217 protein-coding genes and 7 tRNA genes (2 of these 224 running past the window's edge) are annotated in these 227,841 nt (G+C 59.2%); 137 read left to right on the top strand and 87 right to left on the bottom strand.

Annotated features, from left to right (window positions below; genetic code table 11):
• The 3 genes in view from mshL to IEV40_RS01330 are tightly spaced (at most 6 nt apart) and all read left to right on the top strand, a layout consistent with a single transcriptional unit that may run on beyond the window.
• Positions 1 to 1,704, top strand: partial view of a pilus (MSHA type) biogenesis protein MshL gene (gene mshL / locus IEV40_RS01340; protein WP_188419174.1) — the 3' portion only. 3 nt of this gene lie to the left of the window's left edge; the window shows 1,704 of its 1,707 coding nt (coding positions 4–1,707); its start codon lies off the left edge, out of view; the stop codon is at positions 1,702 to 1,704.
• Positions 1,705 to 1,710: 6 nt separating this feature from the next.
• On the top strand, positions 1,711 to 2,607 hold the full coding sequence (locus tag IEV40_RS01335; RefSeq protein ID WP_188419173.1) for an ExeA family protein: 897 nt from the start codon (positions 1,711 to 1,713) through the stop codon (positions 2,605 to 2,607).
• Positions 2,604 to 3,833 (top strand): tetratricopeptide repeat protein, encoded by a 1,230-nt coding sequence (locus tag IEV40_RS01330; RefSeq protein ID WP_188419172.1) that lies wholly within the window; start codon positions 2,604 to 2,606, stop codon positions 3,831 to 3,833. Before IEV40_RS01335 ends, IEV40_RS01330 begins: the two co-directional genes overlap by 4 nt.
• 24 nt (positions 3,834 to 3,857) lie before the next feature.
• Here IEV40_RS01330 and IEV40_RS01325 read toward each other — a convergent pair whose 3' ends face one another.
• Positions 3,858 to 4,334, bottom strand: a complete 477-nt coding sequence (locus tag IEV40_RS01325; protein WP_188419171.1) for a putative toxin-antitoxin system toxin component, PIN family — start codon at positions 4,332 to 4,334, stop codon at positions 3,858 to 3,860.
• A gap of 31 nt (positions 4,335 to 4,365) precedes the next feature.
• On the opposite strand from IEV40_RS01325, the gene yaaA reads away from it, so the two are divergent.
• A complete protein-coding gene (gene yaaA, locus IEV40_RS01320) occupies positions 4,366 to 5,142 on the top strand; it encodes a peroxide stress protein YaaA (protein WP_188419170.1) in 777 nt (258 codons plus the stop codon).
• A gap of 99 nt (positions 5,143 to 5,241) precedes the next feature.
• Here the strand turns inward: yaaA and IEV40_RS01315 are convergent, their stop codons facing one another.
• Positions 5,242 to 6,036: an outer membrane protein assembly factor BamD gene (locus tag IEV40_RS01315; RefSeq protein WP_371870021.1), complete on the bottom strand. Its 795-nt coding sequence runs from the start codon at positions 6,034 to 6,036 to the stop codon at positions 5,242 to 5,244.
• Between the two features lie 69 nt (positions 6,037 to 6,105).
• Between IEV40_RS01315 and IEV40_RS01310 the strand changes: the two genes are divergently transcribed.
• Entirely contained in the window at positions 6,106 to 7,110 is a 1,005-nt protein-coding gene (locus IEV40_RS01310; protein WP_229723965.1) for an RluA family pseudouridine synthase, read from the top strand.
• 13 nt (positions 7,111 to 7,123) lie between these two features.
• Positions 7,124 to 7,876 carry a peptidoglycan editing factor PgeF gene (pgeF, locus tag IEV40_RS01305; RefSeq protein ID WP_188419167.1) on the top strand — a complete coding sequence of 251 codons (753 nt, stop codon included), beginning with the start codon at positions 7,124 to 7,126 and terminating at the stop codon, positions 7,874 to 7,876.
• On the opposite strand, the gene IEV40_RS14730 is transcribed toward pgeF, so the two are convergent.
• Entirely contained in the window at positions 7,873 to 8,346 is a 474-nt protein-coding gene (locus tag IEV40_RS14730; protein WP_188420031.1) for a hypothetical protein, read from the bottom strand. The genes pgeF and IEV40_RS14730 overlap by 4 nt on opposite strands.
• 13 nt (positions 8,347 to 8,359) lie before the next feature.
• Between IEV40_RS14730 and phaR the strand changes: the two genes are divergently transcribed.
• The 4 genes from phaR (at position 8,360) to IEV40_RS01280 (ending at position 12,170) form a co-directional block, all read left to right on the top strand.
• Positions 8,360 to 8,920, top strand: a complete 561-nt coding sequence (phaR, locus tag IEV40_RS01295; RefSeq protein WP_188419166.1) for a polyhydroxyalkanoate synthesis repressor PhaR — start codon at positions 8,360 to 8,362, stop codon at positions 8,918 to 8,920.
• Between the two features lie 208 nt (positions 8,921 to 9,128).
• On the top strand, positions 9,129 to 10,493 hold the full coding sequence (rimO, locus tag IEV40_RS01290; protein WP_188419165.1) for a 30S ribosomal protein S12 methylthiotransferase RimO: 1,365 nt from the start codon (positions 9,129 to 9,131) through the stop codon (positions 10,491 to 10,493).
• Between the two features lie 5 nt (positions 10,494 to 10,498).
• The gene (locus IEV40_RS01285) at positions 10,499 to 10,975 is read left to right on the top strand and encodes a hypothetical protein (protein WP_188419164.1); all 477 of its coding nucleotides are present in this window, start codon (positions 10,499 to 10,501) and stop codon (positions 10,973 to 10,975) included.
• A gap of 13 nt (positions 10,976 to 10,988) precedes the next feature.
• The gene (locus IEV40_RS01280; protein ID WP_188419163.1) at positions 10,989 to 12,170 is read left to right on the top strand and encodes a cystathionine beta-lyase; all 1,182 of its coding nucleotides are present in this window, start codon (positions 10,989 to 10,991) and stop codon (positions 12,168 to 12,170) included.
• A 73-nt stretch (positions 12,171 to 12,243) separates the two neighbouring features.
• Here IEV40_RS01280 and IEV40_RS01275 read toward each other — a convergent pair whose 3' ends face one another.
• The 5 genes from IEV40_RS01275 to mfd all read right to left on the bottom strand — a co-directional run bounded on the left by IEV40_RS01275 (position 12,244) and on the right by mfd (position 20,365).
• Positions 12,244 to 12,600, bottom strand: coding sequence for a DUF4870 family protein (locus IEV40_RS01275; RefSeq protein ID WP_188419162.1), 357 nt, complete (start codon positions 12,598 to 12,600; stop codon positions 12,244 to 12,246).
• A 174-nt stretch (positions 12,601 to 12,774) separates the two neighbouring features.
• On the bottom strand, positions 12,775 to 14,448 hold the full coding sequence (locus IEV40_RS01270) for an L-lactate permease (protein WP_188419161.1): 1,674 nt from the start codon (positions 14,446 to 14,448) through the stop codon (positions 12,775 to 12,777).
• A gap of 415 nt (positions 14,449 to 14,863) precedes the next feature.
• Positions 14,864 to 15,871 carry an autotransporter domain-containing protein gene (locus IEV40_RS01265; protein WP_229723901.1) on the bottom strand — a complete coding sequence of 336 codons (1,008 nt, stop codon included), beginning with the start codon at positions 15,869 to 15,871 and terminating at the stop codon, positions 14,864 to 14,866.
• Between the two features lie 146 nt (positions 15,872 to 16,017).
• Entirely contained in the window at positions 16,018 to 16,866 is an 849-nt protein-coding gene (gene serB, locus IEV40_RS01260; protein ID WP_188419160.1) for a phosphoserine phosphatase SerB, read from the bottom strand.
• A 52-nt stretch (positions 16,867 to 16,918) separates the two neighbouring features.
• Positions 16,919 to 20,365, bottom strand: a complete 3,447-nt coding sequence (gene mfd, locus IEV40_RS01255) for a transcription-repair coupling factor (protein WP_188419159.1) — start codon at positions 20,363 to 20,365, stop codon at positions 16,919 to 16,921.
• Between the two features lie 236 nt (positions 20,366 to 20,601).
• Between mfd and ispD the strand changes: the two genes are divergently transcribed.
• The 3 genes from ispD to IEV40_RS01240 all read left to right on the top strand — a co-directional run bounded on the left by ispD (position 20,602) and on the right by IEV40_RS01240 (position 22,382).
• A complete protein-coding gene (gene ispD, locus IEV40_RS01250) occupies positions 20,602 to 21,300 on the top strand; it encodes a 2-C-methyl-D-erythritol 4-phosphate cytidylyltransferase (RefSeq protein ID WP_188419158.1) in 699 nt (232 codons plus the stop codon).
• The gene (gene ispF, locus IEV40_RS01245; RefSeq protein WP_188419157.1) at positions 21,297 to 21,803 is read left to right on the top strand and encodes a 2-C-methyl-D-erythritol 2,4-cyclodiphosphate synthase; all 507 of its coding nucleotides are present in this window, start codon (positions 21,297 to 21,299) and stop codon (positions 21,801 to 21,803) included. The genes ispD and ispF overlap by 4 nt, the downstream gene beginning before the upstream one ends.
• Positions 21,804 to 22,076: 273 nt before the next feature.
• Entirely contained in the window at positions 22,077 to 22,382 is a 306-nt protein-coding gene (locus tag IEV40_RS01240; RefSeq protein WP_188419156.1) for a hypothetical protein, read from the top strand.
• A gap of 99 nt (positions 22,383 to 22,481) precedes the next feature.
• Here the strand turns inward: IEV40_RS01240 and IEV40_RS01235 are convergent, their stop codons facing one another.
• Both IEV40_RS01235 and ompR read right to left on the bottom strand, forming a co-directional pair.
• Positions 22,482 to 23,837 (bottom strand): sensor histidine kinase family protein, encoded by a 1,356-nt coding sequence (locus tag IEV40_RS01235; RefSeq protein ID WP_188419155.1) that lies wholly within the window; start codon positions 23,835 to 23,837, stop codon positions 22,482 to 22,484.
• A 49-nt stretch (positions 23,838 to 23,886) separates the two neighbouring features.
• Complete coding sequence (ompR, locus tag IEV40_RS01230; RefSeq protein ID WP_229723900.1) at positions 23,887 to 24,654, bottom strand: osmolarity response regulator transcription factor OmpR; 768 nt, start codon at positions 24,652 to 24,654, stop codon at positions 23,887 to 23,889.
• 185 nt (positions 24,655 to 24,839) lie between these two features.
• Here ompR and IEV40_RS01225 point away from each other — a divergent pair, with 185 nt between their 5' ends.
• Positions 24,840 to 25,115, top strand: a complete 276-nt coding sequence (locus tag IEV40_RS01225) for a hypothetical protein (RefSeq protein ID WP_229723899.1) — start codon at positions 24,840 to 24,842, stop codon at positions 25,113 to 25,115.
• Positions 25,116 to 25,219: 104 nt separating this feature from the next.
• Here the strand turns inward: IEV40_RS01225 and IEV40_RS01220 are convergent, their stop codons facing one another.
• The 3 genes from IEV40_RS01220 to flgA all read right to left on the bottom strand — a co-directional run bounded on the left by IEV40_RS01220 (position 25,220) and on the right by flgA (position 26,842).
• Entirely contained in the window at positions 25,220 to 25,696 is a 477-nt protein-coding gene (locus tag IEV40_RS01220) for a flagella synthesis protein FlgN (RefSeq protein ID WP_188419153.1), read from the bottom strand.
• Position 25,697: 1 nt separating this feature from the next.
• The gene (gene flgM / locus IEV40_RS01215; RefSeq protein WP_188419152.1) at positions 25,698 to 26,000 is read right to left on the bottom strand and encodes a flagellar biosynthesis anti-sigma factor FlgM; all 303 of its coding nucleotides are present in this window, start codon (positions 25,998 to 26,000) and stop codon (positions 25,698 to 25,700) included.
• Between the two features lie 137 nt (positions 26,001 to 26,137).
• Positions 26,138 to 26,842, bottom strand: coding sequence for a flagellar basal body P-ring formation chaperone FlgA (gene flgA, locus IEV40_RS01210; protein ID WP_188419151.1), 705 nt, complete (start codon positions 26,840 to 26,842; stop codon positions 26,138 to 26,140).
• A gap of 182 nt (positions 26,843 to 27,024) precedes the next feature.
• Between flgA and flgB the strand changes: the two genes are divergently transcribed.
• The 11 genes from flgB to flgL all read left to right on the top strand — a co-directional run bounded on the left by flgB (position 27,025) and on the right by flgL (position 37,628).
• Entirely contained in the window at positions 27,025 to 27,441 is a 417-nt protein-coding gene (gene flgB / locus IEV40_RS01205) for a flagellar basal body rod protein FlgB (RefSeq protein WP_188419150.1), read from the top strand.
• Positions 27,442 to 27,443: 2 nt separating this feature from the next.
• The gene (gene flgC, locus IEV40_RS01200) at positions 27,444 to 27,848 is read left to right on the top strand and encodes a flagellar basal body rod protein FlgC (protein ID WP_188419149.1); all 405 of its coding nucleotides are present in this window, start codon (positions 27,444 to 27,446) and stop codon (positions 27,846 to 27,848) included.
• A gap of 18 nt (positions 27,849 to 27,866) precedes the next feature.
• On the top strand, positions 27,867 to 28,538 hold the full coding sequence (locus IEV40_RS01195; protein WP_188419148.1) for a flagellar hook assembly protein FlgD: 672 nt from the start codon (positions 27,867 to 27,869) through the stop codon (positions 28,536 to 28,538).
• A 30-nt stretch (positions 28,539 to 28,568) separates the two neighbouring features.
• Positions 28,569 to 29,807 carry a flagellar hook protein FlgE gene (gene flgE / locus IEV40_RS01190; protein WP_188419147.1) on the top strand — a complete coding sequence of 413 codons (1,239 nt, stop codon included), beginning with the start codon at positions 28,569 to 28,571 and terminating at the stop codon, positions 29,805 to 29,807.
• 59 nt (positions 29,808 to 29,866) lie between these two features.
• Positions 29,867 to 30,607: a flagellar basal-body rod protein FlgF gene (gene flgF / locus IEV40_RS01185; protein ID WP_188419146.1), complete on the top strand. Its 741-nt coding sequence runs from the start codon at positions 29,867 to 29,869 to the stop codon at positions 30,605 to 30,607.
• A 69-nt stretch (positions 30,608 to 30,676) separates the two neighbouring features.
• Positions 30,677 to 31,459, top strand: a complete 783-nt coding sequence (gene flgG, locus IEV40_RS01180; protein ID WP_188419145.1) for a flagellar basal-body rod protein FlgG — start codon at positions 30,677 to 30,679, stop codon at positions 31,457 to 31,459.
• A gap of 39 nt (positions 31,460 to 31,498) precedes the next feature.
• On the top strand, positions 31,499 to 32,167 hold the full coding sequence (locus tag IEV40_RS01175) for a flagellar basal body L-ring protein FlgH (RefSeq protein ID WP_188419144.1): 669 nt from the start codon (positions 31,499 to 31,501) through the stop codon (positions 32,165 to 32,167).
• Between the two features lie 40 nt (positions 32,168 to 32,207).
• Positions 32,208 to 33,341: a flagellar basal body P-ring protein FlgI gene (locus IEV40_RS01170; RefSeq protein WP_371870020.1), complete on the top strand. Its 1,134-nt coding sequence runs from the start codon at positions 32,208 to 32,210 to the stop codon at positions 33,339 to 33,341.
• Positions 33,342 to 33,354: 13 nt separating this feature from the next.
• A complete protein-coding gene (flgJ, locus tag IEV40_RS01165; protein ID WP_188419143.1) occupies positions 33,355 to 34,290 on the top strand; it encodes a flagellar assembly peptidoglycan hydrolase FlgJ in 936 nt (311 codons plus the stop codon).
• A gap of 146 nt (positions 34,291 to 34,436) precedes the next feature.
• The gene (flgK, locus tag IEV40_RS01160) at positions 34,437 to 36,380 is read left to right on the top strand and encodes a flagellar hook-associated protein FlgK (protein ID WP_188419142.1); all 1,944 of its coding nucleotides are present in this window, start codon (positions 34,437 to 34,439) and stop codon (positions 36,378 to 36,380) included.
• 24 nt (positions 36,381 to 36,404) lie between these two features.
• Positions 36,405 to 37,628 (top strand): flagellar hook-associated protein FlgL, encoded by a 1,224-nt coding sequence (gene flgL, locus IEV40_RS01155; protein WP_188419141.1) that lies wholly within the window; start codon positions 36,405 to 36,407, stop codon positions 37,626 to 37,628.
• A 70-nt stretch (positions 37,629 to 37,698) separates the two neighbouring features.
• On the opposite strand, the gene fliR is transcribed toward flgL, so the two are convergent.
• The 14 genes from fliR to IEV40_RS01085 all read right to left on the bottom strand — a co-directional run bounded on the left by fliR (position 37,699) and on the right by IEV40_RS01085 (position 49,230).
• A complete protein-coding gene (fliR, locus tag IEV40_RS01150; protein WP_188419140.1) occupies positions 37,699 to 38,490 on the bottom strand; it encodes a flagellar biosynthetic protein FliR in 792 nt (263 codons plus the stop codon).
• Between the two features lie 31 nt (positions 38,491 to 38,521).
• Positions 38,522 to 38,791 (bottom strand): flagellar biosynthesis protein FliQ, encoded by a 270-nt coding sequence (fliQ, locus tag IEV40_RS01145; protein ID WP_188419139.1) that lies wholly within the window; start codon positions 38,789 to 38,791, stop codon positions 38,522 to 38,524.
• Between the two features lie 10 nt (positions 38,792 to 38,801).
• Positions 38,802 to 39,566: a flagellar type III secretion system pore protein FliP gene (fliP, locus tag IEV40_RS01140; RefSeq protein WP_371870019.1), complete on the bottom strand. Its 765-nt coding sequence runs from the start codon at positions 39,564 to 39,566 to the stop codon at positions 38,802 to 38,804.
• The gene (gene fliO, locus IEV40_RS01135; RefSeq protein ID WP_188419138.1) at positions 39,556 to 40,005 is read right to left on the bottom strand and encodes a flagellar biosynthetic protein FliO; all 450 of its coding nucleotides are present in this window, start codon (positions 40,003 to 40,005) and stop codon (positions 39,556 to 39,558) included. Before fliO ends, fliP begins: the two co-directional genes overlap by 11 nt.
• A complete protein-coding gene (gene fliN / locus IEV40_RS01130; protein ID WP_188419137.1) occupies positions 40,005 to 40,430 on the bottom strand; it encodes a flagellar motor switch protein FliN in 426 nt (141 codons plus the stop codon). The genes fliO and fliN overlap by 1 nt, the downstream gene beginning before the upstream one ends.
• Entirely contained in the window at positions 40,423 to 41,421 is a 999-nt protein-coding gene (fliM, locus tag IEV40_RS01125; RefSeq protein ID WP_188419136.1) for a flagellar motor switch protein FliM, read from the bottom strand. Before fliM ends, fliN begins: the two co-directional genes overlap by 8 nt.
• Positions 41,422 to 41,437: 16 nt before the next feature.
• Positions 41,438 to 41,959 (bottom strand): flagellar basal body-associated protein FliL, encoded by a 522-nt coding sequence (gene fliL, locus IEV40_RS01120; protein ID WP_188419135.1) that lies wholly within the window; start codon positions 41,957 to 41,959, stop codon positions 41,438 to 41,440.
• A 333-nt stretch (positions 41,960 to 42,292) separates the two neighbouring features.
• Positions 42,293 to 43,522, bottom strand: a complete 1,230-nt coding sequence (locus tag IEV40_RS01115) for a flagellar hook-length control protein FliK (RefSeq protein ID WP_188419134.1) — start codon at positions 43,520 to 43,522, stop codon at positions 42,293 to 42,295.
• Positions 43,523 to 43,557: 35 nt separating this feature from the next.
• Positions 43,558 to 43,998, bottom strand: a complete 441-nt coding sequence (gene fliJ / locus IEV40_RS01110) for a flagellar export protein FliJ (protein ID WP_188419133.1) — start codon at positions 43,996 to 43,998, stop codon at positions 43,558 to 43,560.
• Positions 43,999 to 44,033: 35 nt separating this feature from the next.
• A complete protein-coding gene (fliI, locus tag IEV40_RS01105; protein WP_229723963.1) occupies positions 44,034 to 45,356 on the bottom strand; it encodes a flagellar protein export ATPase FliI in 1,323 nt (440 codons plus the stop codon).
• A gap of 116 nt (positions 45,357 to 45,472) precedes the next feature.
• A complete protein-coding gene (fliH, locus tag IEV40_RS01100; protein WP_371870018.1) occupies positions 45,473 to 46,186 on the bottom strand; it encodes a flagellar assembly protein FliH in 714 nt (237 codons plus the stop codon).
• Positions 46,173 to 47,168, bottom strand: coding sequence for a flagellar motor switch protein FliG (fliG, locus tag IEV40_RS01095; RefSeq protein ID WP_188419131.1), 996 nt, complete (start codon positions 47,166 to 47,168; stop codon positions 46,173 to 46,175). The genes fliH and fliG overlap by 14 nt, the downstream gene beginning before the upstream one ends.
• Entirely contained in the window at positions 47,161 to 48,933 is a 1,773-nt protein-coding gene (gene fliF, locus IEV40_RS01090; RefSeq protein ID WP_188419130.1) for a flagellar basal-body MS-ring/collar protein FliF, read from the bottom strand. The genes fliG and fliF overlap by 8 nt, the downstream gene beginning before the upstream one ends.
• Positions 48,934 to 48,957: 24 nt before the next feature.
• Positions 48,958 to 49,230, bottom strand: coding sequence for a hypothetical protein (locus tag IEV40_RS01085; protein ID WP_188419129.1), 273 nt, complete (start codon positions 49,228 to 49,230; stop codon positions 48,958 to 48,960).
• Here IEV40_RS01085 and fliE point away from each other — a divergent pair.
• A complete protein-coding gene (gene fliE / locus IEV40_RS01080; RefSeq protein ID WP_188419128.1) occupies positions 49,220 to 49,573 on the top strand; it encodes a flagellar hook-basal body complex protein FliE in 354 nt (117 codons plus the stop codon). The genes IEV40_RS01085 and fliE overlap by 11 nt on opposite strands.
• 84 nt (positions 49,574 to 49,657) lie before the next feature.
• Here the strand turns inward: fliE and IEV40_RS01075 are convergent, their stop codons facing one another.
• From IEV40_RS01075 to IEV40_RS01025, 11 genes are all read right to left on the bottom strand, one after another.
• Positions 49,658 to 50,416: a flagellar brake protein gene (locus tag IEV40_RS01075; protein WP_188419127.1), complete on the bottom strand. Its 759-nt coding sequence runs from the start codon at positions 50,414 to 50,416 to the stop codon at positions 49,658 to 49,660.
• A gap of 48 nt (positions 50,417 to 50,464) precedes the next feature.
• Positions 50,465 to 50,749, bottom strand: a complete 285-nt coding sequence (locus tag IEV40_RS01070) for an EscU/YscU/HrcU family type III secretion system export apparatus switch protein (protein WP_188419948.1) — start codon at positions 50,747 to 50,749, stop codon at positions 50,465 to 50,467.
• Entirely contained in the window at positions 50,749 to 52,017 is a 1,269-nt protein-coding gene (gene fliK, locus IEV40_RS01065) for a flagellar hook-length control protein FliK (RefSeq protein WP_188419126.1), read from the bottom strand. The genes IEV40_RS01070 and fliK overlap by 1 nt, the downstream gene beginning before the upstream one ends.
• 4 nt (positions 52,018 to 52,021) lie before the next feature.
• The gene (locus tag IEV40_RS01060) at positions 52,022 to 52,357 is read right to left on the bottom strand and encodes a flagellar protein FliT (protein ID WP_308632358.1); all 336 of its coding nucleotides are present in this window, start codon (positions 52,355 to 52,357) and stop codon (positions 52,022 to 52,024) included.
• Between the two features lie 3 nt (positions 52,358 to 52,360).
• On the bottom strand, positions 52,361 to 52,834 hold the full coding sequence (gene fliS, locus IEV40_RS01055) for a flagellar export chaperone FliS (RefSeq protein WP_188419125.1): 474 nt from the start codon (positions 52,832 to 52,834) through the stop codon (positions 52,361 to 52,363).
• Positions 52,835 to 52,871: 37 nt separating this feature from the next.
• On the bottom strand, positions 52,872 to 54,902 hold the full coding sequence (fliD, locus tag IEV40_RS01050; RefSeq protein ID WP_229723898.1) for a flagellar filament capping protein FliD: 2,031 nt from the start codon (positions 54,900 to 54,902) through the stop codon (positions 52,872 to 52,874).
• Between the two features lie 88 nt (positions 54,903 to 54,990).
• Positions 54,991 to 55,362, bottom strand: coding sequence for a flagellar protein FlaG (locus IEV40_RS01045; protein ID WP_188419124.1), 372 nt, complete (start codon positions 55,360 to 55,362; stop codon positions 54,991 to 54,993).
• Positions 55,363 to 55,440: 78 nt separating this feature from the next.
• Complete coding sequence (locus IEV40_RS01040; protein ID WP_188419123.1) at positions 55,441 to 56,889, bottom strand: flagellin N-terminal helical domain-containing protein; 1,449 nt, start codon at positions 56,887 to 56,889, stop codon at positions 55,441 to 55,443.
• 475 nt (positions 56,890 to 57,364) lie between these two features.
• A complete protein-coding gene (locus IEV40_RS01035; RefSeq protein ID WP_188419122.1) occupies positions 57,365 to 58,933 on the bottom strand; it encodes a sensor domain-containing diguanylate cyclase in 1,569 nt (522 codons plus the stop codon).
• A gap of 171 nt (positions 58,934 to 59,104) precedes the next feature.
• Positions 59,105 to 59,752 carry a response regulator gene (locus tag IEV40_RS01030; RefSeq protein WP_188419121.1) on the bottom strand — a complete coding sequence of 216 codons (648 nt, stop codon included), beginning with the start codon at positions 59,750 to 59,752 and terminating at the stop codon, positions 59,105 to 59,107.
• 115 nt (positions 59,753 to 59,867) lie between these two features.
• Positions 59,868 to 61,337, bottom strand: a complete 1,470-nt coding sequence (locus IEV40_RS01025; RefSeq protein ID WP_188419120.1) for a PAS domain-containing sensor histidine kinase — start codon at positions 61,335 to 61,337, stop codon at positions 59,868 to 59,870.
• 204 nt (positions 61,338 to 61,541) lie between these two features.
• On the opposite strand from IEV40_RS01025, the gene IEV40_RS01020 reads away from it, so the two are divergent.
• The 3 genes from IEV40_RS01020 (at position 61,542) to oxlT (ending at position 63,873) form a co-directional block, all read left to right on the top strand.
• A tRNA-Arg gene (locus IEV40_RS01020) sits at positions 61,542 to 61,618 on the top strand.
• A gap of 355 nt (positions 61,619 to 61,973) precedes the next feature.
• Positions 61,974 to 62,306 (top strand): hypothetical protein, encoded by a 333-nt coding sequence (locus tag IEV40_RS01015; RefSeq protein WP_188419119.1) that lies wholly within the window; start codon positions 61,974 to 61,976, stop codon positions 62,304 to 62,306.
• A 214-nt stretch (positions 62,307 to 62,520) separates the two neighbouring features.
• Positions 62,521 to 63,873, top strand: a complete 1,353-nt coding sequence (gene oxlT / locus IEV40_RS01010; RefSeq protein WP_188419945.1) for an oxalate/formate MFS antiporter — start codon at positions 62,521 to 62,523, stop codon at positions 63,871 to 63,873.
• A gap of 135 nt (positions 63,874 to 64,008) precedes the next feature.
• Here the strand turns inward: oxlT and bamE are convergent, their stop codons facing one another.
• Entirely contained in the window at positions 64,009 to 64,515 is a 507-nt protein-coding gene (gene bamE, locus IEV40_RS01005; RefSeq protein WP_188419118.1) for an outer membrane protein assembly factor BamE domain-containing protein, read from the bottom strand.
• A gap of 163 nt (positions 64,516 to 64,678) precedes the next feature.
• Here bamE and rpsO point away from each other — a divergent pair, with 163 nt between their 5' ends.
• From rpsO to IEV40_RS00900, 21 genes are all read left to right on the top strand, one after another.
• Positions 64,679 to 64,948 carry a 30S ribosomal protein S15 gene (rpsO, locus tag IEV40_RS01000; protein WP_188419117.1) on the top strand — a complete coding sequence of 90 codons (270 nt, stop codon included), beginning with the start codon at positions 64,679 to 64,681 and terminating at the stop codon, positions 64,946 to 64,948.
• A gap of 212 nt (positions 64,949 to 65,160) precedes the next feature.
• Positions 65,161 to 67,290: a polyribonucleotide nucleotidyltransferase gene (pnp, locus tag IEV40_RS00995; protein ID WP_188419116.1), complete on the top strand. Its 2,130-nt coding sequence runs from the start codon at positions 65,161 to 65,163 to the stop codon at positions 67,288 to 67,290.
• 139 nt (positions 67,291 to 67,429) lie between these two features.
• On the top strand, positions 67,430 to 68,173 hold the full coding sequence (gene tpiA / locus IEV40_RS00990; RefSeq protein ID WP_188419115.1) for a triose-phosphate isomerase: 744 nt from the start codon (positions 67,430 to 67,432) through the stop codon (positions 68,171 to 68,173).
• A 60-nt stretch (positions 68,174 to 68,233) separates the two neighbouring features.
• Positions 68,234 to 68,608 carry a preprotein translocase subunit SecG gene (gene secG / locus IEV40_RS00985; protein ID WP_188419114.1) on the top strand — a complete coding sequence of 125 codons (375 nt, stop codon included), beginning with the start codon at positions 68,234 to 68,236 and terminating at the stop codon, positions 68,606 to 68,608.
• An 83-nt stretch (positions 68,609 to 68,691) separates the two neighbouring features.
• A tRNA-Leu gene (locus tag IEV40_RS00980) sits at positions 68,692 to 68,776 on the top strand.
• Positions 68,777 to 68,877: 101 nt separating this feature from the next.
• Positions 68,878 to 69,237: an NADH-quinone oxidoreductase subunit A gene (locus IEV40_RS00975; RefSeq protein WP_188419113.1), complete on the top strand. Its 360-nt coding sequence runs from the start codon at positions 68,878 to 68,880 to the stop codon at positions 69,235 to 69,237.
• 6 nt (positions 69,238 to 69,243) lie between these two features.
• Positions 69,244 to 69,720, top strand: a complete 477-nt coding sequence (locus IEV40_RS00970; protein ID WP_188419112.1) for a NuoB/complex I 20 kDa subunit family protein — start codon at positions 69,244 to 69,246, stop codon at positions 69,718 to 69,720.
• 18 nt (positions 69,721 to 69,738) lie between these two features.
• Positions 69,739 to 70,335 carry an NADH-quinone oxidoreductase subunit C gene (locus IEV40_RS00965; RefSeq protein WP_188419111.1) on the top strand — a complete coding sequence of 199 codons (597 nt, stop codon included), beginning with the start codon at positions 69,739 to 69,741 and terminating at the stop codon, positions 70,333 to 70,335.
• A gap of 2 nt (positions 70,336 to 70,337) precedes the next feature.
• Positions 70,338 to 71,591 (top strand): NADH-quinone oxidoreductase subunit D, encoded by a 1,254-nt coding sequence (locus tag IEV40_RS00960; RefSeq protein WP_188419110.1) that lies wholly within the window; start codon positions 70,338 to 70,340, stop codon positions 71,589 to 71,591.
• A 27-nt stretch (positions 71,592 to 71,618) separates the two neighbouring features.
• The gene (nuoE, locus tag IEV40_RS00955) at positions 71,619 to 72,098 is read left to right on the top strand and encodes an NADH-quinone oxidoreductase subunit NuoE (protein ID WP_188419109.1); all 480 of its coding nucleotides are present in this window, start codon (positions 71,619 to 71,621) and stop codon (positions 72,096 to 72,098) included.
• Positions 72,095 to 73,390 (top strand): NADH-quinone oxidoreductase subunit NuoF, encoded by a 1,296-nt coding sequence (gene nuoF, locus IEV40_RS00950; RefSeq protein WP_188419108.1) that lies wholly within the window; start codon positions 72,095 to 72,097, stop codon positions 73,388 to 73,390. The genes nuoE and nuoF overlap by 4 nt, the downstream gene beginning before the upstream one ends.
• 56 nt (positions 73,391 to 73,446) lie before the next feature.
• Positions 73,447 to 75,786: an NADH-quinone oxidoreductase subunit NuoG gene (gene nuoG, locus IEV40_RS00945; RefSeq protein ID WP_188419107.1), complete on the top strand. Its 2,340-nt coding sequence runs from the start codon at positions 73,447 to 73,449 to the stop codon at positions 75,784 to 75,786.
• The gene (gene nuoH, locus IEV40_RS00940) at positions 75,787 to 76,860 is read left to right on the top strand and encodes an NADH-quinone oxidoreductase subunit NuoH (protein WP_188419106.1); all 1,074 of its coding nucleotides are present in this window, start codon (positions 75,787 to 75,789) and stop codon (positions 76,858 to 76,860) included.
• A 27-nt stretch (positions 76,861 to 76,887) separates the two neighbouring features.
• Positions 76,888 to 77,376, top strand: coding sequence for an NADH-quinone oxidoreductase subunit NuoI (nuoI, locus tag IEV40_RS00935; RefSeq protein ID WP_188419105.1), 489 nt, complete (start codon positions 76,888 to 76,890; stop codon positions 77,374 to 77,376).
• Between the two features lie 42 nt (positions 77,377 to 77,418).
• On the top strand, positions 77,419 to 78,054 hold the full coding sequence (locus IEV40_RS00930; protein ID WP_188419104.1) for an NADH-quinone oxidoreductase subunit J: 636 nt from the start codon (positions 77,419 to 77,421) through the stop codon (positions 78,052 to 78,054).
• 13 nt (positions 78,055 to 78,067) lie between these two features.
• Positions 78,068 to 78,376: an NADH-quinone oxidoreductase subunit NuoK gene (gene nuoK, locus IEV40_RS00925; protein ID WP_188419103.1), complete on the top strand. Its 309-nt coding sequence runs from the start codon at positions 78,068 to 78,070 to the stop codon at positions 78,374 to 78,376.
• Between the two features lie 29 nt (positions 78,377 to 78,405).
• Positions 78,406 to 80,460, top strand: coding sequence for an NADH-quinone oxidoreductase subunit L (gene nuoL, locus IEV40_RS00920; RefSeq protein WP_188419102.1), 2,055 nt, complete (start codon positions 78,406 to 78,408; stop codon positions 80,458 to 80,460).
• A gap of 26 nt (positions 80,461 to 80,486) precedes the next feature.
• Positions 80,487 to 81,977, top strand: a complete 1,491-nt coding sequence (locus IEV40_RS00915; protein WP_188419101.1) for an NADH-quinone oxidoreductase subunit M — start codon at positions 80,487 to 80,489, stop codon at positions 81,975 to 81,977.
• A gap of 40 nt (positions 81,978 to 82,017) precedes the next feature.
• The gene (nuoN, locus tag IEV40_RS00910; RefSeq protein ID WP_188419100.1) at positions 82,018 to 83,502 is read left to right on the top strand and encodes an NADH-quinone oxidoreductase subunit NuoN; all 1,485 of its coding nucleotides are present in this window, start codon (positions 82,018 to 82,020) and stop codon (positions 83,500 to 83,502) included.
• Between the two features lie 11 nt (positions 83,503 to 83,513).
• Positions 83,514 to 83,819 (top strand): DUF2818 family protein, encoded by a 306-nt coding sequence (locus tag IEV40_RS00905; RefSeq protein ID WP_188419099.1) that lies wholly within the window; start codon positions 83,514 to 83,516, stop codon positions 83,817 to 83,819.
• A 28-nt stretch (positions 83,820 to 83,847) separates the two neighbouring features.
• The gene (locus IEV40_RS00900; RefSeq protein ID WP_188419098.1) at positions 83,848 to 84,402 is read left to right on the top strand and encodes an NUDIX domain-containing protein; all 555 of its coding nucleotides are present in this window, start codon (positions 83,848 to 83,850) and stop codon (positions 84,400 to 84,402) included.
• A 63-nt stretch (positions 84,403 to 84,465) separates the two neighbouring features.
• Here IEV40_RS00900 and IEV40_RS00895 read toward each other — a convergent pair whose 3' ends face one another.
• The gene (locus IEV40_RS00895) at positions 84,466 to 86,148 is read right to left on the bottom strand and encodes an electron transfer flavoprotein-ubiquinone oxidoreductase (RefSeq protein ID WP_188419097.1); all 1,683 of its coding nucleotides are present in this window, start codon (positions 86,146 to 86,148) and stop codon (positions 84,466 to 84,468) included.
• Between the two features lie 167 nt (positions 86,149 to 86,315).
• Here IEV40_RS00895 and IEV40_RS00890 point away from each other — a divergent pair, with 167 nt between their 5' ends.
• The 13 genes from IEV40_RS00890 to IEV40_RS00830 all read left to right on the top strand — a co-directional run bounded on the left by IEV40_RS00890 (position 86,316) and on the right by IEV40_RS00830 (position 98,823).
• A complete protein-coding gene (locus IEV40_RS00890) occupies positions 86,316 to 87,092 on the top strand; it encodes an SDR family oxidoreductase (RefSeq protein WP_188419096.1) in 777 nt (258 codons plus the stop codon).
• Positions 87,093 to 87,120: 28 nt separating this feature from the next.
• Positions 87,121 to 87,987: an alpha/beta fold hydrolase gene (locus tag IEV40_RS00885; protein WP_188419095.1), complete on the top strand. Its 867-nt coding sequence runs from the start codon at positions 87,121 to 87,123 to the stop codon at positions 87,985 to 87,987.
• Between the two features lie 30 nt (positions 87,988 to 88,017).
• A complete protein-coding gene (locus IEV40_RS00880) occupies positions 88,018 to 88,380 on the top strand; it encodes a RidA family protein (protein ID WP_188419094.1) in 363 nt (120 codons plus the stop codon).
• Complete coding sequence (locus IEV40_RS00875) at positions 88,381 to 90,663, top strand: RelA/SpoT family protein (RefSeq protein WP_188419093.1); 2,283 nt, start codon at positions 88,381 to 88,383, stop codon at positions 90,661 to 90,663.
• 112 nt (positions 90,664 to 90,775) lie between these two features.
• Positions 90,776 to 90,852: transfer RNA gene (locus tag IEV40_RS00870), tRNA-Val, on the top strand.
• Positions 90,853 to 91,066: 214 nt separating this feature from the next.
• Positions 91,067 to 92,974, top strand: a complete 1,908-nt coding sequence (thrS, locus tag IEV40_RS00865) for a threonine--tRNA ligase (RefSeq protein WP_188419092.1) — start codon at positions 91,067 to 91,069, stop codon at positions 92,972 to 92,974.
• A 59-nt stretch (positions 92,975 to 93,033) separates the two neighbouring features.
• Positions 93,034 to 93,555, top strand: a complete 522-nt coding sequence (gene infC, locus IEV40_RS00860; RefSeq protein WP_188419944.1) for a translation initiation factor IF-3 — start codon at positions 93,034 to 93,036, stop codon at positions 93,553 to 93,555.
• 153 nt (positions 93,556 to 93,708) lie between these two features.
• A complete protein-coding gene (rpmI, locus tag IEV40_RS00855; RefSeq protein WP_188419091.1) occupies positions 93,709 to 93,906 on the top strand; it encodes a 50S ribosomal protein L35 in 198 nt (65 codons plus the stop codon).
• 19 nt (positions 93,907 to 93,925) lie between these two features.
• Positions 93,926 to 94,285, top strand: coding sequence for a 50S ribosomal protein L20 (rplT, locus tag IEV40_RS00850; protein WP_188419090.1), 360 nt, complete (start codon positions 93,926 to 93,928; stop codon positions 94,283 to 94,285).
• Positions 94,286 to 94,420: 135 nt separating this feature from the next.
• Positions 94,421 to 95,437: a phenylalanine--tRNA ligase subunit alpha gene (gene pheS / locus IEV40_RS00845; RefSeq protein ID WP_188419089.1), complete on the top strand. Its 1,017-nt coding sequence runs from the start codon at positions 94,421 to 94,423 to the stop codon at positions 95,435 to 95,437.
• 71 nt (positions 95,438 to 95,508) lie between these two features.
• Complete coding sequence (pheT, locus tag IEV40_RS00840; protein WP_188419088.1) at positions 95,509 to 97,938, top strand: phenylalanine--tRNA ligase subunit beta; 2,430 nt, start codon at positions 95,509 to 95,511, stop codon at positions 97,936 to 97,938.
• Between the two features lie 80 nt (positions 97,939 to 98,018).
• Positions 98,019 to 98,372 (top strand): integration host factor subunit alpha, encoded by a 354-nt coding sequence (locus IEV40_RS00835; RefSeq protein ID WP_503826738.1) that lies wholly within the window; start codon positions 98,019 to 98,021, stop codon positions 98,370 to 98,372.
• A gap of 64 nt (positions 98,373 to 98,436) precedes the next feature.
• Positions 98,437 to 98,823, top strand: a complete 387-nt coding sequence (locus tag IEV40_RS00830) for a MerR family transcriptional regulator (RefSeq protein ID WP_188419086.1) — start codon at positions 98,437 to 98,439, stop codon at positions 98,821 to 98,823.
• Between the two features lie 101 nt (positions 98,824 to 98,924).
• On the opposite strand, the gene IEV40_RS00825 is transcribed toward IEV40_RS00830, so the two are convergent.
• From IEV40_RS00825 to IEV40_RS00815, 3 genes are all read right to left on the bottom strand, one after another.
• Positions 98,925 to 99,001, bottom strand: a tRNA-Pro gene (locus tag IEV40_RS00825).
• Between the two features lie 214 nt (positions 99,002 to 99,215).
• On the bottom strand, positions 99,216 to 100,088 hold the full coding sequence (gene nadE / locus IEV40_RS00820) for an NAD(+) synthase (RefSeq protein WP_188419085.1): 873 nt from the start codon (positions 100,086 to 100,088) through the stop codon (positions 99,216 to 99,218).
• Between the two features lie 22 nt (positions 100,089 to 100,110).
• Positions 100,111 to 100,617 (bottom strand): CinA family protein, encoded by a 507-nt coding sequence (locus IEV40_RS00815; RefSeq protein WP_188419084.1) that lies wholly within the window; start codon positions 100,615 to 100,617, stop codon positions 100,111 to 100,113.
• A 169-nt stretch (positions 100,618 to 100,786) separates the two neighbouring features.
• Between IEV40_RS00815 and IEV40_RS00810 the strand changes: the two genes are divergently transcribed.
• The 5 genes from IEV40_RS00810 to IEV40_RS00790 all read left to right on the top strand — a co-directional run bounded on the left by IEV40_RS00810 (position 100,787) and on the right by IEV40_RS00790 (position 104,175).
• Positions 100,787 to 101,521, top strand: a complete 735-nt coding sequence (locus tag IEV40_RS00810; RefSeq protein WP_308632357.1) for a substrate-binding domain-containing protein — start codon at positions 100,787 to 100,789, stop codon at positions 101,519 to 101,521.
• A 114-nt stretch (positions 101,522 to 101,635) separates the two neighbouring features.
• Entirely contained in the window at positions 101,636 to 101,800 is a 165-nt protein-coding gene (locus IEV40_RS00805; RefSeq protein ID WP_188419082.1) for a hypothetical protein, read from the top strand.
• A 30-nt stretch (positions 101,801 to 101,830) separates the two neighbouring features.
• A complete protein-coding gene (locus IEV40_RS00800) occupies positions 101,831 to 102,295 on the top strand; it encodes a nitrate reductase associated protein (RefSeq protein ID WP_188419081.1) in 465 nt (154 codons plus the stop codon).
• A gap of 276 nt (positions 102,296 to 102,571) precedes the next feature.
• A complete protein-coding gene (locus IEV40_RS00795; RefSeq protein ID WP_188419080.1) occupies positions 102,572 to 103,714 on the top strand; it encodes a M14 family metallopeptidase in 1,143 nt (380 codons plus the stop codon).
• Positions 103,711 to 104,175, top strand: coding sequence for a CYTH domain-containing protein (locus IEV40_RS00790; protein ID WP_188419079.1), 465 nt, complete (start codon positions 103,711 to 103,713; stop codon positions 104,173 to 104,175). Before IEV40_RS00795 ends, IEV40_RS00790 begins: the two co-directional genes overlap by 4 nt.
• A 63-nt stretch (positions 104,176 to 104,238) precedes the next feature.
• On the opposite strand, the gene IEV40_RS00785 is transcribed toward IEV40_RS00790, so the two are convergent.
• The 5 genes from IEV40_RS00785 to IEV40_RS00765 all read right to left on the bottom strand — a co-directional run bounded on the left by IEV40_RS00785 (position 104,239) and on the right by IEV40_RS00765 (position 111,059).
• Positions 104,239 to 105,501, bottom strand: coding sequence for a DUF2863 family protein (locus IEV40_RS00785; RefSeq protein ID WP_188419078.1), 1,263 nt, complete (start codon positions 105,499 to 105,501; stop codon positions 104,239 to 104,241).
• Between the two features lie 135 nt (positions 105,502 to 105,636).
• Entirely contained in the window at positions 105,637 to 108,360 is a 2,724-nt protein-coding gene (gene acnA / locus IEV40_RS00780) for an aconitate hydratase AcnA (RefSeq protein ID WP_188419077.1), read from the bottom strand.
• A gap of 88 nt (positions 108,361 to 108,448) precedes the next feature.
• A complete protein-coding gene (locus tag IEV40_RS00775; protein ID WP_188419076.1) occupies positions 108,449 to 108,943 on the bottom strand; it encodes a hypothetical protein in 495 nt (164 codons plus the stop codon).
• Positions 108,944 to 109,014: 71 nt separating this feature from the next.
• Positions 109,015 to 109,995: an HpcH/HpaI aldolase/citrate lyase family protein gene (locus tag IEV40_RS00770; RefSeq protein WP_188419075.1), complete on the bottom strand. Its 981-nt coding sequence runs from the start codon at positions 109,993 to 109,995 to the stop codon at positions 109,015 to 109,017.
• Between the two features lie 74 nt (positions 109,996 to 110,069).
• A complete protein-coding gene (locus IEV40_RS00765) occupies positions 110,070 to 111,059 on the bottom strand; it encodes a malate dehydrogenase (protein WP_188419074.1) in 990 nt (329 codons plus the stop codon).
• A 381-nt stretch (positions 111,060 to 111,440) separates the two neighbouring features.
• On the opposite strand from IEV40_RS00765, the gene IEV40_RS00760 reads away from it, so the two are divergent.
• From IEV40_RS00760 to IEV40_RS00695, 14 genes are all read left to right on the top strand, one after another.
• Positions 111,441 to 112,250: a GntR family transcriptional regulator gene (locus tag IEV40_RS00760; protein WP_229723896.1), complete on the top strand. Its 810-nt coding sequence runs from the start codon at positions 111,441 to 111,443 to the stop codon at positions 112,248 to 112,250.
• Positions 112,251 to 112,361: 111 nt separating this feature from the next.
• Positions 112,362 to 112,772: a succinate dehydrogenase, cytochrome b556 subunit gene (sdhC, locus tag IEV40_RS00755; protein ID WP_188419073.1), complete on the top strand. Its 411-nt coding sequence runs from the start codon at positions 112,362 to 112,364 to the stop codon at positions 112,770 to 112,772.
• Positions 112,772 to 113,137: a succinate dehydrogenase, hydrophobic membrane anchor protein gene (gene sdhD, locus IEV40_RS00750; RefSeq protein WP_188419072.1), complete on the top strand. Its 366-nt coding sequence runs from the start codon at positions 112,772 to 112,774 to the stop codon at positions 113,135 to 113,137. The genes sdhC and sdhD overlap by 1 nt, the downstream gene beginning before the upstream one ends.
• Before the next feature lies 1 nt (position 113,138).
• Complete coding sequence (gene sdhA, locus IEV40_RS00745) at positions 113,139 to 114,917, top strand: succinate dehydrogenase flavoprotein subunit (protein ID WP_188419071.1); 1,779 nt, start codon at positions 113,139 to 113,141, stop codon at positions 114,915 to 114,917.
• A 10-nt stretch (positions 114,918 to 114,927) separates the two neighbouring features.
• Positions 114,928 to 115,638 carry a succinate dehydrogenase iron-sulfur subunit gene (locus IEV40_RS00740; RefSeq protein WP_188419070.1) on the top strand — a complete coding sequence of 237 codons (711 nt, stop codon included), beginning with the start codon at positions 114,928 to 114,930 and terminating at the stop codon, positions 115,636 to 115,638.
• Between the two features lie 89 nt (positions 115,639 to 115,727).
• Positions 115,728 to 116,000 (top strand): succinate dehydrogenase assembly factor 2, encoded by a 273-nt coding sequence (locus IEV40_RS00735; RefSeq protein WP_188419069.1) that lies wholly within the window; start codon positions 115,728 to 115,730, stop codon positions 115,998 to 116,000.
• 58 nt (positions 116,001 to 116,058) lie between these two features.
• Positions 116,059 to 117,369 (top strand): citrate synthase, encoded by a 1,311-nt coding sequence (gene gltA, locus IEV40_RS00730; RefSeq protein WP_188419068.1) that lies wholly within the window; start codon positions 116,059 to 116,061, stop codon positions 117,367 to 117,369.
• Between the two features lie 254 nt (positions 117,370 to 117,623).
• Positions 117,624 to 120,494: a 2-oxoglutarate dehydrogenase E1 component gene (locus tag IEV40_RS00725; protein ID WP_188419942.1), complete on the top strand. Its 2,871-nt coding sequence runs from the start codon at positions 117,624 to 117,626 to the stop codon at positions 120,492 to 120,494.
• A gap of 61 nt (positions 120,495 to 120,555) precedes the next feature.
• Entirely contained in the window at positions 120,556 to 121,845 is a 1,290-nt protein-coding gene (odhB, locus tag IEV40_RS00720) for a 2-oxoglutarate dehydrogenase complex dihydrolipoyllysine-residue succinyltransferase (protein WP_188419067.1), read from the top strand.
• A 107-nt stretch (positions 121,846 to 121,952) separates the two neighbouring features.
• Complete coding sequence (lpdA, locus tag IEV40_RS00715) at positions 121,953 to 123,380, top strand: dihydrolipoyl dehydrogenase (RefSeq protein WP_188419066.1); 1,428 nt, start codon at positions 121,953 to 121,955, stop codon at positions 123,378 to 123,380.
• Positions 123,381 to 123,400: 20 nt separating this feature from the next.
• On the top strand, positions 123,401 to 123,820 hold the full coding sequence (locus tag IEV40_RS00710; protein ID WP_229723895.1) for a hypothetical protein: 420 nt from the start codon (positions 123,401 to 123,403) through the stop codon (positions 123,818 to 123,820).
• Positions 123,821 to 123,887: 67 nt separating this feature from the next.
• Entirely contained in the window at positions 123,888 to 124,979 is a 1,092-nt protein-coding gene (gene zapE, locus IEV40_RS00705; protein ID WP_188419064.1) for a cell division protein ZapE, read from the top strand.
• A 22-nt stretch (positions 124,980 to 125,001) separates the two neighbouring features.
• Positions 125,002 to 125,757: a hypothetical protein gene (locus IEV40_RS00700; RefSeq protein WP_188419063.1), complete on the top strand. Its 756-nt coding sequence runs from the start codon at positions 125,002 to 125,004 to the stop codon at positions 125,755 to 125,757.
• A 227-nt stretch (positions 125,758 to 125,984) separates the two neighbouring features.
• Positions 125,985 to 126,188 (top strand): cold-shock protein, encoded by a 204-nt coding sequence (locus IEV40_RS00695; protein ID WP_188419062.1) that lies wholly within the window; start codon positions 125,985 to 125,987, stop codon positions 126,186 to 126,188.
• Between the two features lie 77 nt (positions 126,189 to 126,265).
• Here the strand turns inward: IEV40_RS00695 and IEV40_RS00690 are convergent, their stop codons facing one another.
• Positions 126,266 to 126,688, bottom strand: a complete 423-nt coding sequence (locus tag IEV40_RS00690) for a thioredoxin family protein (protein WP_188419061.1) — start codon at positions 126,686 to 126,688, stop codon at positions 126,266 to 126,268.
• 96 nt (positions 126,689 to 126,784) lie between these two features.
• Between IEV40_RS00690 and tsaB the strand changes: the two genes are divergently transcribed.
• From tsaB to IEV40_RS00670, 4 genes are read left to right on the top strand one after another with little or no spacing between them, the layout of a single operon-like run.
• Positions 126,785 to 127,498, top strand: a complete 714-nt coding sequence (tsaB, locus tag IEV40_RS00685) for a tRNA (adenosine(37)-N6)-threonylcarbamoyltransferase complex dimerization subunit type 1 TsaB (RefSeq protein ID WP_188419060.1) — start codon at positions 126,785 to 126,787, stop codon at positions 127,496 to 127,498.
• Positions 127,495 to 127,992: a ribosomal protein S18-alanine N-acetyltransferase gene (rimI, locus tag IEV40_RS00680; protein WP_229723894.1), complete on the top strand. Its 498-nt coding sequence runs from the start codon at positions 127,495 to 127,497 to the stop codon at positions 127,990 to 127,992. Before tsaB ends, rimI begins: the two co-directional genes overlap by 4 nt.
• Positions 127,989 to 128,795: a uracil-DNA glycosylase gene (locus IEV40_RS00675; RefSeq protein WP_188419059.1), complete on the top strand. Its 807-nt coding sequence runs from the start codon at positions 127,989 to 127,991 to the stop codon at positions 128,793 to 128,795. The genes rimI and IEV40_RS00675 overlap by 4 nt, the downstream gene beginning before the upstream one ends.
• Entirely contained in the window at positions 128,779 to 129,762 is a 984-nt protein-coding gene (locus IEV40_RS00670) for a DUF1853 family protein (protein ID WP_188419058.1), read from the top strand. Before IEV40_RS00675 ends, IEV40_RS00670 begins: the two co-directional genes overlap by 17 nt.
• Before the next feature lie 4 nt (positions 129,763 to 129,766).
• Here the strand turns inward: IEV40_RS00670 and lplT are convergent, their stop codons facing one another.
• Complete coding sequence (lplT, locus tag IEV40_RS00665) at positions 129,767 to 131,029, bottom strand: lysophospholipid transporter LplT (protein WP_188419057.1); 1,263 nt, start codon at positions 131,027 to 131,029, stop codon at positions 129,767 to 129,769.
• 151 nt (positions 131,030 to 131,180) lie between these two features.
• Here lplT and alr point away from each other — a divergent pair, with 151 nt between their 5' ends.
• Together alr and radA are read left to right on the top strand one after the other, a co-directional pair.
• Complete coding sequence (alr, locus tag IEV40_RS00660) at positions 131,181 to 132,272, top strand: alanine racemase (protein WP_188419056.1); 1,092 nt, start codon at positions 131,181 to 131,183, stop codon at positions 132,270 to 132,272.
• An 81-nt stretch (positions 132,273 to 132,353) separates the two neighbouring features.
• Positions 132,354 to 133,727, top strand: a complete 1,374-nt coding sequence (gene radA / locus IEV40_RS00655; RefSeq protein ID WP_188419055.1) for a DNA repair protein RadA — start codon at positions 132,354 to 132,356, stop codon at positions 133,725 to 133,727.
• Positions 133,728 to 133,750: 23 nt separating this feature from the next.
• Here radA and hpnE read toward each other — a convergent pair whose 3' ends face one another.
• From hpnE to hpnC, 3 genes are all read right to left on the bottom strand, one after another.
• On the bottom strand, positions 133,751 to 135,076 hold the full coding sequence (gene hpnE, locus IEV40_RS00650) for a hydroxysqualene dehydroxylase HpnE (RefSeq protein ID WP_188419054.1): 1,326 nt from the start codon (positions 135,074 to 135,076) through the stop codon (positions 133,751 to 133,753).
• Between the two features lie 24 nt (positions 135,077 to 135,100).
• Entirely contained in the window at positions 135,101 to 135,934 is an 834-nt protein-coding gene (gene hpnD / locus IEV40_RS00645; RefSeq protein WP_188419053.1) for a presqualene diphosphate synthase HpnD, read from the bottom strand.
• A 74-nt stretch (positions 135,935 to 136,008) separates the two neighbouring features.
• Complete coding sequence (gene hpnC / locus IEV40_RS00640) at positions 136,009 to 136,842, bottom strand: squalene synthase HpnC (protein ID WP_188419052.1); 834 nt, start codon at positions 136,840 to 136,842, stop codon at positions 136,009 to 136,011.
• Positions 136,843 to 137,067: 225 nt separating this feature from the next.
• On the opposite strand from hpnC, the gene IEV40_RS00635 reads away from it, so the two are divergent.
• The 9 genes from IEV40_RS00635 to IEV40_RS00595 all read left to right on the top strand — a co-directional run bounded on the left by IEV40_RS00635 (position 137,068) and on the right by IEV40_RS00595 (position 146,115).
• Positions 137,068 to 137,154 (top strand) — tRNA-Leu (locus IEV40_RS00635).
• Positions 137,155 to 137,186: 32 nt separating this feature from the next.
• Positions 137,187 to 138,536, top strand: a complete 1,350-nt coding sequence (tig, locus tag IEV40_RS00630; RefSeq protein ID WP_188419051.1) for a trigger factor — start codon at positions 137,187 to 137,189, stop codon at positions 138,534 to 138,536.
• Between the two features lie 52 nt (positions 138,537 to 138,588).
• A complete protein-coding gene (gene clpP / locus IEV40_RS00625) occupies positions 138,589 to 139,218 on the top strand; it encodes an ATP-dependent Clp endopeptidase proteolytic subunit ClpP (protein ID WP_308632356.1) in 630 nt (209 codons plus the stop codon).
• A 147-nt stretch (positions 139,219 to 139,365) separates the two neighbouring features.
• The gene (gene clpX / locus IEV40_RS00620) at positions 139,366 to 140,637 is read left to right on the top strand and encodes an ATP-dependent Clp protease ATP-binding subunit ClpX (protein WP_188419050.1); all 1,272 of its coding nucleotides are present in this window, start codon (positions 139,366 to 139,368) and stop codon (positions 140,635 to 140,637) included.
• A gap of 241 nt (positions 140,638 to 140,878) precedes the next feature.
• The gene (gene lon, locus IEV40_RS00615) at positions 140,879 to 143,296 is read left to right on the top strand and encodes an endopeptidase La (protein WP_188419049.1); all 2,418 of its coding nucleotides are present in this window, start codon (positions 140,879 to 140,881) and stop codon (positions 143,294 to 143,296) included.
• 260 nt (positions 143,297 to 143,556) lie between these two features.
• Positions 143,557 to 143,829: an HU family DNA-binding protein gene (locus tag IEV40_RS00610; protein ID WP_188419048.1), complete on the top strand. Its 273-nt coding sequence runs from the start codon at positions 143,557 to 143,559 to the stop codon at positions 143,827 to 143,829.
• A 95-nt stretch (positions 143,830 to 143,924) separates the two neighbouring features.
• Positions 143,925 to 144,000 (top strand) — tRNA-Val (locus tag IEV40_RS00605).
• A gap of 35 nt (positions 144,001 to 144,035) precedes the next feature.
• A tRNA-Asp gene (locus IEV40_RS00600) sits at positions 144,036 to 144,112 on the top strand.
• 77 nt (positions 144,113 to 144,189) lie between these two features.
• Positions 144,190 to 146,115: a SurA N-terminal domain-containing protein gene (locus IEV40_RS00595; RefSeq protein WP_188419047.1), complete on the top strand. Its 1,926-nt coding sequence runs from the start codon at positions 144,190 to 144,192 to the stop codon at positions 146,113 to 146,115.
• A gap of 66 nt (positions 146,116 to 146,181) precedes the next feature.
• Here the strand turns inward: IEV40_RS00595 and IEV40_RS00590 are convergent, their stop codons facing one another.
• Positions 146,182 to 146,793, bottom strand: a complete 612-nt coding sequence (locus IEV40_RS00590) for an arylesterase (protein WP_229723893.1) — start codon at positions 146,791 to 146,793, stop codon at positions 146,182 to 146,184.
• 46 nt (positions 146,794 to 146,839) lie between these two features.
• Between IEV40_RS00590 and IEV40_RS00585 the strand changes: the two genes are divergently transcribed.
• The gene (locus tag IEV40_RS00585; protein WP_188419045.1) at positions 146,840 to 147,523 is read left to right on the top strand and encodes an ABC transporter ATP-binding protein; all 684 of its coding nucleotides are present in this window, start codon (positions 146,840 to 146,842) and stop codon (positions 147,521 to 147,523) included.
• A 15-nt stretch (positions 147,524 to 147,538) separates the two neighbouring features.
• On the opposite strand, the gene IEV40_RS00580 is transcribed toward IEV40_RS00585, so the two are convergent.
• From IEV40_RS00580 to IEV40_RS00570, 3 genes are all read right to left on the bottom strand, one after another.
• Positions 147,539 to 149,074 (bottom strand): NAD(P)H-hydrate dehydratase, encoded by a 1,536-nt coding sequence (locus IEV40_RS00580; protein ID WP_188419044.1) that lies wholly within the window; start codon positions 149,072 to 149,074, stop codon positions 147,539 to 147,541.
• 156 nt (positions 149,075 to 149,230) lie between these two features.
• A complete protein-coding gene (locus IEV40_RS00575) occupies positions 149,231 to 150,481 on the bottom strand; it encodes a D-amino acid dehydrogenase (RefSeq protein ID WP_188419043.1) in 1,251 nt (416 codons plus the stop codon).
• A 165-nt stretch (positions 150,482 to 150,646) separates the two neighbouring features.
• Entirely contained in the window at positions 150,647 to 150,796 is a 150-nt protein-coding gene (locus tag IEV40_RS00570; protein WP_188419042.1) for a lmo0937 family membrane protein, read from the bottom strand.
• A gap of 239 nt (positions 150,797 to 151,035) precedes the next feature.
• On the opposite strand from IEV40_RS00570, the gene IEV40_RS00565 reads away from it, so the two are divergent.
• The 3 genes from IEV40_RS00565 (at position 151,036) to purL (ending at position 156,989) form a co-directional block, all read left to right on the top strand.
• Entirely contained in the window at positions 151,036 to 152,223 is a 1,188-nt protein-coding gene (locus IEV40_RS00565; protein WP_188419041.1) for an AI-2E family transporter, read from the top strand.
• A gap of 138 nt (positions 152,224 to 152,361) precedes the next feature.
• Positions 152,362 to 152,766, top strand: a complete 405-nt coding sequence (locus IEV40_RS00560; RefSeq protein ID WP_188419040.1) for a DoxX family protein — start codon at positions 152,362 to 152,364, stop codon at positions 152,764 to 152,766.
• 221 nt (positions 152,767 to 152,987) lie between these two features.
• Complete coding sequence (gene purL / locus IEV40_RS00555; RefSeq protein WP_188419039.1) at positions 152,988 to 156,989, top strand: phosphoribosylformylglycinamidine synthase; 4,002 nt, start codon at positions 152,988 to 152,990, stop codon at positions 156,987 to 156,989.
• A 202-nt stretch (positions 156,990 to 157,191) separates the two neighbouring features.
• Here purL and IEV40_RS00550 read toward each other — a convergent pair whose 3' ends face one another.
• The 6 genes from IEV40_RS00550 to cls all read right to left on the bottom strand — a co-directional run bounded on the left by IEV40_RS00550 (position 157,192) and on the right by cls (position 162,406).
• On the bottom strand, positions 157,192 to 157,968 hold the full coding sequence (locus IEV40_RS00550; protein ID WP_188419038.1) for a peptidylprolyl isomerase: 777 nt from the start codon (positions 157,966 to 157,968) through the stop codon (positions 157,192 to 157,194).
• A 68-nt stretch (positions 157,969 to 158,036) separates the two neighbouring features.
• Complete coding sequence (locus IEV40_RS00545) at positions 158,037 to 158,306, bottom strand: BolA family protein (RefSeq protein WP_188419037.1); 270 nt, start codon at positions 158,304 to 158,306, stop codon at positions 158,037 to 158,039.
• A 1-nt stretch (position 158,307) separates the two neighbouring features.
• Positions 158,308 to 158,928, bottom strand: coding sequence for a septation protein A (locus IEV40_RS00540; RefSeq protein ID WP_188419036.1), 621 nt, complete (start codon positions 158,926 to 158,928; stop codon positions 158,308 to 158,310).
• A gap of 13 nt (positions 158,929 to 158,941) precedes the next feature.
• On the bottom strand, positions 158,942 to 159,349 hold the full coding sequence (gene msrB, locus IEV40_RS00535) for a peptide-methionine (R)-S-oxide reductase MsrB (protein ID WP_188419035.1): 408 nt from the start codon (positions 159,347 to 159,349) through the stop codon (positions 158,942 to 158,944).
• Complete coding sequence (locus IEV40_RS00530; RefSeq protein ID WP_188419034.1) at positions 159,346 to 160,848, bottom strand: protein adenylyltransferase SelO; 1,503 nt, start codon at positions 160,846 to 160,848, stop codon at positions 159,346 to 159,348. Before IEV40_RS00530 ends, msrB begins: the two co-directional genes overlap by 4 nt.
• Before the next feature lie 136 nt (positions 160,849 to 160,984).
• A complete protein-coding gene (gene cls / locus IEV40_RS00525; protein ID WP_188419033.1) occupies positions 160,985 to 162,406 on the bottom strand; it encodes a cardiolipin synthase in 1,422 nt (473 codons plus the stop codon).
• A 209-nt stretch (positions 162,407 to 162,615) separates the two neighbouring features.
• On the opposite strand from cls, the gene IEV40_RS00520 reads away from it, so the two are divergent.
• On the top strand, positions 162,616 to 162,807 hold the full coding sequence (locus IEV40_RS00520; RefSeq protein ID WP_188419032.1) for a YjfB family protein: 192 nt from the start codon (positions 162,616 to 162,618) through the stop codon (positions 162,805 to 162,807).
• A gap of 44 nt (positions 162,808 to 162,851) precedes the next feature.
• A complete protein-coding gene (locus tag IEV40_RS00515) occupies positions 162,852 to 163,457 on the top strand; it encodes a DUF924 family protein (RefSeq protein ID WP_229723892.1) in 606 nt (201 codons plus the stop codon).
• 37 nt (positions 163,458 to 163,494) lie between these two features.
• Here the strand turns inward: IEV40_RS00515 and IEV40_RS00510 are convergent, their stop codons facing one another.
• Positions 163,495 to 164,409 (bottom strand): LysR family transcriptional regulator, encoded by a 915-nt coding sequence (locus tag IEV40_RS00510; protein ID WP_188419031.1) that lies wholly within the window; start codon positions 164,407 to 164,409, stop codon positions 163,495 to 163,497.
• A 149-nt stretch (positions 164,410 to 164,558) separates the two neighbouring features.
• Between IEV40_RS00510 and IEV40_RS00505 the strand changes: the two genes are divergently transcribed.
• Positions 164,559 to 165,194: a glutathione binding-like protein gene (locus IEV40_RS00505; RefSeq protein ID WP_188419029.1), complete on the top strand. Its 636-nt coding sequence runs from the start codon at positions 164,559 to 164,561 to the stop codon at positions 165,192 to 165,194.
• Positions 165,195 to 165,295: 101 nt separating this feature from the next.
• Here the strand turns inward: IEV40_RS00505 and IEV40_RS00500 are convergent, their stop codons facing one another.
• Entirely contained in the window at positions 165,296 to 165,928 is a 633-nt protein-coding gene (locus tag IEV40_RS00500) for a TetR/AcrR family transcriptional regulator (RefSeq protein ID WP_188419027.1), read from the bottom strand.
• Between the two features lie 267 nt (positions 165,929 to 166,195).
• Here IEV40_RS00500 and IEV40_RS00495 point away from each other — a divergent pair, with 267 nt between their 5' ends.
• The 5 genes from IEV40_RS00495 to IEV40_RS00475 all read left to right on the top strand — a co-directional run bounded on the left by IEV40_RS00495 (position 166,196) and on the right by IEV40_RS00475 (position 173,246).
• On the top strand, positions 166,196 to 166,378 hold the full coding sequence (locus IEV40_RS00495; RefSeq protein ID WP_188419025.1) for a hypothetical protein: 183 nt from the start codon (positions 166,196 to 166,198) through the stop codon (positions 166,376 to 166,378).
• Positions 166,379 to 166,380: 2 nt separating this feature from the next.
• Positions 166,381 to 167,184, top strand: a complete 804-nt coding sequence (locus IEV40_RS00490) for an alpha/beta hydrolase fold domain-containing protein (RefSeq protein WP_188419023.1) — start codon at positions 166,381 to 166,383, stop codon at positions 167,182 to 167,184.
• Between the two features lie 126 nt (positions 167,185 to 167,310).
• Positions 167,311 to 168,537: an efflux RND transporter periplasmic adaptor subunit gene (locus tag IEV40_RS00485; RefSeq protein WP_188419021.1), complete on the top strand. Its 1,227-nt coding sequence runs from the start codon at positions 167,311 to 167,313 to the stop codon at positions 168,535 to 168,537.
• Between the two features lie 45 nt (positions 168,538 to 168,582).
• On the top strand, positions 168,583 to 171,795 hold the full coding sequence (locus IEV40_RS00480; protein ID WP_188419019.1) for an efflux RND transporter permease subunit: 3,213 nt from the start codon (positions 168,583 to 168,585) through the stop codon (positions 171,793 to 171,795).
• 2 nt (positions 171,796 to 171,797) lie between these two features.
• Complete coding sequence (locus IEV40_RS00475) at positions 171,798 to 173,246, top strand: efflux transporter outer membrane subunit (RefSeq protein ID WP_188419017.1); 1,449 nt, start codon at positions 171,798 to 171,800, stop codon at positions 173,244 to 173,246.
• 75 nt (positions 173,247 to 173,321) lie between these two features.
• Here IEV40_RS00475 and IEV40_RS00470 read toward each other — a convergent pair whose 3' ends face one another.
• The 5 genes from IEV40_RS00470 to ku form a co-directional block, all read right to left on the bottom strand.
• Entirely contained in the window at positions 173,322 to 173,615 is a 294-nt protein-coding gene (locus IEV40_RS00470; protein ID WP_188419015.1) for a PsiF family protein, read from the bottom strand.
• A 167-nt stretch (positions 173,616 to 173,782) separates the two neighbouring features.
• Entirely contained in the window at positions 173,783 to 174,520 is a 738-nt protein-coding gene (locus IEV40_RS00465; RefSeq protein WP_229723891.1) for a polysaccharide deacetylase family protein, read from the bottom strand.
• The gene (locus tag IEV40_RS00460) at positions 174,517 to 175,593 is read right to left on the bottom strand and encodes a glycosyltransferase family 4 protein (RefSeq protein ID WP_188419013.1); all 1,077 of its coding nucleotides are present in this window, start codon (positions 175,591 to 175,593) and stop codon (positions 174,517 to 174,519) included. Before IEV40_RS00460 ends, IEV40_RS00465 begins: the two co-directional genes overlap by 4 nt.
• Positions 175,594 to 175,692: 99 nt before the next feature.
• Positions 175,693 to 178,374: a DNA ligase D gene (gene ligD / locus IEV40_RS00455; protein ID WP_188419011.1), complete on the bottom strand. Its 2,682-nt coding sequence runs from the start codon at positions 178,372 to 178,374 to the stop codon at positions 175,693 to 175,695.
• A 2-nt stretch (positions 178,375 to 178,376) separates the two neighbouring features.
• A complete protein-coding gene (gene ku, locus IEV40_RS00450; RefSeq protein ID WP_229723890.1) occupies positions 178,377 to 179,375 on the bottom strand; it encodes a non-homologous end joining protein Ku in 999 nt (332 codons plus the stop codon).
• A 232-nt stretch (positions 179,376 to 179,607) separates the two neighbouring features.
• Between ku and IEV40_RS00445 the strand changes: the two genes are divergently transcribed.
• Both IEV40_RS00445 and IEV40_RS00440 read left to right on the top strand, forming a co-directional pair.
• Positions 179,608 to 180,489 carry a DNA ligase gene (locus IEV40_RS00445; RefSeq protein ID WP_229723961.1) on the top strand — a complete coding sequence of 294 codons (882 nt, stop codon included), beginning with the start codon at positions 179,608 to 179,610 and terminating at the stop codon, positions 180,487 to 180,489.
• Between the two features lie 61 nt (positions 180,490 to 180,550).
• Positions 180,551 to 181,243: a DUF4197 domain-containing protein gene (locus IEV40_RS00440; protein ID WP_188419007.1), complete on the top strand. Its 693-nt coding sequence runs from the start codon at positions 180,551 to 180,553 to the stop codon at positions 181,241 to 181,243.
• Between the two features lie 150 nt (positions 181,244 to 181,393).
• Here IEV40_RS00440 and IEV40_RS00435 read toward each other — a convergent pair whose 3' ends face one another.
• The gene (locus IEV40_RS00435) at positions 181,394 to 182,410 is read right to left on the bottom strand and encodes a zinc-binding alcohol dehydrogenase family protein (protein ID WP_188419005.1); all 1,017 of its coding nucleotides are present in this window, start codon (positions 182,408 to 182,410) and stop codon (positions 181,394 to 181,396) included.
• Between the two features lie 165 nt (positions 182,411 to 182,575).
• Between IEV40_RS00435 and IEV40_RS00430 the strand changes: the two genes are divergently transcribed.
• On the top strand, positions 182,576 to 183,475 hold the full coding sequence (locus IEV40_RS00430) for a LysR family transcriptional regulator (RefSeq protein ID WP_188419936.1): 900 nt from the start codon (positions 182,576 to 182,578) through the stop codon (positions 183,473 to 183,475).
• Positions 183,476 to 183,608: 133 nt separating this feature from the next.
• On the opposite strand, the gene IEV40_RS00425 is transcribed toward IEV40_RS00430, so the two are convergent.
• Positions 183,609 to 185,246 (bottom strand): methyl-accepting chemotaxis protein, encoded by a 1,638-nt coding sequence (locus IEV40_RS00425; protein ID WP_229723889.1) that lies wholly within the window; start codon positions 185,244 to 185,246, stop codon positions 183,609 to 183,611.
• Between IEV40_RS00425 and IEV40_RS00420 the strand changes: the two genes are divergently transcribed.
• Entirely contained in the window at positions 185,245 to 185,502 is a 258-nt protein-coding gene (locus tag IEV40_RS00420; RefSeq protein ID WP_188419003.1) for a hypothetical protein, read from the top strand. The two genes, IEV40_RS00425 and IEV40_RS00420, sit on opposite strands and share 2 nt — an antisense overlap.
• Positions 185,503 to 185,554: 52 nt before the next feature.
• Here the strand turns inward: IEV40_RS00420 and IEV40_RS00415 are convergent, their stop codons facing one another.
• The gene (locus tag IEV40_RS00415; RefSeq protein ID WP_188419001.1) at positions 185,555 to 186,457 is read right to left on the bottom strand and encodes an NAD-dependent epimerase/dehydratase family protein; all 903 of its coding nucleotides are present in this window, start codon (positions 186,455 to 186,457) and stop codon (positions 185,555 to 185,557) included.
• Positions 186,458 to 186,591: 134 nt separating this feature from the next.
• On the opposite strand from IEV40_RS00415, the gene IEV40_RS00410 reads away from it, so the two are divergent.
• On the top strand, positions 186,592 to 187,476 hold the full coding sequence (locus IEV40_RS00410) for a LysR family transcriptional regulator (protein WP_188418999.1): 885 nt from the start codon (positions 186,592 to 186,594) through the stop codon (positions 187,474 to 187,476).
• Positions 187,477 to 187,801: 325 nt separating this feature from the next.
• Here the strand turns inward: IEV40_RS00410 and IEV40_RS00405 are convergent, their stop codons facing one another.
• Positions 187,802 to 188,359 carry a M15 family metallopeptidase gene (locus IEV40_RS00405; RefSeq protein ID WP_188418998.1) on the bottom strand — a complete coding sequence of 186 codons (558 nt, stop codon included), beginning with the start codon at positions 188,357 to 188,359 and terminating at the stop codon, positions 187,802 to 187,804.
• Between the two features lie 133 nt (positions 188,360 to 188,492).
• Here IEV40_RS00405 and IEV40_RS00400 point away from each other — a divergent pair, with 133 nt between their 5' ends.
• From IEV40_RS00400 to IEV40_RS00385, 4 genes are all read left to right on the top strand, one after another.
• The gene (locus IEV40_RS00400) at positions 188,493 to 189,077 is read left to right on the top strand and encodes a restriction endonuclease (RefSeq protein WP_188418996.1); all 585 of its coding nucleotides are present in this window, start codon (positions 188,493 to 188,495) and stop codon (positions 189,075 to 189,077) included.
• Between the two features lie 244 nt (positions 189,078 to 189,321).
• A complete protein-coding gene (locus tag IEV40_RS00395; protein WP_188418994.1) occupies positions 189,322 to 189,756 on the top strand; it encodes a MarR family winged helix-turn-helix transcriptional regulator in 435 nt (144 codons plus the stop codon).
• Positions 189,757 to 189,819: 63 nt separating this feature from the next.
• Positions 189,820 to 191,559: a chloride channel protein gene (locus IEV40_RS00390; protein WP_188418992.1), complete on the top strand. Its 1,740-nt coding sequence runs from the start codon at positions 189,820 to 189,822 to the stop codon at positions 191,557 to 191,559.
• 88 nt (positions 191,560 to 191,647) lie between these two features.
• Complete coding sequence (locus tag IEV40_RS00385) at positions 191,648 to 192,115, top strand: GNAT family N-acetyltransferase (RefSeq protein WP_188418990.1); 468 nt, start codon at positions 191,648 to 191,650, stop codon at positions 192,113 to 192,115.
• A gap of 198 nt (positions 192,116 to 192,313) precedes the next feature.
• On the opposite strand, the gene IEV40_RS00380 is transcribed toward IEV40_RS00385, so the two are convergent.
• Together IEV40_RS00380 and IEV40_RS00375 are read right to left on the bottom strand one after the other, a co-directional pair.
• Positions 192,314 to 192,787 carry a PAS domain-containing protein gene (locus tag IEV40_RS00380; protein ID WP_188418988.1) on the bottom strand — a complete coding sequence of 158 codons (474 nt, stop codon included), beginning with the start codon at positions 192,785 to 192,787 and terminating at the stop codon, positions 192,314 to 192,316.
• 18 nt (positions 192,788 to 192,805) lie between these two features.
• The gene (locus tag IEV40_RS00375) at positions 192,806 to 193,987 is read right to left on the bottom strand and encodes an HPP family protein (RefSeq protein ID WP_188418986.1); all 1,182 of its coding nucleotides are present in this window, start codon (positions 193,985 to 193,987) and stop codon (positions 192,806 to 192,808) included.
• 226 nt (positions 193,988 to 194,213) lie between these two features.
• Between IEV40_RS00375 and IEV40_RS00370 the strand changes: the two genes are divergently transcribed.
• From IEV40_RS00370 to IEV40_RS00355, 4 genes are all read left to right on the top strand, one after another.
• Positions 194,214 to 195,359 carry an alpha-hydroxy acid oxidase gene (locus IEV40_RS00370; RefSeq protein WP_188418984.1) on the top strand — a complete coding sequence of 382 codons (1,146 nt, stop codon included), beginning with the start codon at positions 194,214 to 194,216 and terminating at the stop codon, positions 195,357 to 195,359.
• A 258-nt stretch (positions 195,360 to 195,617) separates the two neighbouring features.
• Complete coding sequence (locus IEV40_RS00365; RefSeq protein WP_194444414.1) at positions 195,618 to 195,938, top strand: ArsR/SmtB family transcription factor; 321 nt, start codon at positions 195,618 to 195,620, stop codon at positions 195,936 to 195,938.
• A 100-nt stretch (positions 195,939 to 196,038) separates the two neighbouring features.
• Entirely contained in the window at positions 196,039 to 197,220 is a 1,182-nt protein-coding gene (locus tag IEV40_RS00360) for an MFS transporter (protein ID WP_188418982.1), read from the top strand.
• Positions 197,221 to 197,292: 72 nt separating this feature from the next.
• The gene (locus IEV40_RS00355; protein WP_188418980.1) at positions 197,293 to 198,351 is read left to right on the top strand and encodes an alkene reductase; all 1,059 of its coding nucleotides are present in this window, start codon (positions 197,293 to 197,295) and stop codon (positions 198,349 to 198,351) included.
• Between the two features lie 73 nt (positions 198,352 to 198,424).
• Here the strand turns inward: IEV40_RS00355 and IEV40_RS00350 are convergent, their stop codons facing one another.
• Positions 198,425 to 200,506, bottom strand: a complete 2,082-nt coding sequence (locus IEV40_RS00350) for a putative bifunctional diguanylate cyclase/phosphodiesterase (protein WP_188418978.1) — start codon at positions 200,504 to 200,506, stop codon at positions 198,425 to 198,427.
• A gap of 209 nt (positions 200,507 to 200,715) precedes the next feature.
• On the bottom strand, positions 200,716 to 201,051 hold the full coding sequence (locus tag IEV40_RS00345; protein WP_188418976.1) for a GNAT family N-acetyltransferase: 336 nt from the start codon (positions 201,049 to 201,051) through the stop codon (positions 200,716 to 200,718).
• Between the two features lie 65 nt (positions 201,052 to 201,116).
• Between IEV40_RS00345 and IEV40_RS00340 the strand changes: the two genes are divergently transcribed.
• A complete protein-coding gene (locus tag IEV40_RS00340) occupies positions 201,117 to 201,557 on the top strand; it encodes a YybH family protein (protein ID WP_188418974.1) in 441 nt (146 codons plus the stop codon).
• A gap of 24 nt (positions 201,558 to 201,581) precedes the next feature.
• Here IEV40_RS00340 and IEV40_RS00335 read toward each other — a convergent pair whose 3' ends face one another.
• The 4 genes from IEV40_RS00335 to IEV40_RS00320 all read right to left on the bottom strand — a co-directional run bounded on the left by IEV40_RS00335 (position 201,582) and on the right by IEV40_RS00320 (position 205,255).
• On the bottom strand, positions 201,582 to 201,995 hold the full coding sequence (locus IEV40_RS00335; protein WP_188418972.1) for a lysozyme inhibitor LprI family protein: 414 nt from the start codon (positions 201,993 to 201,995) through the stop codon (positions 201,582 to 201,584).
• 114 nt (positions 201,996 to 202,109) lie between these two features.
• Complete coding sequence (locus IEV40_RS00330; protein ID WP_188418970.1) at positions 202,110 to 202,871, bottom strand: ABC transporter permease; 762 nt, start codon at positions 202,869 to 202,871, stop codon at positions 202,110 to 202,112.
• Positions 202,872 to 202,873: 2 nt separating this feature from the next.
• Positions 202,874 to 203,797, bottom strand: coding sequence for an ABC transporter ATP-binding protein (locus IEV40_RS00325; protein WP_188418967.1), 924 nt, complete (start codon positions 203,795 to 203,797; stop codon positions 202,874 to 202,876).
• A gap of 186 nt (positions 203,798 to 203,983) precedes the next feature.
• Positions 203,984 to 205,255, bottom strand: a complete 1,272-nt coding sequence (locus tag IEV40_RS00320; protein ID WP_188418965.1) for a dicarboxylate/amino acid:cation symporter — start codon at positions 205,253 to 205,255, stop codon at positions 203,984 to 203,986.
• A 619-nt stretch (positions 205,256 to 205,874) separates the two neighbouring features.
• On the opposite strand from IEV40_RS00320, the gene IEV40_RS00315 reads away from it, so the two are divergent.
• Positions 205,875 to 208,241, top strand: a complete 2,367-nt coding sequence (locus IEV40_RS00315) for a penicillin-binding protein 1A (protein ID WP_229723960.1) — start codon at positions 205,875 to 205,877, stop codon at positions 208,239 to 208,241.
• Between the two features lie 141 nt (positions 208,242 to 208,382).
• Here the strand turns inward: IEV40_RS00315 and IEV40_RS00310 are convergent, their stop codons facing one another.
• A complete protein-coding gene (locus tag IEV40_RS00310) occupies positions 208,383 to 209,942 on the bottom strand; it encodes a sensor domain-containing diguanylate cyclase (RefSeq protein ID WP_188418961.1) in 1,560 nt (519 codons plus the stop codon).
• Between the two features lie 254 nt (positions 209,943 to 210,196).
• Here IEV40_RS00310 and IEV40_RS00305 point away from each other — a divergent pair, with 254 nt between their 5' ends.
• Positions 210,197 to 210,529 carry a hypothetical protein gene (locus tag IEV40_RS00305; RefSeq protein ID WP_188418959.1) on the top strand — a complete coding sequence of 111 codons (333 nt, stop codon included), beginning with the start codon at positions 210,197 to 210,199 and terminating at the stop codon, positions 210,527 to 210,529.
• Between the two features lie 35 nt (positions 210,530 to 210,564).
• On the opposite strand, the gene def is transcribed toward IEV40_RS00305, so the two are convergent.
• A complete protein-coding gene (def, locus tag IEV40_RS00300) occupies positions 210,565 to 211,083 on the bottom strand; it encodes a peptide deformylase (RefSeq protein ID WP_188418957.1) in 519 nt (172 codons plus the stop codon).
• A gap of 152 nt (positions 211,084 to 211,235) precedes the next feature.
• Positions 211,236 to 211,691, bottom strand: coding sequence for a Cd(II)/Pb(II)-responsive transcriptional regulator (gene cadR, locus IEV40_RS00295; RefSeq protein WP_308632355.1), 456 nt, complete (start codon positions 211,689 to 211,691; stop codon positions 211,236 to 211,238).
• 105 nt (positions 211,692 to 211,796) lie between these two features.
• Between cadR and IEV40_RS00290 the strand changes: the two genes are divergently transcribed.
• From IEV40_RS00290 to IEV40_RS00250, 9 genes are all read left to right on the top strand, one after another.
• A complete protein-coding gene (locus tag IEV40_RS00290; protein ID WP_371870028.1) occupies positions 211,797 to 214,037 on the top strand; it encodes a heavy metal translocating P-type ATPase in 2,241 nt (746 codons plus the stop codon).
• Positions 214,038 to 214,067: 30 nt separating this feature from the next.
• Positions 214,068 to 214,412, top strand: a complete 345-nt coding sequence (locus IEV40_RS00285; protein WP_188418953.1) for a DUF2946 family protein — start codon at positions 214,068 to 214,070, stop codon at positions 214,410 to 214,412.
• 89 nt (positions 214,413 to 214,501) lie between these two features.
• Positions 214,502 to 215,767 (top strand): TolC family protein, encoded by a 1,266-nt coding sequence (locus IEV40_RS00280; RefSeq protein WP_188418951.1) that lies wholly within the window; start codon positions 214,502 to 214,504, stop codon positions 215,765 to 215,767.
• A 12-nt stretch (positions 215,768 to 215,779) separates the two neighbouring features.
• On the top strand, positions 215,780 to 216,979 hold the full coding sequence (locus IEV40_RS00275) for an efflux RND transporter periplasmic adaptor subunit (RefSeq protein ID WP_229723888.1): 1,200 nt from the start codon (positions 215,780 to 215,782) through the stop codon (positions 216,977 to 216,979).
• 11 nt (positions 216,980 to 216,990) lie between these two features.
• On the top strand, positions 216,991 to 220,128 hold the full coding sequence (locus IEV40_RS00270) for an efflux RND transporter permease subunit (RefSeq protein WP_188418950.1): 3,138 nt from the start codon (positions 216,991 to 216,993) through the stop codon (positions 220,126 to 220,128).
• 330 nt (positions 220,129 to 220,458) lie between these two features.
• Entirely contained in the window at positions 220,459 to 221,640 is a 1,182-nt protein-coding gene (gene zigA, locus IEV40_RS00265; RefSeq protein WP_188418947.1) for a zinc metallochaperone GTPase ZigA, read from the top strand.
• Positions 221,641 to 221,850: 210 nt separating this feature from the next.
• Entirely contained in the window at positions 221,851 to 222,135 is a 285-nt protein-coding gene (locus IEV40_RS00260; protein WP_188418945.1) for a DUF3649 domain-containing protein, read from the top strand.
• Positions 222,132 to 223,742: a PepSY-associated TM helix domain-containing protein gene (locus IEV40_RS00255; RefSeq protein WP_188418941.1), complete on the top strand. Its 1,611-nt coding sequence runs from the start codon at positions 222,132 to 222,134 to the stop codon at positions 223,740 to 223,742. The genes IEV40_RS00260 and IEV40_RS00255 overlap by 4 nt, the downstream gene beginning before the upstream one ends.
• The gene (locus tag IEV40_RS00250; RefSeq protein WP_188418939.1) at positions 223,739 to 224,095 is read left to right on the top strand and encodes a DUF3325 domain-containing protein; all 357 of its coding nucleotides are present in this window, start codon (positions 223,739 to 223,741) and stop codon (positions 224,093 to 224,095) included. The genes IEV40_RS00255 and IEV40_RS00250 overlap by 4 nt, the downstream gene beginning before the upstream one ends.
• 8 nt (positions 224,096 to 224,103) lie before the next feature.
• Here the strand turns inward: IEV40_RS00250 and IEV40_RS00245 are convergent, their stop codons facing one another.
• Entirely contained in the window at positions 224,104 to 224,481 is a 378-nt protein-coding gene (locus IEV40_RS00245; RefSeq protein ID WP_188418936.1) for a VOC family protein, read from the bottom strand.
• 312 nt (positions 224,482 to 224,793) lie between these two features.
• Positions 224,794 to 225,552: a helix-turn-helix transcriptional regulator gene (locus IEV40_RS00240; protein WP_188418934.1), complete on the bottom strand. Its 759-nt coding sequence runs from the start codon at positions 225,550 to 225,552 to the stop codon at positions 224,794 to 224,796.
• A 352-nt stretch (positions 225,553 to 225,904) separates the two neighbouring features.
• On the opposite strand from IEV40_RS00240, the gene IEV40_RS00235 reads away from it, so the two are divergent.
• The 3 genes in view from IEV40_RS00235 to IEV40_RS00225 are tightly spaced (at most 22 nt apart) and all read left to right on the top strand, a layout consistent with a single transcriptional unit that may run on beyond the window.
• Entirely contained in the window at positions 225,905 to 226,477 is a 573-nt protein-coding gene (locus tag IEV40_RS00235; RefSeq protein ID WP_188418932.1) for a Pvc16 family protein, read from the top strand.
• Between the two features lie 13 nt (positions 226,478 to 226,490).
• Positions 226,491 to 227,327, top strand: a complete 837-nt coding sequence (locus IEV40_RS00230; protein ID WP_188418931.1) for a hypothetical protein — start codon at positions 226,491 to 226,493, stop codon at positions 227,325 to 227,327.
• 22 nt (positions 227,328 to 227,349) lie between these two features.
• A protein-coding gene (locus tag IEV40_RS00225) for a phage tail sheath family protein (RefSeq protein WP_188418929.1) crosses the window boundary here: on the top strand, positions 227,350 to 227,841 show its 5' portion. 1,077 nt of this gene lie beyond the right edge of the window; only the first 492 of its 1,569 coding nucleotides appear in the window; its start codon is at positions 227,350 to 227,352; its stop codon lies off the right edge, out of view.

The raw sequence follows: 227,841 nt of genomic DNA, 5'->3' as shown, positions 1-227,841 counted from the left end.
CAAAAAATATCCCTAGCCATTCTGGTCCTCTGTATCGCCGGTTGCGCGGCGCCGACTTCCAAGAAGGAAACCTACGACCTGATCAACGCGGAGATGGAAAAAGCTGCGCAGACGGTAGTGCAGCCGGCCAAGCCGGATGCGGTATCGGCCGCGCTGCTGCCGCCGCTCAACATCGAGATGCCCAAGCCCAAGGCACCGCTGGAAGAGCGTTTCAGCCTGGCGTTCAACAATGTGCCGGCTGCGCAGTTCTTCAATGCAATCGTGACCGGCACGCGCTACAACATGCTGGTGCATCCGGACGTGACGGGAACCATTTCGGCCAACCTGAAGGACGTGACGCTGTTCGAAGCGCTGGACGCGATCAAGGAACTCTACGGCTACGATTATTCGCTCGAGGGAAACCGTATCGTCATCAAGCCGCTGACGATGCAGACCAGCATTTTCCGCGTCAACTATCTGACGGGTAACCGCAAGGGCGTTTCCGAAACCAGTGTCATCTCCGGCTCGCTGAATGCAAGCCAGACCAACGGTAATGTCGGCGGCACGAACAACAACTACGGCGGCAACAATGGCAACAATGGCAATCGCTCCGGCCAGAGCTTCTCACCGATCGAAAGCAGCCGGGTCAGCACGACGACGCAGAGCGATTTCTGGTCTGATCTGAAAACTGCGCTGGATGCGATCATCGGTGGCGGTCGCGACGGCCGCAGCGTGGTTATCAGCCCGCAGTCCGGCGTGATCGTCGTGCGTGCGATGCCGGAAGAATTGCGCAACGTCTCGGCCTATCTGAAGGCGACGCAGCTGTCGGTCGACCGGCAGGTGATTCTGGAAGCGAAGATTCTGGAAGTCACGTTGAGCAATGGCTATCAGACTGGTATCAACTGGTCGGCGCTGCATGGCAATACGCGTATCTCGGGCGGCTTTGCCTCTGCCGGACAGGGCGCATCGATCACCAACCAGATCGGCAGCATTCCTTCCACCGGCCTGACCGACAACGCAGTGACAGGCAATGGCTTCTTCGGCCTTGCGCTGCAGGCGCGCAATTTTGCCGGCCTGATCTCGTTCCTCGAGTCGCAGGGCGATGTGCATGTGCTGTCCAGCCCGCGCATCGCGACGCTGAACAACCAGAAGGCCGTGCTGAAAGTCGGCACCGACGATTTCTTCGTCACCAACGTCAGCAACAACATCAACACATCGGTTTCCGGTGCGGCGACGACTTCGACGCCGAACGTGACGCTGCAGCCGTTTTTCTCCGGCGTGGTGCTGGACGTAACGCCGCAGATCGACGAAGAGGGCAACATCATTCTGCATATTCATCCGTCGGTGACGGATGTGCAGACGGTGGAGCGGGTCATCGATCTCGGCACGCAAGGCAATGTGCAGAACGTCCTGAAGCTGCCGCTGGCAAGCAGCAGCACGTCCGAAACGGATAGCGTGGTGCGCGCGCAGGACGGCAACATCATCGCGCTCGGCGGCCTGATGCGTCAGCGCACCGTCAGCGGCCGCGATCAGATACCAGTGGCCGGCGATGTGCCGCTGTTGGGCAACTTCGTCAAGAACACCAATCAGGTGACGGAGAAACGTGAACTCGTCATCCTGCTGAAGCCGACGGTGATCCAGAATGAAGGCAGCTGGGCACAGGACGTTCTCGATTCGCAGAAACGGTTGCAGTCGATGGCACCGCGAAGCAAGCCCTGGGAATGATCTCGCATGTATGAGCAGCACTTCGGCTTGAAGGAGCTTCCGTTCGGCATTACGCCGGATACCGGTTTCTTCTTTGCCTGCCCGACATACCAGCAGGCGCTGAATACGCTGCTGATCGCCGCGCATAGCGGCGAGGGCTTCATCAAGATCACCGGTGAGGTGGGCACCGGCAAGACGCTGCTGTGTCGCAAGTTCCTGTCATCGCTGGATGACGGATTCGTCACTGCCTACATTCCGAATCCTTATCTGGAACCGCGCAGCCTGATGCTGGCGCTGGCCGATGAACTGGGGCTCGCATTGGCGAAGGACGTCGACCAGCATCAGTTGCTGAAGGCAATCAATCATCATCTGCTGAAACTGGCGCGCGATGGCAAGCGTGTCCTGTTGTGTCTGGACGAAGCGCAGGCAATGCCGTTGGAAAGTCTGGAAGCCCTGCGTTTGCTGACCAATCTGGAAACGGAAAAACGCAAGCTGCTGCAGATCGTACTGTTCGGACAGCCGGAACTGGATGCGAAGTTGAAGCAGCAGGCCATACGCCAGCTGGCGCAGCGCATTACCTTCCACTATCGCCTGCAGGCGCTGTCGCGCGACGATCTGGATTTTTATGTGACGCACCGACTGCAGGTCGCCGGTTATGCCGGCGGCCGCCTGTTCTCCACCGATGCCGTGCGCGCGTTGCATGCGGCCAGCGGCGGCATTCCACGGTTGGCCAACATTCTTGCCCACAAGACCATGATGCTTGCCTATGGAGAAGGGCAGCATGTATTGAGGGCGCGCCATATCCGCGCAGCCGCGGCCGATACCGAAGCATCGCATCGCGTGGCGCAGCCATGGTTGTCCTGGCTTGCAGGCGTTTCCTTACTGATGATCGTATCCGGCGCTGCCTGGACCTATTTGCGATGAGCGTTATCAACAAGATGCTGCAGGAGCTGGAACAGCGCCAGGCAGAAGAATCAGATGCACGCGTTCTGCCGGGGCAATTGAAAGCGGCGCCGCAGGTACGCAGCCGGCATGTTGGCTGGCTGGCCGCTGCCGTCCTGGCAGTTTTGCTGGCGGGCATGCTTGCGTGGTTGTGGTTCAGGCCTGCTGCAGTGCCAGCTCCCGCGCCTGCTCTCGCATCGGCAGTCGTATCGGCGAAGCCAGCCGATGCATCACAGATACCGCCGCAATTGGCGCTGAAGATTGCGCCGACGATGCCAATGTCGGAACAACAGGCATCGGAAACTCAGGAAGCGGCCGTGGCAGCGGAAGCACCAGCGCTTCCGACTGACGATGTGCAGCAAGCAAAAGTAGAAAAAACGGAAAACAAGCCGATCGACAGGACTGAGCCGGTTGCGGTGTCCGCCGTTTCAGTAATGCCTCAAGAAACAGTCGATACAGCCGCTGCCAAAGTCGTCGACAAGCCGGCACGACTTCAGCCCGTGCGCCCTGAAGCGGTGAAGCCCGCTGCGTCGTTGCCGGTGGCAGTGGCGAAACCTGTGGCGCCGCAGCCGGTTTCCACACAGCCGGCGGTGTCGGCTGCGTCAATCGCGCTGGACAAGCAGATTCGGCCATTGACATCACAGCAGCGTGCAGAGAACGACTATCGCCGTGCGGCAGCCATGGCGGAACAGGGGCGCACGGCGGAAGCGACGGCATTGCTGGAGCACGTGCTGCAGGAAGTGCCGACACATGTCGGTGCGCGTCAGACGTTGATCGCGCTGTTGCTGAGGACAGGACAGCAGGACGAGGCGATGCGGCGCGCGAAGGAAGGACTGGACATCGATATGCGGCAGCCGGGAATGGCAATGATTCTGGCGCGTTTGCAAGTGGAGAAAGGCGCGCAACAGACTGCCATTATCACGCTGCAGAACAGTTTGCCTTATGCAGCAGATCAGCCCGACTATCGGGCTTTCCTCGCTGCGCTGCTGCAGCGCGCAGGGCGGCAGAAGGAAGCGGTCGAGCAATATCTGCTGGCCGTTCGTGCCGTGCCGCAGAATGGCATCTGGTGGATGGGGCTGGGAATTTCGTTGCAGGCGGATGGCAGGACGGAAGAAGCGCGCGAAGCATTTTCCCGCGCGCGCGAAACCAGCTCGCTATCGCCCGAGTTGCGGGCTTTCGTGGAACAGAAGCTGAAGCAGTTGCACTGATGTCGTGATGAATGGCCAATAGTATTAGCCGGTTGTCGTCTGCAGTGTTGCGGCAGATGGCATAGCTGCTTCCTGCGTCCACGCTTCCGGCGTCATGATGGCGAACAGGCCGTCGCGCCTTGTCTTGCGTGCCAGCTTCAGCAGCGCCTTGTCTTTCGTGATCAGCACGTCTGCGCGGATGTCGCGTGCTAGCTCCAGGAATTTCTGGTCATCCTTGTCCTTGCAGAGAGGCAGCCTGACGGTTTCTTCCGTTTGCTGCGGCATCGGATGACAGCGGATCAGTGCATCGAATTCCGCCATCGTTGTAGTACGCTTGTCATCGTCCAGCTTCAGATGCGGATAACGCAGCACCAGATGCCACTCTGTACGACAGTCCTCGCGCGTCACGGCTTCCAGCCGGCCGCTTTGCAATGCATCGAGCAGCATCGTCCAGCGCGGATCGCGAAAGACGAACAGGTCCAGGCAGACATTGGTGTCGAGTACGACGCGCTTCGGTATCATTGGCGGTTTTGGTTTTTCGTTCGAAAGTAACATGCTCATCGTCTTATCACCTGCCAAGTCCCTGGATTACGAAACGCCCGCCATCACGGAAACCAGCACCAAACCGGATTTCATCAAGCGTTCGGCGGAACTGGTCGACATTCTCAAACAGATGCCGCCGGCCCGCATCGCCAGCTTGATGCGCATTTCCGATCCGCTTGCAGCACTGAATGCGGAACGTTTCGCCGCGTGGTCCACCAGGTTCACTGCGAAAAATGCAAAGCAGGCAATACTGGCTTTCAACGGCGATGTGTACGAAGGACTGAATGCCAGGGCGTTCAACGATCGACAACTGCATTACGCACAGTCGCACCTTCGCATTTTATCCGGACTGTACGGCCTGTTGCGGCCGCTCGATTTGATGCAGCCTTATCGCCTTGAGATGGGAACCAAGCTGGCCAATGCTGCGGGCAAGGATCTGTATGCATTCTGGGGCGATACGGTGACCGAGACGTTGAACGCGCAGATCGCTGCGGTGAAGGCATCGGCGCTGATCAATCTGGCATCCGAGGAATATTTCAAATCGGTGCGTCCGAAATTGCTGACGGTGCCGGTCATCACGCCGGTTTTCCTCGACTGGAAAGGCGGTGCGTACAAGATCATTTCTTTCCACGCCAAACGCGCGCGCGGGCTGATGGCGCGTTATGCGACAGTGAAGGGAATTACCCAGCCGCAGGCGCTGCAATCCTTCGATGCCGAAGGCTATGCTTTCGATGCGGCGGCGTCCGATGGACAGAAGTGGGTCTTCAAGAGACGGCTGGCTGTATGAAACGCTGATGATGAGGCGGGATGCCGGTGAGACGTCGCAATGAACGTCGCAATGAAAAAGCCCCGCACTGCGGGGCTTTTTGCTGGTCAGTCGACCGAATCACCAGATCTGCCACCACGGTTTCTCGATCGTCTTGCCGCCTTTGAAGTAGATGCTGTCCGGGAAGTTCAGGCGCAGCACGCGCTCGGTATCGTCGCGCAGTTGTGGCAGGTTCAACGCATCGTAGGATTTCATCATGATGAACAGCGCTTCTTCTGTGGCCGGCGTATTGGGATAGTCTCGTACCGCAGCCTGTGCACGATTGACGGCCGCCAGATAGGCGCCGCGCCGATAATAGTAGTCGGCGACGTGCACGTTGTACTGCGCCATGCCATTGACCAGATAGGCGAGGCGGGCTTCGGCGTCCGGTGCGTATTTGCTGTTGGGAAAGCGATCGACCAGCAGCTTGAACGAATCGAATGCCTCGCGTGCCGCTTTCGGGTCGCGCTCGGTCATGTCCTGGCGCGACAGGAAGTCGAAAATGCTGGTGCGGTCGTTGAAGTTGATCAGGCCGCGCAGGTAATACATGTAATCGACGTTCGGATGATCCGGATGCAGCTTGATGAAGCGCTCGACGGCAGCCAGTGCCTGCGGCTGGTCGCCCTGGCGATAGTAGGCGTAGGCGATTTCCATCTGCGCCTGTTGCGCATAGGTACCGAACGGGTAGCGGGACTCCAGTTTTTCGAGGAGATCGATGGCTCTTTCATAGTTGAGCGCGTTCAGTTCGTCGCGGGCCTCCGAGTATAATCTCGAGGGCGACCAGTTCTTGGTTTCGTCGACCTGATCGAAACTGCTGCAGGCGGTAAGCAGCAGGGCTAGTACGAGAGGGATGATTTTTCGCATTTGGTTTTGCACGGATTTCGCGGCAGGCCGCTGGACAATGGATGATTATAGCCGATGGGATCGCCGGTGAACCCGATTGAAATGGATGTAAATGGCAGTGAGCTGCCCGATGGCGACTGGGACGGCAGCGACGATGCCGATGCTTCCGCCGCCGATATTTCTCCGATAGAACTGACGCTGACGTCGGACGATTGCGGCATCCGCTTGGACAAGGTGCTTTCCGCGCGCGTTCCGCAGTATTCGCGCAGCCGCTTGCAGCAGTGGATAGAAGACGGCCATGTGCGTATCGACGGCGAAGTCGCCAAGCCGAAGATGACGCTGTATGGTGACGAGACGGTCATCATTGCGCCGCAACCGGCACCCGAAGAACTGGCCTACACGGCCGAAGCGATGGACTTGCAGATCGCTTATGAGGATGCCGCGATGCTTGTCATTGACAAGCCGGCCGGGCTGGTTGTGCATCCTGCGGCCGGCAACTGGTCCGGCACATTGCTCAATGGTTTGCTGCATCATCTGCCCGCACTGGCCGGTGTGCCGCGTGCCGGCATCGTTCATCGTCTCGACAAGGACACGAGCGGCCTGATGGTGGTGGCGAAGACGCTGGTCGCGCAAACCGATCTGGTGCGCCAGTTGCAGGCGCGCACGGTCAAGCGCGAATATCTGGCGCTGGTGTGGGGCACGCCCAATCTGTCCGGCAGGATAGAGGCGGCGATCGCACGTCACCCGCGCGATCGCATCCGAATGGCGGTGTCGAACAGCTTGCTTGCCAAGCCTGCGGCAACGCGTTTCGAACGGCTTGCGACCGGCGCGCTCGATGGCCGTCCGGTCAGTCTGGTTCGGTGCCAGCTGGAAACCGGGCGTACGCACCAGATTCGCGTGCACATGCAGTCGATCGGTTTTTCGCTGGTCGGCGATGCGCTGTACGGCAAGCAGCATCTGGCATCGGTATTCCCGCGCCAGGCCTTGCATGCGCAACGTCTTGGCCTGAATCACCCGGCTTCCGGCGCGGCATGCGAATGGACATCCGCATTGCCGCAGGATTTTGCCGCTCTGCTGGAGCGCGCCGGCATTTCCAACATTACGTGACGCATCCGCCGCCATGACCCCCATCGTGCCCGACTGGTCGATTTCTTCCGACATCGTCGGCGTGCTGATGACCGTGCGCAGCGGCGGCGTCAGCAGCGGCCCTTACGGCGACGTTTCCGGCAAGTGCGGCTTGAATCTCGGATTGCATGTCGGCGACAGCCCGCACAACGTGATGGCCAATCGTTCGCTGCTGCTCGATCATGTACCGTCGGAGCCGGCATGGCTGACGCAAGTGCACGGCACCGATGTGGTCGATGCGGCGCGTGTCGCCAATGCATCGCAGGCCGATGCCAGCATCGCCACGCAGCGCGGCACAGTGTGCGCGATCATGACGGCGGATTGTCTGCCGGTACTGCTGGCCGATGCCTACGGTCGTGTTGTTGGTGCCGCGCATGCAGGCTGGCGCGGTTTGGCCGGCGGTGTGCTGGAACATACGGTGGAACGCATGCGCAAGGCGGGCGGCGAGGAATTGCATGCCTGGCTGGGACCGGCGATCGGCCCCGAACAGTTCGAAGTCGGCGAAGACGTACTGCAGGCTTTCACGGCGAAGGATGCGACGGCGATCGATGCGTTCCGTCCGATCGCCGGGCGCAGCGGAAAATATCTGGCCGACATCTATCGATTGGCCCGACAGATCCTGGCGGCGCAGGGTGTGATGCATGTGGCCGGCGGCGATTTTTGCACGGTGACCGATGCCGAGCGTTTTTACTCCTATCGCCGCGACGGTTTCACCGGCCGAATGGCGGCACTGATTTGGCTGCGCTAGCGTTCTGTTTCCGTTTGCTGCGGCGATTGCTGCATTTCTTCCTGCTCGGTCGCATCTTTCCTGCTGTTTTCCTGCAACGCTTGCAAATGTCGTTTGCGTCGACGTCGTGCGCCGCCTGTCAGATAGACAAGTATAGATACCGGCAATAATCCGTACAGCAGAAAAGTCATGACGGCGGCAACTGCCGATGTCTCGGTAATTGCCATCATGAAAGCGACATAAATCCAGGCGATGGCGACAATATGCATGCGAAATGCCGGAATGGAGACGATTGAAGGATGCCTCACGATACGCGATGGCAGCCGTGATGGAAAGGGCAACAATGTCATCCTTCGCATATAAAAGGAATGTGGGCGATACGACAAGCATTGCGTAAACCCTTGTTTTTCCGCACTATAATGGCCTCCCTTAGTGAACCTCGTTCGCTTTCCCCGTTCATTCAAGTCTGCGCCGCGATTACGGTGCAGCAAGCTGGAAATCCTGATGACGAGTGCAAAGAAAATTCCCGAACGTTTGATCAAGAAGTACCCGAACCGCCGCCTGTACGATACGCAAACGAGTTCCTACATCACGCTGTCCGATGTCAAGCAGCTGGTGCGCGACAACGAAGCCTTCACGGTGAACGATGCCAAGACCGGTGAAGACCTGACGCGCAGCATCCTGCTGCAGATCATCCTGGAAGAAGAAGCAAGCAGTACGCCGATGTTCTCGGTTCCGGCGCTGGCGGAAATCATCCGCTATTACGGCCACGAGATGCAAGGCATGATGAGCGCTTATCTGGAAAAGAACATCCAGGCATTCATCGACATCCAGAACCGGCTCAACGAAAGCTCGAAGGAGCTGGGCGACGACAAGCCACTCAATCCAGAAATCTGGTCCCAGTTCATGAATGTGCAGGGACCGATGATGCAGGGCATGATGAGCAACTACATCGAGCAGAGCAAGAATCTGTTCGTGCAGATGCAGGAACAGATGCAGACGCAATCGCAGAACATGTTCGGCGGTTTTGCCCTCAGCGCAACGGCTGAACAAAACGGCAAGTAAGCATCGAATTGGCGGTGGAGCGGCGTTGAATCGACGTCAACTCGCCAGCAGGCGAACGACCAGCAAACGATAAGCAGTCGCGGCCTCCGGCGCGGCGTCGTTCTGCAGGCCGGTACAGGTTTGCGGCCGGCCGAACGGGTACAATAGCGGATTCGTATTTATCCCCGGGTTTTTGCCCGTTCCTGTTCCCGTTTCTGCCTGTTTCTCCATGACCAACGTAACCCAGACCGCACCCAAAATCGGCTTCGTTTCGCTCGGATGTCCGAAGGCGCTGGTCGATTCCGAACAGATCCTGACGCAGTTGCGCGCCGAAGGCTACGACACCGCCAAATCCTACGACGGCGCCGATCTGGTTATCGTCAACACCTGCGGCTTCATTGATGCCGCCGTGCAGGAATCGCTGGATGCGATCGGCGAAGCGCTGAACGAGAACGGCAAGGTCATCGTGACCGGCTGCCTGGGCGCGAAGAAGGATGCCGACGGCGACGACATCATCACCAAGGTGCATCCGAAGGTTCTGGCCGTCACCGGCCCGCATGCACTGGGCGAAGTGATGGATGCCGTGCACACGCATATGCCCAAGCCGCACGCACCATTCATCGATCTGCTGCCGCCGCAGGGTGTCAAGCTCACTCCCAAGCACTTTGCCTACCTGAAGATTTCCGAAGGCTGCAACCATCGCTGCAGCTTCTGCATCATCCCGTCGATGCGCGGCGATCTTGTTTCGCGCCCGGTGGCTGACGTGATGCTGGAAGCGGAGAACCTGTTCAAGTCCGGCGTCAAGGAGTTGCTGGTAATTTCGCAGGACACCAGCGCCTACGGCGTCGATGTGAAATTCCGTACCGGCTTCTGGAACGGCCGTCCGCTCAGGACGCACATGACGCAACTGGCCGAAGCACTGGGCGAACTGGCCGCGCAATACGGCGCGTGGATTCGCCTGCACTACGTCTATCCGTATCCGCACGTCGATCAGGTGATGCCGCTGATGGCCGAAGGAAAAATCCTGCCGTATCTGGATGTGCCGCTGCAGCATGCGCATCCGGATGTACTGAAACGGATGAAGCGCCCGGCCAGCGGCGAGAAGAACATCGAACGCATCCAGGCCTGGCGCGCGATGTGCCCCGATATTACGATCCGCTCGACTTTCATCGCCGGCTTCCCCGGCGAGACCGAAGCCGAATTCGAATACCTGCTGGATTTCCTGAAAGAGGCGGAAATCGATCGTCTCGGCTGCTTTGCCTATTCGCCGGTCGAAGGAGCGACGGCCAACGATCTGCCGAATGCCGTGCCGGAAGAAGTGCGTGAAGAGCGTCGCGGTCGCGTGATGCTGTTGCAGGAAGAAATTTCGAAGAAGCGCTTGCAGGCCAAGGTCGGCAAGACGATGCGCGTGCTGATCGACGAAGTCGAGCGCACCGGCGGTGCAGTCGGTCGTACAGCAGCCGATGCACCGGAAATCGATGGCGTCGTCTATGTGAAAGCGCCGTATGAGCCGCATCGCCGCCTGCAGGTCGGCGAATTCGTCGATGTGCGAATCACAGCGGCCGATGCGCACGATCTGTGGGCGGAAGCATGACGGCCGTGCGTCGCATCGCCGCTATTGTTCCGCTGTTGTTGGCAGCGGCGGGTGCACACGCTGCCGATGTATCGACACCAGTGTCGACACCTGCTTCGGTATCTGCACCGTTGCAGTCGGCTGAACCGCCGCCGCAGTTGTTCGGCAAGCCGATGGTGTTTCGCGGCACGCTGGGCGACAAGCAGGTACAGTTGAGCATCCGCCCGAAAAATCCGGCCGATGAAGGACTGGAAGGCGAGTATTTCATTTTCGGCAGTTCGCAGAAGGTGCTGCTGGCCGGCGATGGCGAGGGCGATGCGCTGCTTCTCGAAGAATCCGAAAACGGCAAGGATATTTCCGGCCAGTGGGACGGCAAGCTGGAAGGCGATACGCTGAGCGGCAACTGGACTTCCGCCGACTTCAGCATCACACGGCCGTTCGTGCTGAAAGTCCTGTCGACCAGCGCGCCGGCTCCTGCGAAAAAGGCAACCGGCACAAGATAAACCGGAACGAACCATGGAGGTATCTGTGTCCGACGATCGTCCATCTTTCCAGACTACGCTGCTGCATCACGATTACCAGGCGCCGGACGGTTTTGGCGCGTTTCCCCAGGCCATTCATCACGCGTCGACGGTGCTGTTCGACAGCGTTGCCGCGATGCGTGCGCGCAACTGGCAAAACAAGAGCGGCTACACCTACGGCCTGCACGGCACGCCCACCACATTCACGCTGGAAGCGCGGCTGGCCGCTATCGAAAATGGCAGGCATTGCCGCCTCGCTCCCAGCGGACTGGCGGCGATCGCAATGGTCAATTTCGCGCTGCTGAAGACGGGCGACGATGTACTGTTGCCCGACAACGTCTACGGCCCCAGCCGCGAACTCGGCAACTGGCTGACACAGGATTACGGCATCACGGCCCGCTATTACGATCCGCTGATCGGCGATGGCATCGGCGCGTTGATTCGTCCGAATACACGACTGGTCTGGACGGAGGCGCCAGGTTCGGTGTCGATGGAAGTGCCGGATCTGCGTGCGATCTGCGCTGCGGCGCATGCGAAGAATGTGCCGGTTGCGCTGGACAATACCTGGTCAGCCGGCATTGCCTTGCCGGCCTTCGATCTGGGCGCCGATATTGTCATGCAGGCGCTGACCAAGTATCAGTCCGGCGGTTCGGACGTGCTGATGGGCGCTGTCATCACGAACAACGACGAGTTGAACCACAAGCTGGAATCCGCGCACATGCGGCTGGGATTCGGTGTCGGTGCCGACGACTGTTATCTTGTATTGCGCAACCTGCCGACGCTGAAGCTGCGCTTCGAGGCGCACGATGCCGCTGCGCGCGAGGTCGCCGCATGGCTGAAGCAGCGGCCTGAAATCGATACTGTGCTGCATCCGGCATTGCCGGGATGCCCGGGGCATGCATTGTGGAAGCGTGATTTCAGCGGCGCCGGCGGTTTGTTCTCGGTATTGTTCGATGCGCGTTATACGGAAGAGCAGACCGATCGCTTCGTCGATGCACTGAAACTGTTCGGTATCGGTTTCAGCTGGGGCGGCGCGCACAGCCTGTGCGTGCCGTACCGGATGAAATCCATGCGCGAGAGCTGGCCGCATCGCGGGCAACTGGTGCGCTTCAATATCGGCCTCGAAGACACGCGCGATCTGATCGCGGATATCGAACAGGCGTTGGGCCAGTTGTAGGACAGCTGCAAAACAGCGTGTGTCTAAAGAAAAAGCATCCATTACGGATGCTTTTTTTGTGTCGTCGAATCGCTTACGGCATTGGTTTGTTGTCGTTCAGATCGACGATGCCCTTGATCAGCCGGTACAGTTTCCACAGCCATGCCAGCGCCCAGACCAGGAAGGCGGCAGGAATGCCGACCACGGTCAGGAACAAGATGCAGCCCAGCGTCATCCACACCAGATACCACCAGAACGAGCGAATCTGCCAGCCGTGATGGCTGTAGACGAAGGTATCCGCCGCATCGTCGCGCTTGACGTAGTTGATGATCAGCGGAATGAAGGAAAACATGCCGAGCGAAAAGAGCAGGCTGGCGCCATGCGCGATGTACAGCCACCATGCGAGGCTCTTGGCCGATTGCAGGCGCGAATCGAGGACGAGTTGGTTCATGTCGCGTCTCCTTGTCTGATGTCGTCGGGAAGATGCCGTCATTCTAACCAACAGTTCGGCAACAGTTCGATATCGGTATCCTTGCATCAAGCATGAGTTGTACATGAGGCGCACATGAAAAAAGCCCGGAGCGAAGTCCGGGCTTTTCGTGATCGGGGCGTTCCCCGAGCGTTCTTAGTGAACGACCATCTGCGTGAATGGCGAGACGTATGCCTGCAAGGTAACCAGCAGACCGACCAGCACCGCCAGCGCGATCGAGTGGAAGAACACGTAGCGCAGGATGTCGCCCTCGTGGCCGTACCATTTGGTTGCCGTGGACGCCACGACGATCGACTGTGCATCGATCATCTTGCCCATCACGCCGCCGGAGCTGTTGGCTGCGGCCATCAGCACGGGATTCAGGCCGAGCTGTTCCGCTGTGGTTTTCTGCAGGCTGCCGAACAGCACGTTGGATGCGGTATCGGAACCGGTCAGCGCCACGCCCAGCCAGCCGAGCAATGTGCCGAACATCGGATACAGCACACCGGTCTGTGCAAACGCCAAGCCCAGTGTCGCATCCAGGCCGGAGTAGCGGGTCAGGTAGCCGACGCCGAACATCGCGCAGATCGTCAACAGCGAGAAACGCACCAGTTTGATCGTCTCCCAGTATTCGACGAACAGCCGCTTGACCGAATAACCCATGGCCAGGCCGGCGACGATGGACGAAACCAGAATGCCGGTGCCCGCCATCGACAGCACGTTGAAGTTGAAGACAGCGCCCTCGATGATCGGCTCATGTACCACCGGCGGCATTTTCATGACCATGTGGTCGAGGCCGGGGATCGCTACTTTCAAGGCCCAGATCGAGTCGACGAATTTCTTGAAGAACGGCGTGCCCCACAGGAAGACGAATACCGACAGGATGATCCATGGCATCCATGCGCGTGCCTTGCTGATTGCTGCGGCACCGCCGCCGTTGACGTTGATTTCCTCCGGTTTCACGTCGGCTGCCGAGTTGTCCGGATGTTTGCCGAGAGCGGTCGAGGTCCAGACCTTCTTCGGTTGCCAGACTTTCAGGAACAGCGTCAGGCAGCCCATCGACACCAGCGAGGCGATGACGTCCACCAGCCAGGGGCCGTGGAAGTTGGAGACGAGGAATTGCGGAATCGCGAACGATACGCCCGCCACCAGAATGGCCGGCCAGATTTCGCGCATGCCGCGGAAACCGGCAAAAGCCCAGATCAGCCAGAACGGCACGATCACCGAGAAGAACGGCAACTGGCGGCCGATCATTGCCGACAGGTGATGCAGGTCGAGACCTGTCACGGCGGACAAGGCGATGACCGGTGCGCCCAGTGCGCCGTAGGCAACCGGCGCGGTATTGGCGATCAGTGCAAGGCCCGATGCTGCCAGCGGCGAGAAGCCGAGGCCGATCAGGATCGCACCCGTCACCGCGACCGGCGTACCGAAGCCGGCGGCACCTTCGAAGAAGGCGCCGAAGCAGAAGGCCACCAGCAGCAGCTGCAGGCGGCGGTCTTCGGTGATGCTGCCGACGCTATCCTGGAGCACCTTGAAATAGCCGTTCTGCGTTGTCAGCCTGTGCAGGAAAATAATATTGAGCACGATCCAGCCGATCGGGAACAGGCCGGAAATGATGCCCAGCCCCGCCGCCTTGCCGGCCATTGCGACCGGCATGCCAAACACGAAGGCGGCCACGCAAATGCCCACCAGCAACGCCAGACCGGCTGCCAGATGCGCTTTCATGTGGAAGAAGGCGAGGGAAATCAGAAGAACGGCCACCGGAATCCCGGCGACCAGTGTGGACAGTGCGAAACTGTTCAACGGGTCATAGACTTGTTGCCATACCATTTTGTCTGCTCCTTTTTATAGTAGGCGTACAGATTGTTTTTATATCTGCTTGTATGTGTGCCTCGGCATGCAATGCCGCCCCCGATTATTGAGGCAGAAGCAATGCGAAAAGATGAATAAAATTGCGCGACCGATGAAATGTTCTGCTGCGCACGTTAAAAGCAACGCGCGAACCAATTTTGTAAGCACCATGTAAGCAAAATGGACTGCGGCATTGCATCGGGGCGGATGGCAGAAAAACGGGGAAGCCGGTGGTGCAGATTTGCACTCGGTGAAAAAGCGTATCAGGGCAGTGGCGAGATGCCTCGAATCCTATGGAGTGCGGTGTACATCGTATCTGCGTGCACGAGCAGTTTGGAGCGGAATGAAATCGACAGGTGATGCACGAAGCCGGATATCGGCAAGCCGGGAATATTTAGAAGCTGAGCGCCAGACCCAGCGAGACGCCCGATACATCGTCCCCGAACATGTAGCGCATCACTAGACGAGTTCTGGTGACATAAACGTCGTAGGCGCTGGAATCAAGCTCGAAACCGGCACCGATGGTGGAAAGATAATCGAATCCTAGAATGCCGGCCTGGCTGCCGAGGTAGTGCGAGTGGGAAAATTCCAGAACATAGCGCAGCGGACGATCCAGCATCGTAATGCCGGTCGGCGCACGATAGCGTGTCCACAGGCTTGCGGTACGGGCGTCGGCCGAACCCTGGATGGAATCCGCGCCGCCGAAGCTTCTCAGCTCGATGTCGGTGTAACGCAGCTCGACATCGACTTCGTAATCTTTCCGGTAATGCTCGTAATCCAGCATCAACGAGCCACCGAGTCCGTAGGCATTCAAATGACCGTTCTCAAGGAAGTCGAAGCTGCGCCCGGTCCGGTAGCCGAGAATCAGGTTGCCCAGCGCCAGATCACTTTCGACCCGGCCCAGCGCAAAATTGAAAATGGGGCGCAGCACAAGATCTTCCGCGACGGGAAAATCCCATCCGACACCTGCCGTGCCGGTGATGCTGTTCCATTTGAAGGGTAGCGTGCGCTGGTCGGTGCCGGCACTGGCGACAAATTGCGGATCGTAGCGGCTGAGTGCAAAGCCTCCCTCGAGATACAAGGGCAGGCTTTTGCTGATGGTTGCGCCACCGGCGAACTGCACCATGTTGATGGTGGTGTCGTGGGAAGAGCTGTCCTGAATGGAGAGTGAACTGCTGGCCAGATCGGGAACCACCGAATATGCCATCAGCGACAGCACGCCATTTGCGCGCTTTTGAATGGTATTGGCCGAAACATTCAATTCCAGCGGTTGCTGCGCCGCTGCACAAGCGGTGTAAAGGCTGGTAGACAAGCCTAAAAAGAACAGGGATATGCCGTAAAGAATGTGCCGGTTAGCCGATGGATCTCGCAGGGTTTGCGCTGGATTGAGAAATTCGGTCATGACGGGTGCCGGTATCTCCAGAGAGCGATCTCCATGTGGAAGCAAATGATTTCTTACCCCACGTCCCGAACCGTTTGCGAGATCTGATACGCGTCAATTTAGCATGAAAGAAATGGCATTTTCTTCAGAAAATGTCTGATGCCAGATCAACGCTTGTCGAGCAATTGCAGCAATCCATCCAGACCGACGAAATTCAGGGTGACATCGGCCTGTTGCCGTACCACCGGTTTGGCGCGGAAGGCGACCGACAGGCCGGCGATGCCCATCATTTTCAGGTCGTTGGCGCCATCGCCCATGACGATGGCTTGCGCCGGCTGGATACCCATTTCGGCGCAGACGCGTTCGACTGTGCGTTTCTTTTCGTCGGCATCGACGATGTCGCCGGTCAGTTTGCCGGTCAGCTTGCCGTCGACGATCTCCAGCCGGTTGGAATGCGTGTAGTCCAGTCCGAGCCGCTGCTGCATGCGGTCGGTGAAGAAGGTGAAGCCGCCGGAGACCAGCAGCGTCTTCATGCCAGCGGCTTTGACCGCGGCAAGCATGCGCTCTGCGCCCGGCGACAGTTGCAGGCGCTCGTCATAGACGCGCTGCAGCGCGTTTGCATCCAAACCTTCCAGCAGCGCAACGCGACGCATCAGACTTTCGCGGAATTCGATCTCGCCGCGCATCGCTGCCTCGGTGATCGCGGCGACTTGCGGTTTCAGCCCTTGCATGTCGGCGATTTCGTCGATGCATTCGATCGTGATCAGCGTCGAATCCATGTCCATGACGAGCAACTTGAAATCGCCCAGCGAACGGCCGCGTTCGATGAAGGCATAGTCGAGTTGCGCCGCCCAGGCGGCAACGTCGATCTGCGCTTTCACTTCGTCATTGTAGGAAATGCCTTCGCAACGATAGGCATGTTCGCCGACCGCAACGACCACGCGCGAGCGTGCCAGTCCGGCGATTTGCTCGATGGTGCTGCGTTGCGTTGTCAGTCCTTGCAGGATGAGATCCATGGGTGTTCCGATTGATGCGAATGAATGTTGGTTCGTATGATGCGAATGCCCGTCATGCCGTCAATGCGCGTATCGTGCCGCGCACCTGCGCGACGCGTGCCGCCAGATCGGGCATGGCGGCGGCGATGCGCAGCTTGTCCTGGCCGTTCAGCTTGATGTGGCGGTTCTTCTGCACCAGCTCGATGATGCGCATGCCGTCGATCGGCGGATTCGGTTCGAACTGCAGCGTCGCCGATTCGGCATGTGCGTCAATCTTGATGATGCCGACCGGCTTGGCTGCCACGCGCAACCGGTGCGTTTCCACCAGTGCCTGTGCCGGCTCCGGCATCTTGCCGAAACGGTCGATCAACTCTTCCTGCAGGTCGCTGATGGCATCGTTTGTCGCACAGTTTGCCAGACGTTTGTAGATCGACAGCCGTTCGTGCACGTCGCCGCAATAGTTTTCCGGCAGCAGCGCCGGCACGTGCAGGTTGATCTCGGTGGTGGTGGACAGCGGGGCGGCCAGATCCGGCTCCTTGCCGTTCTTCAGCGCGCGCACGGCTTCGTTCAGCATGTCCGAATACAGCTGGAAGCCGATCTCGGTCATCTCGCCGGACTGGCTTTCGCCCAGCACTTCGCCGGCGCCGCGGATTTCCAGATCGTGCATTGCGAGATAGAAGCCGCTGCCGAGTTCTTCCATCTGCTGGATGGCATCCAGCCGGCGTTGTGCCTGCCGCGTCAATCCTTGCACATCGTGCACCAGCAGATAGGCGTAGGCCTGGTGGTGCGAGCGGCCGACGCGGCCGCGCAACTGGTGCAACTGTGCCAGACCGAACTTGTCGGCGCGGTGCATGATGATGGTGTTGGCGGTTGGCACGTCGATGCCGGTTTCGATGATGGTCGTGCACAGCAACACATTGAAACGCTGCGCGACGAAATCGCGCATCACCTTTTCCAGGTCGCGTTCGTGCATCTGGCCGTGTGCGACGGCGATGCGTGCCTCGGGCAGCAGTTCTTCCAGCATCGCCTTGCGGTTCTCGATCGTTTCGACTTCGTTGTGCAGGAAGTACACCTGGCCGCCGCGCTTCAGTTCGCGCAGGCAGGCTTCGCGGATCACGGAGTCGTTCTCGCTGCGCACGAAGGTCTTGATCGCCAGCCGCTTCTGCGGCGCGGTGGCGATAATCGAAAAATCGCGCAGGCCTTCCAGCGCCATGCCCAGCGTGCGCGGAATCGGCGTCGCGGTCAGCGTCAGCACATCGACTTCGGCGCGCAATGCTTTCAGTGCTTCCTTCTGGCGCACGCCGAAGCGATGTTCCTCGTCGATGATGACGAGGCCGAGGCGCGAAAACTTCACTTCCGGCGACAGCAGCTTGTGCGTGCCGATCACGATATCCAGCGTACCGTCGGCCATGCCCTTGACCGCGTTGGCGATTTCCTTGCCGGTGCGGAAGCGCGACAGTTCGGCGATGCGCACCGGCCAGTCGGCGAAGCGGTCGGCGAAGGTCTGTGCATGCTGCTCGGCCAGCAGCGTGGTCGGCGCGAGGATCGCGACCTGCTTGCCGCCCATCACGGCGATGAAGGCGGCACGCAATGCAACTTCGGTCTTGCCGAAACCGACATCGCCGCAGACGAGTCTATCCATCGGCTTGCCGCTCGTCATGTCGCGCATGACGTTGTTGATGGCTTCCTGCTGGTCCGGCGTTTCGTCGAAGCCGAAGCTGTCGGCGAAACGTTCGTAATCGTGTGCCGAATACTGGAAGGCATGGCCTTCGCGCAGTGCGCGGCGCGCGTACAGGTTCAGCAGTTCGGCGGCGGTGTCGCGAATCTTCTCGGCGGCGCGTCGCTTGGCTTTTTCCCACTGGCCGGAACCGAGCGTGTGCAGCGGTGCATCGTCTGGCGCTGCGCCGGAATAGCGCGAGATCACATGCAACTGCGAGACAGGCACGTAGAGCTTGGTTTCCTTCGCGTATTCGAGATGCAGGAATTCGGTCTCGCCTTCACCGAGATCCATGCTGATCAGGCCCATGTAGCGGCCGATACCGTGGTTGGCGTGGACGACCGGATCGCCGATCTTCAGTTCGGACAGGTCGCGCACCATCGCGTCGACCTGCGTCGCGCCTTCCTGTTTTTTGCTGCCGGCGCGGCGGCCGGAACCGGCGTACAGCTCGGTTTCGGTGACAAAGGCGAGGTTCGCCGCATCGTCGTCCAGTTGGAATCCGGCGTGCAGCGGCGCGATGCCGAGCATGATCTTGTCGGTGCCTGCGGCGAAATCGGAAAAGCCTTCAGCCAGCGGCAGCGACAGGTCGTATTCGTTGAAGTATTGCAGCAGCGTTTCGCGGCGACCGGCGGTTTCGGCACAGATCAATACGCGCTTGCCGGTTTGCAACAAATAACTGCGCAGATTGACGAGCGGATCGTCGGCACGGCGATTGACGGCAATGTCCGGTAGCGGTGCGGATAGCTCGGATGCTTCGGCGGCTTTCTGGAGAATCCAGCGGCCGAACGGTTTGGCCTGCGTGTAGAACTGTTCGACCGACAGGAAGATATGTTCCGGCGCCAGCACGGGGCGTTCGCGATCCGATTTCAGGAAGCGATAGCGCGATTGCGTGTCGTTCCAGAAGCGCTGGATCGCGTCGTCGATATCGCCGATCAGCGCGAACGTCGCATCTTCCGGCAGATAGTCGAACAGCATGCTGGTCTGTTCGAAGAACAGCGGCAGATAGTATTCGATGCCGGCGGACGCGATGCCGTTGCCGATGTCCTTGTAGATGACGGCGCGCGATGGATCGCCTTCGAACACTTCGCGCCAGCGGCCACGGAAGGCGGTGCGCGCCTCTTCATCCATCGGGAACTCGCGTGCCGGCAGCAGACGCACTTCTCTTACCGGATACAGCGAACGCTGCGTGTCTGCGTCGAAGGTGCGGATGGTCTCGATCGTGTCGCCGAACAGGTCGATGCGGTAAGGCAGCGGCGAACCCATAGGGAACAGGTCGATCAGGCCACCGCGCACCGAATATTCGCCGGGCGACATCACCTGCTTGACCGGTGTGTAGCCGGCCAGTTGCAGCTGCGTCTTCAAGCGTGCTTCGTCCAGCGTTTCGCCCTGCTTGAAGAAGAAGGTATACGACGCCAGGAAGGAGGGCGGTGCCATGCGCAACAGTGCAGTGGTTGCCGGCACGATCAATACGTCGCACTGGCCGGTTTGCACTTCATACAGCGTGGCGAGTCTTTCCGATACGAGATCCTGATGCGGCGAGAAGGCATCGTAGGGCAAGGTTTCCCAGTCGGGCAGCAGGTGGCAGCGCAACTTGTCGCTCTCGCCGGCGGCGAACCAGGGGATTTCGGTCAGCAGGCGTTGTGCATCGGCCGGACTGGCGGCGACGATGGCCAGCATGCGTTTCTGCGATTTCAGCTCGATGGCTGCCTGGGCCAGCGCATAGGCATCCGCGGAACCGTGCAGCGCAGGCAGAACGAAACGGGTGCCGGGTTTGGGAAGGGATTTTTTAAGGGCTAGGGACATCAAGCAGCGAGATCGGGAACCGTCAGCGATCATGGAAGACACATGCATCCGTGAACGCATGCGCTTGATTTGACAGTGAAAAAGGTTGGTGCGATTATAAACCAAGCCCTCGTTCCGGTCGGTCGGGCACTTCCTGCCAACGAAGTTCCATCGCCGTTTTTCCGCACAAGCGCCTCCCGGTTCTGCTGCTTTTCGCCGGCCGTTCCCTTTCCATTATTCCGTTTGCACTTTCGTCGATGACCGTATCCCGTTATTTTGCTTTGATACCGGCGGCTGGTGTCGGCGCGCGCCTGGGCGCGGCGATGCCGAAACAGTATGTGCGCATTGCCGACAGGGCGATGCTGTCGCACGTATTGTCCGTTTTCGCCTGCGATGAGCAGATCGCGCATGTTTTCGTGGTAGTCGGCCGGGACGACGAATACATTGATACGGTACTGAAAGAAATCGGCGATGCAGGCACGCGCCTGACGGTGCTGCGCGTGGGCGCAGAAACGCGTCACCATTCAGTGCTGAACGGGCTGGCGGCGATACGTGAACACGTTGACGACGAAGACTGGATACTGGTGCACGATGCGGCGAGACCCGGCATTGATGCCGGCTTGATCGGGAAATTGATCGATGCCGTGCATGACGATGCAACGGGAGGATTGCTGGCTTTGCCGGTCGTCGATACCTTGAAGCGCGAAGGCGCGGATGGTCGTGCCGTTGAAACTGTATCGCGCGAACGTTTGTGGGCAGCGCAGACGCCGCAGATGTTCCGTTATGCTTTGCTGCGACGCGCACTGGTACAGGCTGGCAGCGTGACGGACGAGGCGAGCGCGGTAGAAGCGCTCGGATTGAAGCCGTTGCTGGTCGAAGGCAGCGCGCGCAATTTCAAGGTGACGCTGCCGCATGATGTGGCATTGGCGGAGCTTTATTTGAAGGGATTGGCATGAGCAACGTACCGAGCAATTTCCAGCCGTTTCGTATCGGACAGGGATACGACTGCCATGCGCTGGTCGAAGGCCGCCAGTTGATCATCGGCGGCGTGACGATTCCGCATGCGACCGGCCTGCTGGGCCATTCCGACGCGGATGTGCTGCTGCACGCGATTACCGATGCGCTGTTCGGTGCGGCCGGCCTTGGCGACATTGGGCGGCACTTTCCGGACACGGCAGCCGAATATGCCGGCGCCGATTCGCGCGTATTGCTGCGCGAGGCGGCCAAGCGCGTGATGGCGGCCGGCTACGGCATCGGTAATATCGATGCGACGATCATCGCGCAGCGGCCGAAGATGGCACCGCATATTCCGCAGATGATCGCGAACATTGCGGCCGATCTCGGCGTGACGACCGGACAGGTCAACATCAAGGCCAAGACCAACGAGAAGCTGGGTTATCTCGGGCGAGAAGAAGGCATGGCGGCGGAAGCCGTGGCACTGATTTATCGCCGGGATTGATGCCGGGATCGCGTGTCGGCGGCACGGCAGAAGTGCAATCTTTTCATTGCGAATCGTTCGCATCTGCTGCGCACCAGTGCCAGGCTGGCAATTGCATAGCAAAATGCCAAATTGAAATGGCAATGTTTTATGCGTGGCGGCTATTGATTTTCCAAAAAGCATCGCCAGCTATTGCAGCATGCGTCGTATTGACGCATAGTACGTAAAGGCATGCGATACGCGCCGATTACCCAAGAATCGTTGCGCGTTCCTACAGAAGGAGCAATCTTACTCATGGCATCTTTTTTCTTCAGTCAGCAGATCAATGGTTGGCAACAAATGTTTCGTCGTGGACAATCCGGCAGCTTTTTGTCGCGCCTGTTCGCCTGGTTGATGCTGGGTCTGCTGCTGGTCGTGGGTCTGCTTGTCGTGGTGGCGGTTCTGCTGCTCAGCTGGTTGCTGATTCCGGTGCTGCTGTTCAAAAAGCGCAATGCGCTGAAGGCTGCACGCGAGGCGGCAGAGCGCGCCTACTACCGTCGCCCGGCACAGGGCGATGTCATCGAAGGCGTGGTGACGGAAGTCAAGGACGAACGCGCCTGATTTAAGTACCATGCAAAAAAAAACGCACATCATCGATGTGCGTTTTTTTTTGTGCCTGCAATGCGATGAAATAGAGAGGAGTGGCGCGCGGCGCTGTCGTCAATGCCGTTTCTTTGCGTTGGCGAAGCTGATCCTGATCAGCAAGCCGCCGCCCTTGCGATTGGACAGCTGGAGCTTGCCGCCATGACGGCGCACGATACGGTCGACGATTGCCAGCCCAAGACCGGCACCATTGGCCTGGCCGCGCGCCTGGTCCATGCGTGTGAATGGCCGCAGTAGACGATCGATTTCTTCCTCAGGTACGCCGTCTCCATGATCGGCTATCTCGAGCAGAACCCGATCGCCGTCGAGCCGGCAGCTGAGATCGATGTCTACGCGTTCGTCGCCTTTTTTCCTTCCGTAACGGCGTGCATTCTCGACGAGATTATTGACGATGCGGGTAATGTCCACCGGATTGGCCATGATCGATGCATGGTCGTCGATTTCCACATGAACATGCACATTCTGCAGGCGGGATATTTCCTGTGCCGTCTGCTGCATCAGCGATGATAGGTCGACCTGCACGAATTGCGTACTGTCGGTCGGCCTTGCATAGTCGAGAAACTGACCGATGATCGCATCCATTTGTTCCAGATCGGATTGCATGCCCTGATGTGCGGCTTCGGGCAGTTTGGCCATTTCCAGTTCCAGCTGCATGCGCGCCAGCGGCGTGCGCAGATCGTGCGAAATGCCGGCGAGCACGACGGCACGATCGGATTCGACGCGCTCCAGGTCGTCGACCATGTGATTGAAGCTGAGATTGGCTTCGCGTACCTCAGTCGGCCCGCGCTCGGGCAAGGGAGCGGGCCGTTGGCCGTTGGCGACGGCGCGTGCGGCTGCGGTAAGGCGTGCCAGCGGCTGATTGATCAGGCCCGAAATCATCAATGCCCCCAGCAGCGACAGCAGCAGCGTGACGGCACCCCAGCCAAGCCATTGCACACCTGAACTGCCTTCGACACGTTCGCGGTCGAGCATCAGCCAGTATTCGTCGTCGGCAATCATGAAGCTGACCCAGAAGCCGGCGACATCGTTGACGGTGCGTGCAAAACGCGTGTCTTCGCCGAGTGCGGCGCGCACATTGCCCTCGATGGTTTCCATCATGCGGCTTGCAGCCGGCGGTTTGACGCGGTCGGTAGATTCCAGCGGATAGACGCGCAGGCCCTCGTTGCTCGAAAGATCGAACAGCAGTTCGCGGCGCAGATCGGGCGCCGAGTGCGTCAGTGCTGCGCGAGTGATCGTGACAATGGAAACGACTTGCGCCGCGATCTGGTTGGCGCGCGGCGTCTGTTCGACGATGCGGTAGCTGGCGACCCAGGCCGCCATGCTGGCGGCGATGAAGAAGGCGAGCAGGAAGAAGGTGCGCCAGAACAGGCCGCTTTTCATCCAGCTCAGTCTGTTGGGCGAGGAAGAGGGCATGCGTTCCCTTTGGCGGCGCTACGGTATTTCTTGCATGAAGGTATGCCGATCAGCGCGGCTTGCCTTCCGGGATGAAAACATAGCCGAGGCCCCAGACGGTCTGGATATACAGCGGCGTCGAGGGGTCCGGTTCAATCAGCTTGCGCAGGCGCGAGATCTGCACGTCCAGGCTGCGATCGAAGACTTCGTATTCGCGGCCGCGCGCCAGTTCCATCAGCTTTTCACGCGATAGCGGCTGGCGTGCATGACGGGCAAATACTTTCAGTACCGAGAATTCGCCGGTCGTCAGCGAGATGGTCTCACCGTTCTTTTTCAGCGTGCGTGTGCCGAGGTCGAGTACGAAGTCGCCGAAGGTGAAGGTCTGCGGCGTTTCCGATGGCGCGCCCGGCAATTCATCGGGACCGATGCGGCGCAGCACGGCACCGATGCGTGCGACCAGTTCGCGCGGATTGAAAGGTTTGGCCAGATAGTCGTCGGCACCCATTTCGAGACCGACGATGCGGTCGACGTCTTCGCCCTTGGCGGTCAGCATGATGATGGGCGTCTTGTCGCCGGCACCGCGCAAGCGGCGGCAGATCGACAGCCCGTCCTCGCCGGGCAGCATCAGGTCGAGCACCAGCAGGTCATAGCGTTCACGCAGCCAGAGCTTGTTCATCGTCTGTGCGTTCTCTGCCGTCACGACATTGAATCCCTGTTCCGACAGGTAGCGGCGCAGCAGATCGCGCAGGCGCAGATCGTCATCGACGACGAGAATTTTCGTCTGATGCGTATTGGTGGTGTGCGGTGCTTCCTTCATGGTGGCATTTGTCGTATTCATGTTGCTATGGTAACGTCAGAAATCCTCAGGCGATACGATGGGGAAGGAAGACATTACAAAGTGTTACATCCTTTACGGAAATGCACTTAGGGACGGAGACAAAGCGGCCTACACTTCTTATACGGAACATGTCTTCGCAAAGGCCGCGAAACGACGAGATGAATATTACATTGAAAAGACGAGGAATGATTTTGCTGCTGGTGGCGGGCTTGACTGCGGGTGCTTCGGCACTGGCGCAGTCGCGTTATCAGCATCCCTCGTATGGCGGATTTTTCGCGCAGGACAATCGGCAGCGGCAGAACGACAATCGACGCGAGATGGATAACCGCCGTTTCAACAACGATCGCGATGCCTATCGGCAGCCGCGCCGCGGCGAGCGGCTTTCGCCGGATGAAAGACGCATGCTGCGTCAGCAGATCGACGAGGCAGGGCGCGATATCTATGCGCCGCGCAGGCGATAGTAGAAACGGTCAATATAGGCGTGACGGATAACGCGAATGAATGAAAAACGGCGAGCAGAGATGCTCGCCGTTTCTTTTTTCGGAAGTGTCGTGGACGTCGAGCGTCAGGCGACGATGTGGCGCACTGTCGACTTGCCCGATGTCTGTCCATCGGGACCGTAGAACTGGTTGCCTTGCGGGCTGCCGTGCTGAAGGATGTTCAGCATGCTCTTGTTGCGTACCATCTGCTTGTTGATCAGCGTGCCGTTGACGCGGTTGAGTTCCTTGGCGACGCGGGCCATTTCGATCAGTTCCTGCCAGGATTGATTGGCCGTTTGGGAAGCGTTGGAAGTCTGCAGCCAGGCTTGCATGCCTGTTTCGGAAGCTTCGCAGCCGAGGGCGGCGAGGGCGGTGTGGCGCTGTGCGGCCAGTTCCGCCATGCGGGCGGTGGCCTGGGCTTTCGGTTCGGTCAGATCGGCGATGCCGTCGATATCGGCGGCAATCAGGTGTTCCTGTTCCAGCTTCAGCAGTTGTGTCAGGGTGCGGATTGTTTCGTGTTCCTGGTGCAGACTGTCTTCGGGGCTGGCGCCGAACGATTTCATTTCAACCTTTCCGGGTTGAGATCAGGTCCTTTACCGTATCCATCAATCCATCGGCTACGCGTTCCGCGTCGACCTGGAATTGACCGTTGGCAATGGCTGCCTTGATCTCGTCCACTTTCTTCGAATCGAAGACGCCGGAAGCCGATGCCTGGCTGGTGAGAGCCTTGGCTTCGGCCGACAGCGTCACATTGTCGGACGATGCTTTCCCTGCAGCATCGGCCTTGTCCGGGCCTTTGCCTGCACGGGTTTGCGTCGCATTCACGCCTACACCGGCGATTTTCTTGCTTGCGTCATCAATTTTCACGACTTGCTCCATATGTTTGCGGCAAAACGCCTATCTCTGATCAGTCTAACGGCGTTATCCCACTAAACTTTAGACCTAAATGGAGGGATCGTAAAATTTAACTACTTATCTTTTAAGTAAGATTTCTGCGTGGAAATTTAAAATGTCATTTCCACGATGCCGCCCAGTTTCGCGATTCCGCTGATTACTTCACCACTGGCTGTGCGGACCTGCGTCAACTGTCCTTCATTGGCGTTATTCAAGGCGCGCGCTTCGCTGCTCACACTGAAGCCTGCGCCATTCAACACGATTCTGACGGCTTGTCCCTGTCGGATCGCCTGCTGCGTACGCAGCGCATCCTGCCTTAACGGCGCACCGACGGCGACCGATGATGCGACCGTTCGGCCGATTGCCTGAGAGGTGTCGGTGACGATGCCCGGCGGCATGGCGGTCAGATCGCCTTTTACCTTGGCGAGATCGCCTTCCGTGATGGTTTGTCCTTGTGCCAGCGGAACGGTGGCGACGACGTATTCGCTGCGCACGCCGACGCGGGCCGCGATATAGACGGTCCAGTTGGAGGGGGCCGTGCAGCGTACGCCAACCGTGGTCTTGCCCCATGCCCGGTTTCCGCGCGGCAGGAACGCCTGCGGTTGCGGGCAGGCCGGCAACCTCATGCGCGGATCGACGGAGCCGACCTCGACCGCGATTTCTCCCGGCAGGCCGATTGCCTGTTTCTGCAGAAATTGTTCGACCGTCTGCTTCAGCGCGCCGATATCCTGGCGCGGCGGTTCGGCCGTCTGCGCGAACGCGAGTTGCGCGGCGAGTCCGGCGGTGGCGATCGACAGGGCGAGGAAAGCGTTCATGAGATTCCGTGGTTTCATTCGACGATCATGGTACCGATCCGGTCGTCAGGTAAAGCCGGGAATAGCATGGATTTTGGTCTTCTTATCGTTTGATGGGAGCGATGGCGGCCTCCGTATAGTCCACGCTATACAAATCCATACTGGGTTCGGAAACGGCCCGGGACATCTAGGCCGGAGGTGCAATGAGCAAACTTGACGATCTGTTGCGATTCCAGGAAACGGCGCTGAGCATGCGCGCGCAGCGCCAGCAATTGCTGGCATCGAACATCGCGAATGCGGATACGCCGAACTACAAGGCGCGCGATGTCGATTTTAACAAGGCATTGCAAGGTGCAATCGCCCGCAGTACCGGCGGCACCGCCGCGCCGGGCGAGCTGGTGAAGACGGCAGCCAATCATATGGCGCCGAAAGCCCTGCCGACAATGGGCGGCGCGCGCATTCAGTACGACACGCCGCAGCAAGGCAACATCGACGGCAACACCGTCGACATGGACGTGCAGCAGAATAAATTCATGGACAACGCGATGCGCTATGAAGCGAGCCTGACACTGGCTTCTTCCAAGATCAAGGGCATGCTCACCGCAATCCAGGGGCAATAATCATGTCGCTATTCAATATCTTCAATGTATCCGGTTCGGCAATGAGCGCGCAGAGCCAGCGCCTGAACGTCGTTTCCAGCAACCTCGCCAATGCGGAAAGCACCACCAGCGCCGACGGCAAGACCTATCGCGCCAAGCAGGTCGAGTTCAAGGCGATTCCGATGAACAACGCCACGGCCACCGCCGTGCGCGTCGATCGCGTGGTCGAGGATACGTCGCCGCTGAAGATGGTGTTCGATCCGAAGAATCCGGCGGCCGACGAGAACGGCAACGTCGCCATGCCGAACGTGAACGTGGTGGAGGAAATGGTCAACATGATTTCCGCCTCGCGTTCCTATCAGAACAACGTCGAGACCATGAACACGGCCAAGACGATGCTGCTCAAAACACTGACGCTTGGTCAGTAATCGATAAGGGGAAGAACAATGAGTGCAGTGACCAACGATACGACGGCACCGTCCTGGGTCGATGCAATGAGCCCGAAGACGTCGGGAAGCAAGTCGGATGTGGAAGACATCCAGGATCGCTTCATGACGCTGCTGCTCACGCAGATGCAGAACCAGGATCCGCTGAACCCGATGGACAATTCGCAGATGACGAGCCAGCTGGCGCAGCTGTCGACGGTGACCGGTATCGACAAGGTCAACACGACGCTGCAATCGCTGATCGGTACGTTCCAGTCCGGCCAGTCGATGCAGGCGGCATCGCTGATCGGCCATGGCGTGCTGGCATCGGGCGACAAGATGGCGCTGTCCGAAGGGCAGGCGCTGCTGGGAGCGAATTTCCCGCAGGATGTCGACAGTGCCACGCTGACCATCAAGGATGAATCCGGCAATGTCGTGCAGACGCTGGATCTCGGCGCGCAAAAAGCCGGATCGATCCCGCTGCTGTGGGACGGCAAGATGGCCGACGGCAGCGATGCGCCCGATGGCAACTATACGTTCGAAGTACAGGCCAGCCTGAACGGCAACAACGTCAGTGTGGAAGAACTGCAGTTCGGCATGGTGACGACGGTCAGCATGGGTTCGGACGGCATGAAGATCAACGTGCCGGGACTCGGCGCGCTCGATTATTCCGATATCCATCAGATTCTTTAATTCAACGGCAGCTAACCCGGGAGAAACAACATGAGTTTTCAACAAGGTTTGAGCGGACTGGACGCCGCATCCAAGAGCCTGGAAGCAATTGGCAACAACGTCGCCAATGCTGCCACCGTCGGTTTCAAGCAGTCGCAGGTGCAGTTCTCGGATATCTACGCCAGCACGTTGCTGGGTTCGGGCGCATCGCAGATCGGCATCGGCACGCAGGTCTCGCGCGTCGCGCAGCTGTTCAGCCAGGGTAACGTCACCGCCTCCGACAATCCGCTCGACATGGCGATCAACGGCAACGGCTTCTTCCGTCTGAACAACAACGGGGCGATCAGCTACACGCGCAACGGTCAGTTCCTGCCGACCAAGGAAGGCTACATCATCAGCGCATCGGGCGCGCGCCTGACCGGCTTTCTGGCCGATGCCAACGGCGTGATCCAGACCGGTACGCCGACCGATATCGTCATCAACAAGGGCGACATGGCGCCGCGCGCGACCGATACCTACGATCTGCAGGTGAAACTGGATTCGCGCGAAGACGCGCTGGATCCGGCCGACTTCGATCCGACCGATCCGAATACCTATACGCATGCAACCACCGCACCGGTGTATGACAGCCTCGGCAATACGCATCAGCTGAAAACCTTCTACGTGAAGACCGGCCCGAACCAGTGGAGCGTCTATGCCACCAACGACGACGCGGCGGTCGATACCGGTTCCACACCGCAAGGCCTGATCGGCACGATGACATTCAGCGGCAACGGCGGCGCGCTGACCGGCACCACGCCCGATCCGATGACGATTCCGCTGGACGTGACGACCGGTGCGACCACGCCGTTCAACGTCACGCTGAATCCGACCGGCACGCAGCAGCTGGCAGGCGAATTCGCCTTGTCCAAGCAGCTGCCGAACGGTTATGCCTCCGGCATGCTGGTCGATTTCAGCGTCGGCGACGGCGGCATGATCGTCGGCCGTTACACGAACGGCCAGGTTCAGGCACTGGGCCAGGTCATCCTGTCCAACTTCGCCAATCCGAACGGACTGCAGAATCTCGGCGACAACCAGTGGGCGGAAACTGCCGACTCCGGTGTGCCGATGACCAGCACGCCGGGCAGCAGCGGCCTGGGTTCGGTGCAGTCGTCGCGCATCGAGGAATCGAACGTGGACCTGACCGAAGAACTGGTCAACATGATCACCGCGCAGCGCAACTATCAAGCCAACGCGCAGACGATCAAGACGCAGGACCAGATCATGCAGACGCTGGTCAATCTGCGCTGATAGAGAAGTACGGAAAGTCGTCTGCGCTTTAACCAGCGCAGGCGCATCGGGAGAACGACATGGATCGTCTGATCTATACCGCGATGACCGGGGCCAAGCAGATCATGGAGCAGCAGGCCACCACGTCGCACAATCTTGCCAACGTATCGACCAGCGGCTTTCGCGCGCAGTTCGATACCTTCCGCGCGGTGCCCGTCGTCGGCCCCGGCTTGCCGACGCGTGCCTTCGTCGTCGATTCGACGGTCGGCAGCGATTTTCGCTCCGGCACGATCCAGCAGACCGGCCGCACGCTCGACGTCGCGGTCGAAGGTCCGGGCTGGCTGGCAGTGGAAAAAGCCGACGGCAGCGAAGCCTATACGCGTGCCGGCAGCCTGAAGATCAACGAAAACGGCGTGCTGCAGACCGCCAGCGGCCTCAACGTGCTGAGCGATAGCGGCCCGATCACGATTCCGCCGGACGTGAAGATCACGATCGCACCCGACGGTACGATCTCGCAGGTGGATGCCGGCCCCAATCCGGGCGCGACCATCGATCTGGCACGCCTGAAATTGGTCAATCCCGAAGAAGCCAATCTGGTGCGCGGCAACGACAGCCTGTTCACCACCAAGGATGGTGAGCCGCAGGAAGCCGATGCCAACGTGCGCGTCATCAGCGGTGCGCTGGAAGGCAGCAACGTCAATGTCGTCGATGCCATGGTCAGCATGATCGCGCTGGCGCGCCAGTTCGAGATGAACATGAGCATGCTGAAGAATGCCGAGAGCAACGCGGCAAAAGCCACTGAATTGCTGTCATTGGGTTGACGGCTGCGGTAGCAGAATGAAGATGAATGAAGGAATCGTCGGCGCCAAGCCGGCATACCGGAGAAGAACATGATTCGCTCACTATGGATTTCCAAGACCGGCCTGGATGCGCAGCAGACGCAGATGGACGTCATTTCCAACAATCTGGCGAACGTCAGCACGACCGGCTTCAAGAGCTCGCGCGCAGTATTCCAGGACCTGCTGTATCAGACGATCCGCCAGCCAGGCGGCGCATCGTCGCAGCAGACGCAATTGCCGACCGGCCTGCAGCTGGGTACCGGTACCCAACTGGTGGCAACCGAGCGCATCCACACACAGGGCAACATGCAGAAGACCGACGATGCGCGCAACGTCGCAATCGACGGCGACGGTTTCTTCCAGGTGCTGATGCCGGACGGCACGACTGCCTACACGCGCGACGGCACATTCAAGACCAATGACCAGGGCCAGCTGACGAATGCCAGCGGTTTCCCGATCGATCCGGCGATCACCATTCCACCGGATGCGACCAGCATGACGATCTCGCCCGACGGCATCGTCAGCGTGACGACGGCGGGTAATCCACTGAGCGTGCAGGTCGGTTCGATCCAGTTGTCGACCTTCATCAATCCGGGTGGTCTGGAAAGCCGCGGCGACAATCTGTACATGGAAACCACCGCGTCCGGCGCACCGGTCACCAACACGCCGGGCAGCAACGGCTCCGGCACGCTGAAGCAGAACTACCTCGAAACGTCGAACGTGAACGTCGTCGAAGAACTGGTCAACATGATCCAGACGCAGCGCGCCTACGAAATGAACAGCAAGGCGATCACCACCTCCGATCAGATGCTGCAGCGTCTGACGCAGATGTAATCACCACCGTAACAAGCGCACTACACAAGGAAACATCCGATGAAAACCACCCTGACGGCAATGATCGTGGCAGCAGGCCTGCTGGCAGGCTGCGCAAGCCAGCCGCCGAGTACCATCGTGCAGACGCCGCTGACGGCGCGGCCGACCAACTATGCGGCTATGCCGTCGGGCAATGGCGCGATCTTCCAGAACTCCTCCTATCGTCCGATTTTCGAAGACAAGCGCGCGCGCCTGATCGGCGACACGATCACCATCGTCATCAACGAGAAAAGTTCGGCAGGCAAGGCCGCAGGCAGCTCGGCCAGCAAGACCGGCGGAGTTGCCATGGCGGCGCCCAGCCTGTTCGGCATCTTCCCTGGCTTTACCAACAATCTGAGCGCCAGCGCTTCGACGTCATCGCAGTATGCCGACAAGGGCGCCGTCACTTCCAGCAACAACTTCATCAGCACGCTGAGCGTGACGGTGATCGACGTGCTGCCGAACGGCAATCTGGTCGTCGCCGGCGAGAAGCAGGTGGCGCTGGACAAGAGTGCGGAATTCATCCGCTTCTCCGGTGTTGTCGATCCGGCTACGGTCGCCGCCGGCAACATCGTGTCGTCGCAGCAGGTGGCCGATGCGAAGATCGAATACCGCAGCAGCAGCCATATCGACGGCGCGGAAGTCATGTCGATGCTGGCTCGCTTCTTCCTCAGCGTGGTGCCGCTGTAATGGCTGAGCGAAATGGCAAGGAAATGAGCAAGGAAACATCATGAACAACAAGCATTCGACCCGTCCGTCTTTCAGGAAAATGCTGCAGGCCATCGCCTGTGCAGTCTGCGTACTGCTACCGTTCGCGTCGCACGCGGAACGCCTGAAGGACCTCGCCAGCGTGCAGGGCGTGCGGGAAAACCAGTTGATCGGCTACGGCCTCGTGGTCGGCCTGGACGGCAGCGGCGACCAGACGACGCAGACGCCGTTCACCGTGCAGAGCGTCGCCAGCATGCTGCAGCAAATGGGCATCAACCTGCCACAGACCAACAACTTGCAGTTGAAGAACGTTGCTGCAGTGATGGTTACGGCTTCGCTGCCCGCATTCGCACAGCCGGGGCAGACGCTCGACGTTACCGTATCGTCGATGGGTAATGCGAAGAGCCTGCGCGGCGGCACGCTACTGATGACGCCGCTGAAGGGTGCAGACGGCCAGATCTACGGCATGGCGCAAGGCAACGTCGTGGTCGGCGGCGCGGGCGCATCGGCCAACGGCAGCAAGGCGCAGATCAATCATCTGAGCGTGGGCCGGATTTCGGCCGGCGCCACCGTCGAGCGTTCGGTGCCCAGCGCGCTGGCGCAGGGCGACATGATCACGCTGGAGCTAAGGGATACCGATTTCTCCACCGCCAGCCGTGTCGTCGATGCGGTCAACAAGCGCTTTGGCCCGCAGACGGCGGCGGCGAAGAACGGCCGCGTGATCCAGGTACGCGCGCCGCTCGACAGCGATGCGCGCGTCAGCTTCCTCGGTTCGCTGCAAAGCATTGATGTCACGCCGGCCCCGGTCGGCGCCAAGGTGATCATGAATGCGCGCACGGGCTCGGTTGTGATGAACCAGAACGTGACGCTGGATACCTGCGCGGTATCGCACGGCAACCTGTCGGTGACGATCAATACGCAACCGGTCATCAGCCAGCCGGCACCGTTCTCCGGTGGCCAGACCGTGGTGGCGCAGCAATCGCAGATCGAGATCAACAAGGATCCGGGCAAGGTCATCCTGCTGAAGAATTCCGCTTCGCTGGCCGACGTGGTCAAGGCATTGAATTCGATCGGCGCCACACCGCAGGATCTGCTGGCGATCCTGCAGGCGATGAAGGCAGCGGGTTCGCTGCGCGCCGAATTGGAAATCATCTAAAGACGATAGCCGCATGAGCACATCGCCCATCGACAGCGCGAACAATCTGGCGATCGATGCCAACAGCATCGAATCGCTGAAGATCGCTGCGCGGAAAAATTCGCCGGAAGCGCTGAAGGCGACCGCCAAGCAGTTCGAAGCGCTGTTCGTGAACATGATGATGAAGAGCATGCGCGAAGCCACGCCGCAGGATGGCATGTTCGATACGCAGCAGACCAAGATGTATCAGTCGATGCTGGATCAGCAGTTGAGCCAGAACATGGCAAGCCGCGGCATCGGCCTGGCCGATGTGCTGATCCGTCAGTTGTCGAACCTGCCGGGCAATGCGGTGCAGGACGATGCCGCGGCGGCAAATGGCGACGGTCAGCCGCAGGATTTGCGCACCAGCATGAATAACGAACTGCTGCGCTCGCTGTCGCCACGCGCGGTGCGCACTGCACAAACAGAGGCGACAAACGATGTCGGCGACGCAGGCGATGCATCCAGGCCGGCGCACGTGCAGGCTTTCCAGAATGCATTGATGCCGCATGCACAAGCCGCCAGCCGGACTACCGGCATTCCGGCGAAATTCATGCTGGGGCAGGCCGCGCTGGAAAGCGGCTGGGGCAAGCACGTGATGAAGATGGCCGACGGCAGCAGCAGCCACAATCTGTTCGGCATCAAGGCGAGCGCCAACTGGAAGGGCAAGACCGTGGATGCGGTCACCACCGAATATGTGAACGGCGTACCGCAGAAGCGCGTCGAGAAATTCCGCGCCTACGATTCGTATGCCGATTCGTTCCGTGATTACGCGAACCTGCTGCGCAGCAATCCGCGCTACGAGAAAGTCCTGGCCAATGCGACCGACGTGCACGGTTTCGCGCAGGGCCTGCAGCGCGCCGGCTACGCGACCGATCCGAACTATGCGGCAAAACTGACCAACATCATCAACAACAAGCTCTCCGTCTGACACATCGATTGCGCCGGCATCACATAGCAGTTAATGCAATTGCCGAAGTTGCAGCCATTGCAATTTCGGCATGAATTGCGGTTCAAGCCGGCTCAAGTTTTCCATCGATGTGCCGTACACGCCAACATAGGGTTAACGAATAGATCATGGCCAATATCTTCAGCATCGCCCAGAGTGGACTTGCCGCAGCCCAGGCAGGTATTGCCACGACCGGTCACAACATCGCCAATCAGGCGACGCCCGGCTACAACCGGCAGCAGGTGATCCAGGCATCGATGGACGGCCAGAATCTCGGTGGCATCGGCTTCATCGGCAATGGCGTGCAGGTACAGACGATCCAGCGTATCTACAACGAATTCCTCGGCGCGCAAGCCGTCAGCGGCACCGCGACGGCCAGCCAGTTGTCGACCTATTATGCGCAGATCAACAAGGTCAACAACATGATCGCCGATCCGACCGCGGGTCTGGCGCCCGTGCTCGACAGCTTCTTTGCCGGTGTGCAGGATCTGGTCGCCAATCCGGGGCAGGTGGCATCGCGCCAATCGATGCTGTCGGGCGCGCAGACGATGGCGGCGCGTTTCCAGAGCCTGGATGCGCAATTCCGCAGCATGCAGGATGGCGTCAACAGCGAAATCGAAGGCGCGGTCACCAGCATCAATTCCTATGCGCAGCAGATCGCCAAATTGAACGAAGCGATCCTGAAGGCAGGCAGCACCGGCCAGCCGCCGAACGATCTGCTGGATCAGCGCGACTACATCGTTGGCGAACTGGCCAAGCAGGTCAAGGTAACGGTTTCCAAGCAGGACAACGGCTATACGGTTTCCATCGGCAATGGCCAGACGCTGGTGATCGGCAATCAGGCGATGCAACTGGCGGCAGTGCAGTCGCCGACCGATGCGAACCGTCTGGAAGTTTCCTACACCTCGGCCAGCGGCACCAGCAGCATCATTTCGGAAAGCGCGCTGGCCGGCGGCAATCTGGGTGGACTGTTCACCTATCGCAGCGAGACGCTGGACCAGATCCAGAATTCGCTGGGCCGCATCGCAATCGGCCTGGCATCGACCTTCAATGCGCAGCATCGTCTTGGCCAGGACCAGAACGGTGAGCTCGGTGGCGATTTCTTCAACGTCGGGCAGCCGCTGGTCAGCGGCAGCACGGCAAACAATGGCGATGCCGAAATCAGCGCCACCATCACCAACGTCGATGCGCTGACGACCAACGACTATCGCCTGACCTTCAACGGCACCGATTATCGCGTCACGCGCCTGCCGGACAACACGGTGGTCTACGCGGATCCGGCTTTCCCCGGAGAGATCGACGGCGTGACTTTCTCGCTGGCGACCGGCACCGACATGGACGCCGGCGACGAATTCCTGATTCGTCCGACGGCGAGCGGCGCGCAGGATTTCAAGGTGCTGATCAGCGACGTCAAGGATATCGCCGCAGCCGTGCCTGTCCGTACCACGGCGCCGACCACCAATACCGGTACCGGTTCGATCAGCGCCGGCGTCATCAATGCGGATTTCGATGCGGCGACCGCCGCAGCATTGCCGACGACTCTGACCTACGATTCCGCCGCAGGCACTTTCAGCGGCTTCCCGGCAGGCATGGACGTGACCGTAACGGTCAACGGCACGCCGACCGTCTATCCGGCCGGCACGCCGGTACCGTTCACGGAAGGTGCGACGATTTCCTTCGGCGGTGTCGAAGTCCAGATCGACGGTGCGCCCGCCAACGGCGACACTTTCACGATCAGTAACAACACCAACGGCGACGGCGACAACCGCAACATGCTGGCATTGGGCGAACTGCAGACCAAGAATGCGCTGCAGGGCGGCACCGCCAGCTACAACAGCGCGTATGCACAGCTCGTCAGCTTCGTCGGCAACAAGACCGGCGAAATGAAAGCCAGCAGCGATGCCGAAGCGACGCTGCTGAAACAGATACTGGATGCGCAGCAGTCGCAGTCGGGCGTCAACCTCGACGAGGAAGCGACCAATCTGCTGCGCTACCAACAGGCTTACCAGGCATCGGGCAAGGTGATGCAGGCGGCGAGCGACATGTTCGACGTCCTGATCTCGCTGCGTTGACACTGAATATTGAGGATTGACACCATGCGTATCAGCACCAACATGATGTTCGAGATGGGTTCCAGCCGGATATCGGAGCTGCGTGCCGAGATGATGAAGACGCAGCAGCAGATCTCGACCAACCGTCGCGTGCTGACGCCGGCGGATGATCCGATCGCCGCCGCTTCGGCAGTGGGCGTCAATCAGGCGATCTCGATGAACGACCAGTTCGCGACCAATCGCACCAATGCGAAGAATGCGCTGTCGCAGGAAGAAAGCGTGATGCAGAGCGTCGGGGACATGCTGACTTCGCTGAAGAGCGTGGTGGTCGGTGCCGGCAATGGCTCGCTGAGCGACGATCAGCGCCAGACCTATCTGGCCGAACTGAAAACCAGCCTGGATGAAATGCTGGGCTTCGCCAATACGCGCGACGGCAACGGCAATTACATTTTCGCCGGCTATCAGACCAACACCCAGCCGTTCACGAAAACGCCAACCGGCGCCACCTACAACGGCGACCAGGGCCAGCGCCTGCTGCAGATTGGCGCGTCACGCCAGATCGCTTCCAGCGATTCCGGCAGCGCCGTGTTCGAAGGCGGCATGACGGGCAACGGCCGCTTCGTGACGGCCGCCGGTGCTGGCAATACCGGCAGCGGCATCGTCAGCACCGGCTCTGTCACCGATCTGTCGCAATTGACGAAGCACAATTACTCGATCGACTTCACCGTCGATCCGGCAACCAATGTCACCACCTACACGGTGACGGACAACACCGTGGTGCCGCCGAACGCCGTGTTGACGGATCAACCCTACACCAGCGGCGAGCCGATTGAATTCGACGGCGTGCGTTTCGATATCCAGGGTGAGCCGGCCGACGGAGACAGCTTCAGCGTGCAGCCGAGCACGACGGAAAGCGTCTTCACCACGATCACCAACCTGATCAACGCTTTGCAGCAGCCGGCCACTGATGCCGATGGCCAGGCACGCCTGACGAATGCGCTGAACACCGCGAACAACAATCTGGACAACACATTGGAAAACGTTTCCGCAGTCCGTTCCACGATCGGTTCGCGCTTGAAGGAAGTCGATACTCTGGACAGCGAAGGTTCCAGCCTGGACATCCAGTACCAGCAGAATCTGTCTGATCTGATCGAGATCGATCCGGTCGAAGCGTATTCGCGTTTCACGCAGCAGCAATACACGCTGACTGCGGCGCAGCAGACCTTCGTGCAGACTGCGGGTCTGTCGTTGTTCGACCTGTTGCGCTGATTTTCACAAATGCGGTTGAGCCAGGGCCGGCTGATTGCCGGCCTTTTTTTCGCCCGGATTTTTTGACCCGTCAGGAGAGCGGCGTGAATGCCACCGTGATCTGGCCCATCGCATTGATGCCTTCCTGGATCAGCGCAATGATGGGATTCGTCAGGTAGGGCAGCACGGCGCCGATCATGATGAAGCCGACGCCGATCGTGATGGGAAAACCGATACCGAAGATGTTCAGTTGCGGTGCTGCGCGTGTCAGGATGCCGAGCGCGGCATTGGTGATCAGCAGCGCGGTGATGATCGGCAGCGACAGCTGCACACCGGCGCTGAAGATGCGGCCGCCAAGACTGACGACCTGATGGAAACCGCCGTTCGACAGGATGTGGCCGGATATCGGCAGCATCTCGAAACTTTGTGCCAGCGTGCTCAGTACCAGTAGATGCAGGTTGCTGGAAATGTAGATCATCAGCATCATCAGTGCGAGAAACTGGCTGATGGAAGAAGAGCGGGCGCGCGTCTGCGGATCGAAGAAGACGGCGAAGCCGAATCCCATCGTCATGCCGGTAATTTCACCGGCCATTTCGATGCCGGCAAACACGATGCGTATCGCGAAGCCCATCGCCAGGCCGATCACCAGTTGCTGTGCCAGGATCAGCAGGCCGGCCCATGACATCGGGTCCAGCGCCGGCACGGTCGGTACGCCGGGCGCGATCACCATCGCCAAGAGGATGGCGAGACTGATCTTGACGCGGGCCGGCACGCTGGCGTTGCCGAACAGCGGTGCGACCGAGAGCACGCCGAGAATGCGTGTCAGCGGCCAGATGAAGGAGGCGATCCAGGTCTGGAGTTCGGCGCTGGTGACGGTGATCATGGTTCGCGGACAGGCGCGACGGCAAGCCGCGTCAGCTGACCAGCAGCGGGATGTTGGTGAATGTCTCGCGCATGTAATCGACCATCGTCGATAGCATCCATGGACCGGCGACGATCAGTGCGATGAAGATGCCGATCAGTTTGGGAATAAAGGTCAGCGTCTGTTCGTTGATCTGCGTGGCGGCCTGAAAGATGCTGACGATCAGGCCGATGGCCAGCGCGATCAGCAGCATCGGTGCAGCAACCATCAGCGTGACTTCGATTGCATGGCGGCCCAGGGTCATGACGCTTTCGGGAGTCATCTTTACATCCTCAGTAGAAACTTTGCGCAAGCGAACCGATCAGCAGCTGCCAGCCATCGACCAGGACGAACAGCATCAGCTTGAACGGCAGCGCCACGATGGCGGGCGAAACCATCATCATGCCCATCGACATCAGTACGCTGGCGACCACCATGTCGATGATCAGGAAGGGAATCATGATCGCGAAGCTGATCTGGAATGCGGTCTTCAGTTCGCTGGTCACGAATGCCGGCACCAGGATGCGCAGCGGCACGTCTTCCGGCCCCTGCAGCGCAGGTGCGTTCGACATCTTCACGTACAGTGCCAGATCCGATTCGCGCGTCTGTTTCAGCATGAAGGTTTTCAGCGGCACCACGGCCTTGTCCAGCGCTTCCTGCATCTGGATCTTGTTTTCCGAAAACGGCTGGTAAGCCTCGGTATAGATCTTGTCCAGCACCGGGCTCATCACGAACAGCGTCAGGAACAGCGCAAGGCCGATGATGACCTGGTTCGGCGGCGCGCTCTGTGTGCCGAGCGCCTGCCGCAGCAGCGACAGCACAACGATGATGCGGGTGAAGCTGGTCATCATCAGCAGCACGGCCGGCAGGAAGGACAGACCAGTCAGCAGCAGCAGCGTCTGCAGGCTGAGCGAATAGGTCTGGCCGCCGCCCGGTGCCGGCGTGCTGGTCAGCGCCGGCAGGCCGGCTGCATGCTGCTGCGCAAAGGCCGCCATCGGCAACAGAAGCAGCGCGAGCAGCGGCAGGCAGCGGCGTGCGAAAGAAGCGTTATTGGCCATTGCGTTTGTCGAGAGTCTGGGCGAGCCAGTTGGAGAAATTTTTCGCGGGTGGCGCATCGGGCGTCATCGTTGCAGGCTGTTGGCGTTCCTGCTTTTGCATCGTCGCCAGCGCATTGACGCGGCCCGGTGCGACGCCGACCACGATCCATTGATCGGCGACTTCGACGACGACCACGCGTTCGCGGTTGCCGACGCTGACGCCGCTGATGACGCGGATGTCGGCATTGCCCATCCCCTTGAGACCGTTGAAGCGGCGCAGCACCCACGCCAGCGCAGCCATCAGGCCGAGCACGACGATCAGACCCAGCAACACCTGCAGCAGGCCGCCGGCGGAGGACGGTGCGGACGCGGCGGGCAGCGGCTTGGCGGCAGCGTGCGCGATGCCCGCAAGCGCATACAGCGCAGCCGGCATCGCCGGGAAGAATGAGCGAAGGCGCATTATCGGTTCAGCTTGCGGATGCGTTCGGACGGCGTGATGATGTCCGTCAGACGGATGCCGAACTTGTCGTTGACGACGACGACCTCGCCTTGCGCGATCAGGCAGCCGTTGACCAGCACGTCCATCGGTTCGCCGGCCAGGCCGTCGAGTTCGACGACGGAGCCTTGCGCCAGCTGCAGCAGGTTCTTGATCGCGATCTTGGTACGGCCCAGTTCTACCGTCAGCTGCACGGGGATATCGAGGATGAAGTCGATATCGTTGTGCGTGCCGGTAGACAGGTCGCCGCCGGCGAAATCCTTGAAGACGGTGGCGGTTGCCGGCTTGGCCGATAGCGCAGCGCTTTCTTCTTCGCTCTGCTGCTGTTCGGCCATCGCTGCGCCCCAATCGTCCTCGGCGGCGGTCTGCTGTTCGTTTTCGTCAGCCATGTTCATCTCCTTGCATTGTGTCGCTGCTGCTGTAGATCAGTTTTTCCACACGCAGTGCATACTGTCCGTTCAGTTTTCCGTAAGAGCATTCCATGACGGGAACGCCGTCGACTTCTGCTGTGATGCGGTCCGGCACGGCGATCGGAATGATGTCGCCGGCCTTCATGTTCAGGATGTCGCCGAGCGTCACGCTGGCCGATCCCATGTTGGCGAGGATTTCCACTTCCGCGGTCTGGATCTGCTGCGTCATCAGGCGAATCCAGCGCTTGTCCATTTCCAGCGTCTCGCCCTGCATGCTGCTGGTGAGCAGATCGCGGATCGGTTCGATCGTCGAGTAGGGCACGCAGAAGTGCATCTCGCCGCTGACCGGGCCCAGCTCGACGGTGAATGTGGTCGAGACCACGACTTCGTTCGGCGTTGCGATATTGGCGAACTGCGTGTTCATCTCGGAGCGGATGAATTCGAATTCGACCGGATAGACCGGTTCCCACGACTTGGCGTAGGTCTCGAAGATGATGCCAAGGATGCGCTGGATGATGCGCTGTTCGGTTTGCGTGAAATCGCGGCCTTCGACGCGCGTATGGAAACGGCCGTCGCCGCCGAACAGGTTGTCCACCAGCAGGAACACCAGGTTCGGATCGAGCACGAACAGGCCGGTGCCGCGCAGCGGCTTCATGTGGATCAGGTTCAGATTGGTCGGAACGACCAGGTTGCGGATGAATTCGCTGTACTTCGATACGCGCACCGGGCCGATCGAGACTTCCGCGCTGCGATGCAGGAAGTTGAACAGGCCGATGCGGAACAGGCGCGAGAAACGCTCGTTGATGATCTCGAGCGTTGGCATGCGGCCGCGGACGATGCGTTCCTGCGTCGCCAGGTTGTACGGGCGTACGCCGCTGGCGTCTTCCGGCTTGCCCGCATCATCCTGGTCGCCGGTGACGCCTTTCAGCAGCGCATCGACTTCTTCTTGAGAGAGAAAATTCTCGGCCATGGTTTTACTGTCGAATCTACTGGACGACGAACGACGTGAACAGCACGCTGGAAACGTTCACGCTCGGGCCGTTCGGTACGAAAGGCTGCTTGAGCGCATCGATGATTTCCTGTGCCAGTTTTTGCTTGCCTTCGACCGTCAGGATTTCGGACGGCTTCTTGCCCGACAGCAGCAGCAACAGGCGGCTGCGCACGTGCGGCAGGTAAGTCTTGATCACTTCCACCTGTTCCTGTGCAGGCAACTGCAAGGTCAGCGTGGTTTGCAGGAAACGCTCGCCGTCTTCAGGCTGCAGGTTGACGGTGAAGGCTTCCATCGGCAGGAACACGGGTGGCGCAGCGACTGCGACCGGTGCCGGTTGCGCTGCATTGTGCGCGGCAGCCGGCGTTGCCTTGAACACCAGGAAATACCAGGCGGCGGCACCGCCCGCACCGAGCACGATCAGCAGGATGAGCACGATAAGCAGCAGGCGCGACTTGGGCTTGCCTTCTGCTGCCGGAGTATCTGCGGATTTTTTCGGGGCGCTTTTGCCTGTTGCCATCTGTCTTCCTCAAGTGCGGCATGACTTCCATTGCATGCCATTATCAAAAAAAAGCGACACGCAGGATGCTTTGAAAAGAGAGGGGAACACGGCGTATATCGGCGCATTCACTTCATCGCGGCATCCCGGTGCCGGTTCTGTGGCGGGCTTCCGTCGATGAGGAAGCCCGCATTCAGGATGCTATTAAACCATCATTGCCGCGCGACGCACACCCGGAACGGCGCAAAAAGAGCGATGACTTTCAGAGAGGCGGCCGGCGGGAAGGACGGGTAAGACAGGGAAGAGGGCAGAAGCCGGAGTGCCGCCTATGCGGCGCTCCGGCGGAGAAAGCGATCAGGCGAAGGTATCGACCAGGCCGTTGCCTGCAGCCGTCACCGGCACGTGGCTGACGTTGACGGCTGCCGTTTCGACAGCATTGCTGCCCTGACCGGACGGACGTCCGTTCTGGCGCTGATCGCCGGAGGCGTTGTTTTGCTGGTTCGGCAGGCCGGCGCTGACGTTCGACTGACCGAGCTGGATGCCCGATTCGCTGAGCATCTCGCGCAGGCGCGGCATCGCGGCTTCCAGCGCATGGCGGACTTCCGGCTGGTGCGCGGTGAAGTTGGCCGTGGCCTGGTTGTTGTTGACGTGGAGGACGACCTGCATCGGACCGAGGTCCGGCGGATTCAGCGTCAGCGTCGCGCTCTGCTGCGCGCCCTGGATCATCCAGACCACTTTCTGGCCGAGCGACTGGCCCCAGTCGTCGGTACCGACCTGCGGCAGCAGGCGGTTCGATTGCGGATCCTGCAGTTCGTTGACGTGCTGCTGCAGGGCAGCCGTGGTGGCGACGGCGACTGCCGCGATGTTTTGCGGCGTCGGGACAGTTGCCTGTTCCGCACTCTTGGCGACGGCGGCCTGCACGGCGGCAGCCATGTCTGCATTGCCGCTCTTGGCAGCGGTAGTCGCCGTCTTGCCGGTGTCGGTTTCCTTGCCCTGCATCGCCTTGTCGAGCGAAGCGACGAAATCGGCCTGCTTGTTGGCGGCGGGGCCGGTCTTGTCTTCGATGGGGGCAGTGCCGAATGCGACCGGCGCAGCCTTGCCGTCGATGCCCTTGCCGCCGTCGATTGCGGCGGCGATGCGGTCCTTGATTTCATCGCTGGCGGAAACCGGCGTGGCATTGCCGTTCGCGCCGGCCTGCGTCAGCGCGGTGACGAAGGCGAGAATGTCGGACGGTTCGGTGGCGGCATCGGCCTGCTTGTCGTCCTTGTCGGCGGTCTTGCCGTCGGCGGCTTGTGCCGTCTTGTCGTCCGCAGCCTTGGTGCCGTCGGCCGGCGTACCGTTGCCGTCGGCGGCCGAAGCGGAATCGTTCTTGGTCTTGCCGGCGTCGGTGCCGTCCTTGCGGGTTCCCTGAGCGTTGTTGTCGGTTGCCTTGTTCGTTTGCGCCGTGTCGCGATTCTGGAGTCCCATTTCGCGGGTCAGCATCTGGTTGAAGGTGCCGTCCGCTGCGGCGGCATCGCCAGCCTTGCCGGTTTGCGGCGTCGGCATCACGGCGTTGAGTGCGTTGCTGATCGATGGTGTGCTCATGGTGATCGCCCGTTCTGATCGTTATTCTCTGATCGTTATCGTTTGTACAGCAATTGCCTTGCCGCGTGCTCGTCCATCTGCTTCTGGTCGCGCTTGTTGTCCTTCTGCTGCTGCGCCTTTTCCGCGCGCTCGGCCAGCGTGCCGTACGACATGCGCTTGCGTTCGCAGGCCTGCCAGGCCGATTTCTCCCGCTCGACGCGTGCATGCGCATCACGCACGATTTGCTGCTGCGCGGCGATCGCCTGATCCAGCTTGTCGAGAAACTGCTGGTAGTTGCGATAGCCCATCGCCGTCAGCCCGGCCGTCAGGCTTTGCTGGAAGCGCGCTGCATAGTCGTCGCGATACTGCGTCAGCAAGGCCAGTTTCTGCTCGCAATCCTCGGCGGCCTTCATGCACTGGCCGAGTCGCTTGGCGGCTTCGTCGGTATCCCGTGTTGCCAGTTCGATCAGAGTGCCGAGTGCGGAAGATGTGGCCATTTTTACCGATTATATTTTTCCGGATGCGGGGGCAATCACGAGAAAAGCGAGGCAAGTTGCCCCAAGCTCTCGTTTATGCCGGCGCGTTCGGTGATGTCCTGTTGCAGGAATGACTCTATTTTTTCGTTCAGCGCGATCGCTTCGTCCAGTACCGGGTCGGAGCCGGCGCTGTAGGCGCCGACGCTGATCAGGTCGCGGTTGCGCGCATAGCGCGAGGCCAGCTGTTTCAGCTTGCGCGCCTGTTTCTGGTGTTCGGGGCTGGTGATGTTGTGCATCGCGCGGCTGATCGACTGTTCGATGTCGATCGCCGGATAGTGGCCGGCTTCAGCCAGCGAGCGGTTCAGCACGATGTGGCCGTCCAGGATCGCGCGCGCGGAATCGGCGATCGGGTCCTGCTGGTCGTCGCCTTCGGTCAGCACCGTGTAGAAGGCGGTGATCGAGCCGCCACCTTCGCGGCCGTTGCCGGCGCGTTCCACCAGCGCCGGCAGCTTGGCGAAGACGGAAGGCGGATAGCCCTTGGTTGCCGGCGGCTCGCCGATCGCCAGCGCAATCTCGCGCTGCGCCATCGCATAGCGCGTCAGCGAATCCATGATCAGCAGTACATCCTTGCCTTCGTCGCGGAAATGTTCGGCGATTGTCGTCGCATAGGCTGCACCCTGCAGACGCATCAGCGGCGGCGTATCGGCTGGTGCGGCGACGACGACGGAGCGTGCCAGGCCTTCGTCGCCGAGAATCTGTTCGATGAATTCCTTGACCTCGCGGCCGCGTTCGCCGATCAGGCCGACCACGATCACGTCGGCCGTCGTGTAGCGTGCCATCATGCCGAGCAAGACGCTCTTGCCGACGCCGGAGCCGGCGAACAGGCCCATGCGCTGCCCGCGGCCGACGGTCAGCATGCTGTTGATCGCGCGCACGCCGACGTCCAGCGGATCGGTGATCGGTGCGCGTCCCAGCGGATTGGCGGCGCGCACGTTGAGCGGGGCGGAATGCACGGCCTGCAACGGGCCGAGGGAGTCGAGCGGGCGGCCGGCGCCGTCGACCACACGGCCCAGCAGTTCGATGCCGACCGGCAGGTGGCGCGTGCGGTCGCTCGGACGGCGGCGCGGATGCGTGACGGCACCGGGGCGCGGCAGCGATTGCGCGACCTCGACCGGATAGACGCGCGTGCCGGGAACGATGCCTTCGACATCGCTTTGCGGCATCAGGAACAGTTTGTCTTCATCGAAGCCGACGACTTCGGCTTCGATGCGCGTGCCGCTGGGCAGCGGAATCGTGCAGGCGCTGCCGACAGCCAGGCGCAGGCCGACTGCTTCCATCACGAGGCCGGCGACGCGCGTGATGCGGCCGGAAATCTGCATCGGCTCGGCGATGTCGAGCAGCGTGCGGCAGTCGCGCAGATAGGATTGCCAGCGTCCGCTATGGGACACAGGAGCGGCCGGTGGCGCAGGTGAGGGCAATGCTGGCGTGTCGGTGTTCACGATTCCAGCCAGTCGGATTCCTTGCCGAGCGCAGCGGCAATGCGCTGCCAGCGGACGGGTGCGGTGGCGTCGACCTGATTGCTGGCGGTTTCGACGCGGCAGCCGCCGCGTTCCATTTGCGTATCTTCAACGACGCGCCAGCCGGCGGTGCTGATTTCGTCGCCTAAATGTTCAGCGATCAGAACCGCATCTTCCGGATGCAGATGCAACAGCGCAGGCTGCTGCAGCGTCGGCAGATAGTGGATGGCTTCGCGCACGACCGGGACTACCAGCTCGGGGCGAATCTTCAGCGCGGTCTTCAGCATCGCCTTGGCGAGATCGAGCGACAGATCCAGCATGTCGGCGGCAATCAGTTCGTTGGCGCGCGCGACTTCGGTACCGAAGGTTTCGGCGATCTGTCGCAGCAATTGTCTTTCCTGTTCGGCCTGCAGGCGGCCTTCGGCGATACCCGCGGTGCGACCGTCTTCGATGCCGGCCTTGCGTCCTTCGGAAAGGCCGGCGGCATAGCCTTTGGCGCGTGCTTCTTCGCAGTCTTCATCGAGCTTGCGGGCGATTTCTGCCAGGCGTTCCTTCTCGGCGGCGGCACTGGCACGTGCGTGTTCCACTGCAGCATCGTTCGTCGCGAGCATTTCCTGCTCGCCGAACGATTCCATCTCCCATCGCTGGTAGGCGGACTGCTTTTCCTTCGGGATGACGTTAGACATAAGCATCTTCTGCTTTTCCGCCCAGTGTCAGTTGGCCTTCGTCCGCCAGACGGCGGATGATCTGCAGGATTTCCTTCTGGTTCGATTCGACTTCGGACAGGCGCACCGGTCCTTTCGATTCGAGATCTTCGCGCATCATTTCGCCTGCCCGCGACGACATGTTCTTGAAGAACTTCTCGCGCAGTTCCGGCGTGGCGCCTTTCAGCGCGATGATCAGCGTTTCGGACTGCACTTCGCGCAGCAGCAGCTGGATGCCACGATCCTCAATGTCGAGGATGTTCTCGAACACGAACATTTCGTCCATGATCTTCTGCGCCATGTCGGCATCGTAGTTCTTCAGATTGGACATGACCGAGGTTTCGTTCTCGCCGCTGAAATAGTTGAGGATTTCTGCCGCGGTGCGGATGCCGCCCATCGGTTTCTTCTTCAAATTTTCATTGCCGGTGAGGAGCTTGGTCAGCACTTCGTTCAGCTCGCGCAATGCGGCCGGTTGCACGCCGTCCAGCGTGGCGATGCGCAGCACGCAATCGTTGCGCAGCCGTTCGGTGAAATGATCCAGTACTTCGCTGGCCTGATCGCGTTCGAGGTGAACGAGGATGGTGGCGATGATCTGCGGATGTTCGTTGCGCACGAGATCGGCGACCGATTGCGCGTCCATCCACTTCAGGCTTTCGATGCCGCTGGAATCGCGTGCGCCGAGAATGCGGTTAATCAGCGAGGCGGCCTTGTCGTCGCCCAGCGCCTTGGTCAGCACGTCGCGGATGTAGTCGTCGGAGTCGAGGCCGAGCGATGTGTTTTTTTCGGTCTCCGCACGGAATTCGCCGAGTACAGAGACCAGCTCTTCGCTCTGGATCGCCTTCATCGTCGACATCGCCGCGCCGAGTTTCTGCACTTCGCGCGGGCCGAGATACTTCATGACTTCGGCCGCTTCGTCGGCACCGAGCGCGAGCATCAGTACCGCTCCTTTGTGTACGCCGTTATCAATCATTTCCCACCCACGCCTTCACGATGTTTGCGACGACCTTAGGATCCTGGCGTGCCAGTTGCTTGGCGGCTTCCAGATTCTGCTGATAGGTGTGCTGTTGCACGCCCATCGGGCCGAGATCCTGCTCGATTTCCTGCACCTTCTCCGCGCCTTCGCCGGCCGTTTCATCGGTCAGCGACAGCGGTTCCGGATTCAGCTTGTTGAGCATCGGCCTCAGGACCTTACGGTACAGAATCAGCAGCACGATGCCAAGCAGAACGTATTTGGCGGCCTGGATTGCCATATCGATCATTTCCGGCCGTTTCCAAAGCGGCGGCAGCGGTTCTTCATGCGCGGTGGCGAACGGGCTGTTGACGACGTTCAGCGTATCGCCGCGATCCTTGTTGTAGCCCATCGCTTCACGCACCAGATCGGTGATCTGCGCCTTTTCGGCATCCGACAGCGGTTGCAGGCTGGACTTGCCGTCCTTGCCGGTGACGCGCTTGTAATTGACGACCACGGCAACCGACAGGCGTTTCAGGCCACCCATCGGCTGTTGCACGTAGCGCACGGTCTTGTCGACTTCATAATTGGTCGTGACGTCGCGTTGCGTCGGCGTGGCTGGTGTCTGTGCGTTGGCAGCGGCTGCTGCGGCACCTGGCGTGCCTGGTGCTGCCTGGCCGCCTTGCGCTTGTGCCGCCTGGGCAGCGGCCTGCTGGGCCGGCGTCATCGGTGTGCCGTCCGGATTCAACTGCGGTGCGGTCAGCGGCGCGGTGGCGGACGGCGCCGGCTGGTTGGTCAGCGAGCCCGGAACGCCGGAAGCGGAGGAGCCGCCATTGCTCGATTCGCTGGTCTGCTGGCTGCGGACGGTTGCGCTGTTGGGCATCTGGTTCGGCTTGTAGATCTCGGCAGCCTGTTCGCTGGTCGAGAAATCGACATCGGCCGTCGCTTCGGCACGGACGTTGTTCTGGCCGACGATCGGCGTGATGATCGATTCGATGCGTCTGACGATATTGTTCTGCAGCTCCTGCACGTATTTCAGCTGCGACGGATCCATCGTGTTGGTGCCAGCGGGTTTGTTGTTTTCGGACAGCAGGTTGCCGGCCTGATCGACGATGGTGACATTCTTCGGCGACAGCTCGGGCACGCTACTGGCGACCAGATGGACGATGGCGCTGACCTGCTGTTGATCGAGAATGCGGCCAGGATGCAGGTTCAGCAGCACGGATGCAGTCGGTTTCTGCTGGTCGCGCACAAACACGGAAGCTTTCGGAATCGCCAGATGCACACGCGCCGCCTGCACGGCGGAGATCGACTGGATCGAGCGTGCCAGTTCGCCTTCCAGCGCGCGCTGGAAGTTCACCTGTTCGAGGAATTGCGAGATGCCGAGCTTCTGGTTTTCCATCAGCTCGAAGCCGACGTTGCCGCCTTTCGGCAGGCCTTCGGCGGCCAGCTTCAGGCGCACCTCATGCACGCGGTCGGCCGGCACCAGGATGGCGGTGCCGCCTTCGGCAAACTTGTAGGGGATGTTGGCTGCCTGCAGCGACGCGACGATGGCGCCGCCGTCGCGGTCGGAGAAATTGGAGAAGAGCACGCGATAGTCCGGCTTCTGGCTCCACAGCACGATGCCGATCATGATCGAGATGACGGCGGCGACGCCGGCCATCAGCAGGAAGCGCTTGCCGTTCGGCGAACGCGCCATGTCCATGAACACGTTGGCGGGCGAAGCCGGGCGTGCGCCGGCAACGTCCGGCGTCAGGTTGCCTTCGTCTGCGACGACTACTGCCATGATGCGACTCCTGTCAGGCTGCGGTCAGATGCGTATGAATTCTTCATGGGTAAGCTCGCTGTTCAAACTTTTTTCCGTAGCATGGATTGTCGATGCTTCGAGGAAATTCAATTGGAAGAACAGAGCGGGGTTTTCATGGCTTATCAGACCGTTTCGCACGGCGACGCATGATAACTTGGCAGGGTAGTCGGTTGCTGCTGAGCAGCCGGGAAAACGCAATACAAACAAGGCAGTACAAGCAAGTGTGGCGGAAATGATAGCCGCTCCCGCAACGATGGAGAATACGATGAAGGTCAACGGGATCGATTCAAGCGCGATCCAGGCAATGGTAGCGCAACTGAAGGCGACTGCAGCGCGTGCGCACCAGCCGGCGCAGCCGCTGGAAGGTACGAAGGCGATCGAGCAGCCTGCCGCCAAGGTCGATTTTTCGCAGGCATTGAAGTCGTCGCTGGACAGCGTCGCGGCGGCGCAGAACAGCGCTACCCAGTTGGGGGATCGCTTCACGATGGGCGACGACAAGGTCAATCTGTCGGATGTGATGATCTCGATGCAAAAGGCGAGCATCTCGTTCCAGGCCACCGTCCAGGTGCGCAACAAGCTGGTGTCGGCCTATCAGGACATCATGAACATGCAGGTCTGATTCTGCAGATCCGATTTTTGCGGGTATCACCGCAGCGGCTGACGGCGCAATGCCGTTTGCCGCCACCGTCGAACTATCAACCCGTCAGCCCAGGCCGGTCGCTTTCGCGTTCTGGTCTCTTTCCAGTTTTGTAATGTATTTCTGCACGGCGGCCAGCGTGCCGTTGGACGGATCCAGGAACGCGCATCCGATGCGGTTGACGTTCTTGCCGTTGGTGAGAGCCAGTTCCATGTGATTGCGGACCTGCAGTGTGACCGTAACCGGGTTGCCGGGCAGGTCGATGCGGCAATTGTTGTAGATGCGTCCGCTGGTCGTATCCAGCATCTTTTTTTCATCGACCATCGAAATGCCGCCGCCGCTGATGTTGTAGAGCGTCGTGACGATCGAAACCTGTTGTCCGTCTTCGGTAATGAATGGAACAGTGCACAGGATAGGCGCGGTAACAGGTGTCGGCACGCGATAGAACTCGCGACGCTGCAACCGGACTGCGTTGTCAGGCAGGGGAACGATGAAGGCTGGCAGGTTTTCGTACTGGCAGCTTTCCGCTTGTGTCGTCGAGAACAGGATGCGAATGTTGTCGAGCACGGTTTCGAACGACAGCTTGTTGCTGTCGAGCACGCGCTGATTCATCGTCGCGGTCGGTGCGACGTCGAGGATCATCGTATCGTTTGTGTCGTCGACATCGAGAATCGATGTGACAATCGTATCGTGGCCCTGGTTGAGGATCATCCTGACCAGTTGATTGCGGTCTCTAAGGGCGCGCATCAGGGAGAGGACTTCCCGGCGGGAGGTCACCCGATATTGGCTCAGATTGTCTTCTTCGTAATTGCTCACAAGCGTCATCTTATTTCTTCAACCAAGGCATCGGGCGCGATTCCTTGCCGCCCGTCATCATACATTGCCGCCGCGTTGTTGGGCAGCCTCGACGCGATACAGCCACGCCAAAAGTTCGGCCACTGCGCGGTACAGCGCAGGGGGGATTTGATCGTCCAGTTCGACCTGCATCAACAGTGAAACCAGTTCCTTCGATTCATGAATGGCAACACCATGTTCCTTCGCCCGTTCGATGATCTGTTCTGCCACCATGCCGCGCCCCTTGGCGACCACGCGCGGAGCAGCGTCGCCGTTGTTGTAGGCGATCGCGACGGCATTGGGCGGCGGTGTGGGTTTTTCCATCATTCGGTGCGCGGCTGCTGTTCAGGCTCATGTGTCGGTTCGTGTTCCTGCTGAGACTTCGATGCGCGTTCGGACGCATGTGCCGGTACCTGTTCTTCGGACTCATGCCGGACTAGCAGCGAATCCAGCGTGGTGCCGGCGGCACCCAGCGCATCGGCCAGCAAACTGCCGTAGTTGCGCAATGTGCCGGCCGTGTCTGCATCGGCCGTGCGCACGTTGACCTGAACGTGTTCGCCGGACAGGCGGACCGTCGCCGAGATATCGCCCAGCGTCGGCAGCGAAAAACGCACCGTGCTTTGCCAGGCTGCTTCGGGCTGCGGTTCTTCTTCGCTCTTGCGTTGCGGCGTCTCGTCCGAAATTTTCCATTCGATCGGCTGTCCGGGAAACAGCTGACCCTGCCACATGATGCGCCGCTGTTCGATCGCATCGAGCTGCAGGCTGACGAGACGGATGCCTTCGTTGCTGTTGGCATCCTGCGTCTTGTTCATGACATCGCGGCCATCGATGGCTGCGGTCAGTGCATGTTCTTTCAGGGTTGCGATCGTGCGTGTTTCCGCATCGGTCGCCTGCGGGCGCACACCGACCCATTCGCGTAAATTGGCTGCGAGACGGACCAGATCGCTGCGCAGTCCTTGTTGCGCCTGGTTTGCCTGCGCATCCTTGCCGTCCTGCGGTAACGGTGTGGCGGGCAACGGCGTGTCGGTGCGCTTGGCCGCCGGTTCGCTCTGCAGTTGGGTGAAGGCGCGTGTGCCGTTGGCCCATTGCGCGACATGGGATTCGTAGAACAGGCCGCTGAAGATCATTGCATGCTGCAAGGCCTGGGCAATCTGCGGCGCCGTCGCGTTAGCATCAGCCAGCAGCGGCGTCTTGCCGATCAGCGACGTCGGCGGCGCGCCATCCTGCCGTGCCAGTTGCAGCAGATTGCCGATCAGCCGGCCGGCATTGCTGAGTGATGCGGTGGCGCCGGCTTCGTTGCGGCCGAGCAGAAAAGTGGGGCGGGGCTGAGTCGCCAGTAACGTCAATTCCAGCGTGTCGCCGGCTTGCGTACCGGGCGGCAGCTTGACGTTGACCGTCGTGTCGTCGACCTTGATCAGGTAGGAGCCGTTGGCAAGGCGCGACAGCACCTGGGCCTGAAACTCCTTGCCGAGCGCCATCTGATTCAGACGGTCGAACGCTTCCTGTCTGCCATCCCCGGCGGCAGTGGCCGGCGCGAGCGCCTCGATCAGGATGAGGGGGCGGGCTCCGGTGATGTCGGCCCGTTGCAGCATTCAGTTATCTCGGTGCGGCGCCGTAGGCGTGGTTGAGTTTGCGTTCGGTACCGACACTGCTCATCAGCTTCGAGAGCTGATCCATCCATGGTTCGGTGATGCTGCGAATCTCGCGGTCGTCCGACAGGATTTTCTGGATGATCTGCACCTTGCGTTCGCGTACCGCACCGGTCAGCGGCACCGGCGCTTCATTGGCTTTCAGTGTGGCGACATGGCGCGTGCAGCGTGCTTCCAGCGCGATCAGTTCCTCCCAATCGCCGTTGCGCGCAGCCATCAACATTTGATCGGTGATCGTGGCGACGGTTTCGTACAGCGAAATGACTTCCTGGCTATCCATCATGGATCACGCTTTCACTAAGGTAGAGATATTCGGGGCGAGCGGGTCGTATGCGTTGCGGGCCGGCATTTCCGGTTCCGCAAACGTCGGCTGATCGTCGATGGCGCACCAGGCATCTTTCAGATCGGCCAGTAGCGTCAATACTTCCTCCAGCAAGGCCGGCTCGTTCTTCATGTTGGCCGTGACCAGTTGCGTGCCCATGTATTCGTACAGCGCGTCGAGATTTTCCGCGATTTCGCCGCCGGCCTTTTTATCGAGGCTGGCGCGCAGTCCGCCGTTGATGATGGCGATTGCCTTGGAAATCGATTTACCCTTGGCAGGGATATCGGATGCCTGCATTTGTTGAATCGCCGTGCGCGTGGCGACGATCGCGCCTTCGAACAGCATGACGATCAGGCGGTGCGGGCTGGCGGCAACCACGCCGGTCTCGATGCCGACCTGGGCATAGGCCTTGGCGCCACTATTAAGGGATCCGAACATTGTTCTGTACCTTTTATCGTTTTGATTATGGGGATGACTATGACTGCTTGGTCAGATTCGCGATCGCCGCCAGTTGTTGCGTCAGGTAGCTTTGCGTCTGCTGCATCTGCACCACCAGCAGGTCGAGTGCATTGAATTGCGCACGGTAGTTGGCTTCGACCAGTGTCAGACGTGTGTTCAGCGCATCGGTCTGCTTGCCGATATCCTTGATGGTGGCGTTGATACCTGCGGTACGGCCGCCGATCAGACCGTCGGAACCGGTAAAGCCGTCGACCAGTTTGTCCAGACGGTCGGCATAGCCTTGCGAGAAATTGATCTTGCCGCGATTGCCCGTGGTACCGCCGGTGATTTCGATTTTCAGGCCGTCTGCCGCAGTGCCCTTGTTGGCCGTCAGGAACTGGCCCGAACCGGTAGCCGCTGCGCCGCCGATGGTACCTTCGACATCCACGCCTTCCGTCCCTTCCTCGACCGTGCCGAACAGCGTGGAAGCGGGCGTGCCGCTGCCGTCTCCGATCTTGATATTGGAAGCGGAACCGTAGCGATCGGATGTGACCTTCAGGCGACCATCGGTATCGAGCACGACACTGACGGACACGTCGGAAGAAGACAGCTTGGCTGAACCGTTGATCGCCGATTGCAGCATGGTCGCAAGCTGTTTGCCGGTATAAGTGCCGGCTGTCAGCGCGACGCTGGTTTCCACGCCGTCGATCTTGACGTTCAATTCCGTGCCGCTGGCGATTGTCGTGGTGCCCGTGCTCAGATCGACGTCGCCTTTCAGTTCGGCCTGCGTCGCCATCTTCGTGATGTTGATATCGTAGGAGCCTGCCTTGGTGCTGGGTCCCGATGTATTGAAATTGATCAGGCTGTCGGTGGGTTTGCCCACCGTGGCGAACAAGCCTGCAATATCGTTGAAATTGTTCGTCAGTGCCTTGTCGAGCTTGGACGAATCTACTGCCAGTGAACCGTCCTTCTGGAAAGCGATGCCGATGGCGGAGAGCGACAGGTTGCTGTTGCTCAATCCTTCCAGTGACGCCGTCAGCGTGCGGCGAATCGAATCCTGAATGGTGCGTGTCGTACCGTCGCCGACGAGCAGACCGCCTTTCTTGGTTTCCGGGTCGTAGGCTGTCAGCGACTTGATCTGCGTGTTCAGATCGTTATACGCCTTGACGAAGGAATTGATGCTGTCCTTGACGGCACTTCTGTTGACGGAAACCGATAATGTCGTTTCGCCGACTTTCTTCAAATCCAGCGTCATGCCCTGGATGGCATCGGTTACTTTGTTGCTGTCGCTGGTAATGGCAATGCCGCCAACTGTCAGTTTGGCATTCTGCGCCACGTTGGTCTGCGTCAGGTTCTGCGTGCCGGCCGGATCATAACCGAGCACAGCCTGCAGGGCGGGATCGCCGTCGACGACGATCTTCATGCTGGACGTTTCGCCCGTCTTGTTGGACGTGATGACCAGATGTTCCGGCGTATCGCTGCCGTCGGAAATCAGCGTGGCTGTCACGCCAAGATCGGCGGCGTTGATCGCATCGCGAATGCCTTGCAGCGAATTGTTCGAGCTGTCGATCGTGACGCTACCGCTTTCTTCGTCGCCATCCTGCGTGAAGGTGGCGCCGGTGTATTTGCCATCGGTCAGCGTGCCGCCGGAAATCTTGCCGAACTGGAAGGAAATGGTCGTTGCCAGTCCGCTACCGATCTGCGCGGTGCGGCTGGTCTGTCCTGCCGATGTGAGAATCTGTTCCTGTGCCAGTTGCGTGACGTTGACACGGTAGTTGCCGGCAACGGCATCGCTGCTGGAGGTGGCATTGAAGATGTCGTCGTCGCCGATACTGGTGGTTAGCCCCTGGAATGTAGAGGCCTTGCCCAGGTTTGCCATCGCGTTCTGAAAAGTGCTCAATGCACCGCTCAACGCGCCATAGGCGCTCAACTGGGCCTGGTAGCTGGCTTCCTTGGTTGCGAGAAGAGTCAATGGCCGGCTCTCGACCGACATCAGTTTGGCGATGGTGTCGTCGATCGGAAGACCTGAGCCGATGCCGGGACTGGAAATGGAACCTGTGGTGGCCACTGTATTCTCCTGCAGAAAGCATTAATGTAGCGAAGCACCTGCCATGCCAAAACACCATTAAGACGGGGAATTACCCGTCTCTTCGAGGTCAGGCTTCTTCGTGGAAGAGCTTGCCTGCCGCGCGGTCGAGCGCCTTGGCGATTTCCAGCGCTTCGGCGGACGGCATCTGGCGGATCACATCGCCGGTCTGCTGGTCGACGACCTTGACGATGGTGCGTTCGGTATCGTCGTCCACCGAGAATTCGAGATTGGAAGAGGCGGTTTGCAATGCCTTGTTGATGCTTTGCAAAGCCTGGCTGAGCTGCGCGGGATCGGGCTGCTGCACGGCTGCCGGCGTCTGGACCGGCGTAGGGGATTGCACTGGCCGGGCGGCATTGCCGGTGGCGGCAACGGTTGCGGGTTGGCTATCGGTACGCGGGACTGGTTTGGCGTTGTTGTTGCCGATTTGTCCTATATCCATGATGAACTCCTATTGTGACAATTCCCCGACTGCCGAAATTGCAGCCGGGGAACTGTTTTCGCATGCTGCGGCTAGTTATTAGCCACGGAGCAGGGCGAGCACGCCGTTAGGCAGCGAGTTCGCTTGTGCCAGCATTGCGGTACCGGCTTGTTGCAGGATCTGGCCGCGCGTCATGTTGGCCGTTTCCGCTGCGAAGTCGGCATCCTGGATGCGGCTGCGCGATGCGGTCAGGTTTTCCGACGTGGTGCTCAGGTTGGCAACGACTGCCGTGAAGCGGTTCTGGATCGCGCCCAGCGTTGCACGGGTGCCGCTGATTTGCGTCAGGGCGGCATCGACTGCTGCCAGTGCATCGTTTGCGCCATCGACGGTGCCGATGTTGAGTTCCGAAACCTTGAACTCCTTGGCGGTAGCTTCGACCGTAGATGCATTGTCTGCTGCGGTGGTCGACAGGTTCAGTGCACCAGCTACATCACCGCTGACCGTGTAGGTCGTACCGACTTTTGCCGACAGCGTGATGCCTGCCTGGAACGTGAAATCTTCGTCTGCAGTATCGACGCCAGCAAGGACTGCATCATCGCTGCTGTTCAACGTGAAGTCAGCGCCGTTGGTCGACTTGAAGACGAGGTTGGTGCCGTCGACTTCAACGGACACGCCGGTTTGCGTCGATTTCGCATTGATGGCTTCTGCTGCATCGTCAATCGTTGCGCCGGTAGCCAGGTTGACTGCCGTACCGTTGATTTTCAGCGTTGCAGCGGCAGCAGGAGCCGTGAAACCGGTCGTTACTTCGTTGGTCGAAGAGCGTGCTGCGGTGACGCCGCTGTCTGCGGATTGTGCATTGATTGCATTGATGACGTCGTTCAGGGACGAATTCGCGGTGATGCCAGCACCATCCAGATCGATCGCCGTGCCGTTGATGACCAGGCTGGTGTCATCCAGCGTGCCGCCCAATGCGTCGGTATAGCCACCGCTCGTAGCACCGGATGCTGCCAGGCCAGCGCTGCTGGTCAGCGTGCTTGCGCCCAGTTGCGAGGCACGGGAGTCGGCGATCGACACGTTGATGGTTTCGCCAGCGTTTGCACCGATCTGGTATTGCTGGTTCGTGTAGGAACCGTCGAGGATCTTCAGGCCGTTGAATGCCGTCGTGTCGCCGATGCGGGAAATTTCGCTGACCAGCTGGGAGACCTCTTGTTGCAATGCTGCACGGTCGGACGAGCTATTCGTCGCGTTGGCGGATTGCACGGCCAGATCACGAATACGTTGCAGGGAGTCGGTTACCTGGCCCAGTGCGCCTTCAGCGGTTTGCGCCAGCGAGATGCCGTCGTTTGCATTTTGAGCAGCGCGGTTCAGGCCGTTGATCTGGCTGGTCATGCGTTGCGAAATTGCCAGGCCGGCAGCGTCGTCTTTTGCGCTGTTGATGCGCAGACCCGAGGACAGACGTTGCAGCGAGGTGTTGAGGGATGTTTGCGACATCGTCAGATTGCGCTGTGCATTCAACGATGGGATGTTGGTGTTAATGACTGCTGCCATTTGAATTCTCCTGTTGTAGTCCGAAGGTCTGACTGAGGTTCTGCCAACGTCTGTTTTGTCCCGGTGTTGCAGGCATTGCAGCGTCGTTGAGAGTTTTATCGGACGGTTCCGGGAAAAGTTTAGCGTCTTGCGGAAACTAATTTCTTTCCCGGCGCCGCCCAATCCAGCAGCCAGATAAGTCCGTTGTCGGTTGCCTTGCGGAAAATCTTTAAGGAATTTCGGGGCGATTTGAAACAAATAAAAATCGTTTTTGCCCTCAACTTTTCCCGATTGCTGCCGATTGGGGAATTGCTTTTTTGGTATTTTTCCGGCGAAAACACTGTCCAAAATCGGCTGTGGAAAATGTCACAGATTGTGAAATCTGTTTTGTGCAGAGCCGGATGTGATCAGACAGGAAAGACAACGGCCTTTTCCGACACTCGGAAAAAGCCGTATGGGAGATCGTGCCGGATACCGGCTTGGATATGTGGAAGCGTCAGTCGGCGGCGATCACGCGGTTCTTGCCGGCTTTTTTCGCCGCATACAGGGCGTTATCTGCACGGTCGGTCAGCGATTTTTGATCTTCCAGTTCCTTGCGCTGCGCAACGCCGGCGCTGAAGGTCATCAGCAGCCGCGTGTGGTTATGCATGAAAATCTGCTTCGTCAGTTCGCGTTGCACACGTGTGATGGTCTGGATGGCGTCGTCGAGGCCGGTATCGGGCAGGACGATCATGAATTCCTCGCCGCCGAAACGGGCGATGACGTCCATCGAGCGCAGCGTTTCCTTGATGACGCGCACCAGGTGGATCAGCGCTTCGTCGCCGGCGGAATGGCCGTACTGGTCGTTGATCTTTTTGAAATCGTCGAGATCAAGCAGGGCGATGCACAGCGGTGAAGCCTTGCGATCGGCACGCGCGAGTTCGCGTTCGAACACGTCTTCCAGACCGCGGCGATTCAGGCTTCCGGTGAGCTGGTCTTCGCGCACGAGTTCGCTCATTTGCTCCAGCTTGTTTTCCAGCGCCTGGATGCGTGCTTCGGCATCTTCGACGTTCTTGCGCGCGGCCAGGATGGCGTCGCGCGATTTCAGCGCTTCGGATTGCGCGATGCGCGTTTCCTTCATGACTTCCTGCAGGATGCTGCTGACGCTGCCGGTATCCGCCGCGGCAACGAGTTGCCTGGAATAGGTGTCGATCTTCTTGTGGTAGTTGTCGGTGGTGTCGGCGATTTCGCCGAGGCGGTCGATGAAGGTGGCGATCATGTTTCTGACCGAGTCCTTTGCTTCCGTGATGCTGTGTTTCAGCGTGCTCTGCTTGTAGATGACTTCCTTCAGGCTGCGCATCACTTCGCGCAATGCGATGTCGTCTATGGGGCCGGCAATCAGGTTCTGCACGGCTTCGATCTGCCCGTGCATCCACGAATCGTCTTCCAGTAAACCACTGATGTTTTCCAGCAGCAGGCGGAACAGACGCAGCAGCAGTTCGTGCTGTTCGGCCAGGTCGCCGCTCTTCAATTCGATCTTGAAGCACAGTTGCTTCAGGCGAGCGGAGGCGTCGTTCAGTGTCTGTTCCGATTGCGCATCCTTGATCGAGCGGCCGAGTTCTTCGGCTTCGGCTGCCAGTGCCGGTACGCCTTGCAGCAGCGAGGCGACGGCCAGCGTCAGGGTGCGCATCAGCAAGTCGCGCAGCAGGCGAGGCTGTGGATCGTCGATCAGCGGCGTGGCGGAAAGCGCGACAGGATTCGACAGCCGGGCCAGCCGTCCCTGGTAGTGACCGATCAGTTGCGCCAGCCCTTTGCCGTAGTCGGGCCAATAGGATGTGGCAGCGGCCTGCTGCAATGTCTTGCCGACGGCCGATACTTCGTCCGGCAGGCTGAGCAGGGTGGCGGCGAATTCGCCGAATATCTGTTCCGGTGTGGGTTCTGCCGCATAGCCGGCGATTTCGTCGTATACCTTGCGGTAGGCGTCCGGTGTCGGAGCGATCTTGCGGATGGCGAGCTGGCGGAAGGTTTCCCGTGCAATGTCGACGGGATTCTGGGCTGCGGGATTCCTGGGTGGTTTGTCTGGCATGACGGCGCGTGCGCTGGTGTGTGCTTGTAGCGTTCGATTGCAGCCCAATTTGGCTATTGCGCAATCATATCGTCAGGCAGGAAAACCGATGCGGCGATCAGCGCGGCAAATGCCGGCCAGTTTGTCGTTTGACAAGTTGTCTGTGCAGGATCGATTCTGGTTAATTCGGAATCAATCGACCAGATGGTTCTTGATCGCGTAGTGCGTCAGTTCGGCATTGTGACGCAGTTTCATTTTTTGCAACAGGCGCGAGCGGTACATGCTGATCGTCTTGACCGACAGTACCAGTTCGGCGGCGATGTCGCTGACGGTCTTGCCGGAGGCGATCATCGTCAGGGTCTGGTATTCGCGGTCGGACAGGGTTTCATGCAGCGGGATTTCGTGATCGTCGCTGATCTGGTTGGCCAGCTCCTGGGCGAGTGCGGCGCTGATGTATTTGCGGCCGGCGGCGACCTGGCGGATGGCATTGACCAGTTCGGCCGGTGCGCTTTGCTTGTTCAGGTAACCGGAAGCGCCGGCTTTCAGTGCGCGGATTGCATACTGGTCTTCGCGATGCATGGAAAGCATCAGCACCGCGGTTTTCGGCGATTCCTTGCGTACCTGTTTCAGCACTTCGATACCGCTGCGATCGGGCATGGAAATGTCGAGCAGCAGGACATGATGTGAAACATCGCGTGCGAGACGGATGGCTTCGGTGCCGTTTTCGGCATGTCCGGCGACGGCGATGTCTTTGGTATCCGCCAGAATCTGTTTCAAACCTTCCCGCACGATGGCGTGATCGTCGGCGATCAGGACTTTGATTACATTCTTCGTTGTCATTGTTCTGCTAGATAAGTGCTGCCTTGCAGACAAACGGTCTCCATCAGTGAGACAAAATTTGGCTCAGCACGGTTCCATGTGACCAAAATGGTCAGTTATTTTGCAATATTGTCCTTCAGGATGTCGATATTGCACTGCTATCGACCAACGGGACGTTGATAGCAACGATTGTGCCACCCTTTTGCGACGTACTGACGGACAGGCTGCCGCCCATTGCGATCGAGCGTTCGACCATGCCGCGGATGCCGAACGATTTCGGTTTCGTGCGATCGGCGGCCTGGATGCCGCGGCCGTTGTCGACGATCTCCAGGCGGACGAAGCGCTCGGTATGGACCAGTTGCACGTTGACGTGCGTCGCCTGCGCATGTTTGGCAATATTGGTCAGGGCTTCCTGAAAAATCCGGAAGAGGGCGGCGGACTGATTGGGGTCCAGTTCGATTTCCCGCTTGTTCGACGAGAATTCGCAGGGGATGCCGCATTGTTTTTCAAATTCCCTTGTCTGCCAGTCGATGGCCGCCACCAGACCGAAATCCAGTACGCCCGGGCGCAGGTCACTGGCGATTCTGTGGACGGTTTCGATCGTGCGGTCGACGAGCTGTTCGACATAATCGGCTTTTTCGAGTAGCGCCGGATCGGCAGGCAGGCGGCGCGTCAATAACGCCAGCGCCATCTTGATCGCGGTCAGGTTGCCGCCGAGATCGTCATGGATTTCACGCGCGATGTGGGCACGCTCCTGTTCCTTGACGGTATTGATGTGTGCAGACAGTTCCGCCAGTTGCGCACGCGAGCGGATGATTTCTTCCTGCTCCAGCTTGCTGGCGGTGATGTTGGTCATGATGCCTTCCCACAGCACATCGTGTCCGTCCAGCGCGCGTGGCGTGGCGCGTAGGTTGATCCATTTGATGTCGTTCCATTTCTCGATGCGGATGCGGCCTTCCCAGTTCCATGCGCTCATTTCCCTGGTCGATGCGTTCATGGATTCCATGAAGGAGGTGCGATCTTCCGGAAGAATCAGATCGAGAAAGTGCAGGGGATCGTCATGCAGTTCTTCCGCCGCAATGCCCAGCAGCGCTTCGCAGCCTTCGCTCAGATAGGGAAAGGAAAAACAGCCGTCGCGGCCGAGGCGGAATTGATAGACGAGTCCCGGCGTGTTGGAAACCATCGCGCTCAATCGCGATTCGCTGGCGCGCAAGGCCTTGTCGGATTCGTCGCGCGAACTGACATCGTTGCCGATCGCGATGATGACGGGGCCGGCCGATGCTGCCAGAAAAAACAGGCGCGATTCGATTGGATATGCGGTGCCGTCGCGGCGAACATGCACGGTGTTGACGCTGATCGAAGCGACACTGCCATTGCGCAAATCGGCCAGCAGTTCTTCGTAGGCTTCCGGGCTGATGCCCTGCACGATAGAGGCAGGAGACATCTCGCGCAATTCATGCAGACTGTATTGCAGGTTGTCGATCGCTGCCTTGTTGGCGTATTCGAAATGCAGCGTTTCGCAATTGAATACATAGATCTCGCTGGGCGAGCCCTGAAGCATGATCGGTAGCCATTCGGCTTGCACGTCGTCGATGGTTTCCTGCATGGTGGCGTTTCGTTTATGCGTCGTGTGGATGTCTTCGGACTGTAGCACATCTGTTTTTGCTGCCAGATTGCACCGAAGGAGAGGTGAAACAGGTGCAGCAACAGGAGGGCAGACGCAAAATGAAGAAAAAATGTGATTTATTGAATAAAGTGGATGAATGGGGCTTCCAAAATGGAATTTGCTCCGCTATAATTTCGATCTTTCGCGGCTGTAGCTCAGCTGGATAGAGTACTTGGCTACGAACCAAGGGGTCGTGGGTTCGATTCCTGCCAGCCGCACCAGTTAGTCAGAAAGGCCAGTGCCACAAGCACTGGCCTTTTTCATTTCCGTTTCGATTTTTCATCGTCACTTGCACGCTCGTGCGCGGCGCTATTTTTTCTCTTCGCGTCACTTCCCAAAGTTACTTTTTATTTCATCCGGTCATCTTGGAGTGCATCGTCCGCGTTATGTGGATGTGTGACGAAGATCGCGCGATATCTTGGTTGCAATGCAGCGCAAGCGGGGCCGGTAATCGCGAATCAATCCATCCAAATGGTATGCGTTCATGAAATATCTGATAGTCCTGTCTGCAATAACGGTGAAATACCTTTATAATCCGCATCTTGTTGCATTGAATGACCGGATGAAATGTGCTGCATGTCATCCGCGCTGCTAGAAATGAAATCGCGTTTTTTATCAAGTATCTGGTTGTCGTTGCTTCTGCTGTTTTCGCAGCAGGTGGCATTTGCCGATACGCTGAAACATGTTTGCGGTTCTGCAGCGGATAGTCATCAATATACCTTCGAGGATGATTCGTCCGACGATACGGCGCGTCAGCTTTTCCTCGATAATTTCACTGCTCTTCCTTCCCCGGATTTTTCCCTGCCGGTTGTTTCCGGCCAAGTCGAAGCGCCGATCGCCACGGGTTTTGCCCGTCTGCCATCGGTTATTCACAGGTATTACTCCTCCCGCGCTCCTCCTCTCCTGTAACAGACATTCGTGTAGTGGCACGCGATTGACGCGCCGGTAATTCTTATCCGACGCGATCGCAAACGCAGGTGTCTGCGTGATGGCATCGGTTTTGTCGATTGCTGTTGTGTTTCCTGATTCGAATGTCTGCCTGTTATCGATGCAATTCGAACGTATCGGCATGTTGTGCCGCATTCGTTACGTCATTCATGACTTCTTGAGAGGCAGTAGAAAGATGAAAACTATTCAAAACGATACGCCGGCGACGGGTATCAAGGGCCGGTGGTGGCAGCTCTTCATCGGTATCATTTGTATGGCGATGGTCGCCAACCTGCAATACGGCTGGACGCTGTTCGTCGGACCGATCAATCTTGCACACCCTGAGTGGACGAAAGCCGCGATTCAAGCGACCTTTGCGATGTTCATCATCACGGAAACCTGGCTGGTGCCGTTTGAAGGCATGGTCGTGGACAAATTCGGTCCGCGTCCCGTCGTTGCCTTCGGTGCGATTCTGGTGGCGCTCTCCTGGATTCTGAATTCCCAGGCGACTTCCTTGAATACCTTCTACCTTGCTGCCGTGTTTGGTGGCGTCGGTGCCGGTTGCGTGTATGGAACCTGCGTGGGTAATGCTCTCAAATGGTTCCCGGACAAGCGTGGTTTGGCAGCAGGGCTGACCGCCGCTGGCTTCGGTGCCGGTGCTGCGCTGACCGTCATCCCGATCTCCAACATGATCCGTACCGATGGTTATCAGGCCGCCTTCCATTTCTTCGGCATCCTGCAAGGCGTTGTGGTCTTCATCCTGGCCATGGCCTTGGTGCGTCCGGCTCCGCCGGCCGGTCTCAAGATCCAGGCGCGTCAGACGCTCGCCAAGTTCAACATGACGACACTTCAGATGATGAAGACCCCGGTATTCTGGGTAATCTACGTGCTGTTCGTCGCTGTTGCGATGGGGGGGGTGATGGCGACTGCGCAGCTCAAGCCGATCGGTGCCGACTGGGGACTGAGCAAGGAAATGGTCACACTGTTCGGTACTACCTTGCCGGCACTGACAATGGCACTGTCCATCGACAGCCTGTGCAACGGCTTTACGCGCCCGCTGTGCGGCTTTGTTTCCGACCGACTCGGCCGTGAAAACACGATGTTCATCGTGTTCACCGGTGAAGCCCTTGCCCTGCTGGGTCTCTATCATTTCGGCCATACCGTGACCGGTTTCATGATCTTCGCAGCGCTGATCTTTGCTTGCTGGGGTGAAATCTTCTCGATTTTCCCGGCGATTGCTGCCGACACCTTCGGCTCCAAGAATGCAACCGGCAACTCGGGCATGCTGTACACCGCCAAGGGTACGGCTTCGCTGGTAGTGCCGTGGGCTTCCTGGATGGCATCGGGCGGTTCTTCGAATGCGAAAGTGTTGAGTGCCGATCACTGGGGCACGGTGTTCTACTTCGCGGCCGCTGTTTCCTTTGGCGCTGCATTGCTTGCCAAGTTCTTCCTGCAGAACTATCGCAAGAAGTTTATCGAAGAAGGCAATGCAAACCTCAATGCCGAAGGTGAGGGAGTGGGAATCGCGGGCGATCGCGTTACCGCGTAAGACGACCTGCTGACCGTGTGCCCACTACGATGGGTGCACGAATTGAAAGAGGATTGACTGTACCTGCATTCTCTTCAGAGAGTGCTTTGAGGCTGGATGCGTAAGCATCCAGCTTTTTTATTGCCTGACGTTTCTTCAATAGCCGAAGAAGCCGAATTTGCCGTCGCGATCGAAGCGCAGATCCTGACCGTTTTCCATTTTATTGACGATGCCATTGTTGTCGAAATGAACATGCATCAGCGAATTCCAGGTGTCGTATTCCTTGTACGGATACGTCCAGACCTCGAGTTGCTGTCGGGACAGGTAGGTGGTTTCGGATGGATGGCCGATCGTGCGCAGCACATCCGTCTTGGTCGCGATGCCCGGTTTCAGCGTTGCAAATTTCTCGACGGTCAGGACTTGTTCGTAGGAAATCAGCCGGCCGGCACTATCGAAGCGTGCCATGTCGGTGGCCTGGCCCCATGGATTTCGGTTGTATTCCAGTACAAAACCGTTGCCGTCCGGCATGCGTGCGGTCGGCCGGCCGAGTTTTGAGACGACTTCGGCTTCGGTTTCGCCGGGCGTCAAGGTGACCGGCTGGAAGACGGCGCAGCCCGACAGAAACAGCAGCGCACAGAAAATTGCCTTTTGCGGACGGATCATGTTTTTTTCCTAAAATAGGGGCGCTAAGTGTTTGAATCGCTTTGGCATTTCCGCTATACTGCGGGGCTGGTCTGATTCAGACCGGTTTTATCAATCGTTGTTCACGATGCAATCGGGGTTGTGCATATGGCAAAACTCCACGCATCGCATGTGAAAGGTAATCATGTCTATCGAAAAAGCAAGCAAGGCAGCCATCGTCAAGGACAATGCGCGCAGCCAGAACGATACCGGATCTCCGGAAGTGCAGGTCGCTCTGTTGACCGCACGTATCAACGACCTCAACAGCCACTTCAAGGAACACACGAAGGATCACCATTCCCGTCGTGGCCTGCTGATGATGGTCAACCGTCGCAAGAGCCTGTTGGCATATCTGAAAAACAAGGACGCAACGCGTTATCGCGATCTGATCGTGAAACTCGGTCTGCGCAAGTAATTCGTTGCGACATTCCAGTCGGTTCTCGTCGTAAAAAATGCCTGCGTCAGTTTCCTGATGCGGGCATTTGTTTTTTGTGGCATCCGGCAATGGTTCGGCAGCAATTCGGCAACAGGCAGGAAAATGAAAAACGGCAATGCTTCGGCGCGCCGTTTGTGGTGAGGTGAACGACAGCGCCTGAAAATCTGTCGGCAAATCAGAAAGGGAACACCGTGTTTAATAAAGTTACCAAGACATTCCAGTACGGACAACACACCGTGACGCTGGAAACGGGCGAAATCGCTCGCCAATCCTCTGGCGCCGTGATGGTGTCGATCGAAGATACCGTTGTGCTGGCTACCGTGGTTGCACGCAAGGATGCGAAGCCCGGCCAGGATTTTTTCCCTCTGACCGTTGATTACGTTGAAAAAGCTTATGCAGCCGGCCGTATTCCGGGAGGTTTCTTCAAGCGCGAAGGCCGTCCTTCCGAGAAGGAAACGCTGACCTCGCGCCTGATCGATCGTCCGATTCGCCCCCTGTTCCCGGAAGGTTACCTGAACGAAGTGCAGATAATCATTCATGTGCTGTCGGTTAACCCGGAAATTGATCCGGATATCGCTTCCATGATCGGTGCTTCTGCTGCATTGTGCGTGGCAGGCATTCCGTTTGCCGGTCCGATTGGCGCTGCGCGCGTCGGTTACATCGACGGTCAGTACGTGCTGAACCCGACCGCTTCGCAATTGCCGAAATCGCAGATGGATCTGGTTGTCGCCGGCACCGAGTCCGCCGTGCTGATGGTCGAATCCGAAGCGCAGCAACTGTCGGAAGAAGTCATGCTGGGTGCCGTCGTCTACGGTCACGAGCAAATGAAAGTTGTTATCGACGCGATCCATGATCTGGTACGTGACGGTGGCAAGCCGGAAGTCGAATGGAGCCCGGCACCGAAGAACGATGCGCTGATCGCACGCGTATCGCATTTCGCGGAAAGCAAGTTGCGCGAAGCCTATCAGACGCGCGACAAGCAGGCGCGTACCAGCAAGCTGAAGAATGCCTACGCCGAAGTGAATGCATCGCTGGCAGCGGAAGCGGCATCGATCGGTGGTGAAGCGCCGGATGCGGTCGAAGTTGGCAACATTATGTTTGAACTGGAAGCGAAGATCGTCCGTTCGCAGATTCTGGAAGGCGAGCCGCGCATCGATGGTCGCGATACGCGTACCGTGCGTCCAATCTCGATTCGTACCGGCGTGCTGCCGCGCACTCACGGTTCCGCATTGTTCACGCGTGGCGAAACGCAGGCGCTGGTCATTGCCACGCTGGGTACCGCACGTGACGAGCAGAAGATCGATGCACTGATGGGCGAATATTCCGATCGTTTCATGATGCACTACAACATGCCGCCGTTTGCTACCGGCGAAACCGGTCGTGTCGGTACGCCGAAGCGTCGCGAAATCGGTCACGGTCGTCTGGCTAAGCGTGCATTGGTTGCTGCGTTGCCGACGCCGGAAGAGTTCAGCTATTCGGTGCGTCTGGTTTCGGAAATCACCGAGTCGAACGGTTCGTCGTCGATGGCTTCCGTCTGCGGCGGCTGCCTCGCGCTGATGGATGCCGGCGTGCCGATGCAAGCGCACGTTGCCGGTATCGCAATGGGCCTGATCAAGGAAGGCAACAAGTTCGCGGTGCTGACCGACATCCTCGGCGATGAAGATCACCTCGGCGACATGGACTTCAAGGTTGCGGGTACTGCCAACGGTATCACCGCACTGCAGATGGACATCAAGATTCAGGGCATTACGAAAGAAATCATGCAGGTTGCGCTGGCGCAGGCGAAGGAAGGCCGCGTACATATCCTGGGCAAAATGCAGGAAGCGCTGCCGGCCGGTAAAGGTGAGTTGTCCGATTTCGCGCCGCGCCTGATCACGATCAAGATCAATCCGGAAAAAATCCGTGACGTGATCGGCAAGGGCGGTGCAGTCATTCGTGCGCTGACCGAGGAAACCGGCACGCAGATCGATATCAGCGATGAAGGCGTGGTGACCATTGCATCCGTGGATGCTGGTGCCGGACAAGAAGCCAAGCGCCGTATCGAAGAGCTGACTGCATCGGTCGAAGTCGGTAAGGTCTACGAAGGCACTGTGTTGAAGCTGCTGGATTTCGGCGCCATCGTTCAGGTTCTGCCGGGCAAGGACGGTCTGCTGCACATTAGCCAGATCGCCAACGAGCGCGTGAATGCGGTTGCCGATTACCTGCAGGAAGGTCAGCAGGTTCGCGTCAAGGTTCTGGAAACGGACGATCGCGGCCGTCTCAAGCTGTCGATGAAAGCTGCCATGGCAGAAGAAAATCCGGAAACAGCAGCGCAGGAATAAGAATCGTTGTCTTTCATGACCGCCCGTAGCGAAAGCACGGGCGGTTTTTTATTGTCGGAAGAAAAAGCCTCGCCGTATTGGTTTGACCATGCTCGACGCCGCAGGCTAAAATAGCGGGTTATTGGAATTCGGGATCGATATGCGCCGCAAACTCGTCGCAGGCAACTGGAAAATGAATGGCAGCCTGGCTGCCAATACGCAGTTGCTGGCGGAGATCAAGGCGCAGTTCGATGGCGCATGTGATGTTGCTGTATGCGTGCCGTTTCCGTATCTGGCGCAATGTCAGGCGTTGCTCGAAGGCAGTGCGGTCGCGTTGGGTGCGCAGGATGTGTCGATGCATGCTTCCGGTGCTTATACGGGGGAAGTGTCGGCGGCGATGCTGTCAGAGTTCGCTTGTCGTTATGTGATTGTTGGCCACTCGGAGCGTCGTGGCTATTTCGGTGAAACGGATGAACTGGTCGCCGGAAAAGCCAAGCATGCCATTGCCGCTGGATTGATTCCCATCATATGTGTCGGTGAAGCGCTTGCACAACGTGAAGCAGGGCAGACCGATGTCGTTGTCGGTGCGCAAATCGATGCAGTGCTTGCTTTGCTGAGCACGGAAGAGGCGAGTGGGATCGTTGTGGCATATGAGCCTATCTGGGCGATCGGTACCGGCAAGACTGCAACGCCGGAGATGGCGCAACAGGTGCATGCAATGCTGCGTTCGCGTTTGCAGATCAAACACGAGGATGCGGCGAGCAAGGTTAGGATTCTGTACGGCGGCAGCATGAAGCCGGACAATGCGGCCGAACTGATGGCCATGCCGGACATCGATGGCGGTTTGATCGGTGGCGCGGCATTGAAGGCGGAAGATTTTCTTTCGATCGTTTGCAAGGCATGAGTTTGCACGGCGTTCGGAATGTCGTATGGAATAAATTGTAATTATCCGACTGGAAAGTAAATGAATAGCTTGCATACCATCATCATCGTTGTCCAGGTGTTGTCCGCACTGGTCATCATCGGTCTCGTGCTGCTGCAGCATGGCAAGGGTGCCGACATGGGCGCATCTTTCGGGTCCGGTGCTTCCGGCAGCCTGTTCGGTGCAACGGGTTCTTCCAATTTTTTATCGAAATCCACGGGCGTTGCAGCCGTTGTTTTCTTCGCGGCGACATTGGGATTGGCATTCATCAACAACAAGCCAGTAGCTACTGGCGGTGGTGTGATGGAAAATCTGCCGGTGTCGTCGGTGCCTGGTGCGGCACCTTCGACCGAAGCGCCAGCAACGACTGCGAAACCGGCGGCAAGCACGGAGCAATCGAATGAGGTGCCGAAATAAAACGCATGGCATGCGTTCGTGATTGTTCCAGTGTAATTCGCATTGAATAAAAGCATCAATGCGAGTTAAAATGTAAGTCTTGCGCCGACGTGGTGAAATTGGTAGACACGCTATCTTGAGGGGGTAGTGGCGAAAGCTGTGCGAGTTCGAGTCTCGCCGTCGGCACCAGCAGTATCAATCCATAACTAGATGTCAGTGAATTGGCCGGTGATCCGGTCAATGCAACAAAGACGCATAAATCAACGAATCGTTTAACTACGGCTGCTATCGTGAACCTCGAAAATTATTTCCCCGTTCTGCTTTTCATTCTGGTCGGCATTGGTGTTGGTGTGGTCCCGCAAGTTCTGGGGCGTGTGCTTGCGCCACACAAGCCGGATGCACAAAAGCTTTCTCCGTATGAGTGCGGTTTCGAGGCATTTGAAGATGCGCGTATGAAGTTCGACGTGCGCTATTATCTCGTCGCGATTCTTTTCATTCTGTTCGATCTCGAAGTTGCTTTCCTGGTGCCATGGAGTGTCGCAATGCGCGATGTCGGCATGCTGGGATTCTGGTCAATGATGATTTTCCTCGGGGTGCTGACCATTGGTCTGGTGTTCGAGTGGAAAAAAGGCGCGCTGGATTGGGAGTAAGAAGTCATGGCAATTGAAGGTGTATTGAACGAAGGCTTCGTCACCACGACGGCCGACAAGCTGATCAACTGGACGCGTACCGGCTCGATGTGGCCGATGACTTTTGGTCTGGCATGCTGTGCGGTGGAGATGATGCATGCGGGTGCATCCCGCTACGATCTGGATCGCTTCGGTGTTGTGTTCCGTCCGTCGCCGCGTCAATCCGACGTGATGATCGTGGCCGGTACGTTGTGCAACAAGATGGCGCCGGCCTTGCGAAAGGTGTACGACCAGATGGCCGAGCCGCGCTGGGTCATTTCGATGGGCTCCTGTGCAAACGGCGGCGGCTACTATCACTATTCCTATTCGGTTGTGCGCGGTTGCGATCGCATCGTGCCGGTCGATGTCTATGTGCCAGGCTGTCCTCCGACTGCCGAGGCTCTGCTGTACGGAATCATGCAATTGCAGACCAAGATCCGTCGCACCAATACGATTGCACGCTAAGGATCGCGGTTAGCCAAAATGACGACCAAACTAGAACTCCTCGAAGCAGCCCTGCGCAATGCATTGGGCGAGCAACTCCAGACTCTGACGGTGGCACTCGGTGAAGTGACCATTGTCGTCAAATCCAGCGATTATCTGTCGGCCATGCGCACCTTGCGCGACCATGCCGACTTGCGCTTTGAAGAATTGATCGATCTGTGCGGCGTCGACTACTCGACGTACGGTGACGGCATTTGGGAAGGGGCGCGTTTCGCGGTCGTTTCGCATCTGCTGTCGATTTCTCACAACTGGCGTTTGCGTGTGCGTGTCTTTGCGCCCGACGACGAACTGCCTGTCGTGGCGTCGGTGACAGACATCTGGCCGGCCGCAAACTGGTTCGAGCGCGAAGCATTCGACTTCTTCGGCATCCTGTTCGAAGGTCACAACGATCTGCGCCGTATCTTGACCGACTACGGTTTCATCGGTCATCCGTTCCGCAAGGATTTCCCGGTTTCGGGCTACGTCGAAATGCGCTATGACCCGGAGCAGAAGCGTGTGATTTACCAGCCGGTCACGATCGAGCCGCGTGAAAATGTGCCGCGCGTGATTCGCGAAGAACAGTACGGGGTGAAATAAAAATGGCTGAAATCAAGAATTACACCCTTAACTTCGGTCCGCAGCACCCGGCAGCACACGGTGTGTTGCGTCTGGTTCTGGAGCTGGACGGCGAGGTGATCCAGCGTGCCGATCCGCATATCGGTCTGCTGCATCGCGCGACCGAAAAACTGGCCGAACAGAAAACCTACCTGCAATCCGTGCCGTACATGGATCGTCTCGACTACGTGTCGATGATGAGCAACGAGCACGCTTATGTAATGGCGATCGAGAAGCTGCTCGGCGTCGAGGTGCCGCTGCGCGCACAATACATTCGCGTGATGTTCGATGAGATCACACGTGTCCTGAACCACCTGATGTGGATCGGTGCGCATGCGCTGGACGTCGGCGCGATGGCCGTGTTCCTGTATGCATTCCGCGAGCGCGAAGATCTGCTGGATTGCTACGAAGCCGTTTCCGGCGCACGCATGCACGCTGCCTACTATCGTCCGGGTGGCGTCTATCGCGATCTGCCGGACGCGATGCCGCAATACAAGGCATCCGTCATTCATAACGCCAAGGCGATCAAGCAGATGAACGAGAACCGTCAAGGTTCGCTGCTGGACTTCATCGAAGATTTCACCAATCGTTTCCCGACCTACGTCGACGAATACGAAACGCTGTTGACCGACAACCGTATCTGGAAACAGCGTCTGGTCGGCATCGGTGTCGTTTCGCCTGAACGTGCAAAAGCAATGGGCTTTACCGGTCCAATGCTGCGCGGTTCCGGCATCGAGTGGGATCTGCGCAAGAAGCAGCCGTACGAAGTGTACGACCTGCTGGACTTCGATATTCCGGTCGGTACCAACGGCGATTGCTACGACCGTTATCTGGTGCGCGTTGAGGAAATGCGTCAGTCGAACCGCATCATCAAGCAATGCGTCGAGTGGCTGCGCAATAATTCCGGCCCGGTGATGACGGACAACCACAAGGTTGCGCCGCCGTCGCGCGTCAACATGAAGTCGAACATGGAAGAGCTGATTCACCACTTCAAGCTCTTCACCGAAGGTTTCCACGTGCCGCCGGGCGAAGCCTATGCAGCAGTCGAACATCCGAAGGGTGAGTTCGGTATCTATCTGGTCTCGGACGGTGCCAACAAGCCGTATCGCATGAAGATTCGTGCGCCGGGCTTCGTGCATCTGCAGGGGCTGGATGAAATGGCCAAGGGCCACATGATCGCCGATGCGGTGACCATTATCGGCACGCAAGATATTGTGTTTGGTGAGATTGACCGCTGATCGCGGGCAATGAGTAGAGGCATAAAGATGCTGTTATCTGAACAAGCGTACAAAAGGATCGATCGCGAGATCGCCAAATTCCCTCCTGAGCAGCGCCAGTCGGCCACCATGGCTGCACTTGCCATTGCGCAGGAAGAAACCAACTGGCTGTCGCCCGAGGTGATGCAGGAAGTGGCGGACTACCTTCGCATGCCGGCAATCGCCGTGCAGGAAGTCGCGACCTTCTACAACATGTTCAACACCAAGCCGGTGGGTAAGGCGAAGATTTCGGTCTGCACCAATCTTCCATGCCTGCTGTCCGGCGGCGAACGTGCGGCGCACTATCTGAAAGAAAAGCTCGGTATCGATTACCGCGAAACGACTGCAGACGGTCAGTTCACGTTGCAGGAGGGCGAGTGCATGGGCGCCTGCGGCGATGCGCCGGTCATGCTGGTCAATAACCATCGTATGTGCAGCTTCATGTCGAACGAAAAGATTGATGCACTGGTAGAGGAACTGAAGAAATGACCAGCCTGCACAATCGTCACATCAAACCGCTGATCCTGGCTGACCTGAACGGCAGCAACTGGCATCTGGCCGATTACGTCAAACGCGGCGGCTACGAGTCGCTGCGTCGCATCCTGACCGAAGGCATCACGCCGGACCAGGTCATCGCTGAAGTCAAGGCGTCGTCGCTGCGTGGTCGCGGCGGTGCGGGCTTCCCGACCGGTCTGAAGTGGAGCTTCATGCCGAAGAACTACGAAGGTCAAAAGTACCTCGTCTGCAACACCGACGAAGGCGAGCCAGGTACCTTCAAGGATCGCGACATCATCCGCTATAACCCGCATTCCCTGATCGAAGGTATGGCGATCGGTGCCTATGCGATGGGTATTTCGGTCGGTTACAACTATATCCACGGTGAAATTTTCGCCGACTATCTTCTCTTCGAAGAAGCACTGGAAGAGGCGCGTGCCGCAGGCTTCCTTGGCGACAAGATCATGGGTTCGGCGTTCAACTTCCAGTTGCACGCTTTCCACGGTTACGGTGCCTATATCTGCGGCGAAGAAACCGCATTGCTCGAGTCGCTTGAAGGCAAGAAAGGTCAACCGCGCTTCAAGCCACCTTTCCCGGCAAGCTTCGGCCTGTACGGCAAGCCGACCACGATTAACAACACCGAGACTTTCGCGGCTGTCCCGTTCATCATGAAAATGGGCGGCGAGGCATATGCGGCGCTCGGCAAGCCGAACAACGGTGGGACCAAGATTTTCTCTATCTCCGGCGACGTCGAAAAACCGGGCAACTACGAAATCCCGCTCGGTACGCCGTTCTCCGAACTGCTGGAACTGGCAGGCGGCATGCGTGGCGGCAAGAAGATCAAGGCAGTCATTCCTGGCGGTTCGTCGGCACCGGTGGTGCGTGGTGATGTCATGATGGATTGCACGATGGATTACGACTCGATCGCCAAGGCTGGTTCGATGCTGGGTTCGGGCGCTGTTATCGTGATGGACGAGACGCGCTGCATGGTCAAGTCGCTGTTGCGTCTGTCCTATTTCTACTTCGAAGAATCCTGCGGCCAATGTACGCCATGCCGCGAAGGCACGGGCTGGATGTACCGCATGGTGCAGCGCATCGAGAACGGCCAGGGACGTCCGGAAGATCTCGATCTGCTGAACAACATCTGCGACAACATCCAGGGACGCACCATCTGCGCACTGGGTGATGCTGCCGCGATGCCGGTTCGCGCGATGATCCAGAACTTCCGCGACGAGTTTGTGTATCACATCGAGCATAAGCATTGCTTGGTGCCCGCTTACGTATAAGCACTGCACTTCGTTACCAGACGTAGTGAGAACACTGACGCAGAAAAAGCAAAGCCATGGTTGAAATCGAAATAGACGGCAAGAAGGTAGAAGTGCAGGAAGGCAGCATGGTGATGGACGCTGCCAACAAGCTCGGCACGTATATCCCTCATTTTTGCTATCACAAGAAACTTTCCATTGCGGCCAACTGCCGCATGTGCCTGGTCGAGGTAGAGAAGGCGCCGAAGCCGCTGCCGGCCTGCGCGACACCGGTCGCTCCCGGCATGATCGTGCGTTCGCACAGCGAAAAAGCTGTCAAGGCACAAAAAGGCGTGATGGAATTCCTGTTGATCAATCACCCGCTGGATTGCCCGATCTGCGATCAGGGCGGTGAATGTCAACTGCAGGATCTGGCTGTCGGCTACGGTGATTCGTCGTCACGTTATGCCGAAGAGAAGCGTGTGGTTGTGCCGAAGGATGTCGGTCCGCTGATCTCGATGCAGGAAATGAGCCGTTGCATTCATTGCACGCGCTGCGTCCGTTTCGGTCAGGAAATCGCCGGCGTCATGGAATTCGGCATGTTGAACCGCGGTGAGCATTCTGAAATTACTGCATTCGTCGGCAAAACGGTCGATTCGGAACTGTCCGGCAACATGATCGATCTGTGCCCGGTTGGCGCATTGACCTCCAAACCGTTCCGCTACAGCGCCCGTACTTGGGAACTGTCGCGTCGGAAGTCGGTCAGCCCGCACGACAGCATCGGTGCCAACTTGATCGTGCAGGTCAAGGCTGGCAAGGTGATGCGCGTGCTGCCGTTGGAAAACGATGATGTCAACGAATGCTGGATCTCGGACAAGGATCGTTTCTCCTACGAAGCGCTGAACAGCGCCGAGCGCTTGACTGCACCGATGATCAAGCAGGGTGGTCAATGGCAGGAAACAGATTGGCAGACCGCACTCGAATACGTTGCGCACGGCCTGCGCAATATTAAACATGAACACGGCGCGAGTGCGATCGCTGCATTGGCTGCATCGCATTCCACGCTGGAAGAGCTGTCGCTGCTGCAGAAACTGGTACGTGGCATCGGTTCCGAAAACATCGATTTCCGTCTGCGCCAGTCTGATTTTTCGCTGGATGCATCGGTCAAGCCGTGGCTGGGCATGTCGATCAACGAATTCGGCGCGTTGAAGCGCGCTTTCGTGATCGGCTCTTTCCTGCGCAAGGATCATCCATTGCTGTCTGCCCGTCTGCGTCTGGCAGTGAAAAAGGGCGCCAGCCTCAGCATCCTGCACGCAACCGACGACGATCTGCTGATGCCGATCGCCAATAAGATGATCAAGGCACCATCCGACTGGCTGGCGGCCTTGGGCGAAGTGATCGTGGCAGTGGCACAGGCACGTGGCATCGCTGCACCGGCCGGCTACGAGAAGATCGAAGCGTCGACAGAAGCCAAGCAAATTGCGGCAAGCCTGCTGTCGGGCGAACCGAAGGCCGTATTGCTCGGCAACGCCGTCCTGCAACATCCGCAAGCTGCCAAGCTGCACGCAGCAGCGCAATGGATTGCACAGAATACCGAAGCCAAGTTTGGTTTCCTGACCGAAGCAGCGAATACCGTTGGTGGTTACGTGGCGAATGCATTGCCAGGCGCAAATGGTTCGAATGCTGCGCAAGCATTCGAACAGCCGCACAAAGCGTATGTGCTGCTGCACACGGAGCCGGAATTCGACAGCTTCAACCCGCAAGTTGCGCGCAATGCGTTGAGCCAGGCTGAAATGGTGGTTGTCATGTCGCCGTTCAAGCAGGGTGCGGACTACGCCGACGTCATGCTGCCGATCGCGCCGTTCTCCGAAACTTCCGGCACTTTCGTCAATGCAGAGGGGCGTGCGCAAAGCTTCAATGGCACGGTAAAGCCGCTTGGCGATACGCGTCCGGCATGGAAGGTATTGCGTGTGCTCGGCAATCTGCTGGATCTGAACGGTTTCGATTACGAAACTTCGGAAGCAGTTCGCAACGAAATTCTCGGTACGTCGGTACCGGCAGATGCCAATCTGCAATCGCGTCTGAACAATATCGGCAACACTGCACCGCAGGCGGTTGTTTCGGCTGCCGGCATGCAACTGGAGCGTGTGGCCGATGTTTCGATCTACGCTACCGATGCGATCACGCGTCGTTCGGAACCGTTACAGCAAACGACCGATGGTGCCGCGCCGAAAGCACGGTTGTCCGCTGATCTGGCAGGCAAGCTGGGCGTTGTTGCCGGCGACAAGGTAACGGTGAAGCAGGGCAATGGCACAGCGACGTTGGCGGTAGCCATCGATGCAGCTTTGCCGGTAAATGTGGTGCGTGTGGCGGCAGGTCGTCAAGAGACCGCCGATCTTGGCGCAATGTTCGGTTCTATCAGTGTGGAGAAAGCGTAAATGGATCAACTGTTCGTATCCATCCACGCGACGGGCCAGTCGGTATTCGGTTTCTACTGGCCGCTGGTCTGGAATATCGTCAAGATCGTCGCCATCGTGGCGCCGTTGATGGGTGCTGTCGCCTACATGACGCTATGGGAGCGCAAGGTCATCGGCTGGATGCATGTACGTCATGGCCCGAACCGTGTCGGCCCGCTGGGCCTGCTGCAGCCGATCGCCGACGGTGTCAAGTTGCTGCTGAAGGAAATCGTCGTTCCGGCACGTTCCAACAAGGCACTGTTTGTCATTGCACCGGTCATGACCATCATGCCGTCGCTGGCAGCGTGGGCTGTCATACCGTTTGGTCCGGAAACCGTGCTGGCGAACGTTAATGCCGGTCTGCTGTTCGTGATGGCAATTACATCGCTGGAAGTCTACGGCATCATCATCGCCGGCTGGGCGTCGAACTCGAAATATGCATTCCTCGGTGCGATGCGTGCATCGGCACAGATGATTTCGTATGAGATCGCAATGGGCTTTGTGCTGTGCGTCGTGCTGATGGTTTCCGGCAGTCTGAACCTGACCGAAATCGTGACGACGCAGACGACCGGTCGTTTCGCCGACATGGGGCTGAATTTCTTGTCGTGGAACTGGCTGCCGCTGCTGCCGATGTTCATTATCTACATCGTGTCCGGTACCGCGGAACTGAACCGCCATCCGTTCGACGTGGTGGAAGGTGAGTCCGAGATTGTTGCCGGTCACATGGTCGAATATTCGGGCATGTCGTTCGCGATGTTCTTCCTGGCCGAATACGCCAACATGTGGCTGATCGCGATCATGGCGTCGTTGATGTTCCTGGGTGGCTGGTCTGCTCCGCTGGACTTCGCGCCGTTCACGTGGATTCCGGGCTGGATCTGGCTGGGTCTGAAGACGTTCTTCGTCATTACCTGTTTCGTCTGGTTCCGTGCGTCGTTTCCGCGTTATCGCTATGACCAGATCATGCGATTGGGCTGGAAGGTGTTCATTCCGTTGACGCTGGTCTATCTGCTGATCGTTGCGATCTGGATGAAGACGCCGTTGAATATCTGGAATTAATCAAGGCTTAGTAGAGGAAGCCAGAAAATGGAAGCAATCAAGGATTTTTTCGGCAGTTTGATGCTGCGCGAACTGTTCAAGGGCATGGCACTGACCGGCCGCTACATGTTTGCACGCAAGATCACTGTCCAGTTCCCGGAAGAGAAGACGCCGCAGTCGCCGCGTTTCCGTGGCCTGCATGCACTGCGTCGTTATCCGAACGGTGAAGAGCGTTGCATCGCCTGCAAACTGTGCGAAGCGGTTTGCCCGGCAATGGCCATCACGATCGAGTCGGATCAGCGTGCCGACGGTACACGCCGTACGACGCGTTACGACATCGACCTGACCAAGTGCATTTTCTGCGGATTCTGCGAAGAGTCCTGCCCGGTCGATTCGATCGTCGAAACGCACATCCTGGAATACCACGGTGAAAAGCGGGGCGACCTGTACTACACCAAGGAAATGCTGCTGGCCGTCGGCGATCGCTTCGAGCCTGAAATCGCTGCAGCACGTGCCGCCGATGCGGCCTACCGTTGATTTGATAATTTGGCAGCATTGCGCTGACTTTTCTGGCTGACTATGGAATTTACAACTGTCCTTTTTTACGTGTTCTCAGCGATCCTCGCGTTCGCTGCCATACGTGTGATCACCGACCGGAATCCGGTGCATGCAGCGTTGTTTCTGGTGCTGTCGTTCGCTTCGGCTTCTGCGCTGTGGATGCTGCTGAAGGCCGAATTCCTTTCCATCGTGCTGATTCTGGTTTATGTCGGCGCGGTCATGGTGCTGTTCTTGTTCGTCGTCATGATGATCGACATCAAGCTGAGCAAACTGCGCGAAGGCTTCTGGGGTTACCTGCCGCTGGCAGCTACGGTGGGTGCGGTGATCGTTCTCGAAATGGCTGCCGTGCTGTTTCGCGGCTTCTGGCGTGAAAATACGGAAGTGCCTGCGGTGTCTGCCAACATCGGCAACACGAAAGAACTGGGCAAGCTGATCTATACCCACTATCTGTATGCGTTCGAACTGGCTGCGCTGCTGCTGCTGCTGGCGATCATCGCCGCTGTGGCACTGACGATGCGCAAGCGCAAGGACAGCAAATATTTCGCACCTGGCGATGCTGTGCGCGTCAAATCGAGTGATCGTCTGCGCGTGGTGAAAATGAAAGCCGAGGCGCGCAACGACGACCAACCCGCTGCACCTGCAGCAGAACAAAAGTAAGAAGGGGAGTGCTGTGGAGTTGACGCTCGTACATTACCTGATTCTCGGCGCGATCCTGTTCGCGATTTCGATTGTCGGTATTTTTCTGAATCGCAAGAACATCATCATTCTGTTGATGGCCATCGAGCTGATGCTGCTGGCCGTAAACATGAACTTCGTTGCTTTTTCCTATTTCCTGGGCGATGCAGCCGGTCAGATCTTCGTGTTTTTCATTCTGACGGTGGCTGCTGCTGAAGCTGCGATCGGTCTTGCCATCCTGGTCTCCATGTTCCGTACTCTGGATACCATCAATGTCGAAGATCTTGACGGCCTCAAAGGCTGATTCCGAATAAATAACGAATAAGGTTCATCATGGCGGGGCAACTTAACCCTAACCTCCTTCTGGTCATTCCTCTGGCGCCGCTTGTCGGCTCGATGATCGCTGGCCTGTTTGGCACGAAATTCTTCGGCAATATGATCGGCCGCAAGGCATCGCATACGGTGACGATTCTCGGTGTGCTGATTTCCTTCCTGCTGTCTGCGTATACTTTCTCGCAGGTGCTGGACGGCGCGACGTTCAACGGCACCATCTACACGTGGATGACGGTCGCCGGCATGAAGCTGGAAATCGGCTTCCTGGTCGATACGCTGACGGCGATGATGATGTGCGTGGTGACCTTCGTATCGCTGATGGTGCACATCTACACGATCGGCTACATGGAAGAGGATGAGGGTTACAACCGCTTCTTCTCGTACATCTCGCTGTTCACGTTCTCGATGCTGATGCTCGTCATGAGCAACAATTTCCTGCAACTGTTCTTCGGTTGGGAGGCAGTGGGTCTGGTCTCCTACCTGTTGATCGGTTTCTGGTACACGAAGCCGACTGCGATTTTTGCGAACATGAAGGCCTTTCTGGTCAACCGTGTCGGCGATTTCGGTTTCGTTCTCGGTATCGGTTTGCTGGTTGCGTATTCCGGTTCGCTGAACTACGGCGAAGTCTTCGCGAAAAAAGACGAACTTGCACTGCTGATGCTGCCGGGCTCCGACTGGATGCTGCTGACCGTGGCCTGCATTTGCCTGTTCATTGGTGCAATGGGTAAGTCCGCACAGTTCCCGCTGCACGTCTGGCTACCTGATTCGATGGAAGGTCCGACCCCGATTTCCGCACTGATCCACGCTGCGACGATGGTGACGGCAGGTATCTTCATGGTGTCGCGCATGTCGCCGTTGTTCGAGTTGTCGGATACCGCATTGTCGTTCGTACTGGTGATCGGTGCGATCACGGCATTGTTCATGGGCTTCCTTGGCATTATCCAGAACGACATCAAGCGCGTTGTTGCGTATTCCACGTTGTCCCAGCTCGGCTACATGACTGTTGCGCTCGGTGCATCGGCCTACTCGGTTGCCGTATTTCACCTGATGACGCACGCATTCTTCAAGGCGCTACTGTTCCTCGGTGCTGGTTCCGTCATCATGGGCATGCACCACGATCAGGACATTCGCAACATGGGCGGTTTGCGCAAGTACATGCCGATCACTTGGATCACCTCGCTGCTGGGCTCGCTGGCACTGATCGGTACGCCATTCTTCGCAGGCTTCTATTCGAAGGACAGCATTATCGAAGCCGTGCATGCAACGCATCTGACAGGCGCAGGCTTTGCAAATTTCGCCGTGCTGGCTGGCGTTTTCGTGACGGCGTTCTATTCGTTCCGCATGTATTTCCTGGTCTTCCATGGCGAAGAACGTTTTGGCAAGGCACATACACACGATGATCATCACGCACATGATGATCACGACGATCACGGTCATGACGAGCATCACGGTCTGGCCCCTGGCCAGAAACCGCATGAGTCGCCGTGGGTAGTGACGCTGCCGCTGATCCTGCTGGCAATTCCGTCGGTCATCATCGGTTTCATCGCGATCGAACCGATGATCCACGGTAGTTTCTTTAACGGCGTGATTACCGTCGGTGAAAACCACGGCGCGATGGAAAGCCTGCACGAGGAATTCCATGGCGCACTGGCGATGGCGCTGCATGGCTTCACCACGCTGCCGTTCTGGTTGGGTCTGGCTGGCGTCGTATCTGCCTATTACTGCTACATGATCAATCCACGCGTTCCGGCATGGTTCTACAACAAGTTCCGCGCCATCCATACGCTGCTGGACAACAAGTACTACATGGACAAGTTCAACGAAGTGTTCTGGGCCAATGGCGCACGTCTGCTGGGCGGAGGCTTGTCGCGTGTCGGCGACCGTACGCTGATCGATGGCTTGATCGTGAACGGCAGTGCGAAAGTAGTGGGCTGGTTCTCGCGCATCGTCCGCACGTTCCAGACCGGCTATATCTATCACTACGCGTTTGTCATGATTCTCGGCGTGCTGGGTTTCCTGATTTATTTCCTGCCATTCCCATCGTTCGCCCAATAAGTTAGCGAAATAAGCAAAGAAAAATCATGATGCAGTCAACATTTCCTATCCTGAGCCTTTCGATCTGGTTGCCCATCGCGTTCGGTGTGCTTGTTCTGGTGGTCGGTCGCGATGACAACCCGTCCATTGCGCGTATCGTTTCACTGATCGGTTCGATCGTCAGTTTCATTGCGACGCTGCCGCTGATCCAGAAATTCGACAACGCTGCGCACGGCATGCAATTCGTCGAGACCCACAAGTGGATTGAAATCTTCAACATCAACTACACGTTGGGCGTCGATGGCTTGTCGCTGTGGTTCGTTGTGTTGACTGCCTTCATCACGATTTTCGTCGTGATCGCCGCATGGGAAGTGATCGAGAAGCGTGTTGCCCAGTATATGGGTGCTTTCCTGATTCTGTCCGGCCTGATGATCGGCGTGTTCTGCGCGCTCGACGGTTTGCTGTTCTACGTATTCTTCGAATCGACGCTGATTCCGATGTTCATCATCATCGGTGTCTGGGGCGGTCCGAATCGTGTCTACGCATCGATCAAGTTCTTCCTGTACACCTTCCTCGGCTCTCTGCTGATGCTGGTGGCCTTGCTGTACCTGTACTTCCAATCGGGCCACAGCTTCGACATCCTGGCATGGCATGTGCTGCCACTGCCGCTGAACGCGCAGATCCTGATCTTCCTGGCGTTCTTCATGGCTTTTGCGGTTAAAGTGCCGATGTGGCCGGTCCATACCTGGCTGCCGGATGCCCACGTCGAAGCGCCAACTGGCGGTTCCGTCGTGCTGGCTGCGATCATGCTGAAACTGGGCGCTTATGGTTTTCTGCGTTTTTCGCTGCCGATCACGCCTGATGCCAGCCATTACCTGTCGGGCTTTATCATCACGCTGTCGCTGATTGCCGTTATCTACATCGGCCTGGTGGCACTGGTACAGACCGATATGAAAAAACTGGTCGCGTATTCGTCGATTGCTCACATGGGCTTCGTCACGCTGGGCTTCTTCATGTTCAACGACATGGCGGTGCAGGGCGGTATCGTGCAGATGATTTCGCACGGCTTCGTCTCCGGCGCGATGTTCCTGTGTATCGGCGTGCTGTACGATCGCATGCATTCGCGCCAGATCGCCGACTACGGTGGTGTCGTCAACACGATGCCGAAATTCGCGGCCTTCTTCATCCTGTTCTCGATGGGCAATGCAGGTTTACCGGCGACTTCGGGCTTCATCGGCGAATTCATGGTGATCCTGGGTGCCGTCCAGTTCAATTTCTGGATCGGCTTGCTGGCAGCGACAGCACTGATCCTGGGGGCGGCCTATTCGTTGTGGCTGGCCAAGCGCGTGATTTTTGGCGAAATCGCCAACAAGCACGTCGCTGAGTTGACCGATCTCAGCAAGCGTGAATTCCTGATGCTTGCCTTGCTGGCTATCGCGGTGTTGGGCATGGGCCTTTATCCGGCTCCGTTCACCGATGCGATGCAGACTTCCGTGACCGACCTGCTCAAGCACGTCGCGATTTCGAAAATCAATTAATGCGCGGCCACGCCACTGAACGCACCAATATTGCGACACCATGAATAATCTGAATCTGACACTGGTCCTTCCCGAAATCTTCCTAGCAGTCGCCATCATGGCGATTCTGCTGGTCGATCTGTTCCTGACGGATGCCAAGCGCAACGTGACCTATACACTGTCGCTGATCGCGCTGGTCGTGTGCGGCGTGCTGTCGTTCTGCGATATCAATAGCGGCACCACGGCATACGCATTCGGCGGCATGTTCGTTTCCGATCCGATGGCGAACCTGATGAAGATTTGTTCGTATGTTGCCGTCGGTCTGACGCTGGTTTATTCGCGTCAGTACGCGACCGATCGTCAGATGGTGAGCGGCCAGCATGGCGGCGAGTTTTATCTGCTGTCGCTGTTCTCGTTGCTGGGCCAGATGGTGATGATCTCGGCCAACAACTTCCTGATCATCTACCTTGGTCTCGAAATGATGTCGTTGTCGCTGTATGCGCTGGTGGCAATGCGCCGCAATCATGCGATTTCGACCGAAGCGGCAATGAAGTATTTCGTGCTGGGCGCACTGGCTTCCGGTTTCCTGCTGTACGGCATTTCGATGCTGTATGGTGCGACCGGCACGCTGGATCTGATCGAAGTGGCGCGTGCCATTGCCAGTGGTGCGATCAACAAGCCGGTGCTGGTGTTCGGCCTGGTGTTCATCGTTGCAGGTCTGGCATTCAAGCTGGGTGCGGTTCCGTTCCACATGTGGGTGCCTGACGTGTACCAGGGAGCGCCGACTGCCGTTACGTTATTGCTGGGTGGTGCGCCGAAACTGGCGACTTTCGTGATCGCGATCCGCCTGCTGGTCGAGGCGCTGCCTGCATTGTCGGTTGACTGGCAGCAGATGCTGACGATTCTGGCCGTGCTGTCGATGGCCATCGGTAACATCACGGCAATCGTGCAGACCAACATCAAGCGCATGCTGGCATATTCGACGATTTCGCAAATGGGCTTCATCCTGTTGGGCCTGCTGTCCGGCATTGTTCCCGGTGCGGATGGTTCGTCGACCAACGGCTATGGCGCCGCGATGTTCTACTCGATCACCTACGTGCTGACCACGCTGGGTGTGTTCGGCGTGATCATGCTGTTGTCGCGTGCCGGCTTCGAAGCGGAAAACATCGATGACTTCAAGGGCCTGAACCAGCGCAGCCCATGGTTTGCCCTGGTCATGCTGCTGATGATGTTCTCGCTGGCTGGCGTGCCACCGGTCGTCGGTTTCTATGCGAAGCTGTCGGTCTTGCAGGCTGTGCTGAGCACGGGCCAGATCTGGCTGGCGATCATTGCTGTCATGTTCTCGCTGATCGGTGCCTATTACTATCTGCGCGTCGTCAAGGTCATGTATTTTGACGAACCGGCGGATACGACGGTCATCACGGCAAGCGTGGATGTGCGCGCAGCGCTGAGCATCAACGGCGCTGCCGTGCTGGTTCTCGGTCTGCTGCCTGGCCCACTGATGGCTGCCTGTGCTGCAGCCATCGTCAAGACGCTGGCTTCCTGACGGCCGCGCCGGTGGATGTTTCGCTGGCAAGCTGGTTTGTGATCCTGTTGGCGCTGTTCGGCGCCAACCTTCCTTTCTTCAATGAGCGGCTGTTTGCCGTCATTCCTGTCCCGATGACGGTGAAGCCGGTCTGGCTTCGCCTGATCGAGTTGCTGCTTCTCTATTGTTTCGTCGGCCTGATTGCCCATTTGCTGGAAGCGCAGATGGGGAATGTTTTTCCGCAGGGATGGGAATTCTATGCGGTGACGGCTTGTCTGTTCCTGGTATTGGCTTATCCGGGCTTCGTCATGCGTTACATGCGACGTCGCCGGCGCTGATGCAGTCTTTCACTTGCCGGAGCAACACATGGATGATCATCTGAAAGAGACCCGTATGGACAGCACGCTGGCCTATGACGGTTCTTTCCTGAAGGTACAGAAGGATGTCGTGCGCCTGCCGAACGATAGCCGGGCAACGCGAGAATACATCCGTCATCCTGGTGCGGTCGTCATCCTGCCGGTGTTCGACGATGGCACCATTTTGCTGGAACGCCAATTCCGTTATCCGCTGAATCGCGTATTCATCGAATTCCCGGCGGGGAAAATCGATCCGGGCGAGGCATCGCTGGATTGCGCCAAGCGCGAACTGCTGGAGGAAACCGGTTATACGGCCCGCGACTGGCAGTTCGTCTGTACGATTCACAACGCCATTGCCTATTCCGATGAACATCTCGATTTGTTTCTGGCACGCGGCTTGACGGCGGGCGAGCGCAAGCTGGATGACGAGGAGTTCCTCGACGTATTCAGTGCAAAACAGGATGAATTGATGGGATGGATTCGGGAAGGGCAGATCACCGATGTCAAAACCATTATCGGTACCTTCTGGTTGGAAAAAATTCTGGGCGGCGCCTGGAAGGCCTGACGATTAGGAATCGATTGCTATCGCCAATAAAAAAGCCGCGTTAGCGGCTTTTTTATTGGGCGATTACATGTTGGGGTAATTTGGTCCACCGCCGCCTTCCGGCGTCACCCAGACGATGTTCTGCGTCGGATCCTTGATGTCGCATGTCTTGCAGTGCACGCAATTTTGCGCGTTGATCTGCAGCTTGTCCTGGCCGGCATCGTCCTTCACGAATTCATAGACTGCGGCCGGGCAATAACGTGCCTCCGGTCCCGCATATTCCGCGAGATTTACTTGTACCGGCACGTCGGGATTTTTCAACGTCAGGTGGATGGGCTGGTTTTCCGCGTGATTCGTATTCGACAGGAAAACCGACGACAAGCGATCGAAAGTCAGCTTGTTGTCGGGCTTGGGATAAGTGATGGGCTGGAAGGCGGAGGCCGGGCGCAGGCAGGTATGGTCGGGATGGGTATTGTGCAGCGTCCATGGTGCCTTGCCACGGAAGACGATCTGGTCGATGCCGAACATCAGCGTGCCGAGATACAGACCTTTGCTCATCCATGGCTTGAAGTTGCGCGCGACATGCAATTCTTCATGCAGCCAAGACTGTTCGAACGCGGCTGGATAGTCCGTCAATTCATCTCGCTGGCGGCCACTGGTCAGCGCGGCAAAAGCGGTTTCGGCCACCATCATGCCGCTCTTCATCGCGGCATGACTGCCCTTGATGCGGCTGGCATTGAGAAAGCCTGCTTCGCAGCCGATCAGTGCACCGCCCGGGAAGACAAGCTTCGGCAGCGATTGCAGGCCGCCAGCAGTGATGGCGCGCGCGCCATAGGAAATGCGCTTGCCGTTTTCGAAGAAGCGGCGGATTTCCGGATGTGTCTTGTAGCGCTGGAATTCCTCGAATGGCGACAGATAGGGATTGTCGTAACCGAGGCCGACGACGTAACCGACGACGACCTGATTGTTTTCCAGGTGATACAGGAAGGAGCCGCCATAGGTATCGCTGGCAAGCGGCCAGCCGGCCGTGTGAATGACGAGGCCTGGCTTGTGTTGCGCCGGATCGATTTCCCACAGCTCCTTGATACCGATCGCGTAGGATTGCGGCGCCTTGCCGTCGGCCAGATTGAATTTCTCCATCAGCTGACGGCCGAGATGACCGCGCGCGCCTTCGGCGAACAGAGTGTACTTCGCATGCAGCTCCATGCCGAGCTGGAATGCCTCGGTCGGTTGTCCGTCGCGGCCGACGCCCATGTTGCCGGTGGCAACACCCTTGACGGAGCCATCGTCGTTGTACAGGATTTCCGCCGCAGGAAAGCCGGGAAAGATTTCGACGCCCGCTGCCTCGGCCTGCTGGCCGAGCCAGCGCACGACGTTGGCGAGCGAAACGATGTAGTTGCCGTGATTCTGCAGGCAGGACGGCAGCATGAAATTGGGCGTGCGCAACGCCTTTTCCTTGCCGAGGAAGAGGAAACGATCTTCGGTAACCGGTGTATTCAGCGGCGCGCCGCGTTCCTTCCAGTCGGGGAACAGTTCTTCCATCGCGCGCGGATCCATTACCGCGCCGGACAGGATGTGTGCGCCGAGCTCGCCGCCTTTTTCCAGTATGCAGACGGAAACTTCCTGTTCCTTTTCGGCGGCAAGCTGCTTGAGCCGGATGGCAGCAGCCAGGCCGGCCGGACCGCCGCCGACGATGACGACGTCGTATTCCATCGTGTCGCGGGGACCGTATTGTTCGAGCAGGCTGGAGGCGGAAGTGGAAGTCATGTATCGAGAGTGCCGAATGATGCGGCGATAGTGTTCAGGGGCAAGCAGGATTGTCCATCGATTTGCCGGCTGGGCAAAGAGGAAATGCTTTTATTGCGGTGCTTTCGTGTAATCATAACGCTTCCGGCATGGATTTCGCCGGCAGGCGTCGATAATCGGGGGAATTTGTGGGCATAGAAGTCAATTTCGAAGGCAAGGTGGCGCTGGTGACTGGTGCCTCCAGTGGGCTGGGTGAGCGTTTTGCAAAAGTCCTGGCGATGGGCGGTGCGCAGGTCGTGCTGGCATCTCGCCGTACCGAGCGACTGAAGGAATTGCGTGCGGAAATCGAGGCCGAAGGCGGTGCGGCGCATGTCGTATCGCTCGACGTGACCGATTACGCCAGCATCAAATCGGCGATCGCGCATGCCGAAACGGAAGCGGGCGCGATCGATATCCTCGTCAACAATGCAGGCGTTTCGATGAATCGCCGGCTGACCGACGTCACGCCGGACGACTATGCCTATGTGATGGATACCAATCAGCGCGGCGCTTTCTTCGTCGCGCAGGAAACGGCCAAGCGCATGATCGCCCGCCACAAGGGGGATCCGCGCAAGCAGCATCGCATCATCAATATTGCTTCAGTGGCGGGGCAGCGCACCGTGCCGGAACTCGGGCTGTACTGCATCAGCAAGGCTGCCGTCATCCAGATGACGAAATCGATGGCGGTGGAGTGGGGACGTTTCGGCATCAACGTCAATGCGATCTGTCCCGGTTATATCGGCACCGAAATGAACATGAACTATTTCAACAGCGAGCAGGGCCGCCAGTTGATGGAAACGTTGCCGCGCAAGCGCCTCGGCAAGCCGGAAGACCTGGACAGCCTGCTGTTGTTGCTGGCGGCCGAAGAATCGCATTTCATCAATGGTGCGATCATGAATGCCGACGACGGCATCAGCGCAGCCTGATCAGCCACTGCAAAGAGAACGAACAAGAATGACGCAGCCACACATCCGGACGGTGCAATGCCTGTCTCCTTCAGGATTGCACCGGATGGCTTACAAGGAATGGGGCGATCCGCAAAATCCGGCAACGCTGATCTGCGTGCACGGCTTGACGCGCGTGTCGGACGATTTCGATGCATTGGCCATAGAACTGTGCGGCAGCTATCGCATTATTTGCCCGGACGTGGTCGGCCGAGGCCGTTCCGATCGCCTGCGCGACCCGCTGGCGTATCAGGTGCCGCAGTATGTTGCCGACATGGTGACACTGATTGCGCGTCTGAACGTCGAATCGGTGCACTGGATCGGCACGTCGATGGGAGGTCTGATCGGCATGTTGCTGGCGTCGCTTGCGGGTTCGCCGATTCGCAAGCTGCTGCTGAACGACATCGGGCCGACGCTGAATGTGCCGGCGCTGGCACGTATCGGCGAATACATCGGCCAGCCGATCCGTTTCGCGACGCTGGAACAGGGTGTCGAATACGTGCGGCAGGTTTCGCTGTCCTTCGGCCCGCATACCGATGCGCAATGGCACAAGCTGGCAAGCGACGTGTTGCGGCAGGATGCGGACGGCCAATGGATGTTCGGCTACGACCCTGCGCTCGGTATCACGATGCGCGGCATGACGGAACAGGACGTGCACCAGGCCGAAGCGCTGTTGTGGAATTCCTACGATGCGATTGCCTGTCCGACACTGCTGTTGCGCGGTGCCGAATCGGACCTGCTGTCGCGCGAGACGGCGCAGGCGATGACACAGCGCGGACCGAAGGCCGCGCTGATCGAGATTCCTGGTGTCGGTCACGCTCCTACTTTCGTCGATCCGACGCAGATCGCCATTGCGCGCAAATTTCTGCTTGCATGATGGCTTCTCGTCCCCATATTGCCGATTATCATGAATATCACTCGCTTGCACATCGGCGACACGCTTTCCGAAATCGCCATCCATAACGGCACCGTCTATCTGGCCGGCCAGATTGCGGAAGACGTTTCGCAGGATATCCAGGGCCAGACGCGCGAAGTCCTCGGTCACATCGATCGCCTGCTGGCCGAAGCCGGCAGCGACAAGACGCGCATCCTGTCCTGCCAGATTTTCATTGCCGACGTTCGCGATTTCGATGGCATGAACACTGCGTGGAATGCCTGGGTGCCGGCCGGTCATACGCCGCCGCGTGCCACTGTGGCGGTCACTTTTCCCGATCCTGAGCGGCTGGTCGAAATCGTCGTCGTTGCCGCTGCCAATTCACCCGGGTATTGAATGGTTTCCCTTGCCGCCACGCAAAGCGACACGCGCGAACTCCTGCGCACCGGCTTGACCGAGCAGGACGGTGCGCGCGTGATGGACGCGCTCGCCTTCGTCGAACCGCTCTATCAGGGTAAGATCATTTCTTCTGCGCAAGAGAATCCTGATAACGGCCAGGATGCCTTCGAGTTCGTACAAGGCGTGGCCGGTCTGGTTGCGCAACTGGAGACGGACGCCGACACGCGGATCGCGGCCTTGCTGTTTGAACTGGCAGAACTCGATCCGGCCGCAGCCGAGAAGATCGAAGAACGTTTCGGCAAGGAAGTCGCCGATCTGGTGGCCGGCATACGCCAGCTGATGCGGTTGCATGAATTGACTTTCGTCCAGCAGGAAGCATCGCGCGGCAAGAATGCCGCACAGGAGGCGGCAGACCAACTGGAAGTATTGCGCAAGATGCTGCTGGCGATGGCGAGCGACATGCGCGCCGTGCTGGTGCGACTGGGCACGCGCGTGATTACGTTACGTCACTTTGCCGAGAAGAAGCTGCAGAACGAACGTTCGCGTCAATATGCGAGAGAAACCTTCGACTTGTACACGCCGCTGGCGAACCGGCTCGGCGTCTGGCAATTGAAGTGGGAACTGGAAGACCTGTCGTTCCGCTTTCTGGAGCCCGAGTCCTATCGCCGCATTGCCTCGATGCTGGAAGAAAAGCGCGTCGAGCGCGAAGCCTTTGTCGAGAATTCGATCAAGCGTCTGCAGTCCGAGATGAAAGCGGCCGGCATCAAGGCCGAAGTGTTTGGCCGGCCCAAGCATATCTACAGTATCTGGAACAAGCTGCGCGGCAAGGCGATCGATTTTTCCGATCTGTATGACGTGCGCGCTTTCCGCGTGATCGTCGACGACGTCAAGACCTGCTACACGGTATTGGGTATCGTGCACAACATCTGGACGCCGCTGCCGGAAGAGTTCGACGACTACATTGCGCGTCCGAAGGCGAACGGTTACCAGTCGCTGCATACGGTCGTCATGGCGGAAGATGGCCGGCCGCTTGAAGTGCAGGTGCGCACGCACGACATGCACGATTTCGCCGAGTACGGCGTGGCAGCGCACTGGCGTTACAAGGAAGCCGGCACGTCCAATTTCTCGGCGCAGAAATACGACGAGAAGATCGCCTGGCTGCGCCAGCTGCTGGCGTGGAAGAGCGAAGTCGTCGATGCTGTCGTCGCGCAGGAAGACGTGCACCGCGACTGGGTCGAGAAACTCAAATCAGCCACGCTGGACGATCGCATCTACGTGCTGACGCCGCAGGCGCGCGTGATCGAATTGCCGAACGGTGCGACGCCTATCGACTTCGCCTATCACCTGCACAGCGACGTCGGCCATCGCTGCCGCGGAGCGCGCGTTGATGGCGTGCTGGTGCCCTTGAATACGGTATTGAAGAACGGCCAGACCGTCGAGATCATCACGGCGAAAGGCTTGAGCACGACAGGTGCGGTCGGCCCGTCGCGTGACTGGCTGTCGCCCGGTTATGCGGCCAGCTCGCGTACGCGTGCAAAGGTGCGCGCATGGTTCAATGCGATCGATCAGCAGGAGACGCTGGCAAGCGGCCGCAGCCTGGTCGAAAAAACCTTGCAGCGCGAAGGCAAGACCGCTGTGAATCTGGAAGAGCTGGCACACAAGCTCGGATTCGCAAAACTTGATGATTTGCTTCTTGCTGTCGGCAAGGACGAATTCAGCCTGCGTACGATCGAGCAAGCCTTGCATGGCGACGACCCCGATGCAGCAAAGCAGATCGAATTGGATGAGAGCGCCATCGCACGCAAGAGTCGCGCGTCCAGCGTTATGCAGGGTGCGAAGTCCGGCGTGCTGGTAGTTGGCACCGACGGCTTGATGACGCAGTTGGCACGTTGCTGCAAGCCGGCGCCGCCGGACCCCATCGTCGGTTTCGTCACGCGTGGCAAGGGTGTATCGATCCACCGTGCGAACTGCCGCAACTTCGTCGAGATGCGCCAGCGTGCGCCGGAGCGCGTGATCCAGACGGCTTGGGGAAAATCCGAATTGGCGACGGTTTACCCTGTGGATATTTTCGTATTGGCATCCGATCGCCAAGGGTTGCTGCGCGATATTTCGGATATTTTCCTGCGTGAAAAAATCAACGTGATCGGCGTCAGCACGCAAAGCATGAAAGGGCAGGCGCGCATGGCGTTCACGGCGGAAATCAACTCGACAGCGCAGTTGCAGAAGGCATTGAACGTGATTCGTGAAGTCAACGGCGTGCTGGAAGCGCGCCGTCATTGAACAGTGTACATGCGGCCGTTGCGTACACGGTATTTTTGCCGCGGGATTTTACGGATTAAATGCAAATACCCCTAGGCAAGTCTGAAAACTGCCGTTATAATTTCGCTTCTTTAGGCGCGTAGCTCAGCTGGTTAGAGCACTACCTTGACATGGTAGGGGTCGTTGGTTCGAGTCCAATCGTGCCTACCAACGAATAATTGGTAATCCCTGTAAGAGCGAGAAAGGCATCCCGGTTATGACACCGCGAACGAATACCTTAACGGTTTCCAAGCACTAGTCGGGTTATTTTTTCGTCGTCAACAAGAAAAAGAACGCGGCCAGTCCGCGTTTTTTTTCGTCTGCAGTTTCTTCTCAATCGATTTAGTCTAGCGTCAGCGTAACGAGCGCTGAAACGGAGAACATCATGATTCAAGTCCGCCTTCCGGATGGTTCGCAACGTCAATTTGATGCGCCTGTCACCGTTGCTCAGGTTGCCGCCAGTATTGGCGCCGGCCTTGCTAAAGCTGCATTGGCAGGCAGGGTCGATGGCAAGGTCGTCGACACCTCGTATCTGATCGACAAGGATAGCGATCTGTCCATCATCACCGACAAGGATGCTGAAGGTGTCGACGTGATCCGCCATTCGACCGCGCACTTGCTGGCGTATGCGGTCAAGGAATTGTTTCCCGATGCGCAGGTGACGATCGGTCCGGTGATCGACAACGGTTTTTACTACGACTTTTCGTACAAGCGCCCGTTCACGCCGGAAGATTTGCAGGCGATCGAAAAGAAAATGGCCGAACTGGCCAAGAAGGACGAACCGGTCACGCGCAAGGTTTTGCCGCGCGACGAGGCGGTCGACTATTTCAAATCCATCGGCGAACACTACAAGGCGGAAATCATCGCGTCGATTCCGGCCAATGAAGATGTGTCGCTGTACACCGAAGGCAAGTTCACCGATTTGTGCCGCGGCCCGCACGTGCCTTCGACCGGCAAGCTGAAAGTGTTCAAGCTGATGAAGCTGGCCGGTGCCTACTGGCGCGGTGATTCGAAGAACGAGATGCTGCAGCGCATCTACGGCACTGCGTGGGCAAAGAAGGAAGAGCAGGAAGCCTATCTGCACATGCTGGAAGAGGCCGAGAAGCGGGATCACCGCAAGCTGGGCCGCCAGCTGGATCTGTTTCACTTCCAGGACGAGGCGCCGGGCCTGATTTTCTGGCATCCGAAAGGTTGGACGTTGTGGCAGCAGGTCGAGCAGTACATGCGTCGCGTCTACCAGGACAACGGCTACCAGGAAGTGAAGGCGCCGCAGATTCTCGATCGCAGTCTGTGGGAAAAATCCGGGCACTGGGAGAACTACAAGGAAAACATGTTCACCACGGAGTCGGAAAATCGTGCCTATGCGCTGAAGCCGATGAACTGCCCGGGGCATTTGCAGATTTTCAATTCGGATCTGCGTTCGTATCGTGAACTGCCGTTGCGCTACGGCGAATTCGGCCAGTGCCATCGCAACGAGCCGTCCGGTTCGCTACACGGCATGATGCGCGTGCGCGGCTTCACGCAGGATGACGGTCACATTTTCTGTACGGAAGACCAGATTCTGGATGAGTGTGTTGCCTTTACGGCATTGTTGCAAAAGGTATATCGCGATTTCGGTTTCACCGACGTGATTTACAAAGTGGCAACGCGTCCGGAGAAACGGGTCGGTTCCGACGAGCTGTGGGACAAGGCCGAGCAGGCGCTGATCGCGTCGCTCGACCGTTCGGGTTATCCGTACGAAATTTCACCGGGAGAGGGCGCTTTCTACGGTCCGAAGATCGAATACACGCTGAAGGATGCGATCGGCCGCATGTGGCAATGCGGCACGATCCAGGTTGATTTCTCGATGCCGTCGCGTCTGGGCGCCGAATATGTCGCGGAAGACAACACCAAGAAGGTGCCGGTCATGCTGCACCGCGCGATTCTCGGTTCGCTTGAGCGCTTCATCGGCATGTTGATCGAAAACTACGCCGGCGCACTGCCGCTGTGGCTGGCGCCGGTACAGATTGCCGTGCTGAACATTTCGGACGGCCAAGCCGAATATGCGCAGGCTGTTGCACAAAACCTGAAAAAACAAGGGTTTAGGGTGCGCCTGGATTTGCGCAACGAGAAAATTACCTATAAAATACGCGAGCATTCCGTTCAGAAGCTGCCGTACATCATCGTGATCGGTGACAAGGAGCGGGACGCAGGTACAGTGGCCGTGCGAGCGCGGGGCAATGTCGATCTGGGCGTGATGCCTGTCGACCAATTGGTGGATCGCCTCAAGACCGAGGTGGAAACCAAAGCCTGAAGGGGAAACCCACAGCGCAAGAGCACGGCTTAATTATTTGATTTTTAAAGGAAACTGCAATAGCTACTGACAAGTCGCATCGTATCAACGGTGAAATCACGGCGCCTGAATTACGTCTCACCGGTGTGGAGAATGAGCCGCTCGGTATCGTGAGTCTGGCAGATGCCTTCCGGTTGGCGGAAGAGGCTAATGTGGATCTGGTGGAAATTGCGCCGACTGCGCAGCCGCCTGTGGCCCGCCTGATGGATTACGGCAAGTTCAAGTACCAGGAACAGAAGAAGGCACACGAGGCCAAGCTGAAGCAAAAGGTCATCCAGGTCAAGGAAGTGAAGTTCCGCCCGGGTACCGATGATGGTGATTACAACATCAAGCTGCGCAATCTGACGAAGTTCCTGGAGGAAGGCGACAAGACGAAGATCACGTTGCGTTTCCGTGGTCGTGAAATGGCGCACCAGGACATCGGTATGCGGATGCTGGAGCGACTGAAGGCCGACCTGGAGCCGTTTGGCCAGGTCGAGCAGTTTCCCAAGATGGAAGGCCGCCAGATGATCATGGTTCTGGCGCCGAAGAAGAAAAAATAAGATTCACCGGTTTGCCGTTTCGGTGGCAAGCGGGTAGAAGGCAACGGTTCATGCCGTTGCATAACAAGTGAAAGCAGGCATCCAAGTGCAACGAAATTGTTGCCACCTGCAATCATATAAAATGGAACTGTCCCTAAAAGGACAGAGTGTGTCATGCCTAAAATGAAAACGAAAAGCAGCGCCAAAAAGCGCTTTCGTGTCCGTCCAGGTGGTACCGTCAAGCGCGGTCAGGCGTTCAAGCGCCACATCCTGACCAAGAAAACCACCAAGAACAAACGTCAATTGCGCGGTGCGGTCGGTGTCCATGACACCAACCTGAATTCCGTTCGCGCGATGATGCCGTCCGCTTAACCTCACCTAAGGAGCAATCATGCCTAGAGTCAAACGTGGGGTTACCGCACGCGCCCGTCACAAGAAAGTTCTCGACCAAGCCAAAGGCTACCGTGGTCGCCGCAGCAAGGTTTATCGCATCGCCAAGCAGGCGGTCATGCGTGCAGGCCAGTATGCCTACCGCGATCGCCGTAACAAGAAGCGCGTATTCCGTGCACTGTGGATCACCCGTATCAACGCGGCAACGCGTGAGCATGGCCTGACCTACAGCAAGTTCATGAACGGCCTGAAGCGCGCTTCGATCGAACTCGATCGCAAGGTGCTGGCAGACATGGCTGTCATGGACAAGCCGGCGTTCGCCGCGATCGTCAATCAGGTGAAAGCAAACATCGCTGCTTGAGTGTTGTGATCGCGTACGCCGGTGCATGACGGCGTAGCCAAATCCGAGCGGGGCAGAGGTCATACCTGTGTCCCGCTTTTGTTTTTACGTTCCCATTTGTCTTCCGGTCTCCATTCAAGAACGAAAACAAGCCGCATGAATTCCCTAGATCAACTCGTCATCCAGGCGCAGGCCGATTTCTCGGCAGCCACCGACGCCGCCGCGCTGGAAAACGCGAAAGCCAAATATCTCGGCAAGACCGGCCAGATCACCGAGCAGATGAAAAGCCTCGGCAAGCTGGCACCCGAGGAACGCAAGGCGCAGGGCGCCGTCATCAATGCCGCCAAGGAAAAGATCGAGGCTGCGCTGACCGCGCGCCGAGATGCCTTGTCGAACGCGCAGATGGAAGCGCGCCTCAATGCCGAAGCGATCGACGTCACGCTACCCGGCCGCGGACGCGGCACCGGGGGTATCCATCCGGTCATGCGCACATGGCAGCGTGTCGAGGAAATCTTCGGTTCGATCGGCTTCGATGTCGCCGACGGCCCGGAAATCGAAAACGACTGGACCAATTTCACCGCATTGAACAGCCCGGAAAATCATCCGGCGCGTTCGATGCAGGACACCTTCTACATCGAAGGCAAGGACACGCTTGGCAAGCCGCTGCTGCTGCGCACGCACACCAGCCCGATGCAGGTACGCTATGCACGCATGAACAAGCCGCCGATCCGCGTGATCGCGCCGGGCCGCACCTACCGTGTCGACAGCGATGCGACGCACTCGCCGATGTTCCACCAGGTCGAAGGCCTGTGGATCGACGAGAACGTCAGCTTCGCCGACTTGAAGGGCGTGTATCTGAATTTCGTGCGCGCCTTCTTCGAGACCGACGATCTGCAGGTGCGTTTCCGTCCTTCCTATTTCCCGTTCACCGAACCGTCGGCCGAGATCGACATCGCCTTCGGCAGCGGACCGCTGAAAGGCCGCTGGCTGGAAGTTTCCGGCGCCGGCCAGGTGCATCCGGCCGTGTTGCGCAACATGGGTTTCGATCCCGAGCAGTTCATCGGCTTTGCGTTCGGCTCCGGCCTCGAGCGTCTGACGATGCTGCGTTACGGCATCAACGATCTGCGCCTGTTCTATGAAGGCGACCTGCGTTTCCTGAAGCAATTCAACTGATGGCGATTTGCGCTGTGCGCATGGCGCCGGCGCTCCCGTTTTTGTGAAGTCTGTGGCATAGGGTTTTAATCATGCAATTTTCCGAAAGCTGGCTGCGTACGATGGTCGATCCGAACATGACTTCGGACGAGCTAGCGCATTTGTTGACGATGTCGGGACTGGAAGTCGAGGAAGTCGAACCGGTCGCGCCGCCGTTCACCGGCGTGGTCGTGGCCGAGGTGCGCGATGTCGTCAAGCATCCCGATGCAGATCGTCTGCGCGTCTGCCAGGTCGATGCCGGCACCGGAACGCTGCTGAACATCGTCTGCGGTGCACCGAACGTGCGTATCGGCATGAAGGTCGCGTGCGCAACGGTCGGCGCGGTGCTGCCGCCGGGCGCGGACGGGAAACCGTTCAACATCAAATTGGGCAAGTTGCGCGGCGTAGAATCGCAAGGCATGTTGTGCTCGGCCAAGGAACTCGGCTTGCCGGACGAAGAGGATGGTTTGCTGGATCTGCCGTCGGATGCGCCGGTCGGCCAGAATTTCCGTGACTACTATCAACTAAACGACCTGAAATTCACGATCAAACTGACGCCGAACAAGGCCGATTGCCTGTCGGTGCTCGGCGTTGCGCGCGAAGTGTCGGCACTGACCGGTTCGCAAATGAAGGCGCCGACTTATCCGGTCATCACTGCGACGATCGCCGAAGTGCTGCCGGTCAAGGTATCGGCGCCGGATTTGTGCGGCCGTTTCTCGGGACGCGTCATCCGCGCTCTGAACGCGAAGGCGGCGACGCCGCAATGGATGAAGCAGCGCCTGGAACGTAGCGGCCAGCGATCGATTTCGGCGCTGGTGGATATCTCCAACTATGTGATGCTGGAACTGGGGCGCCCGACGCACGTCTTCGATCTCGACAAGATCCATGGCGGCCTCGATATCCGCTGGGGCAAAAAAGGCGAATCGCTGAAGCTGTTGAACGGCAATACCGTCGAGCTCGACGAATGGATCGGCGTGGTCGCTGACGGCAAGGAAGCGGAAGCGCTGGCCGGCATCATGGGCGGCGACGCGACGGCTGTTTCGCTCGATACACAGAATATCTATCTCGAAGCCGCATTCTGGCATCCGCAGGCGATCCAGGGCCGCGCGCGCCGTTTCAATTTCTCGACCGATGCGGCGCATCGCTTCGAGCGCGGCGTCGATTTCGCGACGACCGTCGAGCACATCGAACGCATCACGTCGCTGATCGTCGAGATCTGTGGTGTACAGGGCCAGACCGTGGTCGGCCCGATCGACGATCACATCGTCAACCTGCCGAAGCGCGAACCGGTCAGCGTGCGTACCGCGCGCGCGGCGAAGGTAGTCGGCGTGGCGCTGGACGATGCGCAGATCGCCGACATCTTCACGCGCCTTGGCCTGACGTTTGCGCAGCAGGACGGCGTGTTCTCGGTGACACCGCCGTCCTACCGTTTCGATATCGAGATCGAGGAAGACCTGATCGAGGAAATCGCGCGCGTCTACGGCTTCGAAAACATTCCGGCGTTGCCGCCGATCGCAGCCAACACGATGCGCATTGCACCGGAAAACACGCGTTCGTCATTCACGATCCGCCGTCAGCTGGCCGATCTGGATTACCAGGAAGTCGTCAATTTCAGCTTCGTCGAGCAGGCATGGGAAGCGGATTTCGCCGGTAACGCGAATCCGATCAAGCTGCTGAATCCGATCGCCAGCCAGATGAGCGTGATGCGCTCGACGATGATCGGCAATCTGGTGGCGAACGTGCGTTACAACCTGAATCGCAAGGTCGGCCGCATTCGCCTGTTCGAGATCGGTGCCGTCTATCTGCGCAACAATGAGAGCGTAGATGGCCCTTTGTCCGTGGCCGGCTTCGACCAACCGAAGCGCGTGGCTGCAATCGCCTACGGTCCGGCAGCGGACGAGCAGTGGGGGCAGCCGACACGCAACGTCGATTACTTCGATGTGAAGGCCGATCTGGAAGCCTTGTTTGCGCCGAAGAAGCCGGTCTTTGCCTGTCTGGCACATCCGGCGCTGCATCCGGGCCGCTCGGCCAGCGTACTGGTCGACGGTGTCGAGGTCGGCTTCATCGGCGAACTGCATCCGCGCTGGCAGCAGAAATACGATTTGCCGCTGGCACCAGTGCTGTTCGAGGTTGATGCGACAGCGCTGCAGCGCGTCGACGTGCCGGCCTACAAGGAAATATCGAAATTCCCGGCCGTGACGCGTGACCTGGCATTGGTCGTCAAACAGGACGTGCAAATGCAGACGTTAATCGATTCATTCATTGTCGAAAAGAAATCAAATCCTGCATGCAATATTTTGCAAGTGATTGTTTTATTTGATGAATATCGCGGGAAAGGACTGGAGCAAGATGAAAAAAGCCTTGCTTTCCGTTTCACCTTGCAAGATACTCAATCGACCCTGCAGGACGATCAGGTCGATGCTGCGATGGCCGCTTTCGTCGCCGTTGCGGGCAAACATCATGGCGCCAGATTGCGTGCCTGAACATGCGGGGAACAACAACCATGAATGACGTGAATTCCGCCGAACTTCAGTCCGTGCTTGCTGCCGATCTTGACCGCGCCATGCTGGAGGCCAAGGTCCGCTCCCAAGCGGAAAAAGACTTGCCTACGCTGACCAAGGCCGAACTGGCCGAGCTGCTGTTTGAACAGGTTGGTCTGAACAAGCGTGAAGCCAAGGATATGGTCGAAACCTTTTTCGATGAAATCCGCAATGCGCTGGAGCGTGGCGAATCGGTCAAATTGTCCGGTTTCGGCAATTTCCAATTACGCGACAAGCCGCAGCGTCCGGGACGTAATCCGAAAACCGGCGAGGAAATTCCGATCACGGCACGCCGCGTCGTCACTTTCCATGCGAGCCAGAAACTTAAGGTAATGGTCGAGGATGCAAGCCAGAAGTCCGTCGCCCGTACGGCTTGATTCATACTCTTTTCATACTCTTGATTCATCGCCCAATCCGCAGTCTGATTTACAGCCTGATTAAATGAACGAACGGATCAACAAACCTGAATTGGTCGCGTTGCCGCCAATTCCCGCGAAGCGTTATTTTACGATCGGCGAGGTCAGTGAATTGTGCGGCGTGAAGCCGCATGTGCTGCGCTATTGGGAACAGGAGTTCACGCAGCTGAAACCGGTCAAACGTCGCGGCAACCGGCGCTATTACCAGCATCACGAAGTGCTGTTGATTCGTCGTATCCGTGAACTGCTGTACGAACAGGGATTCACGATCAGCGGTGCGCGTAATAAGCTGGACAGCCGCATCCTGGAAGAGCGTGCAGGCGATGATGCCGATCGCGATGACAGTGGAGATAGTGCGCAGCTGACGGCGATTCGTCAGGAACTGACGGAAATTCTGGAGTTGTTGAAGTAATGCTGGTGGAGTAGCGAGAAGAATAGACGGCATTGCCAATCGTATGGGCAGAACGCCGGAAAAGCAAAAGGGTCACGCGAGCGTGACCCTTTCTTTTTTCATGGTCGGGGCGGCGGGATTCGAACTCGCGACCCCTTGCACCCCATGCAAGTGCGCTACCAGGCTGCGCTACGCCCCGAAGCGCGAGATTATAGCAGAGCATCGTAGCGAATCATGCATTTCCCCTCTGTATTCTCATGCGTGGCGTGTGCCTATCGAGGTGATGGAAAACGTTGCGCCATGCATGTGTATTACGCTGCAGATGCAGCTGGTTCGATGATGTATCGATCCGCCGGGTGAAAGCAGACTCCAGCGATGCAACCTATGCTGGATTTCTTCAAGGATGGCGCACTTTAACTGCTTGGAATACTCATCCTGTCTCGCGGTGGCGTCATGTAGGGATCGTTCGGCAGACCTCGTTTGTGCGTGGTTGCCCGATAGCGTTCGACGATACGTTCGCGTGCCTGCTCGTCGACCGGTTTGCCGCTGAGGAAATCGTCGATCTGTTCGTAGCTGACACCGAGCGCTTCTTCGTCCGGTTTGCCCGGCGCCAGGGTTTCCAGATCGGCTGTCGGCACCTTGTATGCCATGTCTTCCGGTGCGCCGAAGGCCAGTGCCAGTTGCTGTACCTGATGCTTGTTCAGTCCGTAGAGCGGCGTGACGTCGGCCGCGCCATCGCCGAACTTGGTGAAAAAGCCCATCAGCGCTTCCGCAGCATGATCGGTACCGACCACCAGCCCGTTGGTGGCACCGGCCACCGAATAGTGGGCGATCATCCGCTGCCTTGCCTTGATGTTGCCGAGGATGAAATCCTCCTGATAGGCGTTCTCGAACGTCAATCCGGCATCGCGTAATTGCTGCAGCATGGCATCGGCGACCGGCTTGATGTCGATTGTCAGTATGCGATGCGGCCCGATCAGTTTCAATGCGCGTTGCGCGGCCTCTTCGTCGCTCTGGATGCCGTAGGGCAGGCGTAGTGCGATGAAATCGGCCTGACGGCCGTGCCCCTTGGTCTGTTCGGCGGCATGCTGCGCCAGATAGCCGGCTACCAGCGAATCGACGCCGCCGCTGATGCCGAGCACCAGCGAATGCTTGTCGTGCTCGATCAACTGGTCGGCGAGGAAGGTGGTGCGACGGACGATTTCGGCGGAAGGATTAAAGGCGTGCAGCACCTTCAACGCATCCATGATTTCCTGCTGTATCGGGTCGATGCCTGTTGTCAGCATATCCTTTTCCTCCAATGGCATTTCAGGGAATCCCGCGCTCTTGCTGCGATAGATGATGATAGAACAAGGCGCGTTCAATGGCGTAGCGTGCGGCAGATTTTCTGACCGTATTGCGGTCGCCGCTGAAGCGGCGCATTTCGGTATAGGTTTGCATGCCTCCGTTGCGAAACGACCATGCCAGGCAGACGGTGCCGGCGGGTGTGCCGTCATCGGCTGGGTCCGGGCCGGCGACGCCGGTGTTGGAGAGAGAGATGTCGCTGTTGCTGCTGCGCTTGAGCGCGCCTTCCGCCATTTCGGCGGCGACCTGTACGCTGGTCAGGCCATGCTGCCGGATGGTGGTGGGGAGAACGCCGAGCAGGGCATGCTTGGCTTCCGGCGAATAGGTGACGAAGCCACATTCCAGCCAGGCGCCGCTGCCTTCATAATCTCCCAGCATCGACGCGATCAGGCCGGCGGTACACGATTCGGCCGTGACGAGTTTCAGCCGGTTGTCGGTCAGATAACGGGCAAAGGGGGCAAGGAATTCCATCGCGACTGTCTCCGGTCGTCTTTATTCGTGCATGATAGCCGAGTCGAATGCATTGACGGTGCGGAAACGGACAAAGCACGATCCGAGACCACAACGCCCTCTGTAACGATTGCAATGCGATTGAGATTGAGGACCTAGCACCTGCGAACAACTGCGCAAACTCGGTCAAATGAAGAAGGGAAAGACGGATATGGCAATACTGGTTGCAGCCGGTAGCTTGCAGGCGGTAATGGACGAAATCCTTGCAGCGTATCGGATGCAGGGCGGTGCGACGTTCGATGTGCGTTATGGTCCTTCCGGCAAGCTGCGGCAGGAAATCGAAAATGGCATGTTGATCGATGTGTTTGCTTCTGCTTCGACCGGGCACACGGAGGAACTGGCGGGGAAAAATCTGTTGGGCCCGTCAAGGGTCTTTACGTACAACGAGTTGTGCGTGATCGCGCGGCCGCAACTGAATATATGCGAAGAAAACGTGCTGGATATGTTGATGACGCCATCCGTGCGGGTGGCGACTTCGACGCCGGTCAGCGATCCGATGGGCGACTATACGTGGGAATTTTTCCGTCGTGCAGATACGATGCGGCCGGGATTCCATGCTCTGCTCGACGGCAAGGCGATCCGGCTGTCCGGGGCGGCGATGCCGGCGCCGGGGGCGGCGTATCTGCCTTACATCACGGCATTTACGGACGACAGGGCCGATGTCTATATTGCTTATCGTACCAACGCACGCATTGTGAGTCATACGTTACCGGAGCTGGATATCGTACGTATCCCGCAGACCTGCAATGTGCACAGCACATACGGGATTGCGGCGCGGCCCGATTCGGCGGACGGCAGGGCATTCGTGAAATTTGCGTTGTCCACAGATGTACAGCACATCCTGCAAAGGCATGGCTTCGGATAGAGGAATATGCGCGCATCGAATCCCTACATCGATCGGGCATGTCTTCCGACATCGGCGCTGCAACGATGTTGCTACAGTCGATTGGCCTGACGACAAATCTGAAAGGAGAAGATAATGCGCACTCAGGACGAAAAACCATCCCGGGAAAAGCCTGCAACACCAGCGACGACAGGCTATGGAAACGATCCGCGTGCCAAGGCGGCGGATAATCTGGAACAGGATAATGAAGAAAAACTGGGAGAGCATCTCGACGACAAGCACGACAAGACAGGCGGATAGCCTGCATGAACCGCATCAAGGCGTCATCGCATGGTGACGCTTTTCGATTTCGAACAGAACGGCGGCTATGCGCTGCGCCGGATTCCGATGATCATGCGGCTGAAGCTGGATGTTTGCTGTTTGCGCATTTCGCTGGCCGCATGGCAAGCCTTGAGCCGCGATGAACGTGAGGAACTGGTTGCAATGCCGTTTGCATCCGATGAGCAACGAGCGACCTTTCGTACGCGTCTGGCCACGATGCTGGCGCCACATGCGGACGATCCCGAGATGGCTGTGGAACAGGCCGGCATCGATCCGTCGCCTGCATGGCAGCAGAAAGATACGGTACCGCAAGACGTGATCGATACGCTGGATGCATTATCGCTGCCGGCCATTACACAGGTGCAATGGGCGAACTTGAACGAGTTGCAGCGTTTCGCGTTAAGCAAGCTGACACGACCGGGGCACAGGAATGCGAAATTGCTTTCTGCATTGCGGGAATTCGGTTTGGGTTGATGGTGAGGGCTGTACCAAGGTTGTGCGAAAAACGGTCCGGTTTTCTGCCGGCTTTCCTACAACGCAATCAGAAATTGACCGATAGCTGGTGCATGATGCCGTCTCTACAATTCGTTCTAAATCACCGGAGCCGGCGGTTCGAAAATATACCGGCACCAATTCTCTTCTGAAGTTGATGGCAGCAGCAGTTCGACTTCACGGCAAATCCCCTACAATTCTGTCTTCCTATTCGAGCCACGGCACGCCGCCGCCGGCTTTTTATCAGCAAGGGATGCAATGACCATCAGAATCAGTTCCGGCTTCGATGCCGGCGCGATCGTCGTCGTCGACACCGTGCGTGCGGAGTTGGCGCAGCAGATCGATCTGCGCCTGCGCAAGGACAGCCATGCGGATATTGCGCAGTGGTTTTATTTCCGTCTGCAGGGCGCGCGTGGAGAGCAATGCATCATGCGCCTGCTGAATGCGGGAGAGGCCACTTATCCGGACGGCTGGAAGGATTATCAGGCGGTCGCCAGCTACGATCGTGAAAACTGGTTTCGGGTGACGACGACGTTCGATGGCGAGGTGATGACGATCACGCATGTACCGCAGGCAGACAGCATCTATTACGCCTATTTTGAGCCCTATTCGTGGGATCGCCATTTGACGATGCTCGGGCGTGCGCAAGCTTCTCCGTTGGTGCACATAGAAAACCTGGGTGGCACGGTCGACGGCCGCGACCTGGACATGCTGACGATCGGCGATGCGGCAGCAGCCAGGAAGATCTGGGTCATTGCGCGCCAGCATCCGGGCGAGGCGATGGCGGAATGGTTTGCGGAAGGGATGATCGAAGCGTTGCTGGATATCGGCAATCCGGTTGCGCGTGAACTATTGCAGCATGCGGTTTTCCATATCGTGCCGAACATGAATCCGGATGGTGCGATCAACGGCAATCTGCGTACCAATGCGGCCGGCGCGAACCTGAATCGCGAATGGATGACACCATCGCTGGCAACCAGCCCGGAAATTTTTCATGTCAGGAACCGCATTCATGCGACTGGATGCAATCTGTTTCTCGATATTCATGGCGACGAAGGGTTGCCGTATGTATTCGTCGCCGGCAGCGAAATGCTGGAGGGTTTTTCGGAAAAACAGAAAGCGGAACAGCAGGCCTTCATTGACGATTTGCTGCAAGCGAACGCGGATTTCCAGACACGCTTCGGTTATCCGTCGGGGAAATACAGAGAAGACATGCTGAAACTGGCATCGAAATATATCGGGCATACGTTCAAATGCGTATCGCTGACGCTGGAAATGCCGTTCAAGGACAATGCGGATGCGCCGCAACCGGAAGTCGGCTGGAACGGTGCGCGTAGCGCACGGCTGGGCCGCGACATGCTGGTGCCGATACTTGGCCATCTGCGCAGGAGCCGCCAATGAGTGTGGAAATAGAGCGCAAGTTCCTGGTTCGCAGCGATGCATGGAAAGCGCTGGCGCAGGGCGTGGCGATGCGGCAGGGCTATCTGTCGACGCATCCGGATCGTACGGTACGCGTGCGCATCGAGGGCGAGATTGCCACGCTGACGATCAAGGGGCGCACGCAGGGATTCAGCCGCGGCGAATGGGAGTACGAAATTCCCTTGGCGGATGCGGCGGCGCTGTTGAACGATATCTGCGAACGACCGCGGATCGAGAAGACGCGCACACGCATCGTGCATGAAGGCATGGTGTGGGAAGTGGACGAATTCTTCGGCGACAATCTGGGATTGGTGGTTGCCGAAATCGAACTCGCAAGCGAAACGCAGACGTTCGCGCGGCCCGACTGGCTGGGAGAGGAAGTGACGGGCGATGCGCGCTACTTCAATTCCAGTCTGCTGAAGCGGCCGTATACGTCCTGGTAAGGTGCAAGCCCTTGCGGCAAGGGCAAGCGGTAAAGGCAATGCATGATCGCCGCATGATGCGCATCAATGCAGATGCGGGTTGCCGGCCGGCGCATCCTCAGGCATTTCCGCGTGGACCAGATCGGCATTGACGTCCGGGAACAGCGGTGAGCCGCAATCGTCGCAGAATTCCATCGAAAACAGTTCGGCCAGCCGCTTGATGCGGATGATGCCGCATTCTTCCAGCAGGCCGACGATTTCCTCGGTCGGCGTTTTGCGAAATGCAGGTTCCGATGCAGATGCTGTGGATGCAGCAGATGCTGGCGACGGTGCGACGCGATATGCCTCATCATCGTCTTCCTGTCCATAGAGTGGCCAGACGACGCCGTACAGAACGTCGTCGTCGCCTGCCAGTCCGAAGCTGATCCGATATTCGTCGACGCGGCCGTTGTTTTCCTCTTCGCCGAAGCTGCCGATGACGGCTTGCAAGGCTGCAGGTTCGATTTCCAGCGTATGCGTCAGATAGTGAACGGCGGCGCGTATCGAGGCCGGCCGAATCAGGCGGTCGCCTTCGCGGCAGGCGACGAAATAGGCTTCCGGCAGCAGCAGTTCTATGCCGCAGCCGGGCAACAGGCGCGCGACGTTGGGCAGGGCTTGCGCATTCCATTGCGCCAGCGCCTGATCGCGTTCGGCCGGATCGGCGGATGCCTGCCAACGGAACAGGGGCGCGCCGGCGGGCGCAGCGATCGCCGCCAGTAGATAACGGGTATCGGCCAGGAACGGCGCGGTTTCCGGTTGGCGCACCGGTGACTTCAATGCGGTGTCTTTCAAGGCAGCCAGGCCCATTTGCTGGGTCAGCGCAAAGGTATCGGCGTGCGTGCGCGGCAACTGGTCGATCGAGAACAGCATCGGCGACATCGCTATCTTCACATCGGCCGCCAGCACATGCGCGTGCAGATGGGCGGACAGCGTCGTCGCCATGTCGGCAGGAAGCGGGCCGGATGCAATGGAAAAGCGCGTCCAGGCAAGAATGGGCATGGCGATCAGCAGTACGTCGTATTGCGTGTCGTCATGTTCGATCGTGCAGGATTCGGCGGCGGCCTCGACGCTTTCCATCAAGGCATCGTAGGCGCCGGATTCCTGTTTGAACAGGTTATCCAGCGCGGCATCGATCGCATCCTGATGCTGATTGCGCAGCAGTTTGTGCAGCAAGGCATCCAGCTGGTTTTCCCAATAGCGTTCTTCCAGACGGCTGGCGGCCTGGTCTATCGCTTGCGAGAATGTTGTCAGCCGCTGGCTGTCGGCGGAAAGTTTGCTGCCGGAATTTTTTTTGGAAGGGCGACGCATGAAGAATGGAGATGAAAGACAAGAAGCGTATTGTAGTTGAATACGCGCCGCCGCCGGATAACGGGTGATGCCGGGCGGCAGACGAAAAAAGCCGCATGCGTTTCGGCATGCGGCTTTGGCGGGAAGAACGAAAGATCAGGCGGCCAGCAATTGGCGCAGCACGAACGGCAGGATGCCGCCATGCTTGTAGTAATCGACCTCGATCGGCGTATCGATGCGCAGCAGCAGCGTGACTTCCTGGGTGCTGCCGTTGGCGCGATGGATGACCAGCGTCACTTCCTGTTGCGGACGGATGCTGCCTTCCAGCCCTTTCAGGTCGAAGGTTTCGTCGCCCTTGATGCCGAGTGACGTCACGCTGTCGTTGCCCATGAATTGCAGCGGCAGCACGCCCATGCCGACCAGATTGGAACGGTGGATACGCTCGAAGGAGCGGGCCACCACGGCTTTTACGCCCAGCAGTTGCGTGCCTTTCGCCGCCCAGTCGCGCGACGAGCCGGTGCCGTATTCCTCGCCGGCGAATACCATCGTCGGCGTACCTGCCTGCATGTAGCGCATCGCGGCGGCGTAGATCGACATTTCCTCGCCGCTCGGCTGGAAGCGGGTGAGGCCGCCTTCCACGCGCGAACCGTCGGCCTTCGGCGGGATCATCAGGTTCTTGATGCGCACGTTGGCGAAGGTGCCACGCATCATGATTTCATGGTTGCCGCGGCGCGAACCGTAGGAGTTGAAGTCGGCCTTCAGCACGCCGTGCTCGGTCAGCCATTTACCGGCCGGGCTGGAATCCTTGATCGAACCGGCGGGTGAAATGTGGTCGGTCGTGATTGAATCGCCGAATACGCCAAGTGCGCGTGCGCTGGAAATCGATGTGACGGCGGCCTTCGGTTCCATGCCGAAATCGGCAAAGAAGGGCGGCTCCGCAATGTAGGTCGAATCCGGCCAGTTGTAGACTTGGCCTTCGGCCACGCCGGTGATGTGTTCCCACAGCTTGCCGGGTTCGGTCTTCACCTGTGCATAGTTGGCCTTGTAGTTCTTCGCGTTCATCGCGAACTTCATCAGCTTCTCGACTTCCTGCGAAGTCGGCCAGATATCGCCCAGGTAGATGTCGCGTTCCTTGCCGTCCTTGCCCTTGCCGCGGCCCACCGGTTCGGTCATCAGATCACGCGTGACGGTGCCGGCGATCGCGTAGGCGACGACCAGCGGCGGCGATGCCAGGAAGTTGGCGCGGATGTTCGGATGGATGCGCGCCTCGAAATTGCGGTTGCCCGACAGCACGGCGGCGGCCACGATGTCGTTCTTGGCGATCGCTTCGTTCATCGCCGGTGTCAGGTCGCCCGCGTTGCCGATGCAAGTGGTGCAGCCGTAGGCGGTCAGGCCGAAGCCGAGTTTTTCCAGGTAGGACAGCAGGCCGGCTTCCTGCAGATATTGCGTGACGATGCGCGAACCCGGCGCCAGCGAAGTCTTGATGTGCGGCGCGACGTTGAGGCCAGCTTCGACGGCTTTCTTCGCCAGCAGGCCGGCGGTCAGCAGCACGCTCGGATTGGACGTGTTTGTACATGAAGTGATGGCGGCGATCAGGATGTCGCCATTCTTGACCGGAATGCCGTCGGCATTCGTGTAGCTTGCGTGCAGATCTTCGGCCTTCTTGTTGAAGCCGTTTTCGGCGACGGGCTTGACGAACAGGTCGGCGAACTGCTGCTTGACGTGGCCGATCTCGATGCGATCCTGCGGACGTTTCGGTCCGGCCAGCGACGGCGCGACCGAACCGAGATCCAGTGCGACGACGTGGGTGTAATCGATCTCGCCGGATTTCGGGATGCCGTACAGGCCTTGCGCCTTGAAGTAGGTTTCGAACGCATCGATCTCATCCTTCGTGCGGCCGGTGCCCTTGAAGTAGTCGATGGTGGCATCGTCGACCGGGAAGAAGCCCATCGTCGCGCCGTATTCCGGCGCCATGTTGGCGATGGTGGCGCGATCGGTCAGCGACAGCGATTCGGTGCCTTCGCCGAAGAATTCGACGAACTTGCCGACGACTTTTTCGCGGCGCAGCAGTTCGGTGATCGTCAGCACCAGATCGGTCGCGGTAACGCCGCCGCGCAGCTTGCCGGTCAGGTTCACGCCAACGACATCCGGCGTCAGGAAATAGACCGGCTGGCCCAGCATGCCTGCTTCCGCTTCGATGCCGCCGACGCCCCAGCCGACCACGCCGATGCCGTTGATCATCGTCGTGTGCGAATCGGTGCCGACCAGCGTATCCGGATAGTAGACGCCGTCACGGTTGTGCACGCCGCGCGCCAGATATTCGAGGTTGACCTGGTGCACGATGCCAAAGCCCGGCGGCACGACGCCGAAGGTGTCGAATGCCTGCATGCCCCATTTCATGAACTGGTAGCGCTCGTTGTTGCGCTGGAATTCCAGCTTCATGTTCAGGTCGAGCGCATTCTTCTCGCGGAAGTGGTCGATCTGCACCGAGTGGTCGACCACCAGGTCGACCGGCACCAGCGGTTCGATGTTCTTCGGATTCTTGCCCATGCGGTCGGCCACGCCGCGCATCGCGGCCAGGTCGGCCAGCAGTGGCACACCGGTGAAATCCTGCAGCACGACGCGCGCCACGATGAACGGAATTTCTTCCGTGCGGGCGGCGTTCGGCGCCCAGTTGGCGAGCTGACGCACGTGTTCTTCGGTGACCTTGTTGCCGTCGCAGTTGCGCAGCACCGATTCCAGCACAATGCGGATCGAGACCGGCAGGCGGGAAACGTCCACGCCGAGCTTGTCGCCCAGTGCGGGCAGGGAATGGAACGCGCCTTTACGCGCTTTGGAAATCTTGAATTCCTTGAGCGTATCCAGAGTATTGCGCGACATGATTTCTCCTTAATGCTGAATGGCCGATATGTGAATGTGGTGAGTGACGCCGCCGTTTGTCGGCCGCAGCAGCGACGTCATGGCAATGTCAGCCTTTCTTGGCTGCCAGTGCCTTTTGCTGTTCGGGGTTGCGGCATTCGTTTGCCAACTGCTGGCCCTTGCGCGAATCGAGCAGCATGGCCTTCGACGGGATGCTGATCCAGACCAGGCCGTAACGGCGATTCTCGAAGCGGTTGGCGCCGGTGCTGGTGCCGACGCGGCGCAGGCGATGCACGGTGTTTTTCCAGCGCAGCGCCATGTACTTGTCGTCGCTGTCGTTGTGATAGGTCGTGATCTTGTTGCCGAGTTCGCAGGCGTATTCGGTGACGACCGAGCCTTCGATATTGGCTTCGCCCAGATCTTCCTCGGACATGTCAGGCACCAGTCCATCGGCACCAGCCGCAGCAGCGGGCGCGGCTTTCTTGGCGGTCTTCTTCGCCGGTTTCTTGGCGGTTTCCTTATGCGTTTGCGGCGCGGCGGACTGTGCGAACGCAGGCGCGGACGTCAAGCCAACCAGCAGAAGGGCGCAGAGCAGTTTGTTCATGCAGGGTTCTCCGTTCGATTTCATTCATCTACCGTCCACGTGGACAGGCGAGGGTGATTCATTATTGCCATTCATAACAGCGCATGCGAGGCCTCAGGCATCTGCAGGCCAGCGGCATGCGCACGTTGCAGGATGGTCCAGTAGTAGCGATAGCTGGCGCGATCGTGCAACTTGCCGTTGTGCTGTATCGGTCCCCATTGCGCTTCCTGTGCCTGCGACAGGATGGCAGCGGCTTCATTCACCTCGGAAAGCCGCGGCGCGAGCGATTTGAGTATGGGGCGAATCTGATTTGGATGGATGCTCCACATCCGCGTGTAGCCACATTCGGATGCGGCACGATGCGCATCGCTGGCGACGACGGAGGTGTCGTTGATTTCCGTCGTCACGTTGTGCGACGGCACTTTTCCATAAGCGTGGCAGGCGGCGGCGATTTCCAGCTTGGCGCGCATCACGAGCGGATGCGTGAACTGGCCGGGGGAGCGCATCGCCGTGCCGGGGATTGCGCCGTAGTGCGCGGAGACGAAATCCATCACGCCGAACGATAGGCATTCGACCTGCGGAATCGCGGCGATTGCATGCACATCGGCCAGCGCGCCATGAGTTTCGATCAGTACATGGACCGGCAGCTTGTCACGCCCGTGTTTCTTCGCGTGCTTGCCGATCAGGGCGACTGCGTTCTTGACGTCGGCCACGCTGTCGACTTTCGGTACGACGAGATAGGCCAGCTTCGTTGCAGCATGCTGCAGGATGATCTCGATGTCCTGCTCGAAAAAAGGGCTGCCGATGTCATGCGCGCGGGCGCCGATGCGGTCGAAGCGGTTGTCGTCGCCGGTCAGCAATGTGCCGATCAGGTGCGCATGCGCTTCTTCGCTGCCGTTCGATGCGCCATCTTCGCAATCGAAGGTAATGTCGAAGACCGGTCCGAGTTCGTGCTGTAGCGCCATCGACTTGCGCATCAGCTTTTCCGAACCGGCATAGTGATCGCAGGCCGGAATCGATACCGGTGGGTGCGTTCCCTGGAACAGGACCTCGGAAGGATGCGTGAGCGACATGGTGTCTGGCTTGCGTTATGGCTGGCGGGACGATGGACGGGTTTCGTTTGCGGGAAGCCCGTCCATCGCGGGCATCATGGCAACAGGTGCTTGATGCCTTCGCGCTCTTCGGTCAGTTCTTTCAGCGTCAGGTTGATGCGTTCTTGCGAGAAGGCGTCGATTTCCAGACCTTGGATGATCTTGTATTCGCCGTTCTCGGTCGTGACCGGGAAGCCGAAGATGATGTCTTTCGGGATGCCGTAGGAACCGTCGGACGGAATGCCCATCGTGGTCCATTTGCCGTTGGTGCCCAGCACCCAGTCGCGCACGTGGTCGATGGCGGCGTTGGCGGCGGAAGCGGCGGAAGACAGGCCGCGCGCATCGATGATGGCGGCGCCGCGCTTGCCGACGGTCGGCAGGAAGACATCCTTATTCCAGATGTCATCGTTGATCATCGCCTTGACGGGTTGGCCGTCGGCGGTGGCGAAACGATAGTCGGGATACATCGTCGGCGAGTGATTGCCCCAGACGCACAGTTTTTCGATCGACGAAACCGGTTTGCCGGTCTTGGCGGCGATCTGCGACAGTGCGCGGTTGTGATCCAGGCGCAGCATCGCGGTGAAGTTCTTGGCTGGCAGGCTAGGTGCCGATTTCATGGCGATGTGCGCATTCGTGTTGGCAGGGTTGCCGACCACCAGCACCTTGACATTGCGCGAGGCGACGGCGTCCAGCGCCTTGCCTTGCACGGTGAAAATCTGCGCGTTGGCTTCCAGCAGGTCCTTGCGTTCCATGCCCGGACCGCGTGGACGCGCACCGACCAGCAGTGCGACGTCGGCATCCTTGAATGCGGTCATCGCATCGCTGTGCGCGGTCATGCCGGCCAGCAGCGGGAAGGCGCAGTCGTCGATTTCCATCATCACGCCTTTCAGCGCTTTCTGGGCTTTTTCATCATTGATTTCCAGCAGTTGCAGGATGACCGGCTGGTCCTTGCCAAGCATGTCGCCGTTGGCGATACGGAAAAGAAGCGAGTAGCCGATCTGGCCGGCGGCGCCTGTTACGGCAACACGCATGGGGGCTTTAGCCATGTTGAATCTCCAAGAAAATGATGAAGTCGGATTAGGTTCTGCGGATTAAATTTTGCGGATTCGATTCCGCGGATCTTGATCCGATTCCGGGAAAAATTTCGCGTCGCGCAATGATACAGTCGAATGCCCGATTAGTCAGCGGCAGGGCGGGGAATGCGTGTTGTCTGCGGGCATGGTCGCGAAATTCATGGAATCGATCCGGACAATTTAAATAAGCCGATAAAAGATAAGCCGATCCGATAAATAAGCCGACGGCCGTGCAGGGCGACCGGTGAATCGTGCGGCGAGTGTAGTCTTCCGGATGTTGCGCTGTCAATATCTATCTTATGTCTTATATAAGATATGTTATTTATGGATTTCGCTGGACGCACCGGATTTTTTGTGGTGAAATCCTTCTCCATGACGCCTGCCCAGCCTATTTCGTCAAGCAGTGCCGCACCCTCTTCTTCGGGAGGGCGGACGGCTGGCGCATCGCCGCCGAGGTTCAGCCCGCTTTACCAGCAGATCAAGGCATTGATCATGCAGCAACTGCAGTCGGGCGAATGGCGTGCCGGCGAACTCATTCCCAGCGAAATGGAGCTGGCGAGCCGTTTCAAGGTCAGCCAGGGAACCGTGCGCAAGGCCATTGACGAACTGGCTGCAGAAAATCTGGTGGTACGCCGCCAGGGCAAAGGCACTTTCGTCGCCACGCACCAGGAAGCGCGTTCGCAATTCCGTTTCCTGCGTCTGAAGCCGGATGTCGGCGAGGCGCATTACCCCGATAACGTCATCATCGAAGCCAAGCGTCTGCGCGCGCCGGCGGATATCGCACGTCAGCTCGACATCAAGACCGGCGATTCGGTGGTCTTCATGAAACGCATCCAGTCCTTCGACGGCGCGCCGACGATTCTTGAGGAATTGTGGCTGCCGGGGCAGTTGTTCAAGGGCCTGTCGGTCGAGCGCATGCTGCAGTACAAGGGGCCGATGTATGCCTTGCTGGAAACGGAATTCGGCATGCAGATGATTCGTGCAGTCGAGAACATCCGCGCCGTGGCGGCCGATCGTCAGGCGTCCGAATTGCTGAAGATCGCTGCTGGCACGCCGCTGCTCAGCGTGAATCGTCTGTCGTTTACTTATGGCGACAAGCCGGTGGAAGTGCGGCGTTCGCTGTATGTGACGAACGGCCACCATTATGAGAATGCGTTGAACTGACGATGAAACATATTTCACTGAACGACGCGTTGGCCGTCATGAAAATTACATGGTGTGGCACATCAAAATCGGGGAAAATTACGTGTTCATCTCATTCGGGAAATTCACGCCATGACTGAGCCAATCAAAACCGGCAAGCCGCAGTACAAGAATATCGGCCTTGCCGATATTGCGCGCTACCGCATGCCGCTGGCTGCGATTTTGTCCATCCTGCACCGCGTCAGTGGTGCGCTGATGTTTTTGCTGCTGCCGCTCATGCTGCTGTTATTGGACAAGAGCCTGATGTCGGAGATTTCGTTCGAATATTTCAAGGGCATCGTTTCGCACTGGTTCATCAAGCTGCTGCTTCTGGGCCTGATCTGGGCTTATCTGCATCATATCTGCGCCGGTATCCGTTTCCTGTTGCTGGATGTGCATGTCGGCCTCGACAAGGACAAGGCGCGGCGTTCGTCGGTTGCCGTATTCGCAGTCAGCCTGCCGCTGACGCTGCTCTTCGCACTCAAACTGTTCGGAGCTTTCTGATGGCAAACGACAATATCGGACCGCACAGACTGGTCGTGGGCGCCCATTACGGTTTGCGGGACTGGCTGGCGCAGCGCATCACGGCCATCGTGATGGTCGTCTATACATTGGTGCTGCTGGTCGCGTTCCTGATTTCAGGCGACATCGGCTATGAAAGCTGGGCGGGACTGTTCGCGCATCAATGGTTCAAGATGCTGACCTTCGTCGCGCTGCTGTCGCTGTTTTATCACGCATGGGTTGGCATGCGCGACATCTGGATGGATTACATCAAACCGGTTTCGATCCGCCTGGCGTTGCAGGTTGCCACTGTCCTGTGGCTGCTGGCATGCGCGGGCTGGGCCGCACAGATTCTTTGGAGAGCCTAACGTGGCTGCAATCAAATCCAGCATTCCGGTACGTCATTTCGATGCGATCATCATCGGCGCCGGCGGTTCCGGCATGCGTGCGTCGCTGCAGCTTGCCGAAGCGGGGCTGAGCGTCGCCGTATTGTCGAAGGTCTTCCCAACACGTTCGCATACGGTGGCGGCGCAGGGCGGCATCGGCGCGTCGCTGGGCAACATGGCCGAAGACAACTGGTACTGGCACATGTTCGACACCATCAAAGGATCGGACTATCTGGGCGACCAGGACGCCATCGAATTCATGTGCCGCGAAGCGCCGCGCGTCGTCTACGAACTCGAACATTTCGGCATGCCGTTCGACCGCAATGCGGACGGCACGATCTACCAGCGTCCATTCGGTGGCCACACCGCCAATTTCGGCGAGAAGCCGGTGCAGCGCGCCTGCGCCGCCGCCGACCGCACCGGCCACGCAATGCTGCATACGCTGTACCAGCGCAATGTACGTGCGCATACGCATTTCTTCGTCGAATGGATGGCGATCGACCTGATGCGCGACCATGACGGTGACGTGATCGGCGTTGTCGCGCTGGAGATGGAAACCGGCGAGGTGATGATCCTGCAGGCGAAGACCACGCTGCTGGCGACCGGCGGCGCAGGCCGCATTTGGGCCGCATCGACCAACGCTTTCATCAATACCGGCGACGGCATGGGCATGGCGGCGCGCGCCGGCTTGCCGCTGGAAGACATGGAATTCTGGCAGTTCCACCCGACCGGCGTGGCCGGTGCCGGCGTGCTGATTACCGAAGGCGTGCGCGGCGAGGGCGGCATTCTCGTCAACAGCGAGGGTGAGCGTTTCATGGAGCGCTATGCGCCGACGCTGAAGGATCTGGCGCCGCGCGACTTCGTCTCGCGTTCAATGGATCAGGAAATCAAGGAAGGCCGCGGTGTCGGCCCGCACAAGGATCACGTGCTGCTGGATCTGCGCCACATCGGTGCCGAGACGATTCAGAAGCGCCTGCCGTCGATCCTGGAAATCGCACGCAAGTTCGCCAACGTCGATGCCACGCGCGAACCGATTCCGGTGGTGCCGACCATCCATTACCAGATGGGCGGCATCCCGACCAACATTCACGGCCAGGTGGTGGCGCCGCGCAACGGCAATCCGAATTCGGTCGTCAACGGACTTTACGCAGTGGGCGAATGCGCTTGTGTGTCGGTACATGGCGCGAACCGCCTCGGCACCAATTCGCTGCTCGATCTGCTGGTATTCGGCCGCGCTGCGGGCAATCACATCGTGCGCAGCAATCTGACCCGCCGTGAACATATTCCGCTGCCGGCGGATGCCGCCGACCGCGCGCTGGAACGTCTGGCGCGACTGGAAAGCAGCACCGGTTCAGAGCGCGTGCAGGATGTCGCCAACGATATCCGTTCGACGATGCAGCGCTACTGCGGCGTGTTTCGCACCGACGAACTGCTGCAGACCGGCGTGAAGAAGATCATGGAACTGGACGAGCGCCGCAAGCATGTGTCATTCAAGGACAAGTCGCGCGTCTTCAACACGGCGCGCATCGAGGCGCTGGAACTGGACAACATGATCGAAACGGCGAAGGCGACCATCGTTGCCGCTGCCGCACGCAAGGAATCGCGCGGCGCGCATGCGCATCGGGATTATGAACAACGCGACGACGAAAACTGGCTCAAGCATTCGCTGTACTTTTCCGAAGACAACCATCTCGAATACAAACCGGTCGTCACGCAACCGCTGACTGTCGAAACCTTCAAGCCAAAACCTCGCACATTCTGAGGCAGCCAATATGGGACGCACTATCAGACTCCAGATTTACCGTTACGATCCGGACAAGGACGAAAAGCCTTACATGCAGGATGTAACGGTCGAACTGCATCCGCACGACAAGATGCTGCTCGATGCACTGCAGCGCATCAAGGCCGATGTCGACGATTCTCTTGCGTTACGCCGTTCGTGCCGCGAGGGCGTTTGCGGTTCGGATGCGATGAACATCAACGGCAAGAACGGCCTGGCCTGCATCACCAACCTGAACGATCTGACCGAGCCGATCATGCTGCGTCCATTGCCGGGCCTGCCGGTCATCCGCGACCTGATCGTGGACATGACACAATTCTTCAAGCAGTACGATTCGATCAAGCCTTTTCTGATTAACGATACAATTGCGCCTGAAAAAGAGCGCCTGCAGATGCCGGCCGAGCGGGAAGAGCTCGATGGCCTGTACGAATGTATACTATGCGCCTGCTGCTCGACGTCCTGCCCATCCTTCTGGTGGAATCCGGACAAGTTTGTCGGCCCGGCAGGATTGCTGCAGGCGTATCGCTTCATCGCCGACAGCAGGGATCATGCGACCGGCGAGCGCCTGGACAACCTGGAAGACCCATACAGGCTGTTCCGCTGCCATACGATCATGAATTGCGTGGATGTCTGCCCGAAAGGGCTGAATCCGACGCGCGCGATCGGAAAGATCAAGGAATTGATGGTGCGTCGGGCCGTCTAGGCCGCGTACATATGTATGGCGGCCAGTCGGCCGCCTTTTCCTTCCCTGACGGGAAGATGGCATGGAAACGTGTTGCCGAGGTGGATGCCATGTCGCAGATAACTCATCAGGCAGATCCGGTAAAGCGTGCGCGCCTTAGATGGCGTGCGCGTCGCGGACTGCTCGAGAACGATTTGATCATCACGCGTTTTCTCGATGGCCATGAGGAGACGCTCAGCGACGAAGAGGTCGATGCCTTTTCGATGCTGATGGAGTTGCCGGATAACGATTTGCTGAATTTGCTGCTGGCGAGAAACGAACCGGAAGGCGAGGTCGATCTGCCGCACGTTCGGGCATTGCTGGCAAGGATGCGTGCTGTCTAGCGCGCGTGCGCAGGTTTTTAAATTGGGATTACATCCTACGTTACTAGAAGGAAGAGCCATGCCTCACTCACAATCTGACACCAAAGCTACACTGTCGTTTTCCGACGGTTCTCCCTCGGTAGATCTGCCGATCTACAAAGGCTCGCTTGGTCCAGATGTCGTCGATATCCGCAAGCTGTACGGCTCCAGCGGCAAATTCACCTACGATCCGGGCTTCATGTCGACGGCGTCGTGCGACTCGACGATCACCTACATCGACGGTGACAAGGGCGAACTGCTGTATCGCGGTTACCCGATCGAACAACTGGCGGTCGAATGCGATTTCCTGGAAAGCAGCTACCTGTTGCTGAAGGGCGAACTGCCGACGGCTGCACAGAAGAAGGACTTCGTCAGCACTGTCGGCAAGCACACCATGCTGCACGAGCAGATGCAGTTCTTCTTCCGCGGCTTCCGTCGCGACGCGCATCCGATGTCGGTGCTGGTTGCGACCGTTGGCGCGCTGGCGTCCTTCTATCACGATTCGCTGGACATCAACGATCCGCATCATCGCGAAGTTTCCGCGATCCGCCTGATCGCCAAGATGCCGACGCTGGTGGCGATGTCGTACAAGTATTCGATCGGCCAGCCGTTCGTCTATCCGCGCAATGACCTGTCGTACACGGCGAACTTCATGCATATGATGTTCTCGACGCCGAGCGAAGAGTACAAGATCAACGACGTTCTGGTGCGCGCACTGGATCGCATCCTGATCCTGCACGCCGACCACGAACAGAATGCATCGACGTCCACCGTCCGCCTGTCCGGCTCGTCCGGTGCGAACCCGTTTGCCTGTATCGCAGCCGGCATCGCCTGCCTGTGGGGTCCGGCGCACGGCGGCGCGAACGAAGCTGCGCTGAACATGCTGAAGCAGATCGGCAGCGTCGAGCGTATTCCTGAATTCATCGCCAAGGCAAAAGACAAGGATTCCGGTTTCCGCCTGATGGGCTTCGGTCATCGCGTCTACAAGAATTTCGATCCGCGCGCCAAGCTGATGCGCGAAACCTGCTACGAAGTGCTGAACGAACTGGGCCTGCACGACGATCCGTTGTTCAAACTGGCCATGGAACTGGAGCGCATTGCGCTGGAAGACGATTACTTTGTGTCCCGCAAGCTGTACCCGAACGTCGATTTCTACTCGGGCATCGTGCAATCGGCGCTGGGTATCCCGGTTTCGTTGTTCACCGGCATTTTTGCGATGGCGCGCACCGTCGGCTGGATTGCGCAATGGAACGAAATGATTTCCGATCCAGAACAGAAGATCGGCCGTCCGCGCCAGCTGTACATCGGTTCCACGCAACGCGATGTCGTCGAAATCGCCAAGCGCAAGTAATTGCGATCACACAGTAAGGCTGCAGTAAGGGAAACCGGCGGAAAATAGAAATAGTTTCCGCCGGTTTTTTCATGGCCTTCACGATGCAGGTAGATATGCTATTCTCGTTTTCACACTTCGGAACGAACGCCACAAAGTAACAACGTCCTTCCCTACAATTTGGTTTGATGTGCAATCCGCTAACCGGTCAGGCCGTGTCGCGGAAGGTTTGAACAACCCGCTAATCTCGCGAAACGCGAAGAAAGGTGAGCAAGATGATGCAGCAGTCGGTTTCCACCTCCTATCTGTTCGGAGGGAACGCGCCGTACGTCGAAGAACTGTACGAAGCGTATCTAGATAATCCGGGGGCCGTCCCCGATAACTGGCGTTCCTACTTCGACGCCTTGCAACATGTCCCCGCAGTCGATGGTTCCGAGCGTCCCGATGTGACGCATGCTTCCGTCATTGCTTCCTTTGCCGAACGTGCCAAACGCGGTCCGATTCGTGTCATTGCACCGATCGAAGACATCGAGATGGAACGCAAGCGCGTCGCCGTCACGCAATTGATCGCCGCCTATCGCGTACTCGGCAACAACTGGGCCAATCTCGATCCGCTACAGCGCCAGGAGCGTCCGTCGATTCCAGCACTGGAGCCGTCCTTCTACGGCTTCACCGATGCGGACATGGACATCGTGTTCAACATCAGTAATACGTACTTCGGCACAGAAACGGCATCGCTGCGCGATCTGCTGAATGCGCTGCGCGACACCTACTGCCGGTCGATCGGGCCGGAGTTCATGTACATCAGCGATCCCAAGCCCAAGCTGTGGCTGCAGGAAAAGCTGGAATCCTTGCGTTCCTCGCCGACGTTCCCGGCCGAAAAGAAAAAACATATTCTCGAACGCCTGACCGCGGCGGAAGGGCTGGAACGCTATCTGCACACCAAGTACGTTGGCCAGAAACGTTTTTCGCTGGAAGGCGGCGAAAGCTTCATCGCGTCGCTCGACGAAGTCATCCAGCGTGGCGGTGAGAAGGGCGTGCAGGAGATCGTCATCGGCATGGCGCATCGCGGCCGCCTGAATGTACTGGTCAACATCCTGGGCAAGACGCCGCAGGAACTGTTTGCCGAATTCGAAGGACGCCATGCGGACGATCTTCCGTCCGGCGACGTCAAGTATCACCAAGGTTTTTCATCCGACGTCAGCACGCCGGGCGGTCCGGTGCATTTGTCGCTGGCCTTCAACCCTTCCCATCTGGAAATCGTCGATCCGGTGGTCGAAGGTTCGGTGCGCGCACGTATCGAACGCCGCGGCAACAACGACAACAGCAACGATCCGGCACAGCAGGTACTGCCGGTACTGATCCACGGCGATGCCGCTTTCGCAGGCCAGGGCGTGGTGATGGAAACACTGAATCTCGCGCAGACGCGCGGTTACGGCACTGGCGGCACCGTACATATCATCATCAATAACCAGATCGGTTTCACGACTTCGGATCCGCGCGATTCGCGTTCGACGTTGTACTGCTCGGATGTCGCGAAGATGATCGAGGCACCGGTTCTGCATGTGAACGGCGACGATCCGGAAGCGGTCGTGTTTGCCTCGCAACTGGCACTGGATTATCGCCAGGAATTCCGCAAGGACATCGTCATCGACCTGATCTGCTTCCGCAAGCTGGGTCATAACGAGCAGGATACGCCGGCGCTGACGCAGCCGCTGATGTACAAGAAGATTGCCCAGCATACCGGCACGCGCAAGCTGTATGCCGACAAGCTGGCAACGCAGGGCGTCATCGATGCCGATCGGGGCGATCAACTGATGCGGGAATATCGCGATGCGATGGATGCTGGCAAACATACGATCGATCCGGTCATCTCCAACTTCAAGAGCAAGTATGCGGTCGACTGGATGCCGTTTCTGAACAGGAAATGGACCGATGCGGCAGATACCGCCGTGCCGTTGACGGAGCTCAAGCGTCTGGCGACACGCATCACGACGATCCCGGAAAATTTCAAGGTGCATCCGCTGGTAGAAAAAGTGCTGGCCGACCGTGCCGCGATGGGCCGCGGCGAAATGGATCTGGACTGGGGCATGGGCGAACATCTGGCCTATGCGTCGCTGGTCAGTTCCGGTTATGCGGTGCGCCTGACTGGTCAGGATGCGGGACGCGGCACCTTTGTCCATCGTCACTCGGTGCTGCACGATCAGAACCGCGAAAAATGGGACGCCGGTACCTATGTGCCGCTGCAGAACGTCTCCGACCAGCAGGCCTGGTTCCGCGTCATCGATTCCGTGCTGTCGGAAGAAGCGGTGCTCGCGTTCGAATACGGCTATTCGACGGCGGACCCGAACACACTGGCGATCTGGGAAGCGCAGTTCGGCGACTTCGCCAACGGCGCGCAGGTCGTCATCGATCAGTTCATCAGTTCCGGCGAAGTGAAATGGGGACGCATCTCCGGCCTCGTCATGATGCTGCCGCACGGCTATGAAGGCCAAGGGCCGGAACACTCTTCGGCACGTCCCGAACGCTTCCTGCAACTGTGTGCTGACAACAATATGCAGGTCGTGCAGCCGACGACGGCCGCGCAGATATTCCATCTGCTGCGTCGTCAGATGATCCGTCTGTTCCGCAAGCCGCTGGTGATCCTGACGCCGAAATCGTTGTTGCGCAACAAGGATGCCGGTTCGCCGCTGGAGGATCTCGCAAAGGGTTCCTTCCAGACCGTGATCGGCGAAGTCGACGACAAAATCGATGCGAAGAAGGTCAAGCGCATCGTCGCCTGCTCGGGCCGCGTCTACTACGATCTGGTCGCCGCCCGCAAGGAGCGCGCGCAGAACGACGTGGCGATCATTCGTATCGAGCAGTTGTATCCGTTCCCGCACAAGGCATTTGCTGCCGAACTGAAGAAATTCCCGAACGCGAACGAACTGGTGTGGGCGCAGGATGAACCGCAGAACCAGGGCGCGTGGTTCCAGATCCAGCACAACATTCTGGAGAACATGGAAGATGGCCAGAAGCTGGCTTATGCGGGCCGCCCGGCCAGCGCATCGCCGGCCGTCGGCTATTACGACAAGCATTTTGCACAGCAGAAGGCATTGATCGAAGCGGCTTTTGCCAAGCTGAAAGGTTTTGTACTGACCAAATGAAGACCCTGCGGCGCATCCGAATGCCGGAGCGCAGCATGAACAAACCGAAACGGAGAGTTATATGGCAATTCTTGAGGTAAAAGTCCCGCAGCTGTCGGAATCCGTCGCCGAGGCGACGCTGCTGCAGTGGCATAAAAAGGTCGGCGAAGCCGTTGCACGCGACGAGAACCTGATCGACATCGAAACCGACAAGGTCGTGCTGGAACTGCCGGCGCCGGATGCTGGCGTCATCACTCAGATCGCCAAGGAAGACGGCAGCACCGTGGTGGCGGGCGAGGTGATTGCACTGATCGACACCGATGCGAAGTCGGCTGTGGCCGATACGAAGGCAGCACCGGCCGTTACGCCAAATCCACCCTCGGACGAACCGGCGGCCGCTGCATCGTCCGCACCAACGCAGGGCACATCCCAGGCGCAGGAAGGTAAAGGCGGTAAATCCGATGTGGCCATGCCGGCTGCGGCCAAGATGCTGACGGAGAACAAGCTGTCGGCATCCGACGTGACTGGCACGGGCAAGGATGGACGGGTCACCAAGGGCGACGTGATCGATCATCTGCAGAACCGGCCGGCAACGGCTGCTGCTGCGCCAGCTGCGGCAAGCAAACCGTCGCTGCAGCAGGTCGCTCCGCCAGCCAATCCGGCCTTGGCCGATCGTCCGGAAGAGCGCGTACCGATGAGCCGCCTGCGTGCCCGCATCGCGGAACGGTTGCTGCAGTCGCAGTCCAACAACGCCATTCTGACGACGTTCAACGAAGTCAACATGCAGCCTGTCATGGATCTGCGCACCAGATATCGCGACAAGTTCGAAAAGGAACACGGCGTCAAGCTCGGCTTCATGTCCTTCTTCGTGAAGGCCGCGGTCGCTGCGCTGAAGAAGTATCCGATCATCAATGCATCGGTCGATGGCAATGACATCGTCTATCACGGCTACTTCGATATCGGCATCGCCGTCGGTTCGCCGCGCGGACTGGTGGTGCCCATCCTGCGCGATGCAGACCAGATGTCGATTGCGGACATCGAGAAGAAGATCGGCGAATTCGGCACCAAGGCGAAGGACGGCAAGCTGACGCTGGAAGAACTGACCGGCGGTACCTTCTCGATTTCCAACGGCGGCATTTTCGGCTCCATGCTGTCGACGCCGATCATCAATCCGCCGCAATCCGCGATTCTCGGCATCCATGCGACGAAGGAGCGCCCGGTCGTCGAGAACGGGCAGATCGTGATCCGTCCGATCAATTATCTGGCGCTGTCCTACGACCATCGCATCATCGATGGCCGTGAAGCGGTGCTCGGTCTGGTGGCAATGAAGGAGGCGCTGGAAGACCCTGCACGTTTGCTGCTGGATCTTTGAGTCGGCACGATTCTGGATTTTGATTGCCGGAAGGCCATTGCGCAATATGGATGCATACAGATGCACGATGCGCCTTCCGATACTGACGGATTTGACGGGATAACGATATGGCGAACAATTTCGATGTCGTAGTGATCGGCGGCGGCCCAGGCGGCTATGTCGCCGCGATTCGCGCCGCGCAGCTGGGACTTTCCACTGCCTGCATAGACGAATGGAAAAACGCGAAGGGTGGTCCGGCGCCAGGCGGCACTTGCACCAACGTCGGCTGCATTCCTTCCAAGGCATTGTTGCAGTCTTCCGAATATTTCGATCATGCGGGGCATGCGTTTGCCGACCATGGCATCGAAGTAGGCGGGCTGTCGCTGAATCTGAAAAAGCTGCTGGCCCGCAAGGATACGGTAGTCAAGCAGAACAACGACGGTATTCTTTACCTGTTCAAGAAGAACAAGGTGACGTTTTTCCACGGTCGCGGTTCCTTCGTGAGAACGGGGGCGGACGGCAGTGAAATCCGTATTGCCGGTGCGACCGAAGAAACCATCGTTGCCAAGCATGTCATCGTGGCGACAGGCTCGTCGCCGCGCGCATTGCCGAACGTGCCTTTTGATGAAAAGCTGATTCTGTCGAATACCGGTGCGTTGGCCATTCCCGATGTACCGAAAAAGCTCGGCCTGATCGGCGCCGGTGTCATCGGCCTGGAAATGGGAAGCGTCTGGCGTCGCCTGGGTTCGGAGGTGACGATACTGGAAGCCTTGCCGAATTTCCTCGGTGCGGCCGACGAAGCGGTTGCCAAGGAAGCGTGGAAGCAATTTACGAAGCAGGGATTGTCCATCAATCTCGGCGTCAAGATCGGCACGATCGCGGCCGGCAAGAACAACGTGACGGTCAATTACACCGACGACAAGGGCGCTGCGCAGAAAGCCGTGTTCGACAAGCTGATCGTCTCGATCGGCCGTGTACCGAACACGATTGGCTTGAACGCGGAAGATGTCGGATTAAAACTCGATGAACGCGGCTTCATCGCGGTCGATGATGATTGCCGCACCAGCCTGCCGAACGTGTGGGCAGTCGGCGACGTCGTGCGCGGGCCGATGCTGGCGCACAAGGCGGAGGAAGAGGGCGTTGCCGTCGCTGAGCGTATCGCCGGCCAGCATGGACACGTCAATTTCAACACGGTTCCGTGGGTGATTTACACCTCGCCGGAAATCGCCTGGGTCGGCAAGACCGAACAGCAGTTGAAGAGCGAGAACGTCGCCTACAAGAGCGGCAGCTTTCCCTTCCTGGCGAACGGCCGCGCACGTGCGCTGGGCGATACCACCGGTTTCGTCAAGGTATTGGCTGATGCGCGCACGGACGAGATCCTCGGTGTGCACATCATCGGCCCGATGGCATCGGAACTGATCGCCGAATCGGTGGCGGCGATGGAGTTCCGCGCGTCGTCAGAAGATATCGCACGTATCTGTCATGCGCATCCTTCGTTGTCGGAAGCGGTGAAGGAAGCCTCGCTGGCGGTCGATGGCCGGGCATTGAATTTCTAGGAGCCTGTATGAAGCATTGTGTGCGGAGCACCGTACCGGGAAAAATCACGGCGTTGCTGTTGCCTGTGCTGTTGGCGGCATGTGCGACCGGCCTCGCCGATCGGCAGGTCACCATCGTGACGGCGACGACCAGCGGACAGGAATTTCCGGGTGCAAATTGCTCGGTATCGACCAGTAGTCGCAGCTGGAATGTAACTACGCCCGTGACGCTGGAAATTCCGGCCAGCGGCGATTTGCGCATCGTCTGCAACAAGGCCGGCTATCGCACATCCGAATTGCGCATGCCGCCGATTGGGCAGGGCGGCGGTGGTTCCAGCATGGGCGTCGGTGTTGGCGGTGGCAGCGGCAATGTTGGCATGGGGCTCGGTTTCAGCCTGCCGATCGGTTCGAGCGGCAGCGGTTATCCGCCGCGCATACGGGTTACGATGTCGCCGCAATGACGAAACGGTTTTCTCACGATAAGGGCGAGCATGGCTCGCCCGTTTTTTTGCGCACGGATACGATGCAATGAACGTCAGCGAATTCTACGAGCAGACGCTGCAGTCGCGCGGTTTTTCCGCAGATGCTGCGCAGCGCAATGCAGTGAACCGGCTGCAGCGCGCTTACGATGAATGGATGACGTACAAGGAAAAACGCCGTAATCCGTTGCGGCGATGGCTGTCTCCGCCGGAAGTGCCGCGCGGCGTCTATATGTGGGGCGGTGTCGGGCGCGGCAAATCTTTTTTGATGGACAGCTTCTATTCGGTCGTTCCGCTGAAAAGAAAGACGCGTGTGCATTTCCACGAATTCATGCGCGACGTGCACCGGCAACTTGATGCATTGAAAAAGGTTGCCGATCCGCTAGATACGGTGGCGGCGAATGTAGCAAAGAAATATCGGCTGATCTGCTTCGACGAGTTTCACGTGATCGATATCGCCGACGCGATGATTCTCTACAATTTGTTCAAGGCATTGTTCGCGCACGGCGTGTCGTTCATCATCACCTCCAATTTCGAGCCGGGCACGCTGTATCCCGACGGCCTGCATCGCGATCGCATCTTGCCGGCCATTGCCTTGCTGAAGGAAAAGATGGATATCCTGCAAGTCGATGGCGGCACGGATTACCGCAAGCGTGCGCTGGTGCAGGTGGAGGCCTATCACACACCGGCAGACGCTAGGGCCGAGAGGGAATTGCAGGCTGCTTTCGAGCGTATTGCAGAAATGGAAGACGAAGATCCGGTCATTCACGTCGAAAGACGGAATATCCGTTCGCTGCGCCGTGCGGGCGGCGTAATCTGGTTCGATTTTGCAACGCTGTGCGGCGGACCCCGTTCGCAAAACGATTACCTGGAAATCGCCAGCCGTTTTCATACAGTGATTCTGTCGGATGTGCCGGCAATGTCGGCAGCCATGGCATCGGAGGCGCGCCGATTCATCTGGCTGGTCGATGTGCTGTACGATCACAAGATCAAGCTATTGGTCTCGGCCGAGGTGCCGATGGAGCAACTGTATGTCGAAGGTTCGCAGGCGATGGAATTTCAGCGCACCGTTTCGCGTCTGATGGAAATGCAGTCCGCCGAATACATGGAGGCGGAGCGTCGCCACGCTCCATCCTTTTAGTGAATTATCTATCCGGAAAGTTATGAAGCAATCATTGAAACTTGTGGTTTTCTCCATGCTGTTGTCGTGCAGCCAATTTGCGCTGGCGCAATCTGCCGAAGATGCGCATGAGGAAATTCTGGCCTACACGATCGACGGCATCGTCGAACATTATCCGGCCGGTTCCATCCAGTCGACGGAGCAGGCTGATGTTGCGCTGGCGGATGCGAAGGAATCCCGCACGAAACTTGAGCAGCGATTCGAGGCGGAACAGCAGTTGTGCTATCCCAAGTTTTTTACCACTGCTTGCCTGAACAAGGCGACTGAACGCAAACGTCTGGATCTGCAGGTCGTCAAGAAAATCGAGGTCGAAGCCAATGCTTATATCCGCCATGCGCGTGTGGAAAAGCGTGACAGGAAGCTGGAGGAAAAGGCACGCGAAAGGGCGGAAAAGAACAAGGTCGATCCGATCCTGACGACACCGAAGCCGGAAGAGTCCGCTACAACTGCGGCGCCGGCGGCCGAGACTGTGGACCCAGCGCGCAGGGACAAAGCGGATGCCTATGCGAAAAAAGTGGCAGACCATGAAAAACGCCTGCAGCAAATTGAACAGGAACAACAGGCTGGCGCAGCGGAACGTGCCGCGAATGTCGAAAAGTACGAAGCCAAGCAAAAGGAAGCGGCAGAGCGTCAGCGCAAGGTAGCAGAGCGCAAGGCTGAGAAGGAAAAGGCTGAAGCGGCCAAACAGGCAAAGGCGGCAGCCGAGGCGAACCGTCCGCCACCGACTCCCGGTGAGTGAAAATGGCGAAATGGCGTTGCTTGTCGGACATTGGCAATCGCATAATGGGATGAATGAGGCATTCGCACGACAAATTATGCTGAATTGTGCAACGTGCGGCGATTTTCTTCCGGTATAATCATTTGGCGTGGAGATTCGAGCTTGTGGTGCAGTCTGTCTGTCATTCCTGTCTTGGTTGAAACGAACTATCGGGGCGTTTGCCCCACAACTTGAAAATAGGAATTGCAATGGCAACTGGTACCGTTAAATGGTTCAATGACGCAAAAGGCTTCGGCTTTATTACCCCGGACGAAGGCGGCGAAGATCTGTTCGCACACTTCTCGGCTATCCAAGATTCGGGCTTCAAATCCCTGCAGGAAAACCAGCGCGTTACTTTCGAAGTGACGACTGGCCCGAAAGGCAAGCAAGCTTCGAACATTCAGAAAGCCTAATCGGTAATCGAATGTAATAAGAAAACCCCGGCATGCCGGGGTTTTTTGTTTTCGGAGAGACGATCGCGACGCGTTCGTCAGTCCTGACGCAATGCCGCGCGCAGGTTGCGTTCCTGTTGCCAGACACGTTGCTCGGCGTTGTTTCTTGTTTCCATGCGTCGCTCGTCGTCGGTCTTGCCCGCATGCGCCATGAGCAGGCGGTGCGCAATGCGCGGGTCGGGCAGTGATGTTCCATAAAAAACGACATCGTCGCCGCGCTGGAGCAGCAGGGTAGGGAAATTTTCGACGTCGAAATCGCCAACCAGGTCGGCGCGATCCTCGATATCGATCCAGACAAACAATTTGTCGGGATGCTCGTTCGCCAGCGCATCGAAGCCGGGGCGATAGGAATTGCAGACATCACACCAGGCGGCGCACAGGCAGGCGACGACCCAGGTGTCGTCCTTCATCTGCTGCGCGAGCTGCGACTTGTTTTCCTGGTCTAGTACGATGGTTGGCATGCCGTTATTCTACCGGTTTGCATCTGTTCTTGATCGGCGGTGCGATTGTGCAGGTTTGCACTGAACGCTCCGGCCTTGCACGGTAAAATACGCGCCATGTCCACGATTCTCGCCATCGAAACTTCCGCCGATCTTGCATCCGCCGCCTTGCTAAGCAATGGCGCGCTTACCGTGCGCGAGTCGGCCGGAGTTGCCAATCATTCGCAAACCATTCTGCCGATGGTGCAGGAACTCCTGCGCGACGCTGGCGTTGCGCTGGCCGATTGCGATGCGATTGCCTTTGGTTCGGGACCGGGCTCGTTCACCGGTGTGCGCACGGCTTGCGGTATTGCGCAAGGCTTGGCGTTCGGTGCCGAATTGCCGTTGCTGCCGACGGTGACGCTGCTGGCATTGGCGCGCGCATGCCATGAGCAAAGCGGTGCAGCGGAGGTGCTGGCGATCATCGATGCGCGCATGGGAGAAGTCTACTGGGCGCAATATCGTTTCGGCACGGATGCCGACTGGCAGATCGTGGTGGAACCGACGCTGTCGTCCGCTTCGGATGTCGCTGCAATCGGTACGCCGGTTGCGTGCGGCAATGGGCTGAAAGCCTATGAGCCGGATTTCGCCGGACGTGCCTTCTTCGAAAAAACATGGGCCGACCTGGTGCCGCATGCCGCGCAAGTGGCAACATTGGGCGCTACTGCCTTCGCGCGGGGAGACGGCGTGTATGCCGATGCGGCCGAACCGCTTTATCTGCGCAACAAGGTCGCATTGACTACCAGTGAACGTATGGCGAAGGCGGAAGCTGCAAGAAGGGAAACGGCATGAGCATGGTGTTCAGTGCGCCGCCGGCATCTGCGGCAGAACCGATACGCGAGTTCCGCTTCTGCCGCATGCAACCTTCAGATATCAGCGATGTGCTGGCGATAGAGAACGACCTCTACCCATTTCCGTGGACGCGCGGCAATTTTCTCGACTCGATCAGCAGTAACTATGAAACCTGGCTGCTACGCGACGAGGCCGGCGCGTTGGTCGGCTATTTCCTGCTGATGCTGTCGGTGGACGATGCTCATTTGCTCAACATCACCGTACATCGGGATATGCAGGGGCAGGGCATCGGCCTGCTGCTGCTCGACAAGGCGAGAGCCATCACGCGCGAGAAAAAGCTGCATGCGATGTTGCTGGAAGTTCGCCCATCGAATGCGCGCGCGGAAAAAATCTATCGACAATACGGCTTCACGTGCATCGGCGTACGCAAGGGATATTATCCGGCGCCAAACAATGAGCGCGAGGATGCCATCGTCATGAAGCTGGTGCTATGAGCGATACGACGCGCCGCACGGCATTTCTGCATGAGATGGGACTGGGGCCGATCTGGCAACAGCGCCATTCTGCATCCGCATCCGTGGCAGATGCAGATGTTTCAGCGGCATTGTTGCCGGACGAGCCTGTGCTGGCGTCTGTAACTTCGGAACCTGTTATTGAATCGCCGGTGGAAACGGCATTCGCGATGGTCGATGCGGTCAATGAGCGGGAGGCGGCAATTGCCGGCATGGATTGGGATGCACTGCAATCTGCCGTATCCGGATGCACCAGTTGCAATCTATGCAAGACGCGCACGAAGACGGTATTCGGCGTCGGCGATCGCAAGGCACGCTGGATGTTCATCGGCGAAGGCCCGGGCCGGAACGAGGATCAGCAAGGGATGCCCTTTGTCGGCCCGGCCGGCAAGCTGCTCGACAACATGATGGTGGCGATGGGATTGAAGCGTGGCGAAAACACCTATATCGCCAATATCGTCAAATGCCGTCCGACCGATTCCAACAAGCGCGACCGGCCGCCGGAAGCCGAAGAATCCGGTACCTGCATGCCGTACCTGCAGCGGCAGATTGCACTGATCCGGCCGACCGTCATCGTCGCGCTCGGCAAGACGGCGGCATTGTCGCTACTGCAACTGGATCCTTCCACACCGGTCAGCCGGTTGCGCGGCAAGGTATATCGTCATGGCGATATACCGTTGATCGTCACCTATCATCCCGCTTATCTGCTGCGCAATCTGCCGGACAAGAGCAAGGCATGGGCCGACTTGTGCCTGGCGATGCAGGCCTATGAAGGCACCAGCTGATTCTGCGGCACGGCCTGCCGCCACTTTCCAGAAAGAGTTTCATCGACGCTGGCCGCATCTGCGCGATCCGCAGGTGCGCAGTCTTGCCTGGTTGCTGGAGGCGCCAGGCCTGCTGGATGCTTCCGACGAACGGTGGCAAGGCCGTATTGCTACGCTGGATGGTATCGCCGATGCGGAGATCGCCGCATGGCTGCACAAGCTCGATGATGACCCCCAGGCCTTGCATGTGCATCTGGACGTACGGCCGTTTTCCCGTCTGGGCCGCCATGCTGAAAAGCTGATGTCTTTCTATTTGCTGCATCGAGGCATTCTGGTCGCACATGGCGTACAGGTCCGGGACGGCAACACGACGATAGGCGAGTTCGATTTTCTGCTGCGCTTGAATGCACAATTGGTGCACTGGGAATTTGCCACGAAGTTCTATCTGCTCGAATCGAGCGGCGCTGGAGCCGATGCCGATTATTTCGTCGGCCCGAATTTGGCGGATACGCTGGGTGCGAAGATGCACAAGATCTTCGATCGGCAATTACAGCTGTCGATCCATCCGGCTGCCCAGACAGTATTGCCGGAACCGGTGGCACTGGCGCAGGCGTTGGTGAAGGGATGGCTGTTCTACCCCGATGGCGATGCTCGGTCGTCGCACATGTACGGTACATCTCCATCGCATTGCCGCGGATTCTGGTGTGCGCTGAGCGAGATGGAAAACCACTCCGGCGAGCGTTACGTCATTCTGCCGCGTCTGCAATGGCTGGCACCGGCACGGTTGCCGTGGCAGGAAACAATGACGAAGAGCGCGCTGCTGGCACATCTGTCTGCGCATTTCGCGGATGACACGATGCCGGTAATGGTGGCACGGATGGTGGAAGACGGTGATTGCGCGATCGAGGCAGAGAGAGGATTCATCGTGCCGGACGACTGGCGCACACGCGCGGGGCAGCGCGTGCAACTGGGGCGATCTGAAAAGTAAAACCTTAGTGCTTGGTCTCGCCGATCAGCGACAGCGAATCATGTTCGCGCTGGTTGGCGGCATGGCGGCGCATGATCAGGTACATCGTGCCGGCCACGAACAGGCCGAACAGGACAATCACGATATCGATGTCCAGATCGATTTTGACCATCAGAGCGTACAGCAGCAGCATCGTCAGCACCGACAGGTTTTCGTTGAAATTCTGTACGGCAATCGAATGGCCTGCGCTCATCAGCACATGGCCGCGATGCTGCAGCAGAGCATTCATCGGTACGACGAAATAGCCGGATAGCGCGCCGACCAGAACCAGAAGAGGATAGGCGATCAACGTGGTGTGCACCATCGTCATCGCCATCACGACGATGCCCATGATGATGCCGAGTGGCATCACGGACAGCGATTTTTTCAGCGGAACAAAGCGGGCTGCTGCCATTGCGCCGATTGCCACGCCGCAGGCGACGATGCCCTGCAAAATGGCGGCCTTGTCGAGCGGCATGCCCAGCGATTGTTCCGCCCATTTCAGCACGATGAACTGCAGCGTTGCGCCGGCTCCCCAGAACAAGGTAGTGACGGCCAGAGAAATCTGGCCCAGCCGGTCTTTCCAGAGCGTGGTGAAGCAACCTGCAAAATCGGCAATCAGCTTGATCGGGTTGCGTTCCTGGTGTGGATAGCGTGCGCCGGTATCCGGAATCCGCAGATTGAAGAGTGCAGCCAGCAGATAGGTGACGGCGATAACGCACAATGCGGCTTCGGCAGGCGTATCGATGCCCAGGTCGATGATTGGAAAATCGAAAGCCAGCAACCCGGCAGCAATGCGTGGGTTGATCAGCGCGCCGCCCATGACGGTGCCGAGAATGATCGAAGCCACCGTCAGGCCTTCGATCCAGCCATTGGCGGCGACCAGTTTTTCCGCCGGCAGCAATTCGGTCAGGATGCCGTATTTGGCCGGTGAATAGGCTGCGGCGCCGAAGCCGACGACTGCATATGCCAGCAGCGGGTGGACATGAAAGAACATCATCGCGCAACCGACAATCTTGATCAGGTTGGTGATGAACATGACACGCCCCTTGGGCAGCGCATCGGCAAAGGCGCCGACGAAGGCGGCAAGCAATACGTAGGAAAGGACGAAGAACAGTTTCAGCAGCGGGGTCATCCAGTCGGGCGACTGCATGGTTGTCAACAGAGCGATGGCTGCGATGAGAAGGGCATTGTCGGCGAGCGAGGAAAAAAACTGCGCCGCCATGATGGTGTAGAAACCGCGATTCATCCGCATCGACTCTTTTTGCTGTGTTTGCTTTGTATCTCCGGCCTGCTTTATACCATGAAAATCATGAACGCCCGATGAATTGACGGGCGCGATGCAGCTATCGTCCGGTAAAATGCACGATCTCCGATTGACTGTTCCGACCGATTCACGTATGCCCAGACCGCTCGTCGCCACCATCGATATTGCCGCCCTCAGACACAATCTTGCCGTCGCGAGGAAATGCGCGCCGGCATCAAGGATTCTGGCGGTCGTCAAGGCGAATGCATACGGCCATGGCCTGACGCGCGCATTGCGCGGTTTCGCCGATGCGGACGGACTCGGCCTGATCGAGCCGGAAGGCGCAATCGAACTGCGCCAGTTCGGTTGGACCAAGCGCATCGTCCTGCTGGAAGGTTTTTTCGATGAAGCAGATCTGCAGACCGTCATCGATTTCGAGCTGGATACGGTCGTTCATTCTCTCGCCCAGTTGGATCTGCTAGAAAAACTCCAGCCCGGCCGGCAGGATGCGCAGATCGATGTGCATCTGAAAGTAAACAGCGGCATGAACCGCCTGGGCTTCATGCCTGCCGAGTGTTCCGCTATCTGGAAACGCCTGCGCGCGCTGCCGTTCGTGCGCGATATCGGATTCGTCACGCATTTTGCCAATGCGGAAGAGGGCGATCATCCTGTGCTGCCGCCATCGGAGCAGGCGCGCCGCTTCATGGCTGCGACCGGCGATTTGTCGGGCATGCGTAGTCTCTCCAATTCCGCCGCCGATCTGCTGCATCCGGAATTCGCTGTCGACTGGGTGCGCCCCGGTGTGATGCTGTATGGCGCGACGCCGGCCGAGCGCACGGCCGCTTCTTTCGATCTGAGGCCGGCAATGACGCTGCAGACGGAGGTGATCGGTATCCAGCAGATCGCGGCCGGCGATGCAGTCGGTTATGGCAGCCGTTTCGTGGCCGAGCGGCCGATGGCGATCGGCGTGGTCGCCTGCGGTTATGCGGATGGCTACCCGCGCCATGCGCCGGACGGCACACCGATCCTGGTCGATGGCATTCGCACTCGCGTCGTCGGTCGCGTCTCGATGGACATGATCACCGTCGACCTGACGCCGATTCCCTATGCGCGCATCGGCAGCAAGGTGACCTTGTGGGGTGAAGGCTTGCCGATCGACGAAGTCGCCAATGCGGCCGGTACGGTCGGATACGAATTGATGTGCGCGATCATGCCGCGTGTGCGGGTCGTGGAGATCGGCGACTGATCTTGCGGCTGATCGCACGATTTTTGCGACGCTCGTCGATGGCATAACAATTAGTGAAATAACCGGAACAGACAATTACAGATGGCCAAAGCCAAAACCAATTACACCTGCAGCGAATGCGGCGGCGTTTCCGCCAAGTGGGGCGGCCAGTGCACATCCTGCGGCGCGTGGAATACGCTGGTGGAAACCGTCGTCGAAAGCGGTGGCACGAATCGTTTCTCGGCACAGCATCAGGGTCTGGTACAGACAGCGCCGGTGTTGAGCCTGGCTGATATCGAAGCGATGGACGTGCCGCGTTTCGGCACCGGCATCGAGGAATTCGATCGCGTGCTGGGAGGCGGGCTGGTGGCCGGCGGTGTCGTGCTGATCGGCGGCGATCCGGGTATCGGCAAATCCACGTTGCTGCTGCAGGCGCTGTCCAATCTGTCGAAGATCAAGAAGGTGTTGTACGTCAGCGGCGAGGAATCCGGCGCGCAGATCGCATTACGTGCGAAGCGGCTGTCGGTGGACGGCCGCGAACTGAAACTACAGGCAGAAATTCAGCTGGAAAAAATCCTCAACACGCTGGCAGAGCACAAACCAGAAGTCGCCGTCATCGATTCGATCCAGACCATCTATTCGGATGCATTGACGTCGGCACCGGGCTCGGTGGCACAGGTGCGCGAATGCGCGGCGCAGCTGACGCGCGTGGCCAAGCAGAACGGCATCACGATCATCATGGTCGGCCACGTGACGAAGGAAGGTTCGCTGGCCGGCCCACGCGTGCTGGAACACATCGTCGATACCGTGTTGTATTTCGAAGGCGATACGCATTCGAGCTTCCGCCTGGTGCGCGCGATCAAAAACCGCTTCGGTGCCGTTAACGAACTAGGCGTGTTCGCGATGACGGAAAAGGGCTTGAAGGGGGTTTCGAATCCATCGGCATTATTTCTGTCGCAGCACGACAATCCGGTTCCTGGTTCCTGCGTGATGGTGACGCAGGAAGGCACGCGGCCGCTGCTGGTGGAAATCCAGGCGCTGGTGGATAGTTCGCATGTGCCGAATGCGCGCCGTTTGTCGGTCGGACTGGAGCAGAATCGACTGGCGATGCTGCTGGCGGTGCTGCATCGTCATGCCGGCATTGCGGCCTTCGACCAGGACGTATTCATCAACGCTGTTGGTGGTGTGAAGATCACCGAACCGGCAGCCGATCTGGCAGTGTTGCTGGCGATCCATTCGTCGATGCGCAGCAAGCCGTTGCCGCGCGGGCTGGTGGTGTTCGGCGAAGTCGGTTTGGCTGGCGAGATCCGTCCTGCGCCGCGCGGGCAGGAGCGTTTGCGCGAAGCGGCCAAGCTGGGCTTTTCGATGGCGCTGATTCCGAAAGCGAATGCACCCAAGCAGAAGATCGAAGGCTTGAAAGTGATCGGCGTCGAGCGCATCGACGAAGCGATGAATCGCGTGCGCGAACTGGAATGAGGGCACTTGCGGCGCGTGTGCCGCTAGTTTGCCGATAGATTTTCTTGTAGCACTCGCGCCGCCTTGACGCCGCTGCGTACGGCGGATTCCAGCGTTGCCGGATAGTCGCCGGCCAGATAGTCGCCGGCAATCGCCAGATCGGGAAATTCCGTTTGTTCGATTGGACGTTCCAGTGCGGGCGTGCAGGAATAGGTCGCGCGTTTTTCGGTGATGACGCGCGTCCATTCCGGATGCGCGAGTTCCGGCCGTTCGAAGGCAGCAGCAAGTTGCGTGGCCACGGCTTGCGCCAGAGCGGCATGTCCATCCGCGATAGCGGCAGATGAAGCGCTGATGACGACGGCGAACAGGCCGTTCTGTTGTGCATCGAGCTGGCCGCGGTCGAAGACGAATTGTCCAGGCCGATCATGGAGCGGATCGTCGAGCAGGGCAAAGAACGGTTGTGCGAGTTGCGTGCCGGCCGGATATTGCAGATAGCAGGTGCTGATCGGTTCGTAGGCAAAGTCCGAGAAAGCCGTGTGGCCGGTTGCTTCGGCCAACAGGCTTGCCGTCTGCACGGCATGTGTGGCGATTACTGCTGCATCGAAGTGCGCTTCATCGTTGTCTGCCGTCGTCAGCATCCATCCTTGTTCGGCCTTGCGTATTCCTGTAACGGCCGTACCTGTCCGGATTTTTCCACCATGTTTTTCGATGAAGCCGGCGGCGTGCTGTGGAAACAGCGTGCTCAGGTCGGTTTTGGGAATCAGCATGTCAGATGCCGCACGGCGTGCACCCAGGCTGTCGCGCAGTACATTCAGAAAAACCTGTGCGGAGGCGCGTTCCGGCGGGGTGTTCAAGGCGGCGATGCATAGCGGTTGCCACATCAGCCGGATCAGGCGTTCGGTCTGGTCGTAACGCTGCAGTAGTGTCGTAACGCTGCAATCGTCATTCAATCGCCAGTCCATCCAGCGCGCCGTCGTCGACAAGCGGGCGAGCGCCATCTTGTCGTCGCGCGTCAATCCTTGCGCACGCAATAACGCGACGAGCAGATGCAACGGCGCCGGCAGATGCGGTGCAACGAAGTCCATGCCGTCGCAGCCCGACGGATAGCGCATCTGTAGCGGCAGGCGCAGCAAGGCTGAGTCGGGATCGACACCGCTCATCTTGAGCAGGCGCAAGGTTTCCGTGTAAGCGCCAAGCAGGATGTGCTGACCGTTGTCCAGTTTTCTGCCATCGAGCTCGACAGCGCGTGCGCGGCCGCCCAGCGTGCGTGCGGCTTCGAACAGCGTGACCTTGCAACCGGCAACTGCCAGCTCGACGGCTGCAGCGCAGCCGGCCCAGCCGGCGCCGATGACGGCGACGGAAGCTGTCATGGAAAGAGAGAGAAAAGCAGTGCGTCAGCCGCGCACATAAGTGGTCCAGGCCAGCCACAACTTGCGCAACGGCGTCAGCGAGATGCGCTGGTTCAGCACATGGAAACCGTCGCGTTCGACTTCGCCCAGCAGCGCGCGATAGATGGCAGCCATGATGAGACCGGGGCGTTGCGCGCGGCGATCTTCCTTCGGCAGCAAGGCAAAGGCTTCGTCGTACAGACGCTGCGCGCGTTCGGCCTGGAAACGCATCAATTGCTCGAAACGATCGCTGTGGCGCGCATGCAGGATGTCGGCGGCGGTCACGTTGAACTGCTGCAGTTCGCTGACCGGCAGATAGATGCGGCCCTTGCGCGCATCTTCGCCGACGTCGCGGATGATGTTGGTCAGCTGGAAGGCGAGGCCGAGTTTTTCCGCGTATTGCAGCGTTTGCGGATTGGTGACGCCGAAGATGTTGGCCGACAGGATGCCGACCACCCCGGCCACATGCCAGCAGTATTTCTGCAGGCCGGCGAAATCCAGATAGCGCGTCTGGTCCAGATCCATTTCCATGCCATCGACGATGGCGATCAGCTTGTCGCTGTCGATCGCATAGCGTTCTAGGTGTGGTTGCAGTGCCTGCATGACGGGATGCGTTGCGTTGCCTGCCATCAGCGCGGCAATTTCGGTACGCCACCATGCGAGCTTGATGCGGGCCACGCCGGCGTCCGTGCATTCGTCGACGGTATCGTCCACTTCGCGGCAGAACGCGTACAGCGCGGTAATGGCGCGGCGCCGGTCCGGCGGCAGGAACAGGAAACTGTAATAGAAGCTCGATCCGCTTTGTGCGGCTTTTTGCTGGCAGTATTCGTCGGGAGACATGAGTGTGGGCGCTTTGCGCTGGATTTGCGCTGAATCAAGCCGCTATGCTAGCCGAGTCGGGCAGTGGCGACAAATCAAGATGATGCGCGCAGGGAAGTGCGCATGCGTATCGCGCGCCAGACGATGCGCAGCCAGTCGCTGCTGTCCAGCTTGGGACGGCGGCGATGGACGTCGAAATCGATGGCTTCGATTTTTTCCAGGATGCGCAAACCGCCTTGCACCACCATGCGCAGTTCCCAGCCGATGCGGCCAGGCAAGCGCAGCGCCAGCGGTGCGCCGGAAAGCAGCATGGCGCGCGTACGTGCGACTTCGAACCACATCAGCGCACGCCAGGCATCGTGGGTGCGTCGTTCGGACATGTCGCGCTCGGATATGCCGAACCGGAGCAGATCTTCCTGCGGCAGATAAACACGCTGCTTTTCCAGATCGATGGCTACGTCCTGCCAGAAATTGATCAACTGCAGTGCCGAGCAGATCGCGTCCGAATCGCGCACATTGGGTTCGGTCGCCGCATCGTACAGATGCAGCATCAGGATGCCGACCGGATTGGCGGAGCGGCGGCAATAGTCGAGCAGGGCATCGAAGGTTTCGTAACGCTGGATGGCGACGTCCTGTTTGAACGCCGACAGCAGATCGCGGAACGGCTGCAGCGGAAGCGAATGTTCGCGGATGATGCGTGCCAGCGGCTGGAACAGGGGAATGGTTGTCGGCTGGCCGGATGCGATCCGGTCCAGCTCCATTTCATAGGCGCTTAGCGCAGCGAGCCGCTGGTCCGCTGTCGCATTGCCTTCGTCGGCCAGATCGTCCGCGCTGCGAGCGAATGCATAGATGGTTTCCACCGCCGGCCGCAACCGGGCGGGCAACAGCAATGAAGCAACAGGGAAATTTTCGTAGTGGTCGACGGGCATGTGAGCGGTAGCAGGGATTGCCAGAGCGCATGGTAAAGGAAAAAGCGGGGCCTGCCGCCGGAATGACATGAGGCTCGGCATGGCAAAGTGTCAAAAATCAGCGCAGCGAGGTTAAAATCCAGTAAAATTCCGGGTTGAAGTTGAAAAGCCGGCATCATGGCAGCGCAGGGCGACACGCATTCACTTCGTGGTCGCCCTTTGCATTTTTGCCGGCGCACCGATCCCGCGAGGATGGCGAAATTGGTAGACGCACCAGGTTTAGGTCCTGACGCCAGCAATGGTGTGGGGGTTCGAGTCCCCCTCCTCGCACCACGAAAGTATTCTTAATTTTTTGGACGATTCACATGGCAACTGCAGTCGAAACCCTCGAAAAACTCGAACGCCGCATCACCATCAACGTGCAAGTCGCTGACGTACAGGCCGAAGTGGAAAAGCGCCTGAAAGTGCGTGCGCGCACGGCCAAGGCGCCGGGCTTCCGTCCGGGCAAGGTGCCGATGAAGATGGTTGCGCAGCAATACGGCTATCAGATCGAGAATGAAGTGCTGAACGACAAGGTCGGCCGCGCATTCAGCGAAGCGACCGGCGAGAACAATCTGCGTGTTGCCGGTTTCCCGAAGATCGAACCGAAGACCGAAGGTGCCGCCGAAGGCACGATCGCATTCGATGCGATCTTCGAGGTCTATCCGGAAGTGAAAATCGGCGATCTGGCACAGGCGGAAGTCGAGAAGGTTACAACCGACGTCAGCGAAGGTGAAATCGACAAGACGATCGATATCCTGCGCAAGCAGCGCGTCCATTACCACGTCAAGGGCGAGCAGAGCGCGCACGGCGACGGCGGCTCCGATCTGACCGCAAAGAACGGTGATCGCGTCACCATCGATTTCGTCGGCACCATCGACGGTGTTGAATTCCAGGGCGGCAAGGCAGACGACTACGCTTTTGTGCTGGGTGAAGGCCGCATGCTGGCTGAATTCGAAAACGGCACGCTGGGCCTGAAGGTTGGTGAATCGCGTACTTTCCCGCTGTCGTTCCCGGCCGACTATCACGGTGCCGACGTCGCCGGTAAAACCGCAGAATTCAAAGTGACGCTGAAGCAGATCGAATGGGCACACATGCCGGAAGTCGACACGGAGTTCGCCAAGTCGCTGGGCGTTCCCGATGGCGATCTGGGCAAAATGCGCGAAGACATCAAGAGCAACCTGCAGCGCGAAGTCGGCAATCGCATCAAGGCACGCGTCAAGGACAGCGTGATGGATGCGCTGATCAAGAACAGCGAACTGGATGTGCCGAAGGCGCTGGTCGATCAGGAAGTCGATCGTCTGATGGACCAGACCCGTCAGGATATGGTGCAGCGTGGCATGAAGATCAACAACGACATGCCGTTCCCGCGCGAACTGTTCAGCGAGCAGGCGGAGCGTCGTGTGCGTCTCGGCCTGATTCTGGCCGACATCGTCAAGACCAACGAATTGCAGGCCAAGCCGGAGCAGGTCGCTGCGCAAGTCGAGGAATTCGCGCAGAGCTACGAAGATCCGCAACAGGTTATCAAGTATTATTTCAGCGACCGCAATCGCCTGGCCGAGATCGAGGCACTTGTTTTGGAAGAAAACGTCGTCAATTACGTGCTGGGCAAGGCGAAGGTGACCGAGAAGCCGGTCGCGTTCGACGAATTGATGGGTAATAACGCACAAGGCTGATAGCAACTCACGATAATGAGAGCGCCTTGTGCGCTCTTTTCGAGGAAAGCAGATGACGACAAGCATGATCCGCACTTCCGCGCTCGATACCGACATGCTCGGTATGGTGCCGATGGTGATCGAACAAAGCGGCCGTGGCGAGCGCGCGTATGACATTTACTCGCGACTGCTGAAAGAGCGCATCATTTTTCTGGTCGGTCCTGTCAACGACCAGTCGGCCAATCTGATTGTTGCGCAGATGTTGTTTCTGGAAAGCGAAAACCCGGACAAGGATATTTCCCTGTACATCAACTCGCCGGGAGGTTCGGTTTCTGCCGGCATGGCGATCTACGATACGATGCAGTTCATCAAGCCGAACGTCTCCACGCTGTGTACCGGTCTGGCAGCATCGATGGGCGCTTTCCTGCTGGCTGCCGGTGAGAAGGGCAAGCGTTTTTCGCTGCCGAATTCGCGCATCATGATTCACCAGCCGCTGGGCGGCGCGCAAGGCCAGGCTTCGGATATCGAAATCCAGGCGCGCGAAATTCTTTATCTGCGGGAACGTTTGAACGGCATTCTTGCCGAACGTACCGGAAAGTCGGTAGAGGAAATTTCGAAGGACACCGATCGCGACAATTTCATGTCGGCGGAAGCCGCCGTGGAATATGGCATGATTGACAAGGTCCTGATGCATCGCGAGTAACACGGCGCTGTCTGCATTCGTGAACGCCCGGCATGTTCCGGGCGTTTTGCTTTGCGTCATCGGATTGGCAAAATTGCCACTGTGAGCGGCGTGACGAATCGTGGATTCGCAGGTAATATCGATCCGTTCAATTAAAAGATACGCACCATGTCAGAGAAAAAATCCTCAAGCGGCGAAAAATTGCTTTACTGCTCCTTTTGCGGCAAAAGTCAGCATGAGGTGAAGAAGCTCATTGCCGGTCCGTCCGTGTTCATCTGCGACGAGTGCATCGACTTGTGCAATGACATCATTCGCGATGAAGCAGCGAGCATCGAATCGGTAGGCGGCACTCCACGCAGCGATTTGCCGACGCCGCAGGAACTGTGCGAGTTGCTGGATCAATACGTGATCGGCCAGCAGGCTGCCAAGCGCATACTGTCGGTTGCGGTCTATAACCATTACAAGCGGCTGAAGCATCTCGGCAAGAAGGACGACGTCGAATTGACCAAGAGCAATATTTTGCTCGTGGGGCCGACGGGTTCCGGCAAGACGCTTCTGGCGCAAACGCTTGCACGTACACTCGATGTGCCGTTCGTGATTGCCGATGCCACGACGCTGACCGAAGCCGGCTATGTTGGCGAGGACGTCGAAAACATCATCCAGAAGCTGCTGCAGAACTGCAATTACGAAGTTGAGCGTGCGCAGAAGGGCATCGTCTACATCGACGAGATCGACAAGATTTCACGCAAGTCGGACAATCCGTCGATCACGCGCGACGTTTCCGGCGAAGGCGTGCAGCAGGCGTTGCTGAAACTGATCGAAGGCACGATGGCCTCGGTGCCGCCACAGGGTGGACGCAAACATCCGAATCAGGATTTCGTGCAGATCGATACGACCAACATTCTGTTCATTTGCGGTGGGGCATTCGATGGTCTGGCGAAAATCATTTCGGAACGCTCGGAAAAAAGCGGCATTGGTTTCTCCGCCAGCGTGAAGAGCCGTGAAGAACGTACGGCTAGCGATGTCATGCTGAATACCGAACCGGAAGATCTGATCAAGTTCGGCCTGATTCCGGAATTGGTCGGCCGTTTGCCGGTCGTCGCAACGTTGAGCGAACTGAACGAAGATGCGCTGATCCAGATTCTGGTCGAGCCGAAGAATGCGCTGCTCAAGCAGTACACCAAGCTGCTGCAGATGGAAGGCGCAGAACTGGAAATCCGTCCTGCCGCATTGCAGGCAATTGCCAAAAAAGCCATTGCCCGCAAGACAGGTGCGCGCGGTCTGCGTTCGATTCTTGAACATGCCTTGCTGGACGTGATGTTCGAATTGCCAAACGAGCAAGATGTTTCCAAGGTCGTCATTGATGAGAACACCATCAGCAACGGTGCCAAACCATTACTGATCTATCACGAACAGCCGAAAGTATCCGGTTCGAAGTAAGAATTGCGCAAAATGCAGCTGGAATGATGAAAAACGGGCTTTGGCGGCCCGTTTTTCGTTAGAAAAAGGCAGTACAATCAAATTGCAGCAGGAATCTATCAGGCTTCCATCGTAAAGCCACTTCGAAGAACGTCTTCGCGGGTGGCTTTTTTGTTTGTAGGATGGATTTTTGTTGCTGACCGGGCTTGTGTTTTGGCCGCTCGTGCCAACATCATTAACACGTTTATCGATAAGGCTCGCCATGACGACTACACTTTCCATTGAACAAACCCAACTTCCGTTGTTGCCTTTGCGGGATGTCGTTGTCTTCCCGCACATGGTGATTCCGCTATTTGTCGGTCGTCCCAAATCAATCAAGGCACTGGAAGCAGCAATGGAGCAGGGCAAGAGCATTATGCTCGCTGCCCAGAAAGCTGCCGCCAAGGATGAGCCGTCCGCTGACGATATCTACGAGATCGGCTGCGTCGCCAACATCCTGCAGATGCTGAAGCTGCCCGACGGTACCGTGAAGGTGCTGGTCGAAGGTGCGCAGCGTGCTCGCATCCATCACATCAGCGAACTGGAAACGCATTTCATCGCGGACCTGACGCCGATCGAATCCGAGCTTGGCGACGAGTCTGAAGTCGAGGCGATGCGTCGCGCGATCGTCCAGCAGTTCGATCAGTACGTCAAACTGAACAAGAAAATCCCGCCGGAAATCCTGACCTCACTGGCCGGCATCGACGACGCTGGCCGTCTGGCCGACACGATCGCTGCACATCTGCCGCTGAAGCTCGAGCAGAAACAGGTCATTCTGGAAATCTTCAACGTTGCCAAGCGCTACGAGCATTTGCTCGGCCAGCTGGAAGGCGAACTCGACATCCTGCAGGTCGAGAAACGTATCCGTGGTCGCGTCAAGCGCCAGATGGAAAAATCGCAGCGCGAGTACTACCTGAACGAACAGGTGAAGGCGATCCAGAAGGAACTGGGCGAAGGCGAAGAGGGTGCGGATCTCGAGGAACTCGAGAAGAAGATCGTCGCTGCGAAAATGCCGAAGGAAGCTTTGGCCAAGGCACAGAGCGAACTGAAGAAGCTGAAGCTGATGTCGCCGATGTCGGCCGAAGCAACGGTCGTGCGCAACTACATCGATACGCTGCTCGGTCTGCCTTGGAAGAAAAAATCCAAGGTCAACAACGATTTGACGAACGCCGAGAAAGTGCTCGAAACGGATCACTACGGCCTTGAAAAAATCAAGGAACGCATCCTGGAGTATCTCGCCGTGCAACAGCGTGTCGACAAGCTGAAGGCGCCGATCCTGTGCTTCGTCGGCCCTCCGGGTGTCGGCAAGACCTCGCTTGGCCAGTCGATCGCGCGTGCGACGAACCGCAAGTTCGTGCGCATGGCGCTGGGCGGTGTGCGTGACGAAGCTGAAATTCGCGGTCATCGTCGCACTTATATCGGCTCGATGCCCGGCAAGATCTTGCAGAGCATGGCGAAAACCGGTGTGCGCAATCCGCTGTTCCTGCTCGACGAAATCGACAAGCTCGGCATGGATTTTCGTGGCGACCCGTCGTCGGCTTTGCTTGAAGTACTGGATCCGGAACAGAATCACACGTTCTCCGATCACTACGTCGAAGTCGATTTTGATCTGTCCGACGTGATGTTCGTGGCGACGTCGAACTCGCTGAACATTCCGCCGGCACTGCTCGATCGTATGGAAGTCATTCGTTTGTCCGGTTATACGGAAGACGAGAAGACCAGCATCGCGCAGCGTTATCTGTTGCCGAAGCAGATCAAGAACAATGGCTTGAAGGAAGGCGAAATCAGCGTGGCTGAATCGGCGATCCGCGACATCATCCGCTACTACACGCGTGAAGCTGGCGTGCGTTCGCTGGAGCGCGAAATCTCGAAGATCTGCCGCAAGGTCGTCAAGATGCTGCTGCTGAAGAAGCAGGATCGTAAGATCAACGTGACGTCGAAGAACATCGACAAGTTCCTCGGTGTGCGTCTGTTCGACTTCGGTGTGGCCGAGAAGGAAAATCAGGTCGGTCAAGTGGTCGGTCTGGCGTGGACCGAAGTCGGCGGCGATCTGTTGACGATCGAAGCAGTCAGCATGCCGGGCAAGGGCAACATCATTCGCACCGGTACGCTGGGCGATGTGATGAAGGAATCGATCGAGGCGGCGCGCACTGTGGTACGCAGTCGTGCGCAGAAGCTCGGTATCAAACCGACGGCATTCGAGAAGAACGACATCCATATTCACGTGCCGGAAGGTGCGACGCCGAAGGATGGTCCATCCGCCGGTATCGCGATGACACTGGCGATGGTGTCGGTCTTTACCGGTATTCCGGTGCGTGCCGATGTCGCGATGACGGGCGAGATCACGCTACGCGGCGAAGTACTGCCGATCGGCGGTCTGAAAGAGAAACTGCTCGCAGCACATCGCGGCGGCATCAAGACTGTGCTGATTCCGGAACAGAACGTGAAGGATCTCGCGGAGATTCCTGACAACGTGAAAAACAAGCTCGAAATCGTTCCGGTTCGCTGGATCGACAAGGTGCTGGAAATTGCGTTGGAGCGTGCACCGGTTGCGCTGTCGGATGAAGAGCTGGCCGAGGTCGCTGCGTCGTCGGTCGCAAAATCGTCGGAATCATCCGATCCGAATGTCGTCAAGCACTGATGTTATAGACGTGTTGCACTGTCGAAAAAGCGCTCTTCGGAGCGCTTTTTTTTCGCATATGTGCCGAACGTCCGTATAAAAACAAAGAAAGTGTGTCGTCAGATCAGGCGATCTTCAGAGGAGGACTGCCCGGAAAACCGCTTGACACAAGGCTTTGCGGCTTGTTTAATACCTGCTGCAGATTTTTCTGCGCTGCGTATCGTCGTGATACAAATTGCGTATGACGACATGCGATATTCAACCTTTGTGAGGGGACGTACGTGAACAAAACCGAATTGATTGACCACATTGCCGATTCCGCAGACATCTCCAAGGCTGCTGCTACGCGCGCACTCGATTCCCTGATTGGTGCCGTCAAAGCCACGTTGAAAAAGAACGGTTCCGTTACCCTGGTTGGTTTCGGTACATTCTCTGTTGGCAAGCGTGCTGCTCGCACCGGTCGCAATCCACGCACCGGCGAAGCGATCAAGATCAAAGCTGCCAAAGTGCCGAAGTTCAAGCCGGGCAAGGGACTGAAAGACGCCATCAACTAATTTGCGTAGTGCTTTTTGCAGCGACATGCTGTAAAATAGTTCGTCTTTGCGGCGTGGTGACAACGCTGAATGTTTGACTGGTTAAGCAAGGCTTAGGGTGCTTAGCTCAGTTGGTAGAGCGGCGCCCTTACAAGGCGTAGGTCGGGAGTTCGAGCCTCTCAGCACCCACCAAGCAGTCAGACTCGCAAGGAAACATCAAGCAGTAGGGAGTGGTAGTTCAGTCGGTTAGAATACCGGCCTGTCACGCCGGGGGTCGCGGGTTCGAGTCCCGTCCACTCCGCCAAAATCAAAAAGGCGAACGAGAGTTCGCCTTTTTTCATATCGACGTCCAGATCGTGCCTAGTTTGTGATTGGTTAGCCATGTTTGAATTCATCCGCACCCACCAACGTCTGATGCAGTTTCTGCTGCTCCTGATCATCTTCCCGTCATTCGCGTTTTTCGGCATGGAAAGCTATACCAGCATGCGAGAATCCACGAATGCTGTTGCCAAGGTCGATGGACAGGAAATCACGCAACAGGAGTGGGACGCTGCGCAACGCGAACAGATGGAGCGTTTTCGTCAGGTATTGGGCAACCAGTTCGATTCGAAAATGTTCGATACGCCTGAGGCGAAGCGAGATATTCTGGATAACATGATTGCGCAACGTGTGCTGGCCGGCGAGGCCAGGCACAACCAGTTGTCAGTTTCAAATCAGCTGCTGCAGCAGACGATCGGCAGCATGGCCGCGCTGAAAGGTGCTGATGGCAAGTTCGACTACGAACGTTATCGTGCGTTGCTGGCGGCGCAGGGATTGACGCCGGAAATGTACGAAGGACGTCTGCGTCAGGATCTGGCTGTGCAGCAGGTGAATGCGGCGATCCAGACGACGGCCTTTGCGCCTGATTCGCTGGCCAAGCGCCTGTCCGAACTCGGCGAGCAGGAGCGCGAAGTACAACAACTGTCGTTCAAGGCAGCCGACTACAAGTCGCAGGTGAAAGTTACCGACGACATGCTCAAATCGTATTACGAGCGCAGCACGCAATTCAATGTGCCGGAACGCGTGAAGGCGGAATATGTCGTGCTGACGGCCGATGCGGTGGCATCGCAGATCAATGTCAGCGATGCGGACATCAAATCCTATTACGAGCAGAACAAATCGCATTACGGTACGCCGGAGCAGCGCCGTGCCAGCCATATCCTGATCGCGGTGAAGAAGGATGCGACGGATGCCGAAAAGACGGCGGCAAAGGAAAAGGCCGAAAAACTGCTGGAGACGCTGCGCAAGAACCCGCAGCAGTTCGCCGATCTGGCCAAGAAGAATTCGGACGATCCGGGCTCGGCTGAACGTGGCGGCGATCTGGATTTCTTCAGCAAGGGCATGATGGTTCCATCCTTTGAAGATGCAGCCTTCAAGCTGAAGCAGGGCGAATTGAGCGGCCTGGTGCAGTCGGACTACGGCTATCACATCATCAAGGTCACGGCGATCAAGCCGGCGACGGTCAAGACGTTGGATGAAGTGAAGGGTGAGATCGCCGGAGAAATCCGCAAGCAGCTGTTGGCGAAGAAGTTCGCCGAGACGGCGGATGTGTTCAACAACACGGTATACGAGCAATCGGACAGCCTGAAAGATGTGGCCGACAAGCTGAAATTGAAGATCGAAACGGCAGACAATCTGTCGCGCCAATCGAATCGCGCATTGCCGGCGACGGCGTTGTACAACAATCAGAAGTTCCTGACGGCATTGTTCTCGGATGATGCGTTGAAGAACAAGCGGAACACTGAAGCGGTCGAAGTGGCGCCAAATATACTGATTGCCGGCCGCGTCGTTGATTACAAACCGGCATCCAAGCGTCCGTTCGAGGAAGTGAAGGCGCAAGTGCATGATCGTGTCGTGGCGACGGAAGCGGCCGCGCTGGCGAAGAAGGCTGGCGAGGCGAAACTGGCCGAACTGAAGGCGAAGGACGATGCCGCAGGCTTCGGCGCTACGCAGGTTATTTCGCGCGCAAAAAGCCAGGGCGTGAATCCGGTCGTTTTCCTTGCAGCGATGAAAGCGGATACGTCCAAGCTGCCGGCTTATGCCGGTGCAGATCTGGGCGATCAAGGCTATGGCATCGTGCGTGTCGTGAAGACCATGCAGCCATCCGGTGTCGACAATGCCAAGCGTCAGGCGGAAAAGCAGCAGATCACGGCTGCACTGGCGCAGGAAGAAACGCAGGCTTACATCGAGACATTGAAGCAGAAGGCGAAAGTACAGATTCTGCGTCCGGTGCATGCCGGCTCGGAATCGACCGAATCGACCGAATAAAATCGGCGCAAGAATCTGAGCTGAAGTAAAAAAGCCGCTGAATAATCAGCGGCTTTTTCATGAGCATTACCGGAGCAGCGGTTTCAGATACGGCCAGATGTTGTCTAGGATGATGGGATGTGCTGTTTCGTTCGGATGAATGCGGTCTGCCTGGAACAGTTCCGGTTTTTCCGCAACGCCTTTCAGCATGAAAGGCACCAGGGCCGTCTTGGATTGTTTTGCCACTTTGGGAAACAGTGCGGTGAACCGTTTTGTATAGTCGGCGCCGTAATTGGGCGGGATCTGCATACCGATCAGCAGAGTCTTCGCATGGGCATTCGCGGCACTTCCGACCATGGCTTCCAGATTGTCCTGTGTGGCGGCCAGAGACAAGCCGCGCAATGCATCGTTGGCACCGAGTTCGATGATCACGACATCGGGCTTATGCTTGTTCAGCAGCGACTGCAGGCGTGCGCGGCCGCCGCTGGTGGTTTCGCCGCTGATGCTGGCGTTGACGATATTGGCAGGGATTTTTTCAGCGACGAGCCGCTGCTGCAGCAGGCTGACCCAACCGCGGCCGCGCTCCAGTCCATATTCGGCCGACAGGCTATCGCCGAGCACCACGATGGTTTTTGATGCAGAATAGGCCGTCATTGCAAACGTGGCCAGCATCAGCGTCAGTATCATCTGCAATGCCATTCGAAATACCGATCCCACCTGATGAGACAACCTGAAATCAAACGGCATGCCTGAATCCTCTCTTTCGTATCCTGCAATCGAAGCAATCAATCTGACGAAGCGCGTGGCCGATGCAACCGGCGAACTGACTATCCTGCATGGTGTCGATTTTACCGTGCAGCCCGGCGATACGCTGGCGATCGTCGGCGCATCCGGTTCGGGGAAGTCCACCTTGCTGGGTCTGCTGGCCGGACTGGATACGCCGTCGAATGGAACGGTTCGACTAAACGGTACCGATATCTTTGCGCTCGATGAAGATGGCCGTGCCGGCTTGCGCAAGGAACGGCTGGGCTTCGTGTTCCAGTCGTTCCAGCTGCTGGGGCATCTGAATGCACTGGAAAACGTGATGCTGCCGCTGGAATTGCGCGGCGACGATCGGGCGAAGGAAAAGGCGGAAACCATGCTGGCGCGTGTTGGCCTGTCGAGCCGGCTGAAGCATTATCCAAAGTATCTGTCAGGCGGCGAACAGCAGCGGGTCGCGCTGGCGCGAGCCTTCGTCTGCGAGCCGCCGCTGCTGTTTGCCGACGAGCCGACCGGCAGCCTCGATGCTGCGACCGGCGAGGCAGTCATCAAGCTGATGTTCGAATTGAATCACGAGCGTCAGTCAACGCTGGTGCTGGTCACGCACGATCCATCGATCGCCGCCTTGTGCCGGCAGACGATCACGATTTCGGCTGGCCGGTTGCTCTGAGCGGAAACGTCTTTCTCAATTTGTGTGCGGCGCATGCTCGGCAATCAGCCGGTTCAATAGCGCGCGAATCTCGGGTATCAATTCGCTGGCGACGACGCCGATCGGTCCGATACCGCGACGGACCAGTTCATCCGCTGCCGCGCCATGCAGCCAGACGGCGGCAAGCGCCGCTTCCCAAATAGGCCATTGCTGTCCCAGCAACGCGCCGCATACACCAGACAGCACGTCGCCGGAACCAGCTGTCGCCAGTGCCGGATTACCAGTTGGATTGATGGCGATCCTGCCGTCCGGCGACGCAATCACCGATCCCGAACCTTTCAGTACGACCACGGCATGCAATGTGGTTGCCAGCGTGCGGGCCGCATCGATGCGATTCGCCTGTACCTGTTCGGTGGTCGTGCCGAGCAGGCGTGCTGCTTCCAGCGGATGCGGCGTGAGCAGGGCGGGTGCGCGTCGCGATTGCAGCTTGTGCCGCAATGCGGGTTCTTCCGAGATCAGATTCAATGCATCTGCATCGAGCACCAGCGGCGCTTGGGTGGCAAGCGCTTGCGCAAGCAAGTCGTGCGCTTGGCGCGACGTTCCCATGCCGGGGCCGGCGACTGTTGTTCGGCCGCTGAAATCGATGTCGGCTGCGGCACGGCACATCAGCTCCGGTTGCTGGCTGTCATAGGCTGGCGTATCCGCGATCGAGGCAACGAAGACACGGCCGGCCCCACATTTGGCTGCGGTACGGGCAGAGAGAATGACGGCGCCGCTCATGCCGGCGGCACCGCCCAGTACCACCACGTCGCCATAGCTGCCCTTATGCGAATTGTGCGGCCGACGACGCAATGCGGGGGAGAAAGCGGCAATGCTGTTCAAAACCATCGGCGTAGATGAGACGGCAAAGGATTCTGGCGCAATGTCGAGGCAGGCAACGCTGACAGCACCCGCATGATCGCGGCCATCGCAGGTGTGCAGGCCGGGCTTGTCACCGATGAAGGTCAAGGTATGCGTCGCACGGACGGCGATGCCCTCCGTACCGCCGACCACGGTGCCGGTATCCGCATCCAGGCCGCTTGGCACATCGAGCGACAGGATAGGAGCGGGCAGTACGTTGATCGTTTCGACCAGTTGCTGCCAGTGGCCGGACAGCGGACGCGCGAGGCCGATGCCGAATAATCCGTCGATGATCAGTGCCCAGTCGGTCCGTGTAACGGCATCGTATTGCTCCGGTTCGAGAAAGACGATGTGGCTGGCTACCGCCCGCAAATAGGCCTGATGTGCATCGGATGGCAGTTGCGCAATATCGCCTGTCATCAGGACGGTGACATCGCAGCGCGCATGCGCCAGCAGGCTGGCGGCTTCCAGTGCATCGCCGCCGTTATTGCCGGGGCCGGCGAGCACCAGTACCGGTGGCATGCCGTCCGCATCGGCCAGCAGTTCGAGCGCGAAGGCAGCCGCCGCCTTGCCGGCACGCTGCATCAATGTATATGGCGGCAGCATGCGCAATGCGGCTTCTTCGATGCTGCGTATGGTTGCGACGGAATGGAGCGGATGCCTGCCGGTCATGGGAGCGCCGTGGAAGTGGGTTCGCTCCCGATTCTAGCCGAGACCGGCAGACACGCAAGCAATCCGGACGTTACTGGCGCGTCGTCGACACGATCATGCAATGCCGCTTGCCGTTCTTGCGTATGCCAGATCTGCCTGGCGCGATCCGGCGATCGATTAGGCAGTCTGCAGGCGCGACATGGTCAGGCCGTCGATATCGATGTCGGTCGCTCTGCAGGACACGATGTCGGCGACCAGCCGGCCGGCGCCAGCCGCCATCGCCCAGCCGGCCGAACCGTGGCCGATGTTCAGGAAGACGTTCTTCGCGGGTGTTTCACCGATTAGCGGCACGTTGTCGGGCAACATCAGGCTGTTGCCCGACCAGAAGGTGGCTGCATTGTAATGGCAGGCATCGGGGAACCAGTCGTAGGCTGTTTTCAGCAAGGTGTTCAGTGCGTTCTGCCGCAGGGCCGGCGTACGGGCACCGAGTTCGGCCGTGCCGGCGATGCGGATGCGGTTGCCAAGGCGGGCAATCGACGTTTTGCAGCTTTCATCCATCAAGGCATTCAACGGCACGGATTCATAATTGCGGATTGCCGCGGTGGCCGCATAGTGACGCACCGATTGCACCGGCAGTTTCATGCCGAAGGGCGCCAGCAGGGCGGCACTGTCGGCGCCGGTGGCGAGCACGACGGCATCTGCGGACAGGTTCAGCTCACCGACCTGCATCAATACGCCGCGATACGAGGAATGGATGGCTTCGATGTTGCAGCCGAAATGGAATTCCACTCCCATCGTCTGGGCAAGCTGGCGGATCTGACGTGTGAACAGCGGACAGTTGCCGGATTCGGCCTGTGGCAGGTAGAGGCCGCCTGCGAGTCGTGCGGATGAATTTAGCGCCGGTTCCAGCAGGCGCACATCTTCCATCGTGAGGACGTCGTGGCGAATGCCGGCTTCCTGCAGGAAGTCGAACGCAGGCTTTGCCAGTTGCAGTTCACGTTCGGTGCGATAGACCTGCAGATAGCCTGCGGTCTGTTCGTAATCGAGTTGATGACGGTCGCGCAGTTGGCGAATGATCTCATCGCTGTAGGCGGCCACGCGATGCATGCGTGCGCGATTGGTGCGGTAGCGCTCGGTATCGCTTTCGCGCATCCAGCGCCGGATCCAGTGCCACAGGGATGGATTCAATGAACGATGAAGGTGGAGTGGCGCATCCTGTCGCAGCAGTAGTGAAAGCAGCGACTTCGCCATGCCCGGCGCAATCCAGGGCGAAACGCCATCGGTTGCCAGGATGCCGGCGTCGCCAAAGCTGGCTTCTTCCGCAACGTTGTTGCGGCGTTCCAGGACGACGACTTCGTGTCCTGCCTCGGCCAGAAAATAGGCGGTGCTGACGCCGACTACACCCGCCCCGATGACCGCTACTTGCATTACTTCCAGCCTCCCAGAAATCAACTCGCCATGTTACCAAGCCGGCTCGTCGCTGCGCCAGCGTAGTGGTTGAAAATGTCGAATAAATTTTTTCGGATGCGATCTTTTTGTCGCGGCGACAACGAAAAGCCGCCCGAAGGCGGCTTTTGTCGGCATGCAATGGCATTACATCGGACGACGCCCACTGATGATGCGCAGCAGGACGACGACGATGGCGATGATCAGCAGCAGATGGATGAAACCGCCCAGCGTATACGAACTCACCAGGCCGATCAGCCACAGGATGACGAGTATCACTGCAATGGTATAAAGCATGGCACGTCCTTTCTTTTTTGGAGGAGGGGGAGACCTGCCACGCTGCATGTGCAGACGACTGTGGACAGCCGGGCAGGTTCGTTCGCTTTTTATCCGTTTCCAGTCTAGGGGTGCGTTCCAAACGGAATCTGTGCGCTACCGTACATTGTTGCTGGCTGGCAGGCGTCTTTGCCTCGGCCGGGAACGATCCATGCCGTGGATTGCCCAATGGCAGTGTCCTTCCTGCATTTGCCGCGAAAATGAAAAACCAGATCGACGAAAGCCGGCCGCATGGAACCGGCGTAGTCCGCCATGAGACCGCAAGCGATAGCCCCCTTCAGCATGAAAGAGCCGCAGCGCTGATTCCGCTGCCGGTGGATGCGCGCGGTATCTCGCTGATTATCCTAGCCAGCGTGGCATTGGTGTTTGCCTTGTCCGCGGCGAACAAGTTTTTCATCCCGCTGGTCTTCGGCATTTTCGTCGCCTATACGTTGAGTCCGCTGGTGACGTGGCTGGAACGCATACGCATTCCGCGCCTGTTCGGCACTTCCATCGTGATCGCCGCAATCCTGAGCAGCGCCTTGCTGACGACATGGAATCTGCGCGACGAATTCAATGCCATCCTCAGCGACCTGCCAGTGGCAACGCAGAAGATGGCGCGCACGTTGCGCAACCTGCATCGCGGCCAGCCGAGCGCGATCCAGCAGATGCAGAAGGCGGCGACCGAAATCGAGAAGGCAACCAATCAGGCGGCCGGCGTGCGTGCTGCGCCCAGTCGTGCCAATGCGGATCGTTCACTGTTCAATCTGAGCGAATGGCTGCGTGCGGGATCGGCAGGCGCAATGACTTTTCTCAGCCAGACGGTGATGGTGATCTTCCTGGTGTTTTTCTTCCTTGCTGCCGGCGATACCTTCAAGCGCAAGCTGGTCAAGGTCAGCGGGCATGCGCTGTCGACACGCAAGATCACCGTCAATATTCTCGATGCGATCAACAAGTCGATCCAGAACTACATGCTGATGCTGCTGGTGACGAACGCGCTGTTCGGCATCTTGATGTGGGCTGCGCTGGAGTGGATCGGGCTGGCGAATGCCGGCGCCTGGGCGATCGCTGCGGCTTTCCTGCACATCATTCCGTACTTCGGTACGGTGCTGATCATCGCCGCGACCGGCGTCAGCGCCTTCATGCAGTTTGAAACAGTGAACGGATTGTTGCTGGTTACGGCTGCCACGCTGGTGATCTCGACGGTAGTCGGCACCTTCGTCACGACCTGGATGACCGGCCGTATTGCCCGCATGAATGCGGCGGCGGTGTTCGTGTCGCTGCTGTTCTGGACCTGGTTGTGGGGCGCCTGGGGCATGCTGCTGGGTATTCCGATTACGGTGATCGTCAAGGTGATTTCCGAGCATGTGGAAGGCTTGAGTGCAGTTTCGGAATTGCTGGGAGAGTAGAAGTAGCGAGAAGAAGCGCAAGGACAAAGCAGAAAGGAAAGCGGCACTTGCCATCGTCCGGCACAGGCGTATGATTCCTGCGGAGCGGACGGCCGTCCGCCTATAGGTGTTGTGCATTCAACCGGAAGGGGGCGAGCGATGGGCAATACGGACGATCTCGGAAAACTGCTGTTGCGCGTGGTGCTGGGCATGCTGATACTGCTGCACGGAATATCGAAAATCATGGCCGGGCCGGCATTCGTCATCGGCGCCGCGACGCAAGCGGGGCTGCCTGCCGCCATTGGTTATCTGGTCTATCTGGGCGAAGTGGTTGCCCCCATCCTGCTGATTGTCGGTCTGTGGTCGCGACTGGCGGCGCTGATCATTGCCGGCAACATGTTATTTGCGATCTTTCTCGTGCACATGAAGCAATTGGCGACGTTGTCCAACACCGGTGGCTGGGCGCTGGAATTGCAGGGGATGTTTCTCTTTACGGCGCTGGCGCTGGTCCTGCTGGGAGCGGGGCGCTTCAGCGTAGGCGGGCGCGGCGGCCGCTGGAACTAGTCTCGCTGCCGTGAAATGCGGCGGATCGCCGATTCGTCGCGAACCGGATGCTTGAATGAAAGGACGTCACATGACGTCCTTTTTTCGTCTTCCGGATGGCGATTTCCCCGGCCGCGGAGGCGGTTTCCGAGGGCACCTCGCGGTATAATCACGGTTTCCGATCCAAATCGCGGGTTGGAGGCCATTTCGTTCCGCCTTCCCGCCTCAACTGCCATCTCGCCATGCTGATTCTGCCAGGTTCCAACGCCCTGTCTGCCTTCCGTACCGAACGTCTCCTGCAACAACTTCACCAGATCGATTCCGCCATCGCCGGCGTCTCCGGGCGTTATCTGCACTTCATCGATTCTTCCGCGCCGCTGGCGCCTGAAGACGTCCAGCGCCTGGAAGCCATGCTGACCTATGGCGAGCCTTTCGCATCGAAACTGGAAGGTGAGGAATTCGTCGTGATTCCGCGTTTCGGCACCATTTCGCCATGGGCCAGCAAGGCGACCGACATTGCACACAATTGCGGCATGACCGGCATTCACCGCATCGAGCGCGGCATCAGCTATGTCGTCCATCTGAAGAGCGGCCTGCTGGGCGGCGTGAAAACCTTGTCCGAAGAGGATGCCGTTGCGGTGCAAGCCCTACTGCACGACCGCATGACGGAAACCGTGCTGCGCGATGCACAGCAGGCCGTCGGCTTGTTCGAGGAGCTGGAAGCCAAGCCGCTGGCGCATATCGATCTGCTGCAGGGCGGTCGTGCCGCGCTGCTCGACGCCAACGCCGAACTGGGCTTGGCGCTGTCGGACGACGAGATCGATTACCTGCTGGACGCCTTCACCGCAGCCAAGCGCAATCCGACCGACGTCGAACTGATGATGTTCGCGCAGGCCAACAGCGAACACTGCCGCCACAAGATATTCAATGCCGACTGGACCATCGACGGCCAGCAGCAGGACAAATCGCTGTTTGCGATGATCAAGAACACGCACCAGCTGTCGCCGCGCGGCACCGTCGTCGCCTACAGCGATAACTCGTCGGTGATCGAAGGCGGCAATGTGATGCGTTTCTATCCGCGTGGCGACAATACATATGCGCCCTCGGATGAACTGACGCACATTCTGATGAAGGTCGAGACGCACAACCATCCGACCGCGATCTCGCCGTTCCCCGGCGCCTCGACCGGTGCCGGCGGCGAAATCCGCGACGAAGGTTCGACCGGCCGCGGCGCCAAGCCGAAAGCCGGCCTGTGCGGCTTCACCGTTTCCAACCTGATGCTGCCGGATGGCGAGCAGCAATGGGAAAACGCGCGCGATGTCACGCTGCCGTCTGACCAGAAGGTCGATGCCGATGTGTACGGCAAGCCTGACCGCATCGCCTCGGCGCTGCAGATCATGATCGACGGCCCGATCGGCGCGGCGGCTTTCAACAACGAATTCGGCCGGCCGAATCTCGGCGGCTATTTCCGGACCTATGAGCAGAACGTCGGCGGCGTCGTGCAGGGCTATCACAAGCCGATCATGATCGCCGGCGGCATCGGCAGCATCGCCGCACAGCATACGAAGAAGAACGCCTTGCCGGTCGGCAGCCTGCTGATCCAGCTTGGCGGACCCGGCATGCGCATCGGCATGGGCGGTGGTGCGGCATCGTCGATGGCGACCGGTACCAATACGGCCGATCTCGATTTCGATTCCGTACAACGTGGCAATCCGGAAATGGAGCGTCGTGCGCAGGAAGTCATCAATGCCTGCTGGGCGATGGGCGAAAACAATCCCATCCTTTCGATCCACGACGTCGGCGCCGGCGGTCTGTCGAATGCCTTCCCGGAAATCACCAACGACGCCAAGCGTGGCGCGATTTTCGATCTGCGCGAAATTCAACTGGAGGAAAGCGGCCTGTCGCCGAAGGAAATCTGGAGCAACGAATCGCAGGAGCGTTACGTGCTGGCGATCGATCCGGAAAACCTGCCGAAATTCCAGGCATTGTGCGAACGCGAACGCAGCCCGTTCGCCGTGGTCGGCACTGCGACCGAAGAGCGTCAGCTGAAGCTGGTCGATCCGCTGCACGACAACGAGCCGGTCGATATGCCGATGGATGTACTGCTCGGCAAACCGCCGAAGATGCATCGCGACGTTACGCACGTCGAGAAAAGCCTGCCGGCAATCGACCTGACCGGCATCGATCTGCTGGAAGCATCGGTGCGCGTGTTGCGTCTGCCGACGGTGGCGGATAAATCCTTCCTGATCACGATCGGCGATCGCACCGTCGGCGGAATGTCGGTGCGCGACCAGATGGTGGGTCCGTGGCAGGTTCCGGTTGCCGATTGCGCCGTTACGGCGATGAGCTTCGAAGGCTATCTGGGCGAGGCGATGGCAATGGGCGAGCGCACGCCGCTTGCTGTCATCGATGCTGCCGCTTCCGGCCGCATGGCAGTCGGCGAAGCGATCACGAATATCGCGGCTGCACCGATCGCAGACATTTCCGACATCAAGCTGTCCGCCAACTGGATGGCGGCCTGCGGCCAGCCGGGACAGGATGCGGCATTGTTCGACACCGTCAAGGCAGTCGGCATGGAATTGTGCCCGGCGCTCGGCATCAGCATCCCGGTCGGCAAGGATTCGCTGTCGATGCGCACGACGTGGCAGGATGAAGGCGTGGACAAGGCCGTCGTCGCGCCGGTTTCTCTGATCGTCTCGGCGTTTGCGCCGGTGCATGATGTACGCAAATCGCTGACGCCGCAGTTGCGTACCGATCTGGGCGACACCTCGCTGATCGTCATCGATCTGGGCCGCGGCAAGAACCGCATGGGCGCATCCGCCTTTGCGCAAGTCATGCAGCAGATCGGCAACGATGCGCCGGACGTGGACAGTGCGGAAGATCTGAAGGGTTTCTTCAACGCGATTCAGCGCCTGAACAACGAAGGCAAATTGCTGGCCTATCACGATCGTTCCGACGGCGGCCTGTTCGCCACGCTGTGCGAGATGGCGTTTGCCGGTCACACCGGTCTGTCCGTCAATCTCGATATCCTGACGCTGGAAGGCGAACACGCCAGCGACGCCGGCGATGCGAAGAACTGGGCGCAGCAAGTCGGCGAGCGCCGTAACGATATGACGTTGCGGGCGTTGTTCAATGAAGAACTGGGAGCAGTCATCCAGGTGCGCGCGGAACAGAAGTCCGAGGTGATGAACGTGCTGCGCGAATACAATCTTGGCGGCTGCAGCCACATCGTCGGCACGCTGAACGATCACGACATGATCGAATTCACGCGCGACGCCAAGACGATCTACAGCCAGTCGCGCATCGACCTGCAACGCTTCTGGAGCGAAACCAGCTGGCGCATCGTACGCCTGCGCGACAATCCGGACTGCGCCGATGCTGAATACGACCGCATCCTCGACAAGCTCGATCCGGGCATCACGCCGCTACTGACCTTCGATCCGCAGGAAGATATCGCCGCACCGTTCATCGCGAGCGGCGCACGACCAAAGGTGGCGATCCTGCGCGAGCAGGGCGTGAACTCGCAGGTCGAGACGGCCTACGTGATGCACAAGTCCGGCTTCGAAGCGGTGGATGTGCACATGAGCGACCTGATCGCCGGCCGTGCACATCTGGCCGACTACAAGGGCGCGATTGCCGTCGGTGGTTTCTCTTACGGCGACGTGCTGGGTGCCGGCGAAGGCTGGGCCAAGACCATCCTGTTCAACGCACAGCTGGCCGAACAGTTCGCCGACTTCTTCTTCCGTGCGGATACCTTCGCGCTGGGCATCTGCAACGGCTGCCAGATGATGAGCAACCTGAAGTCCATCATCCCGGGTGCGGAAGCCTGGCCGAAATTCACACGCAACAAGGCCGAACAGTTCCAGGCGCGCTTCTCGATGGTCGAGGTGGCGTCGTCACCGTCGATCTTCTTCAGCGGCATGGCCGGCACCCAGACCGCGATTGCGATCGCGCACGGCGAAGGCTATGCGGACTTCTCGCAGACCGGCGATATCGACAAGGCCATCGTCGCGATGCGCTACATCGACAACAAGGGCCATGCAACCGAAACCTATCCGTACAACCCGAACGGTTCGCCGCAGGGCATCACGTCGGTGACGACACCGGATGGCCGCTTCACCGTGCTGATGCCGCATGCGGAACGTGTGTCTCGTACGGTCCAGCAATCGTGGCATCCGGATGCATGGGGCGAGGATTCGCCGTGGATGCGCATGTTCCGCAATGCACGCAAGTGGGTCGGGTGATTATCCCTTCCATCTGAAAAACGGCCGGAAAATATCCGGCCGTTTTTTTGCATGACATGTTTGTGCATGCCGTTTCCCGGTTTCACGCGACGCGATATGGCAAAAAGGGCGTAGTGATGGGGAGTGGTTGCCGGCAGGATCAGGAACCGGGAGAATAAAAAAGGCGCTCGATCGAGCGCCTTTTTCATGGATGAAGCGTGGATTACTTGATCTTCGCTTTTGTGCGCAACTGCTGCTGGTAAGCCTGCAGTTTGCGTTGTTGCAGCGATTCGGTGATTTGCGGTTTCACTTCTTCCAGCGTCGGAATCTTCGCCGCACGCACGTCGTCCAGGCGGATTACGTGCCAGCCGAACTGCGTGTGCACCGGCGTTTCCAGCAACTGGCCTTTTTTCAGCGAAACCATCGCATCGGAGAACGGCTTCACGAAAGCCTGCGGTGCAGCCCAGTCCAGATCACCGCCGTTGGCAGCCGAGCCCGGATCCTTCGATTGCTTGGCCAGGTCTTCGAACTTGGCACCGCCTTTCAGCTTGGCAATGATGGCTTTGGCTTCATCCTCGGTTTCGACCAGGATGTGGCGTGCGTGGTATTCCTTGTCGCTGGCTTGTGCACGGAACTTGTCGTACTCGGCCTGGACGTCAGCATCCTTGACTGGATTCTTTTTCAGGTAATCGCCGACCAGCGCGCGGATCAGGATGGATTGGCGTGCAATTTCCAGTTGCGCCTTGACGTCGGGCGTGGTGCCGAGGCCGAGTTTGTCGGCTTCCTGCACCAGGATTTCGCGGTTGATCAATTCTTCCTTGATCATGGCGCGCAGTTCAGGCGTGTCCTTCTGGCCTTGTGCCGCCATCTGCTTGACCATCATGTCCGCACGGGAAGAGGGGACGGGTTTGCCGTTCACGACGGCAAGGTTTTGTGCCATCGCAGGCAACGCGGAAGACACAAGTAATGCGACCACCAAATGAGCGGGTTTAAAGGTCATATTCAATTCCTGAGTGGAAGTTTGTTGTTGGAAAGAAAACGTGCCGGCTTGCTTTGTTTAAATTTTTGTCAGATTTCGGACGGTGCGAGGGCGGTAATGGCCAATGCGTGAATATCCTTGTGCATCATGTCACTCAAACAATCATACACCAGCCGATGACGTTGGATACGGCTCTGCTTTTCGAATTTGTCGGAGACGATGAACAGGCGATAGTGTCCGCCGCCGGACGCCGCGCCCGCATGGCCGGCATGCAACGCGGATTCGTCCTCAAGTTGACAGGACTCGGGAATGAAAGTTTCCTCAAGGCGGGCACGGATGCGGTCGATGCGATCGCTCATGTTATTGCGGTTCCTTGATGTACTTGGACAGCATCAGGCTTTGCACGACGATGAAAACCAGCATCAGTCCCATGCTGCCGAACAGCTTGAAGTTGACCCAGCTGTCCGTGGAGAAATTGAAGGCGACGTACAGGTTCAGCAGGCCCATCGTCAGGAAGAAGGCGACCCACGACAGGTTGACGCGGCGCCAGATGCCATCCGGCAGCGACATCTGTTTTTCCATCATGGTGCGGATCAGGTTTTTCTTCAGAACAATCTGGCTGAACAGCAGCGCAGCGGCGAAACACCAGTAGAGCACGGTCGGCTTCCACTTGATGAAGGTCTCGTTGTGGAAATAGATCGTCGCACCGCCGAAGACGACGATGATGGCAAGCGACAGCCACAGCGTCGTATCGACTTTCTTCCCGCGCAGCAGCAGCCAGCCGATCTGCACGACGGTGGCAACGATGGCGATTGCGGTGGCGAGCAGGATGGGCGCTTGCGCCAGCGTGACTTCGCCGCCGGAAACCAGGCCGCTCAGATATTGCTGGCCGACGGCCTGCGCGGCTTGCGCATTGCCTTCGCCCCACTTGAAGACGCCGAAGAAAAGGATGACGGGGAACAGGTCGAACAGGAATTTCATGGCAATTGTGCGGTTATTTCAGTTCGGGCATCGGCGAAAAGCTCAGCGATGCGGAATTGATGCAGTAGCGCAGGCCGGTCGGCGGCGGGCCGTCGTTGAAGACGTGGCCGAGATGGGCATCGCAGACGTTGCAGATGATTTCGGTACGCACCATGCCGTAGCTGCGGTCGACCTTTTCCTTCACCATCGCCGGATTCAGTGCCTTGAAGTAGCTGGGCCAGCCGCAGCCGGATTCGAACTTGGCATCCGAGGCGAACAGCGGCGTGCCGCAGCAGACGCAGGTGTAGATGCCGGGTTCGTGATGATCCCAGTAGCAGCCGGTGAATGGTGCTTCGGTGGCGGCATGGCGCGTGACGGCATATTGCTCGTCGTCCAGCTGTTCGCGCCATTCGGCGTCGGTCTTGATGACTTTGTCGATCATGATGAGCAACTCACTTCCAAATCGTTGGCCCAGTCGGGCGGCAGGGCGGCATACTGTTCGTTTTCGGGCTGTTCGTCGTACGGACGCTCCAGCACTTGCAACAACCGTGCAACTTCGGAAAAATCCTTTTTCTGCGCCTTCTCGATGGCAACCTGCGCCAGATAGTTGCGCAGCACGTACTTGGGGTTGACGGCGTCCATTGCAAGTTTGCGCGCGCCGTCATCACTGTTTTCCTGCTGCAGGCGTGTCGCGTATTGTAGCGCCCACGCGTCGAAGGCGGCACGGTCGATGAAGAGGTCGCGTAGCGGTTCGGCGCTGCCGGCATTCCCTGGCCGGAAATTGCCGAGCCGGCGGAAGAAGGACGTGAAATCGGCATGGCTCGCATGCAGGATACCGAACATGTCGTCGAACAGCACAGCATCTTCCGGTTGCGATGTCTGCAGGCCGAGCTTGGCATGCATCAGCGCCAGGAATTTTTCCGAAAAAGCCGGCTTGTAGATGCGCAATGCAGCCTGCGTTTCCTCGACGCTGCCGATCAGCGGCAGCAACGCCTGGCCGAGCGCAAAGCAGTTCCATTCGCCGATCTGTGGCTGGCGCGCGTAAGAATAGCGTCCCTGCTGGTCGGTATGGTTGCAGATGTGATGTGCGTTGAAGGCTTCCATGAAACCGAACGGGCCGTAATCCAGCGTCAGGCCGAGGATGGACATATTGTCGGTATTCATCACGCCGTGCATGAAGCCGACCGACTGCCATTGCGCCATCAGTTGCGCCGTGCGCAGCGTCACTTCCGTCAGCAACGCTTTGTAGGGATTTTCGGCGGCACGCAATTGCGGATAGAAGTTGTCGATGACGTAGTCGGCCAGCGTGCGCAGTTCATCGTGCTTCTCGTTGTAGAACCAGTGTTCGAAGGAACCGAAACGCACGAAGCTTGGTGCCATGCGCGTCGCTACCGCGGCGGTTTCCATTTGTTCGCGCATGACAGGCTGATCGGAGCCGGTCACGCATAGCGAGCGCGTGGTCGGGATGCCGAGCGCTGCCATGGCTTCCGAACAAAGGAATTCGCGAATCGACGAACGCAAGACGGCCCGACCATCGCCCATGCGTGAATACGGCGTCAGGCCGGAGCCCTTGAGCTGCAATTCGAGGCGGTTTGTCGGTGCCGTGTCGAAAGCCGGCACATCGCCGAGCAGGATCGCGCGACCATCGCCGAGCTGGCCGGCCCAGACGCCGAACTGATGGCCGGAATAGACGGCCGACAGTGGCTTCGATCCTTCGAGAAGGCGATTGCCGGTAAAGACATCGGCGAAGGCTTGCGTGCGTGTCTCGGAAAAATCCAGGCCGATCAATGCGGCGGACGAGACGCTTGCCGCGACTAGATAGGGATCGGGCAGCGGCGTCGGCATCAATGCCGTGTAATGCGCAGGCGGCAGCGAGGCGAACGAATTGGCAAGCTGCAGATCGCCGAGATGTTGGCTCGGGCGCGGTGCGGGTGCATTCATGCAGAATCTTTCAGGAGCGTGGCGATTTTTGTCGCCATGAAAGCTGCTATTTTGACAGAGAAGGAAAAGCGCTGCGCACGTGAGCGCGCAATCCGGCGTGGACAATGGTGTGCAGCATGTGCCGGCGGAAATGTCGTCACAGCCAGTATTCGAATTGCCGCGCAAACCATTCCTGTAACCGGTCGGACAACGGACGTTCTGCCCATTTCTCCGGCGTGACTTCGATTGAGTTTTTCAGGTCTTCGTTGAAGGCGCTTTCCATTATCGAACCGAATTCCTGGTCGATCGCGATCAGGTTGACTTCGCTGTTGTGCAGAAAGCTGCGCATATCGAGATTGGTGGAGCCGACCGTAGACCAGTAGCCGTCGATAACGGCGGTCTTGGCGTGCAGTACCGATGCCTGCAGTTCGAAAATGCGTACGCCGGACGACAGCAATTCCGTATAGTAGGAACGTCCCGCATGCATGACGAGGCTGGCGTCGGATACGGCAGGGAAGATGACTTTGACTTCCACGCCGCGCCTGGCGGCATCGGTCAGCGCTTCGATCAGTTGCTGGTCCGGCACGAAGTAGGAATTGGTAATGTGGATCGATGTCTTGGCTTGCTGCATCGCCAGTACGTAAGCCTTGTACGTTTCATAGTCGCCGTTGGGTTCGCTGGCAATGACGCGGACGATCTTGTTGCCGGCCGGTTTGAGCGGCGGGAAGTATTTGCGCGCGGCCAGGTCGACATCGCTTTCCTTGTGCTGGCTAACCCAGGTTTGCAGAAACAGCCACTGGAAGGATGCAACTGCGGGGCCTTCCACGCGGATATGCGTATCGCGCCAGCCGAGATGCTTCTGGCTCTTCGATTTCGAACGGAACAGCGAACCGGAAGAATAGTCGTCGGTGATGTTGATGCCGCCGGTAAATGCGATCTTGCCATCGACGACGAGGATTTTGCGATGATCGCGATTGTTCAGCCGCCAGCCGGAGCCGAAACGCTTGAGCGGGTTGACCGGATGGAATTCGAGCACGGCGATGCCGGCGTCGCGCAGGCGCTGGAAGAATTCGGGCCGCGTGCCGAGCGAGCCGACGCTGTCGTAGATGATGTTCACCTGTACGCCGGCCTGCTGTTTCTCGATCAGCAGGTCTGCAAATTCATCGCCCATCGTGTCCTGGCCGAAGATATAGGTTTCCAGATTGATGTGATCGCGTGCACCCTTGATGGCCTCGATCATCGCCTTCATCGTCTGCGGTCCATCGTTGAGCAGCGTCAGCTTGTTGCCGGCGATGAGCGGGCTGTTGGTCGCGGCTTCTTCCAGCGCGGCCATTTCCGGCAGATCCACTTTCGCATTGCGCAGCCGCTGTGCCAGCAGCGATTCGGAACGTTGTGGCGACAGTTCGCCCTGTGCGGTACGTACGGTGGGCGTATCCTGCGGCGTCAGCGAGGTTTTCAGGTAACGCACATCGGGCAGGGAAGCGCAGGCTGTCAGGGTCAGGCATAGCGCAACGAGCGGCAGCAAGGCCGCGCGATGTACGGTGAGGCGGCAATTGAGATGATGTAAAAAGCCGGTCATCCTGGTCCCCTGAAGCGTTTTTGTAGGAATTGATGAAGCGCCGATGCCGGCTGCTATGCAATCAGACAACACGACAATAAAAAAGTTGGCGCATGGATAAGCGCGATGCCGCACATATTTTTCATGATCGGATGTGGCAGATTAAAGAAATCTTGATCTTCGTCGTTAAGAAAAGATGAAGACAGTCATTCCGACTGAATGGAGGTAGTATGGATGTAGGCAATATTCCGGCTCTGGCAACGAGCATGGCGCAGGAACGCACTACCAGTGCGGTATCGATTGCGGTTTTCAAGAAGGCACTGGATGCGCAAAGCTCCGCGGCGCTGGCATTGCTGGAAGCGATTCCTCAGGTACAGAGCCTGCCGCCGCATCTGGGCAACAGCATCAATACCAAGGCCTGAACAAGACCGTTCAGGCCATTCAGGTAGTTTGGCAAGGAGAGACATTGATCGAAACAGCAGACACGGTACGGACGTTCTGGTTCGGCAGCGATGAGGGCGACGATGCCGCCATTGGCAGTCGCCAGGGAAAACTCTGGTGGTCGAAAGACGATGATACCGACCGTGAAATTCGTACGCGTTTCGAAGCTTGCACGATTGCTGCCAGCGGCGGTCGTTTCGATCAATGGTCCCGGACACCGCACGGTCTGCTTGCATTGATCCTGCTGACCGACCAATTTCCGCGCAATATGTATCGCAATCGGCCGGAATCGTTTTCCTTCGATCCGATTGCCTTGCACTGGGCGTTGGACGGATTGGCACGCGGTGCCGACACCTTGCTGCGTCCCATCGAACGCGTGTTCTTCTATCTGCCGCTCGAACATGCAGAATCACTGCCGCTGCAGGAGCGTGTGGTCGATCTGTTCAAAGGACTGCAGGATGACGTGCCGGCAGAGCAGCGCGAGGCCTTCGCCGGTTATACCAATTTCGCGATTCGTCATCGCGACATCATCGCCCGTTTCGGGCGCTTCCCGCATCGCAATGCCATCCTCGGCCGGGCATCGACCGACGAGGAGAGCGCATTTTTGAAGACGCCGGGTTCGGGATTCTGAACGAAAGGGCGGAGATACCGTTCGGGTTCTCCGCCGGTCAGAGCGGTCGCGCGCCCATTTCCGTCTTTGCAAACAATTCTGCCGCCCATTCGGCGAACGCGCGCACCTTGGTCGACAGGTGGCGATTGGGTGGATAGAGAATCCAGAACGGCACATGCTCCGACAGAAGACCGTCCAGCACCGGCACCAGCTGGCCTGACGCCACATATTCACACGCGATGTAATCTGGCAGCTGTGCGAGGCCGATACCGGAGCAAGCGGCGGCGGCCAATGCATCGGCATCGTTGACCGAGACGCGGCGTATTCCCTGGGCGGCAGTTTGCACTGCATCCTGTTCGTAGATCATCGGAAATATCTTGCCGGTTTTTGACGAGGCGAACAGGATCAACTGGTGGCGTTCAAGCTCTTCCAGATTGCGCGGCTCGCCATGCTTTTTCAGATACGCAGGCGCCGCGAAAGTGCGCATGCGGAAATCGCCGAGCCGGCGCGCAACCAGCGATTCGTCGTTGATTTCACCGCCGCGGATCACGCAGTCGATGCCTTCGTGTACCAGATCGACGGGGCGGTCGGTGCAACCCAGTTCCAGATCGATCTCCGGATAGCGTTCGAAAAAGTCCGCCAGTGCCGGTGCAATGATGCAGCGTCCGACCGAACCGGGAACATCCACGCGCAAACGGCCTTTCGGCGACGTCGCTGCGTGGCTGACGGCTGCTTCGGTTTCATCCAGTTCTGCCAGCAGGCGCACTGCGCGTTCGTAATAGCCGGCGCCATCCGGCGTCACGCTGACGTGGCGCGTCGTGCGGTTGAGCAACTTGACGCGCAAACGTTTTTCCAGCGCGATCACCTGCGCGGAGACCGTCGCCTTCGGCAGGTTCAGCGACATCGCCGCCTTGGTGAAGCTTTTCAATTCCACCACGCGGGTGAAGGCCAACATTGTATCGAAACGGTCCATGCAAAATTGTCCAGTGGTGAAAGACACTGCGCACGATTCTAGAACATTCCTGAAACCGGACGAGGAACCTTGGCCGATTCGCCGACTCCGTCTGGAATTCAGGCCGGATGTGTGTGCGATGTCCGGCGGCAATTTTCGATGGAGGATGCATGTTGACCCTGTACACATGGAGTACGCCGAATGGCCGCAAACCGCTGATCCTGCTGGAAGAACTGGAAGTGGCGTACAACGTGCAGCCGGTCGATATCGGCAAGGGCGAGCAGTTCGCAGCGGACTTTCTGGCGATCTCGCCAAACAACAAGATTCCGGCGCTGGTCGACGACGAAGCGGAAGGCGGGCCGTTGACGCTGTTCGAAAGTGGTGCCGTTCTGACCTATCTGGCGGAGAAACACGGTCGCTTCCTCGATGCCGCAGGGCCGGAGCGCTATCGTGCGCTGGCGTGGCTGCACTGGCAGATCGGCGGCACGGGACCGATGTTCGGACAACTGGGTTTCTTCGCCTTGCGCGCCGAAGAAAAACTGCCGATGGCGATCAAGCATTTCACCGACGAAGCGGATCGCCTGCTCGGTGTGATGGATCGTCATCTTGCAGGCAATACCTATCTCGCCGGCGAACACTACACCATCGCCGACATTGCCTGTTATGCGTGGACGCTGAGTGCAACAACCTATCTGAAGGAGGTGCTGACAGACAGCATGCGGGACAAACCGTCGGTGCAGCGCTGGCTGGATACGATAAGCGAGCGGCCGGCTGTGCAACGTGGAATGCGGACTTTGCAGACATGAAGGCAGTCGAAAACGGATAACTAACGGACATTGTCGTCGGCAAAAAAACAAAAGCGCCCATCGGGCGCTTTTTCATTGACGGAAACTGGGTTGAAAGCTGCCTATCTTGCAGGCCAGGCGCGCATCGCAGTGTATGCAATGGCGAGCAGCTTGTCGCGATTACCACCTGTGTCGCGGGCTTGCGTGGACATGCCCTGAATCACCGTATTGTAAAAATTGGCGAGAGCGCCGGCATCGGTATCCCGCGCCAGTTCGCCGTCGCGTATGCCTTCTTCGATGCGTGTGCGAATCATGCTTTCCACATTGTCGCGCCGCTCGACCATCGCGCTCTGCACGTGCGCGGAAGACGCGGAACAATTGGTGGCAGCAGTGACAACCAGGCAACCGGGCGGATGGCTGGGGCAGGTGAGTTCGATCGCATTGCTTTGCAGCAGGCGTTCGATCGCATCGCGCGCCGTGGGCGCTGCCGCAAACAGGCACTGCAATGCATCGCAATTCTTGGATGAATAACGTTCGACGGCTTCGAGGAACAGCTTTTCCTTATCACCAAATGCCGCATACAGGCTGGGAGGTGTAATACCCATTGCCGACGTCAATTCCTGCAGCGAGGCTGCCTCGTAACCGTAACGCCAGAAGACAAGCATCGCCCGTTCCAGCGCCGCATCGCGGTCGAAGGAAAGAGGGCGTCCGGCCTTTTTGCGCGGCTTGTCTTCGGTTTTTGTCTCTATTTCCATAGCGATCGATATTAAATCTCTTGACAGCGCAAACGGCGCTGGCTACAGTAGCAACTGTATTCTGTAGCGATCACTAGTAATTATGAACTTGATATCCGTTTCGCTCACGGATGTCTGTATTAAAAGGCGAGTCACTGTCTTTGTCAAGGTTGGAAGAGGTGAACTGTCCAATTAAAAAAGACAGTTCTTCATAAAAGCCGATATTTATCTTCGAACGTTGGATTTCTATACTTCCATTCATCGAAACATTTGCAAGAGAGCATCATCATGAAAACACGTCTCTATCAATTTACGGCCGTCGCCGCTGGCACATTGGCAATCTCTGCCGCGTTGCACAATCCGGCGGTGTCGGATCTTGTCTATGACAGCGCATTGACGGGCGGCGCCGTCTGGGCCAATGCCACGATGGCTGTCGGCAACCTTGCTCAGACCGCGGCGGAGCGTCAGTAATCATGGAACTGGCAGTGCGACAGGCTTCGGCGTTGGCATCGTTCCGCCATGCGGGACGGGAAATTTCGCTGCGCGTGTTTGGCCATCGTTCTGGCCGCCATGCCGAGAAGACCGGCCTGCCGCTGATCGTCTATTTCCATGGCGGTTATTTCGATTGCGGCCGTGCCGACGATGCGGACGGTATCGCCGCGGCCCTGGCCGATAGCGCGATCGTCGTCACCGTCGATTATCCGCTGGCACCGACCATGCAATTTCCCGATACCGCCGAGCTGGCGTTCGCGGCGCTGCTGTGGGCACGTGAGCATGCAGATGCGTACGGTGCCGATGGCAAGCGCATGTTCGTCGCCGGCGATCAGGCTGGCGGCAATCTGGCAGCGGCCGCGGCAATGATGGCGCGTGACCGCGTCATGCCGAACGGTCGCAGCATTCGGTTGAAAGGGCAGGTCTTGATCACGCCGATGCTGGATCCGCACCAGACCTCGTCGTCGATGCATGCATCCGGCGAATGCATCTGCCGCGAAGGCTGGGCCGCCTACTTGCCCGCCGTCGGCGATGCACTGCATCCGTATGCCGCTCCTTCGCAATCGCGCCGCCTTGCGGATCTGGCACCGGCGCTGATCGTCAGCACCGAAAGCGATGCCATGCGCGACGAAGCCGAACAGTATGCGACACGGCTGATCGTCGCCGGCGTGCCGGTACACATGCGCAGGCTGGAAGGATCGTCGCGCCGGCTGCTGCAGCCGGATCACCCGGATTTTCCAATCATCGTTGCGACGGTTTCGCAATTCATCAACGACCCTGGATGAGCGACTGCCGGCCGAAAACGGCCAGACGCCTCCGGTAACGGCAGATATAACCACGCAACCTTTACGCATTTTTTACCGATTACTCACACATCAATTTCATCCATATCCAATCGACAGGGAAAGAACATGAAGATCACTACAAACAAATCGCGTTTTTCTCGCAGTGCCATCGCCATTGCCATCGGCGTGCTGGTCATCGCGGGCGCCGCGACCGTCTCGCTTTCCGGCCACGCGGAAAAATCGCAGCAGGCAGCGCCGGCTGCCACGCCGGTCACGGTGGCAGCCGTACTCGAACGTTCGGTCACCGAATGGGACGATTTCTCCGGGCGCGTCGAAGCGATCGAGCGCGTTGAAATCCGTCCGCGCATCTCCGGCACCATCGACGCCGTGCATTTTCAGGATGGCCAGCTGGTGAAAAAAGGAGATCGTTTGTTCACCATCGATCCGCGTCCGTATAGGGCCGAACTGGCACGCGCCGACGCCGCGCGTGCCGGCGCACAGGCGCGCCTGACGCTGGCGAAGACCGAGCTGGAGCGTACGCGCAAGCTGCTGGAAGAGCGTGCCGTCGCACAACGTGAACTGGATACGCGCAACAACGCCTATCGCGAAGCCGAAGCCGACCTGAAAGCGACCGATGCTGCTGTACAGACCGCACGCCTGAACTTGCAATACACCGAAATCACCGCACCGGTAGCCGGCCGCGTATCGCGCGCCGAAATCACGGTCGGCAATCTCGTGACGACCGGCCCGACCGCACCGGTATTGACGACGGTTGTTTCCGTATCGCCGATGTACGTCAGCTTTGAAGTCGATGAGCCGACTTACATCCGTTATGCATCAACCGGTGCGGTCGGCAACAGCGGCGTCAACCGTATTCCGGTGGCGATGGGCCTGACCAGCGAGGAAGGCTATCCGCGCCAGGGACATGTGCAGGCATTCGACAACCGCATCGACAACGGTTCCGGCACGATCCGCGTGCGCGCCGTGTTCGATAACGCCAACGGCGCGCTGACGCCGGGCATGTTCGCTCGCGTGCGTACCGGCGACGCGAATGCCAAGAATGCGCTGTTGATCGACGACCGTGCGGTCGGCACCGATCAGGACAAGAAATACGTGATGGTGGTCGGCGCCGACAACAAGGCGACCTATCGTCCGGTCACGCTGGGACCGATCGTCGAAGGCCTGCGTGTCGTGCGTACCGGCCTGAAGAAGGATGAGCGCATCGTCGTCAACGGCCTGCAGCGCATTCGTCCGAACGAAACGGTGACGCCGGAAACGGTGGCGATGGACGCCCGCGTGGCACAGCTGTTCAAGACGGAAGGCAAGGGCGCCGACGTCATCGCGGCCAACTGATCCCGATAGCGCTGCGCTCTCCATACTGAAGAAAAAGAAAATCACATGAACATATCCAGATTCTTTATCGACCGCCCGATCTTTGCGGGCGTGTTGTCGACGATCGTTCTGCTGGGAGGGTTGATCGCCATGTTCAACCTGCCGATTTCCGAATATCCGGAAGTCGTGCCGCCGTCGGTCGTGGTCAAGGCCAATTTCCCCGGCGCTAATCCGCAGACGATCGCGGAAACGGTCGCAACGCCGATCGAGGAACAGATCAACGGCGTCGAAGGCATGCTGTACATGCAATCGCAGGCCACGTCCGACGGCCTGATGACGCTGACCGTCACTTTCCAGCTCGGTACGCCGCCGGATCTGGCGCAGCAACTGGTGCAGAACCGCGTCAATCAGGCACTGCCTCGCTTGCCGGATGTCGTGCAACGCCTCGGCGTGACGACGACCAAGAGCTCGCCTGACCTGACGATGGTGGTGCACTTGCTGTCGCCGAACGACCGCTACGACATGGCCTACCTGCGTAACTACGCAGTGCTGAACGTCAAGGACAGGCTGGCACGTCTGCCGGGCATCGGCGCCGTGCAACTGTTCGGTTCCGGCGACTATTCGATGCGCATCTGGCTCGATCCGCGCAAGGTAGCGGAGCGCGGCCTGTCGGCGGACGACGTCGTGCAGGCGATTCGCGAGCAGAACGTCAACGTCGCAGCCGGTGTGATCGGCGCGTCGCCGACGGTGCCGGGCGTCGATTACCAGATTTCCGTCAATGCGCGCGGCCGTCTGCAGACCGAGGAAGAGTTCGGCGACATCGTCATCAAGGCATCGCCGGACGGCGTCGTCACCAAGCTGAAGGATGTCGCGCGTATCGAGCTGGGCGCCAGCGAATATGCATTGCGTTCGCTGCTGAACAACAAGCAGGCGGTGGCGATTCCGATTTTCCAGTCGCCGGGTTCCAACGCGCTGGAAATCTCGAACAACGTCCGCAAGACGATGGAAGAGTTGAAAAAAGACATGCCGGAAGGCGTGGACTACAGCATCGTCTATGACCCGACGCAATTCGTGCGTGCATCGATCGAAGCGGTCGTGCATACGCTGCTGGAAGCCATCCTGCTGGTCGTCATCGTCGTGATCGTGTTCCTGCAAACGTGGCGCGCATCGATCATTCCGTTGCTGGCGGTGCCGGTGTCGGTGATCGGCACGTTCGCCGTGATGCTGGGGCTGGGCTTCTCGATCAATGCCTTGAGTCTGTTCGGGCTGGTGCTGGCGATCGGTATCGTGGTCGACGATGCGATCGTCGTGGTGGAAAACGTCGAACGGAATATCGAAGCGGGCCTGACGGCGCGTGAAGCGACCTACAAGGCGATGCGCGAAGTGTCCGGCCCGATCATTGCGATCGCGCTGACGCTGTGCGCGGTGTTCGTGCCGCTGGCATTTGTGTCCGGTCTGACCGGCCAGTTCTTCAAGCAGTTCGCATTGACGATCGCGATTTCGACGGTGATCTCGGCATTCAACTCGCTGACGCTGTCGCCGGCATTGTCTGCCTTGCTGCTGAAAAACCACGGTGCGCCGAAGGATAAATTCCAGCTCGCGATCGACAAGGCATTCGGCTGGTTCTTCGTACGCTTCAACAAGGTGTTCCACCGCGGTTCCGACAATTACGGCGGTGGTGTCTCCAGCATTTTGAAGCGCAAGTCGGCGTCGCTGGTCGTGTATGCAGTGCTGATCGGTGTGACCGGTTTTCTGTTCCACCACGTGCCGGCAGGCTTTGTGCCGGGGCAGGACAAGCAGTATCTGGTCGGCTTTGCGCAGTTGCCTGACGCCTCGTCGCTGGATCGCACCGAAGACGTGATTCGCCAGATGTCCGATATCGCGATGAAGACGCCGGGCGTGGAATCGGCAGTGGCTTTCCCTGGCCTGTCGATCAATGGCTTCGTCAACAGCCCGAACTCCGGCATTGTGTTCGTCACGCTGAAACCGTTCGACGAACGCAAGAGCAAGGAATTGAGCGGCAATGCGATCGCGATGCAGTTGAACCAGAAATACGCCGGCATCAAAGATGCGTTCATCGCGATGTTTCCGCCGCCGCCGGTACAGGGCCTGGGCACGATCGGCGGCTTCAAGCTGCAGATCCAGGATCGCGCCGCGCTCGGCAACGAAGCGTTGAACGATGCGTTGAAGGCATTCATGGCAAAGGCGAATGCCGCACCGGAACTGCAAGGCATGTTCTCAAGTTTCCAGATCAACGTGCCGCAATTGTTTGCCGATCTGGATCGTACGCGCGCACAACAACTGGGCGTGTCGGTGCCGTCGGTGTTCGATACCTTGCAGATCTATCTGGGTTCGCTGTACGTGAACGACTTCACCAAGTTCGGCCGTACCTTCCAGGTGCGCGTGCAGGCCGATGCACCGTTCCGTGCGCATGCCGAGGATATCGGCTTGCTGAAGACGCGCAATGCTGCCGGCGAAATGGTGCCGTTGTCGTCCGTGTTGAAGCTGACGCAAAGCCATGGCCCCGATCAGGCGATCCGCTACAACGCCTTCCCGTCGGCTGACGTGAACGGCGGTCCGGCACCGGGCTACAGCACGGGCCAGGCGCAGGATGCGATCGAACGCATTGCTGCCGAAACGCTGCCGCGCGGTATCGGTTTCGAATGGACCGAGATCACCTATCAGGACAAGATCGCCGGTGACACGCTGTTCATCATCCTGCCGCTGTCGATGCTGCTGGTGTTCCTGGTGCTGGCTGCGCAGTACGAAAGCCTGACCTTGCCGCTGGCCGTGTTGCTGATCGTGCCGATGGGCTTGCTGTCTGCCATCTTCGGTGTGTTCCTGACCGGCGGCGACAACAACATCTTCACGCAGATCAGTCTGATCGTGCTGGTGGGGCTGGCGTGCAAGAACGCGATTCTGATCGTTGAGTTCGCACGCGAACTGGAAGATCATGGCCGCGGCATCTATGAAGCGGCGATCGAGGCAGCACGCTTGCGTCTGCGGCCGATCCTGATGACGTCGATCGCCTTCATCGCCGGTGTCGTGCCGCTGATCCTGTCGTCCGGTGCCGGCGCGGAAATGCGTCATGCAATGGGCGTGGCGGTGTTCTCCGGCATGATCGGCGTGACTGCCTTCGGCCTGTTCCTGACGCCGATCTTCTACGTGCTGTTGCGTACGCTGGAAAACAAGCTGACGCCGAAACGCGATCCGGAGGAAGAAGCCTATCCGCATCATCCGGCGATTCCGACCGACGTTCCGCACAACTACGAGGTATAACAATGAAAACATTCAAACTGACCCTCACCGCGTTGACGGCTGCCATGGTGCTCGCCGGCTGCTCGACGGCGCGTCCGCCGGAGCAGGTCAAGGTCGATACGCCAGCCGCCTATCGCGAAAAGGCCGAGTCGCTGGATGGCGCATGGCAGGTCGCGAAGCCGGCCGACGATCAGGATCGCGGCCAATGGTGGAAGGTGTACGGCGACGACGATCTGAGCAAACTGGTCGTCGCAGCCACGCAATCGAATCCGAATCTGGCAATCGCATTGGCGAACGTGAAGGAAGCGCGTGCGATTGCCGGCGTCGTCGATGCCGATCGTGGTTTCCAGCTCGGTGCCGGCTTCGGTCCGACGCGAATCGGTAATGAGCAGAGTGCGTCGACCGAATACCGTGCGCAGCTGGGCTTCTCGTATGAAGTCGATCTGTTCGGCCGCCTGTCGGACGCCAGCCGCGCTGCAGCACTCGATGCGCAGGCACAGGAAGCGGCGTACCGTTCCGTGCTGCTGGCATTGCAAGCCGACGTCGCACAGCAATACTTCACGATCCGCGCACTGGATTCGGAAACCGATGTGCTGCAGAAAACCGTTGAACTGCGCCAGGAAGCACTGGACCTCGCCAAGCACCGATTTGATGCCGGCGATACCAGCGAACTGGATGTCGCACAGGCGCGCACTGAATGGGCGACGACCAGCGCCGAACTGGAAGGTGTGCGTCGCGAACGTGCGCAGCGTGATCATGCGCTGGCCGTGTTGCTGGGGCAGGCTCCAGCACAGTTCACGTTGCCTGTGGCATTGCTGAAAGCACCGCTGGTGACGGTGCCGGCAGGCTTGCCATCCGATCTGCTGGAACGTCGTCCTGATATTGCACAGGCGCAACGCCGGATGGCGGCCGCCAGTTCGCGCATCGGTGCAGCGAAGGCTGCGTTCTTTCCGTCGCTGGTGCTGACTGGTGCGGGCGGCTATGCGTCGGACGAATTGCGCGATCTGTTCAAGTGGTCCAGCCGCAGCTGGATACTTGGACCGTTGACCGGCACGATCCTGAACCTGCCGATCTTCGACGGTGGCCGTAATCGTTCCAATCTGGCGCGTGCCGATGCCGGCTATGAAGCGTCGGTTGCGAATTATCGCCAGCAGGTGCTGGTCGGTTTCCGCGACGTCGAGGACAATCTGAGTGCCTTACGCACGCTGGATCGCCAGATGGTGTTCCAGGAACAGGCGATCGATTCGGCGAAGCTTGCGAACAATCTGGCGGATTCGCGCTATCACTATGGCTCGGCCAGCTATTTCGAAGTCATCGATGCGCAGCGTTCACGGCTTGCTTCGGAGCGCGCTCTGGTGCGTAGTCAGGGACAGCGTGCTGTTGCATCGGTCGGCTTGATTCGTGCACTGGGCGGTGGCTGGGATGCGCCGCAAAAGCAGGGCGGGGATGTGCCACCGATGGCGAAGCAATAATTTTCGCCTTGAATGCCTCTCTTGGCATACGTAATAAAAAAGCCCGCTTCGTGCGGGCTTTTTTGCAGGTGTTTGTCAGTGTTTCGACAGGCATTCCTTCATGAACGCCTTGCGTTCGTCGCCTTTCTTGTCGCTGGCCGACGCATTGCAGGTCTTCATCTTCTCGCGCTGAGCTTGTTGTGCTGCGCTGCCTTGGTCGGTGCTGTCTTTGCTCAGGCATTCCTTCATGAATGTCTTGCGTTCGTCGCCTTTCTTGCTGCCGGCCTTGACGTTGCAGGACTTCATCTTGTTCTGCTGTGCCGTTTCGGCCAGAGCCGGATGGAAAGCGATTGGCATCAGCAACAGTACGGCACCTAACAGTTTCTTCATGGCGAGGCTCCTTATCGATGGTTGGGCGACGGGACAGCGCTGGGAAACATGCGAGGCATTACATCACGAATGCCACGCGTTGCCAATCGTATAACGAAGCAAACGAAAGAGCGTAAAGAAACGGTTAAACGGAAACGGTCGAACGGGAACGGTTGCTGGAAGGCAAATCAACGCCGGATCAGCGGGCGCTTCGGCGTGTTCTTCATATGCATCTTCCACAAGACGCCGACCAGCGAATCGCCCCAGGCGACTGCCTTGCGCGGCAACGTGAGCGGATCGTCACCGATGGTGGCAGGCGCGCGCTCGCAGGTGACAGCCGTCTTGTAGCCGGCTTCGGCGACGGCTTCGACCGTCTGGATGTTGTGGCTGCCGTACGGATAGCAGAAGTGATCGACAGGCTGGCCGAGTGCATCTTCCAGCGTCGATTTGGATTTCAGTGCTTCGTTGAAGACGAGTTCGGCAGGTTGCTCGCCCAACCGGATGTGATTGAACGAGTGCGAACCGATTTCGATGCCGCACGACAACAATTCACGCAGGCGTGCCGCCGTCATCAGCGGTGGTGCGTCGTGGCCATCGGCGATCAGCCAGTCGGCCGAGCCGCCGAGCATGCCGGCAATCGCATAGACGGTGGCAGGGAAGCCGTGGCGCTGCAGGATGGGCAGCGCATATTCGTAGAAATTCTCGTAGGCGTCGTCGAAGGTGATGGCGACGGCACGCGGTGGAATCGGCTTGTCACCGCGCACGCATTGCAGCACGTCGTTCATGCTCAGCACGTTGTAACCGAAAGTCTTCAGATAGCCCATCTGCACGGCGAAGCGGCGATGGTCGCAATAGGTCGCGCGATGCGTATCCATCGCGGGGAAGTCGCCGACCTGGTGATACATCAGGATCTGGATACGGTTCAACTTGCTCTCCTGCCGGCTTCGACGGCTTCTTCATAGACCGCCAGCGTGCCGCGCGTCATGCTGTCCAGTGCGAATAGCGCTTCATAGCGCCGGCGGCCGGCCTGACCCATTTGCGTACGCAAGTCTGCATTATCCAGCAAAGTCGCGATCGCCTGTGCCAGTGCGGCCGGATTCTCGGGCGGCGCCAGCAGGCCGGTTTCGCCGTCGGCTACCGCTTCGCCGATACCGCCGACATCGGAAGCGACGATCGGCAGGCCGAAGGCGGCGGCTTCCAGTAGTGTCAGCGACAGCGCTTCGCGGCGCGACGGCGCCAGCAGCATGTCGGCGCAGCCGTAGATGTTATTGACGTCGTCGCGATGGCCGACGAAACGGATGCGATCGACGATGCCGAGTGCGACGGCAAGTTCCTGTACCTCTTTCGCGAATGTCGTATCCAGCGAACCGACCAGTACCAGCGTCCAGCGGCGGTCTGTCAATTGCGCCAGTGCGCGCAGCGCGATGTCTTGCCCTTTCGCATGCATGAAGCGGGCGACCATCGCCAGTACCGGTGCATCGTCGAGGTCGAGTTCTGCGCGCATCGCGTCGCGCGGCGTGCGCGGCAGGGCAGCGTAGTCGGGTACACCGTGATGGACGGTGCGGATCTTCTGCTGCGGATAGCCGCAGGAAACTAGGAAGCGCGCGACCGCATCCGAGACCGCGATGATGCGCGTGGCGCGGCCGAACCATTTGCCGGCATTGGTCGAATGCGCGGTGGCGACATTGGGCACGCCTGCGAATCTGGCTGCCCAGCCGGCGTAGTAGGCGCCGCGCGTCAGATGACCGTGGACCAGATCGGCCTTCTCGCGGCGGATCAGGCGCACCAGCTTGATCAGCGATGCCAGATCGTAGAAGCCGGTGAAGGAAATCTGCTCGCAGCGGAAACTGTTCTTTTGCAGTTGTTCGCCCAGCCATCCTTGCAGCGGTCCGGCGTAGATACATTCGACGCCTTTGCCTGCCAATCCCTGCATCAGTTGCAGCAAATGACGTTCGGCGCCACCGGCCTTGTGGCTGTGCAGGACGAAGATGACTTTCATGGGGCGATGAATGGATAGGCTTGGATTGCAATGACGGCAGATGCATCTACCGTTGGATGCGGTAGTGGTCTCGGATTATAGCCGAGGCTGCGTTCAGATCTATTTCTTCCCACGTGTAAAACCAAGCATCTTCATCGCTGCCGTGATGTTCTGTGCGGCGGCGTCGTAGCCGTCCCATGGCGTATTGCCCTGGTCGAGCCGCGTATGAATGTTCGCGACATGCCACTGCGCGCTGCCGTGCAGTTTTTCCACTTCGTCCCAGCCGACCGGCACCGATACGCCGAGGCCTGGCCGCGCGCGTACCGACCACGCGGCAACGGTGGTTGCGCCGAAGCCGTTGCGCAGGTAGTCGATGAAGATCTTGCCGACCCGGTTCTTGGGCCCGCTCTTGGCGACGAAGCGCTGCGGCAGCGTCTGCGCCATGTGTTCGACGATGGCCTTAGAGAAATCCTTGACGGTATCCCAGTCGTAGCGCTTCTTCAGCGGCACGATGACGTGCATGCCCTTGCCGCCGCTGGTCTTGACGAAGGAGGCGAGGCCCAGCTGTTCGAGGAAGGAACGCATCAGCAGCGTCGCTTCCAGCACGACCGGCCATGCGACGCCTTCTCCCGGATCGAGATCGAAGGTCATGCGATCCGGTTTGTCGATTGCGGTTTTTACGCCGTTCCACGTATGGAATTCGATGACGTTCCATTGCGCAGCCGTCATCAGGCCGAGCGGGCTGGCGATCTCGATCAGCGATGCATGATCGGGGTCGAGCGCCGGATCGAGCAGGCGCGTGCCGTCCATCGGCTCGTCCATGTGCTTCTGGAAGAACAGCTGGCTCTTGATGCCGTCGGGCGCGCGTACCAGCGAAGTAGGGCGGCCTTTCAGGTGCGGCATCATCAGCGGCGCGACCAGCGCGTAGTAGCGGATCAGGTCGATTTTCGTGATGCCGGTCGAAGGATCGATGACGCGATCGGGATGCGTGACCTTGAAGCCGGTTGGCAGCGTGCTATGCATGGCGGCATCGGTCTGCGATGCACGTTTGCCTTTCGATATGTCTTTCGACGAATCTTTCGATTTACCTTTCGTGCTTCCGCCTTTTCCGGACGAAGCGCTCTTGGCGATCCTGCCGACGGCGACCGGCTCTTCGTGCACGATGGTATTAGCTTTCTTGTCGGTGCGCAGTCCATGGAAAACGGCTTGCCGCACATGGCCGCCGTCGGTCCATTCGCTGAACGCAATCTCGGCGACCAGCTTAGGCTTGATCCAGTGCGCCTTGGTGCGCGGGCCGGTACCGCCGGTGAACGGGCTTTTGTCGGTGGCGAGCGCGTCGAGCTTGTCTTTCAGGTCCTGCAATGTTTTGTCGTTGAAGCCGCTGCCGACATTGCCGGCGTAGCGCAGATGACCCTTGTCGTCGTGCACGCCGAGCAGCAGCGAGCCGAAACCCTTGCGGGTACCTTGCGGATCGGTATAGCCGCCGATGACGAATTCCTGGCGCCGTCCGCATTTCAATTTGATCCAGTCCGGCGAGCGGCGCGAAACGTAGTGCGAATCGCGGCGCTTGCCGATCACGCCTTCCAGTCCGAGACGGCAGGCTGAGGCGACGATCTCGTTCGCCGGCACGTCGAAGGTGTCGCTGTAGCGGACGAAATCCGACGATTTCTTCGCCAGTATCTGCTGCAGCAGCGCACGTCTATCTTGCAGCGCGGCCTTGCGCAGGTCGAGGCCGTCGTGAAAGGGCAGGTCGAAGACGTAATAGGCGATCTGCCTCGTCTTCGCCGTATCGAAGGCGTTCTGCAGCATCTGGAAATTCGGCACACCGTTTTCGTCGGCAACGACGATCTCGCCGTCCAGCCAGCATGGTTTCAGTTTCAGCTTGCGCAGTTCGGCCGCCAGTGCCGGCAGCTTGTCGGTCCAGTCGTTGCCGTTGCGCGTCACCAAGCGCACGCCGCTGCCGTCAATGCGGGCGACGATGCGATAGCCGTCAAACTTGATTTCGTATAGCCAGTCGCCGCTGTCGTCAGCCTGCGGTGGCTTGTCCACCAGCGTCGCCAGTTGCGGCGTCAATGTCTTCGGCAGGTCGGCGGCCATGGCGCCTGCGATGGCGATGTTCCTGTTGCTGCCGCGCGATGCGGTCTTGCGTGCAGTGGTTTTGGCCAGTGCGACGGACTTTGCCGCGGGTCTGGATGCCTTGGCTGTCTTCGCTGACTTTGCTGTGTTGGCATCGGACGGATCGCTGAGCCTGGCGACACTGTCCGGCAGTTCGTCGATGACACTGAATTCGGTAGCAGGACGCGCGTACTCGTCTCTTTCCTTGATCAGCAGCCATGGCTCCTGCTTCCCGCTGCCGTAGCGGCCGCCTTTCATCCGCACCAGCGCCCAGCGGCCGTGCAGCTTGTGGCCGTGCAATTCGAATTTCAGGCTGCCTTTGCGAAAGCCATCGTGCGGATCGGTCAGCGGTGTCCAGATGCCCTTGTCCCAGATGATGACCTTGCCGGCACCGTACTGTTTCTCCGGAATCTGTCCCTCGAACTTGTTATAGGCAATCGGATGGTCCTCGACGTGCACCGCCATGCGCTTGTCGTGCGTGTCGTAGCTCGGCCCCTTGGGCACGGCCCAGCTTTTCATCGTGCCGTCGAGCTCGAGGCGGAAGTCGTAATGCAGGCGCGACGCCCAGTGTTTCTGCACGACGAAGGACAGCGCTTCGGCATTCGGCACGCCGCCTTCGGACGGTTCGGAGGTGATGCGGAAGTTGCGTTTAGTCTTGTAGGTTTTCAGCGTGTCGGAGCGTGGCATGGTCAAGCCGATCTGCGCCGGGGCGCGCTTGGTTTTGCGTTAGCCGATTTGGATTTGGATGCAGATTTGACGGCCGCACGTGAAGACGTCTTGCCGGAGGATTTACGTGCAGCGGCACGCTTGGCCGGCGTCTTGCGTGCCGGTTTTTCTTCTTCAGTTTCGTCGTCCGCCGATGCGGCCTTGCCCTTGTTCTTCAGGCTGCGCTGCAGCATCTCGGTGAGATCGTAGATCGTCGCGCCGGTGCCGGCTTCCTGCGGTTCGATGTGCGCGACCGTTTCCGTTTCACCGGCTGCGATCTTGCGCTCGACCAGTTGCAGGATCTGCTCCTTGAACGAATCGGTGAAGGCGTCCGGGTCCCATTCGCCACTCATGTCGTCGACCAGCTGTTCGCCCATCTTGATTTCCCTGTCGGTCAGACCGGCCGCCTTGGCACCTTCCTTCGGCAGATCCAGCTGTTCCCAGGTTCGGATTTCGTCGCCCCAGCGCAGCAGATTCAGCACCAGCGCCGGGCCGACCGGGATCAGCACGGCCAGATGTTGACGCGTCTGGATCACGACCTTGGCAATGCCGACCTTGCCGCTGCGCTTGAGGATTTCGCGCAGCAGCGCATAGACTTTCTCGCCCTTGTTGATCGGCGCGATGTAGTAGGGTCGTTCCAGATACAGGAAGGGAATGCTGTCTGTCGCGACGAAGGATTCGATCTCGATCGTCTGTGTGGTCCTCGGGTAGGCGGCCTCGATTTCCTCCGGCGTCAGCACGACGTAGCTGCCGTCTTCGACCTCGATGCCCTTGACGATGTTTTCCTTCGCGATTTCCTTGCCGGTTTTTTTATTGATGCGCTTGTAGCCGACCGGATCGAGCGTGCGCTTGTCGAGCCAGTCGAAGTCGAGGCCGTGTTCGGCTGTCGCGGTGTACAGCGCGATCGGAATATGCACCAGGCCGAAAGAAATTGCGCCTTTCCACAGCACGCGTCGGCTGGCTGTCGGCATGGATTTCGCCATGATCGTGTCCATGAAATGCGGGATGTTCATGATGCGGCGCGCATGGCACAGTGTCTGTAGGAAAAGCGCGTAAAACGCTGTCGGAACTGTCGACGCCTTGCGGTGCCTGTAGCGGTTAGCGAAAGTCGCTTGTTGCATGAGGGTACGACAAGAAAAGAGCAGAACTAGAAAACGAACAGGGGGAGGCAGGATGGAATTTCGCAGAATCGCCACAGTGTTGTTGCTCGGCGGCATGCTGACGGCGGCGCAAGCGCAGACGCAAAATCGGCAGACAGAAGCTGTACGCGCGCCGGTGATGCTGGCAAACAGCTACCATCCTGGCGTCGATCTGGCCGCCTACTGGGTCAGCGAAAAATACGACGGCTTGCGCGCCTATTGGGATGGCGAACGGTTGTGGACGCGCGGCGGCGAAAGCATTCATGCGCCTGCGTGGTTCGTCGCAGGCTGGCCGGCCGTGCCGCTGGACGGCGAGCTGTGGGCAGGGCGCGGACGTTTTGCCGAGGCGGTTTCGACGGCACGTACGCAGCAGCCGGACGATGCGGCCTGGAGCAACATGCGCTTCATGGTGTTCGATCTGCCGGCGCATGGCGGCACCTTCGACGATCGCCTGCCGGTGTTGCGGCAGACGATCGCCGCATTGAACAAGCAGTGGGTGCAGGCCGTGCCGCAGGAGAAAGTAAAAAGTCATGCGGAACTGCAGCAGCGCCTGCATGTCATTGTGCAAGCCGGCGGCGAAGGTTTGATGCTGCATCGCGGCGCTTCGCTGTACCGTGCCGAGCGTAACGACGATTTGCTGAAGCTCAAGCTGCACGACGATGCGGAAGCCAAAGTGCTGGCGCATCTGCCGGGCAAGGGCAAGCATGCAGGGCGGCTGGGTGCGTTGCTGGTGCAAACGCCGGATGGCATCCGTTTTCGTCTCGGCAGCGGCTTTACCGATGCGCAGCGTGAAGCGCCTCCGCCAATCGGCAGCTGGGTCACGTATCGCTATCGCGGATTCAACGACAGTGGAATTCCGCGTTTTGCGACTTTCCTGCGTGTGCGCAAAGATGTGTATCCGATGGATATCGACATATCAAATAGCGATGCAGAGGACATCCATTCTGCGTTGCGCTAGGATGACGCATCTTTCGTCCGTTCATTGATTTCCCACTCATTTCCCCGTTTAAGGAGAGAGCATGTCGATTTCCATCTTCTCGAAAACCCTGGCCGTCGCTGCGCTGGTTTGCGCAAGTTCGCTGGCTGTTGCCGTGTCGCTGGCCGATCTCAGCAACAAGGATGCGACCAGCGGCGTCAAGACCGCGCTGGAAAAGGGTGCCTCGGTTGCCGTCTCCAAGCTGGGTACGCAGAACGGTTTTCTGAACAACGACAAGGTACGCATCAGCCTGCCGGGGCAACTGGAAAAAGCCAAGCCCATCCTGAAGATGCTCGGCCAGGGCAAGAAGGTCGACGAACTGGAAACGTCGATGAACCACGCCGCCGAATCGGCCGTCGCCGAAGCCAAGCCGCTGCTGCTGGACGCGGTAAAGAACATGTCTGTCTCCGATGCGAAGAACATTCTGACCGGCGGCGATACCTCGGTCACCGATTTTTTTCGTCAGAAGACCTCGTCGCAGCTGACGACGAAATTCCTGCCTATCGTGAAGAAGATCACCGACAAGAACGGCTTGTCCGCGCAATACAACGGCCTGATGAGCAAGGCCAGCGCATCGGGCCTGACGAAAGAGGATTCGACGGTCGAAGGCTACGTGACGCAGCGTGCGCTGGACGGCCTGTACACGATCATCGGCGAAGAGGAAAAAGCGATCCGTGCCGATCCGGTCGGCACCGGCAGTGCGATCCTGGGCAAGGTTTTCGGCGCGGTGAAGTAGTGTTGAAATTCGGGCTGACGCGCAAGCGGACACCCATCTCATGCAGGAACGGCGGCTTTGAGGCCGCCGTTTTGTTTTTAGCGTGTACGAATCGTGCCGTAAGTTGCACTGCTGATTTGTCCGGTGATTTGCGTCGTTGACCCGGCGCAATCAGAACCCTTCCAGCACGATCTTGCCTTTCGCCTTGTTGCTTTCGATCAGCGCATGTGCACGGCGCAGATTGGCAGCGTCGATCCTGCCGAAATGTTCGCCGAAAGTCGTCTTCAGCGTGCCGTTGTCGATCAGCCGCGCGACCTCGTCCAGCAGTTCATGCTGTTTCTGCATGTCGTCGGTGCCGAACAGCGAACGCGTGAACATGAATTCCCAGTGCAGCGAGAGGCTCTTGCGCTTGAGCTTGTTGGCATCCAGCGATTTCGGATCGTCGATCAGGCCGAGCTTGCCCTGTGGCGCCAGCGATTCGACGATCTCGTCGAAATGCGCATCGGTCTGGTTCAGGCTGGCGACGTATTGCACCTGCGGAATGCCGATGCGTTTCAGTTCCTGCGACAGCGGCTTCGTGTGGTCGATCACGTGATGCGCGCCCAGGTTCATCACCCATTCGCGCGTTTCCTCGCGGGATGCGGTGCCGATCACGGTCAGACCGGTCAGCTGGCGCGCCAGTTGCACGAGGATGGAGCCGACGCCGCCGGCTGCACCGATGATCAGGATCGCATCGCTGGTGCCGGCGCCGGTATTGCGCGCGACGCCCAGCCGTTCGAACAGCAATTCCCATGCCGTGATCGCGGTCAGCGGCAAGGCGGCGGCCTTGGCGAATTCCAGCGAGGCCGGCATGCGGCCGACGATGCGCTCGTCGACCAGATGCAATTCGCTGTTGGTGCCGGCACGCGCGATCGACCCGGCGTAGTAGATGCGGTCGCCCGGCTTGAACAGCGTGACGTCGCTGCCGGCGGCGCGCACGATGCCGGCGGCATCCCAGCCCAGCACCTTCCATTCGCCGTCCGGCGGGTTGACGCCGTTGCGTACCTTGCAGTCGACCGGATTGACGGAGATCGCCCTGACTTCGATCAGCAGGTCGCGGCCGGATGGTTCCGGATCGGGCAGGGTGACGTCCTGCAAGGCTTGCGGATCGGTGATCGGCAGGGATTGTTGATAGGCGACGGCTTTCATGGTGAGGCTCCTTGTTCTTGTCCGGTTGGCGTTTTGCATGGCAGCCAGTGTTGGGCTGCAATTTGCCGGCGAACGTTCATGTCCGCCGTTGATGCGCAGTTTCCGCTATATTCGTTTGATGAAAAATAACGTTAATCGAATAACACTTTCAAAAATAAAATGAAAATCCCGCGTATCGAAGACCTGCAGCTGTTCATCCATGCCGCCGATCGTGGCGGTTTGTCGGCGGCGGCGCGAGAGCTGGACATGGCACCGGCAGCAGCCAGCGCCGCGCTGAAGCGCCTGGAAGGAGTACTGCAGGCGCGGCTGTTCGTGCGTTCGACGCGCAGTCTGAGGCTGACTGCCGAGGGCGAGCGTTATCTGGCTTATGCGCGGCAGATTCTGCAGGCGGTGGAAGAAGGTGCCGCCAGCGTGGCGCGCGATGCGCAGGAGGTCGGCGGCGAACTGAACCTGTCGATGCCGTCCGATCTGGGGCGCAATGTGCTGCTGCCGTGGCTGGATGCCTTTCAGGCGCAGCATCCGATGGTCCGTTTCCGCATCCGCATCAGCGACCGGCTGGCAGACCTGTATCGGCAGCCGGTCGATATCGCGATCCGCTACGGCGAGCCGGAGGATTCGACGATGGTGGCGCTGCCGCTGATGCCGGACAACCGGCGCGTGCTGTGCGCTTCGCCGGCATACCTGAAGCGCCACGGGCGGCCGCAGGCGCTCGTCGATCTGCAGCATCACAACTGCCTGCGCTACGTGCTGGGCGATACCGTGCATGACCGCTGGATATTCCATCGCAACGGCAGCATCGAGACGATGACGGTGCAGGGCGACCGCATCTGCGACGATGCCGATCTGGTGCGGCGCTGGGCAGTGGCGGGGAAAGGGCTGGCCTACAAGTCCGCGCTGGATATCAGGGCCGACCTGAAGTCAGGGAAACTGGTGGCGCTGCTGCCGGAACTGGATGGGGAACCGGCGCCGCTCAATCTTGTGTGCGCGCACCGGCTGATGCTGTCGCCGTCGGTGACGGCCTTGCGGACCTTTCTGCAGGAGAGTCTGAAAGAGCCGGCGAACTGAGAGGCATGGAAGAGGCCGCGCCATATCGATCGGCTTTCGCCTCGTCGTGGATTGAGCGGGAGAGGCGAGGTTCGTTTAAAACGTCATTCTCTCGCCGTCTTCCGCATTATCCGTTGACGTTATCCGTTGACACTTAGTTGACGCCCTCAGGGTGCGTTGGCGTCGCTGCCGTCAACCTTGGCGATTCGCTCGTCAGCCTGGCGGAGGCATTGAGCCTGAAGATGCTGACGATCTGCGCCAGCTTGTCGGCCTGATCCTGCAGTGATGCCGCCGCCGCTGCGGCTTCTTCCACCAGCGCCGCATTCTGCTGGGTGACCTGATCCATCTGGCCGATGGCCTGGTTGACTTCCTCGATGCCGGCGCTCTGTTCCTGGCTGGCCGTGGTGATGTCGCCCATCATCAGCGTGACGCGTCCTATGCTGTCGACCACGTCGCGCATCGTTTCCCCGGCCTGATCGACCAGCGCGGTGCCGGCATCGACCTTGCCGACCGAATCGCCGATCAGCGCCTTGATTTCCTTGGCTGCCGCCGCCGAGCGTTGCGCCAGGCTGCGCACTTCGGATGCCACCACGGCGAAGCCACGCCCCTGTTCGCCGGCGCGTGCCGCTTCCACCGCCGCATTCAGCGCGAGGATATTGGTCTGAAAGGCGATGCCGTCGATGACGCCGATGATGTCGACGATCTTCTTCGACGAATCGTTGATCGAGCGCATGGTCTCGACCACTTCCGTCATGACCGTGCCGCCTTTGGCCGCCACTTCGGATGCGGTGGCGGCGAGTTGGTTGGCCTGTTTCGCATTGTCGACGTTCTGCTTCACCGTCGACGTCAGTTCCTCCATCGAGGAGGCGGTTTCTTCCAGCGAGCTGGCCTGTTCCTCTGTACGCGAAGACAGATCGAGGTTGCCCGAGGCGATCTGGCCGGATGCGGTGGCGATCGTGTCGGTGCCGCTGCGCACTTCGCTGACGATCCTGGCAAGGCTGTCGCGCATGCCGCGCATGGCGAACAGCAGGCTGCCGCTGTCGCCCTTGCGGAGCTGGACGTCGACCGTCAGGTCGCCGGCGGCAATGCTGCTGGCGACGCTGGCTGCGTAATCCGGTTCGCCGCCGAGTTGCCGGAGCATGCCGCGCGCAATCACCATGCCGATCGCGAAGAGGATGGCGGCGAGCATCAGGGCGCTGATGGAAAAGTAGAGCAGGCGTTCCAGAATGGTGGCCTGCACTGTGTCGAGATAGATGCCGGAACCGATGATCCAGCCCCAGGGCGCGAAGCCTTTCACATACGAGATCTTGGGAACCGGCTTGGTGCTGCCGGGCTTGGCCCACAGGTAGGGCACGAATCCCGCGCCGTCGGCCTTGACCACCTTGACGAATTCGACGAAGAGATGCTTGCCGGTCGGGTCCTTGTTCTCCGTCAGGTCCTTGCCTTCCAGTGCGGGACTGATCGGATGCATCACCATCGTCGGATGCATGTCGTTGATCCAGAAATATTCGGTGCCGCTGTAGCGCAGTCCCTTGATGGTCTGCATGGCCTGCTGCTGCGCCTGCTGTTCCGTCAGCGTGCCTTTGCCTGCCAGATCGTGGTAGTAGGTGAGAATGCCGTAGGCGGTTTCGACGGTCTGGCGGACATTGCCTTGCCGTTCTTCCAGGATGAGCTTGCGTTCGGAGACGAGGAACAGGGCCGTGATGACGATGATGCCGAGAAGAGCGCTGCCGATGAGCAGCCCGAGTTTTTTCGCGATGCTCATCGCGCGGCGGGGATGTGGCGTGGACATGACTGTTTTCCCAATGGTTGAATTGTTCTGTTCGAAGATCAAGCCATCTACTGCGGGACGTATCGTCGGAATCGACGCGCCGTCCTTGTTCAGCAAGTCACTGCCAGAACATATTAAGCCTGGGAAAGAATTCTTCGGCAGAAATTTATTGCCATTTAACAAATTTCTGCCGAGATTTTGCAGTCTGCCTGTTGGTGTAACGGCGGGTGGTAATGGGGAATGGTGGCAAAGGCGGCGTATCGATTCACCAAACTGATCCACCCGACCGATTCGCCAAACCGGAAGCCGCCAAGCCGCCGACCAAAGAACTACTTCACCTGCATATCGTTTTCGATCCAGTCGAAAACCGAGGCGTGCTTCGGTTGCCAGCCCAATTCGCGGCGCGCCTTGGCGGCGGTTACGCGGCTGTTGGAGCCGAAGGAGTAGACGGCGTGGCCGAAGCCCCATTCCTTGATCGCTTCCTCCACCGGCCACGATTGCGGCGCGCCCAGCTTCAGGCGCTTGGCGATGGCGGCGACGATGTCGGCATACGAGGCTTCGCCGTTCTCGACGAAGTAGAACGAGCCGGCCGGTGCCTTTTTCAATGCCAGTAGATACAGTTCGACGACGTCCGCGATATGGACGTTGGACCAGACGTTGACGCCTTGGCCGACGTAACGCGCAATGCCGCTTTTCTGCGCCTGCGCCACCAGCGGCGGAATCTGCACGCTGTCCGGGCTGGCACCGAGGCCGGTGCCGTAGATCATCGTGTTGCACAGGATGACCGAGCGCACGCCGCGCTGCGCCGCATCGAGGATCAACTTGTCGAGCGAGGCGCGCGCCGCCTTTTCCGGCACGACGTCGACCGGCGTATCTTCGGCAAAGACCTTGTCCGATTTCCATTCGCCGCGCGCATCGTCGCCGACCACGCTGGAGCCGCTGGTATGGATAAAGGGCTTGCCGGAGCCTGCCAGCGCATCCAGCATCGCTTCCACCGGCGGACGGTTGTCCGAGCTGGCGGCATTGACGACGGCGTCGGCCTGTTTCGCTTCGTGCGCCAGCAGGTCTGTGTCTTCCAGCGTGCCGATCACCGGATCGATGCCGAGCTTGCGCACGCGTTCCGCCTGTTCCTGCGTGCGGACCAGGCCGCGCACCTTCCAGCCTTCCTGCAGCAGTCGGGTTGCAACCGATCCGCCGATATAGCCTGCCGCGCCTGTGATGAATACGTTCATGTTCATTTCCTTTCGTTGGTCTGTCGTCCGGTATGTAAAGCCGAAATGCAGCTCCGGCATGGCATCACTATGCGGATATTTATTGTTGAAATAAACGGCTATATTCTCAAAAGATATTTTCGCCGGAGGAAAGAATGGATATCAATTCGGACGACCTGCGCATGTTCGCCGCCATCGTCGACAGCGGAACGCTGGGCGCGGCGGCTGCGCATCTGGGACAGACCACGTCGGCCGTCAGCCGGGCGCTGGCGCGGCTGGAGGAAAAGCTGGCGACCTCACTGATGACGCGCACGACGCGCCGCATGGAGCTGACCGAAGAAGGGCATCTGCTGCTGGCGCGAGCCCGGACCATTCTCGCCGCCATGGACGAGGCCGAGGAAGCGATCCGCATCCGCCGGCAGCAGCCGAGCGGGCGGCTGCGCGTGGATGCCGCGTCGCCGTTCATCCTGCATGCGATCGTGCCGCACGTGGCCGAATTCCGCAGCCTGTATCCGCAGATCACGCTGGAACTGACCAGCAACGACCAGGTGGCGGACCTGCTGGAACACCGCACGGATATCGCAATCCGCATTGGTGCGCTGCAGGATTCGACGCTGCATGCGCGGCCGTTGCGCGCCAGCCGCCTGTTCGTGCTGGCCAGCCCCGATTACCTGCAAAAGTATGGGACGCCGCAAACGCCGGAAGAACTGGCCGGGCACCAGCTGCTGGGTTTTCTTCGGTTCGACAACGGCAATCTATGGCCGCTGCGCCATCAGGGCGGCGACACGCTGACGGTGACACCGGCGCTGTTCGCCTCCAGCGGCGAAACCCTGCGCGCGCTGGCGCTGGAAGGACAGGGCATTGTCTGCCTGGCGGAATTCATGACGAAGGACGATATTGCCGCCGGTCGCCTCGTGAAAATCCTGGAAGAACACAATACGGGCTATCTGCAGCCTATCCATGCGGTCTACTACCGTAATACGCAGCTGTCGCGGCGCATCAGTTGTTTCCTGGAATTTTTGCAACAGAAGTTAATGTAAGTTTTTATTTTTAAAACAATAAATTGCGATGATTTTTTAAAGTTAAGTCGGATGCTGTTTTCTTCATGGAAAGGCGATGTGGCGAGGTGTTTTATTGCCGAGAAGTGGAGGGATGAGGCCTTGCCGATTTCAGTGCCTGGCAATGAATGGTGCTGAGAGAGGAAACGATCTCGGCAGAGAGTTCAAGTGACGGTATCGAAGCAGGACGCTCCGAAAAAATGCGTAGTGTTGGCGCTTGCGATATTGGGGAAATCGCTCGCTCAGATTCGGATTGTTTTTATTTAAATAATTAAAACAATTAGTTAAGTACTTTTATTGAAGTAAATTATTGATTTTTCGATGTCGATTCCGGCTGATAGCACCAGTGCCAAGGCTCATAGATGAAGCCAAGATCGTTGCCGCGTGGATACGACAGGGCAAAGCCGAAACGGCCCGCATGCTGCTCCAGCCAGCGGAACGCGGCCGTGTGCTCGAACTCTTCCTCGGTCGGCATGCAGCCCGGCGTATTGATGTCGATTGCGCAGCCGGTGTGATGCTCGCTGTAGCCGGGCGGCGCGCTCAGCGTCAGGATGCGGTCCATGGGCATGCGGCGTTCCAGCTTGTCGCGGATGATGGCAACCTGCCGTTCGACGGAGCGAAAAGCCGAGACGACTTCCAGGATCACGCCATCCTGCAAAGCTGCAGTCTTCATGGCGCTCCATGCGTTGGCAGCGGCCGGCGTCATCATGTGCTGCCGGCCACCGGCATCGGTTTCCCCTACGGTCAATTCCTCGGCTTCGCAGTAGAACGGCAGGTTCTTGCATGCCAGTATTTCGGGTGTAATGCCGAGGATGTCGAGTTCGTGCGCGATGCGCTGCCGGTATTCCAGTTCCTTGCTCTGCATGTGTTTTCGGCAGAAATGAGATCGGTGCAGCTTACGCCGTGTCGCGGCGCTTCGCAAACGATGGCGGAAAGTGCGGCGCGAACTGCTATCATGCGGCGCACATAAAAAAGGAGAAGCGATTGTGGCATTGAGGATGGCAAAGAATTCTATTTTCGCAATACTGCTGCGTTCGCCGTGGTGGGTCAGCGGACTGGTTTCGCTGGCATTGGCGCTGGTCGGCTGGTTCCTGATGCCGCCGGGCTATGGCATCTACGGCGTGGCGACCGGTGTGCCGTTTGCCATCGTGTGTGCGATGGCGCTGAAAAAGCAGTGGGGCACGCCGAGCCGTGCACGTACCACGGCGATACTGGAGCAGATCCGTGCGCTGTCCTGGCGCGATTTTTCGGATGAAATCGAGCGTGCTTTGCAGCGCGACGGCTTCGAGGTCAAGCGTGTCGACATGCCGGAGGCGGATTTCGCCATCACCAGCGATGGCCGCACGGCGCTCGTCAGCTGCCGCCGCTGGAAGGTCGCCAGCACCGGCATCGAACCGCTGCGCGAACTGTGCAAGGTTGTCGAACGGGACGGTTTGTACGATGCCTTCTATGTGACGGCCGGCGAATTCACGCCAAAGGCGATGGATTTTGCGGTGGAAAAGAAGATGCGCTTGTTGCACGGCGCAGCTTTGGTCAAGCTGATGCGCGGGATGAGGCAGGGCGAACAGGCCGGGAAGGCCTGATGAATGCCTGGCAACGCCAGACGCAACGATGCATGAAATACAACCCGGCTCAGGCCGGGTTTTTTTATTGGCCGGCTTGTTGGTCGGGGATTGGCGGGAATATGCAGCGGTGATGAATGCGGGCTGCGTTCCGTGGGTTGCAAGGAAGGGGATTGATCTGCGCGTTCAGGCGCATGGAAATATATATCACAACGTGATATGATGCCGGCTTTTGTTTTCGCCGCTTGCCGGCCGCATTTTTCCCATGCAGTCATCCGCACCGCTTGAACAGGGCGATTTCGAAGCGCTTTCGGAGTTTCGCTACCAGATGCGCCGCTTCCTGAAGTTCAGCGAAGATGCCGCGCACAGTGTCGGCCTGACGCCGCTGCAGTATCTGGCGCTGTTGCACATCAAGGGCTATCCGGGGCAGGACAGCGTGACGGTCGGTCAGCTGGCTGAACGTTTGCAGATGAAGCACCACGGCGCGGTGGCGCTGGTGTCGCGCTGCGAACAGGCCGGGCTGGTGTCACGCACGCAGGGCCGTGAAGATCGCCGGCAGGTGCTGGTAGGGCTGACCGCGCTGGGCGAATCGCAATTGCGGCATGTGGCGGAGCTGCACCGTAACGAATTGAAATCGCTGTCGAAGGTGTTCAAGGTGGCGCGGATTTCCGCCTTCAACGACGGCGAAAGCCTTTCCTGATGCTTTTTCTGAGGCCTTTTCTGATTCTCTTGCCGATTTTTCTCCTTTCCGGACTTTTCATTCATGCATGCGCATCAACGTGATTTTTCGCCCGATCTGCGGGTTGTCTTTATGTGTGCGATCGCCGTGGCGATCGGCGCAGTCAGTACCGTCGCAGCCTACGTGCTGCTGAACCTGATCCATTTCTTCACCAACCTGTTCTTCTTCCAGACCTTTTCGTTCGAAAACCGCTCGCCGGCCGACAATACGCTGGGCCTGCTGGTGATCATCGTGCCGGTGATCGGCGGTTTGATTGTCGGCCTGATTGCACGTTTCGGTTCGGACAAGATTCGCGGTCACGGCATTCCGGAAGCGATCGAATCCATCCTGTTCGGCAAGAGCCGCATGTCGCCCAAGGTCGCGGTCCTGAAGCCATTGAGTTCCGGCATCGTGATCGGCAGCGGCGGCCCGTTCGGCGCCGAAGGCCCGATCATCATGACGGGCGGCGCGATCGGCTCGCTGATCGCACAGCATTTCCCGGTCAGCGCGGCCGAGCGCAAGACCTTGCTGGTCGCCGGTGCAACCGCCGGCATGACGGCGGTTTTCAGCACGCCGGTGGCAGCCGTGCTGCTGGCGGTCGAACTGCTGCTGTTCGAATGGCGGCCGCGCAGCCTGCTGCCGGTGATCGTTGCCTGCGCAGTGGCTGCCTTCTGCCGGCCGCTGCTGCTGGAACCCGGCCCGCTGTTTCCGATGGCAACGCAGCCGGTCGGCCTGGCGTCGTTCGTCATCTGCATCGTCGCCGGCCTGCTGAGCGGCATGCTGGCAGCAGGCATGTCTGCCGCCCTGTATCGTGTGGAAGACTGGTTCCACAAGCTGCCGGTGCACTGGATGTGGTGGCCGGCGATCGGCGCGCTGGTGGTCGGCATCGGCGGCTGGCTGCAGCCGCGCGCGCTGGGCGTCGGCTATGACGTGATCTCCGATCTGTTGCACAACAATCTGACCCTGTCGGTCGCGTTGTCGCTGCTGGTGGTCAAGGCGGTCATCTGGGTGATTGCGCTGGCTTCCGGGACCTCGGGCGGCGTGCTGGCGCCGTTGCTGATGCTGGGCGCAGGATTGGGGACGGTGATTTCCAGTCTGGTGCCGGGTACCGATGCGGCGCTGTGGCCACTGGTCTGCATGGCGGCGGTACTGGCGGGTGTGCTGGGCGCGCCGTTGACTGCGGCCGTGTTCGCGCTCGGTCTGACGGGCGACTTCAATGCCTTGCTGCCGTTGCTGCTGGCGACCGGCGTTTCATACGGCTTCACGATCATGGTGATGCGCCGTTCGATCATGACGGAAAAGATCGCTCGCCGCGGCTTGCACGTGTATCGGGAATACAGCATCGACCCGCAGGAGCGCTCCTTCGTCGGCGACGTGATGACGGCCGAAGCGATGACGATCGATGCGTCGCTGACGCTGGGCGAGGCGGCGCAGCTTTATTTCGGCGCGTCGCAAGCACATCGCGCTTTCCCGGTGATCAATCGCAAGCACGTCCTGCTCGGTACCATGGATCGCAGCGTGCTGGAAGAGGGCATGCGCACGCGTGGCGCGGACAGCACGGTGGCTGTGCTGTTCGATCACGTGACGCCCGAAATGGCACTGCGCACGGAAACCTGCCAGACCGTCGGCCGCAGAATGGCGCGGCGCCATCTGGAACGTCTGCCGGTGGTGGAAGATCATCGCTCGCGCGTTCTGGTGGGCATTGTCAGCCGCAGCGATCTGGTCAAGCCGTCCTATACGGTCTATGAAGAGGAACACGTGCGCGAGAAGCTGATGGGGAAATGATTGCACTATAGCGCCTTCAGTCATGGGAAGGCGTCAGATAGTCCCCACAGTACATCTCGCGCAAGCCGCTTTTCGAAGAAGTTAAATAATGCTCATTCGTCCATTTGAAGTATCTGATGCCGACGTGCTTGCAGATATTTTCCATGCTTCGGTTCGTGAAATCGGTATCCGCGATTATTCACTTGAGCAGGTTGAGGCATGGAGTCCATCGAAGCCTGACCCCAAAAGATATCTACAACAGGCGCAAGGCCGGACATTACTGGTCGCGGTGGATGATGACGGCCGGATCATCGGGTACGGCGATCTGGAACCGAATGGACATATTGACCATCTCTATTGCTGTCCGGATGTGGTCGGAACTGGTGTGGGATCGGCGATTTATGCTGCGTTAGAGAATGCCGCTAGAAGTGTCGGAATTGTTTCTCTATTTGTCGAGGCAAGCGAGGCTGCTCGGTGCTTTTTCGAGTGTCGTGGCTTTCGCGTCGATACCCTCAATAATTTCACGATCAATGGCGTGGCGATCCATAATTACAGCATGTCGAAGCACATCGACTGATGCGAAGCGATCAACCTGTTGGACGCGATCAGGCTTGACGCAGGATTTTTGGTATCCCGAAATGATTTCCGATGATGGACAAAGAGAAACAGCCCGCATAACGCGGGCTGTTTTGCATGATCGAAAGTAACGTGAAAGAGGGCCAGCACAATTCGACCGATCCGATGAGGCTGGATACGATAACCTGCGGCCACGCGCTTAGGATTGCTCGGAGGATTTTTCCGCCAGCGCCTTTTCCAGTTCGGCGATCTTCACGCGTTGTGCCGTCTCGTTCGCATAGCGTTCGGTGACGTCGCGCGCGATGGCTTGCGCGCCCAGCACGTTGCCCGCTTCGTCGCGTATCAGGCCGAAGCTCATGTCGACGTAGATGCGGGTGCCATCCTTGTGCATCGAGCGCGTCGTCAGTACCTTGTTCTCGTATTTCATGTCGCCGGTGGAAACCGCATGGTTGAAGCCGTTGTTGTGCGCCTGCAGCATCCGTTCCGGAATGATCAGGTCCAGCGTGCCGCCGATCACATCGGCTGCCTTGTGGCCGAAGATGCGTTCGGCGCCGCTGTTCCAGACCCGCACGAGACCGTCGCGGTCGGCGAAGATGATGGCATCGTGCGACTGCTCGACCAGTCCCTTGTACAGCATGGCCATGTCGAGGCCCTTATCGTTGGTCGTGCTCATTGCATTCTCCTTTTGGGGTCATGATTCGTTGGTGTGGCCGGCCATTGCATGTTCATACAATGCCGCAATCAGATCGGTTTGCGAAATCAGGCCGACCAGACGGTTGTTTTCATCGACAATCGGCAACTGGTGCAATTCGTCGTCGGACATCAGCGGCACCAGATCGGTGATCGACTGATTTTCGCGGGCGGTGATGACGTCCTTCGTCATGATCTGGCCGACGACCTCATGCTTGTCCGTATGTGCGAGCTGCGACGGCAGGATCAACTGGGCGAGACGCTTGCCCAGGCCTTCGTGCATTTCCTCTTCCGCATGCCGCAGGTAATCGGCCTTGGTCACGATGCCGACCACGTGGTTGCCGCGGTCGACGACCGGCAGCGCGGTGAGATCGTGCTCCTGCAGGCGCTGCCAGGCGTCGGCAAGCTCGGTGCCGAACGAAACGGAGACGACGTCCCTCGACATGATGTCGACGCATTTGACGCCGCCGATCTGGCGGCGGTAAGCCTGCATCTCGGTCTGCAGGATCAATTCTTCCAGGTCGTCGCGGCTGATATCGATGATCTGATTGTAGCGTCTGAGGACGTTATCCAGATCTTCGGGTGTGATACCGGCGCGTTCGGTCGGCGGCAGGTCGGACGTTTGATGGCGTTCGGCTGGCGGAGGCATGGCCAGATGCGGGTAGCGGCGGCCGGTCGCATTGTTGTAGAACAGCGCGGTCAGCAGCAGAATGACCGAGTTCAGCAAGACGGGCGAGAGCACGAAATCGTAGCCATGCGCATGCGGGCCGGTGCCGGCCAGGACTGCCGTCAGCGCGACTGCGCCGCTGGGCGGGTGCACGCAGCGAAAGGCGATCATGCCGCCGATGGAGATGCCGATGGCGACGCCGGCAGCCAGCATTGGCGCATCGATCAGCTTGGCGCAGGTGATGCCGACGACGGCGGCGATCATATTGCCGCCGATAAGCGACCACGGCTGGGCCAGTGGACTGGATGGCACAGCGAACAGCAGCACCGACGATGCGCCCATCGGCGCGATCAGCCATGCGGCGTGGATATTGCTGCCCAAAACCAGATAGGTGCAGGCACCGGTCAGTACGATACCGAACAGGGCACCCGCGCTGGCGCGCATGCGCTCGTAGCGGTCGACGTAACTTTGCGTGGGCCGGAAACGCGCCAGCCATTGCAGCACCGATTGATTCATGTTGCTCCTGATATAAATAAAACATGGCCTGCATTTGCAGGCCCGCAGGTGACGAGTTTAAATATGTTGCATATCAAATGCAATATTTTTGAAAAATGCGCATCGCCTCCCATGGGCAGATGAGACGCGTTAAAAACATTCATCTGTTCGCTTCGCATGTGGAAATAGAATGGCGGCAGAAATCAGACAGACCGTCGAACATGAACATAATAATTCGGAGCCTAGCATGACCATCATCACGAATATCGAAGACCTGCGCGTGCTGGCGCAACAACGCGTGCCGCGCATGTTCTACGATTATGCGGATGCCGGTTCCTGGACCGAGTCGACATATCGCGCCAACAGCGCCGATTTCGCGCCGATGAAATTCCGCCAGCGCGTGGCGGTCGACATGAACAACCGTACGCTGAAGACGACGATGATCGGGCAGGAGGTGCGCATGCCGGTCGCATTGGCGCCGACCGGCTTCACCGGCATGCAGCATGCGGACGGCGAAATCCTTGCCGCGCGCGCAGCGGAAAAATTCGGTGTGCCGTTCACGCTGTCGACGATGAGCATCTGCTCGATCGAGGATGTGGCCGCGCGTACCAGCAAGCCGTTCTGGTTCCAGCTCTACATGATGAAGGACCGCGGCTTCATCGAACGCCTGATCGAGCGTGCGCAGGCGGCCAACTGCTCGGCGCTGGTCGTCACGCTGGATCTGCAGGTGCTGGGTCAGCGCCACAAGGACCTGAAGAACGGCCTGTCCGCGCCGCCGAAGCTGACGCTGCCGAACATCCTCAACATGATGACCAAGCCGCGCTGGTGCATGGGCATGCTGGGCACGCCGCGCCGCGGCTTTGGCAACATCGTCGGCCATGCGAGCGACGTCGAAGACATGTCGTCGCTGTCGTCATGGTGCGCGCAGCAGTTTGATCCCTCGCTGTCGTGGAGCGACGTCGAATGGATCAAGCAGCGCTGGGGCGGCAAGATCATCGTCAAGGGCATCATGGACCCGGAAGATGCGAAGCTGGCCGTCAACAGTGGTGCCGATGCGCTGATCGTTTCCAACCACGGCGGTCGCCAGCTCGATGGCGCGTTGTCTTCCATCGCGGCGCTGCCGCCCATCGTCGATGCGGTCGGGGACAAGATCGAGGTGCACATGGACGGTGGCATCCGCTCCGGCCAGGATGCGCTGAAGGCGATCGCGCTCGGTGCGAAAGCCGTGCATATCGGCCGCGCCTTCCTGTACGGCCTCGGTGCAATGGGCGAAGAGGGCGTGACGAAGACGCTGGAAATCATCGAACGCGAGATGGACATCACGATGGCCTTCTGCGGGTTGACCGATGTAAAGAAGGTCGATCGAGGCATCCTGGTTCCCGGTACGTACTGATCACCTTCTATTTTTTTGTCCAGACCGCCGTTCGGCGGTTTTTTCATTTCCGCGCTCATTTTTGCTTTCTGTGCGATTGAAGGCCTGTAACTGGCCGGCTGCAGCCTTTTCCATTGATTGGCGCGGAGTTTTTCGCCTGTACTGGTTCGGCCAGATCCGGCAGGATTTTGGCGGTGCCAGCACGTTTTTTATTTGTATCGTAAAATTCCGATATAAATTTCTGACTTTTCCGAAATTAGATTCGATTTTGAGCGAAATATGAAAAAGCCAACCATTGCATCCATCGATATCGATGCCATCCACAAGGCGCTGGCCAATCCGGTCCGGCGCGAGATTCTCGGCTGGCTGAAGGATCCCGAGGTCAATTTTCCCGAGCAGGAGCATCCGCTCGATTTCGGCGTCTGTTGCGGCCAGATCGACAAGCGCAGCGGGCTGTCGCAATCGACGGTGTCCGCGCATCTGGCGACACTGCAGGCGGCCGGCCTGATCACGCCGCGCCGCGTCGGCCAGTGGATTTTCTTCAAGCGCAACGAAGAAACCATTCAGGCCTTCCTGCACGCGATGCACGACGATCTTTGAACGTACCCGAAACTCCCGGAACGCATGTAGCCCTTGCAAGCAGTCCTCGCACGCACTCCTTAAATATGCAGTTTTTGAACATGTATTCAGAAAGTTTTCCATGCCTTTAGCTCTTCTCGTCCTGGCGTTGTCCGCTTTTGCGATCGGCACCACCGAATTCGTCATCATGGGTTTGCTGCCCGACGTCGCGCGCAGCCTGTCCGTTTCCATCCCGACCGCCGGCTGGCTGATCAGCGGCTATGCGCTGGGCGTTGCGCTTGGCGCGCCGGTAATGGCCGTCCTGACCGCATCGTTGCCGCGCAAGCGCGCGCTGCTGATCCTGATGAGCATCTTCATCGTCGGCAACGTGCTGTGCGCGGTCGCTGCCAGCTACGGTTTCCTGATGGCGGCGCGCATCATCACATCGCTGTGCCACGGTGCCTTCTTCGGTATCGGTTCGGTCGTCGCGGCCAGCCTTGTGCCGGAAAACCGCAAGGCTTCGGCTGTTGCGCTGATGTTCACCGGCCTGACGCTGGCCAACGTGCTGGGCGTGCCGCTCGGCACCGCACTGGGTCAGGTGGCCGGTTGGCCGATGACGTTCTGGGCAGTCGCCGTGCTGGGCGTGCTGTCGCTGCTCGGCCTGTGGCGCGTGATGCCGATGCGGCATGACGAAGAGAAGGCGGACCTGCGTGCCGAGATCGGCCAGTTGCGCAATGCCGGCCTGTGGGCTGCGCTGTCGACGACGATGCTGTTCTCCGCCGCCACCTTCGCATTGTTCACCTATGTCGCGCCGCTGCTGGAAGACGTCACGCATTTGTCGCCGCACGGCGTGACGTGGACGCTGTTTCTGATCGGCCTCGGCCTGACGATCGGTAACGTGATCGGTGGCCGCCTTGCCGACTGGCGACTCGGCACCGCGCTGACCGGTATCTTCGCCACGCTGGCGGTCGTTGCCGCGCTGGTGCGCTGGACCAGTCCCGCTTTCATCCCGGTCGAGATCAACCTTTTCGTGTGGGCGATGGTGTCGTTCGCCGCCGTGTCCGGACTGCAGGTCAACGTGATGATCTTCGGCAAGGCCGCACCGAATCTGGTGGCAACGCTGAACATCGGCGCCTTCAACGTCGGCAACGCGCTTGGCGCGTGGGTTGGCGGTCTGGTCATCAGCGAAGGGCTGGGTCTGCGTGCGGTGCCGCTGGCGGCTGGCGCGCTGGCGCTGGCTTCGGTAGTCGCGATGCGCATTTCGATGCGGCTGGCGAACGAAGAAAACGCGCGTCCGCTGGCTGTTGTCGCCGATGCCTGCTGAATTCCCTGCAGTTTACGTTTCAACGTATTTCTTTCAACGCATTTCCTGTCCGACTTTTTCTGGAGAACGACCATGAGCAATACACTTTTCACGCCGATCAGGATCGGCGATCTCGAACTGCCTAACCGCATCATCATGGCACCGCTGACGCGTTCGCGCGCCGTCGGCGGCGGCCGTGTGCCGAACGCACTGATGGCGCAGTACTACGAACAGCGCGCTTCCGCCGGCCTGATCCTGAGCGAAGCGACGGCCGTCACGCCGCAGGGTGTCGGCTATGCCGATACGCCGGGCATCTGGTCCGACGAGCAGGTCGAAGGCTGGAAGCTGGTGACGGATGCCGTGCATGCGAAGGGCGGCAGGATTTTCCTGCAACTGTGGCACGTCGGTCGCATTTCGGACCCGATCTTCCTCGATGGCGAGCTGCCGGTCGCGCCGAGCGCGATTCAGCCGAAAGGCCACGTCAGCCTGGTTCGTCCGCAACGCGAATACGTCACGCCGCGCGCGCTGGAACTGGACGAAATTCCCGGCATCGTCGCTGCCTATCGCAAGGGTGCGGAGAATGCGAAGAAGGCCGGCTTCGACGGCGTCGAAGTGCACGGCGCGAACGGCTACCTGCTGGACCAGTTCCTGCAGGACGGCAGCAACAAGCGCACCGACGCCTACGGTGGATCGATCGAAAACCGTGCGCGCCTGATGCTGGAAGTGACGGACGCCTGCATCGCCGTCTGGGGTGCCGATCGCGTCGGCGTGCATCTGGCACCGCGTGGCGATTCGCATGACATGCACGACTCCGATCCGCTGGCGACCTTCGGCTATGTCGCAAAAGAACTCGGCAAGCGCGGCATCGCCTTCATCTGCGCACGGGAATCGCTGGGCGACAACCGCATCGGCCCGCAACTGAAGAAACTGTTCGGCGGCGTCTATATCGCCAACGAACAGATGACGAAGGCGACAGCCGTGCAGGTGGTCGCCGGCGGCGAAGCCGATGCCATCGCATTCGGCAAATTGTTCATCGCCAATCCGGATCTGCCGAAACGTCTGCAACTGGATGCGCCGCTGAACGAGCCGAAACCGGAATCTTTCTATGCACCGACGCCGGAAGGGTATATCGATTACCCGGCGCTGGCCTGATGATCGATTGCATCACGAAATGAAAAGGCCGGCATATATGCCGGCCTTTTTTCTGCATGAAAGATAGCGAACCTTATGCAGGATCGACCTGCATCGTGGTCAGCGCCTGAAACTGTTCCGGCGCCATCGGCCGGCCCAGCAGAAAGCCCTGCAGGCTGTTGCAGCCGAGTTCGGTCAGGAAATCCTGCTGCTTTTCGGTTTCCACGCCTTCGGCCACGATGTGCAGATCGAGCGAATGGCCGAGTGCGATGATGGCGGAAACGATGGCGGCATCGTCGGTGCCGTCGGCCAGATCGCGGATGAAGCCGCGGTCGATCTTCAGCTCGCGCGCCGGCATGCGTTTCAGATAGAGCAGGCTGGAATAGCCGGTGCCGAAGTCGTCAATGGAAATATCGATACCCAGTCCAGCCAGCCGGTTCAGTATCGACAGGCTGGTTTCCACATCCTGCATCGCCGTCGATTCCGTTACTTCGAGGATCAGGCAGCGCGCCGGCAGACGATGGCGTTCCAGCGTTGCCTTGACCAGTTCGACCAGGTTGTCGTGCGCGAACTGCACGGCCGACAGGTTGACCGATACCTTCCATTCCGTGCGGCCGGCGTCGTACCACGTGCGCATCTGGCGGCAGGCTTCGTTCAGCACCCATTCGCCGATCGGCACGATCATGCCGCTCTTCTCGGCCAGTGCGATGAAGTGGTCGGGCGCGATCAGGCCGCGCTCCGGATGCTGCCAGCGCAGCAGCGCCTCGGCACCGATCACGCGGCGGTTCGCCGCATCGTACTTGGCCTGGTAGTGCAGGCGGAATTCCTTGCGTTCCAGCGCCAGGCGCAGATCCTGCATGATCTGCAGCTGGTTGTGGACGTTGGTGTTCATCGACGTCTCGAAGAAGCGGTAGGCGTTGCGGCCGGCTGCCTTGGCGTGATACATCGCGGCATCCGCATTGATCAGCAGATCGTGGCTGGTGGTGCCGTCTTCCGGATAGAGCGCCACGCCGATGCTGGCCGAGATGCCGAGATCGTGCGATTCGACCAGCAGGCGTTCGCTGGCGGCGTGCAGCAGCTTGTGCGCGACCGGCGCCGCATCTTCCGGATCGCGGATTTCGACCAGCACGACGAATTCGTCGCCGCCGAGGCGCGCCACGGTTTCCTGGCCGCGGATGATGGAACGGAAGCGCCGCGCCACTTCGACCAGCAGCCGGTCGCCGATGTGATGGCCGAGCGAATCGTTAATCGTCTTGAAGCCGTCCAGATCGATGAACATCAGCGCAAAGCGGCCATGTTCGCGTTCGGCCTTGCGCAGCATCTGTTCCAGCCGGTCTTCCAGCAGGCTGCGATTGGCCAGCTGCGTCAGGTTGTCGTGCAGCGCCTGATGCACCAGCTCCTCGTTGGCATCGGCCAGCGAGCGTGCCAGCTTGGCGGTCTGCGATTCCAGCCGCGAATCGAAGACCGACGTCAGCAGCGCGATCGCCAGCACCGCCAGCGTGACGACGATGATCAGGATCGCCAGCCAGCCGGCGCCGAGGCCGTCGTCTTCCGCCACGGCCAGGCAGATGCTGCCCTCGGCGAAGTGCGCGGCGGCCATGCCGGTGTAATGCATGCCGGCGATCGCTGCGCCCATGACGACGGCGGCGCCGGCACGCGCTAGCCGCACGTGCGGGGTGTCCTTGCGCAGGATGAAGGCAATCCACAATGCCGCGCCCGATGCGGCGATCGCGATCAGGATGGAGACGGAAAACAGCAGCGGATCGTAGTCGATGCCGGGACGCATGCGCATGGCGGCCATGCCGACGTAGTGCATGCCGGCGATCGCCGAGCCCATCAGCACGGCGCTGACCAACAGTTGTTTCAACGGCAGGCTGGGCTGGCTGACGCGCCACAGCGCAAAACCGGAGGCGCAGATCACCAGCGCCAGCGACAGGCAGGTCAGTCCGATGTCGTAGCCGAGCGGGATCGGCAGGCGAAACGCCAGCATGCCGATGAAGTGCATCGACCAGATGCCGACGCCCATCGCGATCGCACCGCCGGCCAGCCAGCCGAAGGTGCCTTTATGGTGGACGGAATTGATCCTGCCTGCCATGTCCAGCGCCGTGTAGGAGGCGAGGATGGCAACCAGGATGGAAATCAGGACCAGCAGGGTGTCGTATTGCGCGGCAAGCATCGTATGTCTGTGGCCGGGGCGCTCTCGGACGCCGTGTCGCAGGAATTCGCCGTCCTGCCGGTTGGGTGGAGGCAATGCGCGACGGAGGGCCGTCGTATCGGAAAAGGGCAGATGCTACAGGCGAACGTCCGCAGCGTCCATGCGCAATGCCCGCACGGCGTCTTCAAAAGGCGACGGTTTTGACATTCGTTGACAAAGATGACAATTGATTACGCCCGATTTTCCGGGATCGCGAAAATGGCGCGTACGGTCGGCGTGAGCACGCCTTGATGTTCGGGATGCGTGCGCAGGAAGTGCGCCATGAAGCCGCAGACCGGCACCACATGCAGCCCTTGCTGCGCCATCCAGTCCAGCGCGGCGGCGGCGAGCCGGCTGCCGTGTCCCTTGCCTGTCAGCGACGGCGAGGTTTCCGTATGCGTGACGATGGCGATATTGCCGAAGCGATGGTAGTCCACGAAGCCGCATGGTTCGCAGGGGACGCCGGATTCACCGTCCGGCCGCCATTCGAAGCGCTGCGTTTCGCTTTCCATCTGCATCTGGTTCATACTGTCTGAAATATTCGCCGCGCCTTGTTGTGCACCTTGCGCGCATCATTCATTGGAGAAATTGCATGTCCAACGATCATAACGCCTCTTCCTTGCCACGCGCGATGCAGCCCGAAGACTGCAGCCGCATCCTGATCGCCGCGCTGGAATCCGGCGATCTGGAGGCTTCCGTTTCCGTCTACGAGGAAAATGCGATTCTGTTCAAAAAATCGGGCGAGCCGATGACCGGCCTCGATGCCATCCGCACCAGCAATGCCGGCCTGATCGGCATGAAGCCGAAGTTCACGATCGATTTCATTCAGGCCACCATCAGCGCCGACGGCACGCTGGCGACCAACCGGATGAAGGCGGATCTGTCGTGGACCGACAAGGAAGGGAAGATGAAGCAGGGTAGCGTCGATACGCTGGAAGTGCTGCGCCGGCAGCCGGACGGATCGTGGCGCTACGTCATCGACGATCCGTACGGCAGCATGCGCGCGGGCATGACGCAGCGCCAGCCCGCCTGAGGCATTACTGCATACGACTGCGCATTACGACTGCGGCTTGTTGCGGCGCGACAGGAAACGTTCGAGATCCGACGTGCGCTGTTGCGTGTGCAGGCGCAGGCAGCTGTAGCGCTCGACGTCGCGCAGCGCGGAACCCTTGTTGTAGATGGAGATCGTCTTGCAATCCTGCTTGACGAATTCCTGCCAGGATTTCTGCGCTACGCGCAGCTGCTTCTTGGTGGCGGTGTAGGGGATGCCGTCTTCGTCCTGTTGCGGAATCTGCTTCAGCAAAGCCTTGTAGACCTGCTGCAGCTTCTCGTCGGCCTTTTCGTATTCTGTCTTCGCGCAGCTGCTCATTTCCTGCGTGCTTGCTTTCGTGATGCAGGGATCGATCTGCTGCTGTTGCGCGTGGGCGGCGAAGGGAAGCAGGGCGAGAAGGATCAGAGGGATTTTTTTCATTGTGTGCCTTCGGAAGAAAAGAGAGGTTGCGGCGCGGATAGAGTGCGGCAAATTGCGCGCAACGTCAACACGCAGGCCAACGTGTGTTGATGCGAGTTGACGTTGCGCACGGCATCAGCTCTTGAGTCGGTAGCCGGTCTTGAAGATCAGCCAGACGATGGTCAGGCAGATCGTCAGGAACACCAGCGTCATGCCAATGCTGATGCCCACATGCACGTCGGCCACGCCGAAGAAGCTCCATCGGAAGCCACTGATCAGGTAGACCACCGGATTGGCTAGCGCGACCTTCTGCCAGAACGGCGGCAGCATGGAAATCGAATAGAAGCTGCCGCCAAGGAAGGCCAGCGGCGTGACGATCATCAGCGGGATGATCTGCAGCTTTTCGAAGCTGGGCGCCCACACGCCGATGATGAAGCCGAACAGGCTGAACGTGATCGAGATCAGCAGCAGGAAGAAGATCATCCAGAGCGGATGCGCAATCTCGAAACTGACGAACAGCCGCGCCGTGATCAGCGTCAGCAGGCCGAGGATCACCGACTTGGTGGCAGCCGCACCGACGTAGCCCAGCACGATCTCGACGTAGGAAATCGGCGCCGACAGGATTTCATAGATGGTGCGCGACCATTTCGGCATGAAGATGCCGAACGACGCATTCGAGATGCTCTGCGTCATCAGCGCCATCATGATCAGGCCGGGCACGATGAAGGCGCCATAGCTGACGCCGCCGATCTCGACCATGTGCGAACCGATGGCCGAGCCGAACACGACGAAGTAGAGCGACGTGGAAATGACGGGCGACGCAATGCTCTGCATCAGCGTGCGCCAGGTGCGCGCCATTTCGAACAGGTAGATGGCGCGGATTGCGTAGAAATTCATGTTCAGGCCTTCACCAGATTGACGAAGATTTCCTCCAGCGAGCTCTGGCTCGATTGCAGGTCCTTGAAGTCGATGCCGTGCTCGTCGAGCTTGCGCAGCAGTTCGGCGATGCCTGTCTGCTGTTCGGCCTGGGCGTCGAAGGTGTAGATCAGCTCCTGGCCGTCCGCCGACAGCTCCAGCCGCCATACGGCCAGATCGTCGGGAATTGCCTGCAATGGGCGCTGCAGGTGCAGGCGCAGCTGCTTCTTGCCGAGCTTGCTCATCAGCGCGTGCTTGTCTTCGACGAGGATGATTTCGCCCTTGCGGATCACGCCGATGCGATCGGCCATCTCTTCCGCTTCTTCGATGTAGTGCGTGGTGAGGATGATGGTCACACCGCTTTCGCGCAGGTTGCGCACCATGTCCCACATCTCGCGCCGCAGTTCGACGTCGACACCGGCGGTTGGCTCGTCGAGGAACAGGATCTTCGGTTCGTGCGCCAAGGCTTTGGCGATCATCACGCGGCGCTTCATGCCGCCGGACAGCGCGAAAATCTTGGAATCCTTCTTGTCCCACAGCGACAGCGCGCGCAAGACCTTCTCGACGTGCGCATGATCGGTCGGCTTGCCGAACACGCCGCGGCTGAAGTTGACGGTAGCCCACACCGTTTCGAATGCATCGGTCGACAGTTCCTGCGGCACCAGGCCGATGCGTGAACGCGCCGCACGGTATTCGGTGACGACATCATGACCGTCGGCCAGTACATTGCCGCTGCTCGGATTGACGATGCCGCAGATGATGCTGATCAGCGTGGTCTTGCCAGCGCCGTTCGGGCCGAGCAGCGCGAAGATTTCGCCGCGGTTGATTTCCAGGTCCACGCCTTTCAGCGCCTGGAAGCCGGATTCGTATTGCTTGGTGAGATTCCTGACGGAAATGATCGGCTGCAAGCCGTTCTCCTTGATGTGATGTCTGAAGGAAATGCAAGATTGTATTGCGAGTCGCCTTTCCTTGCCGGAAGGGTGGTCGAAAGCGACACGGTATCGCAGGCGGCAGCGGGAAGAACGGCAATAGAACACCAATGAAAAGGGACGCCGATGCGTCCCTTCGTGGATTTCCCTTTGTTTTTTGCTGCTTCAGGCAAGCGCTTCGGCTTCCTCGCCGGACATGACACGGTTCAGCTTGTCGCGATCCAGTTCGCCTTCCCATGCCGAGACGACCACGCAGGCCACGCCGTTGCCGACGATGTTGGTCAAAGCACGGCATTCGCTCATGAAGCGGTCGATGCCGAGGATGATCACCATGCCGGCCACCGGCAGCGAAGGCACCACGGCCAGCGTCGCCGCCAGCGTGATGAAGCCGGCGCCGGTGACGCCGCTGGCGCCTTTCGACGTCAGCATCGCCACGCCGAGGATGATCGCCTGCTGCTGCCAGGTCAGGTCGATGTTCAGCGCCTGGGCGATGAAGATCACCGCCATTGTCATGTAGATGTTGGTGCCGTCCAGGTTGAACGAATAGCCGGTCGGGATCACCAGGCCGACGACTGAGCGCGAGCAGCCGAGGCGTTCCATTTTCTCCATCAGTTGTGGCAATGCGGCTTCGGAAGAGCTTGTGCCCAGCACGATCACCAGTTCTTCCTTGATGTAGGCGATGAAGCGGAAGATGTTGAAGCCGGTCAGTTTGGCAACAATGCCCAGGCCGACCGAGACGAAGATGATTGCCGTCAGGTAGAAGCAGCCGATCAGCTTCAGCAGCGGCAGTAGCGATGCCAGGCCGTATTTGCCGATCGTGAAAGCCATCGCGCCGAATGCGCCGATCGGCGCGACTTTGGTCACGATGTGCACCATGCGGAAGAACACCTTGGAAATCTGGCCGATCAGATCGGTAACCATTTCGCCCTTGCCGTGCAGCATCGACAGCGCGCCGCCGAACAGCAGTGCAGAGAACAGGATTTGCAGGATGTCGCCCTTGGCAAACGCATCGCTGATCGTGTGCGGAATGATGTGCAGCAGGAATTCGGAGACGCTTTGCTCCTTCGCCTGCGCCGCATAGTTGACGATGCTTTTCGTATCGAGCGTGGCCGGATCGATGTTGAAGCCGTGGCCCGGTTGCAGCAGATGCGCGGCGAACAGGCCGATGATCAGTGCCAGCGTCGACATCACCTCGAAGTAGATCAACGCCTTGCCGCCGACGCGGCCGACCTTGCGCAGGTCCGCCATGCCGGCGATGCCGATGACGACGGTGCAGAAGATGATCGGCCCGATCAGCATGCGGATCAGCTTGATGAAGCCGTCGCCCAGCGGCTTCATGTCCACACCCAGCGACGGGTAATAGTGGCCGAGCACGATGCCGATGGCGACTGCGATCAGGACCTGCACATACAGAATCCGGTAGAAAGGTTTTTTCATTTCATCTCCTGTCAGACTCGCAGGATGCGAGCGGCGAGAATGTCGCCGTATTGAAAATCGAGGGCTAACGATAAGCCTGCGTCGATGAAGATGTCAGTAATATCCGGATGAAAAATTTGAGATCGTGCGCGAAATGCCACAGCAATCGCGATTGTGTTCACTGCGTGTCAACCATATCGATGCGGGCGCGTTGTTCTCTCTCGCGCGACGTATCGGCGATGCATAAGGAAGGGAAACGATAACAACGATGCGGTTCGGCTGCTTCATCAATGTCGCAAGACCGTGTGAAGAAGTTGTGAAGAATGGCTGTGTTTGCGCATACATTCTTCCGTCATGGAATACGCGGCACACATTGGATAGCGCTTTGCTTGCCGCGTTGTCTGCCGCTTTATCTGACTTGTCGGACGATCTGCAGCAATGACGTGCGCATCGCCAAATCGTTCCCTGCATACCTTGTAATTTTCTCCATGTAATTTTTGCAAGATAACAATTGGTTGCAACCCGATCGTGCAATGCCTGTTAAAGTTGCGGCGCATACCAGATCTGACAGGGGTTCGCATTGCGGTTTTTTTCCAAACTTTCCTCCGCCATCGTCGCATGGTCGGAACGTCCGACCGATATCAAGTTGCGCCAGGCAGCCATCGTTGGCGGACTTGGGCTGATCGCCACGATCATTCTCGGCATTCTCTTTACTGCGCTGTTCATCGTTCCGAATCTGCCGCCGATCGACGCGCTGACCGATTACCGTCCCAAGATTCCGCTGCGCGTCTATACGGCCGACAACGTCTTGATCGGCGAATACGGCGAAGAGCGTCGCGATTTCGTGCCGATCACCGATGTGCCGGACAGCCTGAAGAACGCGATCATTGCGATCGAGGACAATAATTTCTACGAGCACGGCGGCGTCGATTTTCTCGGCATCGTGCGGGCAGGGCTGGCGAACCTGGTTCGCAGCCGTTCGCAGGGCGCATCGACGATCACGATGCAGGTGGCCCGTACCTTCCTGCTGACACGCAAGAAAACCTACACGCGCAAGCTGCAGGAAGTGTTGCTGTCTTACCAGATCGAGCACAACTTGACGAAGGACCAGATTCTCGAGCTGTACATGAACCAGATCTATCTGGGGCAGCGCGCCTACGGTTTCGGTAGCGCCGCGCGTATCTATTTCGGCAAGGAGATCAGGGATCTGACGATCGCCGAATCGGCGATGCTGGCAGGCTTGCCGAAGGCGCCGGCGACGGCGAATCCGGTCGTCAATCCGAAGCGCGCCACCGAACGCCAGCAATACATCCTGAAGCGGATGCATGAACTGGGCTTCATCGACGACAAGCAATACAAGGAAGCCGCCGCCGAGAAGCTGCACGTGCTGGAAGACGGCAACCGCCTGAAAACGCATGCCGAGTACGCGGCCGAATCGGTGCGCCAGTACATGTATGCGCAATACAAGGATGAAACCTACACCAACGGTTTTTCCGTCTATACGACGCTGACCAAGGCCGATCAGGATGCGGCTTATGCGGCAGTGCGGCGCGGCGTGCTGGATTATGATCGTCGCCACGGCTATCGCGGCCCGGAAGCGCTCATCGCGCTGTCCAAGGATGCCGAAGATCGCCAGGAAGAAATCGCGGATACGCTGGTCAAGCATCCGGACAGCGACGATCTGCAGGCAGCCGTCGTGCTGGATGCGACGCCGAAGCTGGTGCGTGCGATGCTGCTGTCCGGCGAGACGGTGGAAATCACCGGCAACGGTTTGCGTTTCGCTGCATCCGGCTTGTCGCCCAAGGCTTCCGAGCAGAAGAAGATCAAGCCTGGCTCCGTGATCCGCATCGTGCAGAGCACGGTGCGCGGCAAGCAGACATGGGCGATTTCGCAATTGCCTGAAGTGGAGGCGGCGCTGGTAGCGGTCAACGGACAGGACGGCTCGATTCGCGCGATGGTCGGTGGCTTCGACTTTGCAATGAACCAGTTCGATCACGTCACGCAGGCATGGCGTCAGCCGGGTTCGACGATCAAGCCTTTCATCTATTCGGCGGCACTGGAGCGCGGCTTCTCGCCGAGCACGCTGGTCTATGATGCGCAGTTCGCTCCTGGCGAAATGCCGGAAGAGAACGGCAAGGTGTGGAACCCGGGTAACGACGACGATCAGTACGACGGCCCGATTGCGATGCGCATCGGCCTGAAGAAATCGAAAAACATGGTTGCGATCCGTGTGCTGCGCAAGATCACGCCGCCTTATGCGAAGGAACATCTGGCGCGTTTCGGCTTCGATCCGGAGCGCCAGCCGACCAACCTGACACTGACGCTCGGCACCGGCTCGGTGACGCCGCTGCAGATGGCAAGCGCCTATGCGGTATTCGCCAACGGCGGTTTCAGGCTGTCGCCTTACCTGATCCAGAAGGTTGTGGATGCGCGCGGCAACGTGCTGCAGGAGGCCAACCATCCGCAGGCGGGCGACGAGACGGCGCGCGCACTGTCGCCGCGCAATGCCTTCATCATGGATTCGATGCTGCGCGACGTGGTGCGATCGGGTACCGGCTATGCGGCGAGCCAGCGCGTGGGCCGCAGCGATCTTGCAGGCAAGACCGGTACCACCAATGATTCGCTGGACGGCTGGTTTGCCGGTTACGGCCGCAATATCGTCGCTGTCGCCTGGATGGGATTCGACAAGCCGCGCACGCTGGGCAGCCGGGAATTCGGCGCCACGCTGGCGCTGCCGATCTGGAGCGACTACATGCGCGTGGCCTTGCGCGGCATGCAGGAATTCGCACCCATCGTGCCGCCGGGCGTCACGCAGGCCGACGGCGACTGGACCTATACCGAATACGTCGGCAGCAACGATGCAGTGCATGCGCTGGATGTCGAGGAGCAGAAGAGTTTCTGGGAACGCCTGTTCTCGCCATCACCGCCGACACCGGACAATGCACCGCCGAATACCGCGCCAGTGCCTGGACCGAACGATCCGCCCGAGGATTTGTACAAGGGTTAAGGGCAGGGTTAGCGGAAGCAAAGAAAAAAGGCGGATGGATTCCGCCTTTTTTATGGGTGCCGGAATTTTCTGCCCGTGCTTCCATTCATGCGCTGATAAAACAGCGGTAAAACGCGGCAATAGAAAGAGAGAAAAAGCGGATCAGCTCGCCGCCGCCACCTGCCGCCGGCCCATTCCCTTGGCCTTGTACATCGCGCCGTCGGCACGATGCAGCAGCGCATCGCTGGTGACGCCGGAATCCGGGTAGGCCGCCACGCCGATGCTGGCAGAAACGTGCAGTTCCAGGCCGTTGATCAGATAGGGCGCGGAAATGCTGTCGACCAGTTTTTCGCCGACCAGCAGGCCGTCTTCCATCGTCGCGCCGACCATCACGATGGCGAACTCGTCGCCGCCCAGGCGCGCCACCACGTCAGAACTGCGGCTGCCGCCCTTGAGGCGCGCGGCGACATTGCACAGCAGCTTGTCGCCGGTTTCGTGGCCGTGGCGGTCGTTGACTGCCTTGAAGCCGTCGAGGTCGATGTAAAGAATCGCCAGTGGCGTGTTGTTGCGCTCGCACAGCAGCAGTTGCTGGCTGACGATCTCGTTGAAGAGGGCGCGGTTTGCCAGTCCAGTCAGCGCATCGTGGTTTGCCTGATGTTGCGCGCGATGCAGCAGTTCCGATACCTTGACCAGCGAACGGCCGACTTCATCGGCTTCGCGCAGGTGCAGCGGCGGCACGCTGACGACGTCGCCCGAGCCGAGCGCCAGCGCCGGACCGGTCAGGCCGCGTATCGATTCGGCGATGCGGCCGCCGATCAGCCACGCGGCCGTCAGGCTGCTGGCGAGCAGGGCAAGCGTGGCGAAGCTTAGCCAGAACAGCGTATTGCGCAGTTCGTCGGTGATGCTTTGCGTGGGAATGCCGATCGCCAGCGACCAGTTGGACAGCGACGAACGGCTGAATACCGTGTGTACCTGTACGCCGTCGTGCGTGGTGCTGATGAAGGTGTCTTCGCTGGCTGTCGCCATGCGCTGGATCATTTCCGGCGTGCCGGGCTTGCCGACGTATTGCTGCATGTCGCGCGTGCGCGCGATGATATTGCCGTTGCCGTCGAAAATGGCGGCGATCCAGCCTTCCGGCAGCTTCTGCTGATGCAGCAGTTTTTCGAAACGTTCGGGGAAAATGCCGGCGTTCAGGCTGTAATCGACCTTGCCATTGCCTTGCAATGAAATCGGCACGCCGATCACCAGCAACGGCTTTTGCGTGACTTCGCCGACGAACAGATCGGAAATGACGGGCTGGGCCGTATCGAATACCGCCTCGATACCCTTGAAGCGGCTGCGTGACGGCAGTGGTGCGTCGAACGGACGGCGCGTATTGATGTACTGCCTGCCGCTGCGGTCGAGCAGTGCAATGTTGATGTCACCCTGTTCGGCCTGGATCTTCAGCACGTTGCGGGCCTGTCGGTAGAAGGCGCGGTAGTTTTTCGATACGAGGTAGGGCGAGGTGCCCAGCGCAATCAGCGACGATTCGATGCTCGTCATGTCCCGGTCGACGGTCGAAATCATCGCGCGCGCCGTGCCCAGCAGGTTCGACAGCAGCAGTTCACGCGTGCGCTGGTAATCGTGCGCGATCAGCACCACTGCCATCAGCGAGGCCGGCAGCACGCATGCTGTGACGAGCAGCACGAGCTTGGAGCGGATGGACGGCACACGCTTGGACATGGAGTAATGGGAATTTGGCCTGTTCAGGACAACCGGCGATTCTATCGTAATGAATAGCGACAAGTTACCGTCATTTGCCCGAGGGGAATGTTATGGATTGTTAAAAATTGCGGAAATGCCTTGTTGCACTTTCATCTTTCTGCGGCTTGCCAAGCGGCCGTGGATGGCGATAATACCCGGCTGCACCGGTATGCGATTGCAGCATACGATTGCCAGCGACGATTACCGGCGGCCCATCCGTTCTGTAGAAAACCATGAAGACCCTGATCGAAATTTCCGGCTGTTTCCCTGCGCTGCGTGCGCTCGATGCGCGTCAGTTCGCCAATGCCATCGAACCGCGCCTGATTGACATCCGCAGTCCCGCGACCGGACTGCAGATCGATCTGTTCGGCAAGGTCAGTCATGTGGAAATCGCGGAACCGCGCGGACTGGTGATCGCGGAAATCGAGATCGACGATGGTTTCCTGCAAAAACACGGGCTGACGAAAGCGCAGCTCGACGACGTGCTGGTCGCGCGCATCGGCAAGCTGCGTCATCCTGCCACCGGCGTCATGCACCCGGTAACGGCGCAACTTGCCGCAACTTGAATCGAATCAGGTCTGAATGGTTTGGAGGCGCGGGATCAGCGCCCCTGTTTTTTCCTGCGCGGTGAACGGGGCGCCGCCATGTTCTTCAGGATGCGCGCCTGCTGCGGACGCGGCAGATGTTCGACGAAGACCATGCCGTCCAGATGATCGATTTCATGCTGGATGCAGACCGCCAGCCAGCCGTCTGCAGGCAGTTCGAACGGCTTTCCATCCAGCCCCAATGCGCGCACGCGCAGCCATGCCGCGCGTTTCACTTTTTCGTAGACGCCGGGTACGGATAGGCAGCCTTCTTCATAAGCCAGGCTGCCGCCGGCCTTGACGATTTCCGGATTGATCAGCGTCAGCAGCTGGTTTTTTCTTTCCGATACATCCACCACGATCACGCGCAGGTGTACATCGACCTGCGTTGCCGCCAGCCCGATGCCGCCACCGGCATACATGGTCTGCGCCATGTCGGCGGCCAGCGTGCGGATGGCGTCGTTCACTTCCTGCACCGGTGCGGCCACCGTATGCAGGCGTTCATCCGGATAGCGCAGAACGGCAAGCCGGGTCATCGAATGATTCCTGTGGTCATGTTGAATGGGGGTGTCGATTGCGCGTGCATCATGCCAGTCCCGACCGGGGATGAAAAGCGGGAGCAAGATGGATGGCCGGGCATTTGCTTATATGCGGATACATGCTGCCGCAGGCCGATGCCAATGGCAGCCTAATGGCAGCCACCGGCATGCGAACCCAGATTTTTCGGTTCACCGGTTTCTACATCTTCCAGCCCTTGCAGAATGCCGCAGGCCTCTGCTGTTTGCGTGCCGCGACAGCGGCTGCGCAATTCTTCCAGTTGTATTTGGAGTGCCCTCAATTCCTCGATACGGTGCGCGACATGACCGATGTGATGGTCGAGCAGTGCGTTGACGCCCGTGCAATCCTGCTGCGGATGATCGCGAAAATCGAGCAGCGCGCGGATTTCGTCCAGCGTCATGTCGAGCGAGCGGCAATGGCGGATGAATTGCAGGCGTTTGACGTGGGCATCGCCGTACAGCCGGTAATTGCCGGCCGAACGCGGCGGCTGTGGCAGCAGGTTCTGCTGCTCGTAGTAGCGGATGGTTTCGACGGAAGAACCGGTACGGCTGGCGAGTTCGCCGATTTTCAGCAGGGACGCAGTCATCTTGTTTCCCGAGAATAAATCTGTGAGGCAGCGCTTGACTCTATAGTGGCTACAGAGTCTCTAATTGCAAGGTCGATGTCAATTCCGTCAATCAAGGAGAAGCAGATGGGCTGTTGCAATTCGGATAAGCCTTGCGGAAGCAGCGTGGCAATGCCGGCGGAGACGCCGGCGAAAACGCCTGCGGTGCCAGCCGACGCAGCACGGCTGGTGCTGGTGATCCGCAAGATGGATTGCCCGACCGAGGAAAAGTTGATCCGCGACCGCTTCCAGAACATGGACGGCATTCTCGGCATGCAATTCAACCTGATGCAGCGCGAACTGACGGTGCACCACAACCTGATGTCGGTGGACGGCATCGTGCAGGCGCTGGAAAAACTGGGCCTCGATCCCGTCGTCAAATCCGATTCGCTGGACATGACGCGCGCGGACGAACACGATCACCACGATCTGTCGGCCGATTATCGGATTCCGCTACGCACCTGGATATTGATGGGCATTTCCGGTGTGACGGCCATCGCTTCCGAAGTCGTCGCATGGACCACCGGCAATGAAAACTCCTGGCCGGTAATCGCACTGGCGCTGGTCGCCATCCTGACCGGTGGCCTCGATACGCTGAAAAAGGGCTGGATCGCGCTGCGCCATCTGTCGCTGAACATGAATTTCCTGATGTCGCTGGCCGTCATCGGCGCGGTGGCGATCGGCCAGTGGCCGGAAGCGGCGGTGGTGATCTTCCTGTTTGCCGCCGCCGAAATGATCGAGGCGCTGTCGCTGGATCGCGCACGCAATGCGATCAAGGGCCTGATGGCAATGACGCCGGATACCGCCACCGTGCAGGTAAACGGCGCATGGCAGCAGCTTGCGGCGGCGGATGTCGTCATCGATGCGGTCGTGCGCGTGAAACCGGGCGAGCGCGTGCCGCTGGACGGCGTCGTGATCGACGGCAGCAGCACGGTGAACCAGGCGCCGATCACCGGCGAGAGCATGCCGGTCGAAAAGCGCACCGGCGATGCCATCTTCGCCGGCACCATCAACGAACACGGTTCCTTCGACTATCGCGTGACGGCCGTGCAGGCCGAATCGACGCTGTCGCGCATCGTGCGCAGCGTGCAGCAGGTGCAGGGCGAACGCGCGCCGACGCAGCGCTTCGTCGACCAGTTCGCGCGCTATTACATTCCGGTCGTGGTCGTACTGGCCGTGCTGGTGGCGATCCTGCCGCCGCTGCTGATGTCGCAGCCGTTCCAGCCGTGGCTGTATCGCGCGCTGGTGCTGCTGGTGATCGCCTGTCCGTGCGCGCTGGTGATCTCGACGCCGGTGACCGTTGTCAGCGGTCTCGCGGCGGCGGCGCGGCGCGGCATCCTGATCAAGGGCGGCGTTTATCTGGAACAGGGCCGCAAGCTGAAGGCGCTGGCGCTGGACAAGACCGGCACGATCACGTCCGGCAAACCGGCGGTGACCGATGTGCTGCCGGTGGATGGCAATGCAGGCGATGCGCAAGCCTTGCTGCAGCTGGCCGCGAGCCTTGCGCATCGTTCCGACCATCCGGTATCGCATGCGGTCGCCGTGCACTGGAAGGAGGGCGCGCTGTTTGATGTGAGCGGTTTCGAAGCGCTGGCCGGCCGCGGCGTGAAGGGCAGTGTGAACGGCCGCATCTATCATCTCGGCAATCACCGGCTGATGCATGAACTCGGTTTCTGCAATGCCGATCTGGAAGCGCGGCTCGATGCGCTGGAACGCGAAGGCAAGACCGCCATCGTGCTGGCCGATGACAAGCCACTGCTGGTCGTCGCCGTGGCCGATACGGTGCGCGAACACGGCGCAGCGGCGATCACTGAACTGAAAAAACTCGGCGTGGCCGTCACGATGCTGACCGGCGACAATCCGCACACCGCGCAGGCAATCGCGGCGCAGGTCGGCATTGCCGATGCGCGCGGCAACCTGCTGCCCGACGACAAGCTGCGCGCCATCGACGAACTGTCGGCACGCCACGGTTATGTCGGCATGGTCGGCGACGGCATCAACGATGCGCCGGCGCTGGCAAAGGCCGACATCGGCTTTGCGATGGGTGCGGCCGGCACCGATACGGCGCTGGAAACCGCCGACGTCGCGTTGATGGACGACGAACTCGGCAAGCTGCCGGCCTTCATCCGCCTGAGCCGTCGCGCGCATGCGATCCTCGTGCAGAACATCACGATCGCGCTCAGCATCAAGCTGGTGTTCCTCGCGCTGGCGCTGGCCGGCGACGCCACGCTGTGGATGGCGGTATTCGCCGACATGGGTGCCAGCCTGATCGTCGTCTTCAACGGACTGCGGTTGTTGCAGCCGATGCGGCCGGTGCGTGCGGACTGACTCTGCAATTCCGGTGTTATGATCCATTCCGTGAAAAAACTGCTCGCCATTCTGCTGCTTGTGGTCGTACCGTTCCAGTTCGCCTGGGGCGCGGCGGCCGTCTATTGCCAGCATGAGCAGGGCACGACGGTGCAGCATTTCGGCCATCATATCCATCAGCATCAGAATACCGACGAAAAATCCAGCCATGCCGGCAAGCTGTCGCAATTGCATACGGACTGCGGTTACTGTCATGCGCTGAGCCCGGTCTCGATGCCGGCGAAGGCATCGGCGATGACGCTCCCTCTTGGTTCGATCCATGCCGAACCGCCTGTCGTTTCCTTCTCCTCCCATATCCCCGAAGGCCCCAGAGAGCCTGATCGTTCCGCCGCCTGATACGGCGGAACGCTTCTTCTTTTCCCCAGCCGTTCCGTTGCATTCCGGTCTGCCTGCACAGGCAGTTTCCATGCTGTTAGGAGAATGTGATGACCAGGCTCGTCCTGCTGCTGGCTGTCGTTTGGCTTCCGCTGAACGTGGCAGCGCAATCCCTTGATCGACAGATCGAACCATCCGGCGTCGTGACCTTGCCGCAGGCGCAGGCTTTGGCGCTACAGCGTAACGCCGTCTTTTCGGCCGCGCGAAACGAACGCGGCGCGGCGGAAGGCGCCTACATGCAGGCCGACGTCCTGCCCAATCCCGATGTGTCGCTGTTGATGGAAGACACGCGCCGCGATACGCGCACCACCACGCTGCTTTTCAACCAGCCGATCGAACTCGGCGGCAAGCGTGCGGCGCGCGTGGCAGCGGCGGATCGCGCACGCGCGGTTGCCGATGCCGGCGTAGAGGCAAGCGAAGCCGCTACGCGCGCATCGGTGACGGCAGCGTTCTATGCATTGCTGGCGGCGCAGGAGCAGCAGAAGCTGGCGGCAGAGTCGGCCATGCTGGCAAAACGCGCTGCCGATACGGTCGCCAGGCGTGTGCAGGCCGGACGCGTTTCGCCTGTGGAAGAAACGCGGGCGCGCGTGGCCGAAGCGAATGTGCGGCTGGAACGGGAACGCGCCGACAGCGCGCTGGCGATTGCACGCCGGCAGCTTGCCGCGACCTGGGGCAGCGCCGCGCCACGTTTCACGCAGGCAGAAGGCGAGCTGATGCGCCTGCCGCCATTGCCATCGCAGGAAGCATTGGCGCAGCAATTGCAGCAATCGCCGGCATTGCAGCAGGCGCGGCAGGAAGTGGCGCGCCGCGATGCATTGGCGCGTGTCGAAACCAGCCGCCGCACGCCGGATGTGACGCTTAGCGTCGGCGTCAAGCGCGACGAGGAAATGGGGCGGAATCAGGCCGTGATCGGCGTCTCGATCCCGCTGCCGTTCTTTGACCGCAACCAGGGCAATGTGCTGCAGGCCTTGCGCCGCGCCGATCAGGCGCGTGATGAGCTGGCAGCCGCTGCAATCCGCCTCGACAGTGAACTGATGCAGGCATGGCAGCGGCTGGCGAATGCGCGCAGCGAAGCGCAATCCCTGCGCGACGACATCCTGCCCGGCGCACAACGCGCCTACGATGCCGCAGCCAAGGGCTTTGCCTTCGGCAAGTTCGCCTTTCTCGATGTGCTGGATGCGCAACGCACGCTGCTGGAAGCTCGCGCACGCTATCTACGCACACTGTTCGACGCGCATCTCGCCAGCGCCGACATCACACGCCTGACCGGCGGGCAATTCGTCGCCGAAACGATGATGCCTCTCTCCGCACAATGACCGGATAACGCCATGATGACCAAACCGAACAAGAAACAGACTTACGCCATCCTCGCCATTCTGTGCGCAGGAATTCTCTTGGGCTTGCTGATCCTGCTGGGCGGCAACCATGCTTCCGGCGATGCAGACGAACACGGCCATGCCGAAAACCAAACGCATGCGGAAGGCCAAGAAAGCAAGGCGGCGACAGCCGCATTCGACGACACCCGTATCAAGGCCGCCGGCATCGCGCTGGCCGAAGCAGGACCGGCCACGATCCGTACCACCGTGACGCTGCCGGGCGAGATCGGTTTCAACCAGGATCGCACAGCACATGTCGTGCCGCGCCTAGCCGGTGTCGTGCAGAGCGTTCCGGCCAATCTCGGCCAGAGCGTGAAGAAGGGCGAAGTGCTGGCCGTGCTGGCCAGCACGCAGCTTTCCGAACAGCGCAGCGAACTGCTGGCGGTACGGCAACGCCTGTCGCTGGCGCGCAATATCTACCAGCGCGAGAAGCAGTTATGGGAAGAGAAGATTTCGGCCGAACAGGATTATCTGCAGGCGCGGGCGAATCTGCAGGAAGCGGAGATCGCCGTGCAGAATGCGCAGCAAAAGCTGGCGGCGCTCGGCGCTGACGGCAGCACTGCCGGCGCCTACAACCGTTATGAATTGCGTGCGCCGTTCGACGGCACCGTCGTCGAAAAACATCTGGCGCCGGGCGAAGCGGTCGCCGCAGATGCGAATGTCTTTACCGTTTCCGATCTGGCGACGGTATGGGCGGAAGTCGCGGTACCGGCCAGCGAATTGCATATCGTGCGCGTCGGCGAAACCGTCACGGTACGAGCTACCGCCTTCGATTCGTCGGCGCAGGGCAAGGTCGCCTATGTCGGCGCGTTGCTGGGCCAGCAGACGCGTACCGCGCAGGCCCGCGTGACGTTGCAGAACCCGGACGGCAACTGGCGCCCCGGCTTGTATGTCAACGTCGAAATCGCCACGCAGGAAACGCAGGTTCCGGTTGCTGTCGCGGCGGATGCGATACAGGAAGTGGATGGCAGGCGCGTCGTCTTCGTACGCACTGCCGATGGTTTCATACCGCAGGTGGTGAAGACCGGGCGTGACGACGGAAACCACGTGGAAATCGTCGAGGGACTGCAGACCGGTGCACGGTATGCGGCCGAGGGCAGTTTCATCGTCAAGTCGGAACTGGGCAAGGCGCAAGCCGAGCACAGTCATTGACGGGAGGCCACATGTTCGAACGACTGATACGTTTTGCGATCGATCATCGCTGGCTGGTGTTGTGCCTGGTGGCGCTGATGTCCGCCGTTGGCGTCTACCAGTACCAGAAGCTGCCGATCGATGCGGTGCCGGACATCACCAATGTGCAGGTGCAGATCAATACCGCCGCACCCGGTTATTCGCCGCTGGAAACCGAACAGCGCGTCACGTTCCCGATCGAGACGGCGATGGCCGGTCTGCCGCATCTGGAACAGACGCGCTCGACGTCGCGCTATGGCATCTCGCAAGTGACGGCGATCTTCAAGGAAGGCACCGACATCTATTTCGCACGCCAACTGGTCGGCGAGCGCATGCAGCAGGTACGCGGCAATCTGCCGCCCGACGTGACGCCGGCGATGGGGCCGATCTCGACTGGTCTCGGCGAAATCTACCTGTGGACGGTGGAAACGGAAGATGGCGCGAAGAAGCCGGACGGTACGCCGTATTCGGCGGCCGACCTGCGCGAGATACAGGACTGGATCATCAAGCCGCAGTTGCGCACGGTGCCCGGCGTCACCGAAATCAACACGATAGGCGGGCAGGCGAAGGAATACCAGGTCGCGCCATCGCCGGAAAAACTGTCGTCCTACGGCCTGACGCTGCAGAACGTGATCGATGCGCTGGAACGCAACAATGCCAACGTCGGCGCCGGCTATATCGAACGGCGCGGCGAACAGTTGCTGGTGCGCGTGCCGGGGCAGGTACGCTCGCTGGCCGAAATCGGCGCCGTCATTCTGGGCAATGTCGGTGGCGTGCCGATCCGCATACGCGATATCGGCGAAGTCGGCTACGGCCGTGAACTGCGCACCGGCGCCGCCACCGAAAACGGCCGCGAAGTCGTGCTCGGCACCGTCTTCATGCTGATCGGCGAGAACAGCCGGTCCGTGTCGCGTGCCGTCGATGCGCGGATGCAGGAGATCAATCGCAGCCTGCCGCCCGGCGTGAAGGTGGTGACGGTCTACGACCGCACCGTGCTGGTCGACAAGGCGATCACCACCGTCAAGAAAAACCTGCTGGAAGGCGCGGCGCTGGTGATCGCTGTGCTATTCGTCTTTCTCGGCAACTTCCGTGCGGCGCTGATTACGGCGATGGTGATTCCGCTGTCGATGCTGTTCACGCTGACCGGCATGGCGCATTACCGCATCAGCGCCAATCTGATGAGCCTGGGGGCGCTGGACTTCGGCATCATCGTCGACGGTGCGGTCGTCATCGTCGAGAATTGCGTGCGGCGGCTGGCGCATGCGCAGCAGCACGCCGGCCGGCCACTGACGCGCGACGAGCGTTTCCGCGAAGTGTTCGCGGCAGCACAGGAGGCGCGCCGGCCGCTGATCTATGGCCAGCTGATCATCATGGCGGTCTACCTGCCGATCTTCGCGCTGACCGGCGTCGAAGGGCGGATGTTTCATCCGATGGCGGCGACGGTGGTGCTGGCATTGCTGGGCGCGATGATCCTGTCGATCACCTTCGTGCCGGCGGCGGTTGCGCTGTGCGTGCGCGGCGGCACCGAGCGCGAATACGCGTGGATGGAGCGCCTGCGCGCTGCCTACGCGCGTATGCTGGAGCGCGTGATGCGCAATGCAGCGGTCGTATTGACCTTTGCCGGCGTGCTGGTGGTGCTGGCCGGATTGCTGGCCACGCGCATGGGCAGCGAATTCGTGCCCAGCCTCAACGAAGGCGACCTGTCGATCCAGGCGTTGCGCGTTCCCGGCACCAGCCTGACGCAATCGCTGGCGATGCAACGGCAACTGGAAACGGCACTGATGGCGAAGCATCCGGAAATCGAACGCGTCTTCGCGCGCACCGGGACGGCGGAGATCGCTTCCGACCTGATGCCGCCGAACATTTCGGACGGCTACATCATGCTGAAGCCGCAGGATCAGTGGCCCAGGCCGCGCAAATCGCGCGACGAACTGATCGCGGCGATACGCGAGACGGCAGAATCGGTGCCGGGCAGCAATTACGAATTCTCGCAGCCGATCCAGCTGCGCTTCAACGAACTGATCTCCGGCGTGCGCAGCGACGTCGCCGTCAAGCTGTTCGGCGACGACATGGACGTGCTGAACGATACCGCCGAGCGCATCGCCGACGTCTTGCGCGGCGTGGCCGGCGCATCCGAAGTAAAGGTCGAGCAGACCACCGGCCTGCCGATGCTGACCGTCGCCATCGACCGCGAAAAGGCCGCACGCTACGGCCTGAACATCGCCGATGTGCAGGCGGCGGTATCGATCGCCATCGGCGGGCGCGAGGCCGGCACGCTGTTCGATGGCGATCGCCGTTTTCCGATTGTGGTGCGCTTGCCCGAACGGTTGCGCGGCGATCTGGAAGCGATACGGCGTTTACCGTTGGCGTTGCCGCGCGAGTCGAACGGAAAGGCCGGGCAGGGCGACTACATTCCGTTGTCCGAAGTGGCGACGCTGGAACTGGCACCTGGCCCGAACCAGGTCAGCCGCGAAGACGGCAAGCGCCGCATCGTCGTCAGCGCAAACGTGGCCGGACGCGACATCGGTTCCTTCGTCGCGCAGGCGCGGCAGGCCATCGCAGCGCGCGTGACGGTTCCGCCCGGCTACTGGCTCGCCTGGGGCGGCCAGTTCGAGCAACTGCAATCGGCTGCCGAGCGCCTGCAGATCGTCGTGCCGGCAGCACTGGCGCTGGTTTTCATGCTGCTGTTCGCGATGTTCGGCAACGTGCGTGACGGCCTGGTCGTGTTTAGCGGCATTCCGTTCGCGCTGACCGGCGGCGTGCTGGCGCTGTGGCTGCGCGGCATTCCGCTGTCGATTTCGGCGGCGGTCGGTTTCATTGCGCTGTCCGGCGTGGCGGTGCTGAACGGGCTGGTGATGCTGTCCTTCATCCGCAGCCTGCGCGAGCAGGGCGTTGAACTCGGCGAGGCGATACGCGAGGGCGCGGCGACGCGTCTGCGGCCGGTGCTGATGACGGCGCTGGTCGCTTCGCTCGGGTTCCTGCCGATGGCGCTGGCGACCGGCACCGGCGCTGAAGTGCAGCGTCCGCTGGCGACGGTCGTCATCGGCGGCATCCTGTCGTCCACTGCGCTGACGTTGCTGGTGTTGCCGTTGCTGTACCGGCTGATGCATCGGCAAGCCGTGGGGCATTGAGCGGACGCGGGAAGAAAAGGCTGCATTTTCAATGATGTGATGAACTTGCAGATGGCAGGTGCTTTGAGCGACACGTGATGCACCATGGCCAGAACGTGGATGGCGCTGACATTTTTCTTGCAACCCTTCGGCAAGCCGTTCGTCGTCATCAGAAATCGGCTTGTACGGTTTTCCTGATACATGCAAATCACCGTGCATCGTCAGGTGCCGACAAAATATGCAACAAAGTTGCATTTATGTATAATTGCAACCAAGTTGCATATGGGCGCGATTCAGCAAGCTCAATGCGGCACGTTCCGTTTCATCATTTCGTATCGAGAAAATTTCCGCATGAATCGCTTACCCGTTACCGTATTGTCCGGTTTTCTTGGCGCCGGCAAGACCACATTGCTCAACCACATTCTGCATAACCGCGAAGGGCGGCGTATCGCCGTCATCGTCAACGACATGTCGGAAGTGAACATCGATGCTGCGCTGGTGCGCGACGGCGGTGCCGACCTGTCGCGCACGGAAGAAAAGCTGGTCGAGATGAGCAACGGCTGCATCTGCTGCACGTTGCGTGAGGATTTGCTGGCAGAGGTGGCAAAGATGGCAGGTGAAGGGCGCTTCGATCAACTGGTCATCGAATCGACCGGCATCTCCGAACCGCTACCGGTTGCGGAAACATTCACCTTCACCGACGAACAGGGGCGCAGCTTGTCCGACATGGCGCGGCTGGATACGATGGTGACTGTCGTCGACGGCTTCAATTTCCTGCGGGATTACGGTTCGCGCGATAGTTTGAAAGCGCGTGGCGAATCGCTGGGTGACGAAGACGAACGTACTGTCGTCGATCTGCTGATCGAGCAGATCGAATTTTGCGACGTGATTGTGCTGAACAAGACCGATCTGATAGAAGATGCCGGCCGCGAGCGCCTGAAGGGCATCCTGCATAGCTTGAATCCGCGTGCACGCATCGTGGAGTCGTCGTTCGGCAAGGTGGCGCTCGATATGGTGCTGGATACCGGGCTGTTCGATTTCGCGCAAGCAGCGCAGGCGCCCGGCTGGTTGAAGGAATTGCGCGGCGAACATGTGCCGGAAAGCGAGGAATACGGCATCGCGAGCTTCGTCTATCGCCGCCGCCGGCCGTTCCATCCGCAGCGCTTCTTCGACGTCGTGCAACGTGAGTGGCCAGGCGTGATCCGCTCAAAGGGATTCTTCTGGCTGGCGAGTCGCCCGACGGCTGCTGCGTCATGGTCGCAGGCGGGCAGCGTCTGCCGGCATGGTGTCGCCGGATTGTGGTGGGCCGCAGTACCTCCCGAAAAATGGCCCGAAGATCCTGAAGCCGTTGCCAGAATCCGTATGGACTGGTCCGACGGCACTGGTGATGCCCGACAGGAGTTGGTGTTGATCGGTATCGGCATGGATGAGGCGGCGCTGCGCTGCATGCTGGACGATTGCCTGTTGACCGACGAGGAAATGGAGCAGGGGCCGCAAGCCTGGCAGGAATATCACGATCCCTTTCCATGGTAATTGCGGGCAACTGATCGAGCGGCGCAAATGCGCCGCTTTTCTTTTGTGCGTTGCATGGGAATTCCAAGCTGCTGCAGCGTGTCGATTGCCTTGCCGCGGCTTTTTCAATACAATGCAAACGATAATTATTCTCATTATTGCGCTGTTATCCGATTTACCCCGGAACGGCAGCAGCGGCAGGCAACACAGTTAATCCGTCGGTACCGAACGATGAAAGAAGAATTGCAATACAAATTTGGGGTGGCGGCACGTGCAATGGCGGCCATCGGCGGCGGCTATGTGGTCGCTGCGCTGTCCACTGCCGTGCTGGCATTGGGGCTGCCGTTGGCAAAAGCGGATGCCGTGCTGACGGCGACGATGCTGTCGTTCACGGTCTACACCTGCGCGACGATCTGGGTCTTCGCTGCGAAAACCGCATGGCGTGCCTGGGTTGGCCTCGTTGCGCCTGCAGCCGTGTTGGGCCTGTTGCTGATGGCATTGCGGAGCGGGGCATGAAGGAAGGATTCCGCCAGTCGATGGCGTGGCTGCATACCTGGTCCGGCCTGCTGGTGTGCTGGATATTGTTTTTGATATTCGCGGCCGGCACGTCGTCCTATTACCGCGACGAGATTTCATCATGGATGAAACCGGAATTGCAGGCTGCCACCGCGGCGCCGGTCGGCAACGTGCAGGCTGCGCAAAATGCCGTACGTGCACTGGAGCAGCAGGCGCCGGATGCGACGCGCTGGTTCATTTCACTGCCGGACGACCGCACGCCGACGATGCGCATCGGCTGGATTCCGCGCGCCGTGCCGGGAGAAAAGCCGGCCCGCTTCCAGAGCATGCTGCTCGATCCTGCCACCGGTGCCGCGATGCCGTCGGTACGCGAAACGCGCGGCGGCGAATTCCTCTATCGCTTGCATTTCGACCTGCATTACATTCCTGTGCGCTGGGCTCGCTGGATCGTCGGTTTCTGCGCGATGTTCATGCTGGTTGCGATCGTCACCGGCGTCATCACGCACAAGCGCATCTTCAAGGATTTCTTCACGTTTCGTCCGAAGAAGGGACAGCGATCGTGGCTCGATGCGCACAATGCGCTCGGCGTGCTGGCCTTGCCGTATCACCTGATGATCACCTATACGGGATTGATCACGCTGATGTTCATGTACATGCCGAGCGGTGTGGAAACGGTCTACAAAGGCGATCAGCAGGCATTCTTCGCCGACGTCTTCCCGTCTGCGCAGAACGGGCCGGCTGCCGGCAGGCCGGCGGCACTCACGCCAATCGCGCCGATCGTGGAGCGGGCAGAGCAGCAATGGCAGGGCGCGGCCGCTTCCATCACCATCAATCATCCGGGCGATGCCAATGCGACGGTTTCCGTCACGCGCCAGTACTACAGACATCTGTCCTATTTGCGTCCGTCCATGCAGTTCAACGGCACCAGCGGTGAGCTGATTGCATCGCATGGCGATTCGGTCAGCGGTGCGGCGGAAACGCGCGGCGTGCTGTATGGCCTGCACATGGCGCATTTCTCCGATCCGTTGCTGCGCTTCCTGTTCTTCCTGTGCGGGCTCGCAGGATGCGCGATGGTGGCGACCGGTGCCTTGCTGTGGGCCGTGAAGAAACGGCAGGGACAGGCGAAGGCGATCGCGGCCGGCGCACGTCCTACCTTCGGCCTGCGGCTGGTGGAAGGCATGAACATCGGCGTGATCGCCGGCCTGCCGATCGCTTTCGCCGCCTATTTCTGGGCGAACCGGCTGCTGCCGGTTGGACTCGAAAATCGCATCGATATCGAAGCGCGCTGCTTCTTCATCGCATGGGGCGTTGCGCTGGCCTGCGCGCATATAAGGCCGTCGCGCCGCATGTGGCAATGGCTGCTGGCGTTCGGCGGTTTCCTGTTCATGTCGCTGCCAGTATTGAACGCATTCACCACCAATCTGCATCTGGGCGTGACGCTGCTGCACGGTCCGGCGGTATTCGCCGGTTTCGACCTGATGGCACTGCTGTTGGGTTGCTGCTTCGCGTATGCGGCATGGCGGCTGAAGGGCGGTAAGCACGGTGTGCAGAAGAAGCCTTTGAAGAGACCAGCAGCCGATGAAAAACTGATGCCGGAGGCGACATGAGCGCTTTCATCGGATTCGTCACCGGACTCATGCTGGCTTGCTGCGGCTGGACTGCGCTCAGCCTGGCAATGGATCGCCACTATTCGGATATCCACGGCCGCGGCAAGGAACCGAGCATGGCCGTGCGCCAATTGTTTCGCGCAATGGGAACGCTGGCTTTGCTGGCGGCCTTCGCCGTCTGCGTAGCACTGGAAGGCTGGACCATCGGCCCGGTGCTGTGCCTGGGCACGCTGACGGCTGCGGCGCTGATACTGGTGCTGTTGCTCAGCTATGCGCCGCACCGCGTCGTCATCGGCGGCAAGATCGCAGCCGCTGCATCGTTGTTGCTGGGCGCCGGCTGGCTGTTCGGATAGATGTTCGACTAACCGGAGACGATGCTAAGTATATTGCCGTCCGGATCCTTGAACCATGCGACCTTCATGCCATCGCCGACGTAAAGATCGTTCTCTAACGTCAAACCTGGCAGATCGTAATGTTCAAAGGCTATCCCCTTGTTCTTCAGCATGCGGGCAATAGCGTCGATATCGTCACCGACATTCCATATCAGCGTCGTCGCCTTGTTGGTACCGGCATATTGTGACTGGTAGACGTTGATTCTCGTGTTGCCGCTGCGGTAGGTAATGACTTCTTTATCTATGGTCGATTCCTTTTGCAAGCCGAGTACGGTTTCGTAAAATTTCGCTGCGACCTGCATATCCCTGACTGCGATCATCGCGATCGCATCCTTGTTGTTGAACATGTCAGTCTCCTTGTATGGAATTGCCGGCGGAACATTCCCCGATGCGCACTTGCTTGATGCGACCGTGATCGGAATAGCGCGGATGATCATGTGACTGATCGGCAGAATGATCGTTCGCTGCGGAGATTTGCAGAAATGCAAGATGGCGGCCGGCCGCAGTGGAGCAACGCTATGCCGTGCCTGCATGTGACCACGGCATGGTTGCGATTACGCCGGTTGCCGCCTTGCTGCAATTTGCCTCGCCATATTTCATATCTATGCATGCATCGCGCATGTAGCAGGCCTGTCGTACGTCGATAAAGGAAAAACGGCTCAGGCGTTATGGCGTGGTGCGACGATGCCCATCATCACGGCCTTGCTGATCGCATGTCGTGTGCCGTAGACGCCGAGCTTGGACGACACGCTGCGCAGGTGGAAATAGACGGTGCGTTGCGAGATGCCGAGGATCATGCCGATCTCGGCGCTGGTCTTGCCGTTGGCACTCCAGCCGAGGCACTCGACTTCGCGTTCCGACAGTGCGGAAGCAGAAGTTTTGTCACCGACAGCCTTGCCGCACACTTGCTGGCGTAGCAGATATTCCGCCGACTGATGCGTATAAGACGCCAGCATCAACAGATCGGCCTGTTCCGCCATCGATGCGGTTGCGGGCTTCTCGCGATAGAAGTCGATGCGGCTGACGGCCTGTGCGCTGCGGCTGCAGATGCTGATGCCGCCATGAATGCCCGCGCTCATCAATGCATCGTAGAGCCGGCTGTTTCCCTTGATGCACATCTGTTCGATTGTCCACTCGATGGGCACATTGGTGCCGTTGGCATGAATGGAATTCGGATCTCGGCGGCTTGCGGAACTTTCCCGAAAAATGACGTCAAACGAAGGTTCCAGCGTACCGTGCGCATGGCTGAGTATCTTGCCGTCGGCCTGTGTGAAGAGAATGAATTGCATGAACCTGCAATAGCCGAAGCGCGGTAGTAAGCGTTCGAGCGAGCAGGTGAGGTCGGCCCAGCGCCTGGTCTTGGAAATTTCGGCGATCTCGACATCGGACAGGCGAGCACCGGAATCATTGCGTGCCATGATCAGTCCTGTTGGTATGCCGAGCACCGGTAGCTTCCCGTGGGATTTTCATCATTTCAAAGAACCTAAACATTCCGACGGGAAATTTACTGCGTCGATTATCGTAAGGTTGTCACATCATATACATCCCATATTCATGGGAATAGCCCCTCGGCCAGATCGCCTTTTTATCGCAGAATCCGCAAGAGATCACCTGTCATTTTTGACAGGTGACGACTGACAGCACGAGACCGTATAACTTCACCTGTTTCGGCAGGGGAACTTTCATGGTGGCAAGGGATACGGCTCGGTTGGAGGCAGAAAAGCGCATACGTCGCTGTTCTTCTGCTTGTCCAACGCCGATGGGATGTGCATGATCAATGCGGCCCTTGCCCATCTCGCCAGCCAGTTGAACCAGTCGCTCAAACGCGAATACAGCCTGGCCGAGGATATCGTCGTCGTCTCCAACATCGTCGAGCCGAACGGCAGCGTCGCTCCCAATGTCAGCAACAAGCTCGTCATGCTGGTGGCGAACATCGAGAAGGACACGGTGCCGCAGCATCAGTCCAGCCAGGCCGGTAGCGGGCGTATCGCCGTCGGCGCGCAGCCGCTGTTCCTCAATCTGTACGTGATGGTCGCCGCCAATTTCAACGGCACCAGCTATCCCGAAGCGCTGAAGCTGATTTCCAGCGCGATCTCCTTTTTCCAGCGGCAGGCGGTATTCGACCATCAATCGACGCCGGACCTCGATCCGCGCATCGAACGCCTGATCCTCGATCTGGAAAACCTGAAGATCCAGGACCTCAACAACGTCTGGGGCCTGCTGAGCGGCAAGTATCTGCCGTCGGTGCTCTACAAGGTCCGCATGATCACGATCGACAGCGCCATGGCTGTCGATCAGGTGCCGACGTTGCGCGCGCCGCGCGTGGCGACGCATCAGGAATGACGGCGAGGCACGAATGGGAAGCTATGTACCGCTGTTCCGACTCGCCGTCGCGCACGATTTCTTCGCCGATGGCATTTGCCGTCATCTCGGCTTCGTGGCGGCAGGACAGACTGCACGCGCCGTCCGCAATGCCCAGCTGGTGATCCGCAACACAGATGGCGGCCTCGGCATCTTCTGCGACGAAGACAGGCTGGCGGACCTGCGCAGCGAAACGGGTGCGCAGGCCATTGCGCTGTCCTTCATCGCCTGCAGCAGCGATCCACATTTCGTCCAGTACACGGCGGCGCCGGTCGCCGATGCGCAGCGCCTGCTCGTCTTCGACAGCCGCCGTGCCGTGCCTGGCGAAGACGGCCGCGGCCGGCTGCATGCAGCGGAATGCGCGGGCGAGAGCGATCTGCAGGATGTCGCATCGCCGGAATTGGCCGGCATCGTCGATCGCGCGGCCCTGCTGGCACGGCCGGCTTTCGTCGTCACGTTCGCCGTCGGCGACGGCGATCTGCGGGACGTCGCCGACTATTCGCTGCGATTCGCCGCCCGCAGCAGCTACTGGAAGTACTACATCGATGGCGATCTGTCGTCGCGCGAACTGGCGATCGTCGATCTGGACGGCAGGGAAGATTTCACGCAGGCCGGCACCGAACGCCTGCGCGGCCGGCCGTCGCACGTGTTCCGTTCCGGCAAGGCGATCCCGATGCAGGAACGTCACACTCAGCGGTTTCAACTGAAGGAGCGCGGCACCTTCGGTGAAAAAGTCGTCGTCAAGCGCCTGCCCAATGCATCGGTCAACCGCATCGGGATGGAAACGATCGATGGCAAGGCAGCACTGGTCTCGGAAATGTATATCGGCTAATCAGCTAACTTGAGGAGGTTGTATGGGGCAATACAAGACGCCTGGCGTCTATATCGTTGAAAAGAACGCATTCCCGAATTCCGTGGTCGAGGTGGCGACCGCGGTGCCGGCTTTCGTCGGTTACACCGAGATGGCGGACAACAAGGGAACCTCGCTGTCCAACAAGCCGTGGCGCATCTCGTCGATGGCCGAGTTCCACAGCTATTACGGCTATGCACCGCACGCGCAGTTCACGATCGCGCCGAAGGACGACAAGACCGACAAGGATTTCGACCTCGTCACACCGAACTCGAATCCGAAGGAAGTCAAGCCTTACATGCTGACGCAGGATACCGGCAAATACCTGTTGTACTACAGCATGATGCTGTTCTTCCAGAACGGCGGCGGCCCGTGCTACATCGTTTCCGTCGGCAGCTATGCGGACGATATCGATGCGGAAAAGCTGACGGCCGGTGTCGATCTGCTGAAGAAGGAGCAGGAACCGACGATGGTCGTGATTCCTGAAGCCATGCTG

The organism is Oxalicibacterium solurbis, assembly GCF_014635845.1.
GTDB classification, from domain to species: domain Bacteria; phylum Pseudomonadota; class Gammaproteobacteria; order Burkholderiales; family Burkholderiaceae_D; genus Oxalicibacterium; species Oxalicibacterium solurbis.
The sequence above is the reverse complement of the archived record's forward strand: the minus strand, read 5'-3'. Positions and strand labels throughout refer to the sequence as shown.

Bases quoted from the DNA above. Each gene is read 5' to 3' on its own strand.
- IEV40_RS01335 (WP_188419173.1), top strand. From the start codon at position 1,711: ATGTATGAGCAGCACTTCGGCTTGAAGGAGCTTCCGTTCGGCATTACG.
- IEV40_RS01330 (WP_188419172.1), top strand. From the start codon at position 2,604: ATGAGCGTTATCAACAAGATGCTGCAGGAGCTGGAACAGCGCCAGGCA.
- IEV40_RS01325 (WP_188419171.1), bottom strand. From the start codon at position 4,334: ATGATACCGAAGCGCGTCGTACTCGACACCAATGTCTGCCTGGACCTG.
- yaaA (WP_188419170.1), top strand. From the start codon at position 4,366: ATGCTCATCGTCTTATCACCTGCCAAGTCCCTGGATTACGAAACGCCC.
- IEV40_RS01310 (WP_229723965.1), top strand. From the start codon at position 6,106: ATGGATGTAAATGGCAGTGAGCTGCCCGATGGCGACTGGGACGGCAGC.
- pgeF (WP_188419167.1), top strand. From the start codon at position 7,124: ATGACCCCCATCGTGCCCGACTGGTCGATTTCTTCCGACATCGTCGGC.
- phaR (WP_188419166.1), top strand. From the start codon at position 8,360: ATGACGAGTGCAAAGAAAATTCCCGAACGTTTGATCAAGAAGTACCCG.
- rimO (WP_188419165.1), top strand. From the start codon at position 9,129: ATGACCAACGTAACCCAGACCGCACCCAAAATCGGCTTCGTTTCGCTC.
- IEV40_RS01280 (WP_188419163.1), top strand. From the start codon at position 10,989: ATGGAGGTATCTGTGTCCGACGATCGTCCATCTTTCCAGACTACGCTG.
- IEV40_RS01275 (WP_188419162.1), bottom strand. From the start codon at position 12,600: ATGAACCAACTCGTCCTCGATTCGCGCCTGCAATCGGCCAAGAGCCTC.
- IEV40_RS01270 (WP_188419161.1), bottom strand. From the start codon at position 14,448: ATGGTATGGCAACAAGTCTATGACCCGTTGAACAGTTTCGCACTGTCC.
- IEV40_RS01265 (WP_229723901.1), bottom strand. From the start codon at position 15,871: ATGACCGAATTTCTCAATCCAGCGCAAACCCTGCGAGATCCATCGGCT.
- serB (WP_188419160.1), bottom strand. From the start codon at position 16,866: ATGGATCTCATCCTGCAAGGACTGACAACGCAACGCAGCACCATCGAG.
- mfd (WP_188419159.1), bottom strand. From the start codon at position 20,365: ATGTCCCTAGCCCTTAAAAAATCCCTTCCCAAACCCGGCACCCGTTTC.
- ispD (WP_188419158.1), top strand. From the start codon at position 20,602: ATGACCGTATCCCGTTATTTTGCTTTGATACCGGCGGCTGGTGTCGGC.
- ispF (WP_188419157.1), top strand. From the start codon at position 21,297: ATGAGCAACGTACCGAGCAATTTCCAGCCGTTTCGTATCGGACAGGGA.
- IEV40_RS01240 (WP_188419156.1), top strand. From the start codon at position 22,077: ATGGCATCTTTTTTCTTCAGTCAGCAGATCAATGGTTGGCAACAAATG.
- IEV40_RS01235 (WP_188419155.1), bottom strand. From the start codon at position 23,837: ATGCCCTCTTCCTCGCCCAACAGACTGAGCTGGATGAAAAGCGGCCTG.
- ompR (WP_229723900.1), bottom strand. From the start codon at position 24,654: ATGAATACGACAAATGCCACCATGAAGGAAGCACCGCACACCACCAAT.
- IEV40_RS01225 (WP_229723899.1), top strand. From the start codon at position 24,840: ATGATTTTGCTGCTGGTGGCGGGCTTGACTGCGGGTGCTTCGGCACTG.
- IEV40_RS01220 (WP_188419153.1), bottom strand. From the start codon at position 25,696: ATGAAATCGTTCGGCGCCAGCCCCGAAGACAGTCTGCACCAGGAACAC.
- flgA (WP_188419151.1), bottom strand. From the start codon at position 26,842: ATGAACGCTTTCCTCGCCCTGTCGATCGCCACCGCCGGACTCGCCGCG.
- flgB (WP_188419150.1), top strand. From the start codon at position 27,025: ATGAGCAAACTTGACGATCTGTTGCGATTCCAGGAAACGGCGCTGAGC.
- flgC (WP_188419149.1), top strand. From the start codon at position 27,444: ATGTCGCTATTCAATATCTTCAATGTATCCGGTTCGGCAATGAGCGCG.
- IEV40_RS01195 (WP_188419148.1), top strand. From the start codon at position 27,867: ATGAGTGCAGTGACCAACGATACGACGGCACCGTCCTGGGTCGATGCA.
- flgE (WP_188419147.1), top strand. From the start codon at position 28,569: ATGAGTTTTCAACAAGGTTTGAGCGGACTGGACGCCGCATCCAAGAGC.
- flgF (WP_188419146.1), top strand. From the start codon at position 29,867: ATGGATCGTCTGATCTATACCGCGATGACCGGGGCCAAGCAGATCATG.
- flgG (WP_188419145.1), top strand. From the start codon at position 30,677: ATGATTCGCTCACTATGGATTTCCAAGACCGGCCTGGATGCGCAGCAG.
- IEV40_RS01175 (WP_188419144.1), top strand. From the start codon at position 31,499: ATGAAAACCACCCTGACGGCAATGATCGTGGCAGCAGGCCTGCTGGCA.
- IEV40_RS01170 (WP_371870020.1), top strand. From the start codon at position 32,208: ATGAACAACAAGCATTCGACCCGTCCGTCTTTCAGGAAAATGCTGCAG.
- flgJ (WP_188419143.1), top strand. From the start codon at position 33,355: ATGAGCACATCGCCCATCGACAGCGCGAACAATCTGGCGATCGATGCC.
- flgK (WP_188419142.1), top strand. From the start codon at position 34,437: ATGGCCAATATCTTCAGCATCGCCCAGAGTGGACTTGCCGCAGCCCAG.
- flgL (WP_188419141.1), top strand. From the start codon at position 36,405: ATGCGTATCAGCACCAACATGATGTTCGAGATGGGTTCCAGCCGGATA.
- fliR (WP_188419140.1), bottom strand. From the start codon at position 38,490: ATGATCACCGTCACCAGCGCCGAACTCCAGACCTGGATCGCCTCCTTC.
- fliQ (WP_188419139.1), bottom strand. From the start codon at position 38,791: ATGACTCCCGAAAGCGTCATGACCCTGGGCCGCCATGCAATCGAAGTC.
- fliP (WP_371870019.1), bottom strand. From the start codon at position 39,566: ATGGCCAATAACGCTTCTTTCGCACGCCGCTGCCTGCCGCTGCTCGCG.
- fliO (WP_188419138.1), bottom strand. From the start codon at position 40,005: ATGCGCCTTCGCTCATTCTTCCCGGCGATGCCGGCTGCGCTGTATGCG.
- fliN (WP_188419137.1), bottom strand. From the start codon at position 40,430: ATGGCTGACGAAAACGAACAGCAGACCGCCGCCGAGGACGATTGGGGC.
- fliM (WP_188419136.1), bottom strand. From the start codon at position 41,421: ATGGCCGAGAATTTTCTCTCTCAAGAAGAAGTCGATGCGCTGCTGAAA.
- fliL (WP_188419135.1), bottom strand. From the start codon at position 41,959: ATGGCAACAGGCAAAAGCGCCCCGAAAAAATCCGCAGATACTCCGGCA.
- IEV40_RS01115 (WP_188419134.1), bottom strand. From the start codon at position 43,522: ATGAGCACACCATCGATCAGCAACGCACTCAACGCCGTGATGCCGACG.
- fliJ (WP_188419133.1), bottom strand. From the start codon at position 43,998: ATGGCCACATCTTCCGCACTCGGCACTCTGATCGAACTGGCAACACGG.
- fliI (WP_229723963.1), bottom strand. From the start codon at position 45,356: ATGCAGATTTCCGGCCGCATCACGCGCGTCGCCGGCCTCGTGATGGAA.
- fliH (WP_371870018.1), bottom strand. From the start codon at position 46,186: ATGCTTATGTCTAACGTCATCCCGAAGGAAAAGCAGTCCGCCTACCAG.
- fliG (WP_188419131.1), bottom strand. From the start codon at position 47,168: ATGATTGATAACGGCGTACACAAAGGAGCGGTACTGATGCTCGCGCTC.
- fliF (WP_188419130.1), bottom strand. From the start codon at position 48,933: ATGGCAGTAGTCGTCGCAGACGAAGGCAACCTGACGCCGGACGTTGCC.
- fliE (WP_188419128.1), top strand. From the start codon at position 49,220: ATGAAGGTCAACGGGATCGATTCAAGCGCGATCCAGGCAATGGTAGCG.
- IEV40_RS01075 (WP_188419127.1), bottom strand. From the start codon at position 50,416: ATGACGCTTGTGAGCAATTACGAAGAAGACAATCTGAGCCAATATCGG.
- IEV40_RS01070 (WP_188419948.1), bottom strand. From the start codon at position 50,749: ATGGAAAAACCCACACCGCCGCCCAATGCCGTCGCGATCGCCTACAAC.
- fliK (WP_188419126.1), bottom strand. From the start codon at position 52,017: ATGCTGCAACGGGCCGACATCACCGGAGCCCGCCCCCTCATCCTGATC.
- IEV40_RS01060 (WP_308632358.1), bottom strand. From the start codon at position 52,357: ATGATGGATAGCCAGGAAGTCATTTCGCTGTACGAAACCGTCGCCACG.
- fliS (WP_188419125.1), bottom strand. From the start codon at position 52,834: ATGTTCGGATCCCTTAATAGTGGCGCCAAGGCCTATGCCCAGGTCGGC.
- IEV40_RS01045 (WP_188419124.1), bottom strand. From the start codon at position 55,362: ATGGATATAGGACAAATCGGCAACAACAACGCCAAACCAGTCCCGCGT.
- IEV40_RS01040 (WP_188419123.1), bottom strand. From the start codon at position 56,889: ATGGCAGCAGTCATTAACACCAACATCCCATCGTTGAATGCACAGCGC.
- IEV40_RS01035 (WP_188419122.1), bottom strand. From the start codon at position 58,933: ATGCCAGACAAACCACCCAGGAATCCCGCAGCCCAGAATCCCGTCGAC.
- IEV40_RS01030 (WP_188419121.1), bottom strand. From the start codon at position 59,752: ATGACAACGAAGAATGTAATCAAAGTCCTGATCGCCGACGATCACGCC.
- IEV40_RS01025 (WP_188419120.1), bottom strand. From the start codon at position 61,337: ATGCAGGAAACCATCGACGACGTGCAAGCCGAATGGCTACCGATCATG.
- IEV40_RS01015 (WP_188419119.1), top strand. From the start codon at position 61,974: ATGTCATCCGCGCTGCTAGAAATGAAATCGCGTTTTTTATCAAGTATC.
- oxlT (WP_188419945.1), top strand. From the start codon at position 62,521: ATGAAAACTATTCAAAACGATACGCCGGCGACGGGTATCAAGGGCCGG.
- bamE (WP_188419118.1), bottom strand. From the start codon at position 64,515: ATGATCCGTCCGCAAAAGGCAATTTTCTGTGCGCTGCTGTTTCTGTCG.
- rpsO (WP_188419117.1), top strand. From the start codon at position 64,679: ATGTCTATCGAAAAAGCAAGCAAGGCAGCCATCGTCAAGGACAATGCG.
- tpiA (WP_188419115.1), top strand. From the start codon at position 67,430: ATGCGCCGCAAACTCGTCGCAGGCAACTGGAAAATGAATGGCAGCCTG.
- secG (WP_188419114.1), top strand. From the start codon at position 68,234: ATGAATAGCTTGCATACCATCATCATCGTTGTCCAGGTGTTGTCCGCA.
- IEV40_RS00970 (WP_188419112.1), top strand. From the start codon at position 69,244: ATGGCAATTGAAGGTGTATTGAACGAAGGCTTCGTCACCACGACGGCC.
- IEV40_RS00965 (WP_188419111.1), top strand. From the start codon at position 69,739: ATGACGACCAAACTAGAACTCCTCGAAGCAGCCCTGCGCAATGCATTG.
- IEV40_RS00960 (WP_188419110.1), top strand. From the start codon at position 70,338: ATGGCTGAAATCAAGAATTACACCCTTAACTTCGGTCCGCAGCACCCG.
- nuoE (WP_188419109.1), top strand. From the start codon at position 71,619: ATGCTGTTATCTGAACAAGCGTACAAAAGGATCGATCGCGAGATCGCC.
- nuoF (WP_188419108.1), top strand. From the start codon at position 72,095: ATGACCAGCCTGCACAATCGTCACATCAAACCGCTGATCCTGGCTGAC.
- nuoG (WP_188419107.1), top strand. From the start codon at position 73,447: ATGGTTGAAATCGAAATAGACGGCAAGAAGGTAGAAGTGCAGGAAGGC.
- nuoH (WP_188419106.1), top strand. From the start codon at position 75,787: ATGGATCAACTGTTCGTATCCATCCACGCGACGGGCCAGTCGGTATTC.
- nuoI (WP_188419105.1), top strand. From the start codon at position 76,888: ATGGAAGCAATCAAGGATTTTTTCGGCAGTTTGATGCTGCGCGAACTG.
- IEV40_RS00930 (WP_188419104.1), top strand. From the start codon at position 77,419: ATGGAATTTACAACTGTCCTTTTTTACGTGTTCTCAGCGATCCTCGCG.
- nuoL (WP_188419102.1), top strand. From the start codon at position 78,406: ATGGCGGGGCAACTTAACCCTAACCTCCTTCTGGTCATTCCTCTGGCG.
- IEV40_RS00915 (WP_188419101.1), top strand. From the start codon at position 80,487: ATGATGCAGTCAACATTTCCTATCCTGAGCCTTTCGATCTGGTTGCCC.
- nuoN (WP_188419100.1), top strand. From the start codon at position 82,018: ATGAATAATCTGAATCTGACACTGGTCCTTCCCGAAATCTTCCTAGCA.
- IEV40_RS00900 (WP_188419098.1), top strand. From the start codon at position 83,848: ATGGATGATCATCTGAAAGAGACCCGTATGGACAGCACGCTGGCCTAT.
- IEV40_RS00895 (WP_188419097.1), bottom strand. From the start codon at position 86,148: ATGACTTCCACTTCCGCCTCCAGCCTGCTCGAACAATACGGTCCCCGC.
- IEV40_RS00885 (WP_188419095.1), top strand. From the start codon at position 87,121: ATGACGCAGCCACACATCCGGACGGTGCAATGCCTGTCTCCTTCAGGA.
- IEV40_RS00880 (WP_188419094.1), top strand. From the start codon at position 88,018: ATGAATATCACTCGCTTGCACATCGGCGACACGCTTTCCGAAATCGCC.
- IEV40_RS00875 (WP_188419093.1), top strand. From the start codon at position 88,381: ATGGTTTCCCTTGCCGCCACGCAAAGCGACACGCGCGAACTCCTGCGC.
- thrS (WP_188419092.1), top strand. From the start codon at position 91,067: ATGATTCAAGTCCGCCTTCCGGATGGTTCGCAACGTCAATTTGATGCG.
- rpmI (WP_188419091.1), top strand. From the start codon at position 93,709: ATGCCTAAAATGAAAACGAAAAGCAGCGCCAAAAAGCGCTTTCGTGTC.
- rplT (WP_188419090.1), top strand. From the start codon at position 93,926: ATGCCTAGAGTCAAACGTGGGGTTACCGCACGCGCCCGTCACAAGAAA.
- pheS (WP_188419089.1), top strand. From the start codon at position 94,421: ATGAATTCCCTAGATCAACTCGTCATCCAGGCGCAGGCCGATTTCTCG.
- pheT (WP_188419088.1), top strand. From the start codon at position 95,509: ATGCAATTTTCCGAAAGCTGGCTGCGTACGATGGTCGATCCGAACATG.
- IEV40_RS00835 (WP_503826738.1), top strand. From the start codon at position 98,019: ATGCTGGAGGCCAAGGTCCGCTCCCAAGCGGAAAAAGACTTGCCTACG.
- IEV40_RS00830 (WP_188419086.1), top strand. From the start codon at position 98,437: ATGAACGAACGGATCAACAAACCTGAATTGGTCGCGTTGCCGCCAATT.
- nadE (WP_188419085.1), bottom strand. From the start codon at position 100,088: ATGCTGACAACAGGCATCGACCCGATACAGCAGGAAATCATGGATGCG.
- IEV40_RS00815 (WP_188419084.1), bottom strand. From the start codon at position 100,617: ATGGAATTCCTTGCCCCCTTTGCCCGTTATCTGACCGACAACCGGCTG.
- IEV40_RS00810 (WP_308632357.1), top strand. From the start codon at position 100,787: ATGAAGAAGGGAAAGACGGATATGGCAATACTGGTTGCAGCCGGTAGC.
- IEV40_RS00805 (WP_188419082.1), top strand. From the start codon at position 101,636: ATGCGCACTCAGGACGAAAAACCATCCCGGGAAAAGCCTGCAACACCA.
- IEV40_RS00800 (WP_188419081.1), top strand. From the start codon at position 101,831: ATGGTGACGCTTTTCGATTTCGAACAGAACGGCGGCTATGCGCTGCGC.
- IEV40_RS00795 (WP_188419080.1), top strand. From the start codon at position 102,572: ATGACCATCAGAATCAGTTCCGGCTTCGATGCCGGCGCGATCGTCGTC.
- IEV40_RS00790 (WP_188419079.1), top strand. From the start codon at position 103,711: ATGAGTGTGGAAATAGAGCGCAAGTTCCTGGTTCGCAGCGATGCATGG.
- IEV40_RS00785 (WP_188419078.1), bottom strand. From the start codon at position 105,501: ATGCGTCGCCCTTCCAAAAAAAATTCCGGCAGCAAACTTTCCGCCGAC.
- acnA (WP_188419077.1), bottom strand. From the start codon at position 108,360: ATGTCGCGCAATACTCTGGATACGCTCAAGGAATTCAAGATTTCCAAA.
- IEV40_RS00775 (WP_188419076.1), bottom strand. From the start codon at position 108,943: ATGAACAAACTGCTCTGCGCCCTTCTGCTGGTTGGCTTGACGTCCGCG.
- IEV40_RS00770 (WP_188419075.1), bottom strand. From the start codon at position 109,995: ATGTCGCTCACGCATCCTTCCGAGGTCCTGTTCCAGGGAACGCACCCA.
- IEV40_RS00765 (WP_188419074.1), bottom strand. From the start codon at position 111,059: ATGGCTAAAGCCCCCATGCGTGTTGCCGTAACAGGCGCCGCCGGCCAG.
- sdhC (WP_188419073.1), top strand. From the start codon at position 112,362: ATGACTGAGCCAATCAAAACCGGCAAGCCGCAGTACAAGAATATCGGC.
- sdhD (WP_188419072.1), top strand. From the start codon at position 112,772: ATGGCAAACGACAATATCGGACCGCACAGACTGGTCGTGGGCGCCCAT.
- IEV40_RS00740 (WP_188419070.1), top strand. From the start codon at position 114,928: ATGGGACGCACTATCAGACTCCAGATTTACCGTTACGATCCGGACAAG.
- IEV40_RS00735 (WP_188419069.1), top strand. From the start codon at position 115,728: ATGTCGCAGATAACTCATCAGGCAGATCCGGTAAAGCGTGCGCGCCTT.
- gltA (WP_188419068.1), top strand. From the start codon at position 116,059: ATGCCTCACTCACAATCTGACACCAAAGCTACACTGTCGTTTTCCGAC.
- IEV40_RS00725 (WP_188419942.1), top strand. From the start codon at position 117,624: ATGATGCAGCAGTCGGTTTCCACCTCCTATCTGTTCGGAGGGAACGCG.
- odhB (WP_188419067.1), top strand. From the start codon at position 120,556: ATGGCAATTCTTGAGGTAAAAGTCCCGCAGCTGTCGGAATCCGTCGCC.
- lpdA (WP_188419066.1), top strand. From the start codon at position 121,953: ATGGCGAACAATTTCGATGTCGTAGTGATCGGCGGCGGCCCAGGCGGC.
- zapE (WP_188419064.1), top strand. From the start codon at position 123,888: ATGAACGTCAGCGAATTCTACGAGCAGACGCTGCAGTCGCGCGGTTTT.
- IEV40_RS00700 (WP_188419063.1), top strand. From the start codon at position 125,002: ATGAAGCAATCATTGAAACTTGTGGTTTTCTCCATGCTGTTGTCGTGC.
- IEV40_RS00695 (WP_188419062.1), top strand. From the start codon at position 125,985: ATGGCAACTGGTACCGTTAAATGGTTCAATGACGCAAAAGGCTTCGGC.
- IEV40_RS00690 (WP_188419061.1), bottom strand. From the start codon at position 126,688: ATGCCAACCATCGTACTAGACCAGGAAAACAAGTCGCAGCTCGCGCAG.
- tsaB (WP_188419060.1), top strand. From the start codon at position 126,785: ATGTCCACGATTCTCGCCATCGAAACTTCCGCCGATCTTGCATCCGCC.
- rimI (WP_229723894.1), top strand. From the start codon at position 127,495: ATGAGCATGGTGTTCAGTGCGCCGCCGGCATCTGCGGCAGAACCGATA.
- IEV40_RS00675 (WP_188419059.1), top strand. From the start codon at position 127,989: ATGAGCGATACGACGCGCCGCACGGCATTTCTGCATGAGATGGGACTG.
- IEV40_RS00670 (WP_188419058.1), top strand. From the start codon at position 128,779: ATGAAGGCACCAGCTGATTCTGCGGCACGGCCTGCCGCCACTTTCCAG.
- lplT (WP_188419057.1), bottom strand. From the start codon at position 131,029: ATGAATCGCGGTTTCTACACCATCATGGCGGCGCAGTTTTTTTCCTCG.
- alr (WP_188419056.1), top strand. From the start codon at position 131,181: ATGCCCAGACCGCTCGTCGCCACCATCGATATTGCCGCCCTCAGACAC.
- radA (WP_188419055.1), top strand. From the start codon at position 132,354: ATGGCCAAAGCCAAAACCAATTACACCTGCAGCGAATGCGGCGGCGTT.
- hpnE (WP_188419054.1), bottom strand. From the start codon at position 135,076: ATGACAGCTTCCGTCGCCGTCATCGGCGCCGGCTGGGCCGGCTGCGCT.
- hpnD (WP_188419053.1), bottom strand. From the start codon at position 135,934: ATGTCTCCCGACGAATACTGCCAGCAAAAAGCCGCACAAAGCGGATCG.
- hpnC (WP_188419052.1), bottom strand. From the start codon at position 136,842: ATGCCCGTCGACCACTACGAAAATTTCCCTGTTGCTTCATTGCTGTTG.
- tig (WP_188419051.1), top strand. From the start codon at position 137,187: ATGGCAACTGCAGTCGAAACCCTCGAAAAACTCGAACGCCGCATCACC.
- clpP (WP_308632356.1), top strand. From the start codon at position 138,589: ATGACGACAAGCATGATCCGCACTTCCGCGCTCGATACCGACATGCTC.
- clpX (WP_188419050.1), top strand. From the start codon at position 139,366: ATGTCAGAGAAAAAATCCTCAAGCGGCGAAAAATTGCTTTACTGCTCC.
- lon (WP_188419049.1), top strand. From the start codon at position 140,879: ATGACGACTACACTTTCCATTGAACAAACCCAACTTCCGTTGTTGCCT.
- IEV40_RS00595 (WP_188419047.1), top strand. From the start codon at position 144,190: ATGTTTGAATTCATCCGCACCCACCAACGTCTGATGCAGTTTCTGCTG.
- IEV40_RS00590 (WP_229723893.1), bottom strand. From the start codon at position 146,793: ATGGCATTGCAGATGATACTGACGCTGATGCTGGCCACGTTTGCAATG.
- IEV40_RS00585 (WP_188419045.1), top strand. From the start codon at position 146,840: ATGCCTGAATCCTCTCTTTCGTATCCTGCAATCGAAGCAATCAATCTG.
- IEV40_RS00580 (WP_188419044.1), bottom strand. From the start codon at position 149,074: ATGACCGGCAGGCATCCGCTCCATTCCGTCGCAACCATACGCAGCATC.
- IEV40_RS00575 (WP_188419043.1), bottom strand. From the start codon at position 150,481: ATGCAAGTAGCGGTCATCGGGGCGGGTGTAGTCGGCGTCAGCACCGCC.
- IEV40_RS00570 (WP_188419042.1), bottom strand. From the start codon at position 150,796: ATGCTTTATACCATTGCAGTGATACTCGTCATCCTGTGGCTGATCGGC.
- IEV40_RS00565 (WP_188419041.1), top strand. From the start codon at position 151,036: ATGAAAAACCAGATCGACGAAAGCCGGCCGCATGGAACCGGCGTAGTC.
- IEV40_RS00560 (WP_188419040.1), top strand. From the start codon at position 152,362: ATGGGCAATACGGACGATCTCGGAAAACTGCTGTTGCGCGTGGTGCTG.
- purL (WP_188419039.1), top strand. From the start codon at position 152,988: ATGCTGATTCTGCCAGGTTCCAACGCCCTGTCTGCCTTCCGTACCGAA.
- IEV40_RS00550 (WP_188419038.1), bottom strand. From the start codon at position 157,968: ATGACCTTTAAACCCGCTCATTTGGTGGTCGCATTACTTGTGTCTTCC.
- IEV40_RS00545 (WP_188419037.1), bottom strand. From the start codon at position 158,306: ATGAGCGATCGCATCGACCGCATCCGTGCCCGCCTTGAGGAAACTTTC.
- IEV40_RS00540 (WP_188419036.1), bottom strand. From the start codon at position 158,928: ATGAAATTCCTGTTCGACCTGTTCCCCGTCATCCTTTTCTTCGGCGTC.
- msrB (WP_188419035.1), bottom strand. From the start codon at position 159,349: ATGATCGACAAAGTCATCAAGACCGACGCCGAATGGCGCGAACAGCTG.
- IEV40_RS00530 (WP_188419034.1), bottom strand. From the start codon at position 160,848: ATGAATGCACCCGCACCGCGCCCGAGCCAACATCTCGGCGATCTGCAG.
- cls (WP_188419033.1), bottom strand. From the start codon at position 162,406: ATGACCGGCTTTTTACATCATCTCAATTGCCGCCTCACCGTACATCGC.
- IEV40_RS00520 (WP_188419032.1), top strand. From the start codon at position 162,616: ATGGATGTAGGCAATATTCCGGCTCTGGCAACGAGCATGGCGCAGGAA.
- IEV40_RS00510 (WP_188419031.1), bottom strand. From the start codon at position 164,409: ATGGACCGTTTCGATACAATGTTGGCCTTCACCCGCGTGGTGGAATTG.
- IEV40_RS00505 (WP_188419029.1), top strand. From the start codon at position 164,559: ATGTTGACCCTGTACACATGGAGTACGCCGAATGGCCGCAAACCGCTG.
- IEV40_RS00500 (WP_188419027.1), bottom strand. From the start codon at position 165,928: ATGGAAATAGAGACAAAAACCGAAGACAAGCCGCGCAAAAAGGCCGGA.
- IEV40_RS00495 (WP_188419025.1), top strand. From the start codon at position 166,196: ATGAAAACACGTCTCTATCAATTTACGGCCGTCGCCGCTGGCACATTG.
- IEV40_RS00490 (WP_188419023.1), top strand. From the start codon at position 166,381: ATGGAACTGGCAGTGCGACAGGCTTCGGCGTTGGCATCGTTCCGCCAT.
- IEV40_RS00485 (WP_188419021.1), top strand. From the start codon at position 167,311: ATGAAGATCACTACAAACAAATCGCGTTTTTCTCGCAGTGCCATCGCC.
- IEV40_RS00480 (WP_188419019.1), top strand. From the start codon at position 168,583: ATGAACATATCCAGATTCTTTATCGACCGCCCGATCTTTGCGGGCGTG.
- IEV40_RS00475 (WP_188419017.1), top strand. From the start codon at position 171,798: ATGAAAACATTCAAACTGACCCTCACCGCGTTGACGGCTGCCATGGTG.
- IEV40_RS00470 (WP_188419015.1), bottom strand. From the start codon at position 173,615: ATGAAGAAACTGTTAGGTGCCGTACTGTTGCTGATGCCAATCGCTTTC.
- IEV40_RS00460 (WP_188419013.1), bottom strand. From the start codon at position 175,593: ATGAAAGTCATCTTCGTCCTGCACAGCCACAAGGCCGGTGGCGCCGAA.
- ligD (WP_188419011.1), bottom strand. From the start codon at position 178,374: ATGCCACGCTCCGACACGCTGAAAACCTACAAGACTAAACGCAACTTC.
- ku (WP_229723890.1), bottom strand. From the start codon at position 179,375: ATGGCGAAATCCATGCCGACAGCCAGCCGACGCGTGCTGTGGAAAGGC.
- IEV40_RS00445 (WP_229723961.1), top strand. From the start codon at position 179,608: ATGCTGACGGCGGCGCAAGCGCAGACGCAAAATCGGCAGACAGAAGCT.
- IEV40_RS00440 (WP_188419007.1), top strand. From the start codon at position 180,551: ATGTCGATTTCCATCTTCTCGAAAACCCTGGCCGTCGCTGCGCTGGTT.
- IEV40_RS00435 (WP_188419005.1), bottom strand. From the start codon at position 182,410: ATGAAAGCCGTCGCCTATCAACAATCCCTGCCGATCACCGATCCGCAA.
- IEV40_RS00420 (WP_188419003.1), top strand. From the start codon at position 185,245: ATGACTGTTTTCCCAATGGTTGAATTGTTCTGTTCGAAGATCAAGCCA.
- IEV40_RS00425 (WP_229723889.1), bottom strand. From the start codon at position 185,246: ATGTCCACGCCACATCCCCGCCGCGCGATGAGCATCGCGAAAAAACTC.
- IEV40_RS00415 (WP_188419001.1), bottom strand. From the start codon at position 186,457: ATGAACGTATTCATCACAGGCGCGGCAGGCTATATCGGCGGATCGGTT.
- IEV40_RS00410 (WP_188418999.1), top strand. From the start codon at position 186,592: ATGGATATCAATTCGGACGACCTGCGCATGTTCGCCGCCATCGTCGAC.
- IEV40_RS00405 (WP_188418998.1), bottom strand. From the start codon at position 188,359: ATGCAGAGCAAGGAACTGGAATACCGGCAGCGCATCGCGCACGAACTC.
- IEV40_RS00400 (WP_188418996.1), top strand. From the start codon at position 188,493: ATGGCAAAGAATTCTATTTTCGCAATACTGCTGCGTTCGCCGTGGTGG.
- IEV40_RS00395 (WP_188418994.1), top strand. From the start codon at position 189,322: ATGCAGTCATCCGCACCGCTTGAACAGGGCGATTTCGAAGCGCTTTCG.
- IEV40_RS00390 (WP_188418992.1), top strand. From the start codon at position 189,820: ATGCATGCGCATCAACGTGATTTTTCGCCCGATCTGCGGGTTGTCTTT.
- IEV40_RS00385 (WP_188418990.1), top strand. From the start codon at position 191,648: ATGCTCATTCGTCCATTTGAAGTATCTGATGCCGACGTGCTTGCAGAT.
- IEV40_RS00380 (WP_188418988.1), bottom strand. From the start codon at position 192,787: ATGAGCACGACCAACGATAAGGGCCTCGACATGGCCATGCTGTACAAG.
- IEV40_RS00375 (WP_188418986.1), bottom strand. From the start codon at position 193,987: ATGAATCAATCGGTGCTGCAATGGCTGGCGCGTTTCCGGCCCACGCAA.
- IEV40_RS00370 (WP_188418984.1), top strand. From the start codon at position 194,214: ATGACCATCATCACGAATATCGAAGACCTGCGCGTGCTGGCGCAACAA.
- IEV40_RS00365 (WP_194444414.1), top strand. From the start codon at position 195,618: ATGAAAAAGCCAACCATTGCATCCATCGATATCGATGCCATCCACAAG.
- IEV40_RS00360 (WP_188418982.1), top strand. From the start codon at position 196,039: ATGCCTTTAGCTCTTCTCGTCCTGGCGTTGTCCGCTTTTGCGATCGGC.
- IEV40_RS00355 (WP_188418980.1), top strand. From the start codon at position 197,293: ATGAGCAATACACTTTTCACGCCGATCAGGATCGGCGATCTCGAACTG.
- IEV40_RS00350 (WP_188418978.1), bottom strand. From the start codon at position 200,506: ATGCTTGCCGCGCAATACGACACCCTGCTGGTCCTGATTTCCATCCTG.
- IEV40_RS00345 (WP_188418976.1), bottom strand. From the start codon at position 201,051: ATGAACCAGATGCAGATGGAAAGCGAAACGCAGCGCTTCGAATGGCGG.
- IEV40_RS00340 (WP_188418974.1), top strand. From the start codon at position 201,117: ATGTCCAACGATCATAACGCCTCTTCCTTGCCACGCGCGATGCAGCCC.
- IEV40_RS00335 (WP_188418972.1), bottom strand. From the start codon at position 201,995: ATGAAAAAAATCCCTCTGATCCTTCTCGCCCTGCTTCCCTTCGCCGCC.
- IEV40_RS00330 (WP_188418970.1), bottom strand. From the start codon at position 202,871: ATGAATTTCTACGCAATCCGCGCCATCTACCTGTTCGAAATGGCGCGC.
- IEV40_RS00320 (WP_188418965.1), bottom strand. From the start codon at position 205,255: ATGAAAAAACCTTTCTACCGGATTCTGTATGTGCAGGTCCTGATCGCA.
- IEV40_RS00310 (WP_188418961.1), bottom strand. From the start codon at position 209,942: ATGTCCAAGCGTGTGCCGTCCATCCGCTCCAAGCTCGTGCTGCTCGTC.
- IEV40_RS00305 (WP_188418959.1), top strand. From the start codon at position 210,197: ATGAAGACCCTGATCGAAATTTCCGGCTGTTTCCCTGCGCTGCGTGCG.
- def (WP_188418957.1), bottom strand. From the start codon at position 211,083: ATGACCCGGCTTGCCGTTCTGCGCTATCCGGATGAACGCCTGCATACG.
- cadR (WP_308632355.1), bottom strand. From the start codon at position 211,691: ATGACTGCGTCCCTGCTGAAAATCGGCGAACTCGCCAGCCGTACCGGT.
- IEV40_RS00290 (WP_371870028.1), top strand. From the start codon at position 211,797: ATGGGCTGTTGCAATTCGGATAAGCCTTGCGGAAGCAGCGTGGCAATG.
- IEV40_RS00280 (WP_188418951.1), top strand. From the start codon at position 214,502: ATGACCAGGCTCGTCCTGCTGCTGGCTGTCGTTTGGCTTCCGCTGAAC.
- IEV40_RS00275 (WP_229723888.1), top strand. From the start codon at position 215,780: ATGATGACCAAACCGAACAAGAAACAGACTTACGCCATCCTCGCCATT.
- IEV40_RS00270 (WP_188418950.1), top strand. From the start codon at position 216,991: ATGTTCGAACGACTGATACGTTTTGCGATCGATCATCGCTGGCTGGTG.
- zigA (WP_188418947.1), top strand. From the start codon at position 220,459: ATGAATCGCTTACCCGTTACCGTATTGTCCGGTTTTCTTGGCGCCGGC.
- IEV40_RS00260 (WP_188418945.1), top strand. From the start codon at position 221,851: ATGAAAGAAGAATTGCAATACAAATTTGGGGTGGCGGCACGTGCAATG.
- IEV40_RS00255 (WP_188418941.1), top strand. From the start codon at position 222,132: ATGAAGGAAGGATTCCGCCAGTCGATGGCGTGGCTGCATACCTGGTCC.
- IEV40_RS00250 (WP_188418939.1), top strand. From the start codon at position 223,739: ATGAGCGCTTTCATCGGATTCGTCACCGGACTCATGCTGGCTTGCTGC.
- IEV40_RS00245 (WP_188418936.1), bottom strand. From the start codon at position 224,481: ATGTTCAACAACAAGGATGCGATCGCGATGATCGCAGTCAGGGATATG.
- IEV40_RS00240 (WP_188418934.1), bottom strand. From the start codon at position 225,552: ATGGCACGCAATGATTCCGGTGCTCGCCTGTCCGATGTCGAGATCGCC.
- IEV40_RS00235 (WP_188418932.1), top strand. From the start codon at position 225,905: ATGATCAATGCGGCCCTTGCCCATCTCGCCAGCCAGTTGAACCAGTCG.
- IEV40_RS00230 (WP_188418931.1), top strand. From the start codon at position 226,491: ATGGGAAGCTATGTACCGCTGTTCCGACTCGCCGTCGCGCACGATTTC.